At 57.5% G+C, this 230,686-nt stretch carries 198 protein-coding genes, 7 tRNA genes, 3 rRNA genes, 2 other RNA genes, 10 pseudogenes and 1 other annotated feature (1 of these 221 cut by a window edge); of the genes and pseudogenes, 82 read left to right on the top strand and 138 right to left on the bottom strand.

Going from position 1 to position 230,686, the window contains the following annotated elements; translation table 11 throughout:
* A protein-coding gene (locus AC1M2H_RS07630; RefSeq protein WP_480150900.1) for an alpha-keto acid decarboxylase family protein crosses the window boundary here: on the bottom strand, positions 1 to 1,117 show its 5' portion. It extends 545 nt beyond the left edge of the window; 1,117 of the gene's 1,662 nt are visible here — the first part of the coding sequence; the start codon lies at positions 1,115 to 1,117; its stop codon lies off the left edge, out of view.
* Between the two features lie 176 nt (positions 1,118 to 1,293).
* Here AC1M2H_RS07630 and mgrA point away from each other — a divergent pair, with 176 nt between their 5' ends.
* Positions 1,294 to 2,286 carry an L-glyceraldehyde 3-phosphate reductase gene (gene mgrA, locus AC1M2H_RS07625; RefSeq protein WP_480150899.1) on the top strand — a complete coding sequence of 331 codons (993 nt, stop codon included), beginning with the start codon at positions 1,294 to 1,296 and terminating at the stop codon, positions 2,284 to 2,286.
* Positions 2,287 to 2,431: 145 nt separating this feature from the next.
* Positions 2,432 to 2,773: a DUF2502 domain-containing protein gene (locus AC1M2H_RS07620; RefSeq protein ID WP_480150898.1), complete on the top strand. Its 342-nt coding sequence runs from the start codon at positions 2,432 to 2,434 to the stop codon at positions 2,771 to 2,773.
* A 52-nt stretch (positions 2,774 to 2,825) separates the two neighbouring features.
* On the opposite strand, the gene AC1M2H_RS07615 is transcribed toward AC1M2H_RS07620, so the two are convergent.
* Positions 2,826 to 4,064 carry an Nramp family divalent metal transporter gene (locus tag AC1M2H_RS07615; RefSeq protein ID WP_480150897.1) on the bottom strand — a complete coding sequence of 413 codons (1,239 nt, stop codon included), beginning with the start codon at positions 4,062 to 4,064 and terminating at the stop codon, positions 2,826 to 2,828.
* A 344-nt stretch (positions 4,065 to 4,408) separates the two neighbouring features.
* Between AC1M2H_RS07615 and nupC the strand changes: the two genes are divergently transcribed.
* Positions 4,409 to 5,611, top strand: a complete 1,203-nt coding sequence (gene nupC, locus AC1M2H_RS07610) for a nucleoside permease NupC (protein WP_480150896.1) — start codon at positions 4,409 to 4,411, stop codon at positions 5,609 to 5,611.
* Between the two features lie 41 nt (positions 5,612 to 5,652).
* On the opposite strand, the pseudogene AC1M2H_RS07605 reads toward nupC, so the two are convergent.
* The 6 genes and pseudogenes from AC1M2H_RS07605 to AC1M2H_RS07580 all read right to left on the bottom strand — a co-directional run.
* A pseudogene (locus AC1M2H_RS07605) lies at positions 5,653 to 7,374 on the bottom strand (EAL domain-containing protein); the annotation flags it as partial.
* Positions 7,375 to 7,464: 90 nt separating this feature from the next.
* On the bottom strand, positions 7,465 to 7,881 hold the full coding sequence (locus AC1M2H_RS07600; RefSeq protein ID WP_480147914.1) for a VOC family protein: 417 nt from the start codon (positions 7,879 to 7,881) through the stop codon (positions 7,465 to 7,467).
* Between the two features lie 26 nt (positions 7,882 to 7,907).
* Complete coding sequence (locus tag AC1M2H_RS07595) at positions 7,908 to 8,939, bottom strand: IS630 family transposase (RefSeq protein ID WP_480151833.1); 1,032 nt, start codon at positions 8,937 to 8,939, stop codon at positions 7,908 to 7,910.
* Between the two features lie 56 nt (positions 8,940 to 8,995).
* Positions 8,996 to 9,457, bottom strand: a pseudogene (locus AC1M2H_RS07590) (MASE1 domain-containing protein); the annotation flags it as partial.
* A gap of 209 nt (positions 9,458 to 9,666) precedes the next feature.
* Positions 9,667 to 9,742: transfer RNA gene (locus tag AC1M2H_RS07585), tRNA-Ala, on the bottom strand.
* Between the two features lie 40 nt (positions 9,743 to 9,782).
* Positions 9,783 to 9,858: transfer RNA gene (locus tag AC1M2H_RS07580), tRNA-Ala, on the bottom strand.
* A gap of 219 nt (positions 9,859 to 10,077) precedes the next feature.
* Here AC1M2H_RS07580 and AC1M2H_RS07575 point away from each other — a divergent pair.
* Both AC1M2H_RS07575 and AC1M2H_RS07570 read left to right on the top strand, forming a co-directional pair.
* Complete coding sequence (locus AC1M2H_RS07575) at positions 10,078 to 10,431, top strand: YfeC-like transcriptional regulator (RefSeq protein WP_426811889.1); 354 nt, start codon at positions 10,078 to 10,080, stop codon at positions 10,429 to 10,431.
* A gap of 4 nt (positions 10,432 to 10,435) precedes the next feature.
* Complete coding sequence (locus AC1M2H_RS07570) at positions 10,436 to 10,837, top strand: YfeC-like transcriptional regulator (RefSeq protein ID WP_480151867.1); 402 nt, start codon at positions 10,436 to 10,438, stop codon at positions 10,835 to 10,837.
* 42 nt (positions 10,838 to 10,879) lie between these two features.
* On the opposite strand, the gene gltX is transcribed toward AC1M2H_RS07570, so the two are convergent.
* Positions 10,880 to 12,298 carry a glutamate--tRNA ligase gene (gene gltX / locus AC1M2H_RS07565; RefSeq protein ID WP_480150895.1) on the bottom strand — a complete coding sequence of 473 codons (1,419 nt, stop codon included), beginning with the start codon at positions 12,296 to 12,298 and terminating at the stop codon, positions 10,880 to 10,882.
* Positions 12,299 to 12,557: 259 nt separating this feature from the next.
* On the opposite strand from gltX, the gene AC1M2H_RS07560 reads away from it, so the two are divergent.
* The 5 genes from AC1M2H_RS07560 to AC1M2H_RS07540 all read left to right on the top strand — a co-directional run bounded on the left by AC1M2H_RS07560 (position 12,558) and on the right by AC1M2H_RS07540 (position 13,135).
* Positions 12,558 to 12,633: transfer RNA gene (locus tag AC1M2H_RS07560), tRNA-Val, on the top strand.
* Positions 12,634 to 12,677: 44 nt separating this feature from the next.
* Positions 12,678 to 12,753, top strand: a tRNA-Val gene (locus tag AC1M2H_RS07555).
* Positions 12,754 to 12,799: 46 nt separating this feature from the next.
* Positions 12,800 to 12,875 (top strand) — tRNA-Val (locus AC1M2H_RS07550).
* A 4-nt stretch (positions 12,876 to 12,879) separates the two neighbouring features.
* A tRNA-Lys gene (locus AC1M2H_RS07545) sits at positions 12,880 to 12,955 on the top strand.
* Between the two features lie 43 nt (positions 12,956 to 12,998).
* Positions 12,999 to 13,135, top strand: a non-coding RNA gene (locus AC1M2H_RS07540) — RtT sRNA.
* Positions 13,136 to 13,187: 52 nt separating this feature from the next.
* Here AC1M2H_RS07540 and AC1M2H_RS07535 read toward each other — a convergent pair.
* Positions 13,188 to 14,114 carry a LysR substrate-binding domain-containing protein gene (locus AC1M2H_RS07535; protein ID WP_480150894.1) on the bottom strand — a complete coding sequence of 309 codons (927 nt, stop codon included), beginning with the start codon at positions 14,112 to 14,114 and terminating at the stop codon, positions 13,188 to 13,190.
* Positions 14,115 to 14,203: 89 nt separating this feature from the next.
* On the opposite strand from AC1M2H_RS07535, the gene AC1M2H_RS07530 reads away from it, so the two are divergent.
* On the top strand, positions 14,204 to 15,202 hold the full coding sequence (locus AC1M2H_RS07530) for a bile acid:sodium symporter family protein (protein WP_480150893.1): 999 nt from the start codon (positions 14,204 to 14,206) through the stop codon (positions 15,200 to 15,202).
* Here AC1M2H_RS07530 and AC1M2H_RS07525 read toward each other — a convergent pair.
* The 3 genes from AC1M2H_RS07525 to zipA form a co-directional block, all read right to left on the bottom strand.
* Complete coding sequence (locus AC1M2H_RS07525) at positions 15,199 to 15,417, bottom strand: DUF3820 family protein (RefSeq protein ID WP_480150892.1); 219 nt, start codon at positions 15,415 to 15,417, stop codon at positions 15,199 to 15,201. The two genes, AC1M2H_RS07530 and AC1M2H_RS07525, sit on opposite strands and share 4 nt — an antisense overlap.
* 1 nt (position 15,418) lies before the next feature.
* Complete coding sequence (ligA, locus tag AC1M2H_RS07520; RefSeq protein WP_480150891.1) at positions 15,419 to 17,434, bottom strand: NAD-dependent DNA ligase LigA; 2,016 nt, start codon at positions 17,432 to 17,434, stop codon at positions 15,419 to 15,421.
* Positions 17,435 to 17,508: 74 nt separating this feature from the next.
* A complete protein-coding gene (zipA, locus tag AC1M2H_RS07515) occupies positions 17,509 to 18,522 on the bottom strand; it encodes a cell division protein ZipA (RefSeq protein ID WP_480150890.1) in 1,014 nt (337 codons plus the stop codon).
* A 230-nt stretch (positions 18,523 to 18,752) separates the two neighbouring features.
* Here zipA and cysZ point away from each other — a divergent pair, with 230 nt between their 5' ends.
* From cysZ to crr, 5 genes are all read left to right on the top strand, one after another.
* Positions 18,753 to 19,514, top strand: a complete 762-nt coding sequence (cysZ, locus tag AC1M2H_RS07510; RefSeq protein ID WP_480150889.1) for a sulfate transporter CysZ — start codon at positions 18,753 to 18,755, stop codon at positions 19,512 to 19,514.
* 223 nt (positions 19,515 to 19,737) lie between these two features.
* On the top strand, positions 19,738 to 20,709 hold the full coding sequence (gene cysK, locus AC1M2H_RS07505; RefSeq protein WP_041146648.1) for a cysteine synthase A: 972 nt from the start codon (positions 19,738 to 19,740) through the stop codon (positions 20,707 to 20,709).
* 381 nt (positions 20,710 to 21,090) lie between these two features.
* Positions 21,091 to 21,348 carry a phosphocarrier protein Hpr gene (gene ptsH, locus AC1M2H_RS07500; RefSeq protein ID WP_000487600.1) on the top strand — a complete coding sequence of 86 codons (258 nt, stop codon included), beginning with the start codon at positions 21,091 to 21,093 and terminating at the stop codon, positions 21,346 to 21,348.
* A gap of 44 nt (positions 21,349 to 21,392) precedes the next feature.
* Entirely contained in the window at positions 21,393 to 23,120 is a 1,728-nt protein-coding gene (gene ptsI / locus AC1M2H_RS07495; RefSeq protein WP_480150888.1) for a phosphoenolpyruvate-protein phosphotransferase PtsI, read from the top strand.
* A 42-nt stretch (positions 23,121 to 23,162) separates the two neighbouring features.
* On the top strand, positions 23,163 to 23,672 hold the full coding sequence (gene crr, locus AC1M2H_RS07490; protein ID WP_041146650.1) for a PTS glucose transporter subunit IIA: 510 nt from the start codon (positions 23,163 to 23,165) through the stop codon (positions 23,670 to 23,672).
* Positions 23,673 to 23,732: 60 nt separating this feature from the next.
* Here crr and pdxK read toward each other — a convergent pair whose 3' ends face one another.
* Complete coding sequence (pdxK, locus tag AC1M2H_RS07485; RefSeq protein ID WP_480150887.1) at positions 23,733 to 24,602, bottom strand: pyridoxine/pyridoxal/pyridoxamine kinase; 870 nt, start codon at positions 24,600 to 24,602, stop codon at positions 23,733 to 23,735.
* An 82-nt stretch (positions 24,603 to 24,684) separates the two neighbouring features.
* Between pdxK and ptsJ the strand changes: the two genes are divergently transcribed.
* Positions 24,685 to 25,992, top strand: a complete 1,308-nt coding sequence (gene ptsJ, locus AC1M2H_RS07480; RefSeq protein WP_480150886.1) for a MocR-like B6 salvage transcription factor PtsJ — start codon at positions 24,685 to 24,687, stop codon at positions 25,990 to 25,992.
* Between the two features lie 5 nt (positions 25,993 to 25,997).
* Positions 25,998 to 26,399: a YybH family protein gene (locus AC1M2H_RS07475; protein ID WP_480150885.1), complete on the top strand. Its 402-nt coding sequence runs from the start codon at positions 25,998 to 26,000 to the stop codon at positions 26,397 to 26,399.
* Here the strand turns inward: AC1M2H_RS07475 and cysM are convergent.
* The 9 genes from cysM to AC1M2H_RS07430 all read right to left on the bottom strand — a co-directional run bounded on the left by cysM (position 26,396) and on the right by AC1M2H_RS07430 (position 33,945).
* Positions 26,396 to 27,307, bottom strand: a complete 912-nt coding sequence (gene cysM / locus AC1M2H_RS07470) for a cysteine synthase CysM (protein WP_480150884.1) — start codon at positions 27,305 to 27,307, stop codon at positions 26,396 to 26,398. The two genes, AC1M2H_RS07475 and cysM, sit on opposite strands and share 4 nt — an antisense overlap.
* Before the next feature lie 127 nt (positions 27,308 to 27,434).
* Positions 27,435 to 28,529: a sulfate/thiosulfate ABC transporter ATP-binding protein CysA gene (gene cysA / locus AC1M2H_RS07465; RefSeq protein ID WP_480150883.1), complete on the bottom strand. Its 1,095-nt coding sequence runs from the start codon at positions 28,527 to 28,529 to the stop codon at positions 27,435 to 27,437.
* Positions 28,519 to 29,394: a sulfate/thiosulfate ABC transporter permease CysW gene (gene cysW, locus AC1M2H_RS07460; RefSeq protein WP_426811876.1), complete on the bottom strand. Its 876-nt coding sequence runs from the start codon at positions 29,392 to 29,394 to the stop codon at positions 28,519 to 28,521. The genes cysA and cysW overlap by 11 nt, the downstream gene beginning before the upstream one ends.
* Positions 29,394 to 30,227: a sulfate/thiosulfate ABC transporter permease CysT gene (cysT, locus tag AC1M2H_RS07455; protein WP_426811875.1), complete on the bottom strand. Its 834-nt coding sequence runs from the start codon at positions 30,225 to 30,227 to the stop codon at positions 29,394 to 29,396. The genes cysW and cysT overlap by 1 nt, the downstream gene beginning before the upstream one ends.
* Positions 30,227 to 31,243 (bottom strand): thiosulfate/sulfate ABC transporter substrate-binding protein CysP, encoded by a 1,017-nt coding sequence (gene cysP / locus AC1M2H_RS07450; RefSeq protein WP_480150882.1) that lies wholly within the window; start codon positions 31,241 to 31,243, stop codon positions 30,227 to 30,229. Before cysP ends, cysT begins: the two co-directional genes overlap by 1 nt.
* A gap of 209 nt (positions 31,244 to 31,452) precedes the next feature.
* Complete coding sequence (locus AC1M2H_RS07445; protein WP_480150881.1) at positions 31,453 to 32,352, bottom strand: Dyp-type peroxidase; 900 nt, start codon at positions 32,350 to 32,352, stop codon at positions 31,453 to 31,455.
* A 94-nt stretch (positions 32,353 to 32,446) separates the two neighbouring features.
* The gene (locus tag AC1M2H_RS07440; RefSeq protein WP_480150880.1) at positions 32,447 to 33,022 is read right to left on the bottom strand and encodes an RpoE-regulated lipoprotein; all 576 of its coding nucleotides are present in this window, start codon (positions 33,020 to 33,022) and stop codon (positions 32,447 to 32,449) included.
* A 61-nt stretch (positions 33,023 to 33,083) separates the two neighbouring features.
* On the bottom strand, positions 33,084 to 33,533 hold the full coding sequence (locus tag AC1M2H_RS07435; protein WP_480150879.1) for a DUF2919 domain-containing protein: 450 nt from the start codon (positions 33,531 to 33,533) through the stop codon (positions 33,084 to 33,086).
* A complete protein-coding gene (locus tag AC1M2H_RS07430) occupies positions 33,520 to 33,945 on the bottom strand; it encodes a GNAT family acetyltransferase (protein ID WP_480150878.1) in 426 nt (141 codons plus the stop codon). The genes AC1M2H_RS07435 and AC1M2H_RS07430 overlap by 14 nt, the downstream gene beginning before the upstream one ends.
* Positions 33,946 to 34,156: 211 nt before the next feature.
* Between AC1M2H_RS07430 and amiA the strand changes: the two genes are divergently transcribed.
* Both amiA and hemF read left to right on the top strand, forming a co-directional pair.
* Positions 34,157 to 35,032, top strand: coding sequence for an N-acetylmuramoyl-L-alanine amidase AmiA (gene amiA / locus AC1M2H_RS07425; protein ID WP_480150877.1), 876 nt, complete (start codon positions 34,157 to 34,159; stop codon positions 35,030 to 35,032).
* Positions 35,029 to 35,928: an oxygen-dependent coproporphyrinogen oxidase gene (hemF, locus tag AC1M2H_RS07420; protein ID WP_480150876.1), complete on the top strand. Its 900-nt coding sequence runs from the start codon at positions 35,029 to 35,031 to the stop codon at positions 35,926 to 35,928. Before amiA ends, hemF begins: the two co-directional genes overlap by 4 nt.
* Positions 35,929 to 35,956: 28 nt before the next feature.
* Here the strand turns inward: hemF and maeB are convergent, their stop codons facing one another.
* Positions 35,957 to 38,236, bottom strand: coding sequence for an NADP-dependent oxaloacetate-decarboxylating malate dehydrogenase (maeB, locus tag AC1M2H_RS07415; protein WP_480150875.1), 2,280 nt, complete (start codon positions 38,234 to 38,236; stop codon positions 35,957 to 35,959).
* Between the two features lie 288 nt (positions 38,237 to 38,524).
* On the opposite strand from maeB, the gene tkt (AC1M2H_RS07410) reads away from it, so the two are divergent.
* Positions 38,525 to 40,519: a transketolase gene (tkt, locus tag AC1M2H_RS07410; RefSeq protein WP_480150874.1), complete on the top strand. Its 1,995-nt coding sequence runs from the start codon at positions 38,525 to 38,527 to the stop codon at positions 40,517 to 40,519.
* Here the strand turns inward: tkt (AC1M2H_RS07410) and AC1M2H_RS07405 are convergent.
* Together AC1M2H_RS07405 and nudK are read right to left on the bottom strand one after the other, a co-directional pair.
* A complete protein-coding gene (locus AC1M2H_RS07405; protein ID WP_480150873.1) occupies positions 40,509 to 41,555 on the bottom strand; it encodes a DUF1176 domain-containing protein in 1,047 nt (348 codons plus the stop codon). The two genes, tkt (AC1M2H_RS07410) and AC1M2H_RS07405, sit on opposite strands and share 11 nt — an antisense overlap.
* A 66-nt stretch (positions 41,556 to 41,621) precedes the next feature.
* Positions 41,622 to 42,219: pseudogene (nudK, locus tag AC1M2H_RS07400) on the bottom strand (GDP-mannose pyrophosphatase NudK).
* A 667-nt stretch (positions 42,220 to 42,886) separates the two neighbouring features.
* Between nudK and acrD the strand changes: the two are divergent.
* Positions 42,887 to 46,000, top strand: coding sequence for a multidrug efflux RND transporter permease AcrD (gene acrD / locus AC1M2H_RS07395; protein WP_480150872.1), 3,114 nt, complete (start codon positions 42,887 to 42,889; stop codon positions 45,998 to 46,000).
* Between the two features lie 134 nt (positions 46,001 to 46,134).
* On the opposite strand, the gene ypfM is transcribed toward acrD, so the two are convergent.
* Positions 46,135 to 46,194, bottom strand: a complete 60-nt coding sequence (gene ypfM, locus AC1M2H_RS07390; protein ID WP_100181659.1) for a protein YpfM — start codon at positions 46,192 to 46,194, stop codon at positions 46,135 to 46,137.
* Positions 46,195 to 46,586: 392 nt separating this feature from the next.
* Between ypfM and AC1M2H_RS07385 the strand changes: the two genes are divergently transcribed.
* Genes AC1M2H_RS07385 through AC1M2H_RS07375 form a run of 3 tightly spaced genes read left to right on the top strand, consistent with a single transcriptional unit; the run spans position 46,587 to position 48,325 of the window.
* Entirely contained in the window at positions 46,587 to 46,943 is a 357-nt protein-coding gene (locus AC1M2H_RS07385) for an ArsC family reductase (RefSeq protein WP_480150871.1), read from the top strand.
* A gap of 3 nt (positions 46,944 to 46,946) precedes the next feature.
* Positions 46,947 to 48,074, top strand: a complete 1,128-nt coding sequence (gene dapE, locus AC1M2H_RS07380) for a succinyl-diaminopimelate desuccinylase (protein ID WP_480150870.1) — start codon at positions 46,947 to 46,949, stop codon at positions 48,072 to 48,074.
* Positions 48,075 to 48,124: 50 nt separating this feature from the next.
* The gene (locus tag AC1M2H_RS07375; protein WP_480150869.1) at positions 48,125 to 48,325 is read left to right on the top strand and encodes a YpfN family protein; all 201 of its coding nucleotides are present in this window, start codon (positions 48,125 to 48,127) and stop codon (positions 48,323 to 48,325) included.
* 63 nt (positions 48,326 to 48,388) lie between these two features.
* Here AC1M2H_RS07375 and ypfH read toward each other — a convergent pair whose 3' ends face one another.
* The 6 genes from ypfH to dapA all read right to left on the bottom strand — a co-directional run bounded on the left by ypfH (position 48,389) and on the right by dapA (position 54,924).
* Complete coding sequence (gene ypfH, locus AC1M2H_RS07370) at positions 48,389 to 49,087, bottom strand: esterase (protein ID WP_480150868.1); 699 nt, start codon at positions 49,085 to 49,087, stop codon at positions 48,389 to 48,391.
* Between the two features lie 76 nt (positions 49,088 to 49,163).
* A complete protein-coding gene (locus tag AC1M2H_RS07365; RefSeq protein WP_480150867.1) occupies positions 49,164 to 51,164 on the bottom strand; it encodes a tRNA(Met) cytidine acetyltransferase TmcA in 2,001 nt (666 codons plus the stop codon).
* Positions 51,165 to 51,176: 12 nt separating this feature from the next.
* Positions 51,177 to 52,049 (bottom strand): KPN_02809 family neutral zinc metallopeptidase, encoded by an 873-nt coding sequence (gene ypfJ / locus AC1M2H_RS07360; RefSeq protein WP_480150866.1) that lies wholly within the window; start codon positions 52,047 to 52,049, stop codon positions 51,177 to 51,179.
* 122 nt (positions 52,050 to 52,171) lie between these two features.
* Positions 52,172 to 52,885 (bottom strand): phosphoribosylaminoimidazolesuccinocarboxamide synthase, encoded by a 714-nt coding sequence (gene purC, locus AC1M2H_RS07355; RefSeq protein WP_095100368.1) that lies wholly within the window; start codon positions 52,883 to 52,885, stop codon positions 52,172 to 52,174.
* A gap of 109 nt (positions 52,886 to 52,994) precedes the next feature.
* A complete protein-coding gene (gene bamC, locus AC1M2H_RS07350; RefSeq protein WP_480150865.1) occupies positions 52,995 to 54,029 on the bottom strand; it encodes an outer membrane protein assembly factor BamC in 1,035 nt (344 codons plus the stop codon).
* Positions 54,030 to 54,045: 16 nt separating this feature from the next.
* The gene (gene dapA, locus AC1M2H_RS07345) at positions 54,046 to 54,924 is read right to left on the bottom strand and encodes a 4-hydroxy-tetrahydrodipicolinate synthase (RefSeq protein WP_480150864.1); all 879 of its coding nucleotides are present in this window, start codon (positions 54,922 to 54,924) and stop codon (positions 54,046 to 54,048) included.
* Positions 54,925 to 55,077: 153 nt separating this feature from the next.
* On the opposite strand from dapA, the gene AC1M2H_RS07340 reads away from it, so the two are divergent.
* Positions 55,078 to 55,647, top strand: a complete 570-nt coding sequence (locus AC1M2H_RS07340; RefSeq protein WP_480150863.1) for a glycine cleavage system transcriptional repressor — start codon at positions 55,078 to 55,080, stop codon at positions 55,645 to 55,647.
* Positions 55,648 to 55,650: 3 nt separating this feature from the next.
* Positions 55,651 to 56,121, top strand: a complete 471-nt coding sequence (gene bcp, locus AC1M2H_RS07335; RefSeq protein ID WP_480150862.1) for a thioredoxin-dependent thiol peroxidase — start codon at positions 55,651 to 55,653, stop codon at positions 56,119 to 56,121.
* 80 nt (positions 56,122 to 56,201) lie between these two features.
* Here bcp and AC1M2H_RS07330 read toward each other — a convergent pair whose 3' ends face one another.
* Entirely contained in the window at positions 56,202 to 57,269 is a 1,068-nt protein-coding gene (locus AC1M2H_RS07330) for an AI-2E family transporter (RefSeq protein WP_480150861.1), read from the bottom strand.
* Between the two features lie 225 nt (positions 57,270 to 57,494).
* Between AC1M2H_RS07330 and bepA the strand changes: the two genes are divergently transcribed.
* Together bepA and arsC are read left to right on the top strand one after the other, a co-directional pair.
* Positions 57,495 to 58,958, top strand: coding sequence for a beta-barrel assembly-enhancing protease (gene bepA / locus AC1M2H_RS07325; RefSeq protein ID WP_480150860.1), 1,464 nt, complete (start codon positions 57,495 to 57,497; stop codon positions 58,956 to 58,958).
* A 9-nt stretch (positions 58,959 to 58,967) separates the two neighbouring features.
* Entirely contained in the window at positions 58,968 to 59,327 is a 360-nt protein-coding gene (arsC, locus tag AC1M2H_RS07320) for an arsenate reductase (glutaredoxin) (protein WP_480150859.1), read from the top strand.
* A gap of 45 nt (positions 59,328 to 59,372) precedes the next feature.
* Here the strand turns inward: arsC and AC1M2H_RS07315 are convergent, their stop codons facing one another.
* The 5 genes from AC1M2H_RS07315 to bglK form a co-directional block, all read right to left on the bottom strand.
* Complete coding sequence (locus tag AC1M2H_RS07315) at positions 59,373 to 60,074, bottom strand: DnaA inactivator Hda (RefSeq protein WP_480151866.1); 702 nt, start codon at positions 60,072 to 60,074, stop codon at positions 59,373 to 59,375.
* A gap of 94 nt (positions 60,075 to 60,168) precedes the next feature.
* Positions 60,169 to 61,467 (bottom strand): uracil permease, encoded by a 1,299-nt coding sequence (uraA, locus tag AC1M2H_RS07310; protein ID WP_480150858.1) that lies wholly within the window; start codon positions 61,465 to 61,467, stop codon positions 60,169 to 60,171.
* 95 nt (positions 61,468 to 61,562) lie between these two features.
* Entirely contained in the window at positions 61,563 to 62,189 is a 627-nt protein-coding gene (gene upp / locus AC1M2H_RS07305) for a uracil phosphoribosyltransferase (protein WP_480150857.1), read from the bottom strand.
* Positions 62,190 to 62,372: 183 nt separating this feature from the next.
* Entirely contained in the window at positions 62,373 to 63,803 is a 1,431-nt protein-coding gene (locus AC1M2H_RS07300; protein ID WP_480150856.1) for a 6-phospho-beta-glucosidase, read from the bottom strand.
* 10 nt (positions 63,804 to 63,813) lie between these two features.
* Entirely contained in the window at positions 63,814 to 64,665 is an 852-nt protein-coding gene (bglK, locus tag AC1M2H_RS07295; protein ID WP_480152320.1) for a beta-glucoside kinase BglK, read from the bottom strand.
* A 305-nt stretch (positions 64,666 to 64,970) separates the two neighbouring features.
* Here bglK and purM point away from each other — a divergent pair, with 305 nt between their 5' ends.
* The 4 genes from purM to ppx all read left to right on the top strand — a co-directional run bounded on the left by purM (position 64,971) and on the right by ppx (position 70,528).
* Positions 64,971 to 66,008, top strand: coding sequence for a phosphoribosylformylglycinamidine cyclo-ligase (purM, locus tag AC1M2H_RS07290; RefSeq protein ID WP_480150854.1), 1,038 nt, complete (start codon positions 64,971 to 64,973; stop codon positions 66,006 to 66,008).
* Positions 66,005 to 66,646 carry a phosphoribosylglycinamide formyltransferase gene (purN, locus tag AC1M2H_RS07285; protein WP_480150853.1) on the top strand — a complete coding sequence of 214 codons (642 nt, stop codon included), beginning with the start codon at positions 66,005 to 66,007 and terminating at the stop codon, positions 66,644 to 66,646. Before purM ends, purN begins: the two co-directional genes overlap by 4 nt.
* Positions 66,647 to 66,931: 285 nt before the next feature.
* Positions 66,932 to 68,992 (top strand): polyphosphate kinase 1, encoded by a 2,061-nt coding sequence (ppk1, locus tag AC1M2H_RS07280; protein WP_480150852.1) that lies wholly within the window; start codon positions 66,932 to 66,934, stop codon positions 68,990 to 68,992.
* A gap of 3 nt (positions 68,993 to 68,995) precedes the next feature.
* A complete protein-coding gene (gene ppx / locus AC1M2H_RS07275) occupies positions 68,996 to 70,528 on the top strand; it encodes an exopolyphosphatase (RefSeq protein ID WP_480150851.1) in 1,533 nt (510 codons plus the stop codon).
* Between the two features lie 39 nt (positions 70,529 to 70,567).
* Here the strand turns inward: ppx and AC1M2H_RS07270 are convergent.
* The 3 pseudogenes from AC1M2H_RS07270 to AC1M2H_RS07260 form a co-directional block, all read right to left on the bottom strand.
* Positions 70,568 to 71,377: pseudogene (locus tag AC1M2H_RS07270) on the bottom strand (EAL domain-containing protein); the annotation flags it as partial.
* A gap of 36 nt (positions 71,378 to 71,413) precedes the next feature.
* Positions 71,414 to 72,621: pseudogene (locus AC1M2H_RS07265) on the bottom strand (IS3 family transposase).
* 90 nt (positions 72,622 to 72,711) lie between these two features.
* Positions 72,712 to 74,157 (bottom strand): annotated as a pseudogene (locus AC1M2H_RS07260) (MASE1 domain-containing protein); the annotation flags it as partial.
* Positions 74,158 to 74,393: 236 nt separating this feature from the next.
* On the opposite strand from AC1M2H_RS07260, the gene AC1M2H_RS07255 reads away from it, so the two are divergent.
* A protein-coding gene (locus AC1M2H_RS07255) for an IS1 family transposase (RefSeq protein ID WP_480147781.1) occupies positions 74,394 to 75,088 on the top strand; the annotation gives its coding sequence in 2 pieces (ribosomal slippage) (positions 74,394 to 74,640 and positions 74,640 to 75,088; 696 coding nt in all).
* 212 nt (positions 75,089 to 75,300) lie between these two features.
* Positions 75,301 to 75,474 carry a YfgG family protein gene (locus AC1M2H_RS07250; protein WP_480151865.1) on the top strand — a complete coding sequence of 58 codons (174 nt, stop codon included), beginning with the start codon at positions 75,301 to 75,303 and terminating at the stop codon, positions 75,472 to 75,474.
* Between the two features lie 41 nt (positions 75,475 to 75,515).
* Here AC1M2H_RS07250 and AC1M2H_RS07245 read toward each other — a convergent pair whose 3' ends face one another.
* Positions 75,516 to 76,400 (bottom strand): LysR family transcriptional regulator, encoded by an 885-nt coding sequence (locus AC1M2H_RS07245; RefSeq protein ID WP_480150850.1) that lies wholly within the window; start codon positions 76,398 to 76,400, stop codon positions 75,516 to 75,518.
* A 98-nt stretch (positions 76,401 to 76,498) separates the two neighbouring features.
* Here AC1M2H_RS07245 and AC1M2H_RS07240 point away from each other — a divergent pair, with 98 nt between their 5' ends.
* Positions 76,499 to 77,695, top strand: a complete 1,197-nt coding sequence (locus AC1M2H_RS07240) for an MFS transporter (protein ID WP_480150849.1) — start codon at positions 76,499 to 76,501, stop codon at positions 77,693 to 77,695.
* Position 77,696: 1 nt separating this feature from the next.
* Here the strand turns inward: AC1M2H_RS07240 and AC1M2H_RS07235 are convergent, their stop codons facing one another.
* Both AC1M2H_RS07235 and AC1M2H_RS07230 read right to left on the bottom strand, forming a co-directional pair.
* Complete coding sequence (locus AC1M2H_RS07235; RefSeq protein WP_480150848.1) at positions 77,697 to 78,452, bottom strand: SDR family NAD(P)-dependent oxidoreductase; 756 nt, start codon at positions 78,450 to 78,452, stop codon at positions 77,697 to 77,699.
* Between the two features lie 40 nt (positions 78,453 to 78,492).
* Positions 78,493 to 79,260, bottom strand: a complete 768-nt coding sequence (locus AC1M2H_RS07230) for an SDR family oxidoreductase (protein ID WP_480150847.1) — start codon at positions 79,258 to 79,260, stop codon at positions 78,493 to 78,495.
* A gap of 113 nt (positions 79,261 to 79,373) precedes the next feature.
* Between AC1M2H_RS07230 and AC1M2H_RS07225 the strand changes: the two genes are divergently transcribed.
* The gene (locus AC1M2H_RS07225; RefSeq protein WP_480150846.1) at positions 79,374 to 79,964 is read left to right on the top strand and encodes a TetR/AcrR family transcriptional regulator; all 591 of its coding nucleotides are present in this window, start codon (positions 79,374 to 79,376) and stop codon (positions 79,962 to 79,964) included.
* 164 nt (positions 79,965 to 80,128) lie between these two features.
* On the opposite strand, the gene bhsA is transcribed toward AC1M2H_RS07225, so the two are convergent.
* The 4 genes from bhsA to AC1M2H_RS07205 all read right to left on the bottom strand — a co-directional run bounded on the left by bhsA (position 80,129) and on the right by AC1M2H_RS07205 (position 83,477).
* A complete protein-coding gene (bhsA, locus tag AC1M2H_RS07220) occupies positions 80,129 to 80,386 on the bottom strand; it encodes a multiple stress resistance protein BhsA (RefSeq protein WP_480150845.1) in 258 nt (85 codons plus the stop codon).
* 19 nt (positions 80,387 to 80,405) lie between these two features.
* A protein-coding gene (locus AC1M2H_RS07215; RefSeq protein ID WP_480147878.1) for an IS5 family transposase occupies positions 80,406 to 81,211 on the bottom strand; the annotation gives its coding sequence in 2 pieces (ribosomal slippage) (positions 80,406 to 80,858 and positions 80,861 to 81,211; 804 coding nt in all).
* Positions 81,212 to 81,423: 212 nt separating this feature from the next.
* Positions 81,424 to 82,740 carry an ATP-binding protein gene (locus AC1M2H_RS07210; RefSeq protein WP_480150844.1) on the bottom strand — a complete coding sequence of 439 codons (1,317 nt, stop codon included), beginning with the start codon at positions 82,738 to 82,740 and terminating at the stop codon, positions 81,424 to 81,426.
* Positions 82,737 to 83,477: a response regulator gene (locus AC1M2H_RS07205; RefSeq protein ID WP_241723081.1), complete on the bottom strand. Its 741-nt coding sequence runs from the start codon at positions 83,475 to 83,477 to the stop codon at positions 82,737 to 82,739. The genes AC1M2H_RS07210 and AC1M2H_RS07205 overlap by 4 nt, the downstream gene beginning before the upstream one ends.
* Before the next feature lie 288 nt (positions 83,478 to 83,765).
* Here AC1M2H_RS07205 and AC1M2H_RS07200 point away from each other — a divergent pair, with 288 nt between their 5' ends.
* Complete coding sequence (locus AC1M2H_RS07200) at positions 83,766 to 84,179, top strand: DUF305 domain-containing protein (RefSeq protein WP_480150843.1); 414 nt, start codon at positions 83,766 to 83,768, stop codon at positions 84,177 to 84,179.
* Between the two features lie 50 nt (positions 84,180 to 84,229).
* Positions 84,230 to 85,693 (top strand): YncE family protein, encoded by a 1,464-nt coding sequence (locus AC1M2H_RS07195; protein ID WP_480150842.1) that lies wholly within the window; start codon positions 84,230 to 84,232, stop codon positions 85,691 to 85,693.
* Between the two features lie 74 nt (positions 85,694 to 85,767).
* On the opposite strand, the gene AC1M2H_RS07190 is transcribed toward AC1M2H_RS07195, so the two are convergent.
* Entirely contained in the window at positions 85,768 to 85,944 is a 177-nt protein-coding gene (locus tag AC1M2H_RS07190) for a hypothetical protein (RefSeq protein ID WP_480150841.1), read from the bottom strand.
* 529 nt (positions 85,945 to 86,473) lie between these two features.
* Positions 86,474 to 87,232, bottom strand: a complete 759-nt coding sequence (locus AC1M2H_RS07185) for an SDR family oxidoreductase (protein ID WP_480150840.1) — start codon at positions 87,230 to 87,232, stop codon at positions 86,474 to 86,476.
* A 97-nt stretch (positions 87,233 to 87,329) separates the two neighbouring features.
* On the opposite strand from AC1M2H_RS07185, the gene AC1M2H_RS07180 reads away from it, so the two are divergent.
* Positions 87,330 to 88,301 (top strand): AraC family transcriptional regulator, encoded by a 972-nt coding sequence (locus AC1M2H_RS07180; protein WP_480150839.1) that lies wholly within the window; start codon positions 87,330 to 87,332, stop codon positions 88,299 to 88,301.
* Between the two features lie 168 nt (positions 88,302 to 88,469).
* The gene (locus AC1M2H_RS07175) at positions 88,470 to 88,856 is read left to right on the top strand and encodes a DUF6157 family protein (protein WP_480150838.1); all 387 of its coding nucleotides are present in this window, start codon (positions 88,470 to 88,472) and stop codon (positions 88,854 to 88,856) included.
* A 95-nt stretch (positions 88,857 to 88,951) separates the two neighbouring features.
* Here AC1M2H_RS07175 and guaA read toward each other — a convergent pair whose 3' ends face one another.
* Positions 88,952 to 90,529 carry a glutamine-hydrolyzing GMP synthase gene (guaA, locus tag AC1M2H_RS07170; RefSeq protein WP_480150837.1) on the bottom strand — a complete coding sequence of 526 codons (1,578 nt, stop codon included), beginning with the start codon at positions 90,527 to 90,529 and terminating at the stop codon, positions 88,952 to 88,954.
* Positions 90,530 to 90,594: 65 nt separating this feature from the next.
* Positions 90,595 to 92,061 (bottom strand): IMP dehydrogenase, encoded by a 1,467-nt coding sequence (gene guaB, locus AC1M2H_RS07165; protein WP_480150836.1) that lies wholly within the window; start codon positions 92,059 to 92,061, stop codon positions 90,595 to 90,597.
* A gap of 158 nt (positions 92,062 to 92,219) precedes the next feature.
* On the opposite strand from guaB, the gene xseA reads away from it, so the two are divergent.
* A complete protein-coding gene (gene xseA / locus AC1M2H_RS07160; RefSeq protein WP_480150835.1) occupies positions 92,220 to 93,590 on the top strand; it encodes an exodeoxyribonuclease VII large subunit in 1,371 nt (456 codons plus the stop codon).
* Here xseA and AC1M2H_RS07155 read toward each other — a convergent pair whose 3' ends face one another.
* The 11 genes from AC1M2H_RS07155 to AC1M2H_RS07105 all read right to left on the bottom strand — a co-directional run bounded on the left by AC1M2H_RS07155 (position 93,591) and on the right by AC1M2H_RS07105 (position 110,534).
* Positions 93,591 to 93,815 (bottom strand): zinc ribbon domain-containing protein, encoded by a 225-nt coding sequence (locus tag AC1M2H_RS07155; protein WP_480150834.1) that lies wholly within the window; start codon positions 93,813 to 93,815, stop codon positions 93,591 to 93,593.
* A 175-nt stretch (positions 93,816 to 93,990) separates the two neighbouring features.
* A complete protein-coding gene (gene der, locus AC1M2H_RS07150; RefSeq protein WP_480150833.1) occupies positions 93,991 to 95,469 on the bottom strand; it encodes a ribosome biogenesis GTPase Der in 1,479 nt (492 codons plus the stop codon).
* Between the two features lie 114 nt (positions 95,470 to 95,583).
* Positions 95,584 to 96,762 (bottom strand): outer membrane protein assembly factor BamB, encoded by a 1,179-nt coding sequence (gene bamB / locus AC1M2H_RS07145; protein WP_464415211.1) that lies wholly within the window; start codon positions 96,760 to 96,762, stop codon positions 95,584 to 95,586.
* 10 nt (positions 96,763 to 96,772) lie between these two features.
* Complete coding sequence (locus tag AC1M2H_RS07140) at positions 96,773 to 97,393, bottom strand: YfgM family protein (RefSeq protein WP_480150832.1); 621 nt, start codon at positions 97,391 to 97,393, stop codon at positions 96,773 to 96,775.
* 34 nt (positions 97,394 to 97,427) lie between these two features.
* Positions 97,428 to 98,702, bottom strand: a complete 1,275-nt coding sequence (gene hisS, locus AC1M2H_RS07135; protein ID WP_426812000.1) for a histidine--tRNA ligase — start codon at positions 98,700 to 98,702, stop codon at positions 97,428 to 97,430.
* Between the two features lie 91 nt (positions 98,703 to 98,793).
* A complete protein-coding gene (ispG, locus tag AC1M2H_RS07130; protein WP_045856306.1) occupies positions 98,794 to 99,915 on the bottom strand; it encodes a flavodoxin-dependent (E)-4-hydroxy-3-methylbut-2-enyl-diphosphate synthase in 1,122 nt (373 codons plus the stop codon).
* Positions 99,916 to 99,941: 26 nt separating this feature from the next.
* Positions 99,942 to 100,931 carry a cytoskeleton protein RodZ gene (gene rodZ / locus AC1M2H_RS07125; RefSeq protein ID WP_480150831.1) on the bottom strand — a complete coding sequence of 330 codons (990 nt, stop codon included), beginning with the start codon at positions 100,929 to 100,931 and terminating at the stop codon, positions 99,942 to 99,944.
* A gap of 272 nt (positions 100,932 to 101,203) precedes the next feature.
* Positions 101,204 to 102,370, bottom strand: a complete 1,167-nt coding sequence (gene rlmN / locus AC1M2H_RS07120) for a dual-specificity RNA methyltransferase RlmN (RefSeq protein ID WP_480150830.1) — start codon at positions 102,368 to 102,370, stop codon at positions 101,204 to 101,206.
* Between the two features lie 291 nt (positions 102,371 to 102,661).
* Positions 102,662 to 103,093: a nucleoside-diphosphate kinase gene (gene ndk, locus AC1M2H_RS07115; RefSeq protein ID WP_041146713.1), complete on the bottom strand. Its 432-nt coding sequence runs from the start codon at positions 103,091 to 103,093 to the stop codon at positions 102,662 to 102,664.
* A gap of 160 nt (positions 103,094 to 103,253) precedes the next feature.
* Positions 103,254 to 105,578 carry a peptidoglycan glycosyltransferase PbpC gene (pbpC, locus tag AC1M2H_RS07110; protein WP_480150829.1) on the bottom strand — a complete coding sequence of 775 codons (2,325 nt, stop codon included), beginning with the start codon at positions 105,576 to 105,578 and terminating at the stop codon, positions 103,254 to 103,256.
* Positions 105,579 to 110,534: an alpha-2-macroglobulin family protein gene (locus AC1M2H_RS07105; RefSeq protein ID WP_480150828.1), complete on the bottom strand. Its 4,956-nt coding sequence runs from the start codon at positions 110,532 to 110,534 to the stop codon at positions 105,579 to 105,581.
* A 205-nt stretch (positions 110,535 to 110,739) separates the two neighbouring features.
* On the opposite strand from AC1M2H_RS07105, the gene sseA reads away from it, so the two are divergent.
* Positions 110,740 to 111,585, top strand: coding sequence for a 3-mercaptopyruvate sulfurtransferase (sseA, locus tag AC1M2H_RS07100; protein WP_480150827.1), 846 nt, complete (start codon positions 110,740 to 110,742; stop codon positions 111,583 to 111,585).
* Between the two features lie 31 nt (positions 111,586 to 111,616).
* On the opposite strand, the gene sseB is transcribed toward sseA, so the two are convergent.
* The 11 genes from sseB to trmJ all read right to left on the bottom strand — a co-directional run bounded on the left by sseB (position 111,617) and on the right by trmJ (position 120,691).
* Positions 111,617 to 112,393, bottom strand: coding sequence for an enhanced serine sensitivity protein SseB (sseB, locus tag AC1M2H_RS07095; protein WP_480150826.1), 777 nt, complete (start codon positions 112,391 to 112,393; stop codon positions 111,617 to 111,619).
* 87 nt (positions 112,394 to 112,480) lie between these two features.
* Positions 112,481 to 113,767 carry an aminopeptidase PepB gene (gene pepB, locus AC1M2H_RS07090; protein WP_480150825.1) on the bottom strand — a complete coding sequence of 429 codons (1,287 nt, stop codon included), beginning with the start codon at positions 113,765 to 113,767 and terminating at the stop codon, positions 112,481 to 112,483.
* A 179-nt stretch (positions 113,768 to 113,946) separates the two neighbouring features.
* Positions 113,947 to 114,147: a Fe-S cluster assembly protein IscX gene (gene iscX / locus AC1M2H_RS07085; RefSeq protein WP_041146721.1), complete on the bottom strand. Its 201-nt coding sequence runs from the start codon at positions 114,145 to 114,147 to the stop codon at positions 113,947 to 113,949.
* 1 nt (position 114,148) lies between these two features.
* Positions 114,149 to 114,484: an ISC system 2Fe-2S type ferredoxin gene (gene fdx / locus AC1M2H_RS07080; protein WP_041146722.1), complete on the bottom strand. Its 336-nt coding sequence runs from the start codon at positions 114,482 to 114,484 to the stop codon at positions 114,149 to 114,151.
* A 1-nt stretch (position 114,485) separates the two neighbouring features.
* Positions 114,486 to 116,336: a Fe-S protein assembly chaperone HscA gene (gene hscA, locus AC1M2H_RS07075; protein ID WP_480150824.1), complete on the bottom strand. Its 1,851-nt coding sequence runs from the start codon at positions 116,334 to 116,336 to the stop codon at positions 114,486 to 114,488.
* Between the two features lie 75 nt (positions 116,337 to 116,411).
* Positions 116,412 to 116,927 (bottom strand): co-chaperone HscB, encoded by a 516-nt coding sequence (gene hscB, locus AC1M2H_RS07070; RefSeq protein ID WP_480150823.1) that lies wholly within the window; start codon positions 116,925 to 116,927, stop codon positions 116,412 to 116,414.
* A 145-nt stretch (positions 116,928 to 117,072) separates the two neighbouring features.
* Positions 117,073 to 117,396, bottom strand: coding sequence for an iron-sulfur cluster assembly protein IscA (gene iscA, locus AC1M2H_RS07065; RefSeq protein WP_041146725.1), 324 nt, complete (start codon positions 117,394 to 117,396; stop codon positions 117,073 to 117,075).
* A gap of 15 nt (positions 117,397 to 117,411) precedes the next feature.
* On the bottom strand, positions 117,412 to 117,798 hold the full coding sequence (iscU, locus tag AC1M2H_RS07060) for a Fe-S cluster assembly scaffold IscU (RefSeq protein WP_004866383.1): 387 nt from the start codon (positions 117,796 to 117,798) through the stop codon (positions 117,412 to 117,414).
* Between the two features lie 26 nt (positions 117,799 to 117,824).
* The gene (gene iscS, locus AC1M2H_RS07055) at positions 117,825 to 119,039 is read right to left on the bottom strand and encodes a cysteine desulfurase (protein WP_426811992.1); all 1,215 of its coding nucleotides are present in this window, start codon (positions 119,037 to 119,039) and stop codon (positions 117,825 to 117,827) included.
* A 173-nt stretch (positions 119,040 to 119,212) separates the two neighbouring features.
* The gene (gene iscR, locus AC1M2H_RS07050; protein ID WP_480150822.1) at positions 119,213 to 119,704 is read right to left on the bottom strand and encodes a Fe-S cluster assembly transcriptional regulator IscR; all 492 of its coding nucleotides are present in this window, start codon (positions 119,702 to 119,704) and stop codon (positions 119,213 to 119,215) included.
* A 243-nt stretch (positions 119,705 to 119,947) separates the two neighbouring features.
* Positions 119,948 to 120,691, bottom strand: coding sequence for a tRNA (cytosine(32)/uridine(32)-2'-O)-methyltransferase TrmJ (gene trmJ / locus AC1M2H_RS07045; protein ID WP_480150821.1), 744 nt, complete (start codon positions 120,689 to 120,691; stop codon positions 119,948 to 119,950).
* Positions 120,692 to 120,811: 120 nt separating this feature from the next.
* On the opposite strand from trmJ, the gene suhB reads away from it, so the two are divergent.
* Positions 120,812 to 121,615 carry an inositol-1-monophosphatase gene (gene suhB, locus AC1M2H_RS07040; RefSeq protein ID WP_480150820.1) on the top strand — a complete coding sequence of 268 codons (804 nt, stop codon included), beginning with the start codon at positions 120,812 to 120,814 and terminating at the stop codon, positions 121,613 to 121,615.
* Positions 121,616 to 121,657: 42 nt separating this feature from the next.
* Here suhB and AC1M2H_RS07035 read toward each other — a convergent pair whose 3' ends face one another.
* Both AC1M2H_RS07035 and AC1M2H_RS07030 read right to left on the bottom strand, forming a co-directional pair.
* Entirely contained in the window at positions 121,658 to 122,638 is a 981-nt protein-coding gene (locus AC1M2H_RS07035; RefSeq protein WP_480150819.1) for a nickel/cobalt transporter, read from the bottom strand.
* Positions 122,629 to 123,267 (bottom strand): DUF1007 family protein, encoded by a 639-nt coding sequence (locus tag AC1M2H_RS07030; RefSeq protein WP_480150818.1) that lies wholly within the window; start codon positions 123,265 to 123,267, stop codon positions 122,629 to 122,631. Before AC1M2H_RS07030 ends, AC1M2H_RS07035 begins: the two co-directional genes overlap by 10 nt.
* A 124-nt stretch (positions 123,268 to 123,391) precedes the next feature.
* On the opposite strand from AC1M2H_RS07030, the gene csiE reads away from it, so the two are divergent.
* The gene (csiE, locus tag AC1M2H_RS07025; RefSeq protein ID WP_480150817.1) at positions 123,392 to 124,669 is read left to right on the top strand and encodes a stationary phase inducible protein CsiE; all 1,278 of its coding nucleotides are present in this window, start codon (positions 123,392 to 123,394) and stop codon (positions 124,667 to 124,669) included.
* On the opposite strand, the gene AC1M2H_RS07020 is transcribed toward csiE, so the two are convergent.
* From AC1M2H_RS07020 to AC1M2H_RS06990, 7 genes are all read right to left on the bottom strand, one after another.
* A complete protein-coding gene (locus AC1M2H_RS07020) occupies positions 124,666 to 125,799 on the bottom strand; it encodes a 3-phenylpropionate MFS transporter (RefSeq protein WP_480150816.1) in 1,134 nt (377 codons plus the stop codon). The two genes, csiE and AC1M2H_RS07020, sit on opposite strands and share 4 nt — an antisense overlap.
* A gap of 91 nt (positions 125,800 to 125,890) precedes the next feature.
* On the bottom strand, positions 125,891 to 126,772 hold the full coding sequence (locus tag AC1M2H_RS07015; RefSeq protein ID WP_480151864.1) for an aldose 1-epimerase: 882 nt from the start codon (positions 126,770 to 126,772) through the stop codon (positions 125,891 to 125,893).
* A gap of 9 nt (positions 126,773 to 126,781) precedes the next feature.
* Positions 126,782 to 127,843: a zinc-dependent alcohol dehydrogenase family protein gene (locus tag AC1M2H_RS07010; protein WP_480150815.1), complete on the bottom strand. Its 1,062-nt coding sequence runs from the start codon at positions 127,841 to 127,843 to the stop codon at positions 126,782 to 126,784.
* Positions 127,844 to 127,870: 27 nt separating this feature from the next.
* A complete protein-coding gene (locus AC1M2H_RS07005; RefSeq protein ID WP_480150814.1) occupies positions 127,871 to 128,869 on the bottom strand; it encodes an ABC transporter permease in 999 nt (332 codons plus the stop codon).
* Positions 128,870 to 128,896: 27 nt separating this feature from the next.
* Positions 128,897 to 130,411: a sugar ABC transporter ATP-binding protein gene (locus AC1M2H_RS07000; protein ID WP_480150813.1), complete on the bottom strand. Its 1,515-nt coding sequence runs from the start codon at positions 130,409 to 130,411 to the stop codon at positions 128,897 to 128,899.
* 31 nt (positions 130,412 to 130,442) lie between these two features.
* Positions 130,443 to 131,426, bottom strand: coding sequence for a substrate-binding domain-containing protein (locus tag AC1M2H_RS06995; protein WP_480150812.1), 984 nt, complete (start codon positions 131,424 to 131,426; stop codon positions 130,443 to 130,445).
* A gap of 140 nt (positions 131,427 to 131,566) precedes the next feature.
* Entirely contained in the window at positions 131,567 to 134,848 is a 3,282-nt protein-coding gene (locus AC1M2H_RS06990; protein ID WP_480150811.1) for a DUF5107 domain-containing protein, read from the bottom strand.
* A 115-nt stretch (positions 134,849 to 134,963) separates the two neighbouring features.
* Here AC1M2H_RS06990 and AC1M2H_RS06985 point away from each other — a divergent pair, with 115 nt between their 5' ends.
* Entirely contained in the window at positions 134,964 to 136,157 is a 1,194-nt protein-coding gene (locus AC1M2H_RS06985) for an ROK family transcriptional regulator (RefSeq protein WP_480150810.1), read from the top strand.
* Positions 136,158 to 136,231: 74 nt separating this feature from the next.
* Entirely contained in the window at positions 136,232 to 136,654 is a 423-nt protein-coding gene (locus AC1M2H_RS06980; protein WP_480150809.1) for a DoxX family protein, read from the top strand.
* A gap of 66 nt (positions 136,655 to 136,720) precedes the next feature.
* Here the strand turns inward: AC1M2H_RS06980 and glyA are convergent, their stop codons facing one another.
* Positions 136,721 to 137,974 (bottom strand): serine hydroxymethyltransferase, encoded by a 1,254-nt coding sequence (gene glyA / locus AC1M2H_RS06975; protein WP_480150808.1) that lies wholly within the window; start codon positions 137,972 to 137,974, stop codon positions 136,721 to 136,723.
* Between the two features lie 322 nt (positions 137,975 to 138,296).
* On the opposite strand from glyA, the gene hmpA reads away from it, so the two are divergent.
* Positions 138,297 to 139,487: an NO-inducible flavohemoprotein gene (gene hmpA, locus AC1M2H_RS06970; protein ID WP_480150807.1), complete on the top strand. Its 1,191-nt coding sequence runs from the start codon at positions 138,297 to 138,299 to the stop codon at positions 139,485 to 139,487.
* A gap of 37 nt (positions 139,488 to 139,524) precedes the next feature.
* On the opposite strand, the gene glnB is transcribed toward hmpA, so the two are convergent.
* The 5 genes from glnB to purL form a co-directional block, all read right to left on the bottom strand.
* Positions 139,525 to 139,863 carry a nitrogen regulatory protein P-II gene (gene glnB, locus AC1M2H_RS06965; RefSeq protein WP_041146740.1) on the bottom strand — a complete coding sequence of 113 codons (339 nt, stop codon included), beginning with the start codon at positions 139,861 to 139,863 and terminating at the stop codon, positions 139,525 to 139,527.
* A gap of 213 nt (positions 139,864 to 140,076) precedes the next feature.
* The gene (glrR, locus tag AC1M2H_RS06960) at positions 140,077 to 141,414 is read right to left on the bottom strand and encodes a two-component system response regulator GlrR (RefSeq protein ID WP_480150806.1); all 1,338 of its coding nucleotides are present in this window, start codon (positions 141,412 to 141,414) and stop codon (positions 140,077 to 140,079) included.
* The gene (gene qseG / locus AC1M2H_RS06955) at positions 141,401 to 142,105 is read right to left on the bottom strand and encodes a two-component system QseEF-associated lipoprotein QseG (RefSeq protein WP_480150805.1); all 705 of its coding nucleotides are present in this window, start codon (positions 142,103 to 142,105) and stop codon (positions 141,401 to 141,403) included. The genes glrR and qseG overlap by 14 nt, the downstream gene beginning before the upstream one ends.
* Before the next feature lie 17 nt (positions 142,106 to 142,122).
* The gene (locus AC1M2H_RS06950; RefSeq protein WP_480150804.1) at positions 142,123 to 143,559 is read right to left on the bottom strand and encodes a sensor histidine kinase; all 1,437 of its coding nucleotides are present in this window, start codon (positions 143,557 to 143,559) and stop codon (positions 142,123 to 142,125) included.
* Positions 143,560 to 144,214: 655 nt separating this feature from the next.
* Positions 144,215 to 148,102 carry a phosphoribosylformylglycinamidine synthase gene (purL, locus tag AC1M2H_RS06945; RefSeq protein WP_480150803.1) on the bottom strand — a complete coding sequence of 1,296 codons (3,888 nt, stop codon included), beginning with the start codon at positions 148,100 to 148,102 and terminating at the stop codon, positions 144,215 to 144,217.
* A gap of 174 nt (positions 148,103 to 148,276) precedes the next feature.
* Between purL and mltF the strand changes: the two are divergent.
* A pseudogene (gene mltF, locus AC1M2H_RS06940) lies at positions 148,277 to 149,895 on the top strand (membrane-bound lytic murein transglycosylase MltF).
* Here the strand turns inward: mltF and tadA are convergent.
* Positions 149,892 to 150,398, bottom strand: coding sequence for a tRNA adenosine(34) deaminase TadA (gene tadA, locus AC1M2H_RS06935; RefSeq protein ID WP_480150802.1), 507 nt, complete (start codon positions 150,396 to 150,398; stop codon positions 149,892 to 149,894). The pseudogene mltF and the gene tadA sit on opposite strands and share 4 nt — an antisense overlap.
* A 61-nt stretch (positions 150,399 to 150,459) precedes the next feature.
* Complete coding sequence (yfhb, locus tag AC1M2H_RS06930) at positions 150,460 to 151,032, bottom strand: phosphatidylglycerophosphatase C (protein WP_480152319.1); 573 nt, start codon at positions 151,030 to 151,032, stop codon at positions 150,460 to 150,462.
* A gap of 270 nt (positions 151,033 to 151,302) precedes the next feature.
* Here yfhb and AC1M2H_RS06925 point away from each other — a divergent pair, with 270 nt between their 5' ends.
* A complete protein-coding gene (locus tag AC1M2H_RS06925) occupies positions 151,303 to 152,151 on the top strand; it encodes a MurR/RpiR family transcriptional regulator (protein ID WP_480150800.1) in 849 nt (282 codons plus the stop codon).
* A 56-nt stretch (positions 152,152 to 152,207) separates the two neighbouring features.
* Positions 152,208 to 152,468 carry a YfhL family 4Fe-4S dicluster ferredoxin gene (locus AC1M2H_RS06920; RefSeq protein ID WP_480150799.1) on the top strand — a complete coding sequence of 87 codons (261 nt, stop codon included), beginning with the start codon at positions 152,208 to 152,210 and terminating at the stop codon, positions 152,466 to 152,468.
* Here AC1M2H_RS06920 and acpS read toward each other — a convergent pair.
* The 11 genes from acpS to rpoE all read right to left on the bottom strand — a co-directional run bounded on the left by acpS (position 152,465) and on the right by rpoE (position 162,000).
* Positions 152,465 to 152,845, bottom strand: a complete 381-nt coding sequence (gene acpS / locus AC1M2H_RS06915) for a holo-ACP synthase (RefSeq protein WP_426811972.1) — start codon at positions 152,843 to 152,845, stop codon at positions 152,465 to 152,467. The two genes, AC1M2H_RS06920 and acpS, sit on opposite strands and share 4 nt — an antisense overlap.
* A complete protein-coding gene (gene pdxJ, locus AC1M2H_RS06910; protein WP_480150798.1) occupies positions 152,845 to 153,576 on the bottom strand; it encodes a pyridoxine 5'-phosphate synthase in 732 nt (243 codons plus the stop codon). Before pdxJ ends, acpS begins: the two co-directional genes overlap by 1 nt.
* An 8-nt stretch (positions 153,577 to 153,584) precedes the next feature.
* The gene (gene recO / locus AC1M2H_RS06905) at positions 153,585 to 154,325 is read right to left on the bottom strand and encodes a DNA repair protein RecO (RefSeq protein ID WP_480151863.1); all 741 of its coding nucleotides are present in this window, start codon (positions 154,323 to 154,325) and stop codon (positions 153,585 to 153,587) included.
* A gap of 131 nt (positions 154,326 to 154,456) precedes the next feature.
* Positions 154,457 to 155,362, bottom strand: a complete 906-nt coding sequence (era, locus tag AC1M2H_RS06900; RefSeq protein ID WP_480150797.1) for a GTPase Era — start codon at positions 155,360 to 155,362, stop codon at positions 154,457 to 154,459.
* The gene (gene rnc / locus AC1M2H_RS06895; RefSeq protein ID WP_041146753.1) at positions 155,359 to 156,039 is read right to left on the bottom strand and encodes a ribonuclease III; all 681 of its coding nucleotides are present in this window, start codon (positions 156,037 to 156,039) and stop codon (positions 155,359 to 155,361) included. Before rnc ends, era begins: the two co-directional genes overlap by 4 nt.
* A 294-nt stretch (positions 156,040 to 156,333) precedes the next feature.
* Entirely contained in the window at positions 156,334 to 157,308 is a 975-nt protein-coding gene (gene lepB / locus AC1M2H_RS06890; RefSeq protein ID WP_464415202.1) for a signal peptidase I, read from the bottom strand.
* A gap of 16 nt (positions 157,309 to 157,324) precedes the next feature.
* Positions 157,325 to 159,124 carry a translation elongation factor 4 gene (gene lepA / locus AC1M2H_RS06885; RefSeq protein WP_480150796.1) on the bottom strand — a complete coding sequence of 600 codons (1,800 nt, stop codon included), beginning with the start codon at positions 159,122 to 159,124 and terminating at the stop codon, positions 157,325 to 157,327.
* A gap of 186 nt (positions 159,125 to 159,310) precedes the next feature.
* Positions 159,311 to 159,790: a SoxR-reducing system protein RseC gene (rseC, locus tag AC1M2H_RS06880; protein WP_480150795.1), complete on the bottom strand. Its 480-nt coding sequence runs from the start codon at positions 159,788 to 159,790 to the stop codon at positions 159,311 to 159,313.
* On the bottom strand, positions 159,787 to 160,743 hold the full coding sequence (gene rseB, locus AC1M2H_RS06875) for a sigma-E factor regulatory protein RseB (protein ID WP_480150794.1): 957 nt from the start codon (positions 160,741 to 160,743) through the stop codon (positions 159,787 to 159,789). Before rseB ends, rseC begins: the two co-directional genes overlap by 4 nt.
* Positions 160,743 to 161,393 carry an anti-sigma-E factor RseA gene (gene rseA, locus AC1M2H_RS06870; protein ID WP_480150793.1) on the bottom strand — a complete coding sequence of 217 codons (651 nt, stop codon included), beginning with the start codon at positions 161,391 to 161,393 and terminating at the stop codon, positions 160,743 to 160,745. Before rseA ends, rseB begins: the two co-directional genes overlap by 1 nt.
* Positions 161,394 to 161,424: 31 nt before the next feature.
* Positions 161,425 to 162,000 (bottom strand): RNA polymerase sigma factor RpoE, encoded by a 576-nt coding sequence (gene rpoE, locus AC1M2H_RS06865; RefSeq protein WP_041146760.1) that lies wholly within the window; start codon positions 161,998 to 162,000, stop codon positions 161,425 to 161,427.
* 420 nt (positions 162,001 to 162,420) lie between these two features.
* Between rpoE and nadB the strand changes: the two genes are divergently transcribed.
* Entirely contained in the window at positions 162,421 to 164,040 is a 1,620-nt protein-coding gene (gene nadB, locus AC1M2H_RS06860; RefSeq protein ID WP_480150792.1) for an L-aspartate oxidase, read from the top strand.
* Here nadB and trmN read toward each other — a convergent pair.
* Positions 164,025 to 164,762 carry a tRNA(1)(Val) (adenine(37)-N(6))-methyltransferase TrmN gene (gene trmN, locus AC1M2H_RS06855; protein ID WP_480150791.1) on the bottom strand — a complete coding sequence of 246 codons (738 nt, stop codon included), beginning with the start codon at positions 164,760 to 164,762 and terminating at the stop codon, positions 164,025 to 164,027. The two genes, nadB and trmN, sit on opposite strands and share 16 nt — an antisense overlap.
* Before the next feature lie 130 nt (positions 164,763 to 164,892).
* On the opposite strand from trmN, the gene srmB reads away from it, so the two are divergent.
* Positions 164,893 to 166,218: an ATP-dependent RNA helicase SrmB gene (srmB, locus tag AC1M2H_RS06850; protein WP_480150790.1), complete on the top strand. Its 1,326-nt coding sequence runs from the start codon at positions 164,893 to 164,895 to the stop codon at positions 166,216 to 166,218.
* A gap of 117 nt (positions 166,219 to 166,335) precedes the next feature.
* Positions 166,336 to 167,055 (top strand): GntR family transcriptional regulator, encoded by a 720-nt coding sequence (locus AC1M2H_RS06845; protein WP_480150789.1) that lies wholly within the window; start codon positions 166,336 to 166,338, stop codon positions 167,053 to 167,055.
* Here the strand turns inward: AC1M2H_RS06845 and AC1M2H_RS06840 are convergent, their stop codons facing one another.
* Positions 167,056 to 168,255 carry an enolase C-terminal domain-like protein gene (locus AC1M2H_RS06840; protein ID WP_480151862.1) on the bottom strand — a complete coding sequence of 400 codons (1,200 nt, stop codon included), beginning with the start codon at positions 168,253 to 168,255 and terminating at the stop codon, positions 167,056 to 167,058. It lies immediately after the preceding gene.
* Positions 168,256 to 168,528: 273 nt separating this feature from the next.
* On the opposite strand from AC1M2H_RS06840, the gene AC1M2H_RS06835 reads away from it, so the two are divergent.
* Entirely contained in the window at positions 168,529 to 169,893 is a 1,365-nt protein-coding gene (locus tag AC1M2H_RS06835; protein WP_480150788.1) for a PTS transporter subunit EIIC, read from the top strand.
* Between the two features lie 54 nt (positions 169,894 to 169,947).
* Here AC1M2H_RS06835 and grcA read toward each other — a convergent pair whose 3' ends face one another.
* Positions 169,948 to 170,331 (bottom strand): autonomous glycyl radical cofactor GrcA, encoded by a 384-nt coding sequence (grcA, locus tag AC1M2H_RS06830; RefSeq protein ID WP_004866471.1) that lies wholly within the window; start codon positions 170,329 to 170,331, stop codon positions 169,948 to 169,950.
* A gap of 320 nt (positions 170,332 to 170,651) precedes the next feature.
* Between grcA and ung the strand changes: the two genes are divergently transcribed.
* Positions 170,652 to 171,341 carry a uracil-DNA glycosylase gene (gene ung / locus AC1M2H_RS06825; RefSeq protein WP_480150787.1) on the top strand — a complete coding sequence of 230 codons (690 nt, stop codon included), beginning with the start codon at positions 170,652 to 170,654 and terminating at the stop codon, positions 171,339 to 171,341.
* A 50-nt stretch (positions 171,342 to 171,391) separates the two neighbouring features.
* Here ung and AC1M2H_RS06820 read toward each other — a convergent pair whose 3' ends face one another.
* Positions 171,392 to 172,462: a tRNA/rRNA methyltransferase gene (locus tag AC1M2H_RS06820; protein WP_480150786.1), complete on the bottom strand. Its 1,071-nt coding sequence runs from the start codon at positions 172,460 to 172,462 to the stop codon at positions 171,392 to 171,394.
* Between the two features lie 203 nt (positions 172,463 to 172,665).
* Here AC1M2H_RS06820 and trxC point away from each other — a divergent pair, with 203 nt between their 5' ends.
* The 5 genes from trxC (at position 172,666) to AC1M2H_RS06795 (ending at position 178,387) form a co-directional block, all read left to right on the top strand.
* Complete coding sequence (gene trxC, locus AC1M2H_RS06815) at positions 172,666 to 173,091, top strand: thioredoxin TrxC (protein WP_041146770.1); 426 nt, start codon at positions 172,666 to 172,668, stop codon at positions 173,089 to 173,091.
* Between the two features lie 69 nt (positions 173,092 to 173,160).
* Complete coding sequence (gene tapT / locus AC1M2H_RS06810; protein WP_480150785.1) at positions 173,161 to 173,859, top strand: tRNA-uridine aminocarboxypropyltransferase; 699 nt, start codon at positions 173,161 to 173,163, stop codon at positions 173,857 to 173,859.
* A gap of 35 nt (positions 173,860 to 173,894) precedes the next feature.
* Positions 173,895 to 176,552: a bifunctional acetate--CoA ligase family protein/GNAT family N-acetyltransferase gene (locus AC1M2H_RS06805; RefSeq protein ID WP_480150784.1), complete on the top strand. Its 2,658-nt coding sequence runs from the start codon at positions 173,895 to 173,897 to the stop codon at positions 176,550 to 176,552.
* Between the two features lie 114 nt (positions 176,553 to 176,666).
* A complete protein-coding gene (gene pssA, locus AC1M2H_RS06800) occupies positions 176,667 to 178,022 on the top strand; it encodes a CDP-diacylglycerol--serine O-phosphatidyltransferase (RefSeq protein ID WP_480151861.1) in 1,356 nt (451 codons plus the stop codon).
* A 41-nt stretch (positions 178,023 to 178,063) separates the two neighbouring features.
* Entirely contained in the window at positions 178,064 to 178,387 is a 324-nt protein-coding gene (locus tag AC1M2H_RS06795; RefSeq protein ID WP_480150783.1) for a YfiM family lipoprotein, read from the top strand.
* A 3-nt stretch (positions 178,388 to 178,390) separates the two neighbouring features.
* Here AC1M2H_RS06795 and AC1M2H_RS06790 read toward each other — a convergent pair.
* A pseudogene (locus AC1M2H_RS06790) lies at positions 178,391 to 179,688 on the bottom strand (MFS family transporter).
* Between the two features lie 179 nt (positions 179,689 to 179,867).
* Between AC1M2H_RS06790 and AC1M2H_RS06785 the strand changes: the two are divergent.
* A complete protein-coding gene (locus AC1M2H_RS06785) occupies positions 179,868 to 180,032 on the top strand; it encodes a hypothetical protein (RefSeq protein WP_480150782.1) in 165 nt (54 codons plus the stop codon).
* Between the two features lie 10 nt (positions 180,033 to 180,042).
* On the opposite strand, the gene AC1M2H_RS06780 is transcribed toward AC1M2H_RS06785, so the two are convergent.
* The 8 genes from AC1M2H_RS06780 to rluD form a co-directional block, all read right to left on the bottom strand.
* A complete protein-coding gene (locus tag AC1M2H_RS06780) occupies positions 180,043 to 181,251 on the bottom strand; it encodes an IS256 family transposase (RefSeq protein WP_480149382.1) in 1,209 nt (402 codons plus the stop codon).
* Positions 181,252 to 181,526: 275 nt separating this feature from the next.
* Positions 181,527 to 181,642: ribosomal RNA gene (rrf, locus tag AC1M2H_RS06775) — 5S ribosomal RNA — on the bottom strand.
* A 196-nt stretch (positions 181,643 to 181,838) separates the two neighbouring features.
* Positions 181,839 to 184,744: ribosomal RNA gene (locus AC1M2H_RS06770) — 23S ribosomal RNA — on the bottom strand.
* Between the two features lie 187 nt (positions 184,745 to 184,931).
* A tRNA-Glu gene (locus AC1M2H_RS06765) sits at positions 184,932 to 185,007 on the bottom strand.
* 166 nt (positions 185,008 to 185,173) lie between these two features.
* Positions 185,174 to 186,713: ribosomal RNA gene (locus tag AC1M2H_RS06760) — 16S ribosomal RNA — on the bottom strand.
* The 16S, 23S and 5S rRNA genes sit together here with 1 tRNA gene alongside, the layout of an rRNA operon.
* 465 nt (positions 186,714 to 187,178) lie before the next feature.
* On the bottom strand, positions 187,179 to 189,752 hold the full coding sequence (gene clpB / locus AC1M2H_RS06755; RefSeq protein ID WP_480150781.1) for an ATP-dependent chaperone ClpB: 2,574 nt from the start codon (positions 189,750 to 189,752) through the stop codon (positions 187,179 to 187,181).
* Positions 189,753 to 189,880: 128 nt separating this feature from the next.
* A complete protein-coding gene (gene yfiH / locus AC1M2H_RS06750; RefSeq protein ID WP_480150780.1) occupies positions 189,881 to 190,612 on the bottom strand; it encodes a purine nucleoside phosphorylase YfiH in 732 nt (243 codons plus the stop codon).
* On the bottom strand, positions 190,609 to 191,589 hold the full coding sequence (gene rluD / locus AC1M2H_RS06745; protein WP_480150779.1) for a 23S rRNA pseudouridine(1911/1915/1917) synthase RluD: 981 nt from the start codon (positions 191,587 to 191,589) through the stop codon (positions 190,609 to 190,611). Before rluD ends, yfiH begins: the two co-directional genes overlap by 4 nt.
* A gap of 131 nt (positions 191,590 to 191,720) precedes the next feature.
* On the opposite strand from rluD, the gene bamD reads away from it, so the two are divergent.
* From bamD to pheA, 4 genes are all read left to right on the top strand, one after another.
* Positions 191,721 to 192,458 (top strand): outer membrane protein assembly factor BamD, encoded by a 738-nt coding sequence (gene bamD, locus AC1M2H_RS06740; protein WP_095105652.1) that lies wholly within the window; start codon positions 191,721 to 191,723, stop codon positions 192,456 to 192,458.
* 279 nt (positions 192,459 to 192,737) lie between these two features.
* On the top strand, positions 192,738 to 193,073 hold the full coding sequence (gene raiA, locus AC1M2H_RS06735) for a ribosome-associated translation inhibitor RaiA (protein ID WP_132731756.1): 336 nt from the start codon (positions 192,738 to 192,740) through the stop codon (positions 193,071 to 193,073).
* A 121-nt stretch (positions 193,074 to 193,194) separates the two neighbouring features.
* Positions 193,195 to 193,319: a sequence feature (Phe leader region), on the top strand.
* Positions 193,196 to 193,243, top strand: coding sequence for a pheA operon leader peptide PheL (gene pheL / locus AC1M2H_RS06730; protein WP_121497579.1), 48 nt, complete (start codon positions 193,196 to 193,198; stop codon positions 193,241 to 193,243). Its footprint overlaps the feature before it by 48 nt.
* A 90-nt stretch (positions 193,320 to 193,409) precedes the next feature.
* Positions 193,410 to 194,570: a bifunctional chorismate mutase/prephenate dehydratase gene (gene pheA / locus AC1M2H_RS06725; RefSeq protein ID WP_426811940.1), complete on the top strand. Its 1,161-nt coding sequence runs from the start codon at positions 193,410 to 193,412 to the stop codon at positions 194,568 to 194,570.
* Here the strand turns inward: pheA and AC1M2H_RS06720 are convergent.
* The 3 genes from AC1M2H_RS06720 to aroF all read right to left on the bottom strand — a co-directional run bounded on the left by AC1M2H_RS06720 (position 194,567) and on the right by aroF (position 197,707).
* Positions 194,567 to 195,439, bottom strand: coding sequence for an SMP-30/gluconolactonase/LRE family protein (locus AC1M2H_RS06720; RefSeq protein WP_480150778.1), 873 nt, complete (start codon positions 195,437 to 195,439; stop codon positions 194,567 to 194,569). The genes pheA and AC1M2H_RS06720 overlap by 4 nt on opposite strands.
* 66 nt (positions 195,440 to 195,505) lie before the next feature.
* Positions 195,506 to 196,627 carry a bifunctional chorismate mutase/prephenate dehydrogenase gene (gene tyrA / locus AC1M2H_RS06715; RefSeq protein WP_480150777.1) on the bottom strand — a complete coding sequence of 374 codons (1,122 nt, stop codon included), beginning with the start codon at positions 196,625 to 196,627 and terminating at the stop codon, positions 195,506 to 195,508.
* A 9-nt stretch (positions 196,628 to 196,636) separates the two neighbouring features.
* A complete protein-coding gene (gene aroF / locus AC1M2H_RS06710; protein ID WP_426811938.1) occupies positions 196,637 to 197,707 on the bottom strand; it encodes a 3-deoxy-7-phosphoheptulonate synthase AroF in 1,071 nt (356 codons plus the stop codon).
* A gap of 350 nt (positions 197,708 to 198,057) precedes the next feature.
* Here aroF and yfiR point away from each other — a divergent pair, with 350 nt between their 5' ends.
* The 3 genes from yfiR to AC1M2H_RS06695 are packed head-to-tail and all read left to right on the top strand — an operon-like array spanning position 198,058 to position 200,277.
* Positions 198,058 to 198,567, top strand: a complete 510-nt coding sequence (yfiR, locus tag AC1M2H_RS06705) for a regulatory sequestration protein YfiR (protein ID WP_480150776.1) — start codon at positions 198,058 to 198,060, stop codon at positions 198,565 to 198,567.
* Positions 198,560 to 199,783: a diguanylate cyclase DgcN/YfiN gene (dgcN, locus tag AC1M2H_RS06700; protein ID WP_480150775.1), complete on the top strand. Its 1,224-nt coding sequence runs from the start codon at positions 198,560 to 198,562 to the stop codon at positions 199,781 to 199,783. The genes yfiR and dgcN overlap by 8 nt, the downstream gene beginning before the upstream one ends.
* 11 nt (positions 199,784 to 199,794) lie before the next feature.
* Positions 199,795 to 200,277 carry an OmpA family protein gene (locus AC1M2H_RS06695; protein WP_480151860.1) on the top strand — a complete coding sequence of 161 codons (483 nt, stop codon included), beginning with the start codon at positions 199,795 to 199,797 and terminating at the stop codon, positions 200,275 to 200,277.
* A gap of 5 nt (positions 200,278 to 200,282) precedes the next feature.
* On the opposite strand, the gene AC1M2H_RS06690 is transcribed toward AC1M2H_RS06695, so the two are convergent.
* The 7 genes from AC1M2H_RS06690 to ffh all read right to left on the bottom strand — a co-directional run bounded on the left by AC1M2H_RS06690 (position 200,283) and on the right by ffh (position 205,906).
* The gene (locus AC1M2H_RS06690) at positions 200,283 to 201,653 is read right to left on the bottom strand and encodes a PepSY-associated TM helix domain-containing protein (protein ID WP_480150774.1); all 1,371 of its coding nucleotides are present in this window, start codon (positions 201,651 to 201,653) and stop codon (positions 200,283 to 200,285) included.
* A gap of 57 nt (positions 201,654 to 201,710) precedes the next feature.
* On the bottom strand, positions 201,711 to 202,163 hold the full coding sequence (locus AC1M2H_RS06685) for a DUF2946 domain-containing protein (RefSeq protein ID WP_480150773.1): 453 nt from the start codon (positions 202,161 to 202,163) through the stop codon (positions 201,711 to 201,713).
* A 121-nt stretch (positions 202,164 to 202,284) separates the two neighbouring features.
* Entirely contained in the window at positions 202,285 to 202,632 is a 348-nt protein-coding gene (gene rplS / locus AC1M2H_RS06680; protein ID WP_002914145.1) for a 50S ribosomal protein L19, read from the bottom strand.
* Positions 202,633 to 202,672: 40 nt separating this feature from the next.
* Positions 202,673 to 203,440, bottom strand: coding sequence for a tRNA (guanosine(37)-N1)-methyltransferase TrmD (gene trmD / locus AC1M2H_RS06675; RefSeq protein WP_480150772.1), 768 nt, complete (start codon positions 203,438 to 203,440; stop codon positions 202,673 to 202,675).
* Positions 203,441 to 203,485: 45 nt separating this feature from the next.
* Positions 203,486 to 204,034 carry a ribosome maturation factor RimM gene (gene rimM / locus AC1M2H_RS06670; protein ID WP_480151859.1) on the bottom strand — a complete coding sequence of 183 codons (549 nt, stop codon included), beginning with the start codon at positions 204,032 to 204,034 and terminating at the stop codon, positions 203,486 to 203,488.
* 18 nt (positions 204,035 to 204,052) lie between these two features.
* Positions 204,053 to 204,301, bottom strand: coding sequence for a 30S ribosomal protein S16 (gene rpsP, locus AC1M2H_RS06665; protein ID WP_426812234.1), 249 nt, complete (start codon positions 204,299 to 204,301; stop codon positions 204,053 to 204,055).
* 240 nt (positions 204,302 to 204,541) lie between these two features.
* A complete protein-coding gene (gene ffh, locus AC1M2H_RS06660; protein ID WP_480150771.1) occupies positions 204,542 to 205,906 on the bottom strand; it encodes a signal recognition particle protein in 1,365 nt (454 codons plus the stop codon).
* Between the two features lie 166 nt (positions 205,907 to 206,072).
* Between ffh and AC1M2H_RS06655 the strand changes: the two genes are divergently transcribed.
* Complete coding sequence (locus AC1M2H_RS06655; RefSeq protein ID WP_480150770.1) at positions 206,073 to 206,864, top strand: cytochrome C assembly family protein; 792 nt, start codon at positions 206,073 to 206,075, stop codon at positions 206,862 to 206,864.
* Positions 206,865 to 207,023: 159 nt separating this feature from the next.
* Complete coding sequence (locus AC1M2H_RS06650; RefSeq protein ID WP_480151858.1) at positions 207,024 to 208,310, top strand: HlyC/CorC family transporter; 1,287 nt, start codon at positions 207,024 to 207,026, stop codon at positions 208,308 to 208,310.
* Between the two features lie 124 nt (positions 208,311 to 208,434).
* On the opposite strand, the gene grpE is transcribed toward AC1M2H_RS06650, so the two are convergent.
* A complete protein-coding gene (gene grpE, locus AC1M2H_RS06645; protein WP_480150769.1) occupies positions 208,435 to 209,025 on the bottom strand; it encodes a nucleotide exchange factor GrpE in 591 nt (196 codons plus the stop codon).
* A gap of 123 nt (positions 209,026 to 209,148) precedes the next feature.
* Here grpE and nadK point away from each other — a divergent pair, with 123 nt between their 5' ends.
* The 3 genes from nadK to bamE all read left to right on the top strand — a co-directional run bounded on the left by nadK (position 209,149) and on the right by bamE (position 212,264).
* Entirely contained in the window at positions 209,149 to 210,027 is an 879-nt protein-coding gene (gene nadK / locus AC1M2H_RS06640) for an NAD(+) kinase (protein ID WP_480150768.1), read from the top strand.
* 86 nt (positions 210,028 to 210,113) lie between these two features.
* Positions 210,114 to 211,775: a DNA repair protein RecN gene (gene recN / locus AC1M2H_RS06635; RefSeq protein ID WP_480150767.1), complete on the top strand. Its 1,662-nt coding sequence runs from the start codon at positions 210,114 to 210,116 to the stop codon at positions 211,773 to 211,775.
* A 147-nt stretch (positions 211,776 to 211,922) separates the two neighbouring features.
* Positions 211,923 to 212,264, top strand: coding sequence for an outer membrane protein assembly factor BamE (gene bamE / locus AC1M2H_RS06630; RefSeq protein WP_095105682.1), 342 nt, complete (start codon positions 211,923 to 211,925; stop codon positions 212,262 to 212,264).
* 76 nt (positions 212,265 to 212,340) lie between these two features.
* Here the strand turns inward: bamE and AC1M2H_RS06625 are convergent, their stop codons facing one another.
* Positions 212,341 to 212,634 (bottom strand): RnfH family protein, encoded by a 294-nt coding sequence (locus tag AC1M2H_RS06625; protein WP_480150766.1) that lies wholly within the window; start codon positions 212,632 to 212,634, stop codon positions 212,341 to 212,343.
* Entirely contained in the window at positions 212,624 to 213,061 is a 438-nt protein-coding gene (locus tag AC1M2H_RS06620; RefSeq protein ID WP_426812230.1) for a type II toxin-antitoxin system RatA family toxin, read from the bottom strand. Before AC1M2H_RS06620 ends, AC1M2H_RS06625 begins: the two co-directional genes overlap by 11 nt.
* A gap of 153 nt (positions 213,062 to 213,214) precedes the next feature.
* Here AC1M2H_RS06620 and smpB point away from each other — a divergent pair, with 153 nt between their 5' ends.
* The 6 genes and pseudogenes from smpB to oqxR all read left to right on the top strand — a co-directional run bounded on the left by smpB (position 213,215) and on the right by oqxR (position 217,773).
* On the top strand, positions 213,215 to 213,697 hold the full coding sequence (gene smpB, locus AC1M2H_RS06615; RefSeq protein ID WP_480150765.1) for an SsrA-binding protein SmpB: 483 nt from the start codon (positions 213,215 to 213,217) through the stop codon (positions 213,695 to 213,697).
* Between the two features lie 143 nt (positions 213,698 to 213,840).
* Positions 213,841 to 214,204: a transfer-messenger RNA gene (gene ssrA / locus AC1M2H_RS06610) on the top strand.
* A 274-nt stretch (positions 214,205 to 214,478) separates the two neighbouring features.
* Positions 214,479 to 214,616, top strand: a pseudogene (locus AC1M2H_RS06605) (site-specific integrase); the annotation flags it as partial.
* Positions 214,617 to 214,629: 13 nt separating this feature from the next.
* Positions 214,630 to 215,037 carry a hypothetical protein gene (locus AC1M2H_RS06600; RefSeq protein WP_480150764.1) on the top strand — a complete coding sequence of 136 codons (408 nt, stop codon included), beginning with the start codon at positions 214,630 to 214,632 and terminating at the stop codon, positions 215,035 to 215,037.
* Positions 215,038 to 215,891: 854 nt separating this feature from the next.
* On the top strand, positions 215,892 to 217,088 hold the full coding sequence (locus tag AC1M2H_RS06595; RefSeq protein WP_480150763.1) for an IS110 family RNA-guided transposase: 1,197 nt from the start codon (positions 215,892 to 215,894) through the stop codon (positions 217,086 to 217,088).
* A 205-nt stretch (positions 217,089 to 217,293) separates the two neighbouring features.
* Positions 217,294 to 217,773, top strand: a complete 480-nt coding sequence (gene oqxR / locus AC1M2H_RS06590) for an efflux pump transcriptional repressor OqxR (RefSeq protein ID WP_480150762.1) — start codon at positions 217,294 to 217,296, stop codon at positions 217,771 to 217,773.
* Positions 217,774 to 217,854: 81 nt separating this feature from the next.
* Here oqxR and AC1M2H_RS06585 read toward each other — a convergent pair whose 3' ends face one another.
* From AC1M2H_RS06585 to oqxA, 3 genes and pseudogenes are all read right to left on the bottom strand, one after another.
* Positions 217,855 to 218,187 carry an efflux RND transporter permease subunit gene (locus AC1M2H_RS06585; protein ID WP_480152318.1) on the bottom strand — a complete coding sequence of 111 codons (333 nt, stop codon included), beginning with the start codon at positions 218,185 to 218,187 and terminating at the stop codon, positions 217,855 to 217,857.
* Positions 218,185 to 219,255, bottom strand: a pseudogene (locus tag AC1M2H_RS06580) (efflux RND transporter permease subunit); the annotation flags it as partial. The pseudogene AC1M2H_RS06580 and the gene AC1M2H_RS06585, both read right to left, overlap by 3 nt.
* Positions 219,256 to 219,279: 24 nt before the next feature.
* Positions 219,280 to 220,443, bottom strand: coding sequence for a multidrug efflux RND transporter periplasmic adaptor subunit OqxA (gene oqxA, locus AC1M2H_RS06575; protein ID WP_480150760.1), 1,164 nt, complete (start codon positions 220,441 to 220,443; stop codon positions 219,280 to 219,282).
* Between the two features lie 548 nt (positions 220,444 to 220,991).
* Between oqxA and AC1M2H_RS06570 the strand changes: the two genes are divergently transcribed.
* Together AC1M2H_RS06570 and AC1M2H_RS06565 are read left to right on the top strand one after the other, a co-directional pair.
* Positions 220,992 to 221,846 carry a PA4780 family RIO1-like protein kinase gene (locus AC1M2H_RS06570; protein WP_480150759.1) on the top strand — a complete coding sequence of 285 codons (855 nt, stop codon included), beginning with the start codon at positions 220,992 to 220,994 and terminating at the stop codon, positions 221,844 to 221,846.
* Positions 221,847 to 222,338: 492 nt separating this feature from the next.
* Positions 222,339 to 223,250 carry a sugar phosphate isomerase/epimerase family protein gene (locus AC1M2H_RS06565; RefSeq protein WP_480150758.1) on the top strand — a complete coding sequence of 304 codons (912 nt, stop codon included), beginning with the start codon at positions 222,339 to 222,341 and terminating at the stop codon, positions 223,248 to 223,250.
* A 103-nt stretch (positions 223,251 to 223,353) separates the two neighbouring features.
* Here AC1M2H_RS06565 and AC1M2H_RS06560 read toward each other — a convergent pair whose 3' ends face one another.
* The 6 genes from AC1M2H_RS06560 to AC1M2H_RS06535 all read right to left on the bottom strand — a co-directional run bounded on the left by AC1M2H_RS06560 (position 223,354) and on the right by AC1M2H_RS06535 (position 230,398).
* Complete coding sequence (locus tag AC1M2H_RS06560) at positions 223,354 to 224,289, bottom strand: 2-hydroxyacid dehydrogenase (protein ID WP_480150757.1); 936 nt, start codon at positions 224,287 to 224,289, stop codon at positions 223,354 to 223,356.
* 50 nt (positions 224,290 to 224,339) lie between these two features.
* Positions 224,340 to 225,560: an MFS transporter gene (locus tag AC1M2H_RS06555; protein ID WP_480150756.1), complete on the bottom strand. Its 1,221-nt coding sequence runs from the start codon at positions 225,558 to 225,560 to the stop codon at positions 224,340 to 224,342.
* A gap of 456 nt (positions 225,561 to 226,016) precedes the next feature.
* Positions 226,017 to 226,868 (bottom strand): sugar phosphate isomerase/epimerase family protein, encoded by an 852-nt coding sequence (locus tag AC1M2H_RS06550; RefSeq protein ID WP_480150755.1) that lies wholly within the window; start codon positions 226,866 to 226,868, stop codon positions 226,017 to 226,019.
* Positions 226,869 to 226,946: 78 nt separating this feature from the next.
* Positions 226,947 to 228,938, bottom strand: a complete 1,992-nt coding sequence (gene tkt, locus AC1M2H_RS06545; RefSeq protein ID WP_480150754.1) for a transketolase — start codon at positions 228,936 to 228,938, stop codon at positions 226,947 to 226,949.
* The gene (gene tal, locus AC1M2H_RS06540; protein WP_480150753.1) at positions 228,925 to 229,905 is read right to left on the bottom strand and encodes a transaldolase; all 981 of its coding nucleotides are present in this window, start codon (positions 229,903 to 229,905) and stop codon (positions 228,925 to 228,927) included. The genes tkt (AC1M2H_RS06545) and tal overlap by 14 nt, the downstream gene beginning before the upstream one ends.
* A 13-nt stretch (positions 229,906 to 229,918) precedes the next feature.
* Entirely contained in the window at positions 229,919 to 230,398 is a 480-nt protein-coding gene (locus AC1M2H_RS06535; protein WP_480150752.1) for an RpiB/LacA/LacB family sugar-phosphate isomerase, read from the bottom strand.
* Positions 230,399 to 230,686: the final 288 nt, after the last annotated feature.

The raw sequence follows: 230,686 nt of genomic DNA, 5'->3' as shown, positions 1-230,686 counted from the left end.
GCTGCGCCTGCACGGTGCTCCAGAAGTTTTTCTGCGTCAGCATGCCGCCTTCAGCTCCGCCAACCTCCGGCACTGAGACCGGCGGGAGCATCCATTCCGCCGCCAGGCTGGCCGACAGCGCGATCAGGGCCGCCAGCGCCTGATCCATCGGGATCCGACTGAACCAGCGTTCCCCCACCCTGACGGCGAACGGCTGGATCTCTATGGTGCGCTCAGGCGGTAAATGCTGGGTAAATCCGGCGGTAATGGTATCGGTAAAGCGCGTACCGACGCAGATGATGGTATCGGCGTTTTCAATTGTCTCACGGGTCTGCGGGGCGCTGGCGATGCCGCTGTAGGTCCCGACAAAGCCGGGATGCTGCTCGTCAAAGAGCCCTTTGCCCATCAGCATGGTGGCGTGGGCCATCGGCGTTTTTTCAACCCACGCTCTCAGCGTTTCCTGCAGGCCGTAGCGCTGGGCGAGAAAATCCGCCAGTAGCGATACCCGCCGGCTGCCCCGCAGCAGCAGCCCGGCATACTCCCGGAAGCCGGCCAGCTGATTTTCATCCGCAGGCGGCCCCTCAATCGCCAGACGACGCGCGGGTGGCGTGGCGCTGGCCCTTGCGACGTCGGCAGGCAGCATCAAATACCCGGGGCGATGGTGGGCCAGCATGTCGCTGAGGACGCGATCGATTTCATGGCAGGCGTTGCCCGCCGTCAGGGTGGCCTGAGTGCAGGTTATCTGCTCACTCATACGCGCAAAGTGCGTGAAGTCGCCATCCCCTAGCGTGTGGTGCAGCAGCTCCCCTCTCTGCTGGGCGCCGCTGCAGGGGGCGCCAACGATATGCAGAACCGGGACGTGTTCGGCATAGCTGCCCGCCACGCCGTTAAGCGCGCTCAGCTCGCCAACGCCGTAGGTCGTCAGCAGCGCGCCGGCGCCTTTAATACGCGCATAGCCATCGGCCGCATAGGCGGCGTTCAGCTCGTTGGCACAGCCGACCCATCCCAGCGCCTCATGCGCGATAACACGATCGAGGAACTGTAGGTTGTAATCTCCCGGTACGCCAAACAAGCGGTCTATGCCGCAATCTACGAGACGATCCAGCAGATAATCGCCAATAGTGTAAGTCGGTTGCATAGCCATACTCCTCATCCCGTGCAGGTAATTTGAGTATTGAATAAGCGATCGAACTGTCCAGATTGGGCTGAATATATGCGGTGGAAAGCAAAATTTACGCCTTTGGGGTGTGTACTCCGCGCTGAACATTCTTTAGTGTAAACGTATACACAAGCTGTTTTATCTGCGGAGGAAGTATGGTTTACCAGGCAAATGCGACGCGATATCAGACAATGGAGTACCGCCGATGCGGTCAGAGCGGACTAAAACTGCCGGCGGTCTCTCTCGGCCTTTGGCATAACTTTGGCGACGAAACGCGGGTAGAAACCAGCCGCCAGCTGCTGCGTCACGCCTTCGACCTCGGCATTACGCACTTCGATCTGGCCAACAACTACGGGCCGCCGCCGGGTTCCGCCGAGAGCAATTTCGGCCGCATCCTGCGGGAGGATTTTTTACCTTATCGCGATGAGCTGATTATCTCCAGCAAGGCCGGCTACACCATGTGGGACGGGCCCTACGGCGACTGGGGGTCACGCAAATATCTGATTGCCAGCCTCGATCAGAGCCTGAAACGGATGGGGCTGGAATACGTCGATATCTTCTATCATCACCGCCCCGACCCCGAGACTCCGCTGCTGGAAACCATGCGCGCGCTGGACCATATCGTGCGTCAGGGTAAAGCGCTTTACGTCGGACTCTCCAACTACCCTCTCGCCCAGGCGAAGGAGGCGGTGAACATCCTCAACGACCTCGGCACGCCGTGTATTATTCATCAGCCAAAGTACTCCATGTTCGAACGCTGGGTTGAAGACGGGCTGCTGGATTTCCTGCAGACGCAGGGGGTCGGAAGCATTGCGTTTTCACCGCTGGCCGGCGGCCAGCTGACCGACCGCTATTTACACGGCATCCCGGCCGATTCCCGGATAGCCAGCGGCAGCCGCTTCCTGCAGGCGGATCAGCTGACGGCGGAAAAGCTGGAGAAAGTCCGCCGGCTGGACGCCCTGGCGCAGGCTCGCGGCCAGAAGCTATCGCAGATGGCGCTGGCCTGGGTGCTGCGCGGAGAAAAAGTGACTTCGGTGCTGATCGGCGCCAGCAAAACGGCCCAGCTTGATGATGCCGTCGGGATGCTCGCCAACCGCCACTTCAGCCCGGAAGAGTGCGCGAAAATCGACGCGATTCTGGCGGCGTAAACAAAAAGTTACTTTAGCAAAAAAGTCACTTTAGCAAAAAGTGCTCTTATCCGCGATTTAGGAGTTCCTCCGATGCTGCGGGGCTTAACGGCCCCGTAATATCACGTTAACAAGCCGCAAGGCTCGATCGTGAAGGAGAAAGAGTATGTTCAGGTCACTGATACTGGCCGCAGTGCTATTGGCCTCGACGCCGTTAGTTGCTACTGCCGGTGAAATCACCCTGCTGCCATCGGTAAAATTACAAATAGGCGATCGCGACAATTACGGTAATTACTGGGACGGTGGCGGCTGGCGCGACCGTGATTACTGGCGTCGTAACTATGAATGGCGTAATAACCGCTGGTGGCGTCATAACCACGGCTATGACCGCGGCTGGGATAAGCGCAGGGCTTATGAGCGCGGCTACCGTGAGGGCTGGCACGATCGCAACGACCGTCGCGGCGGCTGGGGCCGCGGACCGGGAGGTCACGGACACGGCCATCACTAGATACGCTTTAATTAAGTCGGGGAGCCACAGGGCTCCCCGACTTATGACTCACTTATAGTCCGAACACCGTTCCCACCAGCAGCCAGCCGTTCAGCAGAACCACAATCACGACGATGACCCAGCCGGTTCGCTTAATCCATGCCGTATTCACCAGATCGCCCATCAACTGTGGATTACTGGTAAAAATCAGCAGCGGCACCAGCGCCAGTGCGATACCAAAGCTCAGCAGAACCTGACTCATCACCAGGATGCGGGTAGGATCGAGCCCCATCATGATGACGATGAACGACGGCAGCATGGTAATCGTCCGGCGGAACCACAGCGGGATATGAAAGCGAATAAACCCCTGCATCACTACCTGACCTGCCAGGGTACCGACAACCGTCGACGACAGCCCGGCGGCCACCAGGCTGAGGCCGAATATGGTTGCCGCGGCGTGGCTCAGCAGCGGCTCCAGCGTCAGGTAGGCGGCATCAAGATCGGCAACGCCGGTATGACCGTTAAAGTGAAACGCCGCTGCGGCGGTGGCCATCATCGCCAGGTTAACAAAGCCGGCAATGGTCATGGCGATCGCCACGTCCCAGCGGGTTGCGTTATAGCGCTCTTTGCGCGAACCGTCATGCAGGTTCTGGGTCAGCGACGAGTGCAGATAGATGACGTGAGGCATAATGGTCGCCCCCAGCACCCCGGCTGCGAGGAACACCGCTTCTCCGTTAGGCAGGCTCGGGATAATCATCCCTTTCGCCAGCGGCGCCAGAGCCGGCTGGGAGAAAATCAGCTCCGCGATATAGGCGCCGGCAACGAACAGCAGCAGCCCGCCAATCACTTTTTCCAGCGGCTTCTGCCCGCGACGCTGAAGCATCAAAATCAGAAACGTGGCGATCCCGGTCAGCACGGCGCCCTGCAGTAAAGAGACGCCAAGCAGCAGCTTAAAGCCGATCGCCGCGCCGATAAACTCGGCCAGGTCCGTTGCCATGGCGATAATTTCCGCCTGCACCCAATAGAACCACACTAGCGGGCGCGGATAGTGGTCGCGAATCTGCTCCGCGAGATTTTTCCCTGTCGCAATTCCCAGCTTGGCCGACAGGACCTGAATCAGCATCGCCATCAGGTTCGCCCACACCACCACCCACAGCAGCTGGTAGCCGAAGCTGGCGCCCGCCTGGATATTGGTGGCAAAGTTACCGGGATCGATATACCCGATGGCAGCAATAAAGGCAGGCCCCATCAATGCGAGCTTCATCTTGCGCGCTGCGCGACCGCTGCTATTCTCAACGCGACTGCTTGTCATTTTCTGCCTCAGAAATATAGCCTTTGCTATGTTTTATGCTACCAAAACGCGAATGATTATCAAGTTCATTTATAACGGTGATAATTATTGCTTTGATAGGGGGGAACGATAGCGGCTAACAACGAAAAGATGGCAGTGATGGAATCCATCCCGCCTGGTCACCAGATTAGTACAACTAAGCAACTTTTAAAACCTTTACGCAACATAACAAAAATGTATGTTTGATCACTATTTTGGTGATTAGTCACAGTTCCTTGCAATAGTGTGGTTTTGATCTCGTTTTCTTTGGGCTTGTTACATAGAATGTGCACAGAAATTTAACCTGCCTCATATTTGGAGCAAATATGGACCGCGTCCTGCACTTTATTCTCGCGATCGTCGTGGTGGCTATTTTGGCCCTTTTGGTCAGCCACAACCGTAAGCAGATTCGTATTCGTTATGTTATTCAATTGCTTGTCATTGAAGTCCTGCTGGCATGGTTCTTCCTGAACTCTGATATCGGTCTGGGTTTCGTGAAAGGATTCTCCGAGATGTTCGAAAAACTTCTCGGCTTTGCTAACGAAGGGACCAACTTCGTCTTCGGCAATATGAACGATAAAGGGCTCGCCTTCTTCTTCCTTAAGGTTTTGTGCCCGATCGTCTTTATTTCTGCGCTGATCGGTATTTTGCAGCATATCCGCATTCTGCCGATCGTCATTCGCGCGATCGGTACCGTGCTGTCCAAAGTTAACGGCATGGGTAAGCTGGAATCATTCAACGCCGTCAGCTCTCTGATTCTGGGCCAGTCGGAAAACTTTATCGCCTATAAAGATATCCTCGGCAAAATGTCGCGTAACCGCATGTACACCATGGCGGCAACCGCGATGTCCACCGTTTCCATGTCTATCGTCGGCGCGTACATGACCATGCTGCAGCCGAAATACGTCGTGGCGGCGCTGGTTCTTAACATGTTCAGCACCTTTATCGTGCTGTCGCTGATTAACCCGTACCGCGTTGATGAGAGCGAAGAAAACCTGCAGATGTCGAATCTGCATGAAGGCCAGAGCTTCTTTGAAATGCTGGGTGAGTACATCCTGGCAGGCTTTAAGGTAGCGATTATCGTTGCGGCGATGCTGATCGGCTTCATCGCGCTGATCTCTGCGCTGAACGCCCTGTTCGCGACCGTTACCGGCTGGTTTGGTTACAGCATCTCCTTCCAGGGCATCCTCGGCTACATCTTCTACCCGATTGCATGGGTGATGGGCGTGCCGGCTGGTGAAGCGCTGCAGGTCGGCAGCATCATGGCGACCAAGCTGGTTTCAAACGAATTCGTCGCGATGATGGATCTGCAGAAAATTGCCACCACGCTCTCTCCGCGCGCGGAAGGCATCATCTCCATCTTCCTGGTCTCCTTCGCCAACTTCTCGTCAATCGGGATTATTGCCGGTGCGATTAAAGGCCTCAACGAAGAGCAGGGTAACGTTGTTTCCCGCTTTGGCCTGAAGCTGGTTTACGGCTCGACCCTGGTGAGCGTGCTCTCCGCGTCTATCGCCGCGCTGGTGCTGTAATTTCTTAAGGTTGTGCAAAAGCCGGGCTGGTCCCGGCTTTTTTACGCCCGTAATTCCTGAAGCGGCCGAGGCTTGCCGATCAGGTAGCCCTGCAAATAGTCGACGCCGAGCGTCAGCAGCCGCGCCTTCTGCTCTTCCGTTTCCACGTACTCCGCCACAACCGTCAGCTTTTTCACCCTCGCCATCTCGATAATGGACTTAATAATGATCGCATCCAGAGGGTCGGTCTCCACGTCGCGCACGAAGCAGCCGTCAATCTTCACGATATCCGCCTGAAGCCTTTTCAGGCGCTCATAGTTCGCATAGCCGGTACCAAAGTCATCGATAGCAATGGCGCAGCCAAAATCCCGCAGCTGCTGGATATTTTGCAGGCTGGTTTGCTCATCGCAGAAGGCCTGCTCTTCGGTAATCTCGATGGTGATCGCTTCGGCCTTGAGGTGGTAGCGTCTGAACAAAGCAATAATCTGCGCCGCGCTGTCACGCTGCATCAGGGTGTAGGGCAGCAGATTTACGGAGAAGTGCTGGCCCGGATGCCGGCGTAGCGCGCTAAACAACGTTTCCAGTACCAGCATGTCGAAACGCTGGCTCAGGTTGAACTGCACGATGAGCGGAATAAACCGCTCCGGCGCAATGACGGTATCGCCACACCGCATCCGCGTAAGCACCTCATAATAGCCCTCCCCCGCCGCGTTTTGGATCGGCTGGGCATACAGCAGCAGATCGCGTTTATTGAGCGCCTGCTTGATCCGGGTCAGCATCCGCACCTGCTCGCTGGTTTGGTCGGAAACCTGCTCCTGTGCCGCATTCAGCGCCAGCACCCGCTGCGCGGCGCCGGCCTGCTCCGAAAGCCAGCTCAGCTGGCCCAGCATCGGGTGAAGCTCCGCCTCCACGCCGTGATATCTGCCCCACGATGCGCCGAACTCCAGATCCAGCGTCTGGTTATTCCAGCTAAATTTCTTGTGGTTGAGTATCGCCACAAGGTGGCCCAGCCGCGCCTCGGGCTCCGGCCCGCACAGCACCAGCAGCAGCTCGCAGCCGGGCAGCTGAAATATTTTATCGCCAGGCCCCAGCAGCGGCTGCACCTTAGCGGCAATTTGCCGCTTGCAGTCCACGCGCATCATCATGCCGTAATGGCGGCTGAGGAAATCGAGATTATCAATGCGCAGGCTGCTGATGGCGACCTCGGGATTGCGGCGCAAATGGCACTCCAGGGCGCGAAGGTTCGGCAGTCCGGTCAGCGGATCCTCCTGCGCCTGATCCCGCCATCTGAGCTTGATTCTCTCGTTCTGAGCGTAAATATCCAGCATATAAAACAGGCAGATGGTGAATGAGATAAGAACCGAGAGAACAAACGATAGCGCGTATTCGGTCTTTACGCCCTGCAGGAAATTTTGATTATACGCGACCAGCAAAAATGCAGAAATGGACCACGAAATACGAATCAGCGCGTGGCCCAGGCGGCTAATACCGATAAAGTAGAGGATAAAAATAAGCGGGACTAAATAGCCGGCAATAAAAACAGAATCATAGGGTGCGCAGAGCGCCAGTAATATTGCTGCCAGCGCCATAAACCAGTACAACGTAAATATCCGACGCTCGCGCGTAAGCCACGGTTGGCAGTGACGATGCCAAAACGTGCGGGCAAAGCGCGGATTGATAATCATCCGCAAAGGATAATAAAAGAAGGTGGTAAATATTAACGCCGCGCAAATCAAACTCTGAATATCGATAATAGTATAAATTGCCGGCATATCTTTGAAATATACTCAATAAACTTCAAAGTGCAGATTGTTTCAGGGAGCCACATTAAGTCCTGCAGATGAAAATATTTATTTTTGACTTTATTGAGTATTTTAACCTTGGTCTTTATTATCAGCAGCCATTAACTCCAGCAGATTTCCATCAGGATCCCGAAAGAAAACAGATTGTGATGGCTGACCTGAACTCGTTTCACGGGGCACCGGGCCATGGATTATTTCGATATCGTTTTTCTCAAGTAGCTCTAACACGCTGAGAATTGTCCCTCCCCACCGGAAGCATAAATCAGCACTCCCTGGCATTGGCCTTTTAGCTACAAGTTCCACGCCATTCTCAACCTGATGTAAACTCAGGACAATATCACCCAGCGATACCTGCCTTACAAGCAGTTTCCCAAAGGGGGCGTACTCTGCATGAATTTTTGCACCAAACAATTTATCGTAAAAACAGTAAGATACTTCAAGGTCGGCAACAGTTATTGCAACATGATCAATGAGAGTTATTTTGTTCACAGGTGAACACCTTACGCTATACGTCGTTATGTCTCTGACACGGAACTGAGCACCTGAAAATTGTCGTTGATACGACAGCCCAGTTTCTGCCCCAGTTCCGGCAGGGTTCGTTCAAAAAATCCTCTTATCGCGTCCCTGAAGGCTTTCGCTGACGCAAAATACCGGTTATTCCGCACATGCTCATTCATCACCTTCCACAACCGTTCTGTCGGGTTCAGGTTCGGGCTGTACGGCGGCAGATAATGCAGTTCAATATTCATCACGAAGGCCCAGTCCTTAACCAGCGATGCCCGGTGATAAGGCGCACCGTCCAGTATCAGATGCACTTTCTGCGACACCGGATAAGTCTGGCGAACTGCAATAAAAAAACGGCAGATAGCATCCGCATTAATCTGCGGATAATCACGGGTCACCGTCCGGGCCAGGTCGTTCACGCTGAGGGCGCTGATGATGTTCAGGCGGGTCCGGCTCCCGGTGGTTTTCACCGCTTTCAGTTCCCCCTTTCTTATCCAGCCACAGCTCAGCTTCGTTGACTGCGTCGGATGTACCGCATCCATAAACAGAATGGGTTCGCTGTCACCGGCAGCCTGCTTCAGCGCTTCATAATGCGTCATGAACTGCTGCTGTTGTGCCGGGCAGAACTTATGGGGAATACCTGACGGTTTTTTCCAGGTGAACCCGTTGCGGTGAAGCCACTTATTCATACCCGGAATGCTGTAGCGCACACCGAAGCGGTCACGGACAAGCGACACGATACTGGCCGTCGTGATGTGAACAGTGTCAGTCAGAAGCTGACGAAGTTCGGCAGACTCCCCGGGAGTCAGATGCTCCTGCGAACCGCCGTTATCAGAGGTGAGCTTACCGTCGCTGAGATAATCCGATAGATGACGCAGAACCGTGGTCTCATGAATGAGCTGAGACTGCGCAATCATGGCAGGAGACCAGCCCTGAGCAGAAAGCAGCACGCAGCGTATCCGGTCGCAGACACGGCGGTCACGACTCTGCCGGTGCTGAGCCTCAAGGGCGGCAATCTGTGCGGAGGTCAGTTTTACGTTCATGGCCTGAGCATGATCCTCAGCACCGACGAAATCAAGCAGTTTCAATGATCACGGGTATAGCTCGATATAACCAACGGGAAAGAAAAAAACACTCCCGCCAGATACATGGTGATTTTCATTAGGATGGGGGTCAAAAAAGCGCCCCAAAGTATTCTGATGCCCATCCGCTTCGTCGTCAGGCCGCTGCGCCACGTTTTACCAGGCAGCATACGGACAACGGCGCATGATGCCAGCACCGAGAATAGCTGGCAGAATAGCAGGATTGCCGCCTGCGGCACCGTCAGGGGAATTATCCAGGCGTTGGTAATAGCAAAGGCGATAATCAGCGGGCCGACCGCATAGCGGCCAAAAATAAAGATAACCGCATACATCATACTTAGCGGTAGCCAGGCGAGGAAAATTTGGTTACCGTCGATCGTGGCCTGAGGTGAAATAAACCTGGCGAATGGAATCGTAATTAAACAAACTATCAGCGCGAGTAAAGTCCTCCTGATATTAATGTTAAATTTACCTGTCATTGTTGTTAATAAAAGTTCCACACAGAAATTATATTTAATATACGAATGGTATGTTGGTTAATTATGGCAGGCAAGGTAATAAGTCAGGGAAAATTCTTAAATTACATTTTATCCTAATAACAGGAGATTTGCTGACGTAAGCACAAAGTGCTTTACGCTGGCGGAGAAGAGAAAACAAAAAACCCCCGCCGTAGCGAGGGTTTCTAATTTGGTGGAGCTAAGCGGGATCGAACCGCTGACCTCTTGCATGCCATGCAAGCGCTCTCCCAGCTGAGCTATAGCCCCAACAGAACGTTTCAAAACCAAACCTGATGGGAACAGGATTTGGTGGAGCTAAGCGGGATCGAACCGCTGACCTCTTGCATGCCATGCAAGCGCTCTCCCAGCTGAGCTATAGCCCCGTAACATGAAACGCGTCGTGTTGACGGGCGGCATAATATGAATTCCTTCGTCAGGTGTCAACGGCAAAATCACCCCTCTTAATTCGATCGCTGAAAAAGCAGGCAAATAGCTGACATTGCGAAGCTTATCGCATGGAGAAGCTAAACATGTCACTCTTTCGTCTAAAAGGATGCTATAACATGAACAACTAATTCCCACATTTTTACTCAGGAAATAGTATGCTCAAGGAACGAATGACACCTGAAGAAATCGCCCATCTCACCGGCTTCAGCCGGCAGACGATCAATAAATGGGTACGCAAAGAAGGATGGCAAACATCCCCCCGACCCGGCGTGCAGGGCGGCAAAGCCCGACTCGTGCACGTCAACGAGCAGGTGCGAGATTTTATTCGCAGCGCACAGCGCGTGGCGGAAACGCCCCCCTCCTACACCACCGTTGAAAACGACCTTGAGCCGCTGCTGCTTACGCTGAGCAAAGAGATGACTCCCGGCGAACAGAAAAAGCTGATGTCGCTGCTGCTGCGTGAAGGCATCACCGGTTTACTTCAGCGCCTGGATATTCGCGACCAGTAATATGATGATGAAATTAAAAGATAAGATGACTCCGGCGGAGCTTGCGGAATGCCTCGGCCTTGCCAGACAAACTATTAACCGCTGGGTCAGAGAGCAAAAGTGGCGCACGGAGGCGATTCCCGGCGTCAAAGGTGGTCGCGCCCGTCTCATCGTTGTCGACAGGCCGGTTCTCGATTTTCTGGCAAATATTCCCGCGCTGCGGCACCTGATTGCCGACTATCAGCTGGCAGAACCGCCTGGCCACTATTTTATTAACGATGCCGGGGCTATCTGGCGGCAAATCGCCGAGACGCTTCATCTGATGACGCCGGAAAAGCAGCAGCGTTTGCGAGACTTTCTTGCGAGGGAAGGCATTAGCGGATTTTTATCGCGTCTGGGGATTAGCGGCAACCGGTCGAAAGAGTAAAAAAAACGGCAGGAATACCTGCCGTTATGCGTAGCTTAATACTCAGGACTGCTGGCTTTCGCGTTCAGCGATAAACGCCAGCGCTTTGTTGATGCGTTCCACGCTGCGGGATTTACCAATCGCGTGAACGGTTACGTCGAGGGCTGGAGATTGTCCGGCGCCGGTAACCGCAACGCGCAGCGGCATCCCAACCTTGCCCATCCCAACTTCCAGCTCGTCCGCCGTCGCCTGAATAGCGTGGTGCACGTTTTCTGCCGTCCAGTCGGTCACGGCAGCCAGCTTATCGCGTACGACTTCCAGCGGCTGACGCGCAACCGGGCGCAGATGTTTTTTCGCCGCATCGGCGTCAAACTCGGCGAACTCTTCATAGAAGTAACGGCAGCTTGCCGCCATCTCCTTCAGCGTTTTGCAACGCTCGCCGAGCAGCTTCACCAGCTCAGCCAGCTGCGGGCCGTTGCGGGTATCGATATTTTCCTGCTCGATGTGCCACTGCAGATGCGTTGCCACATACTCCGGCGCCAGAGAGTTAATGTAGTGATGGTTCAGCCACTGCAGCTTCTCGGTGTTAAACGCGCTGGCGGATTTGCTGACCGCGCCGAGGGAGAAGAGCTTAATCATCTCTTCACGGGTGAAAATCTCCTGATCGCCGCTGGACCAGCCCAGGCGTACCAGATAGTTGAGCAGCGCCTCGGGCAGGTAGCCATCGTCACGGTACTGCATCACGCTCACCGCGCCGTGGCGTTTGGAGAGCTTTTTACCGTCATCACCGTTGATCATTGAAACGTGCGCATATACCGGCACCGGCGCGTTCAGTGCTTTAAGGATGTTGATCTGGCGCGGGGTGTTGTTGATATGATCTTCACCACGGATCACGTGCGTGATCGCCATATCCCAGTCATCCACGACGACGCAGAAGTTATAGGTCGGGGAACCGTCGGTACGACGAATGATCAGATCGTCCAGCTCCTGATTGCTGAACTCAATCGGTCCGCGGATCTGATCGTCAAAAATAACGGAACCGTCCTGCGGGTTGGCAAAACGCACCACGCACGGTTCGTTATCCGCATGATGTTCGTGACCATGGCGGCAGCGCCCGTCATAGCGAGGTTTTTCGCCGTTGGCCATCTGCTCTTCGCGCAGCGCATCCAGGCGCTCTTTAGAGCAGTAGCATTTATAGGCCGTGCCCGCTTCCAGCATTTCATCAATAACGGCGTTGTAGCGGTCAAAACGTTTCGTCTGGAAATACGGGCCTTCGTCCCATTCCAGATTCAGCCAGTTCATCCCATCCATAATGGCTTCAATTGCTTCCGGCGTGGAGCGCTCGAGATCGGTGTCTTCAATACGCAGTACAAACTCACCGTCGTGGTTGCGGGCAAAAAGCCAGGAGTAGAGTGCAGTACGCGCGCCGCCAACGTGCAGATAGCCTGTCGGGCTGGGCGCGAAGCGAGTTTTGATTTTCATGAAATGGCCTTACGTTTAATAAAGATGCCGACAACCGGCAGAGTCTGTTGGTATTTATGGGGGAATATTCTAACACCGTAGGCTGATTCCTCAATGGCGTTCCCGCCTGAACCTCACGCTTTGCCGTTTTTGTTTATAAATCATGCGCCGCGGATGCTTTCGCGATCGTTTTGTTTAATTTTACGACGAACGAACAAATTATTCAGAAAAGGCGTTGACTCATTTTCAACTCTCCCTATAATGCGACTCCACACAGCGGGGGTGATTAGCTCAGCTGGGAGAGCACCTCCCTTACAAGGAGGGGGTCGGCGGTTCGAACCCGTCATCACCTACCAACTACTTTACGTAGTCTCCGCCGTGTAGCAAGAAATTGAGAAGTGGGTGATTAGCTCAGCTGGGAGAGCACCTCCCTTACAAGGAGGGGGTCGGCGGTTCGATCCCGTCATCACCCACCACTTTCTCGCCAGCTGGATTTCTTGCAATAAAATGAAGTACCGAAGTGGGTGATTAGCTCAGCTGGGAGAGCACCTCCCTTACAAGGAGGGGGTCGGCGGTTCGATCCCGTCATCACCCACCACTTCGGGTCGTTAGCTCAGTTGGTAGAGCAGTTGACTTTTAATCAATTGGTCGCAGGTTCGAATCCTGCACGACCCACCATATTCAGAAAAAAGCGCCTTTTGGCGCTTTTTTCGTTTCTGAGCACCATGCTCAACCGTGCAGGATGAGAACCTGCTGCAGGTTCGACAAAATCGCCGGGAGCGATTTTGCATCGCCGCTCGCGGCGACCCGTAGGGCGAGTCTCAGGATGAGACGAGTGATATCCTGCACGACCCTGCACGCCCGCTTTTTTCGTTTCTGAACACCACGCCCGTCTCCACGGACTCACGCCTCACCGCTGATACAGCGGATCGTCAGTTCTACCCGCGGTCAGCGAACTTCCCTCTTCACGCACCACCTCCCACAGCGCCTGCGCGGCGGTTGAGAGCGAGCGTTTCTTGCGCCGCGCCAGCATCAGCTGCCGCTCAACAACCGGCATTAGCCGCCTGACCCGCAAATGGCTGCCCTGCGGGAGAGGCAGCGCCAGCGCCGGTAAAACGCTAATCCCAATCCCTGACTCCACCATCGGAAACAGCGTCGCCGGATGCCCTATCTCCTGCACAATATTGGCGTCAATGCCAAAGCGCGCCAGCGCGGCGTCAATCAGCGGCCGGCTGCCGGAGGCGTAATCCTGCAATACCAGCCGCTGGCGGTGAAGATCCTGCCAGCCCACCGATGCTTTTTCGGCAAAAGGATGATCCTCCCGACACAAAAGCAAAAACGGTTCCGACAGAACCGTCTCACACTGTAAATCCGCTGCGGCGCCCGGATCGATAACAATGCCAAAATCCACCTCGCCCTGGCGAATGCTCTCCAGAACCCACTGCTGGGGGCGATCGTGGAGCACAAAATCAATCTCCGGGTAGCGCTGGTTGCTATGGGCAATACACTGGGGGATCAGATGGGCGGAAATAGTCTGGCTGGCGGCAACCCGCACGGTTCCCGTCAGCTGCTGACCCACGCGTCCGGCGTCGCGCAGCGTACTGTTCAGCTCGTCCAGCAGCCGCTCAAGCCGCCCCGCCAGCTGATTCCCCGCTTCGGTCAGCACCACCTCCCGGGTGGTTCTGTCCAGCAGCCGCACGCCGGTCTGATGCTCCAACTCCTTGACGCTGTGGCTCACCGCCGACTGGCTGAGCCCAATCATCTCCCCTGCCCGGCTGAAGCTTCTCGCCCTGGCGACGGTGACAAATACCTTTAACTGACGCAGCGAATAATTCATCTTTTTTATTCATGAATAGATGCAATAAATCGATTTTATTTCTCAAACTAAAAAAAGCACAATAGCGAAATCGATTTTCAGGAGCGTTTATGAAATTTTTCCGCATTCTTGATCCCTTTACCCTCACCCTGGTTACCGTCGTCCTGCTGGCTTCCTTTTTCCCGGCGCGCGGCGGATTTGTCCCCTTCTTTGAGAATTTAACCACTGCGGCTATTGCCCTGCTGTTCTTTATGCACGGCGCAAAGCTCTCCCGTGAGGCGATTATCTCCGGCGGCGGCCACTGGCGTTTGCATCTGTGGGTAATGTGCAGCACCTTTATCCTCTTCCCCGTTCTGGGAGTGCTGTTTGCGTGGTGGGCGCCGATAAACGTCGATCCGGCGCTCTATACCGGCTTTATTTATCTCTGCATTCTGCCCGCAACCGTGCAGTCAGCGATCGCCTTTACGTCGCTGGCCGGCGGCAACGTGGCGGCGGCCGTATGCTCAGCCTCGGCATCGAGCCTGCTGGGGATTTTCATTTCTCCGCTGCTGGTTGGGCTACTGATGAATCTGCACGGCGCCGGCGGCAGCCTGGAGCAGGTCGGCAAGATTATGCTGCAGCTTCTGCTGCCGTTCGTCCTCGGCCATCTCTCCCGGCCATGGATCGGCGCGTGGGTAGCGCGGAATAAGAAATGGATTTCAAAAACCGATCAAACCTCAATTCTGCTGGTCGTCTACTCGGCGTTTAGCGAAGCGGTGGTGAACGGTATCTGGCATAAGGTTGGTCCGGGTTCGCTGCTTTTCATCGTCATCGTCAGCATCGTGCTGCTGGCCATCGTTATCGCCATCAATACCCTGGTGGCGCGTAAATGCGGCTTCAATAAAGCGGATGAAATTACCATCGTCTTTTGCGGATCGAAAAAGAGCCTGGCAAACGGGATCCCGATGGCCAACATTCTCTTTCCAACGTCAATACTGGGGATCATGGTGCTGCCGCTGATGATTTTCCACCAGATCCAGCTGATGGTGTGCGCCGTGCTGGCACGACGCTACAAACGGCAGGCAGAGGAGCGGCTGGCGCGCGAAAAGGCCAGCGCCCCCGAGGCTTAACGCGGCCGCCTGAGGGGCTGAACCAGCTGGGTCAGCCCTTCGGTTTTAATTAATAAGGTTAACGCCATCAGCTCGCCAAGATGGCCGGCGGGAAACTGCTCCTTACGAGCAAACCACAGCAAATACTCTTCAGGCACGTCAATCAAACGACGGCCCTTATATTTACCAAACGGCATTTCCGTATTAGCAATCTCGATGAGCAGTTCTTTATCCACGTTAATCTCCCAGCAGCCGCAGCATTTCGGCTTCGTCGATCACCGCAATCCCCAGCTCCTGAGCTTTAGCCAGCTTCGACCCCGCCGCTTCCCCGGCAATCACCAGATCGGTTTTCTTTGATACGCTGCCCGCCACTTTCGCCCCCAACGCCACCAGCCGCGCTTTGGCGTCATCCCGGGAGAGCAGGCTCAGGCTGCCGGTCAGGACCACGGTTTTGCCGGCAAACGGGCTATCGATCTCTTCGGCATTGACCACCACCGGCGCGGGCCAGCGAACGCCCTCCGCGAGCAGCTGGGCGATAACCTCGCGGTTGCTCTCCTCAGCAAAGAAATTGCGCACGTGGGTCGCCACCACAATCCCAACATCAGGCACCTTCTGCAGGTCGTCAATGGAAGCCTGTTCGAGGGCCTCAATCGTCGCAAAATGCGCCGCCAGCCCCGCGGCCGTTGCTTCGCCGACCTCACGAATGCCAAGCGCGTACAGGAAGCGGGCAAAGGTCGTCTCTTTCGATTTTTCCAACGCATTAACCACGTTTTGCGCCGACTTTGGCCCCATGCGCTCAAGGCCGGTGAGCTTACCCGGGCTTAAGCGGAACAGGTCGGCCGGCGTGTGCACGTACTCTTTCTCAACCAGCTGGTCAATGATCTTCTCGCCCATGCCCTCAACGTCTAACGCGCGGCGGGAAACGAAATGCTTTAAGGCCTCTTTACGCTGCGCGCCGCAAATTAATCCGCCGGTACAGCGCGTCACCACTTCGCCTTCCACGCGCTCAACGTCCGAATGGCACACCGGGCAATGGGTCGGGAAGATAATTTCCCGCGTCTCCTCCGGGCGCTCGGAGAGCACCACGTTAACCACCTGAGGAATCACGTCTCCGGCGCGGCGAATCACAACCTTATCGCCAATTCGCAGACCCAGGCGTTCAATTTCATCGGCGTTGTGCAGCGTGGCGTTACTCACCAGCACGCCGGCTACGTGGACCGGCTCAAGGCGCGCCACCGGCGTGATGGCGCCGGTACGGCCAACCTGAAACTCGACGTCACGTACGAAGGTCATCTGCTCCTGAGCGGGGAACTTAAAGGCGACGGCCCAGCGCGGGGCGCGGGCGACAAAGCCGAGCTGCTCCTGAAGCTCAAGGGAGTCCACCTTGATCACCACGCCGTCGATATCGAAACCTAGCGTCGGGCGGTCCTCCTCAACCTTACGATAGTAAGTAAGCACTTCCTCTGGAGTACGGCAGAGCTTTACGCGATCGCTGACCGGCAATCCCCAGTCCTTAAACTGCTGCAGACGCCCGGAATGACTCGCCGGCAGCTCGCCACCTTCCAGCGTACCCACGCCGTAGCAGAAGAAAGTAAGCGGTCGCTTCGCCGTAATCCGCGGATCGAGCTGACGCAGGGAGCCAGCGGCCGCATTGCGCGGGTTAGCAAAGACTTTCCCGCCGGTGCGACGCGCCTCGTCGTTAATTTTTTCGAATCCGGCCTGCGGCAGGAACACCTCGCCGCGCACTTCCAGCCGCGCGGGGATATTGTCACCGCGCAGCTTCAGCGGGATCGCGCGAATCGTGCGCACGTTGGAGGTAATATCCTCCCCGGTGGTGCCGTCGCCGCGCGTGGCCGCCTGCACCAGCACGCCGTTTTCGTACAAAATACTCACGGCCAGCCCGTCCAGCTTCAGCTCGCAGCAGTAGACCAGATCGTCGCTGCTTTTCAGCCGGTCCTGAACGCGCTTGTTAAACGCGAGGAAGCTCTCTTCGTCAAAAACGTTATCCAGCGAAAGCATCGGGACTTCATGACGAATCTGGCTAAAGGAGGCCAGCGGAGCCGCCCCCACGCGTTGAGTCGGCGAGTCGGAGACGATGAGCTCGGGATGCAGGGCTTCCAGCTCGCGCAGCTCGCGCATCAGCCGGTCGTATTCCGCATCGGGCACTTCAGGGGTGTCCATAACGTGGTACAGATATTCATGATGGCGAAGCGTGGTTCGCAGTTCAGTCAGTTTTTGTTCGATCGGTTCCATATCGCACCATCAATGATAAAAAACCCCCGACGGGCGGGGGTTCAGGATTGGGAGACGAAACGCAGGTCGGTGAATCAGGCGTTAGCCTCTTTCACTTCACGAATACGGTCTTGATATTCACGCATTTTCTGCGGAGTCATCATCCGACGCTGATCGTCCAGCACCACGCCACCGACTTCGTCGGCGATGTACTGGGCGGACTGCAGCATCAGCTTAAAGTTTTGCAGCTCATCACCAAAGGACGGCACCTGCATAAAGATAGTGACCCCAGGCGTCGTCATATTCGCCATGCTGTCCGGGTTAAAGGTACCGGGTTTCACCATATTAGCCAGGCTGAACAGGACCTGGCCGCTGCCGTCCGGGCTGAGATGGCGATGGAAGATATTCATATCGCCAAACTTGAAGCCCGCCTGCTGGATGCTGTTGATCAACACCTCACCGTTGATCTGCGAGCCCTGATGCGCCGACACGTTCATCACGATAACCGTCTCTTTGCGCTCTTTTGGCTGCGGAGCTGCCGGCGCGGGTTCAGCGACTACCGGTTCAGGCGCCGGCTGAGCCGGTGTGGCAGCGGCGGGCTGAGCCGGAGCAGGCTGCGGCGCGCTCTGCGCCACCGGCTGCTGAGGCGCCTGCTGCTGCGCGACTGGCGCGGCTGGCTGGTGCGGCACGGGCTGATAATGCTGAGGCGCGCTGGTTTGCGGCTGCGGGGCCTGCTGCTGGTGCGGATACTGCTGGTGCTGAGCAGGCTGCGGCTGACGAACGGGCTCTTCCGCACGCACGGGCGGCTGCGCCTGACGTTCGTAAGGCGGCTGATACTGGTGCTGTGGCGTCTGACGCGGTGCCTCTTGCTCCCCACTGTGGCCATTTGGCGCGTGGTTAACCCGGTGAACGCGAACTTCACCTACGCCATCGTCATCAAAGTCATCGCTTTCAGACTCTTCGTCATCGCGAGACTTCATACGTTTTAGTGGGCGATCGCGAAACATCGAGGAACGTTCTTTACGGCTGGTCCAGAAACCGTGTACCAGTAAAGCGATTATGGCGATCGCGCCAACAATGATTAATATCAGACGCAAATCCTGCATCATTATATTCTCTGTTGTTCTAACACCTTGCCACCACGGCAAACATTTACTTACTAAGAGTATTTGTCGATTACGCCGAGTGCAAGTGGGTCTGCCCCTTTCACTACATAAAGATGAACTAAATCGTGCTTTTTGCTGCTTTTTCGAACATTTCCTAACTGGTTATTGTCGGGCAACCCGATAAAATAAGCGGGCATTCGGCCTGAATGTTCAAAAAGGAGCATTGCCTGACCATGGTTTCAACATCCGCAACTTCCCCGCGTAGCGGCATTTACTATTTTTCGCAGGGCTGGAAACTGATCGGGCTGCCGGGAATTCGTCGTTACGTATTCCTGCCTTTATTAGTCAATATTATCCTGATGGGCGGCGCCTTCTGGTGGCTGTTCACGCGTCTTGATAGCTGGATCCCCTCGCTGATGAGCCACGTGCCGCAATGGCTGAGCTGGCTCAACTATCTGCTTTGGCCGCTAATGGTCATTTCGATTCTGCTGGTCTTCGGCTACTTTTTCTCGACTATCGCCAACTGGATCGCCGCTCCGTTCAGCGGCCTGCTGGCGGAGCAGCTGGAGGCGCGATTAACCGGCGCCACGCCTCCCGACGTCGGTATATTCGGCATCGTGAAAGATGTCCCGCGCATTATGAAACGTGAATGGCAAAAGTTTGCCTGGTATCTGCCGCGCGCAATTATCCTGCTGATCCTGTACTTCATTCCAGGCATCGGCCAGACCGTTGCGCCGGTGCTGTGGTTCCTGTTCAGCGCGTGGATGCTGGCCATTCAGTACTGCGACTACCCGTTTGACAACCATAAGGTACCGTTTAAAACCATGCGCGAGGCGCTGCGTACGCGCAAAGTTACCAATATGCAGTTTGGCGCGCTGACCAGCCTGTTCACCCTGATCCCGGTCCTCAACCTGGTTATCCTGCCGGTGGCCATTTGCGGCGCAACGGCGATGTGGGTCGACTGCTATCGCGATAAACACGCGATGTGGAAATAGGTTATTCCGGATGCGCGCAGGCCTATGGATGGGCCACAATCGGTACTCTGCGGAGCCGCATCTTCAAGCGCTGGCGGGCCACGGCTTATGTCGCGCCTTATTCCTTCTGGCTTGCCATTATTTCCCTTACGAATATAGATATGCTAAATCCTTACTTCCGCATATTCTTTAAGCGGGTATGCTGAAGCCGTACTCCCAAATTTCATACAGTTAAGGACGGGCCATGAGTAAGATTTTTGAAGATAACTCCCTGACTATCGGTCATACGCCGCTAGTCCGACTGAACCGAATCGGTAACGGACGCATCCTGGCAAAGGTTGAATCTCGCAACCCGAGCTTTAGCGTCAAATGCCGTATCGGTGCCAATATGATTTGGGATGCTGAAAAACGCGGAGTATTGAAAGCCGGCGTTGAGCTGGTAGAGCCGACCAGCGGCAATACCGGTATCGCCCTCGCCTACGTCGCCGCAGCCCGCGGCTACAAGCTGACGCTGACCATGCCGGAAACCATGAGCATCGAGCGCCGCAAGCTGCTGAAAGCGCTGGGCGCCAACCTGGTGCTGACCGAAGGCGCGAAAGGCATGAAAGGGGCGATTCAAAAAGCCGAAGAGATCGTTGCCAGCAACCCGGAAAAATATCTCCTGCTGCAGCAGTTCAGCAACCCGGCTAACCCGGAAATCCATGAAAAAACCACCGGCCCGGAAATCTGGGAAGATACCGATGGCCAGGTTGACGTCTTTATCTCTGGCGTCGGCACCGGCGGTACGCTGACCGGCGTGAGCCGCTACATCAAAGGCACCAAGGGCAAAAAAGATCTGATTACCGTGGCGGTCGAACCGACCGATTCACCGGTGATCGCCCAGGCGCTGGCAGGCCAGGAACTCAAGCCGGGCCCGCACAAAATTCAGGGGATCGGCGCCGGCTTTATTCCGGGCAACCTCGATCTGAAACTGGTCGATAAAGTGGTCGCCATCACCAACGAAGAGGCAATCTCCACCGCCCGCCGCCTGATGGATGAAGAAGGTATCCTCGCCGGTATCTCTTCCGGCGCCGCCGTCGCCGCCGCGCTTAAGCTGCAGGAAGATGAGGCCTTTACCAATAAGAATATAGTGGTTATCCTACCTTCTTCTGGTGAGCGTTATTTAAGCACGGCCCTGTTTGCCGATCTCTTCACAGAGAAAGAACTGCAACAGTGATGCCAGCTTGTAAGTATCGTGTAAAAAAGCACCTTTTTAGGTGCTTTTTTGTGGCACACGTCAAAGTTTTACCCCTCCTGGCATTGATTCACCGCGTAGGGTCTGGTATTTAACCAGCACATTTATTTTGATGCGCGAAATTATTCATAATTGGATTTCCATAAGCTGAATCGATTTTATGATTTGGTTCAAGTCTTCCTTTCGCGGCATAATGTTTAATGACGTGCCAGACGTCAACGGCCAGATGGTCCTCACAGCGGTTAACCGCTGCCGACACCTTAGCCAGACACGTAACGCCGGCGCTAACAATACAGGCTAAAGCCTGGCCGTTAGGCTAGACTTTAGGTCCACAACACTAAACCTATAAGTTGGGGAAATATAATGTTCCAGCAAGAAGTTACCATTACCGCTCCGAACGGTCTGCACACCCGCCCTGCTGCTCAGTTTGTTAAAGAAGCAAAAGGCTTCACTTCTGAGATCACTGTAACCTCCAACGGCAAAAGCGCCAGCGCCAAAAGCCTGTTCAAACTGCAAACTCTGGGCCTGACTCAGGGTACCGTCGTCACCATCTCCGCTGAAGGCGAAGATGAGCAGAAAGCAGTTGAGCATCTGGTAAAACTGATGGCTGAACTCGAGTAAGTTCACGGGTTCTTTTTAATATCAGTCACAAGTAAGGTAGGGTTATGATTTCAGGCATTTTAGCATCCCCGGGTATCGCTTTCGGTAAGGCTCTCCTGCTGAAAGAAGACGAAATTGTCATCGACCGGAAGAAAATTTCTGCCGATAAGGTTGACCAGGAAATTGAACGTTTTCTGAGCGGCCGCACCAAGGCCTCCGCCCAGCTGGAGGTCATCAAAACCAAAGCTGGTGAAACTTTCGGTGAAGAAAAAGAAGCCATCTTCGAAGGGCACATCATGCTGCTGGAAGATGAGGAGCTTGAGCAGGAAATCATAGCCCTGATTAAAGATAAGAACATGACTGCCGACGCGGCAGCGAATGAAATTATCGAAGGCCAGGCTACCGCTCTTGAAGAGCTGGATGACGAATACCTGAAAGAGCGTGCGGCTGACGTACGCGATATTGGTAAGCGCCTGCTGCGCAACATCCTCGGCCTGGCTATCATCGATCTGAGCGCGATTCAGGATGAAGTCATTCTGGTTGCCGCCGATCTCACCCCGTCAGAAACCGCACAGCTGAACCTCAACAAGGTGCTGGGCTTTATCACCGACGCGGGCGGCCGTACTTCCCACACCTCCATCATGGCGCGCTCCCTTGAGCTGCCGGCAATTGTCGGCACCGGTAGCGTCACCACGCAGGTGAAAAACGGCGATTATCTGGTTCTTGACGCGGTCAACAACCAGGTTCTGGTTAACCCGAGCAACGAACAAATTGAAGAGCTGCGCGCTCTGCAGGCCCAGGTTGCCGAAGAGAAAGCCGAGCTGGCGAAGCTGAAAGATCTGCCGGCGATTACGCTCGACGGCCATCAGGTTGAAGTGTGCGCCAACATCGGTACCGTCCGCGACATCGACGGCGCCGAGCGTAACGGCGCGGAAGGCGTAGGCCTGTACCGTACCGAATTCCTGTTCATGGACCGCGACGCGCTGCCGACTGAAGAAGAACAGTTTGCGGCCTACAAAGCGGTAGCCGAAGCGTGCGGCTCTCAGGCCGTTATCGTTCGCACCATGGATATCGGCGGCGATAAAGAGCTGCCGTACATGAACTTCCCGAAAGAAGAGAACCCGTTCCTCGGCTGGCGTGCCGTGCGTATCGCGATGGATCGTAAAGAGATCCTGCGTGACCAGGTTCGCGCCATCCTGCGTGCCTCTGCTTTCGGTAAACTGCGCATCATGTTCCCGATGATCATCTCCGTTGAAGAAGTGCGTGCACTGAAGAAAGAGATTGAAATCTACAAGCAGGAACTGCGCGACGAAGGTAAAGCATTTGACGAAACAATCGAAGTTGGCGTGATGGTTGAAACGCCGGCCGCCGCCACGATTGCGCGTCACTTAGCGAAGGAAGTTGATTTCTTTAGTATCGGAACCAATGATTTAACGCAGTATACTCTGGCAGTTGACCGTGGTAATGATATGATTTCACATCTTTACCAGCCAATGTCACCATCCGTCCTGACGCTGATTAAGCAGGTTATTGATGCTTCTCACGCCGAAGGCAAATGGACCGGCATGTGCGGTGAGCTTGCGGGCGATGAACGTGCTACACTTCTGTTGCTGGGTATGGGGCTGGACGAATTCTCTATGAGCGCCATTTCCATCCCGCGTATCAAGAAGATTATTCGTAACACGAACTTCGAAGATGCGAAAGTATTAGCAGAGCAGGCTCTTGCTCAACCGACAACGGACGAGTTAATGACGCTGGTTAACAAGTTCATTGAAGAAAAAACAATCTGCTAATCCATAAGATGCGCGGCCCAATTTACTGCTTAGGAGAAGATCATGGGTTTGTTCGATAAATTGAAATCTCTGGTTTCTGATGACAAAAAAGACACCGGAACTATTGAGATTATTGCTCCGCTCTCTGGCGAGATCGTTAACATCGAAGACGTGCCGGATGTGGTTTTTGCAGAAAAAATTGTGGGTGATGGCATTGCCATCAAGCCGACCGGCAACAAAATGGTTGCGCCGGTAGACGGTACCATCGGTAAAATCTTTGAAACCAACCATGCGTTCTCTATTGAATCCGATAGCGGCATCGAGCTGTTCGTTCACTTTGGTATTGATACCGTTGAGCTGAAAGGCGAAGGCTTCAAGCGTATTGCCGAAGAAGGCCAGCGCGTGAAAATCGGCGATCCGGTTATCGAATTCGACCTGCCGCTGCTGGAAGAGAAAGCCAAGTCTACCCTGACTCCGGTTGTTATCTCCAACATGGACGAGATTAAAGAGCTGATCAAACTGTCCGGTAGCGTGACCGTGGGCGAAACCCCGGTTATCCGCATCAAGAAGTAATTCTTGCCGCAGAAAAATGGCGCCTCCTGGCGCCATTTTTTTATCTCCGTATCGCCGAACTCAGCGGTTACCCTCTTCCCGACGGGGCAGAATCAGCTCATCGCTGCCGCGCTCCGCGGTCCAGGTCATCACCGCCAGCACCTGCTGCGCCGCGGCTCGCGCCGCTTCACCTAACGCCAGTCCGCAGACTAAACCGCTGATAAGCTCGGCGCAAAAAAGGTCTCCCGTCCCCTTCAGATCCGTTTCTACCCGCGGATGGACAACCACCTCCACCGACTCTGCCGTCACCACCAGCACGTTGATGGTGCTGCTATCGAGCCCCGGCGCGCTGGTGATAACCACCCATTTCAGCGCGTCGGACAGCAGGCTGCGCGCGGCGTTCACCGCCTCCTGCTGGCTGCGGCAGGAGATCCCGCTGAGCGTTTCCAGCTCAAACAGGTTCGGCGTGATCCCCTGGGCCAGCGGCAGCAGGTGACTGCGGTAGGCCTGCGGAATTTCGGCCTTAACGTAAATGCCGCTATCGACGTCGCCGATCACCGGATCGACCAGAATACACAGCTCAGGATGACTTTCGCGGATCCGCTGCAGCCACTGCGCCAACCGCTCAATCTGCACCGCGCTGCCCATATAGCCCGCGGTAACCGCCCGCAGCTCGCGCAGCGCATCGCGCTCTTCCAGCGCGCGCAGATAGCCAACAAACCACTCTTCAGGGATCACCCCGCCGTAGTACGTATCGTAGTGCGGCGTATTGCTGAACAGCACCGTCGGCACCGCCATAACCCGCAGGCCGTGCTGCTCGATCGCCGGCACCGCGATGCTGTTGCCCACGCTGCCGTAAACGACCTGCGACTGCACGGCAACGATATCGACCTGCAGCGCCCGGCTTTTGTCATTGAAGAGCACCGATTGTATTTCGTCTTGCTGGCCCATCCTGTCTCCTCCCGCTGGACAGCGGGTTATCCCCTGCTTATCATTCGTCTTATGCTAAAATTCATTTTGTCATAGGTCAATAATGTTCGCCGGAAAAACCGCCAATGATATCTTTGATAACATCCGTCATCTGGTGCAGAGCGGAATGCTACAACCCGGTGACCTGCTGCCTCCGGTTCGCGAGCTGGCTGCCAGACTCGCCGTTAATCGCAACACCGTTGCCGCCGCCTATAAGCGCCTGGTGACCTCCGGCCTGGCCGTGAGCCAGGGGCGCAAAGGTACGGCCATCAGATCCCCCGGTGCGCCAATGGTGCTGGAAGGCAGCGCTCAGGGCTCGGCGCTGAACGATATTTCCGGCGGCAACCCCGACCCGCAGCGTCTCCCCGACCTCAACCGCTACTTCACAACCCTCAGCCCGGCTCCCCGCCTGTACGGCAGCGCCGCCGTCGACCCGAGGCTGGCCCGCTGGGCCCACGACTGGATGCAGAAAGATGCCGGAGCTGAGTGTGAAATCAATCTCACCAGCGGCGCGATTGACGCCCTGGAGCGGCTCCTGTGCGCGCTGCTGCTGCCCGGCGATCGGGTGGTGGTGGAAGACCCCTGCTTTCTCACCAGCATCAATATGCTGCGCGATGCCGGCTTTAACGCCTGTCCGGTACCGGTTGATGACGAAGGCATGCAGCCCGCCGCACTGCAGGAGGCCTTACGTCAGGGCGCCAGGGCGGTGATTATTACGCCGCGCGCGCATAATCCCACCGGCTGCAGCCTGAGCGAAGCCCGGGCCGCGGCGATCCGTGAAATAGTGGCCCGCTATCCGCAGGTACTGGTGATTCTCGACGATCATTTTGCGCTGCTCTCATCCGCGCCGTGGCGATCCCCTCTGTCCGCGCAAACCCGGCGCTGGGCGCTGATCCGCTCAATGTCGAAAACGCTGGGGCCCGATTTACGTCTGGCGGTTGTCGCCAGCGATCCCACAACCTCAGCGGCGCTGAGGCTGCGTCTCAACTCGGGTAGCCAGTGGGTCAGCCATCTGCTACAGGATTTAGTACTGGCCTGTCTGAATGATAGTCTGTTTACCGCCTCCCTGGAGGAGACCCGCCGCGCCTACCGCCTGCGTAACGAAAGGCTGGCCAGCGCCCTTGCCCGCCGCGGTATCGATAACCCTGGCGCCGGCGATGGCCTGAACTTTTGGCTTCCGCTGTCGGCGCCGAGCCAGCCGCTGGCGCTGCGCCTGGCCCGCGCGGGTTGGCTGGTGCGCGAAGGGGAGCCCTTTGGCATTAGCACGCCGTCGCATGGATTACGGCTCTCGCTCGCCGCCCTCGCTCCCGATGAGATTGACCGGCTGGCCGAGGATCTCCATCACGCGCTCTGCCCACAAAAACCGGAGTAAGTATCATGTCAAACCCGCAGCTAAAAGCGGTCATCGAAGCCTGTGACCAGGCTATCTCAGAGGAAGATTACGCCACCTTAATGACCCACTACGCGGAAGACGCCGCGCTGGTCGTTAAGCCGGGAATGGTGGTCAGGGGAAAAGAGAATATCCGCAAGGCTTTTGTCGCAATTGCCGACTATTTTCAACATCGACTGGTGGTCACCCAGGGAAAAATGGAGATCGTTGAAGGCGCGGGGAATGCGCTGGTGATAATGGAAACCCGGCTGGATATCCCCGCCGCGGAAGGCGGCTCAACGCAGGTCACGCGGCGCGCGACCTATGTTTTCCAGCTGCAGAACCAGCGCTGGCTCTGTACCGTAGATAACTCCTACGGCACCGACCTACTGGACCTACCGCCGGCTTAGATGCCCGCGCCCTGGGCGAAGTGCTCTTCGCCAAACACGCCGGTGGAGAGGTAGCGATCCCCGCGATCGCAGACGATCGCCACAACCACCGCGCCGGGATTTTCCCGGGCAATGCGCAGCGCGCCGGCAACCGCCCCGCCGGAGCTTACGCCGCAAAAAATGCCTTCCTGAACCGCCAGCATGCGCATGGTGTTTTCCGCATCCTGCTGATGGATATCCAGCACCGCGTCCACCAGCGAGGCGTTAAAAATGCCCGGCATATACTCCACCGGCCAGCGGCGAATGCCCGGGATGCTGCTCCCTTCCTCCGGCTGCAGGCCGACAATGCTCACCGCTTTATCCTGTTCACGCAGGAAGCGTGAGACGCCGGTAATGGTGCCGGTGGTGCCCATGCTGGAGACGAAATGGGTAATGCGCCCCTCGGTCTGCTGCCAAATTTCCGGCCCGGTGGTAGCGTAGTGCGCGTAGGGGTTATCGGGGTTGTTGAACTGATCCAGCAGCTTGCCTTCGCCGCGCTGCGCCATCTCCGCGGCGAGATCGCGCGCGCCCTCCATCCCCTGCTCTTTGGTGACCAAAATCAGCTCGGCGCCGTATGCGCGCATAGCGGCGCGGCGCTCCTGGCTCATATTGTCGGGCATCAGCAGCTTCATGCGGTAGCCTTTCAGCGCCGCAATCATCGCCAGCGCGATGCCGGTATTGCCGCTGGTCGCTTCAATCAGCACGTCGCCGGGCGCGATTTCGCCGCGTTTTTCCGCCTCGACGATCATCGAAAGCGCGGCGCGGTCCTTAACGGAGCCCGCCGGATTATTGCCTTCCAGCTTGACCCAGATTTCGCTGCCGTTGTCCGGCCCCAGGCGCTGCAATTTAACCAGAGGAGTATTGCCGATGGTTTGTTCTAATGTATTCACGGTTTTTACCCAATAAAAAGGCCGGGAGGTGAGTTTACCCGGCCTGCAAACGTCCCCGGATGGCGGTGCATCCGGGCTACCCAATCCCTGCCGTCGCCTGCACGACGATAAACTGAGGCTTAAGCTATCAGGCAGATTCTGCCAGAGCAAGCTCCTCGCGCGGCTCGATGCGCTCATTGCCGTTATACAGGCGCGCGTTTTGCAAACCAACAAACAGGCGTTCGCCGCGATACGGCGCATCATTTCCGGGCAGGACCACGGTCAGCGGTTCGTCATACCACCCCAGCGGCTGCACGACTAATTGGGTGTAGTGCCCTTTCGGGCTGGCTTCCAGCACCTGTACCGGCAGCGGCGAATCGAGGCTGGTGCGGCGGCTGATATCGACCTCCCACGGGCGCAGGAACAGATCGACCGGCCCCTGGTACGCCGGGGTATAGCCCAACTGCCAGCGGTGCGCGCCAACGTGGAACTGGCCGCCGCGGATGGTGCCCTTCAGGCGGTTAACTTCGCCCATAAACTCCAGCACGAAGCGGGTGGAGGGCTCGCGCCAGACTCGTTCCGGGGCGTCGGCCTGCTCGATGCTGCCCTGGCTCATCACCACCACGCGATCGGCGACTTCCATCGCCTCTTCCTGGTCGTGGGTTACGAACACGCTGGTAAACTTCAGCTCTTCATGCAGCTGGCGCAGCCAGCGGCGGAGCTCCTTACGCACCTGGGCATCCAGCGCGCCGAAGGGCTCATCAAGCAGCAGGATCTGCGGCTCAACGGCCAGCGCGCGCGCGAGGGCCACGCGCTGTTTCTGGCCGCCGGAGAGCTGCGCCGGATAGCGATCGGCAAGATGCACCAGCTGCACCATTTCCAGCAGCTTCGTCACCTTAGCCTTGATCCCGGCAGCGTCCGGCCGCTCGCGGCGCGGCAGCACCGTCAGACCAAAAGCGATATTGTCGAACACCGTCATATGACGGAATAGCGCGTAGTGCTGGAACACAAAGCCCACTTTGCGATCGCGGGCGTGCATGCGGCTTACGTCGGTACCGTGAAAGCGAATATGGCCGCTGGACTGATTCTCCAGGCCGGCGATAATGCGCAGCAGCGTGGTTTTCCCGGAGCCTGACGGCCCCAGCAACGCCACCATCTGTCCGGAAGGGATATCCAGCGAGATATCATTCAGCACCTGGGTGCGACCAAAAGATTTCTTAATATTGGCAATCTCAATGCTCATGATTTCCCTCCAGCTGCGCGCGTTTTTCCTGATTGGCCAAACGCCATTGCGCCAAACTCTTCAAAAACAGGGTCAAAATAGCCATTAACGTCAGCAGGGCTGCGGCGGTAAATGAACCCACGGTATTGTAATCCTGCTCCAGCAGCTCAATTTGCAGCGGCAGCGATAGCGTCTCGCCGCGAATTGACCCGGAGACCACCGACACCGCGCCGAATTCGCCGATGGCGCGCGCGTTGGTCAGCACTACGCCGTACACCAGCGCCCAGCGAATATTGGGCAGCGTCACCCGGCGGAACATCTGCCAGCCCGACGCGCCGAGCAGAATCGCCGCCTCATCTTCGTTGCTGCCCTGGCTCATCATCACCGGCACCAGCTCGCGCACCACAAACGGGCAGGTGACGAAGATAGTCGCCAGCACCATGCCCGGCCAGGCAAACATAATTTGCAGATTATGCGCATCCAGCCAGCCGCCAAGCGGGCCGTTGGAGCCGTAAAACAGCAGATAGACCAGCCCCGCCACCACCGGCGAGACGGCAAAAGGGATATCCAGCAGCGTCAGCAGCAGCTGGCGGCCGGGGAAGGTAAAACGCGTCACCAGCCACGCCAGCAGCGTACCGAAGACCAGGTTCACCGGCACCGTAATCAGCGCAATCATCACCGTCAGCCAGATGGCGTGCAGCATATCCGGGTCGGCGAGATTTTGCAGGACCGGCATCAGCCCTTTACTAAAGGCCTGAACGAAGATGTAAACCATCGGCACGATAAGAATGAAGGCGGAAACCAGCACCCCGGCACCAATCAGAAACCATTTACCCCAGTTGATGCGGGGCGCGTCATAACGCTTCAATTGAGTAACTTCCGCCATTAATGACCTACCACGCGTCGACCAAAGCGACTTTGTAGGGTGTTGATGGAAAACAGCAGCAGCAGCGAGGCGGCCAGGATCACCGAGGCAATTGCGCTTGCCGCCGGGTAGTCAAACTCCTGCAGACGCACAAAAATCATCAGCGAGGTAACTTCGGTTTTCCACGCGATATTGCCGGCGATAAAGATAACCGCCCCGAACTCGCCCAGGCTGCGGGTAAACGACAAGGCCACGCCGGCCAGCAGCGCCGGAGAAAGCTCCGGCAGCACCACTTTACGAAAGCTCTGCAGACGCGTGGCGCCCAGCGTTTCCGCGGCCTCTTCATATTCAGGGCCCAGCTCTTCCAGCACCGGCTGGACGGTACGCACCACGAACGGAATGCTGGTAAAAGCCATCGCCACCGCGATACCCAGCCAGGTATAGGTGACCTTGATATCAAACTGCGCCAGCCACTCGCCGTAGAAGCCGTTAACCGAAAACAGCGACGCCAGGGTCAGGCCGGCTACCGCCGTCGGCAGCGCAAAGGGCAGATCGATCAGCGCATCAAGCAGCGTGCGGCCGGGAAAACGGTAGCGCGTCAGGATCCACGCCATCAGCAGGCCAAACACGCCGTTAAACACCGAGGCCACAAAGGCCGACAGCAGCGTCACCTTATACGCGGCAACCACCTGCGGGTTGGTAACAACGTCCCAGTACTGCCCCCAGCTCATCTGCGCCAGCTGCATCACCAGCGCGCTCAGAGGAAGCAGCAGAATTAAACAGACAAACAGCAGGCTGGTGCCGAGACTCAGGGTAAAGCCCGGCAGCACGCGCTTAGAGGCGGCAGCAAACATTACTTACGCCCCGCCGCCAGCAGTTTGTCCAGCTCGCCGCCGCTGGCAAAGTGGGTTTTCATCACCTCAGGCCAGGAGCCAAATTTGTCTTCAACGCGGAACAGCTCGGTCTGCGGGAATTTATCCTTCAGCTTTTCCATCACCTGCGGGTTGTTCACCCGGTAGTAGTAGTCGGTGACGATGGTCTGCGCCTGCGGGCTGTAGAGCCAGTTCAGATAGGCTTTTGCCGCCTTCTCCGTGCCGTTGTACTTGACGTTTTTATCCACCCACGCCACCGGGAATTCGGCAAGAATGTTGGTTTTCGGCACCACCACCTCAAAACCCTGCGCTTCATACTGCTTGCGGATATTGTTCACTTCCGATTCGAAGCTAATCAGCACATCGCCCAGCCCGCGCTCCGCGAAGGTGGTGGTCGCGCCGCGGCCACCGGTATCGAACACTTCGACATTTTTCAGGAACTGGGTCATGAACTGCTCGGTTTTGGCCTTATCGCCGCCGTCGGCTTTATCCGCTGCGCCCCATGCGGCTAAATAGGTGTAGCGCGCGTTGCCCGACGTTTTCGGGTTCGGGAAGATAAGCTTCACGTCAGAACGGACGAGATCGTTCCAGTCATGGATATTTTTCGGGTTCCCTTTGCGCACCAGGAAACCCATCGTGGAGTAGAACGGCGAGCTGTTGTTCGGCAGGCGGCTTTGCCAGTCGGCCGGGATCAGGTTGCCTTTATCATGCAGGATCTGCACGTCGGTCACCTGGTTATAGGTTACCACGTCGGCTTTTAAGCCCTGCAGGATCGCCAGCGCCTGCTTTGACGAGCCGGCGTGGGACTGCTTAATCGTCAGCTTATCGCCGCCGTTATCTTTGGCCCACTGCTGTTCAAACGGCGGGTTAAGGGCGGCAAACAGCTCGCGGGAAACGTCGTAGGAACTGTTCAGCAATTCAGTTGCCTGAGCCTGCGCAACCAGCAGTACAGAAGCCGCCAGCGCCAGATATCCTTTGTTCAGTGATTTAACGGCCATTGCGCACCCTTATAAGATTGATGACTTTCATATGGCCATAATATTTATAACGCGTACCAAAGGAGTAACGGTTTTATATACCGTTTGGCGATTTAGAAGTAGAAAAGAGAATAAGGGGTTTGAAAACCGCCGCTGGCGGCAAAGTAGAGGAGAGGCGGAAGCCGATAGCCACCCTCCCCTGCGGGGAGAGGGCTATGGCGAAAGAGGCGCTACAGCGCCAGAATACGCTCCACGGACGGCGCGAAGTAGTAGCCGCCGGTCACCGGTTTGGTAAAGCGCAGCATGGCGTCGCGCTTGCCGTCGGTATCGCCAAACATGCTCAGCAGCTGCTGTTCGATATTATGGATACGGGCGCAGTAAGCGCAGAAATAGAGGCCATGAGTGCCGCTGGCGGTACCGTACGGCAGGCTCTGGCGCAGAATTTTCAGCCCTTTGCCGTCCTCTTTCAGGTCAACGCGGCTGAGATGCGAGGTTTCCGGGCGGTCGTCACCGTCAATCTCTTCATTGGCCTCTTTGGTACGGCCAAACATCATCTCCTGATCCGGAACGCTCATGCGGTTAAGCTGCTTGAGATTGTGCTCCCAGCGCTGCACGAAGACGTAGCTCCCGCCGGCGTCAACGCCATCTTTAATAATCGCCACCTCGCGACGCGTCTCTTCGCCGGCCGGGTTTTCGGTCCCGTCGACAAAGCCGCTGAGGTCGCGCTCTTCGATCCAGCGGAAGCCATGTACTTCCTCTTTAACGTCAACAACGCCGCCAAACGCCGCCATCGCCGCCTGGGCGACGGAGAAATTGACCTCATGGCGAGCGGAGAGGATATGAATCAGCAGATCGTACTGAGTCGACGGCGCCAGGCCTTTTCCGTAAACGGGGAAGTCTTTTAACTCTTCGGCACCTACGCCGCCGCTCAGCTCGCGCCAGACGTTATTGCCGAAGGCAATGGCCGCCCCCAGCTGGGCGTCCGGGAATTTCGCCTGAAAGGTGGCTAATTTATCGATAAAGTTTTTGCTGGCTTCATGCAGGGCGTTAACGTCCCCTTTAACATTGGCTTCAATCCAAATCGCCGCACGGCAATGTTCCGGCAAAATGCCGCTCTGAACCTGAGACATCGCTCCTCCTGAAATGAAACGACCACAACGGTGTGGTGCTTAAACGCGGCTATTGTACGCGTTTTTTGCCACCGTCGTGTTTCTCCAGATCAAATTAGCGGCGCCAGGTGATTTTATCGATTTTCCAGTTTTTCAGCGTATCGTCGGAGGGCATCAGCTCTTGCGGGCCGCTCCAGTGGCCGGTGAAGACGTAGCTAATATGCTGGCTGCCCTGCGCCTGACACTCAACCACCGCGCCGTTGTCGCTGCTGGCCTTCTGACAGTTGCCGAACGCTTTGCTGTACAGCTCGCTGAACGGAGTGCCTACCTGCACGCCGCTCTCGGTTTTAATCTCGCCGTCGCGCACGTCGATGCGGCTGATGGTGCCGTTCTCGCCGTTAATCGTCATCGCCACCTTGTCGTCCTTCAGCGCCTCAAAGTAGCGCACGATATTGCCGTTGGCGCTTTTCATACCGCTGCGCAGGCGGTAGCCGCCGCCGAGGGCGTCGCTGATGGCCTGTTCATTTAGCGGCGTGGCGGCCGTCAGCTTGCCCACTCCCTGCTCGGTCACCTCCGTCGAGGAGCCAAACCAGTTCCACGGCAGGGCCCCGGACCAGTTGACCGCGCTCATCGTGGAGCAGCCGGTTAACGCCAGCGGTAGCGCGCAAAGAAGTAAACGTAGCGATTTCATGAGATCGTCCTTTTCTGTTAATTTGACGCCTGTTGGAGTGCGGGATCGGCAAAAAGTGCCGTTAAACCTGCTCTTCCTCGAAACAGGCCCTCAGCCGACGGCTGCTCAGCAGCCACCACAGCGCATAAATATCCGCCGCCAGCAGGCCGATGGTCAGCGCCGAAGGCGACTCGCCGCCCAGCCACAGCAGCGGCTGCCAGATAAGCAGCAGCGCCTGAGAGAGCACCAGCAGCCAGCGTATTAGCGGCCAGAAACGGGGAAAGCGCTGCCGCTGGCCGCTGACGATAAACGCCAGCACCGCCGGTATACCGGGCAGCAGCCCAAGCCAGAAGTTGTCATGATCGGGGTAGAACAGATTCAGCAGAACATCGCCCTGCTGCCGCGAGGCCCCGGCCATAATAAACAGCACCCAGGTCCGGGCCTGCAGCAGCAGGACGCACCAGAAGAGGAACGGCAGCCTTAGCCGGCCGTGCGCATCAAAATCGGCGGGAATCAGCTCAGTATTCTTCATCTTCAATTAAACGCTTACCCAGGCTGAGCACGTCCGCATATTCGTAACCAAGCCGTTCATACATGCCCTGTACGACCTCGTTATCTTCGCGGATCATAATATTAATTTTCGGACAGCCGCGGGCGGTGAGCTTTTTTTCCAGCCGGCTCAACAGCGCGTTAGCGATTCCGCGGCCGCGAAACTCCGGATGAACGCCGAGATAGTAGGCCGAACCGCGATGGCCGTCGTAGCCGCCCATCACCGTGCCGACGACTTCGCCGTTCACCTCGGCAACCAGAAACAGGCTGACATCGTGATTAACCTTACGTTCGATGTCCATTTCCGGGTCATTCCACGGGCGCAGAAGCTCGCAGCGCTCCCAGAGAGTTATCACCTCTTCAAAATCCTGCTGGCGAAAAACGCGTATCTCCATGGTATTCCCCATCTTTTAGGCATAAAAAAAGTGATTATGGCGTGATTACGCCCGATAGCCAATATCAGGCGAAATTAACCTCAAAAAATGACATAATACGACCTTGTCACGTATTGAAATGAAAAGTAAAACAATTCTTATTACGAAAGGTCGTAACGAAAAACACGATACGATATAACATTGGATACCACTTGTTTGTAATTCAGGCCGAATGAGCACTTTTAAACCTTTAAAAATACTTGCTTCGCGCCGCCAGGTGCTGAAAGCCGGGCTGGCTGCCGTCACCCTTAGCGGGATTGCCTCGCAGGCCAGCGCAAAAGAACAGCCGTTGACGACGTCTAACGGGCACAGTAAACCGGCCGTGAAAAAAGCGGGCGCAAAGCGCGTCGTCATGCTCGATCCGGGACACGGCGGCATTGATACCGGCGCGATCGGCCACAACGGCTCCAAAGAGAAACACGTCGTGCTGGCGATTGCCAAAACCGTGCGCGGCATTCTGCGCAATAACGGCATCGACGCGCGCCTGACGCGCACCAGCGATACCTTTATTCCGCTGTACGACCGCGTGGAAATCGCCCACCAGCACGGCGCGGATCTGTTTATGTCGATTCACGCCGACGGCTTCACTAACCCCAGTGCCGCCGGGGCGTCCGTCTTTGCCCTCTCCAACCGCGGCGCCAGTAGCGCGATGGCGAAATACCTCTCCGATCGCGAAAACCGCGCCGATGAGGTTGCCGGCAAAAAGACCACCGCGAAAGACCATCTGCTACAGCAGGTGCTGTTCGATCTGGTCCAGACGGATACCATCAAAAACAGCCTGACGCTGGGCTCGCATATCCTGAAAAATATTAAGCCGGTGCATAAGCTGCACAGCCGCAACACCGAACAGGCGGCCTTCGTCGTGCTGAAGTCGCCGTCGATACCATCGGTGCTGGTCGAGACCTCATTTATTACCAATCCGGGCGAGGAAAAACTGTTAGGCACCACCGCGTTTCGGCAGAAAATCGCCAGCGCCATTGCCTCCGGCATCATCAGCTACTTCCACTGGTTCGATAACCAAAAAGCCCACTCAAAGAGACGTAGATGAAGCCCGACGTGCAACAGGTTAAACGCTATCTCCTTCAGCTGCAGGACGCTATCTGCCGGCAGCTGAGCGCCCTCGACGGCCAGCCGTTTAGCGAAGATAACTGGCAGCGCGAAGGCGGCGGCGGCGGGCGGAGCCGGGTGCTGCGGGAAGGCGCAATCTTTGAGCAGGCCGGGGTCAACTTTTCCCATGTTCACGGCGACGCCATGCCGGCTTCGGCCACGGCGCATCGCCCGGAGCTGGCCGGCCGCAGCTTTGAGGCTATGGGCGTTTCGCTGGTGGTCCATCCGCGCAATCCCTACGTGCCGATAAGCCATGCCAACGTGCGCTTTTTCATCGCCGAAAAGCCCGGCGCGGAGCCGGTGTGGTGGTTTGGCGGCGGGTTTGACCTGACCCCCTTTTACGGCTTTGACGAGGATGCCGTTCACTGGCACCGCACCGCGCACGATCTGTGTCTGCCGTTCGGCGAAGCGGTCTACCCGCGCTATAAAAAGTGGTGCGATGACTACTTCTTCCTCCGGCATCGTGACGAGCAGCGCGGCATCGGCGGCCTGTTCTTCGACGATTTAAATACCCCGGACTTCGACCACTGCTTCGCGTTTATGCAGGCCGTCGGCAACGGCTACACCGACGCCTATCTGCCGATCGTTGAGCGGCGCAAAGCGATGCCCTACGGCGAGCGGGAGCGTCAGTTTCAGCTCTATCGCCGCGGACGCTACGTGGAGTTCAACCTGGTGTGGGATCGCGGGACGCTGTTTGGCCTGCAGACCGGCGGGCGCACGGAGTCGATTCTGATGTCGATGCCGCCGCTGGTGCGCTGGGAGTATGACTACCACCCGGAAGAAGGCAGCCCGGAGGCTGCCCTGAGTGAGTTCATCAAAGTCAAAGAGTGGATATAAAACAAAGCCCCGAACGGGGCTTTGTCGATCACAGCGGCTGAGTTTGCGCTTCCACTACCGCCAGCGCCACCATATTGACGATGCGGCGAACGGAGGCAATCGGCGTCAGAATATGCACCGGTTTTGCCACTCCCATCAGCACCGGTCCAACGGTCACCCCTTCGGAGCTCGAAACCCGCAGCAGGTTGTAGCTAATGCGCGCGGCTTCCATATTCGGCATCACCAGAATGTTGGCCGATCCTTTCAGCGGGCTGTCCGGCATCCGATCGTGGCGAATACTCTCTACCAGCGCGGCATCGCCGTGCATTTCGCCATCGATCATCAAATCCGGCGCGCTCGCCTTCACCAGCTCCAGCGTTTTACGCATTTTGCTCGCCGACGGGCAGTTAGCGGAGCCGAAGTTAGAGTGCGACAGCAGCGCGACGCGCGGCTCGATGCCGAAGCGGCGCACGCTCTCCGCCGCCATCAGGGCGATCTCGGCCAGCTGCTCCGGCGTCGGATCGTGGTTAACGTAGGTATCGGCAATGAAGGTGTTGCCGCTCGGCAGCAGCAGCGCGTTCATCGCCCCCGCCGTGTTCACGCCGTCGCGATAGCCAAACAGCGGCTGAATCACGCCGTAGTGCTCATGGTAATCACCGATGGTGCCGCAGATCATCGCATCCGCCTCGCCGCGATGGACCATGATCGCGCCAATCACCGTGGTATTGCTGATAACCGCCCGCTGCGCCTGCTCCTGGGTGACGCCGCTGCGTTTCATCAGCTGGTAATACTCGCTCCAGTACTCCTTAAAGCGCGGATCGGATTCATTATTGACGATCTCAAAATCAACGCCGGCTTTAATCTGCAGGCCGAGCTTCTGAATGCGCATTTCGATAACGCTCGGGCGGCCCACCAGAATCGGCTTCGCCAGCCCCAGAGAGACCAGCTCCTGGGTAGCGTGCAGGACGCGCGTCTCCTCCCCTTCCGCCAGCACCACGCGCTTCGGCTCTTTGCGCGCCTGGGAGAAAATCGGCTTCATAAACAGGTTGGTTTTGTAAACGAACTCGCTGAGCTTCTCGATGTAGGCGTCGAAGTCGGCAATCGGGCGCGTCGCCACGCCGGAGTCCATCGCCGCCTTCGCCACCGCCGGCGCGATCTTGACGATCAGCCGCGGATCGAACGGTTTCGGGATGATGTATTCCGGGCCGAAGCTAAGATCCTGATCGCCGTAGGCGGAGGCCACCACTTCGCTCTGCTCGGCGTGCGCCAGTTCGGCAATCGCGTGCACCGCCGCCAGCTTCATCTCTTCGTTAATCGCCGTGGCGCCGACGTCCAGCGCGCCGCGGAAGATGAACGGGAAGCACAGCACGTTGTTGACCTGGTTCGGATAGTCGGAGCGGCCGGTGCAGATAATCGCGTCTTCGCGGACCTGCTTCGCCAGCGGCGGCAGGATTTCCGGTTCCGGGTTAGCCAGCGCGAGGATCAGCGGCGCGCGGGCCATTTTTTTCACCATCTCCGCCGTCAGCACCTTCGGACCGGAGCAGCCGAGGAAAATATCCGCCCCGTCGATCACCTCATCGAGGGTACGTTTACCGTTGTCGTCCACTGCGTAGGCCGCCTTGGTCTCCGCCATATTTGGCTCACGGTCTTTATAGATCACGCCTTTGGAATCGCAGACCACGATATTGCGTTTCTGCATTCCCAGCGCCACCAGCAGGTTCATACAGGCGATAGCCGCGGCGCCCGCCCCGGAAACCACCATCCGCACGTCGGAGAGGTTTTTCTCAACCACCCGCAGACCGTTGAGAATGGCGGCGGTGCTGATAATGGCCGTGCCGTGCTGATCGTCATGGAATACCGGGATATTCATGCGCTCGCGCAGCTTCTGCTCAATGTAGAAGCACTCGGGCGCCTTAATATCTTCCAGGTTGATGCCGCCAAAGGTCGGCTCCAGCGCGGCCACCACGTTGATAAACTTATCCGGATCCAGTTCGTCAACTTCAATATCAAACACGTCAATGCCAGCGAACTTCTTAAATAAAACGCCCTTGCCTTCCATCACCGGCTTGCCGGCGAGCGCACCGATGTTGCCCAGTCCGAGCACCGCGGTACCGTTGGAGACGACCGCAACCAGGTTGCCGCGCGCGGTGTATTTATAGGCGGCCAGCGGGTCTTTTTCGATCTCCAGGCAAGGGGCCGCTACGCCCGGCGAGTAGGCCAGCGCGAGGTCGCGCTGCGTCGCGAGGGGCTTGGTCGGCACGACCTGAATTTTTCCAGGGACCGGGAATTCATGGAAGTAGAGGGCGCTTTGTTTCAACTGCTCATCCATTTTATTGTTCCTTTCACGTATCGATCGTAGGGGGTGGCGGGCAATCTCTATCCTGATGTCCACCCAAGGTGGGGCATAGTATCTCGCCTGACGGCTTTCCAAACTTTGAACGCCGCCAAACTCTCGCCATCACAAAGGTATATTTGTTATCGATTCATAACATTTTTGTAACCTGGTTTCGCAGGCAATGATAGCCCTCTCTGCTATGCTTTTTAGTTATTCACCCAATAACTTCCTCTAGCAGTCATCTAAAAAAACTCATGCAACATATTGTTTCAGGAGTACATTATGTCCCGAAGAGAACTTGCTAACGCCATTCGCGCCCTTAGCATGGACGCCGTACAGAAAGCCAACTCCGGCCATCCCGGTGCCCCGATGGGCATGGCGGATATCGCCGAAGTCCTGTGGAACGACTTCCTCCGGCACAACCCGGAGAATCCGCACTGGTACGATCGCGACCGCTTTGTGCTGTCCAACGGCCACGCCTCGATGCTGCTCTATAGCCTGCTGCACCTGACCGGCTACGACCTGCCGATGGAGGAGCTTAAAAACTTCCGCCAGCTGCACTCTAAAACCCCCGGCCACCCGGAGCATGGCTATACCCCAGGCGTAGAGACCACCACCGGCCCGCTGGGCCAGGGCCTGGCGAACGCGGTCGGGATGGCGATTGCGGAACGGACGCTGGCGGCGCAGTTCAACCGCCCGGGACATGAGATAGTCGATCACCATACCTGGGTTTTTATGGGCGACGGCTGCCTGATGGAGGGGATCTCCCACGAGGCCAGCTCGCTGGCGGGTACCCTGGGGCTGGGTAAGCTTATCGGGTTCTATGACCATAACGGCATTTCCATCGACGGCCACGTTGAGGGCTGGTTCACCGACGACACTGCCGAACGCTTCCGGGCCTATCACTGGCACGTAATTGGCGATATCGACGGCCACGACCCGCAGGCGGTTGCGCAGGCGATTCGCGAGGCGCAAAGCGTCAAAGATAAGCCGTCGCTGATTATCTGCCGCACCATCATCGGCTTCGGCTCGCCCAACAAGGCCGGCTCCGAGGAGTCGCACGGCGCGGCGCTCGGGGAAAAAGAGGTGGCCTTAGCCCGCGAGAAGCTGGGCTGGAAATATCCGCCGTTCGAGATCCCGAAAGAGATTTATGACAAGTGGGATGCCCGGCCGCGCGGTGAAAAAGCCGAGCACGCGTGGAACGACAAATTCGCCGTCTATCGGCAGGAGTATCCCGAGCTGGCGGACGAGCTGACGCGCCGGATGAACGGCGATCTGCCTGAAAGCTGGAGCGAGACCGTTCGCGGCTACATCGCGAAGCTGCAGGCCAGCCCGGAAAAAATCGCCAGCCGCAAAGCCTCGCAGAATGCGCTCAACGCCTACGGGCCGGCGCTGCCGGAGCTGCTCGGCGGCTCGGCGGATCTGGCGCCCAGCAACCTGACCATCTGGTCGGGTTCGACCTCGATTAAAGACGATCCCGCCGGCAACTATATCCACTACGGCGTGCGCGAGTTTAGTATGACCGCCGTCGCCAACGGCATTGCCCTGCACGGCGGCTTCATCCCCTACACCTCGACCTTCCTGATGTTCGTGGAATATGCGCGCAACGCGGCGCGCATGGCCGCGCTGATGAAGGCCAGGCAGATCATGGTTTACACCCATGACTCCATTGGCCTGGGGGAAGATGGCCCAACGCACCAGGCGGTCGAGCAGCTGGCCAGCCTTCGGCTGACGCCCAACTTCAGCACCTGGCGCCCCTGCGATCAGGTAGAAACCGCGGTCGCCTGGCGGGCGGCCATCGAGCGGCAAAGCGGCCCCACCGCGCTGATCCTGTCGCGGCAGAATCTGGCGCAGATGGCGCGCACGCCGCAGCAGGTGGAGGATATTGCGCGCGGCGGCTACGTGCTGAAAGATGCCGGCGGCAAGCCGGATCTGATCCTGATCGCCACCGGCTCGGAGATAGAAATCACCGCCCTGGCGGCGGAGAAGCTGCTGGCGAAAGGGGTCAACGTGCGGGTGGTTTCGCTGCCGTCAACCGACGTGTTTGACGCTCAGGATGAGGCATACCGGGAATCCGTCCTGCCGTCTGACGTCAGCGCCCGCATTGCCGTCGAGGCCGGAATTGCCGACTACTGGTATAAATACGTCGGCCTGAAGGGCGCCATTGTCGGCATGAGAAGCTACGGCGAATCGGCGCCGGCGGAAAAGCTGTTCCCGTTCTTTGGCTTTACCGTCGAAAATATTGTGAGCACCGCCGAAGGGCTGCTTAATGGGTGATCCACAGCGTAGGCCAGGCATCTGGCCTCTGCCAGTTATCGCACTGCGGCTGCTGGGCAAAGCGCACCAGGCTAAACCGCTGGCCATCATACCGCCAGCGGGTCTGGGTGCCGCAATCCCCCGGTGCGCGCCCCTTCTCAAGGGTCACCAGCTCGTGGCGCTGCTCGTCGATGCTGGCGTTCATCAGCTCAATTTCGCGCCCCGCGCCGCCGGGCGGCTGGAAAGGCAGCGTCAGGCGCAGCGGACGCGCGGCGTACGGCTGCTGGCGCGAAACCAGCCACGCCCGCCATACGGTGTTATAAGCTCCCGCTTCGCAGCTGAACATCAGCAGCACCTTCTCATCGGTCAGCGCGGTCACCCGTACCTCCCGCAGGGAGGGATCGAGAGAGCATGCGCTGTTGCTCATGCGCTCGTTGCCGTAGTCCATCAGGTCATTCAGCTCATCGCGGCTCAGCGGCGATTGCGATACGTCAACTTTCGCCACCGTGCGCAACGCCGGCGCCGGAGGGACGCTGAGCGGCGGCTCTTCGCCTTTGCCAATCCACGCCGTTTCGCTGCCGACCCGCTTCTGGCGGCTGTCGATAAACAGTAGCGCAGCCTTCAGGCCCTGCAAGGAAATGGTCTGCAGGCCGTCCACCAGGCTTATCGCCTGCCCTTCCTGCACCTGCTGGAGAAAAGCGTCGATGGCGGCGCTATCGTCGGTTTTAAGCAGCTTGTCGGCAACCTGCCAGCGCTTATCCACCAGCGCCAGAGGCTTACCGTCAAGCAGCAGACGAGGGCCGATCGGCGCCAGCGCCGCGACCGGATTGCCGACGCCGCCCAGCTCAATGCGCAGGCTGGCGTCGGTGGCCGCGCCGGCGCTGCGGCTGAGGTTCATCACCAGGCCATAGTGCAGCCCGACGTTACGAGTTACGCAGAAGTTTTGATTGTTGCAGGTCACCAGCCAGTCGTCGAAAGTCTGCTGCACCGGCGCCGCCCACGCCAGCGAGGCGGGGAACAGGCCGAAAAGCAGAATCAAGATAAGCCGATAAAGCATGCGTGGTACAACCCCGGAAGATAGCGCGAAAAACAGCCGCTATCTTCGCCAGCGTCGGAGGGTTACTCAATCGGATTTATCAGATATCCCCGGCCATCAGCCCCGAAGCGTGGAGATACTGCAGCAGGATAACCGCTTTCCCATCGCGGATTTCGCCGCCGGCCATCATCGCCAGCGCCTGGCTGAAGGGCAGCTCCAGCACCTCAATCTCTTCATCATCCACCCCGCCGCCGCCGTTTTTACGCTGAGCATCGCTGTATTCGGCGATAAAGAAGTGGATAAGTTCGGTGACGCCGCCGGGAGACATATACAGCTCGAACAGCTTGCGAACCTCGCCCACCTCGTAGCCGGTCTCCTCGATCGCCTCTTTGCGAATACAGGCTTCCGGCTCGTCGTTATCCAGCAGCCCGGCGCAGGTCTCAATGAGCATTCCATCTTCGTTACCGTTCACCCAGGTGGCGACGCGGAACTGGCGCACCAGCACCACGCTTTGCTTACGCCGGTTGTAGAGCAGAACCGTTGCGCCGTTGCCGCGATCGTAAACCTCGCGCTTATGGCGCACCACGCTGCCGTCGCCGCGCGTCAGCTCGTAGGTCATATTGCGCAAAACAAACCAGTTTTCCGAGAGGATTTTATCTTTAATGACGTTGATATTGAGTGACATACGACCTCGCAGCAGAGAATGACGCAGTCATACTACGCTGCGAAGTCCGCTTTGTCGTTAGCCGGGCGGAATCGATTTTAGGCCAGGGAACCCGGCGATCCCCTGCGCCGTATGACGGACCTCTCCCATCGCCGTCACCACCGGGCCGGGCAGCGTCTCCAGGCCATCCTGCAGGATTGTCGCGCCGTTCGGGCAGCCTGGGGACAGGGAGCGCCTTCACAAGGGTGACACGTAATGGTGTTACATTTTTGCTCGCCTTTGATGAGCGTAATACGCGGCAAATAACCACTCAGTTTAAGTGGCCATTAAATGTCCGATAAGGTGGGACGGAAACGATGTTCATCTGCCTGGGATCGCGCTTACTGGCGAGAATCCTTTTGGGATCAAATTTTTTGAGCTAAATAAAATGGGGCTTTATTTCTTCAGGCGATAATCAAGCCCGGCATAAAAGCGATAAAATCTGTTTACTTCCGGCGGCAATTGCGAAAGGGTAACGCAGTGGGCAGACCCTGGATAAAGGGCAGGATACATCTTTACCGTGCCGTAAAAGGCACACGATAAATTACACTATCTCCTTAATTTCTCCACGATTGCCAACGGGCTTACCGCTAGAGTGTCACTGGCTGTGCAATAACAAAAAAATGTACAAAAAGAGGTCCTGATTCTGATGGCGAATTTCTTTATCGATCGCCCCATTTTTGCGTGGGTACTGGCTATTCTTTTGTGCCTGACCGGAACGCTGGCGATTTTATCGCTTCCCGTCGAGCAATATCCTGAGCTGGCGCCGCCGAACGTGCGGATCACCGCCAACTACCCCGGCGCCTCCGCGCAAACGCTGGAGAATACCGTGACTCAGGTTATCGAGCAGAATATGACCGGCCTCGATAATCTGATGTATATGTCATCGCAGAGCAGCGCCACCGGCCAGGCAACGGTCACCCTGAGCTTTACCGCCGGAACCGACCCCGATGAAGCGGTGCAGCAGGTGCAAAACCAGCTGCAGTCGGCGATGCGTAAACTGCCGCAGGACGTGCAAAATCAGGGCGTCACGGTGCGCAAAACCGGTGATACCAACATTCTGACCCTCGCTTTTGTCTCCACCGACGGCAGCATGGATAAGCAGGATATTGCCGACTACGTCGCCAGTAACATCCAGGACCCCTTAAGCCGCGTCAACGGCGTCGGCGATATCGATGCCTATGGCTCCCAGTACTCGATGCGAATCTGGCTCGATCCGGCGAAGCTCAACAGCTACCAGATGACGGCGAAAGACGTCACCGACGCCATTACATCGCAGAATGCCCAGATTGCCGTCGGCCAGCTGGGCGGCACGCCGTCGGTTGACAGGCAGGCGCTTAACGCCACCATCAACGCCCAGTCGCTGCTGCAAACGCCGGATCAGTTCCGCGATATTACGCTACGCGTTAATCAGGATGGCTCAGAAGTGACGCTCGGCGACGTTGCCAGCGTTGAGATGGGAGCCGAAAAGTACGATTACCTCAGCCGCTATAACCGCCAGGCGGCATCAGGGCTGGGCATTAAGCTCGCTTCCGGCGCCAACGAAATGGCCACCGCCGAGCGGGTCATCTCCCGCCTGAACGAGCTTTCACAATATTTCCCCCACGGTCTGGAGTACAAAATCGCCTACGAGACCACCTCGTTCGTTAAGGCGTCAATTACCGACGTGGTGAAAACGCTGATTGAAGCGATCGCGCTGGTGTTCCTGGTGATGTACCTGTTCCTGCAAAACTTCCGCGCCACGCTGATCCCGACCATCGCCGTGCCGGTGGTCCTGATGGGCACCTTCGCGGTACTCTATACCTGCGGCTACAGCATCAACACCCTGACGATGTTTGCCATGGTGCTGGCGATCGGCCTGCTGGTGGATGACGCCATCGTGGTGGTGGAAAACGTCGAGCGTATCATGAGCGAGGAGGGACTCTCGCCCCGGGAGGCGACCCGCAAATCGATGGGGCAGATCCAGGGCGCGCTGGTGGGCATCGCCATGGTGCTGTCGGCGGTGTTCATCCCGATGGCCTTCTTCGGGGGCACTACCGGCGCCATCTACCGCCAGTTCTCAATCACCATCGTTTCCGCGATGGTGCTGTCGGTGCTGGTGGCGATGATCCTCACCCCGGCGCTGTGCGCCACCCTGCTCAAACCGATTCATAAAGGCGAACTCCACGGCCAGACGGGCTTTTTCGGCTGGTTTAACCGCATGTTTGACCGCAACGCCAGCCGCTACGAATCGGCGGTCGGCAAAATTCTTCACCGCTCGCTGCGCTGGATAATGATCTACGTTCTGCTGCTGGGCGGGATGGTATTTCTGTTTATACGCCTGCCGACCTCGTTCCTGCCGCAGGAAGATCGCGGGATGTTCACCACCTCGGTGCAGCTGCCCGCCGGCTCTACGCAGCAGCAGACGCTGAAGGTGGTGCAGAAGGCCGAAGACTACTTCCTCAAAAACGAAAAAGCGAACGTTGAATCAGTGTTCGCCACCATCGGCTCCGGCCCGGGCGGCAACGGCCAGAACGTGGCGCGAATGTTCATACGCCTGAAAGACTGGGACCAGAGGGATCCCGCCAGCGGCTCCGCCTTCGCCATTATCGAACGGGCGACCAAGGCCTTTAACAAGATTAAAGAGGCCCGCGTCTTTGCCAGCAGCCCGCCGGCCATCAGCGGCCTGGGCAGCTCTGCCGGCTTCGACATGGAGCTTGAGGACCACGCCGGCAACGGCCATGACGCGCTGATGTCCGCCCGCGACTCCCTGCTGGAGCTGGCCGCCAGCAACCCTCAGTTAACCCGCGTGCGCCACAACGGCCTTGACGATAGCCCGCAGCTGCAGGTTGATATCGATCAGCGCAAGGCGCAGGCGCTGGGGATATCGATTGACGATATCAACGATACGCTGCAAACCGCCTGGGGCTCGAGCTACGTGAACGACTTTATGGACCGCGGCCGGGTGAAAAAAGTCTACGTCCAGGCGGCGGCAAAATATCGCATGCTGCCGGACGATATTAATCAGTGGTACGTACGCAACGGCAGCGGCACGATGGTGCCCTTCTCGGCCTTTGCCAGCTCGCGCTGGGAAACCGGTTCGCCGCGCCTGGAACGCTATAACGGCTACTCGGCGGTCGAAATTGTCGGCGAAGCCGCGCCGGGGGTCAGTACCGGTACGGCGATGACGATTATGGAAGATCTGGCGCAAAAGCTGCCGAACGGTTTTGGCCTCGAGTGGACGGCGATGTCGTATCAGGAGCGTTTATCCGGCGCTCAGGCCCCGGCGCTGTATGCGATCTCCCTGCTGGTGGTCTTCCTGTGCCTGGCGGCGCTGTATGAGAGCTGGTCGGTGCCGTTCTCCGTGATGCTGGTGGTGCCGCTGGGAGTCATCGGCGCCCTGCTGGCAACCTGGGTGCGCGGCCTTGAGAACGATGTTTACTTCCAGGTGGGGCTACTGACGGTTATCGGCCTGTCAGCGAAGAACGCCATTCTGATCGTCGAGTTTGCCAATGAGCTCAATGAGAAAGGAGAGGATTTACTGGTTGCGACGCTTTCGGCCTGTCGTCAGCGCCTGCGGCCAATTCTGATGACCTCGCTGGCCTTTATTTTCGGCGTGCTGCCGATGGCGACCAGCACCGGCGCGGGCTCGGGTAGCCAGCACGCGGTCGGTACCGGGGTGATGGGCGGCATGATCTCCGCCACCATTCTCGCTATTTTCTTCGTCCCGCTGTTCTTTGCGCTGGTACGTCGCCGCTTCCCGCTAAAAGAGCGGGCGCAGTAGCAGCCCCGCCCCGGAGGCGCGTATCTCCGGGGTGTAATAACAAAAAAGGCGACCGCTGGGGTCGCCTTTTTTATGCGTTCCGATCCGCCTCGCGGTTATTTTGCTGGCAAGATGAACGGCTCACATTGCGGAATTTATTTACGAAGCATACCTTCAATAAAATCTTTCCAGTTCCCTAGTTCATGCTCAATCATAATAGCCTCTCTTATTATTATGGGTCATTCTATGCAAATCCATTGGTTGTGGGAAGTTCATTGAGGTTATCGCTGCGATTGCTACATAGCTCATCTGTGCTCTGGCCCCTCTGAGTTGCCGCTACTATGGGCCCGCGGCTGGAAATTTAATGTGATGCATAGCAACATTCTGCAATATGATAGCCATTTTCGGACTATCGGCCGCGGATGTCCGGCCCGGCAGGTGATATACCGCACGGCGTTAAGAGAATGATTAATATTCAACCAGGAGCCGCCGTGGCGGTAAAAAATTATATTTATTAGAGTGATTAACGTATTATTTTAGACCGCCTTATACAGGCGGCAAACGCTGAGAAAATCGCTTAATTCACGGTAAACGAAAAGGGTTAATTATGCTGACCATGTACGGGATAAAAAACTGCGACACCATTAAAAAGGCCCGCCGCTGGCTGGAGGCTAACCAGATTGAATACCGCTTCCACGATTATCGCGCCGATGGTCTGGATCGCGAGCTACTCAACACGTTTATTGCCGAACTGGGCTGGGAAGCGCTGCTCAACACCCGCGGCACCACCTGGCGTAAGCTGGACGAAGCGGTTCGCTCGCGTATCGATAGCGCTGATGCCGCCGCTGGACTGATGCTCGAAATGCCGGCGATCATCAAACGCCCATTGCTCTGCGCGCCCGGTCAGCCTATGCTGCTGGGCTTCAGTGAACTCACTTATAAGAAGCTTGTTAACGAGGTATAGTCTATGTCTTGCCCGGTCATTGAGCTGGCTCAGCAGCTTATTCGCCGCCCTTCCCTCAGCCCCGATGATGCGGGATGTCAGGCGTTAATGATTGAACGTCTGCGGGCGATTGGTTTTACCGTGGAACCGATGGATTTCGGCGATACCCAAAATTTCTGGGCCTGGCGCGGACACGGCGAAACTCTGGCCTTCGCCGGCCATACCGATGTTGTTCCGGCGGGCGACGCTGACCGGTGGATTAACCCGCCGTTTGAACCGACTATTCGCGATGGCATGCTGTTTGGCCGCGGCGCGGCGGACATGAAAGGCTCGCTGGCCGCGATGGTGGTCGCCGCCGAGCGCTTCGTCGCCCAGTACCCGAACCATAAAGGTCGTCTGGCCTTTTTGATCACCTCGGATGAAGAAGCCAGCGCCCACAACGGCACGGTGAAAGTCGTCGAAGCCCTGATGGCCCGCAAAGAGCGCCTCGATTACTGCCTGGTGGGCGAGCCCTCCAGTACCGAAGTGGTCGGGGACGTGGTGAAGAACGGCCGCCGCGGCTCGCTAACCTGCAATTTAACCATCCACGGCGTGCAGGGCCACGTCGCCTATCCCCATCTGGCGGATAATCCGGTGCACCGCGCCGCGCCGATGCTCAGCGAACTGGTGAGCATCGAATGGGACAAAGGCAACGAGTTCTTCCCGCCGACCAGCATGCAGATTGCCAACGTCAGGGCGGGAACCGGCAGCAATAACGTCATTCCGGGCGACATGTTCGTTCAGTTCAACTTCCGCTTCAGCACCGAGCTGACCGACGAGATGATCAAAGCCCGGGTTGTGGCGCTGCTGGAAAAATACCAGCTGCGTTACACCCTCGACTGGTGGCTCTCCGGCCAGCCGTTCCTGACCGGCCGCGGCAAGCTGGTTGAAGCGGTGGTGAATGCCATTGAGCACTATAATGAGATCAAGCCGCAGCTGTTGACCAACGGCGGCACCTCCGACGGGCGGTTTATCGCCCGCATGGGAGCCCAGGTGGTTGAACTCGGGCCGGTGAATGCCACGATCCATAAAATTAACGAGTGCGTGAACGCCGCTGACCTGCAGCTGCTGGCGCGGATGTATCAACGGATCATGGAACAGCTGGTTGCCTGACAACATCGACAGATACCCTGAACGATGACGGGTATAAAAGAGGAAGCAGCATGGAATGGCTAAGTAAATACTGGTGGATTCTGGTGTTAGTCTTTTTAGTGGGCGTCATTATTAACGTGATTAAGGACCTTAATCGCGTCGACCACAAAAAGTTTCTCGCCAATAAGCCGGATCTTCCCCCCCATCGTGATTGCAACGATAAGTGGGATGATGACGACGACTGGCCGAAGAACGGCCCGTCGAAGAAGTAGCTTCTCTGCGCGATCTCCCCGGTGAACGTCACGTCGCCGGGGGATCTGCCGGATAGCGCCTGATTACAGCAGTTCGATAATATCGTCATCTTTCGGCGTGCTGCCGCTTAACGCTTCGTCAAAATAGTGCTTCGGTACGGTATAGCGCAGGCGTTCGAGCGCAAACTGCATGCTGCGATCGTCAATCGCGTGTCCCAAATCCTCAACGATATCGAGCGTCACGTCGCCGCCGGCCTGCACCAGCGCCTCCTGCGCCGAAACGGCCCACGCCAGATCGATAACCCGATCCTCGCCGCCGTGGATCAGATGCACGGTGGTCGCCGTGGTCGCCGACTGCGGCAGGGTGGCGTAGCGCCCGTTAAAGGCGATCACCCGCGAGGCCAGTCCCGGCTCGGCCTTAATGCTCTCCAGCGACATAATCGCCCCCTGCGAGAAGCCAATCAGCGCCGTTGCCTGCGCAGGCACGCCGCTCTGCTTCTGCCAGTAGCGCACGGTCTCAATAAAGGTCGGCATGATGGCGTCAATACGCGCCTGTCGGTTCTCCTCGGTCACCCCCTGCACGGAGAACCACTGGCGGCCGGGCGCCGGGCCGCACGGCTCAGCGCCGCCGATGCTGACAATCAGCGCATCCGGGAACTGCGGCGCGAACAGGCTGCCGATTTGCCCCATGGCAACCGGATTATCACCGACGCCATGAAACAGCAACAGCAGCTGTTGGGCAGGTGTCACGGGATTTTGAACAATAAAATGATCGTGTTTCATGGCTTTCTCCTTAGTCTACGCGGGCAGTGTACGCCGTCGATAAAATATGACCATGACATTTAACTGAATGAGTTAGTTAAAAAAATTGCAGCAGCTCAACCCGCTGGCGCAGCGCATCGGTGCGGGCCGCATCCAGGCTGAATAGCGCCTGCCCCGCCTCCTCGCGCAGCTTTGCCAGCAGCGCCCTGCGTCCGGGCAGCCGCAGAGAAGCGCAGAGTTCGGCCTCATCCTGTCGCCGCAGGCGGGCGCGCAGAGCCGGAAGCGGCAGATCGACCCGCAGCAGCAGGCGGTTCAGGCAGCCGATCGTCGCCAGCAGCGGGCGGTGGGCAAAAGCAAAACCGGCGGCCTCGAGCCAGTCCTCTTCCGTCAGCATAGCAGCCTCGACAACCGGCAGCGGCAGCGCCTCCTCCCGCCATTCGCGCAGCCAATACTCGTCGCGCTGCAGCCGCGCCAGCTCCTGTTGCTGCAGGCGGCGGCCGGCGGGGGATAGCGGATACAGCGCCATCGCCGTATAGCAGCCGCTGCTCGCTTCACGGTGCGTGCCGAGGCGCACCAAGGTAAAACCGCAGCGCTGCCAGAAGCGCCAGAGCTCGGCGGTATAGCCAAAGCTCACCGAGAGATAATCAAGGCCCTCGGCCACGGCCGCGGCTTTCGCCACCAACGCCTGACCTAATCCTTCACGCTGGCGCGATGGATGCACGGCAATGCGGCTAATTCGTCTCGCTACCAGCGTAGCGGCCTGCGGAGCGCCGCCGTGGGCCGCCAGCGACTGGGCCACCAGATTGCCACGCGGACGGCGGTATCCGGCCCACACCGCCTGGCTGAGATCGGCAGTAAGACCGCCCTCCTCCACCAGCCACAGCGCCCCGGCGACGCGGCTCCCGGCACGCGCGCAGATAAACCGCTGCCCGGGAGCGTCCATCATTCGGCGTAAATCCAGCGGCGACGTACGATAGTGGGCGCCGGAAAGGAGCTGATACATCGCCTCCGGCAGGGCCGGCTGGCGCTGCCAGCTGGCCTGGTCAGGCGTTTCCAGCACCGCCTGACCCTGAGGTGGATGCATAAAGGCCTCATCGCCAAACAACAGCAATTCATCTACCAACGCCTCCAGCGGGCAGCCCGGCGCCCAACGAACGGGCGCAGAGAGGCTGAACTGGCGCAGCTGCGTGAAGCCCGAACAAAACTTAAGCAGAAAGCCGCGGCCGGTCCCTTCATATCCCTGTACGGTGGTGGTCAGCAGCGTGCGCGGGAAACGCGCCACCAGCCGGCGCAGCAGCGGCCCGGGAATGGCGGCCGCTTCGTCAACGATCAGCCACCCGGCCTTAGCCTCGGAGGCCAGCAGCGCGTCAGGGGCCATAAAGCGGAAATCTTCCCCGGCGAACGCCGCGATAACGTCCGTGGCGCCGCGCGCGGGGGCGGTCACGATCGCATCGCCTCTCAGCTGGCGGATCAGCATTCCCGCCAGCGCCGATTTTCCCCGTCCGCGCTCGGCGGTTACCGCGGCAATGCCGGGAGGGAAAACGGCCAGCTCGGCAAGGACAGCAGCCTGTTCCGCCTGAGGATGGCCGTCGGCGGCATGCCACGAGGGCCGGGGGACAGCATCCGGCAGGCGAGGCGGCTCCCCCTGCCGCCAGACCAGCGCCTCTTTAGCCGCGGCGGCCAGCCGGCAAAAGCGCTGCGCAAAGTTGGGGGTTGGGATGGCTTCCGGCGCATCGCTCCAGCGCAGCGAATCCGCATCGGGCTGTGCCGGCCAGCGCGCAAAAGGGGGGACCAGCAGCACCAGCCAGCTTCCGGCGCGCAGCGTGCCGCAGAGAGCGGCAAACGCCGCCACGTCGAAGCCGCTGCGGGCATCAAAAAAAGCATGGAAATATTCACGTCCGAGCAGAGACTTCAGCGCACCGGGTGCGGTGCAGGGCTCGACGACGGGCTGCGGCCCGACCCACAGGCCATCCCCGGCCAGCCGTTCCCGCAGCGCCAGCGCCTGCTGTAAGCACCACGCCTCATCACCGCTGAGCACCAGCAGGCGACGAATACCCTGCTGCGCCATCCGGGCCGTCAGGTTAAGGATGTCTTCCATCTACGACGGCGGTTACAGCGCATTACCGAACGTATTGCACTGCGCTGGATCTCCGCTGTCAAAACCGCGCTTAAACCAGGTATAGCGCTGCTGGGAGGTGCCGTGGGTAAAGCTGTCCGGGACGACGCGCCCCTGGCTTTGCTGCTGCAGGCGATCGTCGCCAATGGCCTCCGCGGCATTCAGCGCCTCCTGCAAATCGCCGGTTTCCAGCACGTCCTGGTTCTGCATGCTGTGGCCCCAGACGCCGGCAAAGCAGTCGGCCTGCAGCTCCATTTTCACCGACAGGCGGTTAACTTCCGCCTGCGACGCGTGCTGCTGCAGCTGGCGCACCCTGGATTCAATGCCCAGCAGCTTCTGCACGTGGTGCCCGACCTCGTGCGCAATCACGTAGGCCTGAGCAAAGTCGCCGTCCGCGCCGAGTTTGCTTTTCATCTCATCGTAGAACGAGAGATCGATGTAGACCGTGCTATCGGCCGGGCAGTAGAACGGCCCCATCACCGACTGGCCGGTACCGCAGCCGGTTCGCGTCGCGCCGCGATAGAGCACCAGCTTGGGCTGCGGGTACTGACGGCCCATTTTTTGGAAGATAGCGCCCCAGGTATCTTCGGTATCGGCAAGAATCACTTTCGTAAACTTCGCCGCCTGCTCTTCCTGCGGGCTGATGGAGCGTTGGGTGGTGGTTTGCTGCTGTGACATGGGCTCTCCGGTCAGCATGCCGGTCAAATCCACGCCGTAATAGCCCGCCACCAGTACGATAATCAGCAGGACGATACCGCCCTTCCCGCTGGGAAGACGGAAGCCACCGCCGCCTCCGCCGAGGGGCGAACCGGAATCATTACGTCGATCTTCTACATTGTCGCTTTCGCGACGTCCTTGCCAGCGCATAGGCTACCTCAATCCATCAAGTTCTCGAATATGAGAGATCGTAGGCGGTTCGGCGCAGGATTACCACTGGAAACAACAAGAAGAGCGCCAGAAGGTAGAGCTACCTTCTGGCGAAGGGAGGATTAGTCGAGCTTAACGCCAAGGCGATGGGCCACTTCTTCGTAGGCCTCAATCAGGCCGCCGAGGCTCTGGCGGAAGCGGTCTTTGTCCATTTTATCGAGGGTATTTTTATCCCACAGGCGGCTGCCGTCCGGCGAGAACTCGTCGCCCAGCACCACTTCGCCTTTAAACAGGCCAAACTCCAGCTTGAAGTCGACGAGGATCAGGCCCGCATCGTCAAACAGCTTTTTCAGCACGTCGTTAGCTTTGAAGGTCAGCTCCTGCATGCGGGCGAGGTTCTTTTTATTCACCCAGCCGAAGGTTTCGCAGTAGGACTCGTTGACCATCGGGTCGTGCATCGCGTCGTTTTTCAGAAACAGGTCAAACAGCGGCGGGTTCAGCTCAATACCTTCTTCGATGCCCAGACGCTTAACCAGAGAGCCGGCCGCACGGTTGCGGACTACGCACTCAACCGGAACCATCTCCAGCTTTTTCACCAGGCACTCGGTGTCAGAAAGTAGCGCTTCCATCTGGGTCGGAATGCCAGCCTCTTCCAGCTTGCTCATAATGAAATGGTTGAACTTGTTATTCACCATTCCCTTACGGTCGAACTGTTCGATGCGCGCGCCATCCCCTGCTGAAGTATCGTTACGGAACTCGAGTATCAGCAGATCCGGGTTCTCGGTGCTGTAAACGGTTTTCGCTTTACCACGATACAACTCAGCTTGCTTGTTCATCTTTGTCACTCCAGTGAAGATATAGACGATAAAAATTGCGTTTTTCTGCCGACGCACACGTTTGCGTCACTATACAGAAAAAAGGGCCGGATTGCTCCAGCCCTGTTTATTACTTACCGAATGCGGCCTGGAATACGGAAACCAGCGCATCGTTCTGCGACTGGGTCAGCGTATGGCCTTTCGGGTCGATGAACTGCAGGCTGCTGCGGTTATCAAGATCGCCGACCTGCAGCTTGTAGTCACCTGAAACCAGCTGCGGATCGTGAGCACCCAGCTCCTGCCAGCTGCTGTCAGACAGCGGCTTGTAGGTCAGCGCCATGCTGCCCTGAGAGCGCGTGCTGTCGGTCACCTTCATGCCCGCTTTTTCCAGCGCGCCCGGCAGACGTTGCCACACCAGGTTAAACGGCGCGCGGACGACCAGCATCGGCAGACCGGTATCATCGGCGGCGCTCTGCACATCGAAGGTCGCGCCGGCATTTTTCTGCGCCGCGTTCTGCGCATTGGTGGCGTTCATGTCCAGACCTTCGGAAATGACGTTCAGCATCGTGGTGCTGTAGCGCTGCAGCGATGCCGGATCGGATACCGGTTTCCCGGCCTGCTCGAGGTTAACCAGCTTCACCACCACCGCCTGCTGATAGCCCTGCGGTTTAACTGAGATTTGATAGCGACCGCGGTACTGCTGGTCTTCATCGAGGCGATTCCACTCCACCCAGTCGGTGTTCAGCGTCTGGCTGGCATCGTCACGTTTGGTGATGACGTAGTTTTTTGACTGCAGAATGCTGGTGACCTGCGCCCACAGCGAACCGCTGCGGCCGTTTTCCACCATCAGCGTCGAAGTGTCGCCATTAAACTGAGTGCGTGCGCCGTTGACCAGGGCCAAAGGCTGAGCCGGTGGACGAATGTCCAGAGCTTTACCCACCGCGCCGGCGCTGGTCGCAACCGGAATATTATAATCGCCAACCTGAACCGGTAGAATCATCCCCGCAGGCGCGTGAAGCTCGCTGAGCGGCGTTGCTTGCAGGTAAGACTCGTCGCCGCTAACCTGACGCTTGTAGCGCGAATCCGAACTACAGGCCGCAAGAAGCAGGACCAATGAAACACCCGCAACCTTCGCCAGGCGCGACTTCTGTACTGAGTAAGCCATCAAATCTCCCTAAACTTTACAGCAGACCGGCATGCTTCAGCGCTGCGGTTACCGCCTTCTTACCGTCTTCGGTAATCGGCGTCATCGGCAGGCGCAGCGTATCGGTCGCCACAAGACCCAACGCCTTGCATGCCCATTTCACAGGGATAGGGTTGGGTTCGACAAATAATTTTGTATGCAATGGCATCAGACGCTGGTTGATCGCCCGCGCTTCGGCGAATTGACCCGCCAGAGCCAGTCGGCACATGTCCGCCATTTCACGCGCCGCAGCGTTTGCGGTGACGGAAATCACGCCATGACCACCCAGCTGCATAAAGTCCATTCCGGTAGCGTCATCGCCGCTCAGCAGAATAAAGTCGTCTGAAACCAGCTCTTTGATCTGATGAACGCGACTTAAGTTCCCCGTCGCTTCCTTAACACCGATAATATTTTTTACTTCCGCCAGGCGACCGACGGTTTCCGGTAGCATATCGCAGCCGGTACGGGACGGCACATTATACAGGATTTGTGGCAGGTCGGTGTGTTCTGCGATGGCTTTAAAGTGTTGGAACAGGCCTTCCTGGGTCGGACGGTTGTAATAAGGGGTTACCGTCAGGCAGCCAACAATTCCGCTGCCGTTGAAGCGCTGGGTCAGGCTGATCGCCTCTGCGGTTGCATTTGCACCGGTCCCCGCGATAACCGGGATACGCCCGTCGGCAAGCTCTAGCGTCATCATCACAACGTCGCCATGCTCTTCATGGCTCAACGTCGCGGACTCACCGGTAGTCCCTACCGAAACGATCGCCGAGGTTCCGCTGGCGACATGGTAATCAATCAGTTTTTTCAGGCTTGTCCGGCAGACGTTACCGTTTTCATCCATCGGCGTGACAAGCGCTACAATACTTCCCGTGAACATGGGCCATCCTCAGAGCAGAAGTGCGACAAGATTTTCAATGTTACGTTTGGTGCCGTAATAAAAGCAAGAGACCCGAGGCCTTCAGGGATGTTGTATGCCGGTTTTTTTTATGCTTTCCTAATGTTACCTCACCTTTTTAAAGGAAGAACAGGTTTGACCGCCTCATTACAACACTATCTGGTTATTACCGCTTTGGGCGCTGACCGTCCCGGCATCGTGAATACGATCACCCGCCACGTCAGCAGCTGCGGCTGTAATATCGAAGACAGCCGGCTGGCCATGCTCGGTGACGAATTTACGTTTATCATGCTGCTTTCCGGGACGTGGAACGCGATTAACCTGATTGAATCGACCTTACCGCTGAAAGGCGCCGAGCTGGATCTGCTGATCGTGATGAAACGGACAACCGCTCGCCCGCCTCAGGCCATGCCGAACACCGTTTGGGTCCAGGTTGAGGTACCGGACTCGCCGCATATTATCGAGCGCTTCACCGCCCTGTTTGACGCGTGGAATATGAACATCGCCGAGCTGGTTTCTCGTACCCGGATCGGCGGCGATGACGATTCAGCCCAGCTGTTCATCCAGATAACGGCGCACAGTCCCGCTACGCAAAATGCATCAAATATCGAACAAGCGTTCAAAGCCCTATGTACAGAACTGAACGCACAAGGCAGTATTAATATCGTTAATTATTCACAGCATGATGAACAGGATGGAGTTTGAGTAATGAATCCACTGAAAGCCGGTGATATTGCACCGAAATTTAGCTTACCAGACCAGGACGGCGAGGAAGTAAATTTGACCGACTTCCAGGGACAGCGTGTTCTGGTTTATTTTTACCCGAAAGCCATGACCCCAGGCTGTACCGTCCAGGCCTGCGGCCTGCGCGATAATATGGACGACTTAAAGAAAGCGGGCGTTGAGGTTCTGGGCATCAGTACGGATAAACCAGAAAAACTCTCCCGTTTCGCCGAAAAAGAGCTGCTGAACTTCACGCTGCTGTCTGATGAAAACCATCAGGTTTGCGAGCAGTTTGGTATCTGGGGCGAAAAAACGTTTATGGGGAAAACCTACGACGGCATTCACCGTATTAGTTTCCTGATTGATACCGATGGCAAAGTTGAACACGTGTTTGATAACTTCAAAACCAGCAATCACCACGACGTGGTGCTGAACTGGCTGAAAGAAAACGGTTAACGTTTTATTGAACGCGGGACGCCGGGGCACTTCACTGACCCGGCGTCCGTTTTAGCGCTTTCGTTGGTTAAGCCGTCGCGCTATTTATCGTCTTCTACCACCAGTCCGTCCGGCCAGGCGTGCACCACCGCCTTGATTAGCGTCGCCAGCGGGATGGCAAAAAATACGCCCCAGAACCCCCACAGCCCGCCAAAAATCACCACCGACAGGATAATCACCAGCGGATGCAGGTTAACCGCCTCTGAGAACAGCACCGGCACCAGCAGGTTACCGTCCAGCCCCTGGATAATCAGATAGACCGCAAACAGGCTCCAGAACTCGGTGCCCGCGCCGAACTGGAACAGCGCCACGCCCACCACCGGGATGGTGACCACGAAAGCGCCGATGTAGGGGATCAGCACCGACAAGCCGACCAGCACCGCCAGCAGCAGCGAATAGTTGAGTCCGAAGAGAATAAAGCCGATCCACGTCGCGACGCCGACGACTATCATCTCCAGCACCTTACCGCGAATGTAGTTGGTGATCTGCTGATTCATCTCCTTCCACACCTGCCCTGCCAGCCCGCGGTTACGCGGCAGCAAGCGGCGTACGGCGTTGAGCATCTGCTCTTTGTCTTTCAGCAGGAAGAAAACCATCAGCGGCACCAGCACCAGATAGACCGCCAGGGTCAACAGGCCCACCAGCGAGGCCAGGGAGTATTTCACCACCGAATCGCCGACGGTCAGCATGCGGCTACGCATATTTTCCGCCATCGCGTCGATGATCCCGGCGTCCATCAGCGCCGGATAGCGGCGCGGCACGGTGGCGGCAAAATCGGAGAGCTTATTCAGCATGCCCGGCATATCGCGGATCAGATAGATGCCCTGCTGCCAGGCGACGGGCATCACCACGAAGGCCATCAGCAGCAAAATACCGACAAACAGTATCAGCACGATCGACGTCGCCCAGGTACGCGACAGCCCCACGCGCTCGAGCCTGACGGTCGGCCACTCCAGCAGATAGGCCAACACAATAGCCACCAGCAGCGGCGCCAGCAGACCGCTGAAAAAGAACATAATGCCGAATCCAGCCAGCAAGATAACCAGCAGCGCTATCGCCTCCGGATCGCTGAACCGCCGGCGGTACCACTGTATTAACAACTCAAGCATAAACCCTTCCCTGAAGCGTAAAACCGCAACAACCCGAGGAAGTGTATCTAAATGTCACAAAAAAGACTTCGCTTTTTATTAGCAAAACCACAAACATGACCTCCCGCGGCAATATCATATTTTCAACGGCGCCAACCACAGCTAAACTCGCAGGACGCGCGGAAATGGAACATTACGCCGCCCTACCGGTCAAACTGGCACACCCACATACACAGGACAGAGGTTATGTTCAGGCAGTTAAAGAAAACGCTGGTGGCAACCGTGATAACGTCGCTGACGCTGGGTTCGATTTTACCTGCTTTTGCTGACTCCGCAGATACCCTGCCTGATATGGGTACCTCAGCAGGAAGCACGCTCTCCATCGGTCAGGAGATGCAGATGGGGGATTACTACGTCCGCCAGCTCCGCGGCAGCGCTCCGCTAATTAACGACCCGCTGCTGGTACAGTACGTTAACGGCTTAGGTATGCGCCTGGTTGCGCACGCCAACTCGGTGCGAACTCCCTTCCACTTCTACCTGATTAATAACGACGAGATTAACGCCTTCGCCTTCTTTGGCGGCAACGTTGTACTGCACTCGGCCCTGTTCCGCTACGCGGATACGGAGAGCGAGCTGGCGTCAGTCATGGCGCACGAAATTTCGCACGTTACCCAGCGCCACCTCGCGCGCGCGATGGAAGACCAAAAGCGCAACGCCCCCCTGACCTGGGTCGGCGCGCTGGGCTCGATTCTGCTGGCGATGGCCAGCCCGCAGGCCGGTATGGCCGCGCTCACCGGCACGCTGGCCGGCACCCAGCAGGGGCTGATCAGCTTTACTCGCCAGAATGAAGAAGAGGCCGACCGCATCGGGATTCAGGTGCTGCAGCGCTCCGGGTTCGATCCGCAGGCCATGCCGGCGTTTATGAGCAAGCTGCTCGACCAGTCGCGCTACTCCACCCGGCCGCCGGAAATGCTGCTCACCCACCCGCTGCCGGAAAGCCGCCTTTCTGACGCCCGCAACCGCGCGAACCAGATGCGTCCGGTGGTGGTGCAATCATCGGCCGATTTTTATATGGCCAAGGCGCGAACGCTGGGAATGTATAACACCGGAGACAACAAGCTCGGCGATGATTTGCTGAACGCGTGGGCGAAAGGCAATATCCGCGAGCAGCACGCCGCCCAGTATGGCCGCGCCCTGCTGGCGATGGGCAGCAATAACTACGATCTGGCGCGTAAAACCCTGCAGCCCCTGCTGAGCGCGGATCCGCAAAATGCCTGGTATCTCGATCTGGCAACCGATATTGACCTTGGCCAGAAGAAAACGGCCGATGCGATTAACCGGCTGAAGAACGCCCGCGAGATCCGCACCAATCCGGTACTGCAGCTGAACCTCGCCAACGCCTACCTGCAGGGCGGCCAGCCGGCCGACGCGGCGAATATCCTTAACCGCTACACCTTTAATAATAAGGACGATAGCAACGGCTGGGACCTGCTGGCGCAGGCGGAAGCGGCCCTCGGCCATCGCGATCAGGAGCTGGCGGCCCGCGCGGAAGGCATGGCGCTGGTCGGCCAGCTTACGCAGGCAATTTCGCTGCTCAGCAGCGCCAGTTCGCAGGTGAAGCTGGGCAGTCTGCAGCAGGCCCGCTACGATGCGCGCATCGATCAGCTGCGCCAGCTGCAGGAACGGTTCCGCCCATATCAAAAAATGTAAGGAGACGTCATGTCTGACGCGGTAAAAATCTACCATAACCCCCGCTGTTCCAAGAGCCGCGACACCCTCAGCCTGCTGAAGGCTAACGGTATCGACCCGGAAGTGGTGCTCTATCTGGAGACGCCGCCGGATGCGGCGACGCTGCGCCAGCTGCTGAAAATGCTGGGTATGGCGAGCGCCCGCGAGCTGATGCGCCAGAAGGAAGATCTGTATAAGTCATTAGAACTTGCCGACCCTCAGCTCAGCGAGGATGCGCTGATCCAGGCGATGGTCGACAACCCGAAGCTGATTGAACGCCCTATCGTCGTCAGCCACGGCGAGGCGCGAATCGGCCGGCCGCCGGAGCAGGTGCTGGAAATCGTGAATTAAGCAAGATGCGCCATCGTCACGATGGCGCGGCCTCCTCTGGGCTCGCTAGAGCTTGAGGATCTCTTTAACGAAGGGAATGGTCAGCTTACGCTGGGCGGTAATAGAAGCGCGATCGAGCTGATCGAGCGTCATAAACAGCGAGCGCATTTCGCGATCGAGGCGCTTAAGCAGGAAGCGGCAGACGTCTTCCGGCATCTCAAACCCGCGCAGCCGCGCGCGCAGCTGTAGCGCCTGCAGCTTATCTTCATCGGATAACGGCTGCAGCTTGTAGATTTGTCCCCAGTCGAGTCGCGATGCCAAATCCGCGAGGCCAAGATTGAGCTGGCGCGGAGGGCTATCACCGGTGATCAGCAGACGGGTTTTACCCGATTCGAGGATCCGGTTGTAAAGATTGAAGATCGCCATCTCCCACGGCTCGTCGCCGGCCGCGCATTCGATGTTATCGATACAAACCAACGACAGCTGCTCCATCCCCTCCAGCACTTCCGGAACAAACCACGTGCGCTTATCCAGCGGCACGTAGCCCACCGCATCACCGCGCTGGGAAAGCTCCGCGCAGGCGGCATGCAGCAGATGGCTGCGCCCCGCGCCTTCGCGCGACCAGATATAGATGTACCCGCTGTGCTCCTGCCGCAGAACGTTCTGTAGGGCAGCGAGAAGAGAGGGATTACCGCCCGACCAAAAACTCGCAAAAGTTTCATCGTCAGGAAGGTACAGTGGCAGGGAGAGCTGTGCCGGTGCGTTCAGATGGACCTCATCATAGACTGACAGAAAAACGCCAAGAGTTTAGCACGAAGTCTGCCGGGAGAGAACCGGGCGGGATCGCCGCCCGGCCGGTGGATCAGCGTTTTGCCTCGGTTTCCGCAACCGCATCGGCGGCGTCGAGAACCACCTCTTCCGGGCGCAGGACGCTGATTAACTTGAAGATCAGGCTCAGGGCGACGCCGACGATAGTGGCCAGCGCCATGCCTTTCAGCTCCGCCGCGCCGATGTGTACCTTGGCGCCGCTGACGCCGATGATCAAAATCACCGAGGTCAGAATCAGGTTCTGCGCCTTGTTGTAATCGACCTTAGATTCAATCAGCACGCGGATACCGGATGCGCCGATCACCCCGTACAGCAGCAGCGATACGCCGCCCATTACCGGCAGCGGGATGATCTGGATGGCCGCCGCCAGCTTGCCGACGCAGGAGAGCAGAATGGCGATAATCGCCGCGCCGCCGATCACCCAGGTACTGTAGACGCGGGTAATCGCCATCACGCCAATGTTTTCGCCGTAGGTGGTGTTGGGCGTCGAGCCAAAGAAGCCGGAGATTATCGTCGACAGGCCGTTGGCAAACATCGAGCGGTGCAGGCCGGGATCGCGAATCAGATCCTTTTTAACGATATTCGCCGTCACCACCAGATGCCCCACGTGCTCGGCAATCACCACCAGCGCGGCGGGCAGGATGGTGAAAATCGCAAACCACTCAAAGCGCGGGGTGTAGAAGGTCGGCAGCGCAAACCAGTGCGCCTCGGCGATCGGCGTAGTGTCGACCACGCCCATCACGAAAGAGAGCGCGTAGCCCACCAGCACGCCGATAAGAATCGGGATGATGGCCATGAAACCGCGGAACAGCACCGAACCGAAGACCGTCACCGCCAGCGTCACCATCGAGATAATAATGGTTTTGCTATCGGGAGACTGGCCGTCAGCGGGCAGCAGGCCGGCCATATTCGCCGCCACGCCGGCCAGCTCAAGGCCGATAACCGCGACGATAGCCCCCATGGCCGCTGGCGGGAACATCACGTCCAGCCAGCCGGTGCCGGCCTTTTTAACAATAAAAGAGACGATGCAGAACAGCACACCGCACATAATAAAGCCGCCCAGCGCGACCTCATAGCCCAGCGGGAGCAGCAGCAGAACCGGGGAGATAAACGCAAAGCTCGATCCCAGATAGGCCGGGATTTTGCCCTTGCAGATAAACAGGTACAGCAACGTGCCGATACCGTTAAACAGCAGAACGGTAGCCGGGTTGATATGAAACAGGACTGGCACCAACACCGTTGCGCCAAACATAGCGAACAGATGTTGCAGACTTAGCGGGATTGTCTGTAAAAGCGGCGGTCTTTCACTCACCCCGATTGCGCGGCGCGTCATAGTGTTTTCCTCTGAGTGTCGTTATGGGTTGCTGTTGGCGTGTTTTATTCAAAAAAAAGCCGACTCTTAAAGTCGGCTTCTTATTAATGCTGCAATTATTTAGTACCAAAAATCTTATCGCCGGCGTCGCCGAGCCCGGGAATAATATATCCGTGCTCGTTGAGGCCCTGGTCAATGGACGCGGTGTACAACTCAACGTCCGGGTGCGCTTTCTCCAACGCGGCAATCCCTTCCGGAGCGGCAACCAGCACCAGCACCTTGATGCTGGAGCAGCCCGCTTTTTTCAGCAGGTCAATGGTGGCGATCATCGAACCGCCGGTTGCCAGCATCGGGTCAACCACCAGCGCCATGCGTTCGTCGATATTGGATACCAGCTTCTGGAAGTAAGGCACCGGCTCGAGGGTTTCTTCATTGCGGTAGATCCCAACGACGCTGATGCGCGCGCTGGGGACGTGTTCCAGAACGCCTTCCATCATGCCGAGGCCGGCGCGCAGAATAGGCACAACGGTAATTTTCTTACCTTTGATCTGCTCAACTTCAACCGGGCCATTCCAGCCTTCGATGGTGACCCTTTCGGTCGCCAGGTCGGCGGTGGCTTCATAAGTTAGTAAGCTACCAACCTCTGAGGCGAGTTCACGGAAGCGTTTGGTGCTGATGTCGTGCTCGCGCATCAGGCCCAGCTTGTGTTTGACGAGTGGGTGTTTCACTTCCACAATCTTCATTCTCTTTCTCCTCTGAGGGGCAGCCACAAAAAAAATCGCGGGATTATACCGCTTTTTCTCATTTGCGCCATAGCCGATATGTTTGACCGGGATCAACCAAAATGCTTTGCGCTGCCTGAGCCAGTATAAATCAAAATAAAAAAACCCCGCGCAGGCGGGGTTTCACGGGGGCTTCAGGCCGGTTTAAAGCTTTTCGCCATTGCTGCCGATAACCTGCTGATACCATGCAAAAGATTTCTTGCGGCTGCGGGCCAGGGTGCCGTTGCCTTCATTATCTTTATCGACGTAGATAAAACCGTAGCGCTTTTTCATCTCGCCGGTTCCGGCGGAGACCAGATCGATACAGCCCCATGGGGTATAGCCCATCAGGTCAACGCCGTCCTCAACGACCGCTTTTTTCATTTCCGCGATATGCGCGGAGAGATAATCAATGCGGTACTGGTCGTCTACCGTACCGTCGGCTTCGCGCACGTCGATGGCGCCAAAGCCGTTTTCGACAATAAACAACGGCAGCTGATAGTGATCCCAGAACCAGTTCAGGGAGTAGCGCAGCCCAACCGGGTCAATCTGCCAGCCCCAGTCCGATTTCTGCACGTACGGGTTGGAGACTAGGCTCTTCGTCTCATCATAATCCAGCAGCGGATTATCCTCGGTGGCCTTGGTAGCGAACGACATATAGTAGCTGAAGCCAATATAGTCGACGCAGCCTTCGCTCAACGCCGCGCGATCTTCGTCGGTGATATCCAGCGCAAAGCCGCGGCGCGCAAAGTAGTTGAGCAGATGCTGAGGATACTTACCGCGCACGTGAACGTCGGTGAACCAGTAGCGGCGGTGCATGGCGTTCATCGCCATCATCATGTCATCAGGCGCGCAGGAGAGCGGATAAATCGGGCACATCGCAATCATACAGCCGACCTGCAGCGCCGGGTTAATCACCCGCGCGGCTTTCACCGCCAGCGCGCTGGCGACCAGCTCGTAATGCGCGGCCTGATACATCACCGGCTCGCGATCCTCTCCCGGCTGGAACTTCAGTCCCGAGTTGGTGAACGGCGCAAAGTCTTCGTGGAAGTTTGCCTGGTTGTTGATCTCGTTAAAGGTCATCCAGTACTTCACTTTATGCTGATAGCGGTTTAATACCACCTGCGCAAAGCGCACGAAGAAATCAATCAGCTTACGGTTGCGCCAGCCGCCATATTCGCGAACAAGGTGATAAGGCATCTCAAAGTGGGAGAGCGTAATCACCGGCTCAATTCCGTGCTTCAGGCACTCATCGAACAGATCGTCATAGAACTGCAGCCCGGCCTCATTCGGCTCCAGCTCGTCGCCCAGCGGGAAAATACGCGTCCAGGCGATAGAGGTACGGAAGCATTTGAAGCCCATTTCGGCAAACAGCTGAATGTCATCTTTATAGCGATGATAGAAATCAATCGCCTCATGATTAGGGTAATTTTTACCCGCCAGCACGCCGTCGGTAATTTCACGCGCCACGCCGTGGGCGCCGGCGGTCATCACGTCGGCAACGCTCGCGCCTTTGCCGCCCTCCTGCCAGCCCCCTTCCAGCTGATGCGCCGCAACCGCGCCGCCCCACAGAAAACCCTCTTTAAATCCAGACATGTTCCCTTCCTTATGCGCGATCGCCCGTCGGCGACCGGTATTGCTGATTGAAATGGTAAACGGCGCCAATCAGCCCGGCGTCGTTGCCGTGGCTGACGGTGTCGATATAGTCGGCAATGCCGAACCAGGCCAGATGTTCACGCAGCAGCGGCAAAAAGCCCGGGCGGTCCACGATGCCGCCGCCGATGAGGATGGTCTGCGGATCGAACACGTTGACGAGGTTATAAAGGCCGGTTCCGAGACCGTTAAAGAATTCGGCCACCAGCCGATGGCAGGCCGCATCGCCCCTGTCGTAGCAATCGAATATCTCTTCCCCGGTCACCTCTTCCAGCGTTTTGCCAAAATGGTCGGCGTAGCGCTGGCGCAAGATGCGCAGGGTGCAATTCTCATTCATGGAGTAGCGACGAACGTCGCGGGTGCCGGGACGCTGGGTTTGCATATAGCCAAATTCGCCGGCGCGAAAGCTGGCGCCGTGCACCAGCCGGTTATTACAGAAGATCGCGCCGCCGATGCCGGTGCCGATCGTCAGGACCAGAAAATCGCTCATATTGGCGGCCTTGCCCAGCCAGCGTTCGGCCAACAGGACGCAGTTGGCGTCATTTTCAATGGCGACGGGAAGTCGGGTCCGTTGTTCAAGCCAGGTTTTGATGGCGAAATTATCGAATCTACGGATAGCGCCGCCCATTTCGATATAGCCGATGTGCGGATTAACGTAGCCGGGTGCACCGATCGCCACGCCTTCGCACTCCGGATGCGCGGCAATCCACGCCAGCATGGCCTGCAAAATTTGCTCCCCGTCGCTGTCGCGAATCGGCTGCTTGCCCTTCTCCAGCAGCTCGCCGGAGCTGGCTACGGTGCCCATTTTCAGCGCCGTGCCACCAATATCAAATGCGGCAATTATCACTCTGCCCCCCTCCAGAAGCCCCTCAGTACCGTCATTCGGCTCGCTTAAATAAAAAAAGAAACCGGTTTCAGTGGCATGATGATCATTCTGGCGCGCGGAGGCAAGCACAAGAATGTACCCGGTTTCATTTTCGTGAACAGTATCAAATTTGTCCATCTCGCCGCCGATTAACGCCGACTGCAAAGCAGGCTCGCAAACGTTTGCTATCCCTGTTAGAATTGCGCCGATTTTTCTTGCTACCGCAAATGTGTGGAGACTTCGCAGTGACCGATAAAACCTCTCTCAGCTATAAAGATGCCGGCGTAGATATTGATGCAGGCAACGCTCTCGTCGACCGTATTAAGGGTGTGGTGAAGAAAACCCGCCGCCCGGAAGTGATGGGTGGACTGGGCGGATTCGGCGCACTGTGCGCATTGCCGCAGAAATACCGCGAGCCGGTACTGGTCTCCGGCACTGACGGCGTCGGCACCAAGCTGCGTCTGGCAATGGACCTCAAGCGTCACGACACTATCGGTATCGACCTGGTTGCTATGTGCGTAAACGACCTGGTGGTTCAGGGCGCCGAGCCGCTCTTCTTCCTCGACTACTATGCTACCGGCAAACTGGATGTCGACACGGCGGCCAGCGTCATCAGCGGGATCGCCGAAGGCTGCCTGCAGTCGGGCTGCGCGCTGGTGGGCGGCGAAACGGCGGAAATGCCCGGCATGTACCATGGCGATGATTACGACGTCGCGGGCTTCTGCGTCGGGGTTGTAGAAAAATCAGAAATTATCGACGGCAGCAAAGTTGCCGACGGCGACGTGCTGGTCGCGCTGGGCTCCAGCGGCCCGCACTCCAACGGCTACTCGCTGGTGCGTAAAATTATTGAAGTCAGCGGCGTCGACCCGCAGACCACCGACCTGAACGGCGCATCCCTGGCCGACCATCTGCTGGCGCCGACCCGCATCTACGTCAAATCGGTGCTGGACCTGATCGCTAACGTCGAAGTTCACGCCATTGCGCACCTGACCGGCGGCGGCTTCTGGGAAAATATCCCGCGCGTTCTGCCGGATAACACCCAGGCGGTGATCGACGAGTCCTCCTGGCAGTGGCCGGAAGTCTTCAAATGGCTGCAAACTGCCGGTAACGTCAGCAGCCACGAGATGTATCGGACCTTTAACTGCGGCGTCGGCATGGTCATCGCGCTGCCGCCGGAAGCCGCCGATAACGCCATCGCCCTGCTGCACGAAAAAGGTGAAAACGCGTGGAAAATAGGCTATATCAAAGCCTCTGATTCCGAACAGCGTGTGGTCATTGAATGAAAAACATCGTGGTGCTGATTTCCGGTAGCGGCAGTAATCTGCAGGCAATAATTGACGCCTGCGCGCGGAAACAGATCGGCGGCACCCTACGGGCGGTATTCAGCAACAAGGCCGATGCCTTCGGCCTTGAACGCGCGCGTGAGGCCGGTATCCCGACCCATGCGCTCACCGCCAGCCAGTTCGCCAACCGCGAAGCGTTCGATCGCGAGCTGATGCACGAGATCGACGCCTACGCGCCGGATCTGGTGGTCCTTGCGGGCTACATGCGCATTCTTAGCCCGGCGTTTGTCGCCCACTACCAGGGGCGGCTGCTGAATATCCACCCTTCCCTGCTGCCTAAATACCCCGGGCTGCATACCCATCGCCAGGTGCTGGAAAACGGCGATGAGGAGCACGGCACCTCGGTGCATTTCGTCACCGATGAGCTGGACGGCGGACCGGTCATTCTGCAGGCCAAAGTGCCGGTTTTCGCTGGCGATAGCGAAGATGACGTTACCGCCCGCGTGCAGGCGCAGGAACACGCCATTTACCCGCTCGTCGTCAGCTGGTTTGTCGACGGTCGTCTTCGCATGGAGGGGAGTCAGGCCTGGCTTGACGACGCCCCTCTGCCACCGCAGGGATATGCGGCAGAAGAGTAATCGATAGCGCCTCTAGCATCCGCCAGAGGCGTTTTTTTTGCCATCGCTACCGCCGTTTATCCGCGTCAGCTCCCCCGGCGACGGATGTTTTTTGCCGCCCGGCGTTCGGCCGCAATCACCAGAATTAGCCTGTTTTGCACACATAATAAGCAAAGGGAAGTGACCGCCTTTTCTTCGCAGCGAATTGAAAGAAAACTGTCATACTTCTTTGACATACTTGGACATTCAATGGCAAAGCTCGCCATAATGAAAATGCAACATCAATCAACCGGAGTGTGAGTTGTAATGGGCCAGGAAAAGCTATACATCGAGAAAGAACTCAGCTGGTTGTCCTTTAACGAACGCGTACTTCAGGAAGCAGCGGATAAAAGTAACCCCCTGATTGAGCGCATGCGCTTTTTGGGCATTTACTCCAACAACCTCGATGAGTTTTATAAAGTGCGCTTCGCTGAACTCAAGCGCCGCATCATCATCAGTGAAGAGCAAGGCAGTACCGCCCATTCTCGCCACCTATTAGGTAAAATTCAGGCCCGGGTGCTGAAGGCCGACCAGGAGTTTGACAGCCTCTATAACGAGCTGCTGCTGGAGATGGCGCGTAATCAGATCTTCCTGATCAACGAACGCCAGCTGTCGGTCAACCAGCAGTCCTGGCTGCGCAACTACTTTAAGCAGTACCTGCGCCAGCACATCACCCCTATTTTGATTAACCGCGAAACGGACCTGATCCAGTTTTTGAAAGATGATTACACCTATCTGGCGGTGGAAATCATTCGCGGCGAAACCGTTAACTACGCCCTGCTGGAAATTCCCTCAGATAAGGTTCCGCGCTTTGTTAACCTGCCGCCGGAAGCCCCGCGTCGCCGTAAGCCAATGATCCTGCTTGATAACATTCTGCGCTACTGCCTGGATGATATCTTTAAAGGGTTCTTCGATTACGATACGCTGAACGCCTATTCGATGAAAATGACCCGCGACGCCGAGTACGATCTGGTGCACGAGATGGAATCGAGCCTGATGGAGCTGATGTCCTCCAGCCTGAAACAGCGCCTTACCGCCGAACCGGTACGCTTTGTTTACCAGCGTGATATGCCGGACGCGATGGTCGAAATGCTGCGGGCAATGTTCTCGATTTCGCGCTATGACTCGATGCTGCCGGGCGGCCGCTACCACAACTTTAAAGACTTTATCGGCTTCCCGAACGTCGGCAAAGCTAATCTGGTCAACAAGCCGCTGCCGCGCCTGCGCCACACCTGGTTTGATAAGTTCCGCAACGGTTTCGACGCCATCCGCGAACGCGACGTGCTGCTCTACTACCCGTACCACACCTTTGAGCACGTGCTGGAGCTGCTGCGCCAGGCCTCCTTCGACCCCAGCGTGCTGGCGATCAAAATCAATATTTACCGCGTCGCCAAAGACTCGCGGATTATCGATTCCATGATTCACGCCGCCCACAACGGTAAAAAAGTCACCGTGGTGGTCGAGCTGCAGGCGCGCTTTGACGAAGAGGCCAACATTCATTGGGCGAAGCGCCTGACCGAAGCCGGCGTGCACGTGATCTTCTCCGCCCCCGGGCTGAAGATCCACGCCAAGCTGTTCCTGATTTCGCGTAAAGAGGGCGACGAGGTGGTCCGCTACGCCCATATCGGTACCGGCAACTTCAACGAAAAAACCGCCCGTCTGTATACCGACTACTCCCTGTTAACCGCCGATGCGCGCATTACCAATGAAGTCCGTCGCGTGTTCAACTTTATCGAAAACCCCTACCGTCCGGTTAGCTTTGACTATCTGCTGGTGTCGCCGCAGAACTCGCGCCGCCTGCTGTATGAGATGATCGATCGGGAAATTGCTAACGCCCAGAACGGCCAGCCCTCCGGGATCACCCTTAAGCTGAACAACCTGGTCGATAAGGGCCTGGTTGACCGCCTGTATGCGGCCTCCAGCTCCGGCGTGCCCGTTAACCTGTTAATCCGCGGCATGTGCTCCCTGATCCCGGGTCTTGAGGGGATTAGCGACAACATTCGCGTTACCAGCATCGTCGACCGCTTCCTTGAGCACGACCGAGTCTACGTCTTTGAAAACGGCGGCGATAAGCAGGTCTGGCTCTCTTCCGCCGACTGGATGACGCGCAATATCGACTACCGCATCGAAGTCGCCGCGCCGCTGCTGGACCCGCGTCTGAAGCAGCGGGTGCTGGATATTTTTGATATCTTGTTCAACGACACGGTGAAAGCACGCTATCTTGATAAAGAGCTGAGTAACAGTTACGTGCCGCGCGGCAATCGCCGTAAAGTTCGCGCTCAGATGGCGATCTACGACTATCTCAAATCACTCGAACAGCCCGATTAACCTATGCCTATAAACGAAAAAGCCCCTCGGCCCCAGGAGTTTGCTGCGGTCGACCTTGGTTCAAACAGTTTTCATATGGTGATCGCCCGTGTCGTCGACGGGGCAATGCAGATCATCGGTCGCCTTAAACAGCGGGTTCATCTGGCCGACGGCCTGGATGAAAACTCCGTGCTCAGCAAAGAGGCGATCGCGCGCGGGCTTAGCTGCCTGTCGCTGTTTGCCGAACGCCTGCAGGGTTTTGCCCCCGCCAGCGTCTGCATCGTCGGCACGCATACGCTGCGCCAGGCGACAAACGCGGCGGAGTTTCTCAAACGCGCGGAGCAGGTTATCCCCTACCCGATTGAGATAATCTCCGGTAATGAAGAGGCGCGCCTGATTTTTATGGGCGTCGAGCATACTCAGCCCGAGCGCGGCCGCAAGCTGGTGATTGATATCGGCGGCGGCTCAACCGAGCTGGTCATCGGCGAAGATTTCGAACCGCGCCTCGTCGAAAGCCGCAGAATGGGCTGCGTCAGCTTCTCGCAGATTTACTTTCCGGGCGGCATTATCAACAAAGAGAATTTCCAGCGCGCGCGCCTGTCGGCGGTGCAAAAGCTGGAGACGCTGGCGTGGCAGTTCCGCATCCAGGGCTGGACGGTCGCGCTGGGCGCTTCCGGGACCATTAAAGCCGCTCAGGAAGTGCTGGTCGCCATGGGCGAGAAGGACGGCTTTATCACGCCTGAACGCCTTGAAATGCTGGTCGCCGAGCTGCTGAAATATAAGAACTTCGACGCGCTAAGCCTGCCGGGCCTCTCCGAAGAGCGCAAGGCGGTATTTGCGCCGGGGCTGGCGATTCTGTGCGGCGTGTTTGATGCGCTGGCCATTAAAGAGCTGCGCCTGTCCGACGGGGCCCTGCGCGAAGGTGTGCTGTACGAGATGGAGGGCCGTTTCCGCCATCAGGATATCCGCAGCCGCACCGCGCAAAGCCTGGCAAACCAGTACAATATCGACCGTGAACAGGCGCGTCGGGTGCTGGAAACCACCACCCACATCTTTGAACAGTGGCAGGATCAGAACCCCAAGCTCGACAACCCGAACCTGTCGGCGCTGCTGAAATGGGCGGTGATGCTGCACGAAGTGGGGCTGAATATTAACCATAGCGGTATGCATCGCCACTCGGCGTATATCCTGCAGAACAGCGATTTGCCCGGCTTTAATCAGGAGCAGCAGATGCTGATGGCCACGCTGGTGCGCTTTCACCGTAAGGCTATCAAGCTCGACGATTTGCCGCGCTTTACGCTGTTTAAGAAAAAGCAGTTCCTGCCGCTCATTCAGCTACTGCGCCTCGGCATCCTGCTGAACAACCAGCGCCAGGCGACGACAACGCCGCCGACGCTGAAGCTGAAGACCGAAGCCAACCACTGGACGCTGGTGTTCCCGCACGACTGGTTTAGCCAAAATGCGCTGGTGCTGCTCGATCTGGAAAAAGAGCAGCAGTACTGGGAAGGCGTGCCTGACTGGCTGCTGAAGATCGCCGAAGAAAAGCCCGATAGCTAACAGGCCGGCCGGGCGCCCTGCGTCCGGCCCGTTTACCGATCAAACCGTTTCCGGAGCGGCCACGTTAGCCAGCGTCTCCAGCGGTACGGGCTCGCCAATCTCATAACCCTGCATATAGTCGATACCCAGCGACATCACCGCCTGACGAATTTCCGCCGTTTCGACATACTCCGCCACCACCTGCATGTTCTTCATCCGCGCCAGATGGCAAATCGATGCCACCACCTGATAGTCGAGGCTGCTGGTGACCAGGTTGCGAATAAAGCTGCCGTCGATTTTCAGCAGATCGACGTTGAGGCTTTTCAGCCGCGCGTAGCTGGCATAGCCGGTGCCAAAATCATCGATCGCCACCCGGCAGCCCAGCGCCTGTAAATGAGCCAGCGTTTGTCGCGCCTGCTGCGGGTTGGTTAACGAGTGATTTTCGGTCAGCTCAAATATCAGCTGCCAGGGCTCAACTCCGTAGCGCGCCAGCCGCTGCTCCACCTCGTCAGGAAACTGGCTGCGGCTCACCGACACCGGCGAAAGATTCACCGCCAGCCGCAGGCCCGGGAGGACGTGCCGATGCTGGTTCATAAAGGAGAGCGTATTTTCCAGCACCCAAAGATCGATCCGCGAAGCGAGGCCAAACTCGTGGGCGACCGGAAGGAAGCGGTCCGGACTGATGATTTCGCCCTTCTCGCCCACCATTCTCAACAGCACTTCATGGTAGCTATCGCCGCGGATGCCGACTATCGGCTGCGCCATCAGGCAAAAACGATCCCGCTCCAGCGCCTGCAGGATCTGGTTCATTATCGCTACCTTATCCTTTAGCCCGTGCTGGACGTGGAGCGCGCCCCGACGCTGCATATTGATCTTGACCCGCCATCTCCGGACAGCTTTTGTATCTTAAGTTAACGATGCCCGCTGCCGCCGGTACTCTCTCGGAGAGTGATATCCCAGCGCACTGTGCGGGTGATTTTCATTCTAGTGATTGAACGCCGCTGCAAGGTTCTGTAGCGCTGTTCCCACATCTGGTTTTGGCATGAACGCGATGTAATCTTCCTTCATCGTTTTCACGAACCGTTCGGCCATGCCGTTACTTTGTGCGCTGCTCACCGCTGTTGTACACGGCTCCAGATTCAGTTCTCGCGCGAACTTCTTCGTTTCATGCGCGGTGTACGCTGAACCGTTATCTGTCAGCCACTGCACTGGTTTACCCGGCAGCGTGCTACCGAAGCGCCTTTCCACTGACCTCAGCATCACATCCTGTACCGTTGAACTGTCGTAGCCTCCCGTGCTCGCTGCCCAGTCTATGGCCTCCCGGTCGCAACAGTCCAGTGCGAACGTCACCCGAAGCTTCTCGCCGTTGTCACAACCGAACTCGAAGCCGTCTGAACACCAGCGCATATCGCTTTCCGCTACCGCGATTTTGCCTTTATGCTCCCGCTTCGGACGCTCTGGTTTATCACGCAACAACAGCAGATTATGTTCGCTCATTATCCTGTAAAGCCGTTTGGCGTTCACCGGTGGAAGTCCCTCTACACGGCGTTGCTTACGCAGGATACCCCACACCCGCCGGTAACCGTAGCTGGGCATGTCGCTGATGATGCCGAGGATCTCCGACAGTATCTCTGCATCAGCTTCGTCATTACGCCGGTTGCTGCGCCTGTCCTGCCAGTCGGCAGAGCGGCTCACCCGCAGTGATAACTGCGCACGCGACACGCTCATGGTGCGACTAACCAGAGCTATTCCCCGTCCTTTGGCAACAAGGGCGCGTGCGCTATCCATTTTCGCGACTGGCCGTACTCCACCGCTTCTTTGAGGATCTCAACTTCCATCGTCTTCTTACCCAGGAGACGCTGTAGTTCCCGGACCTGTTTGAGTGCAGTCGCCAGCTCCGAAGCCGGAACCACTTCCTCTCCGGCCGCAACGGCGGTGAGGCTACCTTCCTGATATTGCTTCTTCCATTTAAACAGCAGACTGGGCTGAATACCGTGCAGACGAGCAACGTGGGAGACATTCATACCCGGCTCCATTGTTTGCTGGATGATGGCAATTTTCTCTTGCGGAGTCTTACGCTTACGGGCTTCTTGCCCTAACAGGATCCCGGTCATCTCAAAATTAACATGGTTGTTAGACATATATTTAAGCCTATCTCTTATCTGGAGATACAGCTACTGTCCGGTGTTTCAGGGGGCTACATCACCCCGACGCTGCATATTTTCCGGGTGGCCGCTGGTTAGCGACATATCGGCAATGGTATTCAGCTCACCTAATAACAGGTACAGATGCTTCACCGGCGAGCGTACGCTGCAGTAGCTTACGCCTACCGCGGGCTGCAGCGGCATCCCGTCCCAGATGAAGCGAAACTGCTTCAGGTGCTTATCCAGCGCCTCAATTCGCGCCTGATGATCGTCGCAGTTCATGCGAATGACCAGGTCGTGCCCCGAGAGGTGGTGAACGACCTCATTCGGCTGAAGCAAGGCGCTAAGATGTTCCGCCAGGCTCTGCTTGTACTGAATGCGCAGCATCACCCCATAGTGCCGCCCCAGCAGCTCCAGCTCCGGGATGCGCAAAAAGCACAGCACCGATCGCGGCGAGCCTTCAAGGGCCCGGCTTAGCGCGCGTAGGTTCGGCATATGCACCACCGGGTCGAGAAACGCCATTCGCCGCACGCGCGCGTGGATCAGACGCTGCTGCGTCGCCAGCATGGCCATATAGGCGATAATAAACGAGGACACCAGATAGCTGGATGAGGTGATAGCCAGCTGATTATTATAGCCAATCGACAACGGCAAATAGCGGTAATGAAAATGGATAATAAGAATTAATACCGGCGTCCAGACCAGAGCGATAAAGCGATAGCCAAAGCGCATGGCGCCCCACAGCATCACCGGCATAAGTAATGACAATGTATAATTTGTGCTAAATATCGTACTGGTATTACTCAAAGGTATTAATAACAGCACTAATAACATTAACAGCGTTAGCGCCCATAAACAAAACTCAGTCCGCTTTATTTTCGGGTCAATTTGCAGGCGGATTTGCGAAATAAATCCGCGAATATGTAATGGATTACGAATAATGCGCAGCAGGAAATAGCACAGCGGTACGCCGGTTAAACACCCGACCATCAGCGCCTGAAAAGTGATTAGCGATCGCAAACTAAAGGGATCGATACCGATCAGGCCCGTGGCGCGGGGATGAAGGCCAAGGTACTCGGCGAACTGGGAGAGCACGAGGAATATTGCCGACGGCAGCAGCATTTGCCAGAACAGCCTCTGCGGCATCAGGCCGGCGTTACCGTGGGAGATTTGCTGCCTGCGCGGAACAAAAATGCGGTAGCCGCCCCAGCACAGCACCACCGGGATCAGAAAGTGGAAGATAACGCCAATCGCCTCTTCCGGAGCCATATCGCAGGCCACCGTACACCACAGCCCGATGATAATGCCCGGCAGCGCGTCCCAGCCAAAAAACAGCATCAGACTCAATACCAGCGCCAGCGGTAAATAGTAAAGAGGAACCTCATTGCCGTTGAGTTCAGCGTAGGTATCCGTCCATCTCGCCAGGGGGAGTAAGAGCGTGGGTAATACCAGCGGCAGCGCCCACCATTTGTCCCGATATTGTCTGTACAGATTAATTATGCTCATAGATGCTCTACGGATAACCCAAACTCCTGCAGGGTATATTCAGGCAGGCATCCAACCCAACCATCTCAACCGCGCAAGAAATAACAACGCGGAACTGGCTGGAGATTCTAGTTACCAACGAAAACAGACAGTTGATATAAATCAAAAAATCATTTAGCTAATATTAAGAAAGCTTATTTGGTAATGCCTTCAATCGATAGAAAACCATGATATGCTACTGGTATTTAGGGCTTTCTATGGCTACCGTTACTGTTCATTGTCCTCGTTGCCATTCCGATTCTGTTTATCGCCATGGGCACAGCTGTTCCGGGCACGAGCGCTTTCGTTGCCGGTCATGTCGCCGCGTTTTTCAGCTGGCTTATACCTATGAAGCCAGAAAACCCGGTGTAAAAGAACAGATAGTTGAACTGGCACACAACGGTGCCGGCGTCCGCGATACCGCCAGAGTTCTTAAGGTCGGTATCAATACCGTCATACGGACATTAAAAAGCTCTCGCCGTCCCGGATAACCGCTTCTCCTGTCGCTCATGCCGATGTGGCACTCATCTGCGAGCTTGATGAGCAGTGGGGCTTTGTTGGCAGTAAAGCCCGGCAGCACTGGCTCTGGTATGCTTACAATACCAAAACGGGTGGCGTACTGGCTTATACTTTCGGCCCACGTACCGATGAGACATGTCGGGAACTGTTGGCCCTGTTGACGCCCTTTAGCATCGGCATGATTACCAGCGATAACTGGGGCAGTTATGCCAGAGAGGTGCCGAAGGAGATACATCTGACTGGTAAAATTTTCACACAGCGCATTGAGCGAAACAATCTGACGCTGCGAACCCGTATCAAGCGGCTGGCACGCAAAACAATATGTTTTTCACGTTCCATCGAATTGCACGAAAAGGTCATCGGTGCCTTCATCGAAAAGTACATGTTCTACTGATTGGAGGCATTACCGCTTATTTTTACCGCCGGCCGCTGGAAAAAGAAACCATGTAAATGCAACGATTACGTTATATAACATTAACTAATGCTTTAGCCGGGGCATTTTTACCCTCCCATCAATTGACCCCGCACCTTTCCTGTGCCTTAATACGCCTAACGCCCATGTTATGGGTATACTTCAAGGAACCTTTTGTGAGTCAGGCACCCAGTATGCGTAAACGCCATCGATTTAACCGTCGCATGACCCGTATCGTACTGCTTATCAGCTTTATCTTTTTCTTTGGACGCTTCGTCTACTCCTCTATCGGCGCCTGGTACCATCATCAGGACAAAAAAGAGTCGCAGCAATCCTCCGCACCGGCCGTCACGCCGACCCGAGAGTAGCCTGGCTGTAACGCAAGGCGCTCGCCGTATTCGATGCCCGATCAGTTGCCAGGGTGCCGCAGCAGGCGCAGCATTTCGGCGATCCCTTTACTGAGGATTTTATCCTGACGCATCACCACGCCCAGCCGGCGATGCAGGTACGGCGTCAGCGAGTGAACGCTTAGCCCGCGACGATCCTCCGAGTGCTCCACCGCCATGCGCGGCACAATGCTATAGCCCAGCCCCGCGCGTACCATGCGCTTGATCGCCTCGATGCTTCCGAGCTGCATCACCGGCGCAATCGTCAGGCCTGCGGCATCAAACCAGCCGTCAATCAGCGCCCGGGTACCGCTTCCCGCCTCAAAGGCTATTAGCGGCAGGGCGTGCAGAACGTCAGGCGTCAACCGCGACGGCAGCGCCTGGCCCTCGGCAAAAATAAACACAAACTCCTCATCGAGAACCGGAGTCACCGCCAGGTAACGCCCGTTTGCCGGCAGCGTCACCAGCCCAAGGTCGAGCCGGTTTTCCTCCACCGCCCGCACGATGTCGAGCGTATTTCCGGTGGTCACGCCCACCGTCAACAGCGGGTGGTTCTCGCGCAGCTGCTGCAGTATCGGCGGTAAAAGATGAATACAGGCCGTTGCCCCGGTACCGAGGGCGATGGCGCCGCTGACCTCATGGCTAAACTCGCCGACGGACCGCAGCGCCGCGCTGACCGCCTGCTCGATATGTTCGCCGTGAGCCAGCAGCGTCAGGCCGGCCGCCGTCGCCTTCACGCCTCGCCCGGTGCGCTCAAGCAGCCGGGTCTGGAGGAACTGCTCCAGCTGACGCACCTGCAAACTGACGGCGGGTTGCGACAGCCCCAGCACGTCGGCGGCGGCGGAAAAGCTCCCTCGCAGCACCACCAGCCGGAAGGTCGCCAGGTTTCCCAGATTCAGCGTCATCATCGCAAAGTTTCTCTTATAAGGGGCATAAACGGACGGGTCTGCCTGCACAATAGCCTGCGGGTTATGCTGCCGACAACCTTATAACTGAACAGAAGACCATGAAAGTTACCGAAAAATCGCACTCAGCCCCCGCCCTGCTCACCTTTGCTGCCGGATGCAACCAGCTTATCAACTGGGGCATTTCCTTTTATATGCCCGGCACCTTTGCCCGGTCCATCGCGCAGGATACCGGCTGGTCCGCGGCGCAAATCTATCTCGGTCTGACCCTTGCGATGCTGATGATGGCGATGGTCTCGCCCTTTGTTGCCCGCCTGCTGGCCCGCATCGGCGGCCAGCGCGTGGTGGTCTCCGGCACGCTGATAATCGCCGGCGGATGTTTAACTATGGCGAATGCGCATACTCTGCCAGTGTGGTTTAGCGCCTGGCTGCTGACCGGCGTCGGTATGCGCCTGGCGCTGTATGATGCGCTGTTCGCCGCGCTGGTCAACCTTTACGGGCAGCGCTCAAGAGTGACTCTCTCGCGGGTGACGCTGGCCGGCGGGTTAGCCTCCGCCGTTTTCTGGCCGCTTGGCGCCTGGCTGCTAACGACGATCGGCTGGCGACAGGCGCTGCAGGTCTACGCGCTGTTCGGCGTGCTCAGCGCGCTGCTGCTGTGCACAATGCCGAATACCCGGCTGCCGCTGACGCCGCGGCGTAAAGCCCCCCGGCCAGCCTCACGCCACGATCGACGCGCTGGCCTGCTGTATGCGGCGCTGATCGCGCTGGTGACCTTTGTCTCTAACGGCACCTCTACTCACCTGCCGGAATTTATCGCCAGCTACGGCCTGCCCGTGGCGACGGGGATGCTGTGGGGAGTCGGGCAAACCGGCGCCCGTTTTCTGGAGGTGGCTTCCGGTTCCGCATTAACGCCGCTCAGGCTGACGCTGCTAACAACTTTTCTGATGCCGCTGTGCTTTGCGCTCGGCCTGAGCGGCCCCTATTTAGCGGGGGCCGCCGCCGGGTTTGTGCTGGGATATGGCGCCATTAATGGCTTAACCACGGTATTCAAAGCCACGCTGCCGCTGCAGCTGTTTGCCGCGCAGGATTACGCCCGGCGCACCGGGATTTTGCTGATCCCCGCCCAGCTGCTGGCGGCCGCATCGCCGTTTGCCTACGCCTGGCTTAACCATCGGCTGGGCGTTGAGGGGAGCCTGGCGGTTTCTGCGCTGCTCGCGCTGGTCGTGGCCGCGCTGGCGCTGGCGATTGCCCTGCACCAGCGTCAGTTCCCGGCGGAGACGGTTAGCGACCGCGTCTGAATCAGGCCGTGAAGCCACCGTTGACGTCAATCACCGAGCCGGTGATGAACCCGGCATCCGGCCCGGCGAGGAAGGCAATCGTCGCGGCGACCTCCTCGACGGTGGCATAGCGTTGAATCGCGTGGGATGCCATCACCACCGGCGGCAGGTGGTCCAGCGCGCCGGCCGCCATGTCGGTATCCATGATGCCCGCCTGCACCACGTTAACGGTGATGTTGCGCGGCCCCAGATCGCGCGCCGCGCCCTTGCTGTAGCCCACCACGGCCGCTTTGCTGGCGGCATAGTCGGTGGTGCCGGGGAAACCGATGCGCGTGCCAAGGCCGGAGCCGACCGAAATAATCCGCCCGCCGTCCGGCAGTACCCGCGACGCCGCGCGGATGTTGGCGATCACGCCCAGCGTATTAATAACCCACTGTCGATCCATCGCCGCGTTATCGATATCGGGGGCATCGATCGTTTTGCCCTGCCACGCGACGGCCGCGTTATTGACGAGAATATCGAGTTGACCAAGCTTCTCCACCACTTCGCGCACCAAAGGCTCCGCGGCGGATGGATCCCCCTGGTCGGCCCTGATCGCCACGGCGCGTACGCCTTTCGCGATGAGTTTCTCCACAACGGCCTGCGCCTTATCGGCGGAAGCGACATAGGTGATGGCGATATCCGCCCCCTGCTCTGCCAGAACATCAGCGATCGCCGCGCCGAGACCGCGCGAACCGCCGGTGATGAGCGCGACTTTTCCTGCGAGTGTTTTATTCATTGCAAATTCCTGTAGGTTGGGTTGAAAGGGAAATTCCGCCTCACCACGGCAGCCGCTGGTCCTGGAAGAAGAAGCCGCCCGTTGGCCCCTCTTCACCGATGCAGGCATAGCGGATGACGGTACGAGCGCCGCTTTCGACGCTCATATCCGCGCGTTCGCCGCCCATGCTGGTTTGTAGCCAGCCGGGATGAACGGCGTTAATTTTGATTGCTGTCCCGCGCAGCTCTTCCGCAATCAGGATGGTGAAGGCATTGAGCGCGGCTTTGGACGTGTCGTACCCCAGCGCGCGAATCGGATAGACCGGCGAATGCGGATCGGATAAATGGGCAAGCGACCCGCGGATGCTCGATACGTTGACGACGCGTCCCGCCGCCGAGCGTCTCAGCAGCGGCAGCAGAGCCTGCGTCAGAAAAACGGGAGCGAAGAAGTTAGCCTCAAATGTGTCACGCACCGCGTCGGCTGGCGCCTCGCTCGGCGGGCGGGTCGCCGGCGTGCCGCCGTCGGGACTGTCCAGCAGAATACCGGCGTTATTAATCAGAATATCGAGCCGGCCATAAGCCCTGTCGATCTCCGCGCAGGCCGCCTGCCGATCCGCTTCGCGGGTCACGTCGAGCCAAAGCGCCGATGCTTTCCCGCCCTGGGCACGCAGCTCGTCCGCCACCTGTCGGGCTTTGCGCTCATCGCGGGCGCCAATAATAACGTGGGCGCCGAGCGCAGCAAGCTGGTGAACAATTTCCAGGCCAAGACCTCGCGCGCCGCCGGTCACCAGCGCGACCTTATCGTGGAGCGGAGCATGGGTATTCAGCATAATAACACTCCTTAAATACAATACCGTTCGATACAGTATCGAACGGTATTGTATTTGCCGCTGAGGTGTCAAGCGATTTATACTGAGCGGTATTGAAATCGGGGGGAGCGGAAATGGGACGTCACAGACAGTTCAACGAAAATGAGGCGCTGGCGGCGGCGCTCTCTGTCTTCTGGCAGAAAGGATACGAGGGCACCTCCCTCGAAGATCTCACGCGGGCCACCGGCGTAGCCCGTCCCGGCCTCTATGCGGCCTTCGGCAACAAGGAACAAATCTTCCTCAAGGCCCTCAATCTCTACGACGCCGCGTACATGGGATTTATGCGCGAGGCGCTGGATGAACCGACGTCCCGCGAGGTCGTGGCGCGGATCCTGCGAGAATCGGCCAGCGTCCAGACGGCAAGCGCCGACCATCCGGGCTGCCTGGGCATCAACGGCGCGCTGGCCTGTTCCGATGATGCGGAACCCATTCGCCGCGAGCTGATTCGTCGCCGCGCCGCAACCCAGCTGGCGCTAAGCGAACGCCTGGAGCGGGCTCGTCGGGAAGGCGATTTACCGCCATCGGCGGACGGCGCCACCCTGGCTTCCTTCGTCATGACGCTATCTCAGGGGATGGCCGTACAGGCCAAAGCCGGGGCCAGCAAGCAGATGCTTGAGGCGCTGGTCGAGCACGCGCTGGCGACGTGGCCCTCCGCAGCCCGCTAATCCCCTCGCCGTCAGCATGGGATGTCGGCATAAAAAAACCGCCTTAAGGCGGGATAATCTCTAAGCGGGTAAAAAGCCTCCGGGTCGGAGACAAAGAAGGGTAAGGAAAAAGCAAACGCAATGCGGATATCCTTATTTCGCATTGCGCGACAGGCAGGGCATGCTTACTTGTAAATATCGGCGGTACCGTAGAAGAGATTATTCCCGCCGGCGGCCACAATTCGGTAGCTGCTGGCCCCTGCGGCCTGCGCTTTTGCCGCCAGATTAGCGTCCAGTTCTGAAAGCGTGGTCGCGCCGCTGCTGTCAGAAATCGTACCGATACGGGTCATCCCCTGCGGCATGGTGGTTTCCACCGCCGCAAAGCTGGATGCGGAAACAGAACCAAGAATCAGTGCAGCCAGAATCATTTTTACGTTTTTCATATGTCACCTCAATAAGAGCCTATCCCAATAGGATTTTGTTCCAGACAATGATGCCGCAGGCAAAATGCAACATGGCCTCGTAATTTTCGGCCTTCTTTTCCCATCGGGTCAGAACCCGGCGAAAGCGATTCATCCAGCTATGAGTCCTCTCGACAACCCAGCGATGGGCTTTGAAGTCGGTGTTTTTACCTGCATCAGACTCCTCTTTACGGGACTGGATATGCGGCTCGTAGCGGCGGCTCTGTAGATACGTTTTCAGCCAGCCAGCTTCGTAACCTTTGTCCAGGCAGAGTCTGAGTTTTTGCCCCGGACGCCCCGTCTGAAGTGCATCGAGCGTATCTGCAACCAGTTTGATATCGTGCGTGTTCGCTGCTGCAACAACCAGCGACAGAGGAAGCCCGTTGGCGTCTGTCAGCAGGCTACGCTTTACGCCTTGTTTCCCTCTGTCCGTGGGATTACGGCCTGTTTTTTTGTTCCTGACAATGGCGATTTGGTCATACAGCCGTCCATCGACAGCCAGGACCAGTCAATGCCGTCCAGATGTTCGCAGGCAAGCAAACCGTTCTGCCAGAAGCGTTCGAAGACTCCCGCATCGCGCCATTCCTGGAAGCGTCGGTGTGCAGAACTCGATGAACATATCCCGGTGGCGTTCAGGGCGTTCCACTGGCAACCGGTCCTGAGGACGAAGAATATGGCATCCATGGCAGCACGGTTATCAACGCGTCTACGATGAGTCCCCAGTGGGTGGCTGGTTTTATGCTCCGGGATGAGTGGAGCCATTTTTTCCCATAGTTCGTCGCTGATCTGCCACTTGCTACCCGCCATACATTCCCCCTCAGAAATTACCGTAACGTATTATACGATAATTCCTTTTGGGATAGGCTCTAAGTGTAATTAACCATGGGCAGAGAGCGTTAAAACGTTTCGCTGCCCGATGACTGAATTACACCACCGCAATGTATCGGTAACATATCGACAATAGGGTGAAAGTGTACCGGGGTTTCGCTGTCCCGCCTTTATATACACTGCGATACATTTCAGCGCCCGCTGCCCGGCAGGGTCACCGTCACTCGCAATCCGCCCTGCCGACGATTGGCGAGCGTCAATTCACCGCCCAGCGAGGCCACCAGCTGCTGGGCAATCGCTAAGCCCAGCCCGGTACCGCCGGTGGCGCGATTACGCGAATTTTCCACCCGATAAAACGGCTGCATTACCGCATACATCTCCGCCGGCGGAATCCCCGGACCGCGATCGAGAACCTCAATGGTGATGGTGTCAGCGTCCTGGCTCACCGCCACCTCCGCGCTACCGGCAAACTTGAGCGCATTATCGATCAGATTACTCAGCGTTCGCCGCAGCGCATGGGGTTTGGTGCTCAGCGAGCCGTTTAATTTCCCCCGCAAGACCACCTGCTGACCGGTGTCCTGATAATCGCACACCAGACTATCGATAAAGGCGTGCGGCTGAATGCGGCAGGGCTTTTCGCTGCTGCTTTCGCTGGTACGCGCATAGGCCACCCCTTCGCGCACCAGCAGCGTCATCTCCTCAAGATCCTGTAAGAGTCGGGATTTGATTTCGGTATCATCCATCATTTCTGAGCGCAGCCGAATGCGGGTGATTGGCGTTTGCAAATCATGAGAGATCGCCGCCAGGATCTGCATGCGCTCTTTCAGGTAAGTCGTAATACGCTCCTGCATAGCGTTAAAAGCCCGCGCGGCGTTACGCACCTCAACCGGCCCCTCTTCCGACATCTGTACGGTTTCGCCCGGATCGGGATGCAGCGTTTCGGCCGCGCGGGTCAGCACCGTCAGCGGACGTACCGCGCTGCGCACCGCCAGCCAGGCGGAACCCAGCAGCAGAATGAACTGCCCGATCAGTACAATCGGCAGCCAGCGGGCAAACGGCATATTGCGCGGCCGCAGAGCGATGGTTAACGGGCTGCCATCGCTCAGGCGTAGATGCGCCATCATCTGCCCGGGGCTCACCGGATCCACGCTAAAGCTCAGCGGATAGCGCCCGCCCAGCACCCGGGTCAGGGCGGCCGCCGTATCCTGCAGGCGTTTGCTCTGTACGGGCTTGCCCGACGGGCTGGCGTGTAAAAGATAGTGATGGTTACTGCGATCGAGACGCGCGGTCCACGCGGCACGCTCCGCCACCGGCAGACGGTCAAGGATGGCGATGCTGGTGGCAACGTCATACTCCAGATTGTCCATCATCATCGCCTTCGTGCTCTGAGAACGCTCCAGCAACAGCAGCCCCAGCGTTAAACCATTCGCCAGCAGCAAACCCAGCAGCAAGATCAGCATCAGGCGCGATGCCAGACGTTTGGGCCACCATTGTGCCAGGAGTTTCACTCTCTGGCCTCGCGCAGCTCCACCGGCATGGCAAAGACGTAGCCTTCGCTGCGCACCGTTTTAATATAAGAAGGTTCGCGGGCGACGTCGTTGAGACGCTGGCGCAAGCGGCTTACCAGTAAATCAATCGAGCGTTCGAACAACTCGGCATCGCGGCCCTGGGTGAGATTCAGCAGCTGATCGCGATTTAATACGCGCTGCGGATGGTCCACGAAAACCCGCAACAGGCGATACTCCGCCCCGCTAAGCGCCACCATCACCCCCTCTTTATCGATCAGATTGCGCGAGGTGGTGTCCAGCTCCCAGTCGCCAAACGCCAGAATACGCGCGGCTTCAGAGATCACCAGATTCGGCGGCATCATCCGCGTGCGCCGCAGCACCGCTTTGATTCGCGCCAGCAGTTCACGGGCGACAAAGGGTTTGACCAGATAATCATCCGCCCCCATTTCAAGGCCAATGATACGATCAGTGTCTTCACTGCGCGCCGTTAACATCAGTACCGGCGTGCCTTTATGCTTGCTGCTGCGTAGCTCACGGCACAGGGTCAGGCCATCGTCACCCGGCATCATCACGTCGAGGACAATCAGATCGACCGGCGTGGTTTCCAGGAAGCTGCGCATTTGCCGCCCGTCCGCGGCCTCGGTGGTACGCAGACCGTTTTTCTTCAGGTAATCGGCTATCAGGCTACGAATTTCACGATCGTCATCAACAATCAAAATATGATCGACATGTTCCACGGCGCACTTCCTCTTCTCAGGCATGATCTCACGGCGGCCAGTTTATCGCAGTTGTTACGCAAAAGTGTCGGGCTTTGTACCGTACTGTATCCAGCGCGGGGGCCGCTTTCGGGCCGCAGCCTGTCGCCATCAGGTCCGCTGGGTCGTTTTGCCTGAAACATTCCGTCATCCCGCTACATACAAATACAAAATCCCCCACGGTAAGAAACAGTCCTGATACATCGCTTTGCTTATATAGGCGCCATGACAGGCCCATCCGGTCCTGATTGATTCGCTAAAGGGTGTGCTATGAACCGTATTGTTCGCTATTTCCTTATTGCTAACGGCCTGCTGCTGAGCCAGAGCGCAGGCGCTCATGAACATCACGCCGCTGACGCTACCGCGCTTACGCAGGAACAGGGGTTCTGGAAAGAGAATGCGCAGGCGATGGATACTATGATGTCGAAAATGGCGATTGAGCCGACGGGCAACATCGACGAGGACTTCGTTGCCATGATGACGCCCCACCACCAGGGCGCGATGGATATGGCCGTGGCCGAACTGCGTTACGGCAAAAACGAACAGCTAAAACGCATTGTCCAGGAAATCATTGTCACCCAGCAGCAAGAGATCGTCGCCATGCACCAGGCGCTGGGCAAACCGCTTCCTCCTGCTGTACCCGCCCCCGATCAAATCCAGCCTGCTGCTCCGCAGGGGAAATAAGCCACCTTGAGTGGTCACGATAATACTCGACAGTTAAAGGGATACCCATTATGACAAGAACATTCGTACGCTCGGCGCTGGCGGCAACGGTGGCGCTGGCGTCCTCATTCGCCTCGGCAGGGCAAGCGCCCTATGCGGCCTCTGCGGCAGATATCGGCGTGAGCCATCGCGACCGCGTTTATGCCGCAGAACAGTTCTCCAATACCGTATCGGTCACCGATCCGGCCAGCAACACCCTGCTCGGGGTGATTAAACTAGGCGATGCGCAGCCCGCCAACCTCAGCCCGCTGTACAAAGGTCAGGTGCTGGTGCATGGTTTAGGCTTCTCTCCGGATGGCAAGACGCTTGCCGTGGTCTCCATTGGCTCGAACTCCGTCAGCCTGATTGATACCGCAACCAACGCGGTGAAGCACGTGACCTACGTCGGGCGTTCGCCACACGAGGCCTTCTTTACCCCGGACGGCAAAGAAATCTGGGTGACCGTGCGCGGTGAAGATTACGTTGCCGTGCTGGACGGCGCCAGCGGCGAAGAGAAAACGCGGATTAAGGTCCCCGGCGGCCCGGGGATGCAGATTTTCTCCTCGGATGGCCAGTACGGCTATGTCTGCTCCTCTTTCAACCCACAAATCGTGGTGGTGGATGTTAAGCAGCATAAAATTGTCGGCAGCATTCAACAGGCCAGCCCGTTCTGCCCGAATATTGCGGCAACCCCGGACGGCAAGCAGGTATGGTTCACCTTAAAAGACGTTGGCAAAGTGCAGGTGTTCGATGCGCATCCGCCGTTTAGCCTGCTCAAAACGATCGACAGCGGCCCGATTACCAACCACGTCAACATTGTGCATAACGCCAAAGGGACCTTCGCCTACGTCACCATCGGCGGTCTGAATAAGGTGAACGTGTACCGTACCGATGACTTCAGCCAGGTCGCCACCATTGCGGTGGGCAACCTGCCGCACGGCGTCTGGCCATCAGGCGACGGTAGCCGCGTCTATGTCGGCCTGGAAAACGCCGATGCGCTGACCGCCATTGATACGCTGACGAATAAAGTCATTGCCACCGTTCCTATCGGCCAGGCGCCGCAGGCGGTGGTGTATGTGCCCAATGCCGTACCGCAGGGCGACGGCAAGCAGAATCTGGTTCCTCTCGGCCTCGCCGGCAAAGCCGCGCATTTGGCGCTGAAAAACGTAAATGCCGCCGTAGGAGCACAGCCGGCAACGACGCTGTCGCTGTTCGATCAGGGGCTAACCCAGATCCTGCAGGCGTCGGCCACCGGCCTCGAACCGAAGCAGGCCTATCTGCTGGCGCTCTCGCCGGATGCGGCAGGTAAAGGCCAGCTGGAACCGCTGGCGCAGTTTATGACTAACCCGGCCGGGGCGGCAATCGTCAACGCCGTTGGCCCTATCCGCCAGGTGGTTGATAGCCGCCACGCCGATGAACGCCGCTACCTGGTGATAGTGAAAGGCACCGCTGGGCAGCACGGCAAACCGGTACAGGTCCAGGTCCAGGTGCGCTAATACTTTCCCCGTCCGCACCGTTAGCCAGATTCACGGTGTGAATCTGGCTTTTTTATCGCCGCAAGCAGCGCCGGCTATTTCACTCTGCGCGCATCCGTTAACTGCCGCCATACCTCGTTCGATACCCGCGCCAGCTCCGCTTTGTCTTCCTCCGCGGATAGCGCATAGCCAAAACCGCGATCGATCCAGTAAAACACGCTGATATTTCCCTGCCGGGCAAACTGAAAAGCCGTGTTCCCCTGCGGCTCCATGCGGTGTGCGGTCCTTTCATCGGAGACATACAGGGTCTGCCGCTGCGGTCCTGGTACATAAACTGCGCCACCGGCCCGCTGCCGCCGGGCAGCAGCCTGCGTGGCGAACGTTGCGCAGGCTGAGGCTGTAGCGCGGCGGCGGCGAGTCATCGAGAATGGGATCTTAGAGAGTAGCAGGGACAAGCTATTTGGTTCTTAACATGGTCCACTCCTGAAGAGGTCAGAGAAAGGCCCGCAGCGAGCCGTCATCATGCAGACGTACGGGCGTTGAATTTTATTCCCGCTCGCGCAGCTTTTTTATCAATTGACCCCAATACCCGCTTTCCGGCGAAAGGCAACGGCCGTCTCCCGGCCTGCCCACAATAAAAAACCCGCATGCGAACGGCACCCGTTGAGTAAGGTGCCGTTCGCATGCGGGCTTATCGATATTTCGTCGAATTATCCGCCGTAACCGCAGCGGAATGCTTTTCGCCTGAAGGTCAGCGCGGCAGGAAAGCGGCATCTGCCCTCATGGTTGAAAAATGTGCGATTACGCCTGGCGGCCGGCTTCAGCCATCCAAAGTTCGGCATCGGCGCCAGCGGGAATAAGCAGCGGCGCAGAGGCGTCGGTCGCCGCTCGCCAGACCGCCTCTGCCACATCGCCGGCATGAGTCACCGGGCCCGGGTCCTCCAGGACGCTTTTGATAAACTGCTGCAGCATCGGGGCGTAGTCTGGCTCCTCCATGCCGCGCACGTGGGGACGGGCATTGTCGCCGAAGCGGGTTTCAGGCGAACGGCCGGGCAAAACGATATGTACGCGAACGCCGAAGGGCGCCATCTCCACCGCCAGAGACTCGGTGAAGGCATTGACGGCCGCCTTGCTTGCCCGGTAAATCCCGACGATCGGCAATGCTTTGACCGTTACCGTAGACGTCACGTTAATGACCACGCCGGCCCGGCGCTGGCGCATTTGCGGCACGAAGGCCTGAACCATTGCCAACGTACCAATGGTGTTGGTCTGAAACAGGGCATGGACGGTTTCCGCAGCGGTAAGCTCAACCGGCGCCGGCGCGCCGAAACCGGCATTGTTGACCAGGACGTCGACGGGTCCCGCCGCCGCCAGCGCCTGCGCGATACTGGTCGGATCGGTGATATCCAACGCCAGCACCCGCAGCCGTTCAGAGGACGGGAGCACCTCTTCGGACGGCGTACGCATCGTTGCAATCACCTCCCAACCCCTGGCAAGGAACAGCTTTGCGGTTTCCAGACCGAAGCCGGATGAACAACCGGTAATCAATATCGTAGGCATAAGCATCTCCATTAAACGTTGACGCTCTTATAGTAGTCGCCAAAAATTGGACGTAATATAGCTTACAGTCGTCATTACTTTAGAGAGAGTCTCGATCATGACTCCCGATCCGCTTGCCCAGATCGTTACGCTGCTGCAGCCTGCCGCCCGTTTTTCCAAGCTGGTGGAGTGCGCCGGCTCGTGGCGGATCCATCGTGAGGCGACAGGCGAACCCCTCTATTGCGTGATTCTTGCAGGCAGCTGCCGCGTCACCTTCGCCGGGAACCAACCATTCATCCTCCGTGCGGGCGACTTTATTCTCGCCCCGGCAATGCAGGATCTGGTCAACGACAGCCTCGATGCGCCGGACGATATGCCCTTCACTTCGCCCGTGCGGATCAACGAGGGACATTTTCGCGTTGGCCGCCAGCAGGGTTCTGCCGATCTGCGCATGCTTATCGGCCACTGCAGCTTCGCCGCGTCGGATGCGGCGCTGCTGGTCTCGCTGCTGCCGGACGTGGTGGTGGTACGCGATCGCCCCCGGCTGACCACGCTGATACAGCTGATTGACGAAGAAACGCGAGAGCGGCGATCGGCAAAAGAGCTCGTGCTGGAGCGACTTCTTGAGGTACTACTGATCGAGGTCTTGCGATCCGGCACGGAGACCACATCCGTTCCAGGCCTGGGACGCGGCCTGGCTGACGAGCGTCTCGCGATCGCGCTGCGTTGTATGCATACTCAACCTGAATACTCCTGGACGGTTGCCGAGCTGGCCACCAAAGCCGCCCTCTCCCGCTCGGCCTTCTTTGCCAGATTCAGCCGCATCGTCGGCCTGCCGCCGATGGAATATTTACTGGCCTGGCGCATGGCGCTGGCGAAGCAGCTGTTGCGGGGCCGGAAACTGAGTATCGATCGGCTGGCCGTTCAGGTGGGTTATCGGTCGGCGAGCAGCTTTAGCATCGCGTTCACCCGATATGTCGGTATGCCTCCTGCCCGATATGCGCGCTCTGTAGCTCCGCCGCCGTCTGCGCTTTTGCAGGATGGGGAGCAGGATAACCCCGATCCGCTCGGCGATCGGCCGTTCAGCTAACTCCGGCCTGTTGCACGCCATTTCCCGACCGCTAGCCCATATTCCACAGCCCGCGGAGCCCGGATTTGCCGCCGGAGGGGGATTTTCTATACTTCAGGGACGCAGCAGATTTGGAGCCAACGAATCTCCGACGATAAATTGGGCTAACAGATTAAGCGAGATATGACCATGCACAGCACCAATTACCGGAATACGCTGATTACCGTGGCGGATGATTGTCCGGCGACGACGGCCACGCCGCCGACGAAAGAGGGCACGATCGCCGAACGGCAGTTCGCCAGGCTTTCAGCCGAGCCATACGCCATGACGTCAGATGAGCTGCTTCTCGCGGTCGAGAACGATCGCAAAGGCCCGGTGACGGCGGAAGCGTTCTTCGCCAGGCCGCAGGCCTGCCTGCGCGCTTCTCCCCTGGTGAAGAAATACGGCTATGGTCTGCATCACAACCGGGAGGGCCGGGTCACGCTGGTCGCGGTAGAGAGCGAAGCCTACGCGCGGCTGCTGGCCGATCCGGACGTTGAGAAACGCCCGGGAATGCGTAGCGCGCGGAAGGGATAGCCGGAAAAGGCCGGACACAAAAACAAAAAAGCCCGCAGTTACGCGGGCTTAGAGATGTTATGGATCTAACGTGCAGGCGGTTGCCGGGCGTTAAATCATTCCCACTCAATCGTCGCCGGCGGCTTACCGCTGATGTCATAGACTACGCGGGAAATACCGTTCACTTCGTTGATGATGCGGTTGGAGACGCGGCCGAGGAAGTCGTACGGCAGGTGCGCCCAGTGGGCGGTCATAAAGTCGATGGTTTCTACCGCACGCAGGGAAACAACCCAGTCGTATTTGCGGCCGTCGCCCATCACGCCGACGGAACGAACCGGCAGGAACACGGTGAACGCCTGGCTGACTTTGTTATACAGGTCGGCTTTATGCAGCTCTTCGATGAAGATCGCGTCCGCGCGACGCAGCAGGTCGCAGTACTCTTTCTTCACTTCGCCCAGCACGCGTACGCCGAGGCCCGGACCCGGGAACGGGTGACGGTACAGCATATCGTACGGCAGACCCAGCTCGAGGCCGATTTTACGCACTTCGTCTTTGAACAGCTCTTTCAGCGGCTCAACGAGGCCCATCTTCATCTCTTTCGGCAGGCCGCCGACGTTGTGGTGAGATTTGATAACGTGCGCTTTACCGGTAGCAGAGGCCGCCGATTCGATCACGTCAGGGTAGATCGTCCCCTGCGCCAGCCACTTAACGTCTTCCAGCTTCAGCGCTTCTTCGTCGAACAGCTCAACGAATACGCGGCCGATAATTTTACGTTTCGCTTCCGGGTCGTTCTCACCGGCCAGCTCGCCGAGGAAGCGATCTTCCGCGGCAACGTGAACAATGTTCAGGCCAAAGCGGTCGCCGAACATATCCATCACCTGCTCGGCTTCGTTCAGGCGCAGCAGGCCGTTATCAACGAACACGCAGGTCAGGTTTTTGCCGATCGCCCGGTGCAGCAGCATGGCGGTAACGGAAGAGTCGACGCCGCCGGACAGGCCGAGGATCACTTTGTCGTCGCCAACCTGCTGACGAATGCGCTCAATGGCATCATCAATAATCTTAGCCGGCGTCCACAGCGCTTCACACTGGCAGATATCGCGCACGAAGCGCTCCAGCATGCGCAGGCCCTGACGGGTGTGGGTCACCTCCGGGTGGAACTGCACGCCGTAGAAGCGTTTTTCTTCATTCGCCATAATGGCGAACGGGCAGGTCTCGGTGCTGGCAACGGTCACGAAGTCAGACGGGATGGCGGTGACTTTATCGCCGTGGCTCATCCAGACGTCGAGCAGCGCTTTGCCGTCGGCGCTCAGGGAATCTTCGATGCCGCGGATCAGCGCGCTGTCGGTTTGTACTTCAACCTGCGCGTAGCCGAACTCGCGCTCGCTGGAGGCCTCAACGTGGCCGCCCAGCTGCATTGCCATGGTCTGCATGCCGTAGCAGACGCCGAATACCGGCACGCCGGCTTCGAAAACGTATTCCGGCGCGCGCGGGCTGTTGTCTTCAGTGGTGCTTTCCGGGCCGCCGGAAAGAATGATGCCGCTGGGGTTGAATTCACGGATCTGAGCTTCAGTCACGTCCCAGGCCCACAGTTCGCAGTAAACGCCTAATTCACGTACGCGACGCGCAACCAGCTGAGTGTACTGAGAACCAAAGTCGAGGATAAGAATGCGATGTTTATGAATGTTGTCCGTCATTGACGTTTATTCCAGAGCAGTAGCAATTAAATAAAATCGCCCGGCGCATGGCCGGGCGATGAAAATCAGGAGCCCATGCGGTAGTTCGGGGATTCCTTGGTGATCGTCACGTCGTGAACGTGGCTTTCCTGGATGCCCGCGCCGCTGATACGCACGAATTCCGCTTTGGTGCGCAGGGTGTCGATGGTACCACAGCCGGTCAGGCCCATACAGGAACGCAGGCCGCCCATCTGCTGGTGAATGATCTCTTTCAGGCGGCCTTTATAGGCTACGCGACCTTCGATACCTTCCGGTACCAGCTTGTCGGCGGCGTTATCGCTCTGGAAGTAGCGGTCGGAGGAGCCTTTGGACATCGCGCCCAGGGAGCCCATACCGCGGTAGGATTTGTATGAACGGCCCTGGTAAAGCTCAATTTCGCCCGGGGACTCTTCGGTACCCGCCAGCATCGAGCCCACCATTACCGCCGCAGCGCCCGCGGCAATCGCTTTAGCGATATCGCCGGAGAAGCGGATGCCGCCGTCGGCGATAACCGGGATCCCGGTGCCTTCCAGCGCTTCAACCGCATCGGAAACGGCGGTAATCTGCGGAACGCCTACGCCGGTGACGATACGCGTGGTGCAGATAGAGCCAGGGCCGATCCCGACCTTCACCGCGCTCACGCCGGCTTCAGCCAGCGCGCGCGCGCCGGCGCCGGTCGCCACGTTGCCACCGATGATTTGCAGGTTCGGGTATTTTGCCCGCGTTTCGCGAATGCGCTGCAGCACGCCTTCAGAGTGGCCGTGGGAGGAGTCGATCAGCAGAACGTCAACGCCTGCGGCAACCAGCGCATCAACGCGCTCTTCGTTACCGGCGCCGGCGCCAACCGCCGCGCCTACGCGCAGGCGACCGTGCTCATCTTTACAGGCGTTCGGCTTACGTTCCGCTTTCTGGAAATCTTTAACGGTGATCATGCCGATCAGGTGGAAGCTCTCGTCCACTACCAGCGCTTTCTCAACGCGCTTCTCGTGCATTTTAGCAAATACGACTTCGCGGCTTTCGCCTTCGCGCACGGTCACCAGACGCTCTTTCGGCGTCATATAAACGCTCACGGCCTGGTTTAAGTCGGTGACGAAACGCACGTCGCGGCCGGTGATAATCCCGACCAGCTCGTTACCTTCGGTGACTACCGGATAGCCGGCAAAGCCGTTGCGTTCGGTTAACTCTTTCACTTCGCGCAGGGTGGTGGTTGGCAGAACGGTCTGCGGGTCAGACACCACGCCGGATTCATGCTTCTTCACGCGGCGAACTTCTTCCGCCTGGCGCTCGATGGACATGTTTTTATGAATAAAGCCGATGCCGCCTTCCTGTGCGAGGGCAATTGCCAGACGCGCTTCCGTTACGGTATCCATCGCTGCGGAGAGCATTGGAATATTCAGACGAATGGTTTTCGTCAGCTGGGTGCTGAGATCGGCGGTATTCGGCAGAACGGTAGAGTGAGCGGGAACGAGGAGAACGTCGTCAAACGTCAGAGCTTCTTTAGCGATACGTAGCATGGGCAATATCTCGACCAGGGTGGATAAATATTGCCGTGGCATTATACAGAGCGTAACCGATTGCATCTACCCTTTTTTGCAAATAATACTTGCTATCGCCCCGCGGCAGGTTACTATCGACTGATTAACCTGCTGATTTAAAGTTTGATCTTGCTCACATGTTGCCATCTCAATCCCCCGCAATTTTTACGGTCAGCCGCCTGAACCAGACGGTCCGCCTGCTGCTGGAACAGGAAATGGGCCAGGTCTGGATCAGCGGCGAAATCTCTAATTTCAGCCAGCCCTCTTCCGGCCACTGGTACTTCACCCTCAAAGACGATAATGCCCAGGTGCGCTGTGCGATGTTCCGCAACAGCAACCGCCGCGTCACCTTTCGTCCGCAGCACGGGCAGCAGGTGCTGGTGCGCGCCAATATCACGCTGTATGAGCCGCGCGGCGACTATCAGATCATCGTCGAGAGCATGCAGCCCGCCGGTGAAGGGCTGCTGCAGCAGAAGTACGAACAGCTGAAAGCGCAGCTGGCGGCAGAAGGCCTGTTCGACCAGCAGCACAAGCAGGCGCTCCCCTCCCCGGCCCGCTGCGTGGGGGTGATTACCTCTAAAACCGGCGCCGCGCTGCACGATATTTTGCAGGTCCTCAAACGCCGGGATCCCTCTCTGCCGGTGATTATTTATCCGACGGCGGTGCAGGGTGATGACGCGCCGGGACAGATCGTTCGCGCCATAGAATTAGCCAACCTGCGCCAGGAGTGCGACGTGCTGATCGTCGGCCGCGGCGGCGGTTCGCTGGAAGATTTATGGAGCTTTAACGATGAGCGGGTGGTGCGGGCGATTTTTGCCAGCCGCATTCCGGTGGTTAGCGCCGTCGGCCATGAAACCGACGTGACGATTGCCGATTTTGTCGCCGACCTGCGGGCGCCGACGCCCTCTGCGGCGGCCGAGATCGTCAGCCGCAATCAGCAGGAGCTGCTGCGCCAGCTGCGCTCCGGGCAGCAGCGTCTGGAAATGGCGATGGACTATTTCCTCGCGAACCGCCATCGCCGGTTTACCCAGCTTTTCCACCGTTTGCAGCAGCAGCATCCGCAGCTGCGTCTGGCGCGTCAACAGACGGCGCTTGAGCGGCTGCGCCAGCGGATGCGTCTGGCCCTCGATACGCAGATGAAGCGCGCCGATCAGCGCCAGCAGCGCGCCCTGCAGCGCCTGAGCGCGCACAATCCGCAGCCGCGTATTCACCGCAGCCAGTCGCGTATCCAGCAGCTGGAGTATCGTCTCGCCGAGAGCATTCGCGCGCGCCTGAGCGAACAGCGCGAGCGTTTCGGCAACACGGTGACCCATCTGGAAGCCGTCAGCCCGCTGGCGACCCTCGCCCGCGGCTATAGCGTCACCTCCGCCAGCGACGGAAGCGTCCTGAAACAAACCAGGCAGGTGAAGGCGGGCGATCTGCTGACCACCCGCTTAAATGACGGCTGGGTCGAAAGCGAAGTGAAAACCATCACGCCCGTTAAAAAAGCGCGCGCGAAGAATAAATAGCTACTCCTGGTCAGGCAGCGCGAACTCAACGCGCTTCTTCGAAATCAACCCGTGCCCGTGCTGGCAAAAATAGTCGATCGCCCCGCAGGCTTTTAAAACCTCCAGCGGCCGGTGACATTCGGGACAACGCGCTTCTACGGCAAAGTCTTGTTCACAGCGGCCGCAGCGCGCGCGGCCGCCCTGCAGCTCCAGCGGCGTGTGGCAAAGGGGGCAGGCAAGTTCCATGGTAATTCCTTACGCAGTTTTCGTCTGCCCAGTTTACCACGACCGCCGTTCAGTGCGGACCGCGCAATTGCTGCTGCAGCAGCGCCGCGAGTGCATGAATGCCTTTATCCGGAATCACCCCGTGCGGCGCGCGGGCTGGCAGATATAAAAAACCCGCCAGCGGCGGGTTTATGTTTTATTTGCTTTTCTTGATGTGCTTAATCAAACGTTTACGCTTACGCATCTGGTTCGGCGTTAGGGTATTGCGTTTGTTGGCAAACGGGTTCTCGCCCTCTTTGAACTGGATACGGATCGGCGTACCCATAACTTCCAGCGATTTGCGGAAGTAGTTCATCAGATAGCGTTTGTAGGAATCCGGCAGGTCTTTGACCTGGTTGCCGTGGATCACCACGATCGGCGGGTTATAGCCACCGGCGTGGGCATATTTCAGCTTCACGCGACGGCCGCGTACCAGCGGCGGCTGATGGTCTTCCGCCGCCATGGTCATAATACGTGTCAGCATCGCCGTGCCCACGCGACGGGTCGCGCTGTCATAGGCTTCGCGTACCGATTCAAACAGGTTGCCGACGCCGCTGCCGTGCAGCGCGGAGATAAAGTGCACGCGGGCGAAATCGATAAAGCCCAGACGGAAGTCGAGGGTCTCTTTCACCTGCTCTTTGACTTCCTGGCTCAGGCCGTCCCACTTGTTGATGACAATCACCAGCGAGCGGCCGCTGTTGAGGATAAAGCCCAGCAGGGAGAGATCCTGATCGGAAATACCTTCCCGCGCATCGATAACCAGCAGCACCACGTTGGCGTCTTCGATCGCCTGCAGCGTTTTGATAACCGAGAACTTTTCCACCACATCGGTAATTTTACCGCGCTTACGTACGCCCGCGGTATCAATCAGCACGTATTCGCGCTCGTCGCGCTGCATCGGAATGTAAATGCTATCGCGGGTGGTGCCCGGCATGTCGTAAACCACGACGCGATCTTCGCCGAGAATGCGGTTGGTCAGCGTTGACTTACCGACGTTCGGACGACCAACGATGGCCAGCTTAATCGGCAGATCCTGCGGATTAAAGTCATCCACCGGCTCTTCCGGCGCTTCGCCGTTCTGCTCGGCTTCAAACTGCGCCCAGTAGGCGGCATCTTCGTCGACTTCTTCCGACGGGTCGATCTCTTCCGCCCACGGCAGCAGCACGTGCTCCAGCAGGCTGGTCACGCCGCGGCCGTGCGAGGCGGCGATCGGGTGGATATCACCGAGGCCCAGCGTCCAGAAGTCGGCAATGGCCTGATCGGCATCGATGCCGTCGGTTTTGTTCGCCACCAGGAAAATCGGCTTTTCACGAGAACGGAGGTGCTTAGCGATTGCGCTATCCGCAGGCATCAGGCCCGCGCGCGCGTCGACCATAAACAGCACCACGTCCGCTTCTTCAATCGCCAGCAGCGACTGTTCAGCCATGCGCGTTTCAACGCCGTCTTCCGTGCCATCGATACCGCCGGTATCGATACAGATAAATTCACGGCCTTCAACTTCAGCACGACCGTACTTACGGTCACGAGTCAGCCCCGGAAAATCCGCGACCAGCGCATCACGAGTGCGAGTCAAGCGGTTGAAGAGCGTGGATTTTCCAACGTTAGGGCGCCCGACAAGCGCGACCACAGGTATCATGTTAAATGCCTCATACAAATTACTATGCAGCGCCGTTTTTCACGACGCTTTTAAAAACAGGAAAACGGCCCCTGTATACCAGGGGCCGTTTCTCAATCCTGACTACCGCGTAACTTAGCGCGTAATCGAGTACAGCGTGCCGTCCGTTGCCTGAATAAGCAGGCGACCGTCGGCGACGATCGGGTCAGTACGGAAGCCGGAGCTGTCGACCTTCTGCTGAGCGACAAAGTGCCCATCTTCCGGGTTCACCCAGTGCATATAGCCTTCGCTATCGCCAACAACCAGATTACCATTATACAACACCGGAGCGGTCAGCAGGCGGTGCAGCAAATCGCTCTGCGTCCACAGCGTCACGCCGCCTTCGGTGGTCAGAGCCAGCAGGCGATCGTTCTGATCGACCAGGTAGATACGATTGCCGTCAACGATGAAGTCGTTCACCGAGCCGAGCTCGCGTTTCCACATGATCTGACCGCTGCGCAGATCCAGCGCGGTCAGGTTGCCGTTGTAGGCCAGGGTATACACCACGCCGTTGACGATAACCGGCGTGGTATCAACGTCGTTCAGACGGTCGATTTCCGTTGGCCCGGTGGCCTGAGAGATGCGCTGCTGCCAGATGATTTGGCCCTGCTGCATCAGTACCGCGCTAACGCGACCGTTGTCGCCGCCAACGATAGCCGCGCCGTAGGCGGTCGCCGGGGCGGATTCACCGCGCAGAGAGAGCGCCGGCATATCCAGGTTAACGGTCCACTTCACCGCACCATCGGCTTCGTTCAGCGCCTGCAGCTGGCCGTTGCTGGTGTGAACCAGCACCATGCCGTCGCTGACGACCGGACGAGAAATCGCTTCACCCGCTACGCGGGTCTGCCATGCCACGGTACCGTCGCTGGTATTCAGGGCAAACAGCTGCGCTTTTTCGCTGCCGATATAGACGTGGCCGCCGGAGACGGTGACGCCGCCGGAGAGCAGCGCAGGCGCGCGGGAGAACCAGCCGTCTTTCTCGGCCAGATTCACCGACCACACCTCTTTCCCGTCGTCGGCGCTCAGCGCCTTAACGGTGCCTTTACGGTCGGCGGCGTAGACGACGCCGTCGGCAAAGGCCGGATGGAGGTTAGAGTAAAATTCGCCGATACCATCGCCAACAGAGGTGCTCCAGGACGTGGACGGCGTAAACTGATTTTCCACCGTCGGCAGCGGCGACATTTTCACCACATCTTCTTCGCTATTAAACAGCGAACAACCGCTCAATAAGGTAACGGAAAGCAGCCCTGGCAAAAGTAATTTACGCAATTGCATCGAGTCCCTCTCAGATGGACAAATTATTTATTTTCATACGCATCATTTCGCTGAGCGCCGGTGAAGCATCGCTTTTCACGCCCGCTTCCCACGCCGCGCGAGCGCCCTGCTTGTCGCCTTTATCCAGCAGAATCTCACCGCGGAGATCGGCAACAATCGCGGTCCAGCCTTCGCCTTTAATCCCCTCAAGGGTTTTCAGCGCCGCGTCAGGATTTTTCAGCTGCAGCTGCACGCGAGCAAGACGCATATTGATAACCGACTTCAGATTGTCATCCGGCGCGGCGGCTAAGCCCTGCTGGAGCTGCTTTTCAGCGTTCTGCAGATCGTTTTTCTCAACAAAGCGCTGCGCCAGCTCCAGAGAAGCAAACGCCCCGTAGGCATTTTTGCTGTCAGCGGCGAACTTTTGCGCCGAATTCAGCGCTTCAGGCTTGTCCGATTTAAGCGCGGAAATGGCGTTTTCGTAGGCTAAAGAGGCGTCTCTGGCCGTATCCTGCTGGTGAGCGCTCCAGTAGCGCCAGCCAACCAGCGCGCCAATCCCTAAAATCACCCCAACGGCCAGCGCTTTGCCATTTTCGGCAAAGAAACGCTTGAGCGCGTCGATCTGATCGTTTTCGTTGTTATACGTTTCCACGCAGTCCTTCTCCTGACTAATGATTCCCGGGAGATTAACCCAGAAGTGTGCGCAAATGCGCGGCAACGCTATCCTGCGTTACGGTAGTTTGCTCACCTGAGCGTAAATCCTTCACTACCACGTTTCCGTCAGCAATTTCTGATTCACCGACCACAAGAGCGATGCGAGCGCCCCACTTGTCAGCACGGCCGAACTGCTTCTTAAAGTTGCCGCCGCCGTGGTTGGTCATCAGCTTAACGCCGGGCAGCTCATCGCGAACCCGCTCAGCCAGACGCATCGCTGCGGACTGGGTATCGGTTCCGGAGGCCACCAGGTATATATCGACAACAGGATCGGCTTTAAATTCCGGATTAACGGCCTGGACCAGTAAAACAAGACGTTCCAGCCCCATCGCAAAACCGACTCCCGGCGTCGCCCGCCCGCCCAGCTGCTCGACCAGACCGTCATAGCGGCCGCCTGCGCAGACGGTTCCCTGCGAGCCGAGGCTGGTGGTTACCCACTCAAACACGGTGCGGTTATAGTAATCGAGCCCGCGCACCAGGCGCTGGTTAACGGTATAGGCGATGCCCGCGGCGTCCAGCAGCGCGCACAGTCCGGCAAAATGCTGTTTGGACTCTTCATCCAGGTAGTCGCCCAGCGCCGGCGCGTCGTTCAGCAACGCCTGCACTTCCGGGTTCTTAGAGTCCAGAACGCGCAGCGGGTTGGTATACATGCGGCGTTTGCAGTCTTCGTCGAGCTTATCTTTAAACTGCTCAAGATAAGCGACCAGCGCGTCGCGATAGCTGGCACGCGCTTCCAGCGAACCGATGGAGTTCAGCTCCAGCGCAACGTGCCCAGAGATCCCCAGCTCGCGCCACCAGCGGGCGGTAAGCATAATCAGCTCGGCGTCGATATCCGGTCCCTGCAGACCAAAGACTTCAACCCCGATTTGATGGAACTGGCGATAGCGGCCCTTTTGCGGGCGCTCATGGCGGAACATCGGCCCGACGTACCACAGACGCTGTTCCTGATTGTACAGAAGACCATGCTCGATGCCGGCACGTACGCAGCCCGCAGTCCCTTCCGGACGCAGGGTCAGGCTGTCGCCATTGCGGTCCTCGAAGGTGTACATCTCTTTTTCAACCACGTCGGTCACTTCGCCGATCGCGCGTTTGAATAACGGGGTCTGCTCTACAATCGGCAACCGAATTTCGCTGTAACCGTAGCTGCCGAGCACCTGTTTCAGTGAGCCTTCAATGCGCTGCCAGAGAGCGGTCTCGCCCGGCAGATAATCGTTCATGCCACGGATGGCTTGAATGTTCTTTGCCACGTTTATTCTCTTTATATATATACAAAAATGAACCCCGGCGCGTTGCGCCCGCGGGTCCAATCATACACGGGAAGTCTTACGCTGCCCCGGATTATTTCTCTTCAACCTGCTGGACGTCAATACGGCGCGCTTCATCGAGCATCGAAGCTTTCGCACGGATACGCGCCTCAAGCTGAGCGATCATATCGTCGTTATCCAGCCGGTCTCTACGCACGCCGTCTTCGTACAGGCCGCTCTTCTTATTGCCGCCGGTGACGCCGAGCGTCGAAACCAGCGCTTCGCCCGGGCCGTTCACCACGCAGCCGATGATCGAAATATCCATCGGCGTAATAATGTCTTCCAGCCGCTGCTCCAGCGCGTTAACGGTGCCGATCACGTCAAACTCCTGACGCGAACAGGTGGGACAGGCGATGAAGTTAATTCCGCGGGCGCGAATACGCAGGGACTTCAGGATATCGAACCCCACCTTGATCTCTTCAACCGGATCCGCCGCCAGCGAAACGCGTAGCGTGTCGCCGATCCCTTCGTTAAGCAGCAGGCCGAGGCCGATCGCCGATTTTACCGCGCCGCTACGGGCGCCGCCGGCTTCGGTGATCCCAAGATGCAGGGGCTGATCGATCTGCTTCGCCAGCAGGCGATAGGATTCCACCGCGAGGAAAACATCCGACGCCTTGACGCTGACCTTGAACTGGTCGAAGTTCAGACGATCGAGATGATCGACGTGGCGCATGGCGGATTCCAGCAGCGCCTGCGGCGTCGGCTCGCCGTACTTTTCCTGCAGATCTTTTTCCAGCGAACCGGCGTTGACGCCGATGCGGATAGGAATATTTTTATCACGGGCGCAGTCAACCACCGTGCGAATGCGCTCTTCGTTGCCGATGTTGCCCGGGTTGATGCGCAGACAATCCACCCCATACTCCGCCACCTTCAGGGCGATACGGTAGTCAAAGTGGATATCGGCGACCAGCGGTACGTTGACCTGCTGTTTGATAAGCCTGAACGCTTCCGCCGCATCCATCGTCGGAACCGAGACGCGGACGATGTCCGCGCCAACGCGCTCTAGCGCTTTGATTTGATTTACGGTCGCGGCCACATCGGTGGTGCGCGTATTGGTCATCGACTGGACGGCGATGGGGGCGCCATCGCCAATCGGCACATTCCCAACGTAAATTCGTTTCGATTTTCTACGTTGAATCGGAGCCTGGTTATGCATGAAAAATCTCCCGTGTCACCCGTCTGTTACTGCGCCGGTGATGTTTCGGCATTAAGGGTCAGACGCGCAACCTGGTTAGTTCTGATAAAACGACTCAAATCGACTGGTTTACCCAGATACTGAATCTGTACCGCAGCCGGCGCGCCGATTTTCAGCTTATAAGGCGCCTGGCCGCTTAAATTCAGGTTGCCGCCTTTGCGTTGCAAACCGCTGAACAGCTTCTTACCGGTTGCATCGCTAACTTCCAGCCAGCAGTCGGCAGAGAAGTTCAGCACCAGGTCCTGAGCCGCAGCGGCGGCGGTCACGTTCGCCTGATCGGTTGGCAGCGGAGAGGCCGGAGCCGCAGCGCCTGCTGCGGTATCGACCTGCGCCTGAGACGGGGCAACGACGGCGTTATTATTCGCCGCGGTTGGTGCCGGCGCCGCCGGGGCCGGAGCCGGCGCGGTGGAGGTATCCACAGGCGCGCTGTTCGCCACGCTGTTGTCGGCATCCGGCGCCGGGCTATCGGCGCCATTATCTAAGGGAATGTTCTGGCTGCCGCTGTCGCCCGCGTTCAGCTCAGCGCTGGACTGGTCGGCCATCGTGGTAATCTCTTCCTGCTGCGCCTTATGGTCTTGCCACCACCAGGCGCCGCTCAGGCCAATCACCACAAACAGCACCAGCCAGGTGAAGCTCATCAGCCAGCCGTCGCGTTTTTTACGGCGTTTGCCCAAAGAGAAGCTCTGCATCGGCGCAACTTTCGCCGCGCGGATAGGCGCCTGTTTTGCCATCATCGGCAGCAGCTCTTCTTCCGGGATATGCACCAGACGCGCGTAGGAGCGGATGTAACCGCGCAGGAAGGTTGAAGCGAGGTCGGCGGGCGCCTTATCGTCTTCGATATCACGAACCGTGGAAACCTTCAGGCATAAGCGCTCAGCCACCGCTTGCTGGCTGAGTCCGAGTTGTTCACGGGCATTGCGCAGACGCGTGCCCGTAGTGTTTGCTTCTTGATGATCTTGAGTGGCTTCAGTATTCATTCGACAACTACTGGTACGTGAAATTTAAAGGTCAGCGCCGGTAAAACCCGCGCCGCGAAACATCTGCTAAACGTCAAACCAACAGTATAAGTCCGTATGGCGAACTATCACAGATACTTATTAATATTGAATGCTAAGCGGTTGTTGTGCCGCTACATACTGCCTCAAAGTCGATAAAAACGCACCGTAATTATTGGCCGAAGCGGCCTGGTTCACCCGCCGGGTAAACATTACCGTGCAGCGCGCGTGAAATATTGCGCGCTGCACATTTATCAGATCGCTTTCACGTCAATCGCTTCGCCCTGCATACGCTTGCGCAGCGTACGTTTGGTACGGTCGATAACGTCACCGGCAAGCTGTCCGCAGGCGGCATCGATATCGTCGCCGCGCGTTTTACGCACGATGGTGGTGAAGCCGTAATCCATCAGCACCTTGGAGAAACGGTCGATGCGGCTGTTGGAGCTGCGGCCATACGGCGCGCCCGGGAACGGGTTCCATGGGATCAGGTTGATCTTGCACGGCGTATTCTTCAGCAGCTCCGCCAGTTCGTGCGCATGCTCGGTGCCGTCATTGACGTGATCGAGCATCACGTATTCGATCGTTACCCGGCCCTGGTTGGCGTTGGACTTGGAGATATATCCGCGCACCGAGTTCAGGAAGGTCTCGATGTTGTACTTTTTGTTGATCGGCACGATCTCATCGCGGATCGTATCGTTCGGCGCATGCAGAGAGATAGCCAGCGCGACGTCAATCATATCGCCGAGCTTGTCCAGCGCCGGAACAACGCCGGAGGTGGAGAGCGTTACGCGACGCTTGGAGAGACCAAAACCGAAGTCATCGAGCATGATCTCCATCGCCGGTACGACGTTGGTCAGGTTCAGCAGCGGCTCGCCCATTCCCATCATCACCACGTTGGTGATCGGACGCTGGCCGGTAATTTTTGCCGCGCCGACGATTTTCGCCGCGCGCCAAACCTGGCCGATAATTTCGGATACCCGCAGGTTGCGGTTAAAGCCCTGCTGCGCCGTCGAGCAGAATTTACACTCTAGCGCACAGCCAACCTGAGAGGAGACGCACAGCGTCGCGCGATCGTCCTCCGGGATATACACCGTTTCAACGCGCTGATCGCCGACGGCAATCGCCCATTTGATGGTGCCATCGCTGGAGCGCTGCTCCTCGACGACTTCCGGCGCGCGGATTTCCGCGACTTCCTTCAGCTTATTGCGCAGCACCTTGTTGATATCGGTCATATCATCAAAGTCATCGCTACAGTAGTGATACATCCATTTCATCACCTGATCGGCGCGGAAGGGCTTCTCGCCCATGTTTTTGAAAAACTCGCGCATCTGCTGACGGTTCAGATCCAGCAGGTTAATTTTGGCATCTTTGTTCGGCACCGTCAGAGCGGCGTTATCAGGCGTGACAATATGTTCAGACATAATCTATTCCGGCCTCGTTGTTACACGTTATGGCCCCAGGAGGGTTGAAAAAAGAAGCGCCCCAATGAACGAGTGCTCGTCCAGGGGCGCTGCATTGTACAAAGTCTGGTGTATCAATACCACGTTTGCACGCGGCAATGATGAAAAAATCTGTTGCTGCGTACTTCACCCTCTATGGCTTTTCGATTGTCGCAAGGCGGCAAGCAAGTAAATCCCCGGGAGCATAGATAGCTATGTGACCGGGGTGAACGCGCGCAGCCAACGCCGCGACGGTCGAAAAGACGACGAGGATTAGCGGGTGCGCGGGCAAACCTCGCCTTCGGCGAAGAAGAACGCGATTTCGCGGGCCGCAGATTCAACGGAGTCGGAACCGTGGGTGCCGTTCTCGGTGAAGCTGTCAGCGTAGTCGGCGCGCAGAGTGCCGGCCAGCGCGTTGTCCGGGTTAGTGGCGCCCAGCAGGTCACGGTGACGCTGCACGGCATTTTCGCTTTCCAGAACGGAGACCACGATCGGGCCGGAGGTCATGAACTCAACCAGACCGTCAAAGAACGGGCGACCTTCGTGCTCGGCGTAGAAGCCACGAGCCTGCTCAACGGTCAGGTGCAGCATTTTGGTGCCAACGATTTTGAACCCTGCAGCTTCGAAGCGAGAAAAGATGCCGCCAATAACGTTTTTTGCCACCGCGTTTGGTTTAATGATGGAAAAAGTACGTTCAATAGCCATGATTACCTCTAATAAAATTTTATGTTGTTGGGCATACGATCGTATGGCCTGGCGCGCATTATAATGAGCAACTCAGGCGCTGCCTATGGATGAAGGTAACATTTTGTTAAAATAACGCGAGCTTTGGCAACACAAAAAGCAGGGCCTTGTCGCCCCGACTTTATTGTAGAGTAAAATTCGCCGCCGCAACCTGCCCCGCCTCATCCATCACCACCAGCTGATAGCTATCCAGCCGCTCCAGCGTCAGGCTGGCGCCGGCCCCCGCCGCCGCCAGCGGCTCGCCGTTGAGAAACCACCAGCGTCTCCCTTCTCCGCCGGTGGTCTGCAGCGGCACCACCACCCGCGCCGCGCCGGGCAAACGCTTAATGACCGCGCCATCGCGGATGCCGGAAAGCACCAGCGGCGCGGCATCTGCGCCTGACGACGGCGGACACTCCGCCGATGCCGGCCCCAGCCTCGCCCGCCGGCGCTCGTTCGCCGGCAGCCACGGCTCCAGCGGCAGCGGCCAGACGTCGATGCTTTTCTCCACCGCCCCCGGACAATCGGCCGCCACCCGCAGCCCGTGCTTATCTACCCATACCGGGAAACGGATACCGCGTACGCCCTCCTGACCCGGCAGCAGCAGCGTCGGCGGCTGGCTATCGTCGAGCAGCCAGGTGGCCAGCCGACGGCGGCAGTTGGCGTCTCCCGGCGGCAGGTTCTGCCCGCCGGGCCAGCAGATAGTGGCCGCCCTCACTGACGGCGGGCGCGGATCGGCGGGCAGCCCGTCGCGCCCCGCCGTCGGCCGCGCCAGCAGCATATTGTTGACCTGGTTGAGTAGCGGTACCGCGCTGGCGAAGCCAAACTGCCCGACCACCGGCGTACCGTCAGGCCGCCCGGTCCAGATGCCGATGAGATAGCGGGCGTTAACGCCGATCGCCCAGGCGTCGCGATAGCCGTAGCTGGTGCCGGTTTTCCACGCCAGCGGCACCACCTGAACCAGCGAGTCGTCAGGCACCGGCTGGGATTCACCGGCCAGGATGCGCCGCACGATCCACGCCGCCCCCGGCGACAGCAGCGGCCGCTCCACCAGCGGCGCGTCCGGCGTCATCCGCAGCCGGGCCGCCCTGCCGTGACGGGCAAACGCGCTGTACGCCGCCACGATATCCGCCAGCCGGGCCCCGGCGCCGCCAAGGATCAGCGACAGATTGGGCTCGGCGCCCGCCGGCAGCATCAGCGGCAGGCCGGCGTTGCGCAGCGTGGCGGCAAACCGTTTTGGCCCGTAGGCTTCCAGCACCTGCACCGCCGGCAGGTTCAGAGAGCGCACCAGCGCGTCGCCGGCGCTCACCGGGCCATGAAAGCCGCTGTCAAAGTTACCCGGCCGGTAGTCGCTAAACCGCCGCGGGACGTCCTGCAGTAGAGAGGCCGGATGAATCAGCCCCTCGTCCAGCGCCATGCCGTAGACAAACGGCTTCAGTACGGAGCCTGGGGAACGGATCGCCGACACCATATCGATGTGCCCAAAGCGGCTGTCGTCGCTAATATCCGCCGAGCCGACCCAGCCCCGCACGCGCATATCGGTATGATCGACAACGATAATCGCCAGCGAGCTGCGCGGCGGCAGGCGCGATTTCCAGTTGAGGGCTAAATCCTCCAACTGGCGCTGCAGCCCGGCATCGAGGGTCGTCACCACCTTGTCATCGCGGCTGCCCGCCAGCATCCGCCGGGAAAACAGCGGCGCCAGCTGCGGCATCTGCCGGGGGAACAGCCATACCGGCTCTTCCGTGGCCTCGCGCACCGTCGTCTCCGACCACACGCCCTGGGCCTGCATGCGCGCCAGCACTTTATCGCGCGCCGCCTGGGCCCGCTGCGGCCAGCGATCCGGACGCAGACGGCTCGGCGCCTGCGGCAGCACCGCCAGCAGGGCCGCTTCGCCGTAGCTGAGCCGGGCCGGCGGTTTCCCGAGATAAGCCCAGCTGGCGGCGCCGATCCCCTGCAGCGTGCCGCCAAACGGCGCGCGGTTGAGGTAAAGGGTCAGGATCTCGCTTTTCGATAAATGCCACTCCAGCTGCAGCGCGCGCCACAGCTGGCGCAGCTTGCCGCCGAAGGTTCGGGGATGCGGGTCGAGCAGGCGCGCAACCTGCATGGTCAGGGTGCTGCCCCCGGAGATAACGCGCCCGGAGGTAAGATCCTGCCAGGCCGCGCGGGCAATCGCCAGCGGGTTAACGCCGGGATGCTCCCAGAACCAGCGGTCTTCATACTGGATCAGGGCCTGCAGATAGCGCGGCGACACGTCATTGAGGGTCACCGGATAACGCCAGACGCCCTGCTTATCCGCAAAGCGCCACAGCGGCGTACCGTCCTGCGCCACCACCACCCGGGCCGGAGCCACCTCGCGTAGCGGTAGCGGCCACAGGCGATCCGCCGCCAGCAGCGCCAGCCACAGCAGGAGCGGCGTCGCCGCCAGCCATCGCCAGCGGCGCCTGATCTTCACCAGCCGCCGCATTTACGGGGCGACGATCAGCGGGCCGCTGGCCGTACCGGTTGCCCGCCACTGCGGAACGTACATCGATTCCACCTGCGGCTGCGGCACCTGATAGCTCCCGGGCGTCACCGCCCGCGCCAGGTAGACCAGGGTCACCGGCTGCCCTTCGTTTACCGCCACCGCAGCGACAAAGCGATCGTCGCGGAATTCGATATGCTGAATATCCGCCTGCTGCATTTGGTTGAGCAGGTTCTGCACCGCCTCGCCGTTCTCCTGCAGGCTGGCGCTGCTGTTCGCCAGGTTCTGGTTTTCCAGCTCAAGCCCCGCCGGCAGCAGATCGACGACCAGCGCATCCGGCACGTTGCGCGTAGCGGTAACTTCCAGCTTCACCAGCACCAGCTCGCCGCTGCGCAGCGAGCTCAACGATTTTTGCTGCCCGCGCGTATCGAAGACCTGCCGTTCAATACCCAGCACGTTGCCTGAAGGCTGCGGGGCGCTAAGCGGATAGCCGCTGCTGTCGAGGCGCAGCCAGAGCGGCTGGCTGCCGGTATTGCTGACCTGCAGCGCCGCCAGCTGGTCGCCGGTCAGGTTGCGGGTCTGCGCTTTATCCGCCGCCAGCGGCTGCGCCTGTAAGGAGGTTTGCGCCTGCCAGCTGCCGGGTAAATCCTGCAGCGTGCGGCCGGCAAGGAACAGCGCGTTGGTCTCCTGCGTGGAGAGCCAGCGCTGGCCGTAGGCTTCATCGGCCAGCGTGCTCAGCAGCGCGTTTTGCGCCTCCGGCAGCAGCTTATTCTCCTCCAGTAGCGCCAGCTTCAGCGCATCATCGCGCAGATCGCTGCCGTAATCGCCCAGCCAGCGCTCCCGGTCCTGACGCGGCGTGCTCATCGCCAGCTTCAGCGCCTGCTCGCCGCGCGGCACGTCGCCCATCGCTTTCAGCGCAATGCCGAGCTGCAGCAGCGGCAGGCCGGAGCGCGCCTGGTCGTGGCGGGTCCAGATTTCGCGCAGCGCGCCAAGCGGCGCTTTTTGCTGACGAGCCAGCACCAGAGCGGCATAGGCCTGGGCGGCAAAGCGGCTGGCCGCCGCGTCATCGCTGTAGCGCACGGTCATCAGCCCCGGCTCCTGCAGATAACGCAGCAGGCGCTGATTACCGTTATTGATAGAGTTGGCCGGCACGCTGTAGCCCTGCTCGCCCGCCCGCACCAGGAAGTCCATCGCGTAGGCGCTCAGCCAGTACTCCTCCGGCCCGTTTTTATCCCATAGCGCAAAGCCGCCGTCGTCGCGCTGCATCTGCAGCAGGCGCGCGATGCCGAGATCCACCGCCGCGCGGCGTTTTTCATCGCTGTCGCCGGCGATCCCTAAGGTTTTTAGCTGCGCCGCGCTGGTGTAGAGCGACGGGAACAGCCCGCTGGTGGTCTGCTCCAGGCAGCCATACGGGTAGGCCTTCAGGTCACGAATATAGCGGGCCAGATTGAGCGGCGGCTTGCCGCTGAACACCAGCTGCCCCTGCAGGGTCGCCGGCGAGAAGCCGAGGGTTTGCTCCGCCGGAGCCTGCCAGCTTTCGCCGGGCTGCAGCACCGCGCCAACGTTGACCGTCTGCGCCGGGAAGGCCGGACGGACGCCAATTTTCCACTGCTTTTGCAGCGGGGCGAAGGTCTCACCCGGCAGGTTCAGGCCGTTGATGGTCGCGCTGAGCTGGCCGTCGCCAAACCCCTCTTTGGCGCTCACCGGCACAAACAGGGTGCGACGGGCACCCGGCGCCAGCTCAACCGGCGCGATTGCCGGCTGCGCAAGCTGCAGCAGGCCGCCGGCGCTGAGCGCAACGTTCAGGGTTTGCGGCCTGTCGGTGAGGTTGCTGAGATCCAGCGCCAGGCGCGTTGTATCGCCGCTGGCGAGGAAGCGCGGCGTATTCAGCTCGGCAATAACCGGCGCGGCGACCACCACTTTGTCTTCAGCGCTGCCAAAATCATCATCGCTCCACGCCTGGGCCATCACCCGCAGCTCGCCGTTAAAATCACCGATCGGCAGGGTCACGGTTCCTTCGCCGTTGTCATCGAGCGTTACCGGCAGGGCCTGTTGGGCAACGATCGTCACGTGGTTAACCGGCGGCTTGCCGCCGCGCTTGAGCTCGTCGCCGTCGCCGTCGCCGCCGAAGCGCAGGCTCGCCAGCCGCCCCTGGCCCTCAATCACCTGGCCGTAGATATCGTAAATATCCGCCCCGTAGCGCTTCTGGCCAAAAAAGGCGTTCCACGGATCCGGCGTCGCGTAGTCGGTAATGTTCAGCACCCCGCTATCAACGGCCGAGAGCAGGACATTCACCTGCTTCGGCGTCTCGCCCTCTTTGACGCTGGCCTTCACTTTGACCATCAGCGGCCGGTTGGGACGCATTTTTTCCGGCGCATCCAGCGCCAGGGTCAGGCGGCGGTTTTCATCGCCGAGCGGCAGATGCAGCAGCCCCACCGCTCGCTTCGGCGTCGCGGAGCGCGATTTGTCGCCGGGGCGAATCACCAGCGTGCTGAGGTAGAGGTCATGGCGGTTCCAGGCTTTATCGACCGGAATGGAGAGATCCATCCCCGCGGCCGGAACGTCAATTTCCTGCCACCACAGCGGGCCTTCGCTGGACTCGACCAGCGCATAGCCTTTACCTGCCGCCGGCGCGGCGATATGCAGCTTGATGGTATCACCGGGTTTGTAGGCCGGTTTATCCAGCTTCATGGTCACCCGGTCCGGACGCGCGGCCCCCGCGCCGTCGCTATTATCCTGCCAGCTGTAGCCGGCCCAGAAGCGCACGCTGCTGACCGCGCCGTCCGGATCCTTCACCTCCAGACGATAGGAACCCCACTCCACCGGGAAGCTGACCTTCGCCGTTTGTCCGGCCTGCAGATCCAGCGACTCTTCGCCCTCCTGCAGATCTTTCTGATCGAACTGCGACTGCCAGCCTTCGCTATCCGACCAGTTCCAGTAGTAGTCGCGGCGCTCGCGAATGAGGCGCACCTGCAGCCCGGAGACCGCTTTTTTGTCTCCGGCGGCATCGGCGTAGACAATCTCAAACCCGGCGGTGCTGTTTTCATCCACCACCGGCTGCTTCACCGTACTGTCGGTGCGGTAGTCGTAGACGTCTTTGAGGGTGAATTCAGGACGGATGCCCGGCAGGGCATCGGCAGGCCAGATAGCCTGCTGCACGGTGCGGGTCACCGGACGACCGCCGGACTCCAGCAGGCTGGCCTGCAAAATCACCTGCAGCGGCGAATGGCTATCCTGCCACTGGCTGGCGGTGGTCACTTCCCCGTGGCCTTTTTCGTCCAGCGTCATCTGTACTTCATCGAGGCTGCGGGAGAGGTTCTCCTCGGCAATGTCGCCGAACTGGAAGCCCGGCAGCGCGGCGACCGCATCGCGCAGCGGGCGCAGGAACAGTTTCCCCTGCAGCTGGTTGCCGCTGGCGGGCGCGCCGTATAAATAGGCCCCGGCGACGGCAAAGGTCACGTCGGCATCCGGCGCCACGGCGGCCTTCTGCGCGCTCAGGTTCAGCGCCATCCGCTCGGGCATGAAATCTTCGACGTGGAAGTCCCATTCGCGCGGCTGATTGTCGCCGGTGCTGGCGCGGATATGCCACATGCCGGTCGGCGCGCCGGCGTCGAGCGGCCAGGTAAACTGGTACAGGCCGTTCACCGGCTGACTCACCTGAGAGCGGATCACCTGGCCGTCCGGCTGAACCACTTCAAGCTTCACCGGCTGATCGGCCAGCGGCCTGCCGTCGCCGTCGCGCAGCAGCGCGTTGAGGATCACCGTCTCCCCCGGGCGATAGAGATCGCGAGGGCCAAACATAAAGAACTGCTTGCTAAACCCGGGAGCCCCGGATATGGCGAACTCCGCCAGATCCAGCGCTGGCAGTTTGAGATCCAGCAGGGTGGTTTGCCCCTCTTTGCGCGCCAGCAGCAGCGCGGCTTCTTTATCGGTTTGCAGCGTCACGTGTCCCCGATCGTCGCTTTTGGCCTGCGCCAGCGTCTGCCCTTGGGCGTTGAGCAGCTGAACCTCGATACCGGACTGCGCCGCGCCGTTTTCGAGGCTTTGGGTAAAGACGTCCAGCCGGTTATGGTAGCGATGCGCCGAGACGCCGATATCGCTGAGGGTAAACAGCGTCGCGGCGTTGCTGTAGCTGTAATGGCCCGCCTGGTTCATTACCGCCACGTAGACGCCCGGCTGCTGCAGGGGTTTGATATCCGCCAGCGGCAGCAGCAGCTTTTCCCGCGTATTGCGCGCCGGGTTGAGGTCGAAGCGTCCGCTGTAGACCAGGTCGGCCATTTTCAGCAGCTCGTCGGACTCCCAGTTGCTTAACGAATTCCGGTACTCCCACTGGCTGACGAAGGCGGACAGCGATTCGGGCTTGATGCGAAAGAAGTTAACGTCGACGTTATCAACATTAAGGGCCATCACCGGCAGCCCGGCCACCACTTTGCCCGGCAGCAGCGAGCCCCGGCTGGCAAAGCCGATGCTGGGGGCAACGTCGCGGGTGGTGATGGTTTTTTCAAAAGAGGTGCCGAAGGTCGCGGTATTCAGGGCGCTCAGCGTCGGGTCAACGGAGACAATCAGGTCGCGCTTCGGCTCAAGGTGGCGCAGGCGCAGCTCTTTCAGGTTCGGCGCCAGCTCCCAGGCGCCATCGACCTTCCCACTTTTTTTATCGACGAGGTGCACGCTGCGGGAGAAGTCCTGATCCGGCTGCAGCGGAACGGAGAAGGTCAGGACCAGCGTCGCCGCCCCGTCCAGCTGGACTTCCGAGGCGTCAAGCAGCGTCAGCGCCTTGCCTTTGCTCTTCTCCGCCAGCTTAGCAAGCTGGGCGGCGTCCGGCTTCGCTACGCCCTGATTATCCGCGGCAGAAGATGCGGCTGGCGCAGCGGTCTGAGTTTTGCCGCCGTCGTCGCAGCCGGCAAGCGAAAGCGCGGTAAGCAGCGCCAGAGATAGCGTCGCTAAACGAAATGGTTTCATCCTTTAACCCCTTGGCCCAACGGCCTGATGCAGACAGTAAACGCATTATTATACGCTAAGGGCGGAAAAACGCCCAGCCGCCATAATAGAATCAGACTATCGATTTTTTACCGCGTCAGCCGCGTCGCAACTCCGACGCACATTACTTGTCAGCCTGCGGGAAAACGTCGACAATTCATTGATGGATAATAAAACGGAGGCCTCCATGTCCACCTCTTTTTTTGTCGCCGCCGACTGGCTGGCGGAACATATTGATGACCCGGAAATCCAGATTATCGACGCCCGAATGGCACCTCCCGGGCAGGAAGATCGCGATTTGCACGCCGAATATCGCGCGGGCCATATTCCCAACGCCGTATTTTTCGATATTGAAGCGCTTTCCGATCGCACCAGCCCGCTGCCGCATATGATGCCGCGCGCCGAAGCCTTCGCCGTGGCGATGCGCGAGCTGGGCGTCAGCAGCGATAAGCATCTGGTGGTTTACGATGAAGGCAACCTCTTCTCGGCGCCGCGCGCCTGGTGGATGCTGCGGACCTTCGGGGTAGAAAAAGTCTCTATTCTCGCCGGAGGGCTGGCCGGCTGGCAGCGCGATGAGCTGCCGCTGGAGCAGAACGATCCGCAGCTGCCGGAGGGTGAATTCGACGGCCGCTTCGATCCGCTGGTAGTAAAGCGCCTGACCGATGTGCTGCTGGTGAGCCATGAAGGATCGGCCCAGGTCGTCGACGCCCGTCCGGCCGGGCGCTTTAACGGACTCGTCGATGAGCCGCGCCCGGGGCTGCGCCGGGGGCATATTCCCGGGGCGCTGAACGTCCCGTGGACCGAGCTGGTGATTAACGGCGAGCTGAAAACTATCGACGAGCTGAATGATATTTTCCTGCGCCAGGGCGTGGATTTCGAGCGGCCAATTATCGCCAGCTGCGGGTCCGGCGTTACGGCGGCGGTAGTGGTGCTGGCGCTGACAACCCTGGGCGTTAACGGCGTCTGCCTGTATGACGGTTCGTGGAGCGAATGGGGCGCCCGTCCGGATCTGCCGATCGAGCCGGCGCAATAAAAATAGCGGCGGGGTTAGCGCCCCGCCGTCATCAGATAATGCGGTTCTGCTTGAAGTCGCGCAGGAAGCTGCCCCAGCGCTTTTCATAGAATGGCGCGATATGGGCAATCATAAAGTGGCTGATGCCCTTCTCCCCTTCCACGACCTGACAAATATCGATCGGCTCATCGCCGGGCTGGGTGTCGGTTGCCACGCTGCCGGTCGCCTGGATGACCTCTTCAATATCCCCCTCGGCCTCAATGCCGATAAGCAGATTCGCCGGCGCGTCGGCGCTGTCTTTAATCGAGCACAGAAACGCGCGCTTTACGGTTTTCAGGGATTTAAAGAGCGTGGTCAGCGAATCCACCATCTGCGCCGGCGGCTCGGCCACCTCAGACAGCAGCAGCGGCTGCCCGCCTTCCAGCACGGTTTGCGCGCTGAGCGGACCGCCATCTTCGCCCAGCAGATGCTTGATTTCGTTCGGCGTAAACTCTTTTCCGGCCGGCAGTTTGGCGTTGAGGAACAGCGTCTCACCCAGGGTCATCGCCATCAGCGTACGCGCCGGCATTGCCACAAAAGACTGCTCGTCTTCGACCGCCTGCTGCAGGGCCTCCAGCGAGGTGAAAAAGGGAATAACCGAGGCGCCATCGTCTTTTTCCCAGTGCTGCAGATCTACGGCGCTATCTTCAACAACCTGTTCACCTTCCGCCGCCGCGCCGGGCACCCAGACGGTGGATTCCAGCAGCGTACGGAAAAAGGCCGGGCGATGGCCGGGCTCAATCGCCGCCTTTTCCAGCAGCGTTTCTAATTCATTTTTAGTTTCGGACATGGCTCTCACAACATCAGAATCAGCAATCCCCGGCCGCGGACGCGGGCCGGGGTGAGGCAATTAGGGGCGCTGGCGCCCCGCCATTTTTTACTCTGCGGTTAACAGATTGGCAATCGTGCGCACGCCGAGCCCCGTCGCGCCGGCCGACCACTGCTCAACGGCGGATTTACGGTAGGTCGCGGAGCAGTCGATGTGCAGCCAGCCCTGATGATAGTTCTCAACGAAATGGGAGAGGAACCCTGCCGCCGTGCTGGCGCCCGCCGGGTAGGCGGCGCTGCCGGTGTTGTTCAGCTCGGCGAAGTTCGACGGCAGCTGGCCGCGGTGGAATTCCGCCAGCGGCAGACGCCAGAAGGCTTCGTTTTCCGCCTGCGCGCTCGCCAGCAGGCGAGCCGCCAGCGCGTCGTCGAAGCTGAATAGCGCGTGGTAATCGTTGCCCAGCGCGGTTTTCGCCGCCCCGGTCAGCGTCGCCGCGTCGATAATCAGCTCCGGCTTCTGCGCCGAAGCATCGATCAGACCATCGGCCAGCACCAGGCGGCCTTCGGCGTCGGTGTTCATGATCTCCACGGTTTTACCGTTGCGATAATGAATGATGTCGCCCAGCTTAAAGGCGTTACCGCTGATCAGGTTGTCGGCACAGCACAGGTAAAGCTTCACGCGTTTGTTCAGACCGCGGGTAATCGCAAACGCCAGCGCGCCGGTAACCGTCGCCGCGCCGCCCATGTCGGACTTCATCGAATCCATAAACGCGCTCTGCTTGATGCTGTAGCCGCCGGAATCGAAGGTGATGCCTTTCCCGACCAGGCAGGCGTAGACCGGCGCGTCTTTATCGCCGGTTGGGTTATAGTCCAGCGCCAGCAGGACCGGCGGGCGCTCGGAGCCGCGGCCAACGGTGTGCAGGCCAAGATAGTTCTGCTCGCGCAGGTCTTCGCCTTTGGTGATGCGGTAAGAGACGTTATCGCAGCCAACGCCGCACAGCAGGTCGACCGCGCGCTGGGCCAGCTGTTCCGGACCTAGCTCTTCCGCCGGGGCGTTAATGGTGTCGCGCACCCAGTCAATAATGGTCAGACGGTTATCCAGCTCGCTTTTTTGCGCGTCATCCAGCGCCGGCCACTCAACCTGACGGCTGCCTTTCGGCCCTTTATAGCCGGCCCAGAACGCCCAGGCGCGGTCGGTATTCCAGCCTTCACCATCGAGCGCAACGTGCCTGATGCCCATGCCGTCAACTTTACGCGCCGCGCGCTGAATCAGGCCCAGGTCGTCTTTACCGTTCAGATGCAGGGTGATGCCGTCGTTGTTAATGCTGTAAGCCGCTTTTTCTCCCCAGCGTGCGTCTGCGGGTTGGGTCGTCAGCGTAATCTTCATGGCTTCGGTCATTTTATTCATCCTTATTAGCAAACGGGCCACCCTATGGCAGCCCGTTAAAATTTTTCCGCTAAATGATTCGCGTTGCTGGAAGGCGGCAAGTAAGCAAATCCCCGGTCGCATAGATAACTATGCGACCGGGGTGAGCGAACGCGGCCAACGCATCAGCAACGTGGAGCATGACGCGAAAATTATTCTGCTTCGTCTAACCAGACTAGCAGAATTGCCTCCAGAATTTTTTCATTGGATGCGTTTGGATCGTCATTAAACTCTTCCAGCTCGCAAATCCACTGATGCAAATCGGTGAAGCGAACGGTTTTCGGGTCGAGATCCGGGAAGGCATCATACAGCGCCTCGCCAATTTCGCGACTATCGGTCCATTTCAGTGCCATATCAATGCTCGCGTGCGTGGTTGATGGTGTAGCGCGGAATTTCGACGACCAGATCGTCGGCGGTCACGCGCGCCTGGCAGCTCAGACGGCTGTCGGGTTCCAGCCCCCAGGCCTTATCCAGCATATCGTCTTCATCTTCGGTACTTTCGGCCAGCGAGTCAAAACCTTCACGCACGATGCAGTGGCAGGTGGTGCAGGCACAGGATTTTTCACAGGCGTGTTCAATCTCAATACCGCTACGCAGCGCAGCATCAAGAATGGTCTCACCGATCTCAGCTTCCACAACTACGCCATCCGGGCACAGGTCCTGGTGGGGTAGAAAAACAATCTTTGGCATATTAAACCTCGTCCACGGATTGACCTTTCAGCGCGGTACGGACCGACTGGTCCATGCGGCGTGCGGCAAATTCCTGGGTTTGTGTGTCTATATTTCTAATGGCTTCTTTTATTGCATCGGCGTCATCGCCTGCCGCCACCGCGCGCAGCTGCGCCGTTGCGTCATCGATAGCCTGACGTTCTGCGGCGCTTAACAGCGCGGCGTCTGAGGCCAGCGCGCTTCCCAGGCTTTCCAGAACGCGTGCGGCTTCAACTTTTTGCTCGGCCAGCATTCGCGCCTGAACGTCCTGCTCGGCGTGGCTCATCGAATCTTTGATCATGGTGGCGATTTCGCTGTCGCTCAGGCCGTAGGAGGGTTTCACCTGAATGGACGCTTCGATCGCGGTCGATTTCTCCATCGCGGTGACGCTCAGCAGCCCGTCGGCATCGACCTGGAAGGTAACGCGAATATGCGCCCCGCCCGCCGGCATAGCCGGGATGCCGCGCAGCGCAAAGCGCGCCAGCGAACGGCAGTCCTGCACCAGCTCGCGCTCGCCCTGCATGACGTGGATCGACATCGCCGTTTGACCGTCTTTAAAGGTGGTGAACTCCTGGGCGCGAGCCACCGGAATGGTGGTATTGCGCGGGATCACTTTCTCCACCAGGCCGCCCATCGTCTCCAGCCCCAGCGAGAGCGGGATAACGTCGAGCAGCAGCAGTTCGCTGTCCGGCTTATTGCCGACCAGAATATCGGCCTGAATGGCGGCGCCGATGGCGACAACTTTATCCGGGTCGATGGTGGTCAGCGGGGCACGGCCAAAAAACTCGCCGACGCGTTCGCGCACCAGCGGCACGCGGGTGGAGCCGCCCACCATCACCACTTCCAGCACCTCTTCCGCGCTCACGCCGGCATCTTTCAGCGCGCGGCGGCAGGCCAGCAGGGTACGTTTAACCAGCGGAGCAATCAGCGCATTAAACTGCTCGCGGGTGACTTCGCCCTGCCAGCCGCCGACGTCAACGGGGGCGGTTTCCGCCGCGCTGAGGGCAATTTTGGCCGCAATAGCCGCATCCAGCAGCTCGCGCTGCAGGCGGTTATCGCGGCGATCGCCGAGGCCCGCCTGCTCGCGCAGATAGTCCGCCAGCAGATGGTCGAAATCGTCTCCACCGAGCGCCGAGTCGCCGCCGGTGGCCAGAACTTCGAAGACGCCGCGGCTGAGACGCAGAACGGAAATATCAAAGGTGCCGCCGCCGAGATCGTAGACCGCGATAACCCCTTCCTGACCGGAGTCGAGGCCGTAGGCAATCGCCGCCGCCGTCGGTTCGTTCAGCAGGCGCAGGACGTGCAGGCCGGCCAGACGCGCGGCGTCTTTAGTGCCCTGGCGCTGCGCATCGTCGAAATAGGCCGGGACGGTGATCACCACGCCGTCGAGGTCGCCGGCAAGGGCTTCCGTCGCGCGGGCGGCCAGCGCCTTGAGGATATCGGCAGAAACGCGGACCGGATTGAGCAGACCGCCGGCGGTTTGAATCATCGGCAGCCCGTTTTCGCTGGCCTGCAGCTGATAGGGGAGATGCGGGTAGCGGGTCTGAATATCGACCAGCGAGCGGCCCATCATGCGCTTCACCGAGCTGATGGTATTCACCGGATCCAGCGCCGCATTCTGGCGGGCGTCATGGCCGACGCTCAGGCCGGACGTGTGGTAGTTCACCACCGAAGGCAGCAGGTGGCGCCCCTGGCGATCGGGCAGTGTTTCGGCCTGGCCGCTACGCACGGTGGCGACCAGCGAATTGGTGGTGCCCAGGTCAATACCCGCCGCCAGACGACGCTGGTGCGGCGCGGCACTCAGGCCTGGCTCACTAATTTGTAATAAGGCCATAATTGCTTCCGAATATTAATTTACTCGTCATAATCTGTGCTGCAGCTACGTTGGCTGCACGGCGATCCGCATACGTTAGAGTGCAAAAAACTTTTCTTCGAGTTGTTCTGCTACGTTCTGAAGCTTATCGAGAAAACGCAGCTTACGCACGGTATCCGCCGCGCTCTCCCACGCTTCGCCGTCTAACTGCTCAACGACCTGCCGCTGGCGAACGTCGTACATCCCCTTCACCCGCTGAATAAACGCGGTCAGGCGCGCTTCATCCTGCGCTTTTTCGATCTCATCCAGCTCTTCGCGCAGCTCCAGCTGCTCCATCAGGAACGCGGTATCGCGCACGGTGTGCTGCTCGCTGGCTAAATCGAAGCCGTGAAGCGAAAGGATATATTCGGCGCGGGACAGCGGATGACGCAGCGTTTGCCAGGCCTGATTAATCGTCGCGGAGTGCTGCACGGAGGCGAGCTGTTCGGCAGCGCTGGCGCTGGCGAACCGGTCGGGATGATATTGACGCTGCAAATCCTGGTACCGGACAGCCAGCTGTTCTTGCGAAAGGGTATAACTGACCGGTAACCCGAAGAGGGCAAAATAGTCCATAGTAACCTCAGGGTTAACGAGATAAAGCAAACCCCACGCACGGTGCTCCGCAGTGGGGTTATATATCCGCGCCTCTCTGGTCGCGTCTTTACCGGCGGCGTTCGCCTGCTGTCGCCGCGCCGAAATTCAGCGGATATAGTACAGATTACACGTTGAAGCTTTCGCCGCAGCCGCACTCATCTTTGATGTTCGGGTTGGTAAACTTAAACCCTTCATTCAGGCCTTCTTTGACAAAGTCCAGCTGAGTGCCGTCGAGGAACTGCAGGCTTTTGCCGTCGATCACTACCTTGACGCCTTTATCTTCAAACACGGTGTCTTCTGCCGCCGGCTCGTCAACAAATTCCAGCACGTAGGCCATACCTGAACAGCCGGAGGTGCGGACGCCTAAGCGCAGGCCAAAGCCTTTGCCGCGGTTGGCCAGGAAGGTATTCACTCGCGACGCTGCGCTGTCGCTAAGAGTAATCGACATACAATAACCTCTTAATTATTTCGCTTCACGTTTGCTTTTGTAATCCGCAATCGCGGCTTTGATCGCGTCTTCCGCCAGGATAGAACAGTGGATTTTTACCGGCGGCAGCTCGAGCTCATCGGCGATATCGGTGTTCTTGATAGCCTGAGCTTCGTCCAGAGACTTGCCCTTCACCCACTCGGTAACCAGGGAGCTGGAGGCGATAGCGGAACCGCAGCCGTAGGTCTTAAAGCGCGCGTCTTCAATGATACCTTCATTGTTGACTTTAATCTGCAGCTTCATCACGTCGCCGCACGCCGGCGCGCCGACCATGCCGCTACCAACTGAGTCGTCGCTGTTGTCAAAAGAGCCGACGTTGCGCGGATTCTCGTAGTGATCGATAACTTTTTCGCTGTATGCCATGATAAATTCTCCTTAATACCTACCGATTAATGATGTGACCATTCAATGCTGTTCAGATCCACGCCCTGCTTGAACATTTCCCACAGTGGAGAAAGATCGCGCAGACGACCAATGGAGTTGCGAACCAGGTTGATGGTGTAGTCAATCTCTTCTTCGGTAGTAAAACGACCTAAAGAGAAGCGGATGGAACTGTGCGCCAGTTCATCAGTCATGCCCAGCGCGCGCAGCACGTAGGATGGCTCGAGGCTCGCTGAGGTACAGGCGGAGCCGGAGGAAACGGCGAGGTCTTTCAGCGCCATAATCAGCGATTCGCCTTCAACATAGTTGAAGCTGACGTTGAGAATGTTCGGCGCGCCCTGGGTGAGGTCGCCGTTGAGGTAAACCTCTTCCATATCTTTTACGCCTTCCCACAGACGGTTACGGAGACCGCGCAGGCGCGCCATCTCGGTTTCCATCTCTTCTTTCGCGATACGGTAGGCTTCACCCATACCGACGATCTGGTGGACAGGCAGAGTGCCTGAACGCATGCCGCGTTCGTGACCGCCGCCGTGCATCTGCGCTTCGATACGAATACGCGGTTTGCGACGGACGTACAGCGCGCCAATGCCTTTCGGGCCATAAATTTTGTGACCGGAGAAGGACATCAGGTCAACTTTCAGCTGGCTCAGGTCGATAGGCAGTTTGCCCACGCTCTGGGTGGCGTCAACGTGGTAAATGATACCGCGCGCGCGGCACATTTCGCCGATGGTGGCGATGTCCTGCACCACGCCGATTTCGTTGTTCACGTGCATGATGGAGACCAGGATGGTGTCATCGCGCATGGCCGCTTCCAGCTCTTTCAGATCGATAATCCCGTTGCGCTGCGGCGCCAGGTAGGTTATCTCGAAGCCTTCACGCTCCAGCTGACGACAGGTGTCCAGCACGGCTTTGTGCTCGGTTTTGCTGGTAATAATGTGCTTGCCTTTTTTCTGATAAAAGTTGGCTGCACCTTTGATCGCCAGGTTGTCGGATTCCGTTGCGCCTGAGGTAAATACGATTTCGCGCGGGTCGGCACCGACCAGCTCGGCAATCTGATTACGGGCGATATCAACCGCCTCTTCAGCCTGCCAGCCAAAACGGTGTGAACGAGAGGCCGGGTTACCAAAGGTCCCGTCCAGGGTCAGGAACTGCATCATTTTCTCGGCAACACGCGGGTCCACCGGCGTCGTTGCGGAGTAATCGAGATAAATCGGTAATTTCATTGCTCTTTAACTCCGTACATCACTCAATGCAAGGAACCAGGCGGCCGGCCTGATGTACGACCGAGGATACGGGATGTCGCAACATCCCGGCCTGATTCGAAAATCTTTTATAATTGTTACCCTGAACGTTTCACCCTGCAGCTAATACGCCGCAAGCTGAAACAGAAAGAGTACTACGCACGCAGTTTGACGTTAATCGCTTCCTGAGTGCGGGTATTACGCTGGGATTCATAGCTCTGCTGACGATCTGAAACATCAAGGATTTCCTGGTTGTTCACCAGTTCGCCCAGCGTGATGTTATTCAGGAAGCTGGTCAGGCGCTCGCTCAGGTCGCGCCACAGCGCGTGGGTCAAGCATTTATCGCCACCCTGGCAGCCGCCTTTACCCTGACAGCGGGTGGCGTCAACGGATTCATCAACCGCGCTGATAACTTCGCCAACGGCGATGCTACCGGCTTCTTTCCCTAATAAATAACCGCCGCCTGGACCGCGAACGCTCGATACCAGACCATTTTTGCGCAGGCGGGAAAACAGCTGTTCCAGATAGGAAAGCGAAATCCCCTGACGCTCAGAAATATCGGCCAACGGAACCGGGCCCGATTCAGAGTTGAGCGCGACGTCCAGCATCGCGGTCACAGCATAACGCCCTTTAGATGTTAGTCTCATGTCTTACTTAACCTCAAACTCGCCCCTGCCCGGGCTTTTTATTAATATGGGTATTGCATAGCAGGGCCAAGTCTGACATTCCCGAGTAATTTGGTCAACTATTTACTTGACTGTTTTAGTCAGGTATTTGGCTATCTGTGCCCTGTCGTCCCGGCGCCGGGACTCCCGACGCCTCTGCGAGCGGCCGGATCATTGGCCCGCGCGCCCGTATGAGGCGTTTTAATGCGCCGCAAAGAGGCGCGATTATTCTTTGTTCTTCTGCTGCTCAATGGACGCCAGCATTCCGCGCAGGATATTCAGCTCCTGGCTTTCCGGGCGGGCGCGGGTAAACAGACGGCGCAGCTTGTTCATCACCTGCCCCGGATGGCTGGCGCGGATAAAGCCGGTCGCCAGCAGCGTCTGCTCGAGATGGCCGTAGAAACGCTCTAAATCGTCCACCAGCGGATACGGCGCCTCTTCCGGCGCCTCTTCCTGCGCTTCAACCTGCGGCTGCTCCTGCGTCGCCAGCCACGCCATCCGCACTTCATAAGCGATGACCTGCACCGCCATCGCCAGGTTCAGGGAGCTGTACTCCGGGTTGGCGGCAATCGCGACGTGGTAATGGCATTTCTGCAGCTCGTCGTTGGTCAGACCGACGCGCTCGCGGCCGAATACCAGCGCCACCGGGGCGTGCTGGCCTTCCGATACGCTCTTCAGCCCGCACTCGCGCGGGTCGAGCATCGGCCACGGCAAAGTACGCGAGCGCGCGCTGGTGCCGACCACCAGGCTGCATCCGGCCAGGGCTTCATCAAGGGTGTCAACGATATGCGCATTGCCGATAACGTCGCTGGCGCCGGCTGCCAGGGCGATCGCCTGCGAGTCAGGCTTAACCAGCGGATTAACCAGCCACAGATTAGTCAAGCCCATGGTTTTCATTGCCCGGGCCACGGAGCCCATATTGCCAGTGTGTGACGTTTCTACCAGTACGATACGAATATTTTGCAGCATTAGTGTTCTTCGGCTAAAGATTATTCGCGCATGCTATCATAAAACGGAGACATAGGCAGATTTCACTGTTATTATGTGCGCCGTTTTTTCCCGTTCTTTAACATCCAGTGAGAGAGACCGATGCATCCGATGCTGAATATCGCCGTGCGCGCAGCGCGCAAGGCGGGTAATTTAATTGCCAAGCACTACGAAACGCCAGACTCCGTAGAAACCAGCCAGAAAGGCAGCAATGATTTTGTGACTAACGTTGATAAAGCAGCCGAAGCGCTGATTATTGAAACGATTCGCAAATCTTACCCGCAGCACACCATTATCACCGAAGAAAGCGGTGAGCACGCAGGTGAAGATCAGGATGTTCAATGGGTTATCGATCCGCTGGATGGCACCACCAACTTCGTAAAACGTCTGCCGCACTTCTCCGTATCCATCGCCGTACGCATTAAAGGCCGTACCGAAGTCGCCGTGGTTTACGATCCGATGCGCAACGAGCTGTTCACCGCGACCCGCGGCCAGGGCGCTCAGCTGAACGGCTACCGCCTGCGCGGCAGCACCGCTCGCGATCTGGATGGCACCATTATCGCCACCGGCTTCCCGTTCAAAGCGAAACAGCACGCCACCTCTTACATGAATATTCTGGGCAAAATGTTTACCGAATGCGCCGACTTCCGCCGCACCGGTTCCGCAGCCCTGGATCTGGCCTACGTTGCCGCAGGCCGCGTTGATGGCTACTTTGAAATCGCGCTGAAGCCCTGGGACTTCGCCGCCGGCGAGCTGATCGCTCGTGAAGCGGGCGCGATCGTTTGCGACTTCACCGGTGGCCATAACTACCTGCACAGCGGCAACATCGTGGCGGGTAACCCGCGCGTCGTTAAAGCGATGCTGGCCAACATGCGTGACGAGCTGAGCGAAGCGCTGAAGCGTTAATCTCTCTCACCTCACCCCGGCCGCCCGGGGTGAGAATATCCCTCAAAACGGCCGCAGCCCGCCGCCGCCCGGCACCGCGCTGCTCCACATCACCACCGCCGCCGCCACTAAGATGACGCCGCCGGACAGCGCCAGCGTCGACCAGCCAACCTGCTGCCAGAGAGGCGGCGTTTTATGCGCGCTAAGCCTAACGGCCAGCTGCCGAAAGCCGTGCACCAGCAGCGCCAGGCCGCTGATGGTCAGCGAGGTTCCCGCCGCCATGGTCAGCGCCGCCGCCATTCCCCAGCCAAATACGCCAATCACCTTACTAAACAGCAGGACCATAATCGCCCCTGAGCAGGGACGCATGCCCATCGACAGCACGATAGCCAGCCGCGCGCGCCAGTCATCGCCGCTCTGCAGCTGTTCCGGCGCCGGCATATGCTGATGTCCGCAGCCGCAGTGCGCGTGGTGAACGTGATGGGGCGTAAAGGCGGTAAACGTGGGCCGACGCAGCTGCCCGCGCAGCTTTTTCAGCGCCCTCCAGCACAGCAGCAGGCCCAGCGCGCCAACCAGCAGATAGCTCCCCTTCTCCAGCCAGAAGCTGCTGAGATGCAGCTGCCTTGCGGGCAGCTGCAGCAGGGTCAGTACCACCACCACCAGCACGATCGCCACCGCCCCCTGCAGGAGCGAGGCGGCCAGCGTCAGCGCAATGCTCGACCTGAGCTTCGCGGGATGGGTCGCCAGCCAGGTGGTAATCACAATCTTGCCGTGCCCCGGCCCCAGGGCGTGCAGGACGCCGTAGACAAAGCTAAACGCCAGCAGCGAAAGCCCTGCCGCCCGCGGATTTTCCGCCACCGCTTTGAGTAGCCCGCTGAGCTCAAAGTTTAGCGCCCGCTGCCAGATAGCGCTCTGCAGCATCACCTCCGGCCAGGCCTGCCATAGCCAGACGCCCGCGCCCGATGCCAGCGCGAGAAACAGCGCCAGCGGCCACAGCTGGCGCAGACGGGAAGCCCGGGTGGGAGTTGAGAATATTACCGACATGTCAGCGTCACCTTCTGAGCAAAGTAGGTTCCGAGCGCCATATCTTCCGGCGGCGCGTCGGCTTTATCAAGCGATTGCGCAAAGGCCGTCATTTTCTCATTCGGCTTTGGCGTCACGACCTTAACCTTACATTCCGCGCTTAGTTCCGCAGGCAGGGTGAAATCGCCCGGCTTTTCATAGAACATATCGACGTAATAGGTCGGGTCGAAGGTTGAAAGCGTCAGGGTTTGTCCCGCTAAGGGCTGCGGCTCAGCCAGCGGCAGCGTAAAGGTCAGAACCGCCTGGCTCCCGTCGCGCTCAAGACCGTAGCCGTCGGGGCGATTAGCAAACTTCACGTGCTGGCCGTTATGCCAAAGCTCGCTGAAATAGTGCTGCCCAAGGACGTTCGCCATCACCTCCGCCGCCAGCTTTTTCCAGACTTCATCTCCCGGCTTCGCGTTCCCGGCGTCGTAAAGCAGGTCTGAGGAGGTGATCTCATCCATCGTCCAGCGCATTTTGAAACCGGTGAGCTGGCCGTTATCGGCGACGGCCTCCGTCCGCAGGCTGATAAAGCTATGCGGATGCGCCAGCGCGCTCAATGATAAAACCATGAAAAATGCCGCACCGGTGCATTGTTTCACTCTCTTCATCCGTTCCTCGCGTGAAAAATTCTGTGAACCTATCCAGCAATCCTGACGTAAAGACGCCAGTCTGCTCTGCTCTCTGCGCATCCATTGGCTATTCTTAGCGAAAACCCTAACTGGAACTTATCAGATGATGACCGTGATTGAACCACCATCTGCGCTTTCCAGTCCACAGCGCCGTAACCAGGCCCTGCTGATGTTTTATCTGCCCGGGCAGCCGGTCACCCCCGAGCGGCTTAGCGCTATCAACCTTGTTGATGAGGCGACGGCCCGGCAAGATATCGCGGAGACGGAGCGTGAAATTCAGCGTTACCACCGGTTGACCCTCGCGTTGCAGGTGGACGGCAGCTATCGGATTGAAGGCGCCGCAATCGATCAACGCCTGTGCCTGCTGCACGGCTTACGCCGGGCGCTGCGCCTGTGCCCGCATTTTATCAGCCACCATTTTACCCCGGCATTAAAAACGCAGCTTAAACTGCAGGGCGTGGCGCGCACCTTATATGACGACACCAATCTGCAGGCGCTGGTCAACCGCTGCGCCCGGACGCTTAACCGCCAATTTGACTGTCGGGACATTCATTTCCTGCGTCTGTATCTGCAGTACTGCCTGCTTCAGCACCATCTTGGGCTGACGCCTACCTTTACCGAACAGCAGCAGCGCTGGACCCAGGAGGCGGCGGAGGCGGTTCTCGCCGCGGAGATTATCCGTCACTGGCAGCGGCGGGTCGCCACCGCGCCGCACGCCGGCGAGCAGCTCTTTCTGACCCTGCTGTTTATGCTGCTCAAAACCCCCGATCCTATCCGCGACGGCCATCGGCAGGACCGACGCCTGCATCTGGCTATCTCCGGGCTGATCCACCGTTTCCAGGATTTATCGGGCCGCACGTTTAGCGACGAGCAGGGGCTGAGCGACCAGCTCTATATTCATCTCTCCCAGGCGCTGAACCGTAGCGTGTTCGCGATCGGCATCGATAATGCGCTACCGGAAGAGATGAACCGTCTCTATCCGCGCCTGATGCGCACCACCAAAACGGCGCTGGAGGAGTTTGAAAGCGCCTACGGGGTTCGTTTTAATCAGGAGGAGGTGGGGCTGATTGCGGTGATTTTTGGCGCATGGCTGATGCAGAAAAGCGAGCTGCACGAGAAACAGGTGGTGCTGCTGACCCATGACAATCCCGACCTTGAGCAGGCGCTCGAGCTGCAGCTGCGCGAGCTGACCCTGCTGCCGCTCAATATCAAATATCAAAACGTTCACGCTTTTCAAAAGGAAGGCCCGCCGAAGGGCGTGGCGCTGGTGGTGACCCCTTATGCTACCGCGCTGCCGCTGTTTTCGCCGCCGCTGTTTCACGCCGAGGAGATGTTCAGCGATCACCAGCGGCAGCATATTTGTAAAATGCTTGAGGACTAGGCCACCGCCTTCGGCCGCAGAACCAGAGCCGGCAGGGCGACCAGCGCCATCACCCAGAAAACGCCCTGGTGCAGGTGCTGGTAGAGGAAGCCGGCAAATACCGTCATCACCGCAATGCTGCCCCCCATGGCGACCGCGGAGTAGACCGCCTGCAGGCGAATAACCTCCCCGCCCTGACGCGCCGAAATATAGCGCATCGCCGCCAGATGACATACCGTAAAGGTGCCGCAGTGAAGGACCTGCGCGACGATGAGCCACGGCAGCGCCGTGGTCCAGCCCATCAGGGTCCAGCGAACCAGCCCGCACGCGGCGGAAAGCAGCAGTAAATCCCGCGCGCTAAAGCGGCTAAACGCCTTTTTGCTCAGCGCAAAGATAGCCACCTCCGCGACCACTCCCAGCGACCACAGGTAGCCGATCGCCGAAGCGGAATAGCCCGCCTCCTGCCAGTAAATCGCGCTGAAGCCATAGTAGGCGGCATGCGCGCCCTGCAGCAGGCAGACACAGGCGAGGAAGCGCCAGCTTTGGTGCACCATTTTCAGCCATGCCTGGAGCCCGGCCGCCTGCTGGTGGCGAACCTCGCCCTGCGGCATCACCGAGGGTTTAAGCAGCATCCCCAGCAGCATTGAGGCGATACCGAGGCTTAGCATGACCAGGATCGCCCGGTAATCAAACAGGCTGACCAGCTTGCCGGTTAACGCGGAGCCGATCACAAACGCCACCGATCCCCACAGTCGCACCCGCCCGTAGTCCATGGTTATCTGCTTTTGCCAGGTATTCGCCAGCGCATCAGTCAGCGGTACCAGCGGAGAGAAGAACAGGTTGAAGCCGACTATCACTACCATCAGCCAGGCGACGCGGCTATCGGCCCAAAAACCAAGAACAAACAGCAGCGCCAGCAGCGCGAGGACCCGCAGAGCGGAGATTAGCCGCGAGGGATCGCTCACCCGCGGCGCAATCAGCAGGCTGCCGAGAAAACGCGCCACCAGCCCGGCGCCGAGCAGCATACCGATGGTTTCCGGCGTCAGCCCCGCGCCTGCCAGCCAGACGCTCCAGAACGGCAGGAAGATGCCGTAGCTAAAGAAGTAGGTAAAGTAGCTAAGCGCCAGCCAGCGCGTGGAGTGCAAGACCATGATTTCCTCCCGAATGGAGGCGACAGTCTGGCGATAAACCCGCAAAGCCGCAAGGTGAAGTTGTACCTGCCCGTCTCCGGGCAGGTCGGGCTTAAAGCGGATGGACCTTCAGCATCATTTTTTGCCGCATGCTCTCGCCGCGTGAAAGCAGGGTTAATTGACCAAAGCCTGGACGATGATGATCGTCAGGCGCGTGGCTCATTGGCTCAAAACAGAAGAAATCAAATTGATAGCCTTTATCAAATGCCGGATCGGAAACAAAAACAAAATAGCATGGCGCCGGCGGTTCGGTGGTCATGGAGAGTTGATACCCCAGCCCCGGCTGCCGGATCGTCGCGATACCATCCCAGCCGGAGAAGCCATTATTTACCCAGCGTCGGGGGAGCGGCGCGGGCTGATTGAAATCCAGCTCCAGCGGTAGACTCTCCTGATGCTCTCCGGTTAGCCAACCTTCTCTCTCCAGCCAGTAACCGGCGGTCTGCGCCTGTACCCGCGTGCCATGCGACAGCGGTAAGTACGGATGCCAGCCCAGTCCGAACGGCAGCGTGTCGCCATCATTCGTCACGCTCAGTTCCACCTCAACGCTGCTTTCGCTTAAGGTAAAGCGCTGCTGCGAGGTGTACTGATAGACGCCCTGGCGGTGGACATACTCTAACCTTAGCTGCGAGGACGATTGCTCCTCACAGCACCAGTTATTCAGCCAGCCGTCACCGTGAAGATAATGGCGATCCCACTCAACGTTCGGCGCCAGCCGATGCTCTCCTGTCGGCGATGAAAACTGATTACCGCTCACCCGATTGCCAAACGGCACCAGCGGAAAGCAAGAGGACTCCACCGCCACACCGCTATTCAGGCCCGGACGCAGCAGCGGGAGCGTTTTCCCCTGATGCTGCCACCATAGACCCTCGATCGCGCCGCCGCGATCCGCAACCTGTAGCCGCAGCTGGCCGTTATCTAGTGTAAAAAGCGTCATCATGGCTCCTTAATCGGGGAAATTAATCACCACTTTGCCGCATTTACCGCTGGCCATCAGCGCATAGGCCTCCCCCGCCTGGGCAAGCGAAAAACGATGAGTAATCGCGCTATGCGGCCACAGTTTCCAGTCGGTCAGATCGCGAGCGCACTTCTCCATATGGAACAAACTGGTCACCCAGGAGCCGATAATACGCCGCTGGTGGTGCATCAGATCGGCGCTGACCTCAAACTCAACCTTCCCCGTTTCACCGATGTACACCACTCTTCCCCAATCCGCCGTAGACTGTAGCGCCAGCAGACGCCCCGCGGCATTGCCAGAACAATCCAGCGCCACATCCGCCCCACCGTGCGTGAGTTCGGCAATCCGCGCCGGAAGATTTTCCGTTGTCGCCAGGAAGCCGTTATCCATCACCCCCAGCTGTTTTGCCGTCGCCAGACGCTCCGGCAGCATATCGACGCCAATAACGCGTTTCGCACCGCGTCCTTTCGCCAGCATCATGGCCATCATGCCAACGGGTCCTAGCCCGACAACCAAAACGTTGTCGCTGCCGGAAACCTCACCGCGCAAAATGCCTTCGTAGGCGGTCCCTACGCCGCAGCTAATAAACGCGCCATCTTCATAGCTCAGCGCATCTGGCAGATGAATCAGGTCCTTTTCCTCCGCCAGTAAATATTCCGCATGGCCGCCATCGCGCTGCCAGCCGTAGGCTGCTTTGCCTTCCCCGGTGCAGGAGATTGGAAAACCGCGACGGCAGTTGGAGCAAAAGCCGCAGCCGGAAATATGGTAAACCAGTACCCGATCGCCCGCTTTGAAATGCCGGCAACCGGCCCCCGTCTCCACAATTTGCCCGCAGGGCTCATGGCCATTAATAAAGCCCTGGTACAGCGGTTTTTCCGGCGCGGCGGCGGTACCGCGATGCTGATGATAAATATAATGGACATCGCTACCGCAAATTCCTGAGGATTTCATTTTAATCAGGACCTGGTTAATCCCCGGGGTTGGTACAGGAACTTCCCGCAGCTCAACGCTTGAGTTCCCCGGTAAAAAAGCAGCCAACATTGTTTTCATAATTCCCTCGATACAAATTAATGAATATTAATGTTTAAGTTTACTGTTACGTTGGGTCAGCAATATATTCGCCAGGACAGCAACCACGATAATTAATCCGCGAACAACCTGCTGGAAAAATGAGTTAATGCCCAGAAGCACCAGCCCATTGCCAATAAGGGTAATAACCAGTACGCCTAATAATGTGCCGAATAGCGAACCGCGGCCACCAGACAGCGCGGTACCGCCAACCACCACCGCGGCGATAACGTCAAACTCGAGGCCGTTGGCGGCTCCCGCATTGCCCGATCCAAGCCGCGCTGCCAACAAGATGCCGGTAACCGCGGCGAGCAAGCCTGAAAGCGTAAAAATCAAAATACGTACTCGCCTGACGTTAATCCCGCAGAGCTGGGCCGCCGTTGCGTTACCGCCGGTGGCAAACACCGAGCGGCCAAAGGCGGTTTTGCGGCTGATAAAGACAAAGATGACGAACAGAATCAGCATAATGAGGGCCGAAACGGGAATGCCAAAGAGCTGCCCGCCGAGCCAGTCCAGGACCTCATTTTCATCAATGGGTACCGGTAGCGCATTGGTCATGAATAGCCCCATGCCGCGTAAGGCGCTCCATAAACCTAAGGTCGCGACAAAGCTGGGCACGCTAAATACGCCGCGTAATACGCCTGCGAGGGTTCCTAACCCAGCGCCAAGGATTAGCACCAGTAGGCAGGCAACGCTAAGCGGTACCTGGAACTGCAGCAGAAAGGCCAGGCAGACGGAAATAAACGCCACCATTGGGCCGACGCTGACATCAATTTCGCCGGAGATAATAATCAGCGTCATCGCCCATGCAGCAATACCAATCGTCGCCGCATCGCGCAACACGTTCATTTGATTGTTTAAAGAAATAAATCCCGGTGCGTTAAATGAAAATACCAGATACAAAATAGCGATCACCACCAGCAGGCCAATTTCATTAATATGGCGACTGATAAACTGCTTAGATGCGACATTTTTGCCTTGCGGCAGCGTTAATGATGAGGCAGACATCTGTTAATTCCTCAATAAACGTTATGGCTAATGCGTGGATAGAATTGCCGACATTAATTCATCGACATTAACGGGAGCTAAAAGCTCGCGAGTAAATTCGCCGTTTTGCAACAGTAAAATACGATCGCAGACTAAAGGCAGCTCCTCTACTTCGCTGGAAATAAATACGACGCTTTTTCCTTCAGCCGCAAGCTCCCTCACAATACGATAAATCTGCTGCTTAGCTTCGATATCAACACCGCGGGTGGGCTCATCAAGAAGCAAAATTTCGCTTCCGGCGTAAACCCAGCGGCCAATCACTACTTTTTGCTGATTGCCGCCCGATAGCGTCCCGATTGCGGTCTCCGTATTCGCCGCCTTGACCGTCATTCGGCTCATGACCGCGGCGGTCAATTGCTGGATCCTCTGCCAGTTCAGAATGCCGCGCCGACTAACTTTATGCCGGTTGGTCATCACCGTATTTTCATCCACGCCCAGCAGCGGAATAATGCCCGCCTCCTTACGATTTTCCGGGGTGTAGCCCACTCCGCTCTTGAGCATTGAGGTATACCGCGGACGCGAGATGCGCGTACCATTTAGCGTGACTTCCCCCTCAGCAAACGTTTCTAAACCGATAATGGCCTTTAGTAGTTCGCTACGCCCCGATCCCAGCAGCCCGGCAATACCCAGCACTTCGCCACGGTGCAGGGTAAAATTAATATTCTGAAGCTTGGGTGGATGACGCAGCCGGGCCACCTGCAGTACCGGGGTTGTCAGCGCGATTTCAGATTTAACCAGCGGAAGATCGATATGCTCCCTTCCCAGCATCAGCGATACGATTTCCTGGGTTGTTGTGCTCTCCAGCGTGACGTCGCCTGCTACCTGGCCATCGCGCATAATGGTGGCGCAAGAGGCGATGCGGCGGATCTCCTCCATGCGATGGCTGACATAAACCACAGCAACGCCTAGGGCCGACATTCGCTTCACCGCGTTGATCACCAGCTCGACCTCTGCGTTGGCCAGCGAGCTGGTTGGCTCATCAAGAATCACCACCCGCGGCTGACCTTTCATCACGCGAGCTATCTCTACCAGCTGCTTTTGCGCCGGACTGAGCGTGTCGACCAGCGCATCTGGCGGAACATCAGCGCCAAGCGCGGCCAATGCATCTCTGGCCTGGCGGGCCATAATGCTTTGGTCAACCATGCCATTGCGGCGCGGCCACTGGCCGAGACAGAGGTTCTCTGCCACCGTTAATCCCTCTACCAGGCTTAACTCCTGGTACACGGCTCTGACCCCCAGCTCCGCTGCCCGGCGGGTTAGCGTTGCGTCATTCCCCTCAAGACGCGTGCCGGCCAGCCAAATCTCGCCGCTATCGGGGCTTTCGCTTCCGGTCAACATGCGGATTAGGGTGGACTTCCCGGCGCCATTTTTCCCCAATAACGCCCGAACCTCACCTTTTGATAGCGTAAAATCAACGTTATCCAGCGCGACTACGCCGGGATAACGCTTATTTCCCCCTAAGATCTGTGCCACCGGCACCGCCGTTTTTTCTGTTGCCGTCATTGGGTCTTTACCTCAGCGTTCGACAGGGGAATTAAGGCAAACCATCGACATGCGTTGCCAGCCACTGCTTACCGTCTTCAGATTTGGTATAGATATCGATAGCAACCGGGATAATCTTATTTGCTGGCGGGGTTTTATTAATCACATTCAGCGTTTGCGCGAAAACGGCGTTACCCATCTTCTTGCCGGAAATATCCACCACCGCTTTTAGTACCTGATGGCTGTTTAACTCCTGGGCAATCTCGGTGGTCATATCGGAGCCAAATACGGCGATTTTATCGGCCTTATTTTGGTTGCGAACCGCTTTTACCGCCCCCAGCGTTGCGCCACCAGACTCTCCCATAATGGCGTCCAGATCAGGCGAGGAGATAATCAGTTTCTCACCAACCGAAATAGCCTTGTCCAGAACGGTTCCTTCCTGATTCGCGACAATCTGCATATCCGGAACTCGCGCCTTCAGCGCGGCTTCAAAACCTTTGCGCCGCTGTACGCATACTTCGAATGCTTCACAGTTGATGACCGCAATTTTCGGTGCGCTAATTTTGTTGGCAATAAAATAATCTGCCGCCGCCTCGCCAAGCTTTTTACCGAACTCAAGTGGGTCGCCAACCAGATAGGCAGAGACATATTTGTCGACTCCTTTCTCATTAATACAGGTGTTGTAGCAAATCACCGGAATACCGGCTTCGTTGGCCCGACGCACCGCGCGGCTACTGCCATTTTCTGAAACGGCGGAAAGAATGATGGCGTCGACGTTACGCGCCACCAGCGTATCGATAAATGAACTCTCTTTAGAAATATCGCCTTGCGCGTTGGTTTCAATCAGCTGGATTTTCGCATCGGTGCTTTTTGCCGCATCCTGAACCCCTTGCCGCACGCCGGCGTAATAACCTTGGGTATCGAGGTAGATAGCTCCAACGGTGATATCTTTTATTGCGCTATAGCCGGGGACTGAAATACTCAACGACGTTAACAGTAAACAGAAAAAAAATGAGACTGCCTTATTTTTAGACATACGTGCCTCCTGTAGGGTCAGGCATTTATTGTTGTTTAGCTTCTACGGCAGGCGGGCCTGCCGCAGCACGATTTCACATATTCTAAACATCTCGATGAGAGCGGCAGGTCAGACCGCTCAAAAATTACAGTAAACCCTCTTTAGTTAATGAGGTGCAGCACAAACGGCAGCGTTTTCAGGAATAACGCCGCTTTCGCCCAGGCTGGGTTTAACGCCTCCAGTTCCGACAGCGCCTGTTCATACCTCGATCCGCCGCCTAATCCTGCGGTCGCCAGAACTCGTACTAAAAGGCACTTCTCCTGATGCTGCTTTTGGATATCGGCATATAACGCCAGCAGGTCAGGCTGCGACACCGCGAAGAAATCGGCCTCTATTCGCGCCGTTTCCATATGCTCAGCCCACTGCAACATTTCAGTGAAAAGATGTTCGCTGTTCAGACGATCGCCAAGCATCCGCAGAGCCACGCCTTGCCAGAAGAGGTAGTCCACCGGCTGATCGTTGTAGTAGCTATGAATATTGATCGTCCGGTCCCCCGACGCTGCCTTGCGGAAGCACTCGACCGCGCGTTCTTCCATGCCTTGCTGCCTGGCGCAAACGCCGAGCCAGAACCAGATATCGTTATCCGTCTGTCCCGGGAGACGCCCTTCGCTCAGGTTTTCCGGATAGTGCAGCGCCGATAGCAGTAGCGCTTCCGCCTGCTGCGGCTGCTGCTGCTGAAGATACTGCCAGGCACGTAATAACTGGTTGATAACAAACTGGCTGGTCACCTTGCCTTCACCGCCTTCCCAGGGGTGGAATTTACGCGTAGCGAGCACGTTTGCCGCCTGCTCAGCGCTGCCTGCCAGGTGCCAAAGATGAAGCAGCTCCGCCGTTAAATCATCGCGTTTCAAGGCGGTCGCGAGATTGGCCTCCAGCCGGGCAAGACGTTTTTCCGACGCCACCGCGGTCAGCTTATCCAGCAGGTCACGTTCAAAAAGCAGACGAGCATCCTGCGGCTGCAGGGCGCAGGCTTTATCCAGATACTCTGCCGCCAGGCGGGCATCACTCTGTTTATTCCATGCATGAATCGCCAGCCCTCGCCAGGCATCGGCAAAATCAGGAGCCATTTCAACGCAGCGATGCCACAGCTGCGTCGCTTTCTCATAGTTACGCCGGCTATAGTGGAAACAGGCAAGCAGATGATGAGCAAAATAACATTCGGTTATATTCTCCAGCGCAGCCACTTCCACCAGCAGATTGGGGAAACGCACGAAGTCAGGAAACGCCTCACGAGCGCGGTTGATCAGTGCGATGCGCTCGCTTCCTTCGGCCAGGCTGGCCTGTAAATAGAGAGGTAGCGTCTTCTTACAGTTAAGCGTCTCCAGTACAACTTTCGCCTGCCCCGGCATTCCCCAGCTCAGCACCAGCCCGGCGGTCAGCAGCGCGTTAATATCCCGCGACTGGCATATTGCTAGCCATCGCGCCGTATCCGCTTCAGCTCCTGATATTGTTGCATTGAGCCACCACAAGGTAGGATTTAGCGGATAGTCGACCAACAGCGTTTCAATCTGCCGTAGGGCCTGGCTGCGACGACTGGTGAGGTGCAGTAAGAAGATCTCTAGCGACAGCACATCCTGATTAGTGGGACACGCCAGCAGGCTCTGCCGACAAAATGCCAGCGCATCCTCGTAGCGTTCGCTACGCGTCGCCAGCCGGGCAAGTCCATAATATCCCCCAGCCTTGCTATTGCCACTCCACACCGCGCGCCAAAAATCCTCCTGCGCATCATGCCACTGCTGCAATCGCTCTCTGGCGCTGGCGCGAATCAAACTCGCCTGCCCACACTGCGGATTTTTGTTCAACCGATGCGCGCGCGACAGCGCCTGGGTCGCATACTCGATGGTTTGCGGGTAGTCAGAGCGGTTATATTCCAGCATCGCCAGCGCCAGATTGCAGCGATAATCCTGCGGGTCAAGCTCAACGCCGCGCAGGTAGTAGTCAAACGGCGAGCGGCTGGCGTGATGATACTGCTCCAGGTGCTGACCAATAAACCACGCTTCATCCACGCTGCTTATCGCACTGGCGCTTAAGGGCGTTACCGCCACTTCCGGCAACGGTAGCTCCTGCGGCTGATGTTCCTGATAGCGCAAAACGCATCTGCCGTGACTATCCAGCAGCTCCATCGTCAGGCGAGCTGGATCAATACCTGCTAACGTCCCTTGAGCGGCAACGCATGGCGTCAGCTCAATCATTTCATCCAGCAGCAGCTGCGGGTTGCCCTCTTCGCTAACCCTGAGCCGATAGGCGGTCAGCGGCGAAATAGCATAGAGCCCCCATACAATGCCGCTCTCTTCACGCTGCAGTTTGATCACCGCATCGCGCGAAGCGTTCTGTACCATGCCCAGAGAATGGTAAGGCAGGAAGTATTGTTCAAATCGCTTTTCTTCAAACGGATCGAGCCAGGTAAAATCCGGCTGATTATCGGCAAAAATGCCGGTCATCAGCTCGATATAGGGTCCATTGTCATCCGTCAGATTCTTGTCCCACGCTTGACCAAACTCGCTGTAACCCCAGCTCCACTGCTTTTTCCCCGGCGCAATGTGATGATCTGCGACGTGCAGCAGCCCGCCATCTTCATCATGGCACCAGGCGCCGACGAAATCGTACTCTGACTTTTCTGCCATATAGGAAGTCGGTACCGGGACATTTTTGTAGCGCGAGATGTCGACGCCGGCCGAATAGTCCACCTTGTAATAGGTGCCGGTGGCAATTGGGAACGATGAAACCGCACGTTTGCCGTGATCGAACACCGCAGTAACATCCGGAGGGAATACGCTTTGATGCCCATCGCCGCCTTTAACCGCCGGATTCGCCCACCACAAGAAGTGGCGCGGCGTGGCATTGCTGTTGTAGACCCGGCTCCCAATCTCCAACGCCGCGCGCTGAGGGCGCAGAGTAAACCCGGTCATTACCTGCAACCCATGCATCGGCTCCGTCTCACCAACCCAAACGGTTTTTGAGCCATCGTCGTTTTCGCTAATCGTAAAATCAACCGGCATATAGGTGGTGGGACGGTGGTGCTGCGGCCAGTTAAACTCAATCCCCCCGGAGATCCATGGGCCAAGCAGGCCAACCAGCGCGGGTTTGATAACATCATTGTGATAAACGAAATCACGCTGTCTGACCTTATCCCACGCGCGGTGCACCCGGCCTCCCAGCTGGGGTAGGATCATGATTTTGATGTAATCATTTTCCAGCCACACCGCCTGCCAGGCCTTCAGCGTTTTTTCCTCACTCAGCGTATCCGTCACGCCATAGGGATACACCGCCCCGGAAGATCCTTGATAAACCCGATTTTCCAGGAACATGGGATGAACGTCCTGAGCCCCCGTTTCATAGGTTGGAATATGTACCGTTTCCTGCCAAACGTTTACTGAACTCATAATGCCCTCAAAGTTAACAAGACATACTGAAGTGAAATAATGAGAGCAGTTTAATAGACAGAATCAGCGCATTTACGCACAATAATCACGCAATTTAGTTAACAAGGTTTAGTTTATGAAAGCCTGCATTAACAATCAGCAAATCCGCCATTACAACAAGGGCGTGCTGCTGGAGTATCTGTACCGTAAGAAACGAGCCAGTAAATCGGCGCTCGCGCGGCTGGCACAAATCTCGATCCCCGCGGTCAGCAATATTCTCCAGGAGCTGGAAGAAGAAGGACGCGTGGTCAACGTACAGGACGACAGCCTCGCCCGCGGCCATAGCAGCGGCGCCTGGCTTATCGCACCCGACGGCGACTGGACTCTATGCATGAACATCACGCCAACCAGCATCGAGTGTCAGCTTGGCAACGCCTGTCTGAGTGCGAAAGGTGACGTTGAATATCACGCCATCGACGCCCCAACCCCTCAGGCGCTGCTGGCAGCGATTGAGAAGTGCTGGCATCAATACCGTAAGAACTGGCCCAGGCGTAAAATCAATCTGGCTCTGGCGGTTCATGGGCAGGTTGATGCGGGAACGGGGGTCTCCCAGACCATGCCGCAAGCTCCCTGGAAACAGCCCGTGGAGATGAAATATCTGCTGGAAGAAAAGCTCAACGTTCGCGTAATGGTCGATAACGACTGCGTGATGCTGGCCCTGGCGGAGAAATGGCAAAATGACGGGCAGTATCGGGACTTCTGCGTTATCAACGTCGATTACGGTATTGGCTCCTCGTTTGTTATCAACGACCAGGTCTGGCGAGGTAGCCTTTATGGCAGCGGCCAGATTGGCCACACCATTATTAATCCTGACGGCGTAGCCTGCGATTGTGGCCGCTACGGCTGCCTGGAGACCGTGGCCTCCCTCAGCGCGTTGCAAAAACAGGCGCGGATATGGCTTAAAACGCAGCCCGATCTCGCAGATAATCCGGAAGCGCTGACCATCGATGCCCTAATCGAAAAATGGCAGCAGGGTGACTCACGCCTTCATACCTGGGTGGAAGACTCCGCAAACGCCATCGGGCTTAGTCTCTACAATTTCTTGAACATATTGAATATAAACAATATTTTATTCTATGGGCGCAGCTGCGGCTTCGGCGAGGAGTGGCTAAATACCATTATCAGACAGACCGGGTTCAATCCTTTTGATCATCGGGATGCCCCCCGCACTCGCGCCACCCACATCGGCTTCGGCCAGCTAACCCGGGCGCAGCAGCTGATGGGCATCGGTTATCTGTACATTGAGGAGCAGCTACAAACGCTGCGCTAATCCCGGACAGCGCGTGGCGGGGAGCAAAATTGTGTATTACGTTTAAATAACTCGTCTTTCATAAGGTGCTGGTTATGAACGCATTACGCTATTTTGATTTTGGTTCCTCGCGCCACCTGCTGCTGCTGATTGCGCGAATTGCCGTGGTGCTGCTGTTTATTATTTTTGGCTACCCCAAGCTGATGGGTTTTAGCGGCACCGTGCAGTATATGGCTTCATCCGGCGCGCCGCTGCCGACGCTGGCGGCCATTATCGCCATCGTGATGGAGGTTCCGGCGGCGATTCTGATTATTCTCGGCTTCTTCACGCGTCCGCTGGCGGTCATCTTTATTTTTTATACCCTCGGCACGGCGGTTATCGGCCACCATTTCTGGGATATGTCTGGCGATGCGGTGCTGCCAAATATGATTAACTTCTATAAAAACGTCAGCATTGCCGGCGCCTTCCTGCTGCTGGCGATAGTCGGCCCGGGCACCCTCTCCCTCGACCGGCGTTAATCGCCGGGCAACGGACGTAAAAAAGGCCGCATTCGCGGCCTTTTATTCGCTTTCAACAGCTAAGCGTTATGCGTAAACCGGGAAGCGGGCGCAGATATCCAGAACTTTACCTTTAACGCGCTCGGTTACCGCTTCGTCATTGATGTTGTCCAGAATGTCACACATCCAGCCGGCCAGCTCTTTCACTTCCGCTTCTTTGAAGCCGCGGCGAGTCACGGCCGGAGAACCGATGCGGATACCGGAAGTCACGAACGGGCTCTTCGGATCGTTCGGCACGCTGTTTTTGTTGACGGTGATGTTGGCGCGGCCGAGGGCGGCGTCAGCTTCTTTACCGGTCAGGTTCTTATCCACCAGATCCAGCAGGAACAGGTGGTTTTCAGTCCCGCCGGACACCACTTTATAGCCGCGGTTCAGGAACACTTCCACCATCGCTTTGGCGTTTTTCGCGACCTGCTGCTGGTAGACTTTGAACTCTGGCTCCATCGCTTCTTTCAGCGCCACGGCTTTCGCGGCGATAACGTGCATCAGCGGGCCGCCCTGCGCGCTTGGGAAGACGGCAGAGTTCAGCTTTTTGTACAGCTCTTCGTCGCCGCCTTTCGCCAGGATCAGGCCGCCGCGCGGACCCGCCAGGGTTTTGTGCGTGGTTGTGGTGACAACGTGAGCGTGCGGAACCGGGTTCGGGTAAACGTCCGCGGCGATCAGGCCGGCAACGTGCGCCATATCAACGAACAGGTATGCGCCGATGCTGTCGGCGATTTCACGCATTTTTGCCCAGTCAACGATGCCGGAATAGGCAGAGAAGCCGCCGATGATCATCTTCGGCTTGTGGGTCTGCGCCTGCTTCGCCATATCTTCATAGTCAATTTTACCGGACTCATCAATACCGTAAGGAATGATGTTGTACAGCTTGCCGGAGAAGTTAACCGGGGAGCCGTGAGTCAGGTGGCCGCCCTGCGCCAGGTTCATACCGAGAACGGTATCGCCCGGCTGCAGCAGAGCGGTGTAAACCGCGAAGTTAGCCTGCGAACCGGAGTGCGGCTGGACGTTGGCGTAGTCGGCGCCAAACAGCTCTTTTGCGCGATCGATAGCCAGCTGCTCGACGATATCAACGTATTCGCAACCGCCGTAGTAGCGCTTGCCCGGATAGCCTTCGGCATATTTGTTGGTCAGCTGGGAACCCTGGGCCTGCATCACGCGCGGGCTGGTGTAGTTCTCGGAGGCGATCAGTTCGATGTGCTCTTCCTGACGTACTTTTTCCTGCTCCATAGCCTGCCACAGTTCGGCATCATAATCGGCAATGTTCATTTCACGCTTTAACATCCGCATCTCCTGCTCAGCTAACAATAGATTACAGCTCTAAAAGGGGGCCTTTTTGGGCGACGGCCCACAGTATAACTGAATCGTTCGGTGATAACAGGTCTTGACAAACGATTTTACGCAAACGTTTGGCTCCGCATGGTACAAGGCTTTGAGCAATAACGTCTCTGCAAGTATCAACGGATTTCTTTTCAGGTTTGTGATGTAAATTTCTCATGTTGTAACTGGTTCGAGGGAGAGTGTTAAAGAACCATTTACATTGCAGGGTTATTTATATAAGATGCATTTAAAATGCATCATTAAGATAACACTAAAGGAAGCTGCTATGCTCGACGCTCAAACCATCGCTACGGTCAAAGCCACCATTCCCCTGCTGGTTGAAACCGGTCCGAAGCTGACCGCCCACTTCTACGATCGCATGTTTGCTCATAACCCCGAACTCAAAGAAATCTTCAATATGAGCAACCAGCGTAACGGCGATCAGCGTGAGGCGCTGTTTAACGCTATTGCCGCCTACGCGAGCAATATCGACAACCTGGCGGCCCTGCTGCCGGCGGTAGAAAAAATCGCCCAGAAGCACACCAGCTTCCAGATCAGGCCGGAGCAGTACAATATTGTCGGCGGCCACCTGCTGGCGACGCTGGATGAAATGTTCAGCCCGGGTCAGGAAGTGCTCGACGCCTGGGGCAAGGCCTACGGCGTGCTGGCAAACGTCTTTATCAACCGCGAAGCCGAAATCTATCAGGATAGCGCCCGCAAGACCGGCGGCTGGGAAGGGACCCGCGCGTTTCGCATCGTGAAGAAAACCCCGCGCAGCGCGCTGATCACCAGCTTCGAGATGGAACCGGTGGACGGCCGGCCGGTGGCTGATTATCAGCCGGGCCAGTACCTGGCCGTCTGGCTGAAGCCCGAAGGGTTTGAATATCAGGAAATTCGCCAGTACTCCCTGACGCGTAAGGCGGATGGCAAAGGCTATCGCATTGCCGTGAAGCGCGAGAACGGCGGCCAGGTATCGAACTGGCTGCACAATGCGTCAAGCGAAGGGGACGTGGTGCACCTGGCGGCGCCGGCGGGCGACTTCTTCCTTACCGTTGACGCCGAAACCCCGGTAACCCTGCTTTCCGGCGGCGTCGGTCAGACGCCAATGCTGGCGATGCTGGATTCGCTGGCCAAAGCGCAGCATCCGGCGCAGGTTAACTGGTTCCACGCGGCGGAAAACGGCGAGGTTCACGCCTTTGCCGATGAGGTCAGCGCGCTGGGTGCGGCCCTGCCTAAGTTTGCTTCTCACGTCTGGTATCGCAGCCCTGGCGAAAAGGACCGTCAGGCGGCGCGTTTTAATAGCGAAGGTTTGATGGATTTGACCGCTCAGGCAGAGGGCCTGCGCGACCCGCTGATGCAGTTCTACCTCTGCGGCCCGGTCGCCTTTATGCAGCACGCGGCGAAGCAGCTGGTGGCGCTAGGCGTGAACGGCGAACGCATTCATTACGAATGCTTTGGCCCGCATAAGGTGCTGTAATTGCTGCCCCTCTCCCCGCCGGGGAGAGGGTTAAAACTTAAATCGCTTCGTCGTCTTCTTCCCCGGTGCGGATACGAATCACGCGCGCCACGTCAAAGACAAAGATTTTGCCATCGCCGATTTTACCGGTCTGCGCCGTGCGGATAATGGTATCCACGCAGGTATCGACGATATCATCCGTAACCACGATTTCGATTTTCACTTTTGGCAGAAAATCCACCATATACTCCGCACCGCGGTACAGCTCGGTATGGCCCTTCTGACGGCCGAAGCCCTTCACTTCCGTTACCGTCATCCCAGTGATGCCGACTTCCGCCAGCGCTTCACGCACGTCATCCAGCTTGAAAGGTTTAATAATCGCATCAATCTTTTTCATGGTGTTCCTGTCTTAGAGCCTATACCACTAAGGCTATTTTACTTGCCATTTTGAACCTGGGCAGTGCTCAAAATCCTCACGTACTACGTGTACGCTCCGGTTTTTCCGCGCTGTCCGTGTTCAAACTGCCTGCGACAATAACGCCTGGTGGGATAGGCTCTTAGTCGCGTAACCGGTTGCTCACCGTATCATAACTTGCGCTATGGCGCGGAGCTACTCTTTAAAGTCGTTGGCGTCGAGCTCGTGGCGCGACAGCAGTTTATAAAATTCGGTGCGGTTGCGTCCGGCCATCCTCGCCGCGTGCGTCACGTTGCCTTTGGTAATTTGCAGCAGCTTGCGCAGGTAGTTCAGCTCAAACTGATTGCGCGCCTCGACAAAGGTCGGCAGCGCGGTATTTTCGCCTTCCAGCGCCTGCTCCACCAGAGCGTCGCCGATTACCGGCGATGAGGTCAGCGCCACGCACTGCTCAATCACGTTCACCAGCTGGCGCACGTTGCCCGGCCATTTAGCGGCCATCAGCCGCTTCATCGCGTCGGTGGAGAAGGCGCGGACAAACGGCTTATGCCGGTCGGCCGACTGCCGCAGCAGGTGGTTGGCAAGAAGCGGAATATCCTCGGTTCGATCGGCGAGAGGCGGGATCTTCAGGTTCACTACGTTCAGACGATAAAACAGATCTTCGCGGAACTCGCCGCGGGCCATCGCCTTCGGCAGGTCGCGGTGGGTGGCGGAGATGATTCGCACGTCGATGTCGATATCGCGGTTGCTGCCCAGCGGGCGCACCTTGCGCTCCTGCAGGACGCGCAGCAGTTTTACCTGCAGGGCCACCGGCATATCGCCGATCTCATCGAGAAACAGCGTGCCCCCTTCGGCGGCCTGAAATAGCCCTTCGCGATTGCTGACCGCGCCGGTAAAGGCGCCGCGGGCGTGGCCAAACAGCTCCGACTCCAGCAGCTGCTCCGGCAGGGCGCCGCAGTTGATGGCGACAAACGGCTTGGCGTGACGCGGGCTGGCGTTATGAATCGCCTGAGCGACGATCTCTTTGCCGGTGCCGCTCTGGCCGTTAATCAGCACGCTGACGTCCGACTGCGCCACCATCCCCGCCTGCTCCAGCAGACGCTGCATCAGCGGGCTGCGGGTCACAATCGCCTGGCGCCAGCGCTCATCCGTCGCCGGCGCGCTGTGCTCCAGCGCGTCATCAATGGCTTTATATAGCGCGTCTTTGTCCACCGGCTTGGTCAGGAAGCTGAATACCCCCTGCTGGGTCGCGGCCACCGCCTCGGGAATCGATCCGTGGGCGGTGAGAATAATCACCGGCATTCCCGGCTGCACCTTCTGGATTTCGGCAAACAGCTGCAGGCCGTCCATTTCATCCATGCGCAAATCGCTGACCACCAGATCGACCTTATCGCGCCCCAGCACGCGCAGCGCCTCGGGGCCGCTTTCGGCAGTGACCACGCTGTAGCCTTCGCTGACAAGGCGCATCCCCAGCAGCTTCAGCAGCCCCGGATCATCGTCCACCAGCAGCAGGCGCGCGGGTTTACGGCTCGTCATGAGTGGCCTCCGGGACTTTATCGCCGCCGTGACCGACGTCAGAATTAAAATTTCCTCCCGGCTTGCGGCTGGAGAGCTGACGCTCAATGTCGGTGAGGTTTTCCAGCTTACGCGTGGTGAGCTCCAGCTCGCCGCGCAGCTGCTGCTCCTGCTGGCGCAGCGCGTCGAGCTCGACATCGTTGGTCTGCTGTAGCTTCGCGTAGCGGGAGCGCTCTTCCACCAGCTGCAGCTGCCGGCTCTGGCCGTCGCGCCAGAGCTGATAAAGCGGGCGCACCTGCACGGCTATTTGCGCGCTGAAGGTATCCAGGCGAGAAACCAGCTCGCGCCGCTCATCCGGGGTAATTTTGGCGTCCGCCAGCAAAATGCCGCGCTTAAACGCATTCTGCCAGCGGTCGTCATCGTGCAGCCGGGCTTCCGCCCGCGCCTGCACTGGAGAAAGGCGATCGGCGCAGTCAATTCCGCGCAGCCAGTAGAGCGGATTTTTGTCGCTGATATCACCGTTCAGGGACCAGATATCGGCGCAGTCAACCGAGAGGAAATCCGCCACCTGGTGCTGCGGCAGTTCGGGCTGCGCCTTGTCGCCTGCCGTATGCGGCGATAAAGCCGCGGAACATCCGGCCAGCGCCAGGCAGGAAATGCCGGACAGCAGCCAGACTTTGACGGGACGAACCCATGCGAAAAAGTGGGACATAGTCACCCATTGTTGATTTATGTGTTGATTTTTTCCGGCCCGGCGGCGGGGAGCGTGATGCGAAAACAGATAAGCCCCGGTTTATCGTCGACCAGGCTGAGCTCGCCCTGCATTTGTCGCACGCAGTCCCGCGCAATGCTTAACCCGAGACCGCTGCCTTTTACCGCCCCTTTACGCTGGTGGCTTCCCTGATAAAAGGGCTCAAAAATCATTTTTCTTTCCGCCGGCGGTATCGGCTCGCCGCTGTTGCTTACGTCGATGCGCACCTGCTCGCCGTGCCGGTAGCTATGGATATGAATGTTACCGGATTCAGCCCCATAGTGCACCGCATTGGAGTAGAGATTATCCAGCACGCTGGTCAGCAAAGCCGGCTCCGCCTGGCAGAAGCGGGCCTCAAGGCTGAGATCCGTTCGCATCAGTTTAGCTCTTGCCGGCAGACTGTGGGCAGAAACGACGCTTTCGACCAGCTCTGCCAGGTTAACCGTCTCGCGCGCCACCGGGCCGTCGGCCTGTTTACGGTTGTAATCAAGCAGCTGTTCAATCAGCTTTTGCAAGTTGCGGCTGCTGCCATCAAGGATCTCGACAATCTCCTGCTGCTCGGCGGTCAAAGGCCCGGCGACGCGGTCGGCAAGCAGCTCCGTACCTTCGCGCATGCTGGCTAAGGGGGTTTTCAGCTCATGGGAGAGATGGCGCAAAAACTGATGCCGCTGCGACTCCAGCCAGGCCAGGCGCTCGCTCAGCCAGATGATGCGCTCGCCGACCGAGCGCAGCTCGCGCGGCCCGGTAAACAGCGCCGCGTTATCCAGGGACTTCCCTTCCCCCAGCCGGTTAATCATCTTCTCAATTCCTTTTACCGGGCCGATGATCATGCGGGTAAACAGCAGCACCAGCGCCAGGCTAAGCAGGAACAGCACCAGCGCCTGCCAGCCGAAGAACTGCCCGCGTTCGGCGATCTCCTGCTGCAGCTGCTGCCCGCGGGAATAAACGACCGTTCGGGTGGCCTGCACCATCATGCTGCTGTTCGCGGCGAAGGCTTCCAGGCTCTCTGCGGACTTTGCCTCAGGGCTGCTGTTTTTACACCTCAGCTGCGCCAGGTCGCTCAAATCCTGGCGCAGCGCCTGCCAGATTTTCTCATCCGGCAGGACGCCGGCGTGGGCGTCCAGCATTTCGCTGTAGCGCTGGCGCTGATTCTGATAAACCTTCGCCAGCGTCGGATCGTCCAGCACGCAGTACTGGCGGTAGCTGCGCTCCATTTCCAGCGAAGCGTTAACCATGGCCTCGCTGCGGCGGGCGTCGACCAGCGTGGTCCGGTTGATGTGCGCGGCCTGGGCGCTGAGAGCGTTCAGGCTCTGCCACGCCTGCCAGGCCAGAACCAGCAGCGGTAGCAGGATCAGCACAAAGGAGAGCGTCACCAGCTGGCGCAGCGAACGGGGGAAAAGGGAGAGTCGCTTCAAATATATAGCCTCAAACGTTAGCTTAAGACGATGCTAACCGAGGATGCCGCAGAGTAACAGGAGCAATCAGCGGATCTGCCGCACGAAGGACGACGGTCCGGGGCGAAGCCGGTCAGCGGCGCGGATAATCACGCCGCTGGCTTGCCATAGGGCGGAAATAATAAAGCCAGGCATTTGCCTGGCTTTATTAAGAAATAAGGCGGTGCCTAACTCGACGTTTCGCCCGATGGCTGATAAAGCGGAGCTATTATCAGGAGCTGGACGGCAGGCACCTTGTTGTGCGTCATTCGAAGTTTATGTAGCGCATCCCGAAGGGGCTGACATAAGAAGGTGAATGAGCCACTGCATATTATTATGCACGTTCTATGCCACATTACAAAACATTTTATTAACACAATGAAATATAATGCGTTTTATGCATTTAACACCCCGAACTGCAACGTCTGATTTTTCGCCACAGTGTCGCCATTTAGCAACACTTAAAAACCGGCCTCATGGGAACTTTTAAAATCAACAACTTAAATGTCTCCATTTGGCGACACCCCTTCCCCGCGTTTGTCGGTAAATCCCGACACCCTGCCGCGATATCCATCACAAACAAAAAGGCCCCCCGCTATTGCAGGAGGCCTTTTAGAGCAAAGCGCCTGGGACCGGTTTAGCCTAGCTGCTTACGCGCGTTGCGGAAGATACGCATCCACGGGCTGTCCTCGCCCCAGTTTTCCGGGTGCCAGGAGTTGGCCACGGTGCGGAAGACGCGCTCAGGGTGCGGCATCATGATGGTAGCGCGACCGCTTTCGCTGGTGACGGCGGTAATCCCGTTCGGTGAGCCGTTCGGGTTCGCCGGATAGCTTTCGGTGACCTTACCGAAGTTATCCACGAAGCGCAGCGCAACCAGCCCTTTGCTCTCAAGCTGCGCCAGATGCGCGCCGTCGCGAACCTCCACCTGCCCTTCGCCGTGGGAAACGGCGATAGGCATCATTGAGCCGACCATCCCCTGCAGCAGCAGAGACGGGCTTTGCGTCACTTCAACCAGGCTGAAGCGCGCCTCAAAGCGGTCGGAGTGGTTACGCACGAAGCGCGGCCACAGGTCGCTTCCCGGGATCAGCTCCCGCAGGTTGGACATCATCTGGCAGCCGTTGCACACGCCCAGCGCCAGGGTCTGCGGACGATGGAAGAAGGTCGCAAACTCGTCGCGCACGCGGTCGTTGAACAGTATCGATTTCGCCCAGCCTTCGCCCGCCCCCAGCACGTCGCCGTAGGAGAAGCCGCCGCAGGCTACCAGCGCCTGGAAATCGGCCAGGCCGGTACGGCCGGCAAGCAGGTCGCTCATGTGCACGTCTACGGCATCAAAGCCCGCGCGATGGAAGGCCGCGGCCATCTCCACGTGCGAGTTGACTCCCTGCTCGCGCAGCACCGCCACCTTCGGACGCGCGCCGGTCGCAATGTACGGCGCGGCGATATCATCGCTGATATCGAAGGAGAGCTTAACGTTGAGGCCCGGATCGCTGTCGTTGCCTTTCGCGGCGTGTTCGCTATCGGCACACTCGGGGTTATCGCGCAGACGCTGCATCTGCCAGGTGGTTTCTGCCCACCACGTACGCAGCGTAGAGCGGCTTTCGCTGAATACCGGGCTGCCGTCGGCGGTGATGACAAAGCGGTCGCCTGCCGTTGCCTGACCGAGGTAGTGGGTGCACTCCGCCAGGCCGTGGGACGCCAGCAGCGCTTCAACCGCCTCGCGATCCGCGGCGCGGACCTGAATCACGCCGCCCAGCTCTTCGTTGAACAGCGCCGCCAGGCTATCGTCGCCCAGCGCGGCGATATCCACATCCACGCCGCAGTGGCCGGTAAAGGCCATTTCGGCCAGCGTCACCAGCAGGCCGCCGTCAGAACGATCGTGGTAAGCCAGCAGCTTACGTTCAGCCACCAGCGCCTGCATTGCGTCCCAGAAGCCTTTCAGCTGCGCGACGTCGCGCACGTCCGCCGGAGTATCGCCCAGCTGGCGATAGACCTGCGCCAGCGCGGTCGCGCCCAGCGCGTTGCGGCCGTTGCCTAAATCAATCAGCAGCAGGGCGTTATCTTCGGTGGAGAGCTGCGGCGTGACGGTACGACGCACATCTTCCACGCGGGCAAAAGCGGTGATCACCAGCGACAGCGGAGAAGTCATCTCACGCTGCTCGCCGCCTTCCTGCCAGCGGGTTTTCATCGACATCGAATCTTTGCCGACCGGGATAGTCAGACCCAGAGCCGGACACAACTCTTCGCCAACCGCTTTCACCGCTTCGTACAGGCCGGCATCTTCGCCCGGGTGTCCGGCCGCCGCCATCCAGTTTGCCGAAAGCTTCACGCGATTCAGCGCGCCAATCTGCGTGGCCGCCATGTTGGTCAGCGCTTCCCCTACCGCCAGGCGGGCGGAGGCGGCAAAGTCCAGTAACGCCACCGGCGTGCGTTCGCCAAGCGCCATCGCTTCGCCGTAGTAGCTATCGAGGCTGGCGGTGGTGACCGCGCAGTTAGCTACCGGGATCTGCCACGGGCCAACCATCTGATCGCGCGCCACCATACCGGTCACGGTACGGTCACCGATGGTGACGAGGAAGGTTTTTTCCGCCACCGCCGGCAGGTGCAAAACGCGATTTACCGCATCGGCAACGGTCATGCCCTGGCGGTTCAGCGCTTCACCTTTCGCCTTCAGGGTCTGCACGTCGCGGGTCATTTTCGGCGTTTTACCCAGCAGCACGTCCAGCGGCAGATCGATCGGCTGGTCGTTGAAATGGCTGTCGCTCATATTCAGATGCAGCTCTTCGGTAGCGTCGCCGATCACGGCGTAAGGCGCGCGCTCGCGGCGGCACAGCTCGTCGAACAGCGGCAGCTGGTCCGGCGCCACCGCCAGCACGTAGCGCTCCTGGGATTCGTTACACCAGATTTCCAGCGGGCTCATGCCCGGTTCATCGCTGAGAATATCGCGCAGCTGGAATTTACCGCCACGGCCGCCGTCGCTCACCAGCTCCGGCATCGCGTTCGAAAGGCCGCCCGCGCCGACGTCGTGGATAAAAAGAATCGGGTTGGCGTCGCCCAGCTGCCAGCAGCGGTCAATAACCTCCTGGCAGCGGCGCTCCATTTCCGGGTTGTCGCGCTGGACGGAGGCAAAATCGAGGTCCGCATCAGACTGGCCGGATGCCATAGACGATGCCGCGCCGCCGCCGAGGCCAATGTTCATCGCCGGGCCGCCGAGGACGATAAGCTTCGCCCCCACGCTAATTTCGCCTTTCTGCACGTGTTCGGCGCGAATGTTGCCGATACCGCCGGCCAGCATGATCGGCTTGTGGTAGCCGCGCAGCTCTTCACCGTTGTGGCTGGTAACCTTTTCTTCATAGGTGCGGAAGTAGCCGTTCAGCGCCGGACGACCAAATTCGTTGTTAAACGCCGCGCCGCCCAGCGGGCCGTCGGTCATGATATCCAGCGCGGTTACGATGCGGTCCGGTTTGCCAAAATCTTCTTCCCACGGCTGTTCAAAGCCCGGGATGCGCAGGTTAGAAACCGAGAACCCGACCAGGCCCGCTTTGGGTTTCGCCCCGCGTCCGGTTGCGCCCTCATCGCGGATTTCGCCGCCGGAGCCGGTCGCCGCGCCCGGCCACGGGGAAATCGCCGTCGGGTGGTTATGCGTTTCAACCTTCATCAGGATATGCGCCGCTTCCTGGTGGTAGTCGTAAATCCCTTCCTGATGGCTGGCGAAAAAGCGACCGACGTTTGAACCTTCCATCACCGCGGCGTTATCTTTATAGGCGGACAGGACGTAGTCCGGGGTCTTCTCAAAGGTATTTTTGATCATCTTAAACAGCGACTTCGGCTGCTGTTCGCCGTCGATGACCCAGTCGGCGTTAAAAATCTTGTGGCGGCAGTGCTCGGAGTTAGCCTGCGCGAACATATACAGCTCGATATCGTTCGGGTTACGGCCCAGCGTTTTGAAGGCATCCTGCAGATAGTCGATTTCGTCTTCCGCCAGCGCCAGCCCCAGACAGAGGTTGGCGTCAATCAGCGCCTGGCGACCCTGGCCCAGCAGGTCAACGCTGGTGACCGGCGCCGGCTGATGCTGAGCGAACAGCTTCTCGCCCTCTTCCAGCGCGTTAAATACGCTTTCCATCATTCGGTCGTGCAGCTCATCCGCAACCACGGCCCACTGCTCTGCGCTCAGCGTGCCGGCTTCAACGTAGTACGCCACGCCGCGCTCAAGGCGCACAACCTGTGCCAGGCCGCAGTTATGGGCGATATCGGTAGCTTTAGAAGACCAGGGGGAGATGGTGCCAGGGCGGGGAGTGACGAGCAGTAATTTACCGGTTGGGGTATGGCTACTTAAGCTTGGGCCATACTTGAGCAGTCGTGCCAGCCTCTCGCGATCCTCACCGCCGAGCGGGGCGTTCAGGTCGGCAAAATGAACATACTCTGCATATATTGTGCTTACCGGGATGTTGGCCGCCTGAAAACGTGCCAGCAGTTTATTGATACGAAATGCCGACAGTGCAGGTGAACCACGCAAAATTTCCATCATAAGTCTCTCGTCTTCGAAGCTTTCAATATGAGCCAGGGGGGAAACGGGCGCTATTATAGTGAATCCTGTCCCCTGACGAAACCGTTTGCGTGGAAATATAATCATTCGCCGCGTTTATCAATAAATGTGACCTCCATCGCGAATAAGTTGCCAACTGGCGCATTCTTAAGCAAAATGCCGCACATTCACCGACAACCTTTTACTTTTTCCGGTCATAGTCTGCTGAGGAACACAGAGCTGCAGAAGATTAACCATCTGAAAAAACTAAAGATTAATTATCTGCTCATCGGCATTGTTACCTTACTGCTGGCGGCCGCCCTGTGGCCGTCGATCCCGTGGTCGGGAAAACCGGAGAATCGGGTTGCGGGAATCATATCGCGCGGAGAGCTGCGGCTCAGCACCATCAATTCGCCGATGACCTTTGCGGCTATCAATGACAAAAGCTACGGCCTTGATTACGAGCTGGCGCAGCAGTTTGCCGACTACCTCGGCGTCAAGCTGAAGGTCACCGTGCGGCAGAATATCAGCCAGCTCTTCGACGATCTGGATGACGGTAAGGCCGATATGCTCGGCGCCGGGCTGGTCTATAACTCCGAGCGGGTGAAGAACTATCAGCCGGGACCGAGCTACTATTCGGTATCGCAGCAGCTGGTCTATCGGGTCGGCAACGTCCGCCCGCGTACCCTTGCCAACCTCAATGCGGACCAGCTGGCTATCGCGCCGGGCCACGTCGCCATTAACGACCTGCAGGCGCTAAAGGAGAGTAAATACCCCGATCTCAGCTGGCGCGTCGATGAGAAACGCGGCACCACGGCGCTGATGCAGGCGGTCATCGATGGCGATCTGAACTACACCATCGCCGACTCCGTGGCGGTCAGCCTGTTTCAGCGCGTTCACCCTGAGCTGGCGGTGGCGCTGGATATCACCGATGAGCAGCCGGTAACCTGGTTTAGCGTCAAGGGCGACGACAATTCGCTGTCGGCGGCGATGCTCGATTTCTTCAACAACATTAATGAAGACGGCACGCTGGCGCGGCTGGAAGAGAAGTATCTCGGGCACGGCAACGATTTCGACTATGTCGATACGCGCACTTTCCTTCGGGCGGTAGAAAATATCCTGCCGGATCTGCAGCCGATGTTTGAAAAATACGCCCGCCAGATCGACTGGCGCCTGCTGGCGGCGATTTCCTGGCAGGAGTCGCACTGGGACCCGCAGGCAACCTCCCCGACCGGGTCCGCGGGATGATGATGCTCACCAGAAACACCGCTCAGAGCCTGGGATTAACCGACCGCACCGATGCCGAACAGAGCATCAACGGCGGCATGCGTTATCTGCAGGATATGATGAATAAGGTTCCGGATTCGGTGCCCAAAGATGAGCGGATCTGGTTTGCGCTGGCGGCCTACAATATGGGCTACGCGCATATTCTCGACGCCATCGACCTGACGAAAAAACAGAAAGGTAACCCCAACAGCTGGGCGGACGTCAAGCAGCGCCTGCCGCTGCTCAGCCAAAAATCCTACTACAGCCGGCTGAAATACGGCTACGCGCGGGGCCATGAAGCGTACGCTTACGTCGAGAACATTCGCAAGTACCATATTAGCCTGGTGGGCTATCTCTCCGAGAAGGAGAGCAATGACGAGCAGGCGCTGGCGATGGCCGGCGACTATCCGGCGGTGATGCCGGATGAGGTAGATAAAAAGGAGGAGCGGACGCTACCGTTCTTTCAGTTCCGCGCCGAAGCGCTGGTCGATAACGCCAAATTCAAAATGCCCGGGCTGAGCCACTACTAGCCCTCGCCCTCCTGGCGCGCCTTTTTCAGCGCCTTTTTCTCTTCCCGCCGCCAGCGGAAAAAATCGCTCAGCATGGCCGAGCACGAGTCAGCGAGAACGCCTTCGGCGATCTCAACCCGATGGTTCATCCCCGGATGGTGCAGCACATCGATTAGCGATCCGGCGGCGCCGGTTTTGGCATCCCGGGCGCCAAATACCAGCCGCGAGATGCGGCTATGGACCATCGCCCCGGCGCACATCACGCAGGGCTCAAGCGTCACGTACAGCGTAGCGTCAATCAGGCGGTAGTTTTGCAGCACCAGCCCGCCCTGACGGATGGCCATAATCTCGGCGTGCGCGGTCGGATCGTGACGGCCGATGGGGCGATTCCAGCCCTCGCCGATGACCTGATTATTGTGTACCAGCACGGCGCCCACCGGCACTTCGCCCTCTTCCCAGGCGCGTTTAGCCAGCGTCAAAGCGTGGCGCATCCAGTATTCATCATTGCGTTCATGGTCAGACAAAGCGGGGACTCCTGTGCAAAAGCGGGGCGCATTATACATGCCGGCCGTGCATTAGACACTATCACTCTAGCTGATGCAGGTCGCCCTGCGGCGTCACCCGCCAGCGATGCTGGCAAAAGCAGAGCAGCGGATTATCCTGCTCGCTGTCGCTATAGCCGCTATACAAGCGCAGCGGCGCGCCGATTTTTTGCTCCAGCTGCACCACTTTTTCATGCCCCAGGCAGCGCAGGGTCAGGACCCAGCCGCCGTAGCGCCGCGCCATTCTGCTGGCGATGAGGTTCACTTTGGGTAGCCAGGGCGTATCAAAATAGACCTGCTCCACCAGCGACTGCGGCGAGCCGGTGATCAGCCAGACGTCGGCATCGGTGCTGGTCAGGTAGCCCGTCAGCCGGGCATGCACCACCGGGAACGCCGTCACGTGCTGGCGAAACCAGCGGACAAAGTTAGCCTCCAGGCGCCTGAGCGTCGCCTCGCTGCGCCCGCAGGTGGACGCCCACAGCAGCAGGCTCATCGGCCAGCGCGCCGCCCTGCCGTTGATCAGCAGCCCGCCGAGGATAAGCGGCAGCAACGCAATCACCGGCAGCAGATTCAGAGGCTGATGACGCAGGACGTAGCGTATAAAGCTGCCAAACATATCCTGCTGATGCAGGGTTCCATCAAGATCAAAAAAGACCACCCGACGCGTAGCGCTATTCAAATCTAACCTCTTCTTTTCATCATTACGGCTTAGCGATAGCTTACCAGCCTTGCCTCCTGAATATTAAAAACATCTGCGGGCGTTGAATTTGGGTTAAGGTCGTGCATCAAGAAATCTCGCCGTAGAATTTTTAATTCGCCATAATCCTCTTATAATCGAATACAAAATTCTTTCAGCAAGAGGCGAAGGCTGTCCTCAGGAAAACCTATGAACTGTTTAATCCGCATTCGTCAGCGCTATCCCTCGCTGGCGGCAAGCGATAAGAAGCTGGCTGATTTTATCCTCGCCGAGCCGGACCAGACCCGTCACCTGAGCTCGCAGCAGCTGGCGGGCGAAGCGGGCGTCAGCCAGTCCAGCGTGGTGAAATTCGCCCAGAAGATGGGCTTTAAAGGTTTTCCGGCCCTGAAGCTGGCGCTAAGCGAAGCGCTGGCCAGCGCCCCCGATCCGCAGTCGGTCCCGGTGCATAACCAGATCCTCGGCGACGATCCGCTGCGCCTGGTGGGTGAAAAGCTGATTAAGGATAACGTGGCGGCGATGCACGCCTCGCTGGACGTTAACAGCGAAGAGAAGCTGCTGGAGGCCGTTGCGCTGCTGCGCACCGCCCGTCGGGTCATTATTACCGGCATCGGCGCCTCGGGCCTGGTGGCGCGCAACTTCAGCTGGAAGCTGATGAAGATTGGCGTTAACGCCGTCGCCGAGCAGGATATGCACGCCCTGCTGGCCACCATCCAGGCAATGTCGCCTGACGATCTGCTGCTCGCCATCTCCTACTCCGGCGAGCGGCGTGAAATCAACATGGCGGCGGCAGAAGCCCTGCGCGTCGGCTGCCGGATCCTGGCGATCACCGGCTTCACCCCCAACGCGCTGCAGCAGCAGGCCTCCCTGTGTCTCTACACCATTGCCGAAGAGCAGGCGACGCGCAGCGCGGCGATCTCCTCGACCAGCGCGCAGATGATGCTGACGGATCTGCTGTTTATGGCGCTGGTGCAGCAGGATCTTGAGCATGCGCCGGACCGCATTCGCCACAGCGAGGCGCTGGTGAAAAAACTGGTGTGAGCAGAAAATGGGCGTATAATGCCCGCCCTGTTTGTGTTGTTTCTGAGAATTACCTGATGGCGCTGTTAATTACCAAAAAATGCATCAACTGCGATATGTGCGAACCGGAGTGTCCGAACGAGGCCATTTCGATGGGTGAGAGCATTTATGAAATTAACAGCGATCGCTGCACGGAGTGCGTGGGCCATTATGAAACGCCCACCTGTCAAAAAGTGTGCCCGATCCCCAATACGATCCTCAAAGATCCGGCGCGCCCGGAGAACGAAGAGCAGCTGTGGGATAAGTTTGTGCTAATGCACCACGCGGATAAAATCTAGCTCTCGATAATGACCGTTGCGCAGGCGTAGTGGCGCTCATCGGCCAGCGTGACGTGAATCGCGCTGACCCCCAGGCGCTGCGCCAGATTCTTCGCCTCACCCCATAAGCGTAGCTTCGGTTTACCCAGCTCGTCGTTGTAGACTTCAAACTGGTTAAAAGCCAAACCGTTACGAATCCCGGTCCCCAGCGCTTTTGCCGCCGCCTCTTTCACCGCAAAGCGCTTGGCCAGAAAGCGCACCGGCTGCTGGTGCTGCTCCCAGATTGCCCACTCGCTATCGCTTAAAACGCGTCGGGCAAGGCGATCGCCGCTGCGGGCGATCACCGCTTCAATGCGGGCAATTTCAACGATATCCGTGCCCAGCCCGAGAATAGCCATTAAGGACGGGCTTCCTGCATCAGGCGCTTCATTTCAGCAACCGCTTCCTTCAGGCCGCTCATCACCGCGCGACCGATAATCGCGTGGCCGATATTCAGCTCATGCATTTCCGGCAGTCGGGCGATGGCCTTGACGTTGTGGTAGGTCAGACCGTGTCCGGCATTGACCTTCAGGCCCAGGCTGGCGGCGTAGGTGGCCGCTTTGGCAATGCGCTCGAGCTCTTTCGCCTGCTGAGCGTCGCTTTCGGCGTCCGCGTAGCAGCCGGTATGAATTTCGATATAGGGCGCGCCGACTTCCGCCGCCGCCTTAATTTGCGCAAAATCGGCATCAATGAACAGCGAAACCAGAATGCCGGCGTCGGCAAGGCGCCGGCAGGCGTCGCGCATTTTTTCGCGCTGGCCGGCAACGTCCAGGCCGCCTTCGGTGGTCACTTCCTGGCGCTTTTCCGGCACCAGGCAGCAGAAATGCGGTTTGGTTTCGCAGGCGATGGTCAGCATCTCTTCGGTGACCGCCATTTCGAGGTTCATGCGGGTATCCAGCGTCTGACGCAGGATGCGCACGTCGCGGTCGGTGATATGGCGGCGATCTTCGCGCAGATGCACGGTAATACCGTCGGCACCGGCCTGCTCGGCGATAAACGCGGCCTGTACCGGGTCCGGGTATGCGGTGCCGCGAGCGTTACGTAGCGTTGCGATATGGTCAATGTTGACCCCTAACAGTAATTCAGCCATGACAATCCTCATTGTTCATTATTTGTTTTATCCGCTCGCGCCACGCTGGCGGGGATAAACTGGCGAAACAGCTCCCGGCTCTTCAGCGGCTTGCCGCCAAGATACGGCTTCAGGGCGATACGGGTAAAGCGTTTGGCGGCACGTAAGGCATCGCTATCCGGAAATTCACGGCTAGCCAGCGCCTTCAAATGGTGCCCGGTAAAGCTGCTGTTATCAATAACCAGGCTGGCGATAAAGCCTTTTTCTTCGCGGTAGCGATAGGTCATGGTATCGGAGACCGCTTCGCCGCTGCCGGCACAGTGCAGGAAATCGACGCCGTAGCCGAGATGCCCGAGCAGGGCTAGCTCGAAACGGCGTAAAGCGGGTTCCGGTGAACCGCTCGCGCCGGCCAGCGCCTGCAGACAGTGCAGGTAGTCGAAAAAGAGTCCAGAGAAACGGGTTTCGTGTTCGAGCACGCGGGAGAGCAGCTCATTGACGTAGAGGCCGCTATAGAGCGTAACCCCGCTGAGCGGGAGCGCCAGCGAGACGGCCTCGGCGCTGCGCAGCGTTTTGACTTCGCCACGGCCGCCAAAGCGGAGCAGTAAGGGGGTAAAAGGCTGGAGGGCGCCTTTGAGGCTGGAGCGTTTGGAACGCGCGCCCTTGGCAACAAGGCGCACGCGGCCCGACTCTTCCGTGAAAACGTCCAGCATCAGGCTGGTTTCGCTCCACGGGCGGCTATGCAGGACGAAAGCGCGCTGCCAGCCTTCCATCATACGCGTCGTCTTGCAGGCGACAGGCGCGCCGGCCGCGTCCATTCACTCCGGACGCTGGCTGCGGTACGCTCCCGGAGACTCGCGATCGTGCCGCCTGCCTGCGCCTCGAAAGCCATAGAGTATTTAACTCAGAGATCGTCAACGTAGCCGAGGCTGCGCAGCGCGCGCTCGTCGTCGGCCCAGCCGGATTTGACCTTCACCCACAGTTCGAGGTGAACCGGCGCTTCGAACATATCCTGCATGTCCTTACGCGCTTCAATGCCGATGGTTTTGATTTTGGCACCTTTGTTGCCAATCACCATCTTCTTCTGCCCTTCACGCTCAACGAGGATCAGGCCGTTAATATCATAACCGCCACGCTCGTTGGCCTGGAAACGCTCGATCTCAACCGTGACGGAGTACGGCAGCTCGGCGCCGAGGAAGCGCATCAGCTTCTCACGGATGATTTCAGAAGCCATAAAGCGCTGGGAGCGATCGGTGATGTAATCTTCCGGGAAGTGATGAATCGCTTCCGGCAGATGTTTACGCACGATCCCGGCGATAGTATCGACGTTGGTCCCGGTTTCTGCGGAAATAGGCACGATATCGAGGAAGTTCATCTGGCTTGCCAGGAACTGCAGGTGCGGCAGCAGATCGGCCTTCTCCTGCACGTTATCGACTTTGTTCACCGCAAGAATAACCGGCGCCCTGGCGTCGCGCAGCTTGCCCAGCACCATTTCGTCATCGGCGGTCCAGCGGGTGCCTTCGACCACGAAGATCACCAGCTCAACGTCGCCAATCGAACTGCTTGCCGCTTTGTTCATCAGGCGGTTAATCGCCCGCTTCTCTTCCATATGCAGCCCGGGAGTATCAACGTAGATTGCCTGATACGGCCCTTCGGTATGGATACCAACGATGCGGTGACGGGTGGTCTGCGCCTTACGCGAAGTAATCGAAATCTTCTGCCCAAGCAGCTTGTTCAACAGCGTGGATTTACCCACGTTCGGGCGGCCAACGATGGCAACAAACCCGCAGTAATTTTTTTCTTCGCTCATTCCAGCTCCAGCTTTTTCAGCGCCTGTTCGGCGGCAGCCTGCTCCGCCTTGCGACGGCTGGAACCCGTGCCGACCACCGGTTCACTCAGGCCGCTAACCTGGCAGTGGATAGTAAATTCCTGATCGTGTGCTTCCCCGCGCACCTGAACCACCAAATAGGACGGCAGCGGCAGGTGGCGACCCTGCAGATACTCCTGCAGGCGGGTCTTCGGATCTTTTTGCTTATCGCCCGGGCTAATTTCGTCCAGACGAGTTTGGTACCAGGAGAGGATCAGACGTTCGATATTCTGAATATCGCTGTCGAGGAAAACTCCGCCAATTAACGCTTCGACGGTATCAGCCAGAATCGACTCACGACGGAAGCCACCGCTTTTCAATTCACCCGGCCCCAGACGCAGACACTCACCCAGCTCGAACTCGCGGGCGATTTCCGCCAGCGTGTTGCCCCGTACCAGCGTCGCGCGCATGCGGCTCATATCGCCTTCGTCAACCCGAGGGAAGCGATGGTAGAGCGCATTCGCGATCACAAAACTCAAAATAGAGTCGCCTAAGAATTCCAGGCGCTCATTGTGTTTGCTGCTGGCACTGCGGTGAGTTAATGCCTGTTGCAACAGCTCCTGATGATTAAAAGTGTAGCCCAGCTTCCGTTGAAGCCGATTAATTACGATGGGGTTCATGCGTTACCAATAGATGAATGCGTCAAAAATGCAGCACACGAAACCGACCTGAGCACTCTCGCCAACTTCACGTTGCATGCGCGCTTGCTTGTCGCCTTCCTGCAACCCAAATTATTGAGAGAATAAACAATCAACGCGGTTTCGTGTGCAGTGTCACTCTTACGAGAGACAACCAAAACTTCGGGGGGATATTCTATACGCAACGACAGGGGATGTCGTTAGTTTGGATGGATTTAAATATTAAATAATTCACGCTGCCGATATTGCAGCGGCAGCGTGAATCGGCCAGGGAAATTAGTGGATGCTGCCGATGCGCGATAAACGCACGCCGGTCGGCCACTCGCCTTCCTGTTTTTCGAAGCTCATCCAGATGGCGGTAGCTTTACCCACCAGGTTGGCTTCCGGCACGAAGCCCCAGTAGCGGCTATCCGCGCTATTATCGCGGTTGTCGCCCATCATGAAATAGTGGCCCGGCGGCACAATCCAGGTCGCCAGCGGCAGGCCGGACTGATGGTAGTACATCCCTACCTGATCCTGGGCAATCGGCACGGTCAGAATACGGTGGGTCACCTCACCCAGCGTCTCTTTGCGCTCGGTCAGGCGAATACCGTCCGCCTTGCTCTCGCCCTTCGGCAGCTGCCAGAACCCGCTGGTCGCTTCCCCGCCGTTGCTGCGCGAGAAAGTCTGAACGAAATCGCTCGGCTCAACGTTGGAGTAGGTGACCGGCAGCGCGTTGCCGCACGCCTGGCCGGAGCTGCATCCCGGCAGGATGGTAACCTGCTTGGTCAGCGGATCGTAGGTGACTTTATCGCCCGGCAGCCCCACAGCGCGCTTGATGTAGTCGAGGCGCGGATCTTCCGGGTATTTAAATACCACGATATCGCCGCGCTTCGGATGCCCGGTTTCGATCAGCGTTTTCTGGTAAATCGGATCTTTAATCCCGTAGGCAAATTTCTCGACCAGAATAAAATCGCCGATCAACAGCGTCGGCATCATCGAGCCCGACGGGATCTGGAACGGCTCGTAAATAAATGAGCGCACCACCAGCACGATGGCCAGCACCGGGAACACCGAGGCCCCGGTTTCCAGCCAGCCCGGTTTCGGGCCGACTTTCTTCAGCGTTGTTTTATCAAGCCCTTCGCCGGTCGCCGCCTGAGCGGCGGCCTGGGCTGCGCGGCGCTTCGGTGCAAAGATAAACTTATCCAGACACCATAAAAGCCCCGTTACCAGGGTTGCGATCACCAGGATCAGGGCAAACATGTTCGCCATGACAGCTCCTTAATGGTTATTTTCCGTCTTTACCGACGTGCAGAATGGCGAGGAACGCTTCCTGCGGCAGCTCAACGTTGCCCACTTGCTTCATACGTTTCTTACCGTCTTTCTGCTTCTGCAGCAGCTTTTTCTTACGGCTGACGTCGCCGCCGTAGCACTTCGCCAGCACGTTTTTACGCAGCTGCTTGACGGTGGAACGGGCGATGATGTGGTTGCCGATTGCCGCCTGAATGGCGATATCGAACTGCTGACGCGGGATCAGCTCTTTCATCTTTTCCACCAGCTCGCGGCCGCGGTACGGAGCGTTATCGTTGTGGGTGATTAGCGCCAGCGCATCGACGCGCTCGCCGTTGATCAGCACATCGACGCGCACCATGTTGGATGCCTGGAAGCGCTTGAAGTTGTAGTCCAGCGACGCGTAGCCGCGGGACGTTGACTTCAGGCGATCGAAGAAGTCGAGCACCACTTCCGCCATCGGGATTTCATAGGTCAGCGCAACCTGTTTACCGTGGTAAACCATGTTGGTCTGCACGCCGCGCTTCTCAATGCACAGGGTAATGACGTTGCCGAGGTACTCCTGCGGCAGCAGCATATGACACTCGGCAATAGGTTCGCGCAGCTCGTAAATGTTATTCAGCGGCGGCAGCTTGGACGGACTGTCGACGTAGATAACCTCTTTCGCCGTGGTCTCGACTTCATAAACTACCGTTGGCGCGGTGGTAATCAGGTCCAGATCGTATTCGCGCTCCAGACGCTCCTGGATGATCTCCATGTGCAGCAGGCCAAGGAAGCCGCAACGGAAGCCAAAGCCCAGCGCCGTCGAGCTTTCTGGTTCATAGAACAGCGAGGCGTCGTTGAGGCTCAGCTTGCCCAGCGCATCGCGGAAGCTTTCGTAATCGTCAGAGCTCACCGGGAACAGGCCGGCGTATACCTGCGGTTTGACCTTTTTGAAACCTGGCAGCGCTTTGTCCGCCGGGTTACGGGCAGTGGTCAGGGTATCGCCCACCGGCGCGCCGAGGATGTCTTTAATCGCGCATACCAGCCAGCCTACTTCGCCGCACTTCAGCTCGGTACGATCGACCTGTTTCGGCGTAAAGATACCGAGACGATCGGCGTTATAAACCTGCCCGGTACTGATGACCTTAATTTTGTCGCCCTTGCGCATGGTGCCGTTTTTAATACGCACCAGCGAAACAACGCCGAGATAGTTATCGAACCAGGAGTCGATGATCAGCGCCTGCAGCGGGGCGTCCGGGTCACCTTCCGGCGGCGGAATGTCGCGCACCAGTCGCTCCAGCACGTCCGGAACGCCTACGCCGGTCTTCGCCGAGCAGCGCACCGCATCGGCGGCGTCAATGCCGACGATATCTTCAATTTCTTCCGCCACGCGCTCCGGATCGGCCGCAGGCAGGTCGATTTTGTTAAGGACCGGCACAACTTCCAGATCCATTTCCATCGCGGTATAGCAGTTCGCCAGCGTTTGGGCCTCAACTCCTTGACCGGCATCGACAACCAGCAGCGCGCCTTCGCAGGCGGCCAGAGAGCGCGAAACTTCGTAGGAGAAGTCGACGTGTCCCGGGGTGTCGATAAAGTTCAGCTGGTAGGTCTCACCGTTGGTGGCCTTATAATCCAGGGTGACGCTCTGTGCTTTAATGGTAATGCCGCGCTCACGCTCAAGATCCATGGAATCCAGTACCTGAGCTTCCATTTCACGATCGGAAAGGCCACCGCAAATCTGGATGATACGGTCAGACAACGTAGACTTACCGTGGTCGATGTGGGCGATGATTGAAAAGTTACGTATATTCTTCATATTTAGAGTTAATTATGCCTTACGCGTATCATGAGGCCACTGTTCTGTGCCTGACGTTTTTTAATCCGAAAACGCCGCATTCTACACTACATCCTTGAAACCAGGAAATGCTCTTACAGCTAGCATAGCCGGAGTAAATGGCGGGCTCTTACGGGAATGGTAAATAAAAAATAAAGGCCAGTGGAATCACTGGCCTGCTTCTGAAGAGGGGTTCTCGATACGCACTAAATCGGGCGCTAAACCGACGCTAATGATGATCGGCTGCCACGACTGCCGGGCGGCCAGGCCGGGAGAGAGCCCGCGCGCAACCAGGAATCCACCGACGCCGCCGAGTAGCGCGCCGCAGAGGGAAGCAAAATCATTAGCGAACAGCACCTGGAAGAGGGATGCCATCACAAACAGCCCAACCAGCGGCGCCATATACACCAGCAGCGCGGAGCCTAACAGGCTGCTTTCCGCGATGCCGAGCTCAACTTTTTGTCCAGGGCTCAGCGGCTGCGCGCTGGGCACGCTGATGGTGTGGCTGGTTTGCGGCCCCAGCTTATTGAGCACCCGGCTACCGCAGCCGGCGCGCGAGGCGCAGCTGCTGCAGGATGCTTTGACGTCGCAGTGTACCTGCGCCATCCCGTTGTGCCAGGAAACGACGGTCGCCCACTCTTTAATCATTGTACGGCCTTGAATTTGATGCTGTCGGCAATGCGCTTAGCCGTTTGCGGCGGCAGTTCACCCACCACGGTAATCTCCGCGCCGTCGCGTACCGTGGTACTCACGGTACGACGCCCGGTGCGCAGCAGCTGATCGCTGCTGTTTGCCGTTGCGCGGTTCACGTTAATCGAGAAGCTAAACAGCCCGTCCGAATAGAGGCGAGATTCAACCGGGCCGTCGAAGGTTGGCAGACGGCGCTGGCTGCTGGATATCTCGGAGATACCCTGCGGTAGCCAGGCTGGCGCCCAGTTGAAGTTGGCTTTATCGCCCCCTTCCGGCACCGACAGCTGCGGAGGCAAATTGGCCTTGGCCAGCGTCTCCATGCTGCTGCTCACCTTATCGCCAACGCTAAAGGACACAACCCGGAACTGCTCGAGGGTTTCACCATCGCGGTCGAGCAAATCAACCCGCATCGGCAGCCGGGTTTCCGCGTCGAGCCAGACGATATAGCTATAGCGAGTTCCGTCTCTCGCCACCACGCGGATCACTTCGCACAGGCGATCGGCAATACGCGTGCGCCCCACGGAGATGAAGTCGTAGTAGGATGCCAGACGCTTGAAGTCGGTATAGGCCAGAGAAGGCAGGGAATCAACGATGTAGTCGCCGTTCAGGGTGAACGGGTCGAGCCCGGGCTCAAAATAGCTGATTTCATTACCGCGCAGCACAACCTCACGGCGCGGGCCATCGAGCTGCAGCAGCTGAGCGAGAGGTTGATTGTTCAGCCGCGCGTGACGATAACGCAGCGACTCAACGCCCTGTTTGTTGATACTGACGAAGGACAGCTCATAATTGAGGGACTGGCTAGCCAGGTTCATTTGCTGCAACAACGCCCCGGAAGAAGTATCAGCCGAGGCGTTGACAGAGAAGAACAGGCTGCCTGCCAAGAGCGACATGGCACACCAAAGTTGCTTCATTACTGCGATTGCGTTCCTAAAGTTTGATAACCCGGTACCTGAACAGCGGCCTGCTGAGTCTGAGCTTGACCAAACTGAAGCTGTTCGGCATGCAGGCGACGCTGTAATTCATAGTCCTGCAGCATAGCATTGATACGACGACGCTGCTCCTGGACCTGCACCTGCTGACCGGATCCTGCGGACGCATCTGCCGGTACGCCCAGGCTGACCGGGCTCGCTTTGCCCATCATCGGCATGGTGTTAAACACCGGCGCTTCAGGCTGCTGAGATGACTCGGTTTGCCCATTATACTGCTGGACGCCGACGATAACAGCAAGAGATACGCACGCGGCGACGCCCATTTGCGTAAGCGAACTGGCCCACGGACGCACTTTCTGCCAGAAAGGCATCTGACGCCACTGATGCGGTGCCGGCTGAGATTCGGGAATAAGCGGCGCCGTCTGGCGAACGGGTTCGTTTTCGATGGCGGCCATCACGCGCGCTGAGATATCAAAGTGGAGCATCTCGGCGGTGTCGCCTCGTAGCGAATCGCGGATGAGATGGTAGCTCTCCCAGGTCTTTTGCATTTCAGAAGAACCGCTCAGCTCATTAAGCAGTTCATTATCCAGCGTTTCACCATCCATTAAGGCCGAAAGTTTTTCTTTCTGCATGCCTGATACCCTTTTCAGTATTCCGCTATCGTCAACGCCTGATTAGCGGTTGAACTTTATTATCAATAGCTTCTCGTGCCCGGAATATACGTGAACGCACCGTTCCTACCGGACAATCCATGATAGCGGCTATCTCTTCATAGCTTAGGCCATCAAGCTCCCGTAACGTAATTGCCATGCGTAAATCTTCCGGGAGCGATTCAATGGTACGAAAAACTATTTGTCTCAGCTCTTCTGACAACATTAAGTTCTCAGGGTTCGAAATTTCTTTCAGCGCCCCGCCGCTTTCGAAGTTTTCAGCCTCATTGGCATCGACATCGCTGGACGGTGGGCGACGACCCTGAGCAACCAGATAATTCTTCGCCGTGTTTACGGCGATACGATATAACCAGGTATAAAAAGCGCTATCCCCCCGGAAAGAGTCCAGCGCACGCCATGCTTTTACGAACGACTCCTGAACAACGTCAGGAATATCGCCCTGCGGCACGTAGCGGGAGACCAGGCTCGCGACCTTATGCTGATAGCGCACCACCAGCAGGTTAAACGCTTTCTGATCTCCTTTCTGGACCCGTTCGACGAGGACCTGATCCGTTAACTGCTCGCTCATCCGAGGTAATGTCTCCCCAAACCTAATTCCCATGAGTCTTCAAAGCACTACCCAATCACTGCATTATGAGCAAGCAGTCGTTGGAGTACCTGAAAACAATAAAGTTCCGTTACGCCTTTGATTTTTGTCTGGCAACGGCGGACGATTTGTTATCTCTCATTATAAGTCCCGTTACTCAGCCGCAGATAAGATGATGAGGAAAAAGCGTAAGGTCCGCGAGAAGGGTAACGTAACACGGTTTATATTTCACTATAAAATCTGAAGCTAACGATCTGCTTCGCAAATATTTTCTTTCGTTTTGTTCCCGCCGGTTTGGCGCCGTATGTTTAGTTACCACAACAAACGGTAAAAAAAATGTACGATTTATCACGACCTGGTGCTATTGTGGCGCAATTGTGTTTAGTAAATTAAACAAAGGCCATGAATACAACTCCTGAGTTCTCCTGTGATGTATTGATTATTGGCAGCGGCGCTGCCGGTTTGTCGCTTGCCTTGCGTTTAGCGGAGCACAGTTCGGTCACCGTACTGAGCAAAGGCCCGATCAGCGAAGGCTCTACCCTCTACGCGCAGGGCGGCATCGCCGCCGTCTTTGATGAAACGGACAGCATCGAATCTCACGTGGAGGATACGCTGATCGCCGGAGCGGGCCTTTGCGATCGTCACGCCGTCTCCTTCGTGGCGAGTAACGCCAAACCCTGCGTACAGTGGCTTATCGATCAGGGGGTGCTGTTCGATACCCAGGTCCAGGCCAACGGTGAGGAGAGCTATCACCTGACGCGTGAAGGCGGCCACAGCCATCGCCGCATTCTCCATGCCGCCGATGCCACCGGTAAAGCGGTGGAAACCACCCTGGTCAGCCAGGCCCTGTCGCACCCCAATATCCGCGTGCTCGAACGCAGCAACGCCGTCGATCTGATTATTTCCGATAAGATTGGCCTGCCCGGCGATCGTCGGGTCGTCGGAGCGTGGATCTGGAACCGTAATAAAGAAAAGGTTGAGACCTGGGGGGCGAAAGCCGTTGTTCTGGCAACCGGCGGTGCGGCCAAGGTGTATCAATACACCACGAACCCGGACGTCTCGTCCGGCGACGGCATCGCGATGGCCTGGCGCGCGGGCTGCCGCGTCGCCAATCTTGAGTTCAATCAGTTCCACCCTACCGCGCTATACCATCCTCAGGCGCGCAATTTCCTGCTGACCGAAGCGCTGCGCGGCGAAGGTGCCCATCTGAAGCGTCCGGACGGTTCACGCTTTATGCCCGATTTTGACGACCGCGGCGAGCTGGCGCCGCGCGACGTCGTCGCCCGCGCTATTGACCATGAGATGAAGCGTCTCGGCGTTGACTGCATGTATCTGGATATCAGCCATAAGCCCGAAGCCTTTATTCGTCAGCACTTCCCGATGATTTACGAGAAGCTGCTCGGTCTCGGTATCGACCTGACGAAAGAAGCGGTTCCTATCGTGCCGGCGGCGCATTACACCTGCGGCGGGGTGATGGTCGACGATAACGGCCGGACCGATGTCGAGGGGCTGTATGCGATCGGCGAAGTCAGCTACACCGGGCTCCACGGCGCCAACCGCATGGCGTCCAACTCGCTGCTCGAATGCCTGGTCTACGGCTGGTCCGCCGCCGAAGATATTCGGCGCACCATATCTCAGGTCCAGGCGGTTAACGACCTGCCGGCCTGGGACGAGAGCCAGGTTGAAATCCCCGATGAGCTGGTGGTTATCCAGCACAACTGGCACGAGCTGCGCCTGCTGATGTGGGACTACGTCGGGATTGTGCGCACCACCCGTCGCCTGGAACGCGCCCTGCGGCGCATTACCATGCTGCAGCAGGAGCTCGACGAATACTATGCCCGCTTCCGCGTCTCCAACAACCTGCTGGAGCTGCGTAATCTGGTGCAGGTTGCCGAGCTGATTGTCCGCTGTGCGATGCTGCGCAAAGAGAGCCGCGGCCTGCACTATACGCTGGACTACCCGGATCTGCTGCCGGATAGCGGACCGTCGGTTCTCGCGCCGGAAACTCACATAAAGAGATAGAAGTCCTGGGTCAGCGCGGTAAACCCTTCGGAGTATTGCTGCTCTGGCCCACGGATAATCAGCCTGTCGCTGAAGCACTCCCCCGCCGTCGGCGAGAAGGCAAGGAGCACCCGATGCGGCGCGCGCATTTCCGTTTCCGCCACGTCGGTGCGTAAACGCAGATGCCACCCCATCGTTTGCGCGCGTTGGGCAAAGGCATCGCCAATATCCACCGGCAGCACCACGCAGAAAAAGCCCTCTTCCGTGATACACTCCGCGGCGCAGCTTAATAGCGTTACGTGATCGAGCGTGGTGGTATATCGCGCCTGTTCGCGCTGCGACGTTGCGCAGGGCACGCCTTCAGCAAAAAAGGGCGGATTGCTGACAATCAGCTCGTAGCGTCGGGTTTGCGGCGGCTGCCACCGCTGAATATCGGCCTGATGCACCCGGATGCGGGCGGGCCACGGGGAAGCCAGGGCGTTTTCCCGCGCCTGATCTGCCGCCTCTTCATCCAGCTCAACCGCATCCAGCGCCACCTGCTCCCCGGTACGCTGGGCCAGCATCAGGGCCAGCAGGCCGCTGCCGGTACCGATATCCAGCACGTGTTTAACCTGAGCAATCGGCGCCCAGGCGCCGAGCAAAATGCCGTCGGTGCCCACTTTCATTGCGCAGCGGTCGTGAGCGACAAAGAATTGTTTAAACGTAAAACCATTGCGCGGCAGCGCGAACTTCGACTGAGACATCCTGACAACCTTGCGGACTAAAACTCCTGAGCTTAAGGCTATGCACAATACCGGAGAACAGATAGCCTTACAAACAGATGAACATTGCGCGCGTAACGTCTATAATCGGCGGTCCACTCAGAGGTAGATAATGACTGTAACGACTTTTTCCGAACTTGAACTCGACGAAAACCTGTTGGAAGCCCTCCAGGATAAAGGTTTCACACGCCCGACAGCCATTCAGGCCGCCGCTATTCCGCCTGCGCTCGATGGCCGTGACATTCTCGGTTCAGCCCCGACCGGCACCGGTAAAACAGCGGCGTATCTGCTGCCAGCGTTGCAGCACCTGCTTGATTTCCCACGCAAGAAGTCAGGGCCTCCGCGTATTCTGATCCTGACGCCAACCCGCGAGCTGGCGATGCAGGTTGCCGATCATGCGCGCGAGCTGGCAGCGCACACCCATCTCGATATCGCCACCATCACCGGCGGCGTCGCGTTCATGAACCACGCGGAAGTGTTCAGCGAAAACCAGGATATCGTGGTCGCCACCACCGGCCGCCTGCTGCAGTATATTAAAGAAGAAAACTTCGACTGCCGGGCGGTAAAAACGCTGATCCTCGACGAAGCGGACAGAATGCTGGATTTGGGCTTCGCGCAGGATATCGAACATATTGCCGGTGAAACCCGCTGGCGTAAGCAGACCATGCTGTTCTCCGCGACCCTCGAAGGCGATGCCATCAAAGATTTTGCCGAGCGCCTGCTGGAAGATCCGGTGGAGGTCTCCGCCTCTCCTTCCACCCGCGAGCGCAAGAAAATCCATCAGTGGTACTACCGCGCCGATGACGTTAAGCATAAAACCGCTCTGCTGATCAACCTGCTGCAGCAGCCGGACACCACCCGTTCTATCGTCTTTGTGCGCAAGCGCGAGCGCGTTCACGAGCTGGCATCCTGGCTGCGCGAAGCCGGCATTAACACCTGCTGGCTGGAAGGCGAAATGGTGCAAGCGAAACGTAACGAAGCGATTAAGCGCATGACCGACGGCCGCATGAACGTGCTGATTGCCACCGACGTCGCCGCGCGCGGGATCGATATCCCGGACGTTAGCCACGTCTTTAACTTCGATATGCCGCGCACCGCGGATACCTACCTGCACCGTATCGGTCGCACCGGCCGCGCCGGCAAGAAAGGCGTGGCGATTTCTCTGGTTGAAGCCCATGACCACCTGCTGCTGGGCAAGATTGGTCGCTACATCGATGAGCCGCTGAAGGCGCGCGTTATCGACGAACTGCGTCCATCCACCCGCGCGCCGAGCGAGAAGCAAACCGGCAAACCGTCTAAGAAAGTGCTGGCCAAACGCGCAGAGAAGAAAAAAGAAGAAAAAGAAAAGCCGCGCGTGAAGAAACGTCACCGCGATGCTAAAAATATCGGCAAACGTCGTAAGCCGAGCGGCAGCGATACGCCGCAGCAGTCCAGCTAAGAGTAAAAGAGCGCCGGGATATCCCGGCGTTTCTGCATTTACGCCCGCGGGCGACAGCACCGCGGGGAGCGACAGGCAGCGTTACCCTGTGGGCCGCTGAGCGAGGAATGCGTCATCATGAAAAAAAAAGATTTCGTCACCCAGGATCTGCTCAGCAAAATCTACCAGCATAATGACCCAGGTCCCCGCAAGCTCCCGCCTGAACGCCGGCTGGCAGAGGAGTACGGCGTCTCACGGTTTACCATCCGCCAGGCGCTGGAAAAACTCGCCGACATCGGCGTCATACGCATCGTGCAAGGCTCAGGGATTTGGATCAACGAGCGGATGAGCAACAACCCGCTGGTCTATAACTCCATCACCGAAAAACGCTTCGATCGAATGCGCTATCGGACAATCAGCCTGCATAAAAAGCGCCCCGACCGCGAGGAGCAGCAGATTTTCGGCATAACGGATGAGGAGTTTATCTGGCAATTTTGCCGCCTGCGCTTCGTTGATGACGTAGCGGTGCAGATTGAGATTTCGCGGATGCCGGCCGCCGCCTTTGCCGATCTTAGCCGGAAGGTTATCGAACGCTCGCTGCAGCAGTACGTGCTGGCCAAAGGCTATCAAATTTCGCATTTGCTCACGACCTATCAGGCGGTGAGCGTCAGCCGGGAGCAGGCCGCTCTGCTGGGCTGTAAAAAAGGCATCCCGGCGATGCATATAAACAACCGCGGCATTCTCGACGGCGGGCAGGTGTATGAAATCAGCGATATTATCGATATCAATTACTCCTGCACCTACGTCATTCCGCACAATCGCGACAGCTTAACCTTCCGCCAGGCGCCCTCGGACTAATTACGGCGTGTGGATCGTGCCGTCGGGCAGGCGGCTCTGCGTCCAGTCATGCGGACGATAGACCACCGGATACGTCTGCGCCAGCTGCTGATTAAAACCGACGCCAATCCCTGGCGCCGTGGGTGGATAGATAAACCCGTTTTTGACGACCGGCGCGCCGGGGAATACCGCGTCGGTCGCCGCAGAACGCGGAATAAATTCCTGAATTGCGGCGTTGCTGAGATAGATATTCAGGTGGGTATTGACCGCAACCCCAATCGGCGTCATATCGCCTGGCCCGTGCCACGCCACGCGCACGCCGAACGCCTGACAGAGAACCGCCAGCTTCAGGGCCGGCGTAATCCCGCCAATCTGCGAAACGTGGCAGCGGATAAAATCAATCTGCCGCTTAACGATCAGGTCGTGCCATTCGGCCGGATTATTAAACAGCTCGCCCATCGCGAGCGGAATCGCGCTTTGCTGGCGGATCTGCGCCAGCCATGCGCTCTGCTGCGGGGCTAAAATATCCTCAATAAACCACGGCTGATAGGGCTCGAGCTGCTTCGCCAGCTGCAGCGCCTGCTGCGGGAAGAGCCGTTCGTGGACGTCATGGAGGATATGAAAACGATGTCCGTAACGCGCTCTCAGCAGCCGGAACATCTCCACCGTATTCCTGATGTACTCATCCTGATCGTAATAGGCGCCCGGCGTTGGGTTCTCCGGCGTATGCATCGCCCGCGCCGTTCCGCCGTAAAAACCGAGCTGGCAGCGGATGTGGCGATAGCCCTCTTCCAGCAGACGCTCAACGGATATAAACAGCGCTTCCGGCGTCTCACCGCTGGCATGGGTGTAAGCCGGGATAGCGTCACGCGATTTGCCGCCAAAAAGTTGGTACAGCGGCATTCCCGCCAGCTGGGCTTTGATATCCCAAAGCGCCATATCAACGCCGGCAATGGCGTTATTCATTACCGGCCCGTTTCGCCAGTAGGCGTTGACGTTCATCATCTGCCAGAGGTCTTCGATATTATTCGCATCGCGGCCAAGCAGCAGCGGCTTGAGGTATTCATCAACCATCGTTTTGACCGCCAGCGGGCGCTGCTGGAAAGTCGCGCAGCCGTGGCCGACGGTACCTTTGTCGGTGGTCACGCGCACCGCGACCAGGTTATGACGATCGGGACGGGTGATAAAACACTCAATATCGGTAATTAGCGTGGCATTCACGGCAAGGCTCCCTGCGGCAAAAATAAAAGATAATGCCAATTATCTTCGCCCTATTTATTACGCAAGGTAAACCTTTTTATTTTATTAAATTTTGGTTCGTAAAACGGATTTAATTTCGCTAAAAACCAAACCAATTTATATGAAACAAGCTAAAACCACCTATAACAACGGTAATTTGTGACTGAGCTCATATTTTATTGGTTTGTTTTTATAAATCAGCTTACTTACCATTTCACGACCTAAACAGCACAACACATTGCTTCAGGAGCCGGTATGGAGACGCGGGATACAATCAGCAGAATTATTTTGCTGATTGGCGGAAAAGAAAATATAAATAACGTCTGGCACTGTATGACCCGATTACGCTTTGATTTAATTGATGATAACAAAGTAGAAAAAGAAGAGATTAAAAAGCTGCCCGGCGTGCTCGGCGCGCAGCTGCAGAGCGATCAGTTTCAAATCATCATCGGGCCGAAGGTCAATAGCTGGTATGAAGGCCTGCTCGCGGCATTAGGTACCGTCGGCGAAGAGACTACCGAAAAGCCCCGCCACCGGAAGGGGCTGGTGTCGCTGTTTATGGATACCGTCTCGGGCGTTTTTGGCCCGATCGTCCCGGCCATTGCCGGCGCCGGGATGATAAAAGGCCTGCTGGCCGGGCTGATCGCGCTGAAGGCGGTGCCGCAAAATAGCGACACCGTGATGATCGTCGATCTTATCGCCAGCGGTGTATTCTATTTCCTGCCCTTTTTTCTTGCCGTCTCGGCGGCAAAGATCTTTAAGACTAACGAGTATCTGGCCGTCGCCGTCGCTGCCTGCCTGATGTACCCGACGCTGATTGACGCCGCGAAGGCGCTGGCGGCCCATCACGAGGGGGCGGCTTCCGCGCTGTGGCTGCTCAACGCCGTTCCCATCCCCGTATTCAACTACGCCTCCAGCGTGATCCCGGTTATTTTCTCCGTGCTGGCGCTGAAATATATCCACGCCTGGGTCGATCGCATTATGCCCGAAGTGCTGAAAACCGTGTTCACTCCGACGCTGGCGCTATTTCTCGGCGCGCTGGCGGCGCTGGTGATTATTGGTCCGATTGGCATTTGGCTTGGCAAAGCGCTGGCGTGGTTTATTGAAGGCCTGTTCGGCATTTCCGCCGGTTTTGCCGGGCTGGTTGTGGGGGCTATTCGCCCGGTGGCTATTCTGACCGGCATGCATCACGCGATGACGCCCATTGCCCTGCAGAACTTCAGCGATCGCGGTTACGACATGCTGATGCCGATGATGTTTATGGCCAATATGTCGATAGCGGGCGCCACCTTTGCTATCTGGCGCGTGAGTAAAGACCGCCAGCAGCGTACGGTCACGCTGTCCGCGGCAGTTTCCGCGCTGCTGGGGATCACCGAGCCCGCGCTGTTTGGCGTCTTAACGCGCTATAAAAAAGCGTTTATCGCGGCCACCGTCGCCAGTTCGCTGGCCTCAGCCTTTATCGCTTTCTTCGGCGTACGGCTGTATGGCTATATTTTATCGAGCATTTTTAGCCTGCCGGCCTATATCGGGCCCTACTTTATCTTTGCGCTGTCGGGCGTGGCGATCGCCCTAATAGCGTCGTTCACCCTCACCACGCTGCTGGTGCGAGAGGAGCGGTAGCACGACACAATAAAAAACCCCCGGCTCAATTGAACCGGGGGTTTTTGCTAACGCTTACAGACTTTCGGTGAAAGTACGAGCAATAACGTCGCGCTGCTGCTCCGGAGTCAGGGAGTTGAAGCGCACCGCATAGCCCGACACGCGGATGGTCAGCTGCGGGTATTTTTCCGGATGTTCGACCGCATCCAGCAGCGTTTCACGACGCAGGACGTTCACGTTCAGGTGCTGACCCCCTTCAACGCGGACTTCCGGTTTAACATCGAGCGGGATCTCACGGTATTCGATTTCGCCGAGCTTGTTCACCGCAACCACATCATCTTCAGCAAAACCACCTTTTGCACACAGGCAGCGCGCTTCGCCCTTTTCGCTATCCAGCAGCCAGAAAGAGTTCAGCAGGTCGTCGTTTGCCGCTTTAGTAATTTGGATACCTGTAATCATGTGATGCCTCCCTTAGGCAATATTTATTCGTGCCGTTGGCCGTTCATGGCCAATTGGTAAAACCATTGTTGTATGAGTGTATATATATCAGCCGAACACCCGGCATTCCTTGACCTAAATCAACAAAAACCACTAATTAAAAGTGGGTATGAAGGGATATTATTGTTTTACATCAAGTTACGCCACAGGGGGGGGGTGTAAAATAATTTTGTAAATTTTCAACTATTTTTACAGGAAAAACGTCAGCAAAACGGCGCCGATTTTGTTATGCAGAAAGAAGCAGTTAAGCTATAGCGATACCCCTTTTGCAGGAGAGCAGGATGACCACCCCACTGACCTGGCACGACGTGCTGGCGGATGAGAAGCAGCAGCCCTATTTTGTCAATACCCTGAAAACCGTCGCCGAAGAGCGCCGCTCGGGCATCACCATTTATCCGCCGCAAAAAGATATCTTCAACGCCTTTCGCTATACCGAGCTTGGTGATGTCAAAGTGGTCATTCTCGGTCAGGACCCCTATCACGGGCCTGGACAGGCGCACGGCCTGGCTTTCTCCGTGCTGCCGGGTATCCAGATTCCGCCGTCGCTGTTGAATATGTATAAAGAGCTGGAGGGGACCGTCCCCGGATTCAGCCGCCCGGCGCATGGGTATCTCGAAAGCTGGGCGCGCCAGGGCGTGCTGCTGCTCAACACGGTATTAACGGTGCGCGCAGGACAGGCGCATTCCCATGCCAGCCTCGGCTGGGAAACCTTTACCGATAAGGTTATCGCGCTGATCAACGAGCATCGGGAAGGGGTCGTATTTTTACTCTGGGGCGCGCATGCGCAGAAGAAAGGCGCCATCATTGACCGCCAGCGCCACTGCGTGCTGAAGGCGCCGCATCCCTCCCCGCTCTCCGCCCATCGCGGTTTTTTCGGCAGCAACCATTTTGTCAAAGCTAACCAGTGGCTGGCCGAACGCGGCGAGGCGCCGATTGACTGGATGCCGACTTTACCAGCCGCGGAGGCGTAAAGACAAAAATGCCAGCATTACGCTGGCATTTTTTTCAGGCTGGTCGGGCATCAGGCCTTGTTCTGGCGCCACCATTCGGCCAGCAGAACGCCGGTCGCGACCGAGACGTTCAGGCTTTCGACGTTGCCGGTGCCTTCGATAGCCACGTTCAGATCCGCGCTGGAGATCGCCGCATCGGACAGACCATCGCGCTCCTGGCCTAACGCCAGCACCATTTTCTTCGGCAGCTCGGCTTTGTAGAGCGGCGTTCCGTTGTGGCTGGAGGTAGAAACAATCGCATAGCCCGCCGCGCGGAACTGCTCCAGCGTGTCGAGGAAGCTATCGCCGGTAATCGGTTCTACGTGCTCGGCGCCGCCCTCTGCGGTACGGATAGCCGCACCGGACTCCAGCATGCCGGCATCCTGAACCACTACGCCCTTGACGCCAAAGTGGGCGCAGCTGCGCATGATGGCGCCAAGATTGTGCGGGTTGCCAACATCTTCAAGCGCCAGGACGCAGTCTTGTGCACCGGCCTTCGCGACCCACTGCGCAACGGAAGTCCCGTTACGTTTCTTAATCAGGAAGCAGACTCCACCGTGGTGCTCGGTGCCGGATGCTTTCGCCAGCTCGGCTTCGTCAACCACGTGATAGGCTTTACGGTTGGCCGCCATCCAGCGCAGGGCTTCTTTAAAGCGCGGGGTAACGCTCTGCACGAACCAGGCGCGAACGATCGCGTCCGGACGGCTCTGGAAAAGCGCCTGGCAGGCATTTTCGCCGTACACGCGGGTCTCTTCCGCGCGCTGGCGACGCAGCACTTCAGGATCGATAAAACTTTTACCGCCAATCCCGCCGTGATCCGGTTTTGCTGCGGCTTCATCATTCGGTGCGCGCGAGACGGTACGCCACGGGGAACCCCCATCACGATCGAAATCATCGCGTTTACGATCGTCACGTTTGCGGTCGTCGCCGCGGCTGTTTCTTTCATCGCGGGCAGGGCGGCTGCGGCCGTCAACACGAGATTTTCCTGGGCGCCCTCCCCCTTTCCCGGTACGCGGGTTATGGGTGCGTCTGTCAGAATCATCATCACTGCGGACATACATCACTTTGACCTTGCCGCTTTTATTTTTCAGTTCGTCGCTCATCAATTTTCTCCACCTGCGCTGCGCGAAGCGCGCAGATTAACCGATGTATCACCGCTTCGCCATTATTTCGTTTAAAAGATGGGGTCTATCGTATTCATCGAACAAAACGCATTGTTGTTTAACGGTACCTAATCGATAATATGTAACATTACAGATACAAATCGGCCACGTGCCGCGCTGCAACCCATAACCAGAGGTTAGTTATGAATACCGTTTGTGCCAGTTGTCAGGCTCTCAACCGCATCCCCGACGATCGTAGCGCCGATGGCGCTAAGTGCGGACGCTGCGGCCACGATCTTTTTGACGGCGACGTCATCAACGCGACCGGGGCAATGCTGGATAAACTGCTGAAGGACGATCTGCCGGTTGTAGTCGATTTCTGGGCCCCATGGTGCGGCCCCTGCCGTAATTTCGCCCCGATCTTTGAAGACGTTGCGGAAGAACGCAGCGGCCAAATGCGCTTCGTGAAGGTCAATACCGAAGCAGAGCGCGAGCTAAGCGCGCGTTTTCGCATCCGCAGTATTCCGACCATTATGATGTTTAAAAACGGCGAAGTCATCGACATGCTGAACGGAGCGGTACCCAAAGCGCCGTTCGACAGCTGGCTCAACGAAGCCAACCAGCAGTAAACCTAACGGGGCGCGCTTGTGCCCCGTTTTCTCCTCTGCGACAATAGCGTTTTCTTTTAGCGATCCCCCATGATTGATAACGCCGTTCTTCGCCTGCGTGCCGAACGTCTCGCACGCGCGACCCGTCCCTTTCTTGCCCGCGGTAACCGCATCCACCGCTGCCAACGCTGTTTGCTGCCGTTGAAGCAGTGCCTGTGCGCAACCCTCGCGCCCGCGGCGGCGGCCAGCCGTTTTTGCCTCGTGATGTTCGATACTGAACCGATGAAGCCAAGCAACACCGGGCGCCTTATCGCCGATATTCTGCCGGACACCGAGGCGTTTCAGTGGTCGCGAACCGAGCCGCCGCAGGCGCTGCTCGATCTGGTATCCGATCCTGGCTACCAGCCGATGGTCGTTTTCCCGGCGTCGTATGCCGGAACGGAACGCGAGGTGCTGAGCTCGCCGCCTGCGGGCAAGCCGCCGCTGTTTATCATGCTTGACGGCACCTGGACCGAAGCGCGGAAAATGTTCCGCAAGAGCCCATACCTTGACGCGCTGCTGGTCATTTCCGTCGATCTTTCGCGTATCTCGGCCTATCGCCTGAGAGAGGCCCACGCTGAGGGGCAATACTGTACGGCAGAAGTGGCCATTGCCCTGCTGGATCTCGCCGGGGACACAAAGGCCGCGGCGGCGCTCGGCGATCACTTTAGCCTGTTCAGAAGCCGCTATCTGGCGGGAAAGACGCAGCATAAGGGCAGTATCACAGCACATGAGGCGGAAAACGTTTAAAATCATCCGGTCACTGGGAATCAAAGGAGACCGGTATGAGCCAACGAGGCCTGGAAGCATTATTGCGACCAAAGTCGATCGCCGTCATTGGCGCATCAATGAAACCGCAGCGTGCCGGTTATCTGATGATGCGCAACCTGCTGGCCGGGGGCTTCAACGGCCCGGTCCTGCCGGTCACTCCGGCGTGGAAAGCCGTTCAGGGCGTGCTGGCCTGGCCAACTATCGACAGCCTGCCGTTTACTCCCGATCTTGCCGTACTCTGCACCAACGCCCGGCGAAACCTTGAGCTACTTGAGGCGCTGGGGCAAAAGGGCTGCAAGACCTGCATTATCCTCTCCTCGCCGCCGGAGCAGTACCCGGCGCTGCTTGAGCGTGCCGCCCGCTATCAGATGCGCCTGCTGGGCCCCAATAGCCTCGGGCTGCTGGCGCCCTGGCAAGGGCTGAATGCCAGCTTTTCGCCGGTGCCGATTCGTCGGGGCAAACTGGCGTTCATCTCCCAGTCCGCGGCGGTGTCGAATACTATTCTTGACTGGGCGCAGCAGCGCGAGATGGGCTTCTCATACTTTATTGCCCTAGGCGACAGCCTCGATATTGACGTTGACGATCTGCTCGATTTCCTCGCCCGCGATAGCAAAACCAGCGCCATTCTGCTCTACCTCGAACACCTCAGCGACGCCCGCCGCTTTGTTTCTGCGGCCCGGAGCGCATCGCGCAATAAGCCGATCCTGGTGATTAAAAGCGGACGCAGCCCGGCGGCGCAAAAGCTGCTGCACGTCAACTCGGGGATGGACCCGGCCTGGGACGCCGCGATTCAGCGCGCGGGCCTGCTGCGGGTGCAGGATACCCATGAGCTGTTCTCCGCCGTTGAGACGCTGAGCCATATGCGCCCGCTGCGCGGCGAGAAATTAATGATTATCAGCAACGGCGCGGCTCCTGCGGCGCTGGCGCTGGACGAACTTTGGCTGCGCAATGGCAAACTCGCGTCGCTAAGCGACGAGACCGGCGACAGGCTGCGTCAGGTGCTGCCGGGAAGTATCGACATCGCTAACCCGCTGGATCTGCGCGACGATGCCAGCAGCGAGCACTATCTCAAGGCGCTCAACGTGCTGCTGGATAGCCAGGATTACGATGCCCTGCTGGTCATTCACTCGCCGAGCGCGGCCGCTCCGGGAACCGAAAGCGCCCTGGCGCTGATTGATGCCTTAAAAAACCATCCGCGCGGCAAGTACGTTACGGTACTGACGAACTGGTGCGGAGAATACTCTTCTCAGGAGGCCCGACGCCTGTTTAGCGATGCCGGGCTGCCCACCTACCGTACGCCGGAAGGCACGATTACCGCCTTTATGCATATGGTGGAATATCGGCGTAACCAGAAGCAGTTGCGGGAGACGCCGGTGCTCTCGGATATGGTCACGGCCAACACTGCAGAAGCCCATACGCTGCTGCAGCAGGCCATAACCGAAGGCGCTACCACTCTGGATACCCATGAAGTCAGCCCCGTGCTGCACGCCTACGGTATCCATACTCTACCGACGTGGATTGCCGCCGACAGCGCCGAGGCGGTGCACATCGCCGAGCAAATTGGCTATCCGGTCGCGCTGAAGCTGCGCTCCCCGGATATCCCGCACAAGTCGGAAGTTCAGGGCGTGATGCTCTATCTGCGTACCGCCGCCGAAGTGCAGCAGGCGGCGGATGCTATTTTTGACCGGGTCAAAATGACCTGGCCGCGGGCGCGCATTCATGGCCTGCTGGTACAGAGCATGGCGAATCGCGCCGGAGCGCAGGAGCTGCGGGTAGTCGTTGAACAGGATCCGGTTTTCGGCCCGCTGATTATGCTGGGTGAAGGCGGCGTCGAATGGCGCCCGGAGGATCAGGCCGCCGTCGCCCTGCCGCCGCTTAACATGAACCTTGCCCGTTATCTGGTGATCCAGGCGATCAAAAGCAAAAAGATCCGCGGCCGCAGCGCCCTGCGTCCGCTGGATATCTCCGGCTTAAGCCAGCTGCTGGTTCAGGTGTCGAACCTTATCGTCGACTGCCCGGAGATCCAGCGGCTGGACATTCACCCCCTGCTGGCGTCCGGCAGCGAGTTTACCGCGCTCGACGTAACGCTAGGCCTTGCCCCGTTTACCGGCGATAGCGAAAGCCGGCTGGCGATACGCCCCTATCCCCAGCAGCAGGAGGAGTGGGTGGTGTTGAAAAATGGCGAACGCTGCCTGTTCCGCCCGATTCTGCCCGAGGATGAACCGCAGCTGCTGGCATTTATTGCGCAGGTAACTAAAGAAGATCTCTATTACCGCTACTTCAGCGAGATCAATGAATTTACCCACGATGATTTAGCCAATATGACGCAGATCGACTACGATCGAGAAATGGCCTTTGTTGCCGTACGCGCGACTGCGGAAGGAGAAGAAATCCTCGGCGTCACGCGCGCGATTTCCGATCCCGATAATATTGATGCGGAATTCGCCGTCCTGGTCCGCTCTGATTTGAAGGGTTTAGGTTTGGGGCGCCGGCTGTTGGAGAAGCTGATTACCTATACGCAAAACCATGGCCTGCAGCGGCTGAACGGAATCACGATGCCCAATAACCGGGGCATGATCGGCCTTGCCAGGAAGCTGGGGTTCAAGGTGGATATTCAGCTGGAAGACGGGATTGTCAGCCTGTCCCTGCAATTTCCGGCGCAACAATCATAAACTGGCGGCCGCAATTGTTGAGCACATTAGCGGGTAGTAATGTTATTATTGCCCGCTTACGTCATCTGCATGGTACAGAAGACCCTTCAATAAACAGAGAAGAAACGCACTGTGATGTTGTCAAAATTTAAGCGCAATAAACATCAACAACACCTTGCCCAACTCCCTAAGCTTTCTCAGTCAGTTGATGATATCGAGTTCTTTTACGCTCCCGCGGATTTTCGGCAAGCGTTACTGGCAAAGATAGCTCACGCCACCCAGCGTATTTGCATTATTGCGCTCTATCTGGAGCAAGATGATGGCGGCAAAGGAATTCTGCAGGCACTCTATGACGCCAAACGCCAGCGTCCAGAATTAGATGTTCGCATCCTGGTTGACTGGCACCGGGCCCAGCGCGGGCGCATTGGCGCCGCCGCGGCCAACACCAACGCCGACTGGTACTGCCGCATGGCGCAGGAAAATCCCGGCGTTGATATTCCGGTTTACGGCGTGCCGGTGAATACCCGCGAGGCGCTCGGCGTACTGCATTTTAAAGGTTTCATCGTTGATGACTGCGTGCTTTACAGCGGCGCCAGCCTGAATGATGTTTATCTTCATCAGCATGACAAATATCGCTACGACCGCTACCAGTGCATTCGCAACGGCAAAATGGCCGACGTGATGTTCGAGTGGGTTGAACATAATCTGGTCGAAGGCCGCGGCGTGAACCGCCTCGACAGAGCCGATCGCCCAAAAAGCCCGGAAATTAAAAATGATATCCGTCAGTATCGTCAGGAACTGCGGGACAGCGGCTATCGTTATGTCGCCGATGCTGACGACGATCGGCTGTCGGTGACGCCGCTGGTCGGCCTCGGGAAATCAAGCCTGCTCAACAAAACCATCTTCCATCTGATGCCCTGCGCGGAACGGAAGCTGACTATCTGCACGCCGTACTTTAACCTTCCGGCCCTGCTGGTGCGCAATATCATCCAGCTGCTGCGCAGCGGGAAGACGGTAGAGATCATCGTCGGCGATAAGACGGCGAACGATTTCTATATTCCGGAAGATCAGCCGTTTAAGATTATCGGCGCGCTCCCCTATCTGTATGAAATCAACCTGCGCCGTTTCCTGAGCCGGCTGCAGTACTACGTCAACACCGATCAGCTGATTGTCCGTTTGTGGAAAGATGACGATAACAGCTATCATCTGAAAGGCATGTGGGTTGATGACGAATGGATGCTGCTGACCGGCAATAATCTTAATCCGCGCGCCTGGCGCCTGGATCTGGAAAACGCCATTCTTATTCACGATCCGCAGCACCAGCTTGGCGCGATGCGTGAAAAAGAGCTGCATCTGATTCGCCAGCATACGACGGTGGTGAAACACTATCGCGACCTGCAAAGCATCGCCGATTATCCGGTAAAAGTGCGTAAGCTGATTCGCCGTTTGAGGCGCATCCGTATCGACCGGCTTATCAGCCGTATTCTCTGAATTGCAGCCCCGCTTCGCCGGGGCTTTTTTATGGGATCGTTATGCGTACAGTTATCATCATCGCTCCTCTGCTGCTGACCGGCTGTAGCCACATGGCCAACGATTCATGGCGTGGTCAGGATAAGGCCCAGCACTTTCTCGCCTCCGCCATGCTCTCTGCAGCGGGTAACGAGTACGCTCAGCATCAGGGTTACAGTCGCGATCGCAGCGCCGCCATCGGCTTTATGTTTTCGGTAAGCCTCGGCGCGTCGAAGGAGCTGTGGGATAGCCGCCCGGCGGGGAGCGGCTGGAGCTGGAAAGATTTTGCCTGGGACGTGGCCGGCGCCACTACCGGCTATGCGGTGTGGCAGCTGGCACATCAGTAATACCTACAGACGTAATCCCTTGCCTTTACGGTGCAGCATCAGCGAGACGAAGAAAGCCAACGCGCCCAGGAGGGTGACATACCAGTAAAACGCGTGCTCTGCTCCGACTGATTTTAACAACAACGCGACGTATTCAGCCGAGCCGCCGAACAGCGCATTGGCGACCGCATAGGATAAACCAACGCCTAGCGCGCGTACCTGAGCCGGGAACATCTCAGCCTTCAAAATACCGCTGATCGAGGTATAAAAACTCACGATTAGCAAGGCGCACATAACCAGGGCGAACGCAGCATATGGCGAAGTCACACTTTGCAGCGCGCTGAGAATCGGTACGGTAAAAAGAGTCACGAGCGCGCCAAAACAGAGCATTGAGGTCCGCCGACCAATCCTGTCCGATAGCGCGCCAAATAGCGGCTGGGCCAGCATATAGAAAAACAGAGCAACGGTCATAATAATGCTGGCCGTGCTGGCGCTCATCCCTGCCGTATTGACGAGGTATTTCTGCATATAGGTCGTAAAGGTATAAAAACTTAGCGAGCCGGCGGCGGTAAAGCCCAGCACCATCATGAACGCCCGGCGATTACGCCATAATCCTTTAAAGGATCCCGCTTCTTTTAGCGCTCGAGTCTCCTGCTGCGAAGTTTCATCCAGCTGGCGCCGGAGCCATAGCGCCACGACAGCCAGTAGCGCTCCCAGCGCAAAAGGAATACGCCATCCCCAGGCGTGCAGCTGTTCATCGCTGAGAATCTGCTGCAGCGCCACGACGACCAGCACAGCCAGCAGCTGCCCGCCGATTAGGGTTACGTACTGGAAGGATGCGTAGAAACCTTTCTTCCCCTCAACGGCAACTTCACTCATATAGGTTGCGCTGGTTCCGTATTCACCGCCGACCGAGATGCCCTGGAAGAGGCGGGCCAGTAGCAGGAGTACAGGGGCCCAGTGCCGATCGTCGCGTAGCCCGGCAGACAGGCAATAACCAACGACCCCATGCACATCATGCACACCGAGATAAGCATCGAAGTTTTGCGACCGCGGCGATCGGCAATACGGCCAAATAGCCATCCGCCAATTGGGCGCATCAGAAAGCCGGCGGCGAATACGCCTGCGGTTTGTAGCAGCTGGGTAGTGGTGTTTCCTGAGGGGAAGAAGATATGCGCAAAATAGAGAGAGCAGAATGAGTAGACATAAAAATCAAACCATTCGACCAAATTCCCTGAAGATGCTCCAACAATCGCCCATATACGACGACGGGTATCAGCATGCTTCAGCGATCCCCGTTCGTTAATACTACTTTCTACCATTGTCATTCTGCTCCAGCAAAGACTGCAATCTGTCTCGTCGGGCGTGCCACGTCACTTAGACAAATCAATTAGTAAAACAAATGTTATATAATTGTTATAATTTTATATGTGATTTGGTTCACATTTATTTTCGTCATGCGGCTATTCGGAATGAACGATAGAGCAGGAGCGAGGATAGAGTGAAATATGGTGATGAGGCGGCGACGGTAGGCTTTTATGTTGCAGCTGCCGGTGGAATAGCTCGTGAATTGCGGCGCTCAATCCGGCCGATTTTACTGCTGTTTTTCCTGAACCGCGGACAACAAAAAACCCCATGCTTTGACCCTGTACATGATTCTGTGTAAATGCCTTTTCTCAGAAGTGACCGTCCAGACGGTCACCGAACTCGATAATAAAGCGGCTCATTGCCATACGCCAGTCCCTCAGCGGCATCGTCCATTTCTGTGATGCCGCCTGGATTGCCAGCCACACCACCTTTTTCACCGCGTCGTCTGTCGGGAATACCTTCCGTTTCTTGATTGCATGCCGGATCACGCTGTTCAGCGACTCGATGGCGTTGGTCGTGTAGATCACCTTGCGGATGTCTGCCGGGTAAGCGAAGAACGTCGTCAGGTTGGTCCAGTTTGCCTGCCAGCTCCGGCTTATCTGCGGGTAGCGGCTGTCCCAGGCACTGGAGAACGCTTCCAAAGCCTGCAAGCCGGCCTCTTCCGTGGCAGCCTGATAGATGGCTTTCAGGTCACGGGTCACTGCTTTGTAGTCCTTCCAGGAGACGAACCGCAGGCTGTTGCGCACCATATGCACGATACACAGCTGAATGCGGGCTTCCGGATACACCGCGTTGATGGCGTCGGGGAAGCCTTTCAGCCCGTCAACACAGGCGATGAGGATATCGTTCAGACCACGGTTTTTCAGCTCTGTCAGCACATTAAGCCAGAACTTCGCACCCTCATTTTCGGCCAGCCACATACCCAGCAGTTCTTTCTGGCCTTCGATATTGATACCCAGTGCCAGGAACACAGATTTGTTGATAACGCGGCTGTCCTGCCGGACTTTCAGGACGATACAGTCAAGATAAACAATGGGATAGACTGCATCCAGTGGACGATTTTGCCATTCGACAACCTGCTCAATGACAGCATCGGTGACCTTTGAGACCAGGGCCGGTGAGACATCCGCGTCATACAGCTCTTTGAACGCGGCGGCGATCTCACGGGTGGTCATCCCTTTGGCGTACAACGATAAAATTTGGTTATCCATCCCGGTGATCCGGGTCTGGTTTTTCTTTACCAGTTGCGGTTCGAAAGAGCCATCGCGATCGCGCGGTGTACGCAGCTCCAGCGGGCCATCGCCAGTGATAACTGTCTTTTGGGTATAGCCGTTGCGGGCGTTGGTCGCCGGTTTGGGCTGATGTTTATCGTAGCCGAGGTGATGGGTCATTTCGGCGTTGAGCGCCGCCTCAACACTGATTTTTTTGAGCAGGCGATCGAACTGGTTGAGATCGTCAGGGGTTTTGAGATTTTTGGCCAGTTCATTAGCCAGAGCCTGCAACTGTTTTTCGTCCATAAATTAACCTGTTTTTGATGTTGGATTGAACATATCAAAATCAGGCAATTACACAAATCTATGTACAGGCTCCATGCTTTCACATGAGGTTTTTCTGTTTATTTGATGCCTGGCAGTTTATGGCGGGCGTCCTGCCCGCCACCCTCCGGGCCGTTGCTCCGCAACGTTCAAATCCGCTCCCGGCGGATTTGTCCTCCTCCGGAGAGCGCTTACCGACAAACGTCAGACAAAACAAAAGGCCCAGTCTTTCGACTGAGCCTTTCGTTTTATTTGATGCCTGGCAGTTCCCTACTCTCACATGGGGAGACCCCACACTACCATCGGCGCTACGGCGTTTCACTTCTGAGTTCGGCATGGGGTCAGGTGGGACCACCGCGCTGTTGCCGCCAGGCAAATTCTTTGTGCTCAGTACGCCATTCTTTATCGCATCAGCTGCGTTGCCTGCGCTCGTAAACTCAGTCACATACTTCAGTATGCTCCTTCCTTTCCTCCGCTTGTCGCCTTGCTGCTGCGCAAATTATTGCGTACTCAACTCTGAATCAGTGCTGAAAATCTTCTCAAATCCGCCAAAACAGCTTCGGCGTTGTAAGGTTAAGCCTCACGGTTCATTAGTATCGGTTAGCTCAACGTATCGCTACGCTTACACACCCGACCTATCAACGTCGTCGTCTTCAACGTTCCTTCAGGACTCTCAAGGAGTCAGGGAGAACTCATCTCGGGGCAAGTTTCGTGCTTAGATGCTTTCAGCACTTATCTTTTCCGCATTTAGCTACCGGGCAATGCCATTGGCATGACAACCCGAACACCAGTGATGCGTCCACTCCGGTCCTCTCGTACTAGGAGCAGCCCCCCTCAATTCTCCAGCGCCCACGGCAGATAGGGACCGAACTGTCTCACGACGTTCTAAACCCAGCTCGCGTACCACTTTAAACGGCGAACAGCCGTACCCTTGGGACCTACTTCAGCCCCAGGATGTGATGAGCCGACATCGAGGTGCCAAACACCGCCGTCGATATGAACTCTTGGGCGGTATCAGCCTGTTATCCCCGGAGTACCTTTTATCCGTTGAGCGATGGCCCTTCCATTCAGAACCACCGGATCACTATGACCTGCTTTCGCACCTGCTCGCGCCGTCACGCTCGCAGTCAAGCTAGCTTATGCCATTGCACTAACCTCCTGATGTCCGACCAGGATTAGCTAACCTTCGTGCTCCTCCGTTACTCTTTGGGAGGAGACCGCCCCAGTCAAACTACCCACCAGACACTGTCCGCAACCCGGATTACGGGCCCACGTTAGAACACCAGCCATTAAAGGGTGGTATTTCAAGGATGGCTCCACGCAGACTGGCGTCCACGCTTCAAAGCCTCCCACCTATCCTACACATCAAGGACCAGTGTTCAGTGTCAAGCTATAGTAAAGGTTCACGGGGTCTTTCCGTCTTGCCGCGGGTACACTGCATCTTCACAGCGAGTTCAATTTCACTGAGTCTCGGGTGGAGACAGCCTGGCCATCATTACGCCATTCGTGCAGGTCGGAACTTACCCGACAAGGAATTTCGCTACCTTAGGACCGTTATAGTTACGGCCGCCGTTTACCGGGGCTTCGATCAAGAGCTTCTCCTTACGGATAACCCCATCAATTAACCTTCCGGCACCGGGCAGGCGTCACACCGTATACGTCCACTTTCGTGTTTGCACAGTGCTGTGTTTTTAATAAACAGTTGCAGCCAGCTGGTATCTTCGACTGAGTTCAGCTCCACGAGCGAGTCGCTTCACTTACCATCAGCGTGCCTTCTCCCGAAGTTACGGCACCATTTTGCCTAGTTCCTTCACCCGAGTTCTCTCAAGCGCCTTGGTATTCTCTACCTGACCACCTGTGTCGGTTTGGGGTACGATTTGATGTTACCTGATGCTTAGAGGCTTTTCCTGGAAGCAGGGCATTTGTTACTTCAGCACCGTAGTGCCTCGTCGTCACACCTCAGCGTTAAAAGGTTCCGGATTTACCTGGAACCTCCGCCTACATGCTTAAACCGGGACAACCGTCGCCCGGCTAACATAGCCTTCTCCGTCCCCCCTTCGCAGTAACACCGAGTACAGGAATATTAACCTGTTTCCCATCGACTACGCCTTTCGGCCTCGCCTTAGGGGTCGACTCACCCTGCCCCGATTAACGTTGGACAGGAACCCTTGGTCTTCCGGCGAGCGGGCTTTTCACCCGCTTTATCGTTACTTATGTCAGCATTCGCACTTCTGATACCTCCAGCAACCCTCACAGGCCACCTTCAACGGCTTACAGAACGCTCCCCTACCCAACAACGCATACGCGTCGCTGCCGCAGCTTCGGTGCATGGTTTAGCCCCGTTACATCTTCCGCGCAGGCCGACTCGACCAGTGAGCTATTACGCTTTCTTTAAATGATGGCTGCTTCTAAGCCAACATCCTGGCTGTCTGGGCCTTCCCACATCGTTTCCCACTTAACCATGACTTTGGGACCTTAGCTGGCGGTCTGGGTTGTTTCCCTCTTCACGACGGACGTTAGCACCCGCCGTGTGTCTCCCGTGATAACATTCTTCGGTATTCGTAGTTTGCATCGGGTTGGTAAGTCGGGATGCCCCCCTAGCCGAAACAGTGCTCTACCCCCGAAGATGAGTTCACGAGGCGCTACCTAAATAGCTTTCGGGGAGAACCAGCTATCTCCCGGTTTGATTGGCCTTTCACCCCCAGCCACAAGTCATCCGCTAATTTTTCAACATTAGTCGGTTCGGTCCTCCAGTTAGTGTTACCCAACCTTCAACCTGCCCATGGCTAGATCACCGGGTTTCGGGTCTATACCCTGCAACTTAACGCCCAGTTAAGACTCGGTTTCCCTGCGGCTCCCCTATACGGTTAACCTTGCTACAGAATATAAGTCGCTGACCCATTATACAAAAGGTACGCAGTCACCCCATAAAGAGGCTCCCACTGCTTGTACGTACACGGTTTCAGGTTCTTTTTCACTCCCCTCGCCGGGGTTCTTTTCGCCTTTCCCTCACGGTACTGGTTCACTATCGGTCAGTCAGGAGTATTTAGCCTTGGAGGATGGTCCCCCCATATTCAGACAGGATACCACGTGTCCCGCCCTACTCTTCGAACTCACAATCTGTGCATTTTAGTGTACGGGAGTATCACCCTGTACCCTGCGACTTTCCAGACGCTTCCACTAACACACAAACTGATTCAGGTTCCGGGCTGCTCCCCGTTCGCTCGCCGCTACTGGGGGAATCTCGGTTGATTTCTTTTCCTCGGGGTACTTAGATGTTTCAGTTCCCCCGGTTCGCTTCGTTAAGCTATGTATTCACTTAACGATAGTGCAACGAATTGCACTGGGTTTCCCCATTCGGAAATCGCCGGTTATAACGGTTCATATCACCTTACCGACGCTTATCGCAGATTAGCACGTCCTTCATCGCCTCTGACTGCCAGGGCATCCACCGTGTACGCTTAGTCGCTTAACCTCACAACCCGAAGCTGTTTCGTAAAACAGTCGCGTTGCGAAAATTTGAGAGACTCGAACACACTCAACGTGTGTCGTTTCAATTTTCAGCTTGATCCAGATTTTTAAAGAGCAAATATCTCAAACATAACTCACTGAGTTAGTTTTGAGATACTGAGGTCGGCGACTTTCACTCACGAACCAGCAAGTGGCGTCCCCTAGGGGATTCGAACCCCTGTTACCGCCGTGAAAGGGCGGTGTCCTGGGCCTCTAGACGAAGGGGACACAAAAATTGCTTATCACTCACTGAGTGATATTTTTGTGTAGGGTGAGCTTTCATTAATAGAAAGCGAGCAGCCTTATTCAGCCTCACTCCCGACGCGTAAACGCCTTGCTATTTACTTTTCATCAGACAATCTGTGTGGACACTACAAAGGCAGGTTCTTTCAGGTAAGGAGGTGATCCAACCGCAGGTTCCCCTACGGTTACCTTGTTACGACTTCACCCCAGTCATGAATCACAAAGTGGTAAGCGCCCTCCCGAAGGTTAAGCTACCTACTTCTTTTGCAACCCACTCCCATGGTGTGACGGGCGGTGTGTACAAGGCCCGGGAACGTATTCACCGTGGCATTCTGATCCACGATTACTAGCGATTCCGACTTCACGGAGTCGAGTTGCAGACTCCGATCCGGACTACGACATACTTTATGAGGTCCGCTTGCTCTCGCGAGGTCGCTTCTCTTTGTATATGCCATTGTAGCACGTGTGTAGCCCTGGTCGTAAGGGCCATGATGACTTGACGTCATCCCCACCTTCCTCCAGTTTATCACTGGCAGTCTCCTTTGAGTTCCCGGCCTAACCGCTGGCAACAAAGGATAAGGGTTGCGCTCGTTGCGGGACTTAACCCAACATTTCACAACACGAGCTGACGACAGCCATGCAGCACCTGTCTCACGGTTCCCGAAGGCACTAAAGCATCTCTGCTGAATTCCGTGGATGTCAAGACCAGGTAAGGTTCTTCGCGTTGCATCGAATTAAACCACATGCTCCACCGCTTGTGCGGGCCCCCGTCAATTCATTTGAGTTTTAACCTTGCGGCCGTACTCCCCAGGCGGTCGACTTAACGCGTTAGCTCCGGAAGCCACTCCTCAAGGGAACAACCTCCAAGTCGACATCGTTTACAGCGTGGACTACCAGGGTATCTAATCCTGTTTGCTCCCCACGCTTTCGCACCTGAGCGTCAGTCTTTGTCCAGGGGGCCGCCTTCGCCACCGGTATTCCTCCAGATCTCTACGCATTTCACCGCTACACCTGGAATTCTACCCCCCTCTACAAGACTCAAGCCTGCCAGTTTCAAATGCAGTTCCCAGGTTGAGCCCGGGGATTTCACATCTGACTTAACAGACCGCCTGCGTGCGCTTTACGCCCAGTAATTCCGATTAACGCTTGCACCCTCCGTATTACCGCGGCTGCTGGCACGGAGTTAGCCGGTGCTTCTTCTGCGAGTAACGTCAATTGCTGAGGTTATTAACCTCAACACCTTCCTCCTCGCTGAAAGTACTTTACAACCCGAAGGCCTTCTTCATACACGCGGCATGGCTGCATCAGGCTTGCGCCCATTGTGCAATATTCCCCACTGCTGCCTCCCGTAGGAGTCTGGACCGTGTCTCAGTTCCAGTGTGGCTGGTCATCCTCTCAGACCAGCTAGGGATCGTCGCCTAGGTGAGCCGTTACCTCACCTACAAGCTAATCCCATCTGGGCACATCTGATGGCATGAGGCCCGAAGGTCCCCCACTTTGGTCTTGCGACGTTATGCGGTATTAGCTACCGTTTCCAGTAGTTATCCCCCTCCATCAGGCAGTTTCCCAGACATTACTCACCCGTCCGCCGCTCGTCACCCGAGAGCAAGCTCTCTGTGCTACCGCCCGACTTGCATGTGTTAGGCCTGCCGCCAGCGTTCAATCTGAGCCATGATCAAACTCTTCAATTTAAGTTTGATGCTCTTGAATTAAACTTCGTAATGAATTACGTATGTTCACTCAGAGACTTGGTATTCATTTTTCGTCCGAAGACGTTAAGAATCCATGTCACTTTGAGTGCCCACACAGATTGTCTGATAAATTGTTAAAGAGCAGGTGCGACGCGCTTTAGCGCTCTGTCGCGAGGTCCCGTATATTACGTTTTCCTCATTCAGAGTCAAGCGTTTATTTTGCTTTTCTCCGTCGGCTTTCGCGGCTGATATTCAGCGCTGAAGCCTGCTGACCCGGCGGCGCCCTGGCCGTTGTTCCGTGTCAGTGGAGGCGCATTATAGGCGGTAATTCTGAGGTGACAAGTATAAATTCAAAAAAACAATTCGATCGGTTACTTTTCACACAAAACCACGTTCAGGCTTTAATTCTTGCCTGGTTTTTAAACAAAAACGAGCCCATTGGGCCCGTTTTTGTCGTTTTGTGATTTACTGCACTGCCACTATCCGGTCATCTTTCACCACCAGCTGCACCTCTTTACCGGGAATTAGTTCCCCAGAAAGGATTTGCTGCGCCAGCGGGTTTTCGATCTGCTGCTGAATGGCTCGTTTTAACGGCCGCGCACCGTATACCGGATCGTAACCGTTCGCACTGAGCAGCTTCAGCGCCTCATCGGACATACGCACTTCATAGCCACGCTCTTCCAGACGCTTGTACAGACGCTGGAGCTGAATCTGAGCAATAGAGGCAATATGTTTTTCACCCAGCGGGTGGAATACCACGACCTCATCGATACGGTTGATGAATTCCGGCCGGAATCTTTGGCTAACAACGCCCATAATCAGATCTTTCATATGACTATAATCCAGCTCACCAAAGCGTTCCTGAATCAGATCGGAGCCGAGGTTGGAGGTCATAATGACGACCGTATTACGGAAATCGACCGTTCTCCCCTGCCCGTCCGTCAAACGCCCGTCATCCAGTACCTGCAGCAAAATGTTGAACACATCAGGATGCGCTTTTTCGACCTCATCCAACAAGATTACCGAATAAGGACGACGACGCACGGCCTCCGTCAGATAGCCACCTTCTTCGTAACCGACGTATCCCGGAGGTGCACCCACCAGCCGCGAGACCGAGTGTTTTTCCATAAACTCGGACATATCGATACGCACCATCGCATCATCGCTATCGAACATAAAGTTCGCCAGCGTTTTGCACAGCTCGGTTTTACCGACGCCGGTCGGCCCAAGGAACAGGAACGAGCCGATAGGACGGTTAGGGTCGGACAAGCCGGCGCGGCTACGGCGAATGGCGTTCGATACCGCTTCCACCGCCTCGTTCTGACCAATCACCCGACTATGCAGCTCCTGCTCCATACGCAGCAGTTTTTCACGTTCGCCCTCCAGCATCCGCGCGACCGGAATACCGGTCCAGCGCGCCAGCACCTCGGCAATTTCCGCATCCGTCACTTTATTACGCAACAGACGCATCGTTTTACCTTCAGACTGCGTGGCCGCTGCCAGCTGTTTTTCCAGCTCCGGGATTTTGCCATACTGCAGCTCAGACATCCGGGCCAGGTCGCCAACGCGACGCGCCTGCTCGATGGCGATTTTTGCCTGCTCCAGCTCGGCTTTAATCGTCTGCGTTCCGGAGAGCGACGCTTTTTCCGCCTTCCACTCTTCTTCTAATACGGAATACTGACGCTCTTTATCCGCCAGCTCTTCATTCAGCATATCCAGACGTTTCAGGCTTGCCTCGTCGGCTTCTTTTTTCAGCGCCTGCTGCTCCAGCTTGAGCTGAATAATACGTCTGTCGAGTCGGTCGAGCTCCTCCGGCTTCGAGTCAATCTGCATACGGATACTGGAAGCGGCTTCATCAATCAGGTCAATCGCTTTGTCCGGCAGCTGTCGGTCGGCAATGTAGCGATGCGACAGCGTTGCGGCCGCGACGATAGCCGGATCGGTGATCTGCACATGGTGATGCAGCTCATAGCGCTCTTTTAAGCCACGCAGAATCGCAATGGTGTCTTCCACCGAAGGTTCGGCCACGAAGACCTTCTGGAAACGCCGCTCCAGGGCTGCATCTTTTTCAATATATTGCCGATACTCATCAAGAGTGGTCGCACCGACGCAGTGCAGTTCACCGCGCGCCAGCGCGGGCTTCAGCATGTTGCCGGCATCCATTGCGCCGTCCGCTTTCCCCGCCCCGACCATAGTGTGCAGCTCATCGATAAACAGAATGACGTTGCCTTCCTGCTTCGAGAGATCGTTCAGCACGCCTTTCAGACGCTCTTCAAACTCTCCGCGATACTTAGCACCTGCCACCAGCGCGCCCATATCCAGCGCCAGTACCCGGCGGCCTTTTAGCCCTTCCGGCACTTCGCCGTTGACGATACGCTGCGCCAGACCTTCAACGATGGCCGTTTTACCAACGCCAGGCTCACCGATAAGTACCGGGTTATTTTTCGTCCGCCGCTGCAGAACCTGAATGGTACGGCGGATCTCTTCATCACGACCAATGACCGGATCCAGCTTGCCCTGTTCAGCACGCTCGGTCAGATCGACGGTAAATTTTTTCAATGCCTGACGCTGGTCTTCGGCACCCTGATCGTTCACGCTTTCACCTCCACGCATTTGTTCAATCGCCTGAGTCACATTGGCGGTTGTTGCACCGGCAGATTTCAACAGATCGGTTAGCGTACCGCGTGATTCAAGCGCCGCCAGAACGAACAGTTCCGACGAAATAAAGTTGTCCTTCCGCTTTTGCGCCAGCTTGTCGCAAAGGTTCAGAATTCGCACCAGATCCTGGGACGGCTGCACGTCGCCGCCGGTGCCTTCAACCTGCGGTAAACGGCTCAACGCCTGGGTAATAGTGGTGCTTAACTCGCCGGCGTTAATGCCCGCAGACGTTAATAAAGGACGTACCGATCCCCCTTCCTGATTTAGCAAGGCGCTCATTAGATGAAGAGGTTCGATGAATTGGTTGTCGTGCCCTAGCGCGAGCGACTGGGCATCGGCAAGAGCAAGCTGGAATTTATTGGTAAGACGGTCCAGACGCATAACTCCTCCCATAACAGGTCAAATTTGCTACTGGAGATTAAATGAGGTCATCCCTCAATTATTCAAGGTTAATGACCTGAACTATGCGAAAAATAAGTCTGCCTTCCGGACCGTCTTGATGCGCCAGGTTATATCAGCCAGATAAAACTCGCCATACGACCCGTAGTCTTATCGCGACGATAAGAGAAAAAATCATCCTTTTCGCTTAGCGTACAGCGATCGCCGCCGAAGACCTGCTCCACGCCGACGTTGGCCAGGCGCTGGCGAGCCAGCTGATAGATATCGGCAAAGTATTTCTCACCCGCCGGACGAAAAGCGCTGTCGGCCTTCTCGTCTTTGATCATAAAGGCCTCACGAACTTCCGCGCCGACCTCAAACGCGTTGGGGCCGATAGCCGGGCCGAGCCACGCCAGAATATTTTCCGGCTTATCGGCGAAGCAGGCGACCGTCTCCTCCAGCACCCCGTCGCATAATCCACGCCAGCCGGCGTGCGCCGCCGCCACTTCGGTGCCCGCACGGTTGCAAAAAAGCACCGGCAGGCAGTCAGCGGTCATCACGGCGCAAACGGTGCCCGGCGTATTACAGTAGGACGCATCCGCGCGTTTTGAGGCATACGGCCCGCCGTCGAGTTTCAGCACCGCCGTACCGTGAACCTGTTCAAGCCACACCGGATACGCAGGGAGCCCGCCGGCGGCAAACATCCGCCGGCGGTTTTCTTCGACATCGGGCAGATTGTCTCCGCAATGGGCGCCCAGATTGAGCGAGCCATACGGAGGCAGGCTGACGCCGCCAACGCGCGTGGAGCTACAGGCCGCCACGCTTTCCGGCATTGGCCATTGCGGTACAATCAGTTTAGTCATAGCCAGTCAATTCGGTCCTTATGTTCTTCATAATCGGCGCGCATGGCATCAATCAGCTCGACCATATCCTGAGGGATCGGCGCATGCCATTCCATCTCAATACCGCTGACCGGGTGATACAGACGCAGCATGGTAGCGTGCAGGGCCTGGCGATCGAACTGGCGCAGCGCGGTAATAAACGCCTCTGACGCCCCTTTCGGCGGACGCGGACGGCCGCCGTAGACCTGATCGCCGACCAGCGGATGGGTGATATGCGCCATGTGTACGCGGATCTGGTGAGTACGGCCGGTTTCCAGACGCAGGCGCAGGCGCGTATGAATGCGGAAATGCTCCATAATGCGGTAATGCGTTACCGCCGGTTTCCCCATCGGGTGCACCGCCATATGCGTACGTTTGGTCGGGTGACGACTAATCGGCTCTTCAACCGTACCGCCAGAGGTCATGTGGCCACTCGCTACCGCTTCATATTCACGGGTGATTTCGCGCAGCTGCAGCGACTCCACCAGACGCGTTTGCGCCGGGATAGTTTTCGCCACAACCATCAGGCCGGTGGTGTCCTTATCCAGGCGGTGGACAATGCCCGCACGCGGAACGTCGGCAATCGCCGGATAGTAGTGCAGCAGCGCATTCAGCACAGTACCGTCAGGATTACCGGCTCCCGGATGAACGACCAGGCCACGCGGTTTATTGATCACGAGGATGTCGTCATCCTCGTAGACGATATTGAGCGGAATATCCTGCGGTTCGAAGCGCACATCTTCTTCGATTTCAACATCGATAGAGACGCTTTCTCCCCCTAAAACTTTGTCTTTCGGCTTGTCGCTGACAGCGCCGTTGACCAGCACTCGCTGGTCGAGGATCCATTCTTTTATGCGCGAACGCGAATAATCCGGGAACATTTCGGCCAAAGCCTGATCTAAGCGTTGCCCGAGTTGATTTTCGGACACCGTTGCGGTGAGTTGTACTCGTTGTGCCATATACAGCTTCTTCGTTTAACGTTGGGTTTTACGGCTTTGCCGTATAATATAGTGTGCTATTGTAGCTGGTCTTAATCGGGAGCAGGAACAGAGATTCTCCCGCATAAACATTTTGAGGAAGTCAAAACGTCATGACGCGCATGAAATACCTGGTGGCAGCTGCCACACTGAGCCTGGCTTTGGTGGGTTGCTCCGGCTCAAAGGAAGAGGTGCCTGATAATCCGCCGAATGAAATCTACGCGACTGCCCAGCAAAAACTGCAGGACGGTAACTGGAAACAGGCGATAACGCAACTGGAAGCGTTGGATAATCGCTATCCGTTCGGCCCTTATTCCCAACAGGTACAGCTGGACCTGATTTATGCGTACTACAAAAATGCCGATCTGCCGTTAGCTCAGGCGGCCATCGACCGCTTTGTTCGTCTGAACCCGACCCATCCTAACATTGATTACGTCATTTATATGCGTGGTCTGACAAATATGGCTCTGGATGACAGCGCGCTGCAGGGATTCTTCGGCGTCGATCGCTCCGATCGCGACCCGCAGCACGCGCGCGATGCCTTCAACGATTTCTCGAAGCTGGTGCGCGGCTATCCGAACAGCCAGTATTCGACCGACGCCTACAAACGTATGGTGTTCCTGAAGGATCGTCTGGCGAAGTACGAACTGTCGGTGGTTGATTACTATACCGACCGCGGCGCGTGGGTTGCCGTCGTAAACCGCGTTGACGGCATGCTGCGCAGCTATCCGGATGCGCAGGCTACCCGCGATGCGTTGCCGAAAATGGAAAACGCCTATCGCCAGATGCAGATGAACGCGCAGGCGGATAAGGTGGCCAAAATTATTGCGGCTAACAGTAAAAATACCTGATCGCTTTTGATATTTGATATCAGCAAAACGGCAGCCCTAAGGCTGCCGTTTTTTTATTCATCTGGCTTGTACGCTGAAGCGTTTTAGCACCAGGACATCCCATCAAATATGACTCTCTTTCCGCGGTTCGACAAGTAAAATCTCCCCCGTTCCTGTCCTGCCTCACAAATTGCATTTGTTGACAAAAAGTGACATTAAAATGTGATTTAAATCACGAATTTTGACATTAGGCGAGGTATGCTGAGTTCACCAAGACGGGAAAGACAAGAGGTAAAATTTATGACAATGAACATTACCAGCAAGCAAATGGAAATTACTCCGGCTATTCGCCAGCATGTCGCAGACCGTCTCGCCAAATTGGATAAATGGCAAACCCACTTAATCAACCCGCACATTATTCTCTCCAAGGAGCCGCAGGGTTTTGTCGCTGACGCAACCATCAATACGCCAAACGGCCATCTGGTTGCCAGCGCGCGCAATGAAGATATGTACGCCGCAATCAACGAATTAATCAACAAGCTGGAACGGCAGCTGAACAAAGTGCAACACAAAGGGGAAGCCCGCCGCGCCGCAACATCGGTGAAAGAGGCAGGCTTTGTGGAAGAAGAAGAGTAATCCTGAACTTTACTGTCCTTAACTTAATATTGTGTAACGCCACGCGCCTTCGGGCGCGTTTTTTATTGACAGGATGAAAACAGTCCGGGTACTGTAATCCCAGCCGATTAAAGGAATTCATCTTGAAACTACTGCCGTTCTTCTTCGCATTCTTTTTTACCTTCCCCTGATTGGGAGGCAATTCGTCGTGTGATAAAGAATGCGAAGACGAACTACAAGGCCTCCCACCAGGGAGGCCTTTTTTATTTATGCCCGCTATTTTTCAGGCTGCACGCGCGCTGCCGGTAGCCTGAAAGATTTAAGGTATCTAAACCAATAACAAGAAAGGCAACACATATGACCGAGGAAAATCCATTACTGGCTCTGCGCGATAAGATAAGCGCCCTGGATGAAAAGCTGCTCGCGCTGCTGGCAGAGCGCCGCGGGCTGGCTGTCGAAGTCGGCAAAGCAAAGCTGGCATCGCATCGCCCGGTACGCGATATCGACCGCGAGCGTGACCTGTTGGAACGCCTGATGACGCTGGGCAAAGCCCACCATCTCGATGCGCACTACATCACCCGCCTGTTCCAGCTGATCATCGAGGATTCCGTTCTCACCCAGCAAACCCTGCTGCAGCAGCATCTGAATAAGATCAATCCGCATTCAGCGCGCGTGGCTTTTCTGGGGCCAAAAGGGTCATACTCGCACCTTGCCGCCCGGCAATATGCGGCCCGCCATTTCGAACAGTTTATCGAAAGCGGCTGCGCCAGGTTTGCCGATATCTTCGACCAGGTTGAGACCGGCCAGGCTGACTACGCGGTAGTGCCGATCGAAAACACCAGCTCCGGCGGGATCAACGACGTCTACGATCTGCTGCAGCACACCAGCCTGTCGATCGTTGGCGAACTGACGATCCCTATCGATCACTGCGTTCTGGTTGCCTCCTCTACCGATCCGCAGCAAATTAATACCGTCTACAGCCATCCGCAGCCGTTCCAGCAGTGTAGCCAGTATCTAAGCCGCTATCCGCACTGGAAAATCGAATATACCGAAAGTACCTCGGCGGCGATGGAGAAAGTCGCACAGGCCAAATCGCCAACCATCGCGGCGCTGGGCAGCGAAGCCGGCGGGGCGCTGTACGGACTGCAGGTGCTTGAACATTGCGAGGCCAACCAAACGCAAAATATCACCCGCTTCCTGGTGCTGGCGCGCAAGGCGGTGAACGTTTCCGATCAGGTTCCGGCAAAAACCACCCTGCTCATCGCGACCGGCCAGCAGGCGGGTGCGCTGGTCGAAGCGCTGCTGGTCCTGCGCAACCACAACCTGATCATGACCAAGCTGGAGTCGCGCCCAATCTACGGCAATCCGTGGGAAGAGATGTTTTATCTGGATATCCAGGCGAACCTGGAGTCAATTCCCATGCGCAAGGCGCTCAAGGAGCTGGCGGAGATCACCCGCTCAATGAAAGTGCTGGGCTGCTATCCTGGCGAAAACGTGGTGCCCGTCGAGCCGATCTAGCGCTCGATAAACGTCCGCTTCTTCATCCCTGCTACCGCAACCGGCAGGGTGAAGATAGCGCCGGAGAGCGGATATCTCGCCACTTCATCCGCAGCCATATTTTCCCGGGTGGTGGTGATAAACAGCGTACGCATATCCGCCCCGCCAAAGCAGACCATTGTCGGGCAGCGTACCGGCAGACGATACTCTTCCAGCTGTTCACCGGTCGGCGAGAAGCGCGCTATACGCCAGCCGTCAAACATCGCGCTCCAGTAGCACCCTTCCTCATCGATGGCCGCGCCGTCGGGAATCCCTTCTCCCGGCTGAAAGCGCCGGAAAACCTCACGGATGCCCGGCTCGCCCTGCTCATCCAGCGGCGTACGGTAGATAACGGCATTCGGCGTATCCGAGGTATACATCCAGCGCCGATCCTCGCTAAAGGCCAGGCCGTTAGCGCCATGAATATCGCACTGGATAACGCGCGGGGTAAGATCGCTGTCGATACGCATCAGCAGCGCGCCATTATAATCACCCGGCGCCCAGAAGGTCCCGGCGTAAAAGCGTCCATCGCGATCGGTCCCGCCGTCATTAAAACGGGCCAGCTGCGGGTTGCCTGGGTTATCGCAGATTTTGCGCCGCAGCAGGCCGTGCGCATCGGTAAGCCAGATAGCGCTGCGCAGCGCCACGATAAAACCGCCCTTCTCGCGCAGAGCGAAGCAGCCGACCTCTTCGGGAAATTGCAGGACCTGATGCTCGCCGCTGCGGACGTCGTAGCGGTGAATTTCGCACTCCATAATATCGGCCCAGTATAAAGCCTGCTCAGCGTCACTCCAGGTCGGGCATTCCGGCAGGTGCCCGGCGTAATCAAACAGCGGTTGCGGTTCAGCCATCGTTTTCATCCCTATAAAAAAAGCCAGCGGGTTGCCCCTCTGGCTTTGATTATATACGGTTTTCAGCTACTGCCGGTTATCATTCGCCTGACGGAGCAGCGTACGGCTTTCGCTCTGGAAGCGCTGGGCATAATCGCCAAACCAGTGCTCAACTTTACGGAAGCTGTCGATAAACGCCTGTTTATCCCCCTGCTCCAACAGGCCAATCGCCTCGCCAAAACGCTGGTAGTAGCGCTTAATCAGCGCCAGGTTGCTCTCCGACGACATAATAATATCGGCGTAAAGCTGCGGATCCTGGGCGAACAGACGGCCCACCATCGCCAGCTCAAGCCGATAGATCGGTGACGACAGCGCCAGCAGCTGCTCCAGGCGAACGTTCTCCTCCGCCAGGTGCAGGCCGTAGGCAAAGGTCGCAAAGTGGCGCAGAGCCTGAATAAACGCCATATTCTGATCGTGCTCGACGGCGCTGATACGATGCAGGCGAGCGCCCCAAACCTGAATTTGCTCAAGGAACCACTGATAGGCTTCCGGCTGGCGACCGTCGCAGTAGACCACCACCTGCTTGGCAAGGCTGCCGCTGTCCGGACCGAACATCGGATGCAATCCCAGCACCGGGCCATTATGCGCCGCCAGCATCGCCTGTAGCGGCTCCGCTTTAACTGACGCCAGATCAACCAAAATACAGTCCGCCGACAGCGAAGGCAGCCGGGCAATCGTTTCAACCGTGGCGTGAATAGGTACGCTGACGATCACCATCCCGGCGTCGGCAACAATCTCCGTCGCCCGTGGCCAGTCTTCTTTCTCCAGAATACGTACCCGGTAGCCAGAAAGCGTCAGCATTTTCTCGAACAGGCGCCCCATCTGCCCGCCGCCGCCGACAATCACCACCGGACGCAGGTTCGGACACAGCGTTTTAAAACCTTTGTCGTTTTCGCTGGAATAGGACTCGCGCATCACGCGACGCAGCACATCTTCAATCAGATCCGGCGGCACGCCAAGCGCGGCCGCCTCTTCGCGGCGGGAGGCCAGCATCGCCGACTCCCGTTCCGGGACGTAAATGGGCAGGCCGTATTTGCTCTTGACCTCGCCCACTTCAGCCACCAGCTCCAGGCGCTTAGCCAGCAGGCCCAGCAGCGCTTTATCAACTTCATCAATTTGATCGCGCAACGCGGTCAGTTCAGCAACCATACAATCCTCTTACGCCAGACGGGCCGCCAGATGGCCGCGCAGATCCTTATCAAGTTCGCGGAGCAACGCATCGGTGGTTTCCCAGCTGATGCAAGCATCGGTGACGGATACGCCGTATTTCATATCGCAACGCGGCTGCTCAGAGGACTGGTTGCCTTCGTGGATATTACTCTCAATCATCAGACCAATAATGGAACGATTGCCATCCTTGATCTGCGCGACGACGGATTCTGCCACCGCTGGCTGACGGCGGTAGTCTTTATTGGAATTACCATGACTGCAATCTACCATCAGCGACGGCTTCAGTCCCGCCTGAGTCATCTCTTTTTCGCATTGTTCGACATCTGCCGGGCCGTAGTTTGGTGCTTTACCGCCGCGCAGAATGACGTGGCCATCCGGGTTGCCCTGGGTTTGCAGCAGGCAGACCTGACCCGCCTGGTTGATCCCAACAAAGCGGTGCGGCATCGCTGCGGCGCGCATGGCGTTAATCGCCGTCGCCAGGCTACCGTCGGTGCCGTTTTTAAAGCCAACCGGCATCGACAGGCCGGATGCCATTTCGCGGTGCGTCTGGGATTCGGTGGTACGTGCGCCGATCGCCGACCAGCTGAACAGATCGCCGAGGTACTGCGGGCTGTTGGGATCCAGCGCTTCGGTTGCCAGCGGCAGCCCCATGTTTACCAGCTCGACCAGCAGCCGACGCGCAATCTTCAGACCGCCTTCAACATCAAACGAGCCATCCATATGCGGATCGTTAATCAGCCCTTTCCAACCGACGGTGGTACGGGGTTTTTCAAAATAGACGCGCATCACCAGGTAGAGGCTATCGCTGACCTCTGCGGCAAGTGCTTTAAAACGATGAGCGTACTCAATTGCCGCTTCCGGATCGTGAATTGAACAAGGGCCGCAGACCACCAGCAGGCGCGGATCGCGGCCGGCAATAATGTCAGAGATAGTCTGACGGGACTGCGCGATCTGCGCTTCTTGTTCAAGGCTCAGCGGGAATTCAGCCTTCAGCTGGTCCGGAGTGATCAAAACCTGTTCATCGGTAATATGTACGTTATTCAGCGCGTCTTTTTGCATGATTGCGATCCTGGGTAGTTCGTTTGCGATAGTGTTTTCCTCACTGAGGAGTGACGTAACGATACCACATAAAGTAAAGTTTTCAATCCATATTACGTAAATTTTACTTTACACCAGCAAAATAAATGGCTACTCACCCGCCAATAAATGTAAACTTAAGTTAACAACGCCACCCATGGCCGCTAAAAAATTATCCGTTGGGCCACCTTTTCTTTACGAAAAATCCTGGCCAGAATTAACGTATTGCAAAGGCCAGGGCTAATGACGGTTTTCACCAACAATGCTATTCTTCGGCCAGGCATTAGCGCACTGCAATTCACGTACCATGACGACCCCAGACGGATCCGTTAATGAAACAGCTTCACCGTCTTTTTTTGATCTCTTTGTTATTCATCGTCAGCTATCCCGCTTTTGCCGCCGGGCCGTCTGCAAATGTGCGAGCCATTGTTTCGGGGATCGTGACGTATACCCGCTGGCCAGAACTTTCTGCCCCGCCCAGACTGTGTATTTTCTCTACGTCACGCTACACCCACAGCCTGACCCAGCAATCGCCTGAGGCTTTGCCCTATCAGCCGGTTGTTGTTCACAGTACAGAGGAAGCATTGAATACGGTTTGTGATGGCTTTTATTTTGGCAGCGAATCGCCGTCACAGCAGTCCGAATTCACCTCTAAATACCGGTCAAGGCCCCTATTACTTATCGCGGAACAGAATACCGATTGCGCTATTGGCAGTGCTTTTTGCCTGATCATCAATGACGACAGGGTCAAATTCTCCGTTAATCTTGATGTCCTGACGCACAGCGGTGTGCGGGTCAATCCAGATGTACTGATGCTTGCCCGGAAAAACGCACATGAATAAGGATTATCCTCAGGGCCCGCGCCCCACCTTTAAAAGAGCGCTACGCCGTATCAGCATGATAAGCGTAATCATCTCGATGACTCTGGTCTGGCTGCTGCTCAGCACCGCCTCCGTATTCACGCTGAAACAATATGCGCAGAAGAATCTCGAGCTGACCGCCGCGACCATGAGCCGCAGCCTCGAAGCGGCGCTGGTGTTTAACGATAGCGCGGCGGCAGAAGATACGCTGGCGACGCTGGGGAAGCAGGGACAGTTTTCCGAAGCGCTGGTGCTTGATAGCCAGAAAACGCATTTTGCTCTCTGGCATAACCACGATCTGGTAAACCAGGAAAAGCTCAGCGGCCTCATCAGCAGGTGGCTTTTCCCGCAGCCGACCACGCAGCCCATCTGGCATGAAGGGAAAATTATCGGCGAGCTTCGCCTGACCGCGCTGGACCGGCTGATAAGCCACTTCCTCGGTATTTCGATTATCGTCCTGACCGGCAGCATCCTGCTGGCGTCCTTTATCGCCCTGCTGCTGACCCACTCTCTACACCGCGGCATCGTCACCGCGCTGCAGAGCATTACCGAAGTGGTGCACGATATCCGGGAAAACCGTCACTTCTCGCGTCGCGTTCCCGAAGAGCACATCGAGGAGTTTCATCTTTTCGCCCAGGACTTTAACAGCCTGCTCGGCGAGATGGAGGATTGGCAGCGGCAGCTGCAGGCCAAAAACGCCCAGCTCCTGCGCAGCTCTCTGCACGATCCGCTGACCGGACTTGCCAACCGTGCGGCGTTTCGCGGCGTCATCAATAAACTGATGAATGACGACGTGACCCACCGCAGCTCCGCGCTGCTATTCCTTGATGGCGACAACTTCAAGTTCATCAACGATAACTGGGGGCATGCGACGGGCGATAAGGTCTTAATCGAAGTGGCCAGCCGGCTGATGACGTTTGCCGGCACCCAACATCAGGCGTGGCGGCTCGGCGGCGACGAATTTGCCATCCTGCTGCGCAATGTCCACACCGAGGTCGAAGTTCAGGCGCAGTGCGCTTTACTCTCGGCACAGTTTCTCCAGCCGTTTAATCTGCACAACGGCCATACCGCTACCCTGTCGCTCAGTATTGGTTACGCCCTGGCGTGGGAGCATACTTCTGCCGAAAATCTGCAAGAGTTTGCCGATCAAAATATGTATCGGATGAAAAATCAACGCTTGCAGCAGATACAAAAATAAAAGGAATTCTCATTCTCAGGAAATATTGTGCTCCCGCGCTGCTGGCCGCGGTGTTTCTCACCGGCTGCCAGGCTCCGCAAGGAAAATTCTCTCCGCAGCAGGTTGCGGCGATGAAGTCCTACGGCTTTACGGAAAGTAACGGCGACTGGTCCCTCGGCATATCTGACACCATCCTGTTCGATAAAAACGACTACCACCTGCGCCCCGATAGCCAGCAGCAGATTCACGGCATGGCGTCTCGTCTCGCCGCAACCGGGATTACCCACAGTCGTTTAGATGGTCATACCGATAACTATGGTGAAGATGGCTACAACGAGATGCTGTCGCTGAAGCGCGCAAACAGCGTAGCCGACGCGTGGGCGGAAGGCGCCAATATCCCGCGCGGCAATTTAACGACCCGCGGGTTGGGTAAAAAATATCCGATTGCCAGCAACGATACGGCAAAAGGGCGTGCCGAAAACCGCCGGGTGACGGTTGTTATCAGCACGCCTTAACTCCCTTACTCTACTGAGCTGGCGAGCGTCGCTGCGCTGGCCGAACGCCAGCGCAGATAGTCAACGGCAATACACAGCAGCAGGCTGGCGCCCATCAGCGGCAGCGCCAGCCCCAGCAGAACGGCAATCACCAGCGCGAGCATACGGGCGGGCCATGCCAGATTAAGCCAGGCCTGCACCAGCGTACCCGCCGGGTTAAACGTCGCCTTCGGCGGACGGCGAATCCACCATAAGCGATACCCAACGACGATGGTCACGCACAGCACCGAGCCAAAGGCGATCAGCAGCAGCTGATTAGCCAGACCAAACAGGATCCCCATGTGGAAATCAACGCCCCAGCGGGTAAGTTTCGCCATCAGTGGGAAATCGGCAAAGCGCGTGCGGTCGACAACCTGCATCCGTTCACCATCGATTGCCACCGCATCAACCTGCGTCGGCCAGCCACGGTCGATTTCGCTAACGGTCCAGGCGACGCCATCCTCCTTAGGCGGGCGAATTTCAAGCTTGCGGGCATCAAGGCCTGCGCGACGCGCCAGCGTCAGCACCTGGTCAAACCGCTCGCCAGACGGTGGCGCCATCGTTTCGGGCATCGCCATATTCCCCATATGATGCTCAGCATGCGCGTCGTGAGCCATCGGCATCGCGGCGTGCAGCTGAGTATTGACCTGCGGCGTCAGCCAGCCGAAAGCGGCGCGCATCTTATCGACATTATCGCCGGCCCACTGCGACCAGGTTAAGCCGGTCGCCGAGAACAGCAGCATGCCTCCCAGCAGCGCCCAGCCAAGAGAAACGTGCAGCCGGCGCGTATTCTGCAGGCGGTTATTGATGCGCCGACGGGGCCGGGTCATTGCCCACAGCGCAATGCCCCCCAGCGCGGCAACCCACATCCAGGACGCCGCCAGCTCGCTGTACAGCCGCCCAATATTTCCCGCCAGCAGGGACCTGTGCGCATAATCAATCCACTGGCGCAGGGGCAAAATGCCGCTGGTGCCATAGACCGTCATATCGCCTTTAACCTGCAGGGTCACCGGGTCGATAAACAGCGCCCGCGACTCCGATTCTCCCAGGCGCGGATCGGCAAACATCACCCGCGTGGTCTCGCCGGCGACCATGGACGGACGCACCGCCTGCAGGCGCAGCTCTCCCTGAGTCAGCGCCTCCGCGGCCGCTATCTGGGCGCTCAGCGGCTGCTTGTCGCCGATGGATGTCGCGCGCAGCGCGTCGTGATACAGCCAGCTTTCCAGCTGCGGCGTGGCAACGTACAGCGTGCCGGTTAGCGCAGCCACGAAGATAAACGGCCCGATAAACAGGCCAATATAAAAATGAAGGCGTCGCAGCAGGTTCAGCCATGCCGCGCGCGAGGTGCAGGTTGTCATACTTTTCCTTTCTGAAAGCAAAAAAAGAACGTTGCGCGGTGCGCACATTATTTTTTATCAACAGGAAACAGCAGACTGGCGCGGCGGCGCGCGGGTATCGGGATAGAGCCAGGGGAAGTAGTGCCAGTGTTTTAGCACCGGACGAGCCGTAAAGATACGCAGCCGACGCAGGATGAAGGTGATAAGCAGCGCCAGCGCCAGCAGCAGGCCCGGCACGTGGGCTAACAGCACGCAGTAGCCGCAGGCCTCGGCGTGGTCAGCCGGCATGGTGTGCGCAGGCGTGGACGCCGGCGGAGCAGAGTGGGACATCTTCATGCCGTGAGGCATTTCCATGGCATGAGGCGTTTCCGCCATCATCATCGCGTGGTGCATTCCGGGCATCGCACCCATCGGATCTTTTTGCAATGAGATAGAGATCAGCGGCGCGACGACGATCAGCAGGATCGACAACAGCGCCAGCCATGCGGCCCGCCGTTGATGTGCTGACTGTCGATAAATATTGCCGGCCACCGCCCCTCCATCGTGAGGGCGATATTGTAAATGATTTACATCAAGATAGTTAAAACAAAGATAAAAAAAGGGCCGGCCCATCAGGCCAGCTCTTTTCATCAGGATGTCGCGAAAGCGAATCTTAGTTAAGACGCTCTTTGATACGAGCAGACTTACCGGTACGCTCACGCAGGTAGTACAGTTTAGCTTTACGTACAGCACCACGACGTTTAACAGCAATGCTGTCAACTACCGGAGAGTGAGTCTGGAAGACACGCTCAACGCCTTCGCCGTTGGAAATTTTACGAACAGTGAATGCAGAGTGCAGACCGCGGTTACGAATAGCGATAACCACGCCCTCGAATGCCTGCAGACGTTTTTTGGAACCTTCAACAACCCATACTTTCACTTCCACGGTATCACCCGGACGGAAGGAAGGTACGTCCTGCTTCATCTGTTCTTGTTCAAGTTGCTTAATAATGTTGCTCATAATTTAATCTCTTATCCTGGGTAAACTGATATTGGGGGCGTTACGCCATCCCATCATGTTTATGCTGCTGTTTTGCGTGTTCAGTTTTGAACTGCGCCAGCAACTTTGCTTGCTCTTCAGTCAGAGCCAGGTTTTCCAAAAGTTCAGGTCTTCTAAGCCAGGTACGGCCCAGCGACTGTTTCAAACGCCAGCGACGTATCTCAGCATGGTTTCCCGACAGCAATACCGGCGGTACTTCCATCTCTTCTAACACTTCAGGACGGGTATAGTGTGGGCAGTCCAGCAGACCATCGGCAAAGGAATCTTCCGTTGCCGAAGCTTCATGACCCAGAACCCCCGGAATGAACCGGGAAACGGAATCAATCAGCGTCATTGCCGGTAACTCACCACCGCTGAGAACGTAATCGCCGATTGACCATTCTTCGTCAATTTCGGTCTGAATTACGCGCTCGTCTATCCCTTCGTAGCGACCGCACACCAAAATCAGCTTCTGATTTGTTGCCAGTTCGCTGACGCCCGCTTGATCAAGCTTGCGTCCCTGAGGCGACAGATATATCACCTTAGCGCCTTCACCTGCCGCGGCTTTTGCTGCATGGATGGCGTCCCGCAGGGGTTGCACCATCATTAGCATCCCCGGTCCGCCGCCGTAAGGACGATCGTCCACGGTACGGTGCCGGTCGTGCGCGAAATCGCGAGGACTCCAGCTCTGGATGCTCAGCAGGCCATTTTTTACTGCCCGGCCAGTTACCCCGTAATCGGTAATTGCGCGGAACATTTCAGGAAACAGGCTAACGATACCTATAAACACAAGCCAATCCCCATAGCGCCGTCTTTTACCGTTTATTCGGAGAATTTAAAAACCAGGATCCCAATCTACTTCGATTGTTCGAGTAGCGAGATCGACTTTCTTGATAACCTGCCCATCGAGGAACGGAACCAGCCGCTCCTTGATGCCAAACGCATCTTTCAGGTTTGCCTTAATGACGAGAACGTCATTTGACCCGGTTTCCATCATATCGATGACTTTACCCAGGCCATAGCCTTCGGTGGTGACAACCTGGCAGCCCATCAGGTCTTTCCAGTAGTAGTCGCCCTCTTCCAGCTTCGGCAGTTGCGATGAATCCACGATAATTTCGCAATTAGTCAGCAGATTCGCAGCATCGCGATCGTCAATGCCCTTCAGCTTGATGACGATATCCTGATCGTGGTGGCGCCAGCTTTCCAGCTCAACGACCTGCCACTGACCCGCCTTCTGAATTAACCAGGGCTGATAGTCAAAAATGCTTTCGGCGTCTTCGGTGGAGGAAAACACTCTGAGCCAACCACGGATACCGTAGGAAGAACCCATTTTACCCAATACGATCGGATCAACGGGTGCTTGTGCGGTGTGTTGCTTGCTCATCATGACCACCGTGACAGATTAAGCTGCTTTGTTCGCTGCTTTGATCAGCGTAGCTACGCGATCGGAAACGGTAGCGCCCTGGCCAACCCAGTGAGCGATACGATCCAGATCCAGACGAGTTTCTTCTTCGTTCGCGGAAGCGATCGGGTTGAAGAAACCAACGCGCTCGATGAAGCGGCCGTTGCGTGCATTACGGCTGTCGGTGACAACAACCTGGTAGAACGGACGCTTTTTAGCGCCGTGACGAGCTAAACGAATAGTTACCATAACATCCTCTTGTGTGAATAGAACAACCGGGCCCCATCGAGGAACGGGGCCCGGGTGTCATATTAAAATCCCGAAAATTTTACTGATTTCTGTGCAAAAATCAATTCAAAACTACAATACGCTAAATAATTCGAGTTGCAGGCAGGCGGCAAGTGAGCAAATCCCCGGGAGCGTACGCAAGTACGTGACCGGGGTGAGCGAATGCAGCCAACGCATCTGCGGCTTGAATTATGACGCGTATTAACGACCGGGGAAGCCCGGCGGCATCATCCCTTTCATGCCACGCATCATCTTCATCATGCCGCCTTTCGACTTCATCTTTTTCATCATGCGCTGCATATCGTCAAACTGCTTGAGCAGACGGTTAACGTCCTGCACCTGCATCCCGCAGCCCGCGGCGATACGGCGCTTACGCGAACCTTTAATAATCTCAGGCTTAGCGCGCTCTTTCAGCGTCATCGAGTTGATGATCGCTTCCATCCGCACCAGCACTTTATCGTCCATCTGCGACTTAACGTTATCCGGGATCTGCCCCATGCCCGGCAGCTTGCCCATCAGGCTGGCCATGCCGCCCATGTTCTTCATCTGGCGCAGCTGCTCGAGGAAGTCGGTCAGGTCGAAGCCGTCGCCCTTCTTCAGCTTGGAGGCCAGCTTTTCAGCCTGCGCGCGGTCAACCTTGCTCTCGATATCTTCGATCAGCGACAGCACGTCGCCCATACCGAGGATACGGGAGGCGATACGATCCGGATGGAACGGCTCGAGGGCTTCAGTTTTTTCGCCGACGCCGAGGAATTTAATCGGCTTACCGGTGATGTGACGAATCGACAGCGCCGCACCGCCGCGGGCGTCGCCGTCCACTTTGGTCAGCACCACGCCGGTCAGCGGCAGCGCTTCGTTAAACGCTTTGGCGGTGTTCGCCGCATCCTGGCCGGTCATCGCATCGACGACGAACAGGGTTTCAACCGGGTTAAGGGTAGCGTGAACCTGCTTGATTTCGTCCATCATCGCTTCATCGACGTGCAGACGACCGGCGGTGTCCACCAGCAGCACGTCGTAGAACTTCAGCTTCGCTTCTTTCAGCGCGGCGTTAACGATGTCGATCGGCTTCTGGCCGACGTCGGACGGGAAGAAATCAACGCTCACCTGCCCGGCCAGCGTTTCCAGCTGTTTAATCGCCGCCGGGCGATAAACGTCCGCGGAGACCACCAGCACCTTCTTCTTGTGCTTCTCGCGCAGGAATTTACCCAGCTTCGCGACGCTGGTGGTTTTACCCGCCCCCTGCAGGCCCGCCATCAGCACCACGGCCGGCGGCTGAGCGGCTAAATCCAGCGCCTGGTTCTCTTCGCCCATCGCCGCAACCAGCTCGTTGCGTACAATCTTGACGAACTCCTGGCCCGGAGTCAGGCTTTTGTTAACTTCATGACCCACCGCGCTCTCTTTGACGCGGCTGATGAAATCACGCACGACGGGCAGAGCAACGTCCGCCTCGAGCAGCGCCATGCGCACTTCGCGCAGGGTTTCTTTAATATTGTCTTCGGTAAGGCGTCCGCGGCCGCTGATGTTGCGCAGCGAACGCGACAAACGATCGGTTAAATTATCAAACATTGTCTCTCGCCTGAGGTGGAAACTGTCGGTCGCCGCAGCGACACCACAAATACAAATTTGCCGCAGTATAACACGACATGTACCGGGATGTGATGCAACGGTTGGAGCCGACGTCGCGTAACGCTATACTGCTTCTCTTTCTTTTTAGTCAACAGTCGACGCCCCTATGCCTGTTTTTGCTCTACTCGCGCTTGTCGCCTATTCCGTCAGCCTGGCGCTGATCGTTCCCGGCCTGCTGCAAAAGAACAGCAGTTGGCGGCGGATGGCGATAGTTTCCGCAGCTATTGCGCTGATTTGTCATGCTTTTGCGCTAGAGTCACGCATTTTCCCCGGCGGCGATAGCGGGCAAAATCTCAGCTTACTCAACGTCGGCTCGCTGGTCAGCCTGATGATCTGTACGGTGATGACCATCGTCGCTTCGCGCAACCGAGGCTGGCTGCTGCTGCCCATCGTCTACGCTTTTGCGCTGATTAATCTGGCCTTCGCCACCTTCGTGCCCAACGAATACATCACACACCTGGAAACAACCCCGGGTATGCTGGTGCACATTGGCCTGTCGCTCTTCTCTTACGCCACGCTGATCATCGCCGCCCTGTATGCCCTGCAGCTGGCCTGGATTGACTACCAGCTGAAAAACAAAAAGCTGGTTTTTAGCCACGAAATGCCGCCGTTGATGAGTATTGAACGTAAAATGTTTCATATCACCCAGGTCGGCGTGGTGCTGCTAACGCTGACGCTATGCACCGGGCTGTTCTACATGAACAACCTGTTCAGTACGGAAAATATTGATAAAGCCGTGCTGTCGATCGTGGCATGGTTCGTTTATATCGTCCTGCTCTGGGGACACTACCATGAAGGCTGGCGCGGTCGCCGGGTCGTCTGGTTTAACGTCACCGGCGCAGGCCTGCTGACGCTGGCTTATTTTGGCAGCCGCGTCCTTCAGCAGTTTATTAGCTAAATCCAGACTACGAGCAACCACACCGGGCAGCATTACGACAGGCCGTCTGAACGCCGGCAACGCGGAGCAACCGCCGCATACTCTGAGTATGCGAAGGTTCCAGGCTCTGCCGGTTCGGGCCGGTAATCGCCCGGTGGGATAGGCTTTAAGGAGTCCCTCCTGGAACACATTTCTACCACCACGCTAATCGTAACGTTGATTATCATGGTGATCATCTCAGCCTATTTCTCCGGTTCTGAGACCGGCATGATGACGCTGAACCGCTACCGCCTGCGCCATATGGCGAAGCAGGGCAACCGTCAGGCCAGGCGCGTCGAAAAGCTGCTGCGCAAACCCGATCGTTTAATCAGCCTGGTGCTGATCGGCAACAACCTGGTCAATATTCTCGCCTCCGCGCTGGGGACTATCGTGGGTATGCGCCTGTACGGCGATGCCGGCGTGGCGATTGCCACCGGCGTTCTGACCTTCGTGGTGCTGGTATTTGCCGAGGTCCTCCCCAAGACCATCGCCGCGCTGTATCCGGAGAAGGTCGCCTATCCGAGCAGCCTCCTGCTGGCGCCGCTGCAGGTGCTGATGATGCCGCTGGTGTGGCTGCTGAACACCATCACCCGCCTTCTGATGCGCATCATGGGCATCAAGGCCGATATTATTATCAGCGGAGCACTGAGCAAAGACGAGCTGCGCACCATCGTGAATGAATCGCGTACGCAAATCTCCCGCCGCAATCAGGACATGCTGCTGTCGGTGCTGGACCTCGAGAAGGTCAGCGTGGACGATATTATGGTGCCGCGAAATGAGATTATCGGGATCGATATTAACGATGACTGGAAATCCATCGTCCGCCAGCTCACCCACTCGCCGCACGGCCGTATTGTGCTCTACCGCGGTTCGCTGGATGACGCCATCAGCATGCTGCGCGTCCGCGAAGCCTATCGCCTGATGACCGAGAAAAAAGAGTTCACCAAAGAGGTGATGCTCCGAGCCGCGGACGAGATTTACTTCGTGCCGGAAGGCACACCGCTGAGCACGCAACTGGTGAAGTTCCAGCGCAATAAGAAGAAAGTAGGACTGGTGGTCGATGAATACGGCGATATCCAGGGCCTGGTGACCGTTGAAGATATTCTGGAAGAGATTGTCGGCGACTTCACCACCTCGATGTCGCCCACTCTGGCGGAGGAGGTGACCCCGCTTAACGACGGTTCGGTGATTATTGACGGCAGCGCCAACGTTCGTGAAATCAATAAGGCGTTTAACTGGCGCCTGCCGGAAGACGAAGCCCGCACGATCAACGGCATTATTCTTGAAGCGCTGGAAGAGATCCCGGCTCCCGGCACCCGCGTGCGCATCGAGCAGTACGACATCGATATTCTCGACGTTCAGGACAATATGATTAAGCAGGTGAAGGTGATGCCGGTGAAGCCGATTCGTGAAAGCGCGGCGGAATAATCGGCAGTCTGCTCAATGAAGCGGTGAACCTCGGTTCGCCGTTTTTTTGCTGCCGAATCGGCGGCAGTGCCGGTTAATAAAGCATAAAAAAACGGCCACCCGCAGGCGGCCGCTTTACAGCGAATTACTTCGCCTTCGCCACGGTCACCATCGCTGCGCGAATGGTACGGCCGTTCAGGGTGTAGCCCTTTTGCATTACGCCCAGCACGTTGCCCGCCGCCACGTCTTCAGACTCGACCATGGCGATGGCCTGATGAACGTTAGGATCCAACGGCACGTTGGTATCGGCAATAACTTCCACGCCGAACTTACGGACAACGTCCAGCATTGACTTCAGCGTCAGCTCAATACCTTCAACCATCGAAGCCATGTCCAGGTTGGCTTTATCGGCCACTTCCAGCGCGCGGTCCAGGCTATCAATCACCGGCAGCAGTTCGTTAACGAACTTCTCCAGGGCGAATTTATGCGCCTTTTCCACGTCAAGCTCGGTGCGACGACGCAGGTTTTCCATTTCCGCTTTTACGCGCAGGATGCCTTCGCGTTCACGAGTCTGGGCTTCAACCAGCTGCGCTTCCAGATTCGCAATTTTTTCATCGCGCGGATCCACCTGGTCAGCAGAAACCTCAGGCTCAACCGCCTCAACGTTGTCGTGCTGTTCCGTGATAATTTCTTCCGGGGCTTGCCCGTCAGGCGTTTTCTGTTCTTTACTACTCATGAATTTCTCCGCGTTTTTTTCGCATTCATCTCGCTAACTTCGCTTATTATGGGGATCAGTTTCCGGGTTTCAAGGGAAGCAGTCAGATTGTCATCATTCATTTAACGCAAGGACATCCAGAACATGAAGAACCATTTCAAGTGTATAGGCATTGTGGGGCATCCTCGTCACCCAACCGCGCTGACCACACATGAAATGCTCTGGCGCTGGCTGTGCAGCAAAGGCTATGAAGTTCTGGTCGAACAACAGATCGCCCATGAGCTACAGCTTAGCAACGTCAAAACGGGAACGCTGGCGGAAATTGGCCAGCAGGCGGATCTGGCGGTCGTCGTTGGCGGCGATGGCAATATGCTCGGCGCCGCGCGCACCCTGGCGCGGTATGATATTCAGGTCATCGGCATCAACCGCGGCAACCTCGGGTTTCTGACCGATCTCGACCCGGATAACGCGCTGCAGCAGCTTGCCGACGTGCTTGAAGGCCACTATATCGCCGAAAAACGCTTTTTGCTGGAAGCCCAGGTCTGCCAGCAGGATTGTCCGAAGCGCATTAGCACGGCGATTAACGAAGTGGTTCTGCACCCGGGAAAGGTCGCGCACATGATCGAGTTCGAGGTCTACATCGACGAGGTGTTTGCCTTCTCCCAACGCTCCGACGGCCTGATTATCTCCACCCCGACGGGCTCCACCGCCTATTCATTATCAGCTGGAGGCCCCATTCTGACACCTTCGCTCGATGCCATCACCCTGGTGCCGATGTTTCCGCATACGCTCTCGGCCCGCCCGCTGGTCATTAACGGCGACAGCACCATTCGCCTGCGCTTCTCCCAGCGCTGCAGCGACCTTGAGATCAGCTGCGACAGCCAGATAGCCCTGCCGATTCAGGACGGTGAATATGTTTTAATTCACCGCTGCGACTACCACCTGAATCTTATTCACCCGAAAGATTACAGCTATTTCAATACATTGAGCACCAAGCTCGGCTGGTCGAAAAAATTATTCTGATTTTATAAGCCGCCTCTTTACTGTATAAAAAACCAGTCTATACTGTACGAAAACACAGTATTGGTTTTTCATACAGGAAGGCAGCTATGTTGGCGCAACTCACCATCAGTAATTTTGCTATCGTTCGTGAACTGGAGATCGATTTTCACAGCGGCATGACCGCCATCACCGGGGAAACCGGTGCGGGAAAATCGATAGCCATTGATGCGCTTGGCCTGTGCCTTGGCGGCAGAGCGGAAGCAGACATGGTGCGAAGAGGCGCCAGCCGCGCGGACCTGTGCGCGCGCTTCGCGTTGAAGGATACGCCCGCCGCGCAGCGCTGGCTGGAAGCGAACCAGCTGGAAAGCGGACGTGAGTGTTTACTTCGCCGCGTCATCAGCGCCGACGGCCGCTCGCGCGGCTTCATTAACGGTACCGCCGTTCCTCTCTCCCAGCTTCGCGAGCTCGGTCAGCTGCTTATCCAGATCCACGGCCAGCACGCGCACCAGCTGTTAACCAAGCCAGAACACCAAAAAACGCTGCTCGATGGTTATACCGCTGAGTATGCGCTTACTCAGCTCATGGCCGGTCATTATCGCCAGTGGCACCAGAGCTGCCGCGAGCTGGCGCAGCATCAGCAGCAGAGCCAGGAGCGCGCCGCCCGCGCCGACCTGTTGCAGTACCAGCTAAAAGAGCTGAACGAGTTCTGTCCTCAGCAGGGTGAATTCGAGCAAATCGACGAAGAGTACAGGCGCCTGGCCAACAGCGGCCAGCTGCTGAGCACCTGTCAGCATGCGCTGACGGTGATGGCGGACGGCGAAGAGGCGAACCTGCAGGGCCAGCTCTACGCCGCTAAGCAGCTGGTGGGCGAGCTGGTCGGCATGGACGGCAAGCTCGCCAGCGTGCTGGATATGCTGGAAGAAGCGTCAATTCAGCTTAGCGAGGCAACCGACGAGCTGCGTCACTACAACGACCGCCTGGATCTCGACCCGAACCGCCTGTTCGAACTGGAGCAGCGCATCTCGCGGCAGATTTCTCTCGCCCGCAAGCACCAAATTACGCCGGAAGAGCTGCCGGCGTTCTACCAGGTGCTGTTAGAAGAGCAGCGCCTGCTGGACGACAGCGCGGGCTCGCTGGAGTCGCTCAGCCAGACGGTGGTTGAACATCACCGTCTGGCGCTGGAAACGGCCCGCCAGCTGCACGCCGCGCGGCAGCGCAGCGCCGATGAGCTGACCCGGCTGATCACTGAAAGTATGCACTCACTTTCCATGCCTCACGGGGTGTTTGCCATCGACATCGCCTTTGATGAGCGTCATCTGACGGCCGAAGGCGCGGATCGCATCGAGTTTCGCGTGACCACTAACCCCGGTCAGCCGCTGCAACCTCTTGCTAAAGTGGCCTCCGGCGGCGAGCTATCCCGTATTGCGCTGGCGATTCAGGTCATTACCGCGCAGAAGATGGAAACGCCGGCCCTGATTTTCGATGAAGTCGATGTCGGTATCAGCGGCCCAACGGCCGCTGTGGTCGGCAAGCTGCTGCGCCAGCTGGGGGAATCAACTCAGGTCATGTGCGTCACTCACCTGCCGCAGGTGGCCGGCTGCGGCCACCATCACTTCATCGTCTGCAAAGAGACCGATGGCGAGATGACCGAAACCCACATGCATCCGCTGGATAAACGCGCGCGTCTGCAGGAGCTGGCCCGCCTGCTGGGCGGGAGCGAAGTCACGCGCAACACGCTGGCGAACGCGAAAGAGTTGCTCGCGGCGTAAACTTTTTGATTTCCGCAGAGTCATAGTGAACAGCAAATTGCCGCAAGACCTGCAGTCGAAGGTTTCCAACTGGGCAAAGGTCTATTATTATCGGCATATTACAGATGAGCCACGTACTGTTCGGGCCCGAAAAGGAATCAAATCACTATGCGCTGTAAAACGCTGACTGCTGCCGCAGCGGTTCTTCTTATGTTGACCGCAGGCTGTTCCACTCTGGAACGAGTGGTTTACCGTCCTGACATCAACCAGGGTAACTATCTGGCACCTAACGATGTAGCAAAAATTCGTGTCGGCATGACGCAACAGCAGGTTGCTTATGCTCTGGGAACCCCAATGATGTCGGATCCGTTTGGCACTAACACCTGGTTCTACGTTTTCCGTCAGCAGCCTGGCCATGAAAACATTACCCAGCAAACCCTCACTCTGACCTTTAACAACAGCGGCGTGTTAACCAACATCGATAACAAACCGGCTCTGACCAAAGAGTAAGGCACAGCGGCGGTAGCCATACCGCTCCGTAAACGCAAAAAGCGCTCATTGAGCGCTTTTTTTATGCCAGCCGGCCCTACTTCTCGTCGTTCTTTTTTTCTGCCCGCTGGCGCCGCAACTCTTTCGGGTCGGCAATCAGCGGCCGATAAATCTCCACCCGGTCGCCATCATGAACCTCATCGTGCAGCTTCGCCGGGCGGCTATAAATTCCCACCTTGTTTTTCGCAAGGTCGATATCATCGCGCAGAGTCAGAAGGCCGCTGGCAATAATCGCCTGTTCGACGGTCGCCCCTACCTCCAGCTTTACGCTTTGCAGATACTGCTTTTCAGGCAAAGCGTAGGCGACTTCAACGACGATTTTAGCCGACACGATAAACCTCTTTCGCCCGGGTGGTAAACGCCTGCACCATATTGAGCGCTAGCTCTTTAAAAATGCGGCCAAACGCCATTTCAATCAGCTTGTTGGTGAATTCAAAATCGAGGTGGAATTCGATTTTGCACGCATCCGGACTCAGCGGAATAAACTGCCAGCCGCCAATAAGCGATTTAAACGGGCCATCGACCAGGCTCATCAGGATGCTCTGGTTGCTGGTTAACGTATTCCGCGTTGTGAAGGTCTTACTGATGCCAGCCTTAGACACATCAACCGCCGCCATCATCTGCGTCGGTCCGGACTCCAGCACGCGGCTACCGGTGCAGCCTGGCAAAAAATCAGGGTAGGACTTCACATCGTTTACGAGTTGATACATCTGCTCCACGCTGAACGGCACCAGCGCAGTACGGCTAATCTGAGGCATAGCAAGTTCCACATTTAAACACGGCGCAAATAATATCATTTATCTGCTGCTAAAAAAAACGCTGTGCCACAACTCGTGCTAAGATAACGCGTTACACCTCGCAGGATGGATTGAGGTAACTATGTATAAGATAAGCGATGACTTCAGGACACTATGACTAAGAAAAAAGCACACAAACCTGGATCAGCCACCATTGCGCTGAATAAACGCGCCCGTCATGAATACTTTATCGAAGATGAATACGAGGCGGGTCTTGCCCTGCAAGGGTGGGAAGTCAAATCTCTGCGCGCCGGTAAAGCCAACATCGGCGATAGCTACGTGATCCTGAAGGACGGCGAAGCCTATCTGTTTGGCGCCAACTTTACGCCAATGGCCGTGGCTTCAACCCACTACGTCTGCGACCCGACGCGCACCCGTAAGCTGCTGCTGAATCAGCGCGAGCTCGATACGCTGTACGGCCGTATTAACCGGGAAGGTTATACCGTCGTTGCCTTGTCGTTATACTGGAAAAACGCCTGGTGCAAAGTCAAAATCGGCGTAGCGAAAGGTAAGAAACAGCACGACAAACGTACCGATCTGAAAGACCGTGAATGGGCGGTCGATAAAGCGCGCATTATGAAACACGCCGGACGTTAACCTCCTTCTCCAGGGGCCAGCTTAGCTGGCCCTTGTGCTATATCGTTGTTGATGCTGCTTTTTTACCCAACCAGGCGCCATAAATCACCGAACGAGGGCTGGTAAGCCTGTTCATAAATCTGTTATACTTGCTCTAACACATTGGGGCTGATTCTGGATTCGACGGGATTCGCGAAACCCAAGGTGCATGCCGAGGGGCGGTTGGCCTCGTAAAAAGCCGCAAAAAAATAGTCGCAAACGACGAAAACTACGCTTTAGCAGCTTAATAACCTGCTCTGAGCCCTCTCTCCCTAGCTTCCGCTCTTAAGACGGGGATCAAAGAGAGGTCAAACCCAAAAGAGATCGCGTGGAAACCCTGCCTGGGGTTGAAGCGTTAAAACTAATCAGGCTAGTCTGGTAGTGGCGTGTCTGTCCGCAGGTGCCAGGCGAATGTAAAGACTGACTAAGCATGTAGTGCCGAGGATGTAGGAATTTCGGACGCGGGTTCAACTCCCGCCAGCTCCACCAAAATTCTCCATCGGTGATTACCAGAGTCATCCGATGAAGTCCTAAGAGCCCGCACGGCGCAAGCCCTGCGGGCTTTTTTGTGCCCTCAATTTGTCCCGCGAAGTCCGAAGAGAACTAATTAAATCCGAACCTTTTAGGCACCTTGTTAGGCACCTCATAAAGCTTTATTGTTTTTGAGGTGCCTAAAACTATGGAAATCCGCCAATGGCAAGACAAACCAAACCTTATTCCGCCAGGAAAATTTCAAAAATTTCGTGATACTAAAATGTGTATGCTTACAGTCCTGTACGATATTCTGGGACATTCTGGTATAAAAATGACGATGGTTTACGTCCACTTTTCGCCTGACTATCTAGAAGATGTCGTGACCAAAAGAACCTTGGCTAATTTAAATTACATTCGGAGTTGTTAGGATGGATCTTAGAATGATAGAAGTACTGAAAAACTTATCTCCCTTGCTTCCATTTATTGTATCAATCATTGGATTGAAGGCTGGCTGGATATATAAAAGGGATAAAGTCTTTAATTCCAGAAAAGCGATTAGCGAGTTTTCGCACAACCTCTATAAAAATACTAATGACGAAAATTTTAAGCGAATTGCTGTAGAATATGGTATCTCAGCATTAACTAAAGACTCAAACTTGACTCCAGAACAGAGGAGAATACTCTTACGTTCCAAAGATCCAGTAAGAGATGTAGATAATTATAGCAAGTGCCAAAAGCTTCTATATATAACTGATAAACCAACAATATTTCAGTGGACTAAAAAAAATATCGTTTCTGGGTTTGGCGAAAAGCAGTGGAAATCGTCAGCCTCATCATCTATTTCATAAGTGGTTTTGTGGTAGCAATACCTTTTTTATATAGCACTATGCTTAGTAGCAACTTGGTAGAAAAAATAGACAAGTCATCTACTATGATTAAGTTTTCCTTAGCTTCTTACTGTGTGCTAATGGGTATCAGCATAGGGCTACTGTTCCTACATAAACTTTCAACCATAAATATCGCAGAAAAGACCCTAAAATCTAACAGATAATGTACCGTAACGCGTTAGAAATCTGGCAGAAAATAGCAATGGAGCGTTCAAAGCACATAAAAAAACAAATACTGTATAATGTTGTACTTACTGTATTTAATAGTAATTTACTGTTTTTATTTTGGTTAGAATACTATGCAGGAATTTGGGGCACGGGCTCAACTCCCACCAGCCTCTTGGTTGACGATCACCAGAGCCTGATACGAAGTCCTAAAAGCCCGCACGGTGCAAGCCCTGCGGGCTTTTTTGCGTCTTCAGTTTACCTCCAAGAACTTTGAAGCCAGCTCATTTCCGCCGTGACTTCGAGACCCTCCCCCACCCGGCAACAGCACCCTGCCACGCTCACCTCCCCTTTAAGCAAACACTTTATCGTCCCGCAACGCGGCTCACGCATTTCGTTCCCTGGAATCCCACTTACGCCCCCGTTACTTTATTCATACCCCTTATAATGGGGTGTTAGCCAGCCAGACCCGGCATGATTACTGCCCCCTGTCGTCCATGATCCGGGGGGTGATGTCACCGGGTCTGGTGGGGCGCTGGTAACCGCTAATAGGGGGCAGGTCAGACATCATGTCGGGACCGTCTGTAACGTGGATGCCGGTACCTGCTCCCCGTGGTTATCTGGTTAACCCGTATAAACAGGGAGACAGAATGACCGAATCTAGTGGTTACGAATCAGTCCAGGTCTTTATCGGTGTTGATGTCGGTAAAGATACTCATCACGCTGTTGCCGTTAATCGTCCAGGTAAGCGCCTGTTCGATAAAGCGTTACCCAACGATGAAAACAAACTCCGGTCGCTGATATCTGACCTGAAACAGCATGGTCAGATACTGCTGGTTGTTGACCAGCCTGCCACCATCGGCGCGTTACCCGTCGCAGTTGCCCGCTCTGAAGGCATCCTTGTCGGATACCTCCCCGGACTGGCAATGCGCCGCATCGCCGACTTACATGCCGGTGAAGCCAAAACCGATGCCCGTGATGCGGCCATCATTGCCGAAGCAGCACGTACTCTGCCTCATGCGCTACGCACACTAAAGCTGGCTGACGAGCAAATCGCCGAACTCTCCATGCTCTGCGGCTTCGATGATGATCTTGCTGCACAAACAACGCAGGCCAGCAACCGTATCCGTGGCCTGTTGACCCAGATACATCCGGCACTGGAACGTGTTCTGGGCCCACGGCTGGATCATCCGGCAGTACTCGATCTTCTCCAGCGATATCCCTCACCCGAAAAACTCGCTTCGCTGGGTGAGAAGAAGCTGGCAACCCAGCTCTGCAAACTCGCACCTCGTCTGGGAAAGCGCCTTGCTGCAGATATCACCCAGGCACTGACAGAGCAAACCGTCGTCGTTCCCGGCACGAATGCCGCTGTCGTTGTTCTGCCCCGCCTGGCTCTCCAGCTCATCACACTGTGTAAGCAAAGAGACGAGGTGGCTCTTGAGGTAGAACAACGGGTTCTTGCTCACCCTCTTTACCCGGTCCTGACCAGCATGCCCGGAGTCGGTGTCAGGACCGCTGCCAGACTCCTCACAGAGGTTGCCTGCCGCGCCTTCGCCTCTGCTGCACATCTCGCAGCTTATGCCGGTCTTGCGCCTGTAACCCGGCGTTCCGGTTCATCCATACGAGGGGAGCATCCCTCACGACGGGGTAATAAGACGCTCAAACGGGCGCTGTTCCTGTCAGCCTTCGCTGCGCTCAGAGATCCGATCTCCAGGGCTTACTACACACGCAAAATGAGCCAGGGAAAACGCCACAACCAGGCGCTTATCGCTCTCGCAAGACGGCGTTGTGACGTCCTGTTCGCCATGATGCGTGACGGGACTTTTTATACCCCTACGGCGTCATAACATGCTTGACAACTTAATAGGGGCACCCCCCCCCGTAGCCATCCTCCCCCGCCCGCTAAAGACCCACGGTAAAAATGGACTTTGCGTGCCCTCCCTGGCGGGGATTCCTTCTAAAAAGTCGCCTTATTTGTTATATTGTGCTTATTGATCACTCACCTCTGCGGTGCCAAAAAGAAAAATATTCACCGCGACCCAGGAAGATGAAATGCTAGATTACCGCTTCCCGACAGCTTTGCAGATGGTTCTCAGCGTAGCGATGGCGGAGCAGTTGGGTGAACGTTCGACCAGCGCGATCCTCGCCTATGGCCTGGAAGCCAATCCGAGCTTTATCCGTAAACTGATGGTCCCCCTCACGCGCGACGGCATTATCGTCTCGACGCTGGGGCGCAACGGCTCCATCCACCTCGGCCGTCCGGCTGATAAAATCACCCTGCGCGATATCTACGTCTCCGTTATTGAAGACAAAAAGCTGTGGGCTTCGCGTCCCGACGTCCCGGCCCGCTGCGTGGTCAGCGCCAACGCCTGCTGGTACTTCAAGTCCATCGCCGACGAAGCCGAACAGGCGTCTCTGAACGTGCTGGCTCGCCATACCGTGGCAAGCGCGCTGGAAAAGGTTAAAAAAGGCGATATCAGCGGCTGCCTGCAGCTGCTCGAAGCAGACGAGCTCGCCAAAAAGGCGCACTAAATCCGGCGCGCCGGCGCTCCTAAATAGTAAAAAACCGCCTTCAGTGAAGGCGGTTTTTTTATGCGACAAAGGCAACCCGGATCAGGTGGGCTGAACTTCCGCTGCCGGCTTGCCGCGCGTCACGAACTTGCGCAACGCAACGTAAAATACCGGCGTCAGGAACAGACCGAACAGCGTCACCCCCAGCATCCCGGAGAACACCGTGATCCCGGTAACGCCGCGAACTTCCGCCCCCGCGCCGTGGCCCAGAATCAGCGGGATAGTCCCGGCGATAAAGGCAATCGAGGTCATTACAATCGGGCGCAGACGCAGGCGGCATGCCTCCAGCGCGGCCTCGACGATCCCTTTCCCCTGCATCTCCAGCTCGCGGGCGAACTCGACGATCAGGATGGCGTTCTTACAGGCCAGTCCCATCAGCACCACCAGCCCCACCGCTTCCAGCAGGGTTTGCACCACCGCGCGGATGGAGTCGCGCACGAAGACCGTTGGGTCGTACGGCGCCGCCCACTTCATATCCTCCGGGAAACGCGTCGCCAGCTCACTCATCTTGGCGCGCACGGCGTTAGAGAGGTCTATGGCGTTCGCCCCCGGCGACTGGAAGATACCAATCCCCACCGCGTCTTTATTATTGAGCTGGGAACGCAGCGCGTAGCTGCCGGAGCCCATCTCAATGCGCGCCACGTCGTGCAGGCGTACCAGCGAGCCGTCCTGAGCCGTTTTGAGGATGATATTGCCGAACTCCTCCTCGGTATGCAGGCGTCCCTGGGCGTTAATCGAGATCAGGAAATCGCTCTCTTTCGGCAGCGGCTCGGCGCCGAGCTGGCCGGCGGAAACCTGTACGTTTTGCTCCTGCATCGCCGCGACGACGTCCGAAGCGGTCAGGCCGCGCGCCGCCACCTTATTAGGGTCCAGCCAGACGCGCATGGCGTATTCGCCGGAGCCAAAAATCTGAATCTGGCCGACGCCGGGCAGGCGCGCCAGCTCATCCTTGACCTTCAGCGTGGCGTAGTTGCGCATATACAGCGAATCGTACTTGCCATTCGGCGAGAACAGATGCACCACCAGGGTCAGCGTTGGGGACTGCTTCTGGGTGGTGATCCCGAGACGGCGAACGTCCTCGGGCAGGCGAGCTTCGGCCTGCGATACGCGGTTTTGCACCTGAACCTGCGCCTGGTCGGGATCGGTGCCCGGGCGGAAGGTCACGGTGGTGACCAGCACGCCGTCGGAACCGGCGACGGATTTCATGTACATCATGTTTTCAACGCCGTTGATCGCTTCCTCCAGCGGCGTAGCCACGGTTTCGGCGATAACCTTCGGGTTGGCGCCCGGATACTCCGCGCGCACCTGCACGCTCGGCGGCACGACGTCAGGATATTCGCTGACCGGCAGCAGCGGAATCGCGATCAGCCCGGTGACGAAAATCAAAATCGACAGCACCGCGGCGAAAATCGGCCTGTCGATAAAAAAGCGGGAAAAGTCCATACGACGGATTCTCAGGTCAAGGGATCAGTTAAGGGCGGCGCTGGCGGTCATGGCGACAGTTTTCGCGTTAACCGGCATGCCCGGCATAAACACTTTTTGTAAGCCGTCTACGATGACTTTATCGCCGGGGTTAAGCCCCTGCTGCACGATGCGCAGGCCCGCCGCCAGGCGGCCGGGCGTGATATCACGACGCTGCGCTTTACCATCTTTATCAACGATATAAACGTATTTTCTGTCCTGATCGGTTAAGACCGCCTTGTCGTCAATCAGCATGGCGTTGAATTCAGCGCTGCCCGGCAGGCGCACGCGGGCGAACAGTCCCGGGGTAAACAGGCGCTGGGCGTTATCCAGCACCGCGCGCATGCGGATCGTACCGGTGCTCGGGGTGAGCTGATTGTCGAGGAAATCCACTTTGCCCTGATGGGGATAGCCCTCCTCTCCAACCAGGCCAATTTCTACCGGCAGGGCCAGATGGCTGCTGGAGGCACCCTGCCCGCTGCGGGCCAGGTTTTGGTAGTGAAGATAGGTTGATTCATCCACGTCAAAGTAGACGTAAACCGTCTTCTGCGACACCAGGGTGGTGAGTACGCTGGCGCTGTCGCCCGCGGTGACGAGGTTGCCGCTGGTAATCAACGCGCGGCTGGCGCGGCCGTCGATAGGCGCGGTCACTTTGGTAAAATCAAGGTTCAGTTGCGCCGCATCAACCGCCGCCTGCGCCGCCCGCATATCGGCCTGCGCCTGAACGGCGGCCGAACGCCGCTGCTCCCACTCTTCGCGGGATACCACGTTGGTGTTCACCAGCTTGTCGGTACGGCCGGCCTCGCTGCGCGCCAGGCTGGCCTGGGTTTTGCTGCGCGAGAGCTCCGCCTGCGCCTGTTCGAGCGCGGCGCGGTAGGTTCTGTCGTCGATGGTGAACAGCACCTCGCCTTTTTTCACCTCCTGGCCGTCGGTGTAGTTCACCTTATCGATATAGCCGGAGACGCGCGGGCGCAGCTGGACGCTCTCTACCGCCTCGATGCGGCCGTTAAAGCTATCCCACTGGCTGACGGGCTTAACCACCACGTCGGCGGCGCTGACGGCAGGCGCCTGCGGCGCGGCGTTTTGCGCGATGCCGTCATCGCATCCGACAAGCAGCGCCGTCCCCAATAAACGCCGATGAAAGTTAACCCAAGGTTTTTGCAGGCTCATTATTTTTATTCCGCTGGTTGTGTTGCCGCCGAACAAGACGCCGCGGGGGACGCAGCGCCACTTCCTTTGTTCGGACTGGCTGAAGGCCATTTGTGTCGCTCATCGCCACAAAATATGTATCAATTACGAGTACACTATCGCGGCGATTGTAGGGAGGCGCTAAATTAAGTGCAAGAATAATTGTTGCACTTTATGTGCTATTCGCGGGAGCGAAGTATGACCATTTGTTAAGGGCCGCCGTTGTTTCTGGCTTTAGCGCAGCCCTCACGCATCGCCCGGCGGGTTCGGGGCCGTACCGCTGCGCCAGCCGACCCCAAATATGCCATCGGCGATGCGATGACCCCCTAAGAGCCCGCACCGCGCATGCCCTGCGGCCGTTTTGTGCCCGCATTCCTGCGGGACAATTTCCCTGATTCCAGTTAACCTTATGACCCATTGCAGAAAACATCGCACTTACTGAGCAATGTCATGATTTTGACCAGGAGGGAACACGATGACTGTCCCGTATTATCAGTACGAAAAGCGTCTGAAATAAGGTATAAAGCCGCATGAAAATCCCAAACAGAATCCAACCTCTGGTCGATGACGGCCTGATAGACGAAGTGCTTCAGCGGCTGAAAAGCGGTAAAGAGGCCGACGTTTACACTGTTTTATGCGGTGACAAGATCCAATGCGCCAAAGTCTACAAAGAGGCGGCACAGCGCAGCTTTAAGCAGGCCGTGCAGTACCAGGAAGGGCGTAAAGTCCGCAACTCGCGCAATAACCGCGCGATGCAAAAAGGCTCAAAGTTCGGCCGCAAGCAGCAGGAAGAGACCTGGCAAATGGCGGAGGTCGACGCGCTGTTCCGCCTGGCCAACGCCGGGGTTCGCGTACCTCAGCCCTATATCTGCCTTGACGGCGTGCTCTTGATGGAGCTTATCACCGACGCCGAGGGCGCGGTGGCCCCGCGCCTGAGCGATGTGGCCCTGACGGAAGAGGAAGCCGTTGCTGATTTCGCGACCATGATCCGCAATATCGTGCGCATGCTGTGCGCCGGACTGGTACACGGCGATTTATCGGAGTTCAACGTCCTGCTTGACGCGCAGGGGCCGGTGATTATCGACCTGCCGCAGGCGGTAGACGCCGCGGCAAACAACCATGCCCGGTCCATGTTCGAACGCGACGTGAATAACATCACCGCCTACTACGGCCAGTTCGCCCCGCAGCTCTTAAAGACGCGCTATGCGAAAGAGATCTGGATGCTATATGAAGACGGGAAATTAACTCCGGAAACGCCGCTAACCGGCCTCTATGTCGAAGAGGTTCACGCGGTCGATATGGACTCGCTATTGGATGAAATTACCGCCGCGGAAGATGAGTTCTACGAACGCCAGCGCGCCGCCAAAGAGCGCGACGATGAGTAGATTTCGGCCTTTGCGCTGCCGCACGGCGGCCCGGGCCAGGGGGCAGACAGGCGCTTAACCGGCGCCTCTTCCCGCGGATAGGCCCTGCGAGGGGCCCGTCTGGCCGTACAACGCCGGCGACGGTTCACCCGCCGCGAGATCCTCAGCTTAATCAACGACTCCTGGCAGAGTCCTTCCCTCCCCCGCAGCCATCATACTTTTGAACATCAAGGTAACTCTTGAATGCTCCTTATTGCGCCGCACTTCGCCGCCGACGCTTGCGCACGCCCCACAACGGCGAAAAATTATCTCAAATAAAATCAATAGAAATATGCGCATAACCGCTGTTCAAAGCAAAGTGCGATCGGCGTCAAGGTTATCGCATTACCCGCGTTCTATGTTTGTTCATATGTTCAGTTATCATTAAAATGTTCACAGACAATAAGGCGCTTCCTGCACCTGGCGTAACCCTTTAGCCCACACCTTAACCCCGCTCTTTAAGGAGGCAGTGATATGACAGCAACGACCGAGTTGTACCCTTCGGCGCACATCGCCGAACTTTTTTTCCCGCTGGCCGGCGACGAGAACGCCGTTTTACAGGTCATCGACAAAATCGCCGCTACCGGCTATTACCGGGGGTTTGAAACCGGCATTATTCATCGCCCGGAAATCGCGGCGAATATCCGCCATCTCGCTGAACAGCAGCGCCTGAAGGTCACCCAGTGGCTGACCTTCGAACTGCTTAAAGACCATCTCAACCTCAGCAGCCTCGACCCCGAGCTGAGGGAAAAATCCATCCGCCGCGCCTGCGAGCTGGTCCACCTGGCGGCCGAATGCGGCACCAGTAAACTGTCGCTGGTGAGCGGCAGCGATCCCGGCGACGCGCGCCGCGAAGAGGCAAAAAAGGGGTTTGGCGAAGCGCTGGTGCGCATCGGCGAAGTCGTTGCCCGGTATGACAACATGATTTTACAGGTGGAGCCGCTCGACCGCTTCGCGCATAAATGCCAGCTGATTGGCCCAACGGATGAGACCGTGGAGTGGATGCAAGCGCTACGCCCGGACTGCCCGAAGCTCTATCTTGCCTGGGACAGCGCCCACGTCTCGCTGAATCAGGAAGATCTCGTCGAATCGCTGACGCTCGCCGCGCCGCTGATTTCACAACTGCATCTGGCTAACGCCATCCTTGACCCGCAGGCCGAGGGCTACGGCGATTATCATATGAAATTTGGCGAACCAGGATTCCTCACCACCGCATCGGCGGCGCACATCATCCGCACCGCAATGGGCCTTGCGCTACCGAAGGAGCTCGGCCCTATCTCCCTTGCCGTTGAAATGCGCACCACCGAGCAGGACGATCTGTGGGATAACGAACGCCAGTGCCGCGAGTTTCTGCAGAGCGCCTGGCGCGAAGCGCTGCGCGGATAGCAACACCTGAATAGCGACGCCTGAATAGCAAAGGGGCCATAAAGGCCCCTTTTTATTAACCGCATTTTATTAACCGCATTGCGATCCTGGCATTACGCTAACGTCACGCCACCGATACCGGCGTCAGCAGCGGCTTACCGGCATAAAACGCCGCGATATTATCGATAACCAGCTGCGCCATCGCCGCGCGGGTGGCGCGGGTGGCGCTGCCGATATGCGGCGTCACCACCACGTCATCGCGGTTCAACAGCGCCTGCGGAACCTGGGGCTCGTTCGCAAAAACGTCCAGACCCGCGCCGCCGATCGTGCCGAGGGTGAGCGCCTCCGCCAGCGCCTCCTCATCCACGACGCTGCCGCGGGCAATGTTAATCAAAATCCCCTGCGGGCCAAGCGCGGCCAGCACGTCGTGATTAATCAACTTCTGGCTCTCCTTCCCGGCGCTGGCGCACACCATCAGCACGTCGCTATTTTTCGCCAGCTCCAGCAGATCGGAATAGTAGGTCACCTCGCTGCTCTCAACGGGATTGCGATCGAAGCAGGCAATGCGCATCGCAAAGCCCTGCGCCCTTTTCGCGACGGCCCGGCCAATGCGGCCGAAGCCCACGATGCCCAGACGCCCACCGCTGACTTTGGTGGACTGCGGGTAGGCGCCGGATTGCCAGCCGCCGCGCTCGATAAACTTCTGCGCGCCGGTAATACGCCTCGATACGTTCAGCATCAGGGCGATCCCAAGGTCAGCAACGTCGTCGGTTAAAATATCCGGCGTATTGGTCACCCGGACGCCCCTGGCGGAGGCGGCACGAATATCCACGCCGTCATAGCCGACGCCAAATACGGCGATTAATTTTAATTGCGGTAATTGATTAATCAACGCGGCTTCAACCTTCGACTCGCCGCTGGCTAATATTACCTGGACTTCCCCGGCAATGGCATGCAATTGTTCAGCAGATAATTTGCTGTATTCATACAACGTGTGGGCGAGCGCCAACTCATCCGCTAACGTCTGCGGTACTTTATCCACTCGTAATATAACTGACATATCAGCATCCTGTATTTAATAGCGATTTATCCGCATAACTCAGCGGCTATTTATTTCTGGTACGACAGCTGGCCGTTTTTCAGCGGTAATTTATTGAAGTTAATGCACAGCGTTCCAACGGTGTAGAGGCCGGCGCAGATGGCGAAATAGACCAGCACGCTTTCAAAGCTGCCGGTGGCCTGTAAAATAACGCCCACCAGAATCGGTACCAGAATCCCCGCGCAGCTGTTCGCCATATTCATCAGCCCGCCAACCAGACCAACGCGGTCTTTCGGCGCCAGAATCGCCGGGAAGCTCCAGTAGAGGCTGCCGAACATCATAAAGAAGGCGGCGACGGAGAGCAGGCCAACCGCCAGGTTCGGATCGGTCACCGTTGACAGCGCGTACAGCACGCTCAGCCCGACGATGCCGGAAATAGACAGCAGGCTTTTCAGCGATACGTTATGGCTGACGCCTCTTTTCACCAGGAAGTCGACGAAGAAGCCGCTAAACAGGCATCCCAGCGTCCCCATGATAAAGATGATAAACGTCGAGTTGCCGATAGAGGCCAGCTGCAGACCCTGCGCCTGCGCCAGATAGCTCGGTCCCCAGGTCAGCAGCCCCCAGTACACCATGCCCCAGGAGGCGCGGCCGATCATGATCGCTATCATAGTAAACCAGCTGATCCCCAGCCCCCTGGTCGGCGCGGTGTTATCGTCGCCGGTCGCGCCGCTGACGTTGCCGGCGGCAATATACGCCACCTCCTGCGGGTCAACTTTCGGGTGTTCAGACGGGCGGTCGCGCAGAATTCGCCATGCCACAAAGCCCAGCAGCATCGTGAACAGGCCCACCACCACGAAGGTGACGCGCCATGAGTCCAACAGCACGATGAGATGCGCGACGATGATCCCGCCGATCGCCACGCCCAGCGGGCTGCCGGAGTCCATGATAACCGCCCCGCGGCCCCTTTCCGATTGCGTCAGCCAGGTTGAGCTCAGCTTCGCGCCGCTGGGTGAAACCGGCGCTTCCATGGCCCCTAAGCCGATACGGGAGAGGATCAGGCTAATCCCGCCGCTCGCCAGACCGATAATGGCCTGGAAGAACCCCCAGCCAAACAGCGCGCCGGTGATCACTTTACGCGGACCATAGCGGTCGAGCAGCCAGCCTCCCGGCACCTGCAGCAGCGCATAGGACCAGAAGAAGCTGCTGAGAATCAAACCCTGCATGGTTGGTGAAAGATCGAACTCTTCTTTTATATAGGGCATCCCGATCGATAAAGTAATACGATCCATCAGGTTAACGGCTAATAAGAAGAACATTGTACCAAAGATAACCCAGCGGTAGTTGGTAGGTTTCCTGGTATTGGGTATTGGAGTAAGTGTAGAGTCAGACATAATTAACCTTCGATTTTAAAAGTCGTTAAAAAAATAAAACGAAATTAATCTATGAGCGTTAAGTACCCGGTGAACATTAGTTACGCTTTTGAATTATTACGAACAAAAGAGCAGCCAGTGAACTTATGTTAAAAACATAACAACATATGCGTCATAAACCGTATGCGACTTTAATCACAGAACATGGAAATGTGCTTATAATCATTTTTATAACCCCAAATAAAATACCGCCACTAACCTTTAGTTCATTCTCAATGATAAATAAGAATAAGCTACGGGATTAAAAATAAAATAAATTGCGCCAGCGGCTTATATCCTTTACCCGGAATTTCAGCGATGACGCATTTTTATTTATCAGGCGCCTGGAGGGTAGCCCAGCCATTTTTCCAGCATCTGTCGGGACTGGATCAGCACCTCCAGGCTGTACGCCGGATCGATGGGCGAAGCCCCCCTCACCGGATAGCTGTCGCGCTGGCGATGCATGCGCAAAGGGATCTCCAGGCTACAGGGAATAGCCCGCGCCTCCAGCTCTTTCAGCATCGGCACATAGTTCAGCTGTCCGTAGCCCATCGGCGTGAAGTGCACCTCTCCGTCGCGGACCTGTAGATCCTTCAGGTGGCAATGCTGAGCCCCCGGCAGCATGGCGATCGCCTGCTCAATCGGATCGACGTCCGGACACAGCGAAACGATATTGCCGGCATCAACGTTGAAGGCCACCGCCGGGCTACCGATAGCGTCCAGCAGCGCAAAGCCGTCGTCGGCCAGGCGGAAGACGTCATAATTCGGATCGCCGCCGTTTTCCAGGCAGATCGTGCAGTCGTGCTCGGCGGCAACCGCCGCCAGCTCGCGCAGGTTATCGATAATCCGCGCGCGGTCGGCGCTTCTGCCGACGCAGACGTTGAGCCATTTGGCGCCAATCATGCTGGCAAAGCGGATGCGCTGGCTGAACTGCTCCACGGCATCCGCGGCGCCCATATTCATCGTCGCCCCCAGCGCATACGTGCCCAGCTGGTGTTTTTCCAGCAGCTCACGAATATGCGCCGCGTTTTCCGCACCAAAGAGCTCGGGCGGCATATCGCCCACGTAGCCCTGGTTATAGGCCAGCTCAACGTAATGAAACCCGGCTTTTTTTATGGTGCTAAAGGCGACGTCGGTATCGAGGCCGTCAAACATCGCGGTATTTACGCCAATCACAAGGTTGCTCATGCTGATTCCCTCCTTATTTCAATCATCGGGGCTACCGGTCGCCGTCTGGCGCCGGGCAGCACAATATTTTACCGCCGGCTACAGCAGCGCTTTCGCCTTCGCGACAACGTTCTCAACGGTGAAGCCAAACTCTTCGAACAGCAGCTCCGCCGGCGCAGACTCGCCGAAGGTGGTCATCCCGACGATGGCGCCGTTCAGGCCCACGTATTTGAACCAGTAGTCGGCGATACCCGCTTCCACCGCCACGCGGGCAGAGACCGCTTTCGGCAGTACGGATTCACGGTACGCCGCGTCCTGCCTGTCAAACGCGTCGGTAGACGGCATGGAAACCACGCGCGCTTTCACGCCTTCAGCGGTCAGTTTGTCCCACGCGGCAACCGCCAGCTCCACTTCTGAACCGGTGGCGATGAAGATCAGCTCCGGCTGGCCGGCACAATCCTTCAGCACGTAGCCGCCGCGGGCAACGTTCGCCAGCTGCTCTGCCGTACGCTCCTGCTGCGCCAGGTTCTGACGCGACAGGATCAGCGCCGTCGGGCCGTCGTGACGCTCCACGCCGTATTTCCACGCAATCGCCGATTCCACCTGGTCGCACGGACGCCATGTGCTCATGTTCGGCGTCACGCGCAGGGAAGCCACCTGCTCAACCGGCTGGTGCGTCGGGCCGTCTTCGCCCAGACCGATGGAGTCGTGGGTGTAGACCATCACCTGACGCTGTTTCATCAGCGCCGCCATGCGCACCGCGTTACGGGCATACTCCACGAACATCAGGAAGGTGGAGGTGTACGGCAGGAAGCCGCCGTGCAGGGAAATCCCGTTGGCAATTGCGGTCATGCCGAATTCACGCACGCCGTAGTGGATGTAGTTCCCGGCGGTGTCTTCGTTAATCGCCTTCGAGCCGGACCAGATGGTCAGGTTGGACGGCGCGAGGTCAGCGGAGCCGCCGAGGAATTCCGGCAGCAGCGGGCCAAAGGCTTCAATCGCATTCTGCGACGCTTTACGGCTGGCGATTTTCGCCGGGTTCGCCTGCAGCTTCGCAATAAACTCGTTCGCTTTCGCGTCGAAGTCCGCCGGCATCTCGCCTTTCATACGGCGGGTATACTCGGCGGCTTCTTGCGGGAAGGCGCTGGCGTAGGCGGCGAACTTCTCGTTCCACGCCGCTTCTTTCGCCTGGCCGGCCTCTTTGGCATCCCACTGCGCGTAGATGTCAGACGGGATTTCAAACGCCGGGTGATGCCAGCCCAGGGCCTCGCGGGTCAGCGCGATTTCCGCGTCGCCCAGCGGCGCGCCGTGGGAGTCGTGGGTGCCTGCTTTGTTCGGCGAACCGAAGCCGATGATGGTTTTGCACATCAGCAGGGACGGTTTGTCGGTCACCGCGCGCGCTTCTTCCACCGCGCGCTTGATGGCATCGGCGTCGTGGCCGTCCACGCCGCGCACCACGTGCCAGCCGTAGGCTTCAAAGCGTTTGGCGGTATCGTCGGTGAACCAGCCTTCAACGTGGCCGTCGATGGAGATGCCGTTGTCGTCATAGAACGCCACCAGCTTGCCCAGCTTCAGGGTACCGGCCAGGGAGCACACTTCGTGAGAAATGCCTTCCATCATGCAGCCGTCGCCCATGAAGGCGTAAGTGAAGTGGTCGACGATATCGTGGCCCGGACGGTTGAACTGCGCCGCCAGGGTTTTCTCGGCAATCGCCATGCCGACGGCGTTGGCAATCCCCTGGCCCAGCGGGCCGGTGGTGGTTTCCACGCCGGCGGTGTAGCCGACTTCCGGGTGGCCCGGGGTTCTGGAGTGCAGCTGACGGAAGTTTTTCAGTTCTTCAATCGGCAGGTCATAACCGGTGAGGTGCAGCAGGCTGTAAATCAGCATCGAGCCGTGGCCGTTGGAGAGCACGAAGCGGTCGCGGTCGGCCCAGGCCGGGTTGTTAGGGTTATGGTTCAGGAAATCACGCCACAGGACTTCGGCAATGTCAGCCATACCCATCGGGGCACCCGGGTGGCCGGATTTGGCTTTCTGTACCGCGTCCATGCTCAGCGCACGAATAGCGTTGGCCAGTTCTCTACGCGATGACATCGTCCGCCTCCTGTTTTTCCAGCAGCTCGCTGAGCATCGCCTCCAGCTTTTGCTGGTCCTGGGCAAACAGGCGAATGCCTTCCGCCAGCTTATCAACCGCCATCGGGTCCTGATTGTGCAGCCAGTAAAACTCGGACTCGGTGAGCGGCGACGGCGGCATTTCGCCGGCCTGCGGCGGCACCAGCGCAACGCGAAGATCGCCCTCCATTCGGCTGAGCTCCTCCAGCAGCGCCGGAGCAATGGTCAGGCGATCGCAGCCGGCCAGCGCAATTACCTGCGCCGTTTTGCGGAAGCTGGCGCCCATGATCACCGTCGGGTAGCGGTGCTTCTTATAGTAATCGTAAATATTGCGCACCGAGACGACGCCAGGATCGTTCTCCGCCGCATCGTCCTTCAGCAGGTCGCGTTCGCGATACCAGTCGTAAATTCGCCCGACGAACGGCGAAATCAGCCATACTCCCGCTTCGGCGCAGGCGCGCGCCTGGGCAAATGAAAAGAGCAGCGTCAGGTTGCAGTGAATGCCTTCGCGCTCCAGCTCTTCCGCCGCCTTAATCCCCTGCCACGTCGCGGCCAGCTTGATCAGCACCCGCGAGCGATCGATTCCGGCCTGCTCATACAGGCGAATCAGCTTGCGCGCTTTCGCCACGCACAGCCCACGATCGTAAGAGAGGCGGGCATCCACCTCCGTCGACACTTTGCCCGGCACCTGCCCCAGCAGCTCGAGGCCAATATTTACCGCCAGCTTATCGCTGGCGTTAATCAGCCGCGTTTGCGCCGTGCCGCCCTGCTCGCCGGCCCAGGCGATGGCCTGTTCGATCAGCGGACGGTAGAGCGGCTGCGCGGCGGCTTTGAGGATCAGCGACGGATTGGTTGTGGCATCCTGCGGATGGTACTCACGGATCGCGGTGATATCACCGCTGTCCGCGACAACGGTGGTCACTTCTTTCAGTTTTTCCAGAATGGTCATCGTGATGACTCCTTTATTCGTCTGCGCGGGCCGCACCGTCCGGGTGAACCAGCGTTTCGTAGTAATCGATACGCTGCACCTTCGGCCCGGAACGCCCGGCTTCAAACTCGGAGGCAAGCCAGGTATCGACCAGCATCAGCGCCAGCTCGCTGCCCACCACCCGCGCGCCGAGGGTCATGATTTGCGCATTGTTGCTTTTGCGGGCGCGCTCGGCCGAGTAAACGTCATGACACTGCGCGGCGCGAATGCCGGGCACCTTATTCGCCACAATCGCCATCCCGATGCCGGTACCGCAAAATAGCAGCCCGCGTTCAAAGGTGCCTTCGCGGATAGCCGAAGCCAGGTTAAAGGCGATATCCGGGTAGATCTGCTCATTTCCCACCACGTCGTGGCTAAAATCAACGACCTCGATGTCCCGCTGCTGAAGATGTTCCTTTACCAGATTTTTAAGTCCGGTCGCAGCATCATCCGCGCCGATTGCGACTTTCAACATTTTTCTTACCTCATTAATGACAGCGTTAGTATCAAACTTATGTTCAGAAGCCGATCGTGTGATGGATTCAGGCTGGAATTACCGGCCGCTTAACTGAACTAAAGTTCACTAGTTGTTCGTATGCAATAAGGTTTAGCAAGAAAACGACGGTTAAAAAAGGGGCTGTAGCACAAAAAATAGCTTTATTAAGCAAATCACGACCTCGATCACATATCCACCTGCTGAACATTTGATTGATTCATGTGATCTGCTAGCGTTCATTTGTGATGGTACAAATGGCCAGAAACT

This window comes from Klebsiella sp. F11, assembly GCF_056712265.1.
Note: the sequence above shows the minus strand (reverse complement) of the source record. Positions and strands in the feature narration are given on the sequence as shown.

Coding starts and splice junctions, on each gene's coding strand:
- mgrA (WP_480150899.1), top strand. CDS start 1,294: ATGGTTTACCAGGCAAATGCGACGCGATATCAGACAATGGAGTACCGC.
- AC1M2H_RS07620 (WP_480150898.1), top strand. CDS start 2,432: ATGTTCAGGTCACTGATACTGGCCGCAGTGCTATTGGCCTCGACGCCG.
- AC1M2H_RS07615 (WP_480150897.1), bottom strand. CDS start 4,064: ATGACAAGCAGTCGCGTTGAGAATAGCAGCGGTCGCGCAGCGCGCAAG.
- nupC (WP_480150896.1), top strand. CDS start 4,409: ATGGACCGCGTCCTGCACTTTATTCTCGCGATCGTCGTGGTGGCTATT.
- AC1M2H_RS07595 (WP_480151833.1), bottom strand. CDS start 8,939: ATGAACGTAAAACTGACCTCCGCACAGATTGCCGCCCTTGAGGCTCAG.
- AC1M2H_RS07575 (WP_426811889.1), top strand. CDS start 10,078: ATGCTCAAGGAACGAATGACACCTGAAGAAATCGCCCATCTCACCGGC.
- AC1M2H_RS07570 (WP_480151867.1), top strand. CDS start 10,436: ATGATGAAATTAAAAGATAAGATGACTCCGGCGGAGCTTGCGGAATGC.
- gltX (WP_480150895.1), bottom strand. CDS start 12,298: ATGAAAATCAAAACTCGCTTCGCGCCCAGCCCGACAGGCTATCTGCAC.
- AC1M2H_RS07535 (WP_480150894.1), bottom strand. CDS start 14,114: ATGAATTATTCGCTGCGTCAGTTAAAGGTATTTGTCACCGTCGCCAGG.
- AC1M2H_RS07530 (WP_480150893.1), top strand. CDS start 14,204: ATGAAATTTTTCCGCATTCTTGATCCCTTTACCCTCACCCTGGTTACC.
- ligA (WP_480150891.1), bottom strand. CDS start 17,434: ATGGAACCGATCGAACAAAAACTGACTGAACTGCGAACCACGCTTCGC.
- zipA (WP_480150890.1), bottom strand. CDS start 18,522: ATGATGCAGGATTTGCGTCTGATATTAATCATTGTTGGCGCGATCGCC.
- cysZ (WP_480150889.1), top strand. CDS start 18,753: ATGGTTTCAACATCCGCAACTTCCCCGCGTAGCGGCATTTACTATTTT.
- cysK (WP_041146648.1), top strand. CDS start 19,738: ATGAGTAAGATTTTTGAAGATAACTCCCTGACTATCGGTCATACGCCG.
- ptsH (WP_000487600.1), top strand. CDS start 21,091: ATGTTCCAGCAAGAAGTTACCATTACCGCTCCGAACGGTCTGCACACC.
- ptsI (WP_480150888.1), top strand. CDS start 21,393: ATGATTTCAGGCATTTTAGCATCCCCGGGTATCGCTTTCGGTAAGGCT.
- crr (WP_041146650.1), top strand. CDS start 23,163: ATGGGTTTGTTCGATAAATTGAAATCTCTGGTTTCTGATGACAAAAAA.
- pdxK (WP_480150887.1), bottom strand. CDS start 24,602: ATGGGCCAGCAAGACGAAATACAATCGGTGCTCTTCAATGACAAAAGC.
- ptsJ (WP_480150886.1), top strand. CDS start 24,685: ATGTTCGCCGGAAAAACCGCCAATGATATCTTTGATAACATCCGTCAT.
- AC1M2H_RS07475 (WP_480150885.1), top strand. CDS start 25,998: ATGTCAAACCCGCAGCTAAAAGCGGTCATCGAAGCCTGTGACCAGGCT.
- cysA (WP_480150883.1), bottom strand. CDS start 28,529: ATGAGCATTGAGATTGCCAATATTAAGAAATCTTTTGGTCGCACCCAG.
- cysW (WP_426811876.1), bottom strand. CDS start 29,394: ATGGCGGAAGTTACTCAATTGAAGCGTTATGACGCGCCCCGCATCAAC.
- cysT (WP_426811875.1), bottom strand. CDS start 30,227: ATGTTTGCTGCCGCCTCTAAGCGCGTGCTGCCGGGCTTTACCCTGAGT.
- cysP (WP_480150882.1), bottom strand. CDS start 31,243: ATGGCCGTTAAATCACTGAACAAAGGATATCTGGCGCTGGCGGCTTCT.
- AC1M2H_RS07445 (WP_480150881.1), bottom strand. CDS start 32,352: ATGTCTCAGGTTCAGAGCGGCATTTTGCCGGAACATTGCCGTGCGGCG.
- AC1M2H_RS07440 (WP_480150880.1), bottom strand. CDS start 33,022: ATGAAATCGCTACGTTTACTTCTTTGCGCGCTACCGCTGGCGTTAACC.
- AC1M2H_RS07435 (WP_480150879.1), bottom strand. CDS start 33,533: ATGAAGAATACTGAGCTGATTCCCGCCGATTTTGATGCGCACGGCCGG.
- AC1M2H_RS07430 (WP_480150878.1), bottom strand. CDS start 33,945: ATGGAGATACGCGTTTTTCGCCAGCAGGATTTTGAAGAGGTGATAACT.
- amiA (WP_480150877.1), top strand. CDS start 34,157: ATGAGCACTTTTAAACCTTTAAAAATACTTGCTTCGCGCCGCCAGGTG.
- hemF (WP_480150876.1), top strand. CDS start 35,029: ATGAAGCCCGACGTGCAACAGGTTAAACGCTATCTCCTTCAGCTGCAG.
- maeB (WP_480150875.1), bottom strand. CDS start 38,236: ATGGATGAGCAGTTGAAACAAAGCGCCCTCTACTTCCATGAATTCCCG.
- tkt (WP_480150874.1), top strand. CDS start 38,525: ATGTCCCGAAGAGAACTTGCTAACGCCATTCGCGCCCTTAGCATGGAC.
- AC1M2H_RS07405 (WP_480150873.1), bottom strand. CDS start 41,555: ATGCTTTATCGGCTTATCTTGATTCTGCTTTTCGGCCTGTTCCCCGCC.
- acrD (WP_480150872.1), top strand. CDS start 42,887: ATGGCGAATTTCTTTATCGATCGCCCCATTTTTGCGTGGGTACTGGCT.
- AC1M2H_RS07385 (WP_480150871.1), top strand. CDS start 46,587: ATGCTGACCATGTACGGGATAAAAAACTGCGACACCATTAAAAAGGCC.
- dapE (WP_480150870.1), top strand. CDS start 46,947: ATGTCTTGCCCGGTCATTGAGCTGGCTCAGCAGCTTATTCGCCGCCCT.
- AC1M2H_RS07375 (WP_480150869.1), top strand. CDS start 48,125: ATGGAATGGCTAAGTAAATACTGGTGGATTCTGGTGTTAGTCTTTTTA.
- ypfH (WP_480150868.1), bottom strand. CDS start 49,087: ATGAAACACGATCATTTTATTGTTCAAAATCCCGTGACACCTGCCCAA.
- AC1M2H_RS07365 (WP_480150867.1), bottom strand. CDS start 51,164: ATGGAAGACATCCTTAACCTGACGGCCCGGATGGCGCAGCAGGGTATT.
- ypfJ (WP_480150866.1), bottom strand. CDS start 52,049: ATGCGCTGGCAAGGACGTCGCGAAAGCGACAATGTAGAAGATCGACGT.
- purC (WP_095100368.1), bottom strand. CDS start 52,885: ATGAACAAGCAAGCTGAGTTGTATCGTGGTAAAGCGAAAACCGTTTAC.
- bamC (WP_480150865.1), bottom strand. CDS start 54,029: ATGGCTTACTCAGTACAGAAGTCGCGCCTGGCGAAGGTTGCGGGTGTT.
- dapA (WP_480150864.1), bottom strand. CDS start 54,924: ATGTTCACGGGAAGTATTGTAGCGCTTGTCACGCCGATGGATGAAAAC.
- bcp (WP_480150862.1), top strand. CDS start 55,651: ATGAATCCACTGAAAGCCGGTGATATTGCACCGAAATTTAGCTTACCA.
- AC1M2H_RS07330 (WP_480150861.1), bottom strand. CDS start 57,269: ATGCTTGAGTTGTTAATACAGTGGTACCGCCGGCGGTTCAGCGATCCG.
- bepA (WP_480150860.1), top strand. CDS start 57,495: ATGTTCAGGCAGTTAAAGAAAACGCTGGTGGCAACCGTGATAACGTCG.
- arsC (WP_480150859.1), top strand. CDS start 58,968: ATGTCTGACGCGGTAAAAATCTACCATAACCCCCGCTGTTCCAAGAGC.
- uraA (WP_480150858.1), bottom strand. CDS start 61,467: ATGACGCGCCGCGCAATCGGGGTGAGTGAAAGACCGCCGCTTTTACAG.
- upp (WP_480150857.1), bottom strand. CDS start 62,189: ATGAAGATTGTGGAAGTGAAACACCCACTCGTCAAACACAAGCTGGGC.
- AC1M2H_RS07300 (WP_480150856.1), bottom strand. CDS start 63,803: ATGTCTGGATTTAAAGAGGGTTTTCTGTGGGGCGGCGCGGTTGCGGCG.
- bglK (WP_480152320.1), bottom strand. CDS start 64,665: ATGGGCACCGTAGCCAGCTCCGGCGAGCTGCTGGAGAAGGGCAAGCAG.
- purN (WP_480150853.1), top strand. CDS start 66,005: ATGAAAAACATCGTGGTGCTGATTTCCGGTAGCGGCAGTAATCTGCAG.
- ppk1 (WP_480150852.1), top strand. CDS start 66,932: ATGGGCCAGGAAAAGCTATACATCGAGAAAGAACTCAGCTGGTTGTCC.
- ppx (WP_480150851.1), top strand. CDS start 68,996: ATGCCTATAAACGAAAAAGCCCCTCGGCCCCAGGAGTTTGCTGCGGTC.
- AC1M2H_RS07250 (WP_480151865.1), top strand. CDS start 75,301: ATGCGTAAACGCCATCGATTTAACCGTCGCATGACCCGTATCGTACTG.
- AC1M2H_RS07245 (WP_480150850.1), bottom strand. CDS start 76,400: ATGATGACGCTGAATCTGGGAAACCTGGCGACCTTCCGGCTGGTGGTG.
- AC1M2H_RS07240 (WP_480150849.1), top strand. CDS start 76,499: ATGAAAGTTACCGAAAAATCGCACTCAGCCCCCGCCCTGCTCACCTTT.
- AC1M2H_RS07235 (WP_480150848.1), bottom strand. CDS start 78,452: ATGAATAAAACACTCGCAGGAAAAGTCGCGCTCATCACCGGCGGTTCG.
- AC1M2H_RS07230 (WP_480150847.1), bottom strand. CDS start 79,260: ATGCTGAATACCCATGCTCCGCTCCACGATAAGGTCGCGCTGGTGACC.
- AC1M2H_RS07225 (WP_480150846.1), top strand. CDS start 79,374: ATGGGACGTCACAGACAGTTCAACGAAAATGAGGCGCTGGCGGCGGCG.
- bhsA (WP_480150845.1), bottom strand. CDS start 80,386: ATGAAAAACGTAAAAATGATTCTGGCTGCACTGATTCTTGGTTCTGTT.
- AC1M2H_RS07200 (WP_480150843.1), top strand. CDS start 83,766: ATGAACCGTATTGTTCGCTATTTCCTTATTGCTAACGGCCTGCTGCTG.
- AC1M2H_RS07195 (WP_480150842.1), top strand. CDS start 84,230: ATGACAAGAACATTCGTACGCTCGGCGCTGGCGGCAACGGTGGCGCTG.
- AC1M2H_RS07190 (WP_480150841.1), bottom strand. CDS start 85,944: ATGGAGCCGCAGGGGAACACGGCTTTTCAGTTTGCCCGGCAGGGAAAT.
- AC1M2H_RS07185 (WP_480150840.1), bottom strand. CDS start 87,232: ATGCCTACGATATTGATTACCGGTTGTTCATCCGGCTTCGGTCTGGAA.
- AC1M2H_RS07180 (WP_480150839.1), top strand. CDS start 87,330: ATGACTCCCGATCCGCTTGCCCAGATCGTTACGCTGCTGCAGCCTGCC.
- AC1M2H_RS07175 (WP_480150838.1), top strand. CDS start 88,470: ATGCACAGCACCAATTACCGGAATACGCTGATTACCGTGGCGGATGAT.
- guaA (WP_480150837.1), bottom strand. CDS start 90,529: ATGACGGACAACATTCATAAACATCGCATTCTTATCCTCGACTTTGGT.
- guaB (WP_480150836.1), bottom strand. CDS start 92,061: ATGCTACGTATCGCTAAAGAAGCTCTGACGTTTGACGACGTTCTCCTC.
- xseA (WP_480150835.1), top strand. CDS start 92,220: ATGTTGCCATCTCAATCCCCCGCAATTTTTACGGTCAGCCGCCTGAAC.
- AC1M2H_RS07155 (WP_480150834.1), bottom strand. CDS start 93,815: ATGGAACTTGCCTGCCCCCTTTGCCACACGCCGCTGGAGCTGCAGGGC.
- der (WP_480150833.1), bottom strand. CDS start 95,469: ATGATACCTGTGGTCGCGCTTGTCGGGCGCCCTAACGTTGGAAAATCC.
- bamB (WP_464415211.1), bottom strand. CDS start 96,762: ATGCAATTGCGTAAATTACTTTTGCCAGGGCTGCTTTCCGTTACCTTA.
- ispG (WP_045856306.1), bottom strand. CDS start 99,915: ATGCATAACCAGGCTCCGATTCAACGTAGAAAATCGAAACGAATTTAC.
- rodZ (WP_480150831.1), bottom strand. CDS start 100,931: ATGAATACTGAAGCCACTCAAGATCATCAAGAAGCAAACACTACGGGC.
- rlmN (WP_480150830.1), bottom strand. CDS start 102,370: ATGTCTGAACATATTGTCACGCCTGATAACGCCGCTCTGACGGTGCCG.
- ndk (WP_041146713.1), bottom strand. CDS start 103,093: ATGGCTATTGAACGTACTTTTTCCATCATTAAACCAAACGCGGTGGCA.
- pbpC (WP_480150829.1), bottom strand. CDS start 105,578: ATGCGGCGGCTGGTGAAGATCAGGCGCCGCTGGCGATGGCTGGCGGCG.
- AC1M2H_RS07105 (WP_480150828.1), bottom strand. CDS start 110,534: ATGAAACCATTTCGTTTAGCGACGCTATCTCTGGCGCTGCTTACCGCG.
- sseA (WP_480150827.1), top strand. CDS start 110,740: ATGTCCACCTCTTTTTTTGTCGCCGCCGACTGGCTGGCGGAACATATT.
- sseB (WP_480150826.1), bottom strand. CDS start 112,393: ATGTCCGAAACTAAAAATGAATTAGAAACGCTGCTGGAAAAGGCGGCG.
- pepB (WP_480150825.1), bottom strand. CDS start 113,767: ATGACCGAAGCCATGAAGATTACGCTGACGACCCAACCCGCAGACGCA.
- iscX (WP_041146721.1), bottom strand. CDS start 114,147: ATGGCACTGAAATGGACCGATAGTCGCGAAATTGGCGAGGCGCTGTAT.
- fdx (WP_041146722.1), bottom strand. CDS start 114,484: ATGCCAAAGATTGTTTTTCTACCCCACCAGGACCTGTGCCCGGATGGC.
- hscA (WP_480150824.1), bottom strand. CDS start 116,336: ATGGCCTTATTACAAATTAGTGAGCCAGGCCTGAGTGCCGCGCCGCAC.
- hscB (WP_480150823.1), bottom strand. CDS start 116,927: ATGGACTATTTTGCCCTCTTCGGGTTACCGGTCAGTTATACCCTTTCG.
- iscA (WP_041146725.1), bottom strand. CDS start 117,396: ATGTCGATTACTCTTAGCGACAGCGCAGCGTCGCGAGTGAATACCTTC.
- iscU (WP_004866383.1), bottom strand. CDS start 117,798: ATGGCATACAGCGAAAAAGTTATCGATCACTACGAGAATCCGCGCAAC.
- iscS (WP_426811992.1), bottom strand. CDS start 119,039: ATGAAATTACCGATTTATCTCGATTACTCCGCAACGACGCCGGTGGAC.
- iscR (WP_480150822.1), bottom strand. CDS start 119,704: ATGAGACTAACATCTAAAGGGCGTTATGCTGTGACCGCGATGCTGGAC.
- trmJ (WP_480150821.1), bottom strand. CDS start 120,691: ATGCTGCAAAATATTCGTATCGTACTGGTAGAAACGTCACACACTGGC.
- suhB (WP_480150820.1), top strand. CDS start 120,812: ATGCATCCGATGCTGAATATCGCCGTGCGCGCAGCGCGCAAGGCGGGT.
- AC1M2H_RS07035 (WP_480150819.1), bottom strand. CDS start 122,638: ATGTCGGTAATATTCTCAACTCCCACCCGGGCTTCCCGTCTGCGCCAG.
- AC1M2H_RS07030 (WP_480150818.1), bottom strand. CDS start 123,267: ATGAAGAGAGTGAAACAATGCACCGGTGCGGCATTTTTCATGGTTTTA.
- csiE (WP_480150817.1), top strand. CDS start 123,392: ATGATGACCGTGATTGAACCACCATCTGCGCTTTCCAGTCCACAGCGC.
- AC1M2H_RS07020 (WP_480150816.1), bottom strand. CDS start 125,799: ATGGTCTTGCACTCCACGCGCTGGCTGGCGCTTAGCTACTTTACCTAC.
- AC1M2H_RS07015 (WP_480151864.1), bottom strand. CDS start 126,772: ATGACGCTTTTTACACTAGATAACGGCCAGCTGCGGCTACAGGTTGCG.
- AC1M2H_RS07010 (WP_480150815.1), bottom strand. CDS start 127,843: ATGAAAACAATGTTGGCTGCTTTTTTACCGGGGAACTCAAGCGTTGAG.
- AC1M2H_RS07005 (WP_480150814.1), bottom strand. CDS start 128,869: ATGTCTGCCTCATCATTAACGCTGCCGCAAGGCAAAAATGTCGCATCT.
- AC1M2H_RS07000 (WP_480150813.1), bottom strand. CDS start 130,411: ATGACGGCAACAGAAAAAACGGCGGTGCCGGTGGCACAGATCTTAGGG.
- AC1M2H_RS06995 (WP_480150812.1), bottom strand. CDS start 131,426: ATGTCTAAAAATAAGGCAGTCTCATTTTTTTTCTGTTTACTGTTAACG.
- AC1M2H_RS06990 (WP_480150811.1), bottom strand. CDS start 134,848: ATGAGTTCAGTAAACGTTTGGCAGGAAACGGTACATATTCCAACCTAT.
- AC1M2H_RS06985 (WP_480150810.1), top strand. CDS start 134,964: ATGAAAGCCTGCATTAACAATCAGCAAATCCGCCATTACAACAAGGGC.
- AC1M2H_RS06980 (WP_480150809.1), top strand. CDS start 136,232: ATGAACGCATTACGCTATTTTGATTTTGGTTCCTCGCGCCACCTGCTG.
- glyA (WP_480150808.1), bottom strand. CDS start 137,974: ATGTTAAAGCGTGAAATGAACATTGCCGATTATGATGCCGAACTGTGG.
- hmpA (WP_480150807.1), top strand. CDS start 138,297: ATGCTCGACGCTCAAACCATCGCTACGGTCAAAGCCACCATTCCCCTG.
- glnB (WP_041146740.1), bottom strand. CDS start 139,863: ATGAAAAAGATTGATGCGATTATTAAACCTTTCAAGCTGGATGACGTG.
- glrR (WP_480150806.1), bottom strand. CDS start 141,414: ATGACGAGCCGTAAACCCGCGCGCCTGCTGCTGGTGGACGATGATCCG.
- qseG (WP_480150805.1), bottom strand. CDS start 142,105: ATGTCCCACTTTTTCGCATGGGTTCGTCCCGTCAAAGTCTGGCTGCTG.
- purL (WP_480150803.1), bottom strand. CDS start 148,102: ATGATGGAAATTTTGCGTGGTTCACCTGCACTGTCGGCATTTCGTATC.
- yfhb (WP_480152319.1), bottom strand. CDS start 151,032: ATGTTTGGCAGCTTTATACGCTACGTCCTGCGTCATCAGCCTCTGAAT.
- AC1M2H_RS06925 (WP_480150800.1), top strand. CDS start 151,303: ATGAACTGTTTAATCCGCATTCGTCAGCGCTATCCCTCGCTGGCGGCA.
- AC1M2H_RS06920 (WP_480150799.1), top strand. CDS start 152,208: ATGGCGCTGTTAATTACCAAAAAATGCATCAACTGCGATATGTGCGAA.
- acpS (WP_426811972.1), bottom strand. CDS start 152,845: ATGGCTATTCTCGGGCTGGGCACGGATATCGTTGAAATTGCCCGCATT.
- pdxJ (WP_480150798.1), bottom strand. CDS start 153,576: ATGGCTGAATTACTGTTAGGGGTCAACATTGACCATATCGCAACGCTA.
- recO (WP_480151863.1), bottom strand. CDS start 154,325: ATGGAAGGCTGGCAGCGCGCTTTCGTCCTGCATAGCCGCCCGTGGAGC.
- era (WP_480150797.1), bottom strand. CDS start 155,362: ATGAGCGAAGAAAAAAATTACTGCGGGTTTGTTGCCATCGTTGGCCGC.
- rnc (WP_041146753.1), bottom strand. CDS start 156,039: ATGAACCCCATCGTAATTAATCGGCTTCAACGGAAGCTGGGCTACACT.
- lepB (WP_464415202.1), bottom strand. CDS start 157,308: ATGGCGAACATGTTTGCCCTGATCCTGGTGATCGCAACCCTGGTAACG.
- lepA (WP_480150796.1), bottom strand. CDS start 159,124: ATGAAGAATATACGTAACTTTTCAATCATCGCCCACATCGACCACGGT.
- rseC (WP_480150795.1), bottom strand. CDS start 159,790: ATGATTAAAGAGTGGGCGACCGTCGTTTCCTGGCACAACGGGATGGCG.
- rseB (WP_480150794.1), bottom strand. CDS start 160,743: ATGAAGCAACTTTGGTGTGCCATGTCGCTCTTGGCAGGCAGCCTGTTC.
- rseA (WP_480150793.1), bottom strand. CDS start 161,393: ATGCAGAAAGAAAAACTTTCGGCCTTAATGGATGGTGAAACGCTGGAT.
- rpoE (WP_041146760.1), bottom strand. CDS start 162,000: ATGAGCGAGCAGTTAACGGATCAGGTCCTCGTCGAACGGGTCCAGAAA.
- nadB (WP_480150792.1), top strand. CDS start 162,421: ATGAATACAACTCCTGAGTTCTCCTGTGATGTATTGATTATTGGCAGC.
- trmN (WP_480150791.1), bottom strand. CDS start 164,762: ATGTCTCAGTCGAAGTTCGCGCTGCCGCGCAATGGTTTTACGTTTAAA.
- srmB (WP_480150790.1), top strand. CDS start 164,893: ATGACTGTAACGACTTTTTCCGAACTTGAACTCGACGAAAACCTGTTG.
- AC1M2H_RS06845 (WP_480150789.1), top strand. CDS start 166,336: ATGAAAAAAAAAGATTTCGTCACCCAGGATCTGCTCAGCAAAATCTAC.
- AC1M2H_RS06835 (WP_480150788.1), top strand. CDS start 168,529: ATGGAGACGCGGGATACAATCAGCAGAATTATTTTGCTGATTGGCGGA.
- grcA (WP_004866471.1), bottom strand. CDS start 170,331: ATGATTACAGGTATCCAAATTACTAAAGCGGCAAACGACGACCTGCTG.
- ung (WP_480150787.1), top strand. CDS start 170,652: ATGACCACCCCACTGACCTGGCACGACGTGCTGGCGGATGAGAAGCAG.
- AC1M2H_RS06820 (WP_480150786.1), bottom strand. CDS start 172,462: ATGAGCGACGAACTGAAAAATAAAAGCGGCAAGGTCAAAGTGATGTAT.
- trxC (WP_041146770.1), top strand. CDS start 172,666: ATGAATACCGTTTGTGCCAGTTGTCAGGCTCTCAACCGCATCCCCGAC.
- tapT (WP_480150785.1), top strand. CDS start 173,161: ATGATTGATAACGCCGTTCTTCGCCTGCGTGCCGAACGTCTCGCACGC.
- AC1M2H_RS06805 (WP_480150784.1), top strand. CDS start 173,895: ATGAGCCAACGAGGCCTGGAAGCATTATTGCGACCAAAGTCGATCGCC.
- pssA (WP_480151861.1), top strand. CDS start 176,667: ATGTTGTCAAAATTTAAGCGCAATAAACATCAACAACACCTTGCCCAA.
- AC1M2H_RS06795 (WP_480150783.1), top strand. CDS start 178,064: ATGCGTACAGTTATCATCATCGCTCCTCTGCTGCTGACCGGCTGTAGC.
- AC1M2H_RS06780 (WP_480149382.1), bottom strand. CDS start 181,251: ATGGACGAAAAACAGTTGCAGGCTCTGGCTAATGAACTGGCCAAAAAT.
- clpB (WP_480150781.1), bottom strand. CDS start 189,752: ATGCGTCTGGACCGTCTTACCAATAAATTCCAGCTTGCTCTTGCCGAT.
- yfiH (WP_480150780.1), bottom strand. CDS start 190,612: ATGACTAAACTGATTGTACCGCAATGGCCAATGCCGGAAAGCGTGGCG.
- rluD (WP_480150779.1), bottom strand. CDS start 191,589: ATGGCACAACGAGTACAACTCACCGCAACGGTGTCCGAAAATCAACTC.
- bamD (WP_095105652.1), top strand. CDS start 191,721: ATGACGCGCATGAAATACCTGGTGGCAGCTGCCACACTGAGCCTGGCT.
- raiA (WP_132731756.1), top strand. CDS start 192,738: ATGACAATGAACATTACCAGCAAGCAAATGGAAATTACTCCGGCTATT.
- pheA (WP_426811940.1), top strand. CDS start 193,410: ATGACCGAGGAAAATCCATTACTGGCTCTGCGCGATAAGATAAGCGCC.
- AC1M2H_RS06720 (WP_480150778.1), bottom strand. CDS start 195,439: ATGGCTGAACCGCAACCGCTGTTTGATTACGCCGGGCACCTGCCGGAA.
- tyrA (WP_480150777.1), bottom strand. CDS start 196,627: ATGGTTGCTGAACTGACCGCGTTGCGCGATCAAATTGATGAAGTTGAT.
- aroF (WP_426811938.1), bottom strand. CDS start 197,707: ATGCAAAAAGACGCGCTGAATAACGTACATATTACCGATGAACAGGTT.
- yfiR (WP_480150776.1), top strand. CDS start 198,058: ATGAAACAGCTTCACCGTCTTTTTTTGATCTCTTTGTTATTCATCGTC.
- dgcN (WP_480150775.1), top strand. CDS start 198,560: ATGAATAAGGATTATCCTCAGGGCCCGCGCCCCACCTTTAAAAGAGCG.
- AC1M2H_RS06690 (WP_480150774.1), bottom strand. CDS start 201,653: ATGACAACCTGCACCTCGCGCGCGGCATGGCTGAACCTGCTGCGACGC.
- rplS (WP_002914145.1), bottom strand. CDS start 202,632: ATGAGCAACATTATTAAGCAACTTGAACAAGAACAGATGAAGCAGGAC.
- rimM (WP_480151859.1), bottom strand. CDS start 204,034: ATGAGCAAGCAACACACCGCACAAGCACCCGTTGATCCGATCGTATTG.
- rpsP (WP_426812234.1), bottom strand. CDS start 204,301: ATGGTAACTATTCGTTTAGCTCGTCACGGCGCTAAAAAGCGTCCGTTC.
- ffh (WP_480150771.1), bottom strand. CDS start 205,906: ATGTTTGATAATTTAACCGATCGTTTGTCGCGTTCGCTGCGCAACATC.
- AC1M2H_RS06655 (WP_480150770.1), top strand. CDS start 206,073: ATGCCTGTTTTTGCTCTACTCGCGCTTGTCGCCTATTCCGTCAGCCTG.
- grpE (WP_480150769.1), bottom strand. CDS start 209,025: ATGAGTAGTAAAGAACAGAAAACGCCTGACGGGCAAGCCCCGGAAGAA.
- nadK (WP_480150768.1), top strand. CDS start 209,149: ATGAAGAACCATTTCAAGTGTATAGGCATTGTGGGGCATCCTCGTCAC.
- recN (WP_480150767.1), top strand. CDS start 210,114: ATGTTGGCGCAACTCACCATCAGTAATTTTGCTATCGTTCGTGAACTG.
- bamE (WP_095105682.1), top strand. CDS start 211,923: ATGCGCTGTAAAACGCTGACTGCTGCCGCAGCGGTTCTTCTTATGTTG.
- AC1M2H_RS06620 (WP_426812230.1), bottom strand. CDS start 213,061: ATGCCTCAGATTAGCCGTACTGCGCTGGTGCCGTTCAGCGTGGAGCAG.
- smpB (WP_480150765.1), top strand. CDS start 213,215: ATGACTAAGAAAAAAGCACACAAACCTGGATCAGCCACCATTGCGCTG.
- AC1M2H_RS06600 (WP_480150764.1), top strand. CDS start 214,630: ATGATAGAAGTACTGAAAAACTTATCTCCCTTGCTTCCATTTATTGTA.
- AC1M2H_RS06595 (WP_480150763.1), top strand. CDS start 215,892: ATGACCGAATCTAGTGGTTACGAATCAGTCCAGGTCTTTATCGGTGTT.
- oqxR (WP_480150762.1), top strand. CDS start 217,294: ATGCTAGATTACCGCTTCCCGACAGCTTTGCAGATGGTTCTCAGCGTA.
- AC1M2H_RS06585 (WP_480152318.1), bottom strand. CDS start 218,187: ATGGGACTGGCCTGTAAGAACGCCATCCTGATCGTCGAGTTCGCCCGC.
- oqxA (WP_480150760.1), bottom strand. CDS start 220,443: ATGAGCCTGCAAAAACCTTGGGTTAACTTTCATCGGCGTTTATTGGGG.
- AC1M2H_RS06570 (WP_480150759.1), top strand. CDS start 220,992: ATGAAAATCCCAAACAGAATCCAACCTCTGGTCGATGACGGCCTGATA.
- AC1M2H_RS06565 (WP_480150758.1), top strand. CDS start 222,339: ATGACAGCAACGACCGAGTTGTACCCTTCGGCGCACATCGCCGAACTT.
- AC1M2H_RS06560 (WP_480150757.1), bottom strand. CDS start 224,289: ATGTCAGTTATATTACGAGTGGATAAAGTACCGCAGACGTTAGCGGAT.
- AC1M2H_RS06555 (WP_480150756.1), bottom strand. CDS start 225,560: ATGGATCGTATTACTTTATCGATCGGGATGCCCTATATAAAAGAAGAG.
- AC1M2H_RS06550 (WP_480150755.1), bottom strand. CDS start 226,868: ATGAGCAACCTTGTGATTGGCGTAAATACCGCGATGTTTGACGGCCTC.
- tkt (WP_480150754.1), bottom strand. CDS start 228,938: ATGTCATCGCGTAGAGAACTGGCCAACGCTATTCGTGCGCTGAGCATG.
- tal (WP_480150753.1), bottom strand. CDS start 229,905: ATGACCATTCTGGAAAAACTGAAAGAAGTGACCACCGTTGTCGCGGAC.
- AC1M2H_RS06535 (WP_480150752.1), bottom strand. CDS start 230,398: ATGTTGAAAGTCGCAATCGGCGCGGATGATGCTGCGACCGGACTTAAA.